This is a genomic window from Chryseobacterium sp. UNC8MFCol (assembly GCF_000482305.1).
Classification (GTDB): domain Bacteria; phylum Bacteroidota; class Bacteroidia; order Flavobacteriales; family Weeksellaceae; genus Chryseobacterium; species Chryseobacterium indologenes.
Window position 1 is genome coordinate 346,029 of sequence record NZ_AXUZ01000003.1, and the last position, 230,686, is coordinate 576,714.

Sequence of the window (230,686 nt, forward strand, 5' to 3'; positions counted from 1 at the left end):
CAGGAAGCTTTTGCAGATTGTATTCATGATTTCCACTCTTTAAAACCTGAGTATCAACCAAACTTCCGGTAAAGTTGTATACTTTCAGTTGCCCTCCGTTGTAATCTTCAGGGGTAGAAATTCTAAGCTGGGAAGATCTGCTTAAAGGATTCGGGTACAGTTTCAGCTGTTTGTTCAATCCTGTTTGTTCAGAACCGATGATCTTTTGGCCTACTGTATTTTTTGAAGTTCTTGCTGCGGAAGTAGTACATGGTACATCTGCTGCCCAGATAGAAGCATCAGCTCCTGATAAGGTCAATGTCACTCCGTTTCCTGAAATATCCTGGACAGATGAACCGCTGCCTTCATTAAATTTCCAATAAGCGGCAAGCGATGTTGCCGGTAAACTCACATTACACATATTCTGGCTGATTTCCGTCTGGCTTAATGCCCGTTTCCAAACACGCACCTCATCAATTTTTCCGTTAAAATTCCTTGAGGTTTCATATAGATATCCAACGTTGAACGCTCCGTTTGAGCTCACACTTCCCGTCTGAGCTTTGCTGGCGTCAAGTGTTCCGTTGATATAAAGTTTCATCGTCGTTCCGTCATAAGTCGCAGCAACATGATACCAGGTATTGGTATTTAATGCTGTATTGGAGGCCAATTTTTGTTGTACATTATTAATGCTGAGTACAAATTGCAGTTTGTTATTGGCCAGGCTGGCATCTCCCAAACGTAAGAACGCAGAATTGGCATCCCCTGCTTCTGTTCCCATAATGGCTGAAATATAAGGGAATCCTGATTTGAAAGAAGCGGGTTTTATCCAGCCTTCAAAAGACAATACCGAACCGCTTAGACTGATATTTCCCGCTGATCCTGATTTGCTGGTCCCGTCAAGGCTGACTGCATATGAACCGGTAGGGGTGGTTGTTCCGCCTCCGCTATTAAATCTTGGAGCAAACATATAGGTACTTTTGACACTACAGTTTGTTCTGATTCTCCAGTCATACTCTGTATTTGCTGTTAATCCTGAAACCGTAACGGAAGTTCCGCTAACAGCAGTTGCTACACTTGTCCATGTAGTAGATGAAGCTGCTTTATAATCAATATCATAGGTGCTTGTTCCTACGGCAGTCCAGTTTAATTTTGCACTTGTTCCTGTAAGATTGCTTGTAGATAAACCAATAGGTGCATCACAATTGGTTCCCGCTGTCCATGATTGCAACGGAGTACTTAAAACGGTTTGTTCTCCATATAAAGTTTGAGTTCCTGCAGACAGTTGTGATACCTGATTGGTCCCTTTCAAATCATACCAAAGATATAAGCCATATCCTCCTGTTTTGGTCTGACTGGCAAGACTGGTCGTCGTTGAGTTAGAAGTATTTCCTAACCAAACTGCTGCCGGAGAAATCTGAGCTTTCGTCAACGGAGGGACATTAGGCGCGGAAAATGATCCGTAGTTGGCATTCCAGCTGTAGTTGACATTGTCTCCTACCCTGCTTCCGTTCCAGGAAAGTCTTGAAGCAGCGGGGCCATAGTAATAAAAGGTAATAAGTTTATTAGGCAACAGCGCTCTCAACTCCTGAACGAGCATTACAAAAGAGCTGTCATTTGGCTGTCCGGTTCCGTTATTTCCATATTCCGAGTATTCATCATCGAAATCAATTCCATCCAATCCATAGGTATTGACGGTATTGGCTAATTGTAATGCAAAATCTTTGGCTGCCTCACGGGTTGGAAAATTACAGATTCCTGCTCCCTGATGGTTTCCTAAAATTGTTAATACCACTTTCATTCCTTTTTGCTGGAGGGGTTTGATGTAGGTATCTGCGTTAGTCAGTACTTTGGTGACATTGTTATTGCTGTACAGATAAGCCCTGCCACGGCTGGTGTCATAATTAATATTCGCCGCAAAAATATTGACGACATTAAAGAGGTAACTGTTTGAGGTTTGTAACTTGTACGCCCCTGCGTTGAGAAGATTGTTGTTATTTACTTCTACGTAGCAGATTCCCATAGGGCTAAGCTGCTGTGCGTAAAGCACAGATTCCACGTGAATGATCAATAGGATCAATGCAATAAAGGCTTTTTTCATACAATTTTTTTTAAGTTATTTGATTTGTTTTATCTAGTCGTTCTCTTTGTGAAAAAGGGGAAAAACGGATTAGCTAAGCAATGAGAGTCCTACAAGGCCTTTCTGAGCAAAAAGCCTTGTAACACAATTCAACTAAAAAACGGGAATAAAGGGATGCTGTTACCTACTGCAAAATACCTAACCTAAGCCAGTAAATCCGGGTTCTCGTTAAAGGTTTTCCATAAAAGTTCACCAAATAATGTATTTGACCAGGCAAACCATTCTCTGGTGAATTTCTTGTCATTGTCTTTGTGGAAGGATTCATGCATAAATCCTGTTCCTCCATGAGTTTTCTGTAAGGTGTTTATACACCATCTGATCTCACTTTTATCTTTTGAAGTGAGTGCTTTCATAATAATACTCATCGGCCAGATCATATCCAGTCCGATGTGCGGCCCCCCGATTCCTTCCGCCAGCTTACCTTTGAAAAAGAACGGGTTATTTTCTGACCATACAAATTTTCTGGTGTTTACATAGACAGGATCGTCAGATTTCACGGCCCCCAGATAAGGCAAACCTAGCAAGCTTGGGCAATTTGCATCATCCATCAGGTTATAACTTCCAAAGCCATTAACTTCAAAAGCATATATTTTTCCATATTCCGGGTGATCGTAAACGCCATATTTCTTAATGGCAGCATCTACCTCATCAGCAAGGCTGTTCAGTTGCTGGGCTAAAGCTTTTTCATTTTTAATCTGAGAAACCATTTCTGCCGCCTGACGTAAGCTTACGACTGCAAATAAATTTGACGGAATTAAAAATCCATAAATCGTAGCATCATCGCTTGGACGGAACATCGAGCTGATCAAACCAACAGGTTTCGTCGGATATCCGTAACCTCCCATAGGAACACCATCTGTAGCCCATGATGTGGTACGTTCAAATTTGTAAGGACCTAAGTCTTTTTTTCTTTGCTGTTCTGTAAAGGTCTGTAAAGTAAGTTTGATCCCCTGCAACCAGTTGGCATCAAAGGGTTTTGTATCTCCTGTCTCTTTCCAGAAGTGGTATGCTAAACGGATAGGATAGCATAATGAATCGATTTCCCATTTTCTTTCATGGATCCCCGGTTTCATATCGGTATGATCATATTCTTTCCACTTGCTGATCTTCTGGTCGTCATTGTAAAAAGCATTGGCATACGGATCCTTAAGAATGAAAGTGGTCTGTTTGTGAATCACCCCCGAAATTAGCTTGTGAAGCTTTTCATCTTTCTTTGAGAACTGAAGGTAAGGAAATACCTGTGCAGAGCTGTCACGAAGCCACATGGCATCAATATCTCCTGTAATCACATAGGTATCAGGCTTTCCATTGGCTTCACTATAAAAAACGGTAGTATCTAAAGTATTCGGAAAGCAGTTTTCAAACAGCCATGATAATTCTTTATTTTTAACTTTCTTTCTGAAAGCGGCAATCGCATTTTCTACGGATTCACTGGTAAAATGTCTTTTGTCTTTCGGAACACGAACAACCGGAAAATCGTCTATGATCAGATTCTTTGCAAAAACATTTTGGGTAAACAGCAATCCGGCTCCTGCCAATGCACTTGTTTTAATAAAATTTCTCCTTTCCATTGATACTATTATTTCGTTTTTATTTTTATTCTTTTATTTTACAGGCTTACTTCCCATTACAAATCTCAGTTCCCCGCCATTCATAATATCGCTGTGGTTCAGTTCCCAGCTTTTGTATTCTTTTCCGTTCAGGAACATTTTCTGAACATAGATATTCTTGTCAGAAATTTTATCGGCAATCACGGTAAATGTTTTTCCGTTTTCCAGCTTCAGGGATGCTTTAGGGAACTGGGGAGCTCCAATGGCATATACAGGTTTTCCCGGGGTTACAGGATAAAATCCTAAGGAAGAGAAAATATACCATGCTGACATTTGTCCGCAATCTTCATTATTTACAATCCCGTCAGGTTTTGCAGCGTACATATTATCACGGATGTACTTCACCATTTTCTGGGTTTTGTAAGGACTTCCGGCGTAGTTGTACAAATAAGGTACATGATGTCCCGGCTCATCTCCGAATCCTAAAGATCCGATGAATCCTGAGATATCAACATGCTGTTCCCCTTCCATGTTCAGTTTTTCTGTAAAGGTTTTATCCAGTTTTTCTTCAAATCCTTTTTTACCGCCATACAGATTCATCATTTCATCAATCTGATGCGGAGCAAAAAAGTCATACGCCCAGATATTCCCGGAAACCCAGTGAGGCTGTAATTTTTTCCAGTCATTCAATATAAAATCAGGGATAAATTTCCCGTCTTTTTGTCTTGGCCAGAAATGATTATTTTCTTTATTGAATGTATTCAGGAAGTTCATGGAACGTTTTCTGTATATATCCGCTTCATCTTTTTTACCCAGTTTTTCTGCCAGCTGCAGGATACACCAGTCGTCATATGCATATTCCAATGTAGCAGAGACGGAAGCTCCGTTTTCAGAAGGGGTATAGCCTAATTTGATATAATCATTTAAACCTCCGCCCCCATCGCTACTGCTCATTTTGTCCGTTAAAGAAGCATCTTTCATCGCGGCAAACGCTTTTTCAGCATCAATTCCCGGCACTCCTTTTGAAATGGCATCCCAGATTACGGATACACTGTGATATCCCAACATACAGAAGTTATCGTAACCACAAAGTTCCCAGATCGGCATATGGTCTTTACGATCTGTATATCTGCTGATTAAAGAATTGGCAAATTCCTTGGTATGCTTCTGATCCATGATGGTCAACAGCGGATGTGTTGCCCTAAACCCGTCCCAGTAAGAATAGGTACTGTAATTGGTAAACCACTTGGTGTTCATATTTTCCTGAGCAGCCACGTAGTCTCCGTTGGCATCCATATATAAATTAGGTGCAATGAATGTATGGTAAACTCCGGTGTAGAAAATTTTTCTCTGACTGTCTGTACCTCCTGTCACCTGAAATCTTCCGATAAGGTCTCTCCAGGTGCTCTGTGCGGTCTCTTTAGCCTGAGCGAAATTGACATTCTTAGCTTCGGTGTCAAAGTTTTCCTGAGCATTTTCCGTGCTTACAGGAGATAAAGACACTTTTACTTCGATGCTTTCATTGTTCTCTGTAGCAAATCTTACAAAAGCTTTCGCATCTTTGGCAAGAGCAATCTTTTCATTGTTTTTTATTTTCCCTTCAGCATAGACTCCGTAAGATTTGAAAGGTTTTGAAAATTCCATCACAAAATAGGCAAATCGTTTTCCGCCCCATCCGTTGCTGTAGCAATAGCCTTTAATCTTATTATTCCCTTCTACGCTTACCAGAGTGTGGTAGATATTTCCAAAGATTTTATTGGTAGGGTCGATAATGATATTTGCTTCTTCAGTTTTTGGAAATGTATATTTATGAAAACCTACTCTTGGAGAGGCCGTCAGTTCTGCTTTAATTCCATAACTGTCGAGCATTACGGAATAATACCCTGGCGAAGCGGTTTCTTTTTCATGACTGAATGTTGAACGGTATCCCGTGTCAGGATTGGCTTCTGTACCCGGAACCATCTTCACCTGGCCTACAGTAGGCATTACCAGAATATCTCCGAGATCTGCCCAACCGGTTCCGCTCAGGTGATTGTGACTGAATCCCATGATCGTCTTGCTGCTGTAATGATACCCGGAACACCAGTCCCAGTCACCGCTTTTGGTATTCTGATCCGGACTCAGCTGAATCATTCCGAAAGGCGTGGTAGCCCCCGGAAATGTGTGCCCATGCCCGCCGGTTCCAATAAATGGGTCTACCCAGGATAACACATCATTTTTATTTTGCTGGGCGTTGGTCATCGAAACCAGGGCCGTAAAAAAACAGATAAGCAATTCTTTCTTCATGATCAAAGGTATCAGGATTTAATTTAAAAGTTGGTTTAAAAATAGGAAAACCATTACAAAAATCCCAATAATAAAGGGAATTAAGCTAATTTCCATATTTAAAAACTTCATATTCTTTAGATTGAGTTCTTTTTCATGAAATCAATAATTTCTGAAATATATCCGAATGCAATAGCCACTACCGTATCGGCAGCACCATAGTACACCGTTACTTTATCACCTTCTGTCAGTGCTGCACAAGGGAAAACAACATTCGGGACATCTCCCGTAAGTTCATACAATTCTGCCGGAGCCAATAGATAAGGCTTGGTTCTGTATAATACTTTCGTAGGATCTTCAAGATCAAGCAACGCTGCCCCCATTGAATATCTGAATCCTCTGCAGGTATTGATTACGCCATGGTAAAATAACAGCCATCCTTCTTCTGTTTTAATAGGAACCGGCCCGCCCCCAATTTTTGTACACTGCCATGCACTGTCTTCAAATGGGGTGACTTTCATTACGCAACGATGCTCTCCCCAGTATTTCATATCAGGGCTGTAGCTGATGTAGATATCTCCGAAAGGGGTATGGCCGTTATCACTCGGACGGCTCAGCATTGCATATTTACCATTGATCTTTTCCGGGAAAAGCACCCCGTTTCTGTTGAAAGGTAAAAAGGCATTTTCGCACTGGAAAAATTCTTTAAAATCAAAGGTATATCCAATTCCAATCGTAGGCCCGTTGTATCCGTTACACCAGGTGATCCAGTAACGGTCTTCGATAAAGGTCACCCGCGGATCATATTTATAATCAGATTCGATCATGTCTGTATTTCCGGCCTTCATTTCAATAGGATCATGATTGATATCCCAATGGATTCCGTCTTTACTGAAACCTGCAAAAATATTCATCTGAACCGCTTTGTTGTCACAACGGAACACTCCTGCAAATCCTTCTTCAAAAGGGATCACCGCACTATTGAATATACTGTTGGAAGTAGGTATCGCATATCTGTTAATGATCGGGTTTTCGGAAAACCTCCACATGATATCATTGCTACCTTCCGGGCGATCCTGCCATGGGATCATTACTGATTGAGCTGTCATAAAGTATTTTTACTTTTTTATTTTAATTGTTTACTAATTGATTGTGTTATTTTAAACCTAACATGTTTTGAAAGCCTGTGAGGTTTAGTGTAGGCTACCTACGTTCTTCTTTATTTTCTGTATAAGGGAATGGAACAAACAGGGTAACCAAAAATGCGGGAATCGTAGCGATTAAAACCCAGATAAAAAAGATTTTGTATCCTACCCAGTCGCTGATCATCCCGCTGAACATTCCCGGAATCATCACTCCGAGATTCATAATACCGGTTGCGAATGCATAGTGGGCAGTTTTATGTTTTCCGGGTGCAATCTGCTGCATCATGTACAACATCAGGCCTACGAAACCAAAGCCGTACCCGAAATATTCTACAACGACTGCCACTGCTACAGGCATAAGATCTGCCGGTTGATAGTGCGCCAATAAGGCATACACCACAAACGGAATATTGAAAGCACAACACAGCCATATCAACGATTTTTTGAGTCCGCGGGCAGAAATAAAATAGCCTGCTAATACAGATCCCAGAATAAATGCCGCTGAGCCGTACGTCCCGTAAATCAATCCGATATCTGATGTAGATAACCCTAATCCACCTGAAGACCTCGGCGCTTTAAAAAACAACGGGGCAATTTTGATGGCAAAGCCTTCTGCAAAACGGTATAAAATGATGAACAGGATACACCACAAGATTTTAGGTTTTGTAAAAAATGAAGTGATAACTTCCAGAAGTTCCTTTCGGATATTTCCGGCTGTTTTCAATACTTTTTGTTCTTCATTATTTTCTTTCGGTAAAATCCATGAATGATACATCGCTAAAGCAAAAAATACTACTGCATAAATTGCCATGATGATCATCCATGCGTGAGTAACTCCTTTTGTTTTTTCAAGCACTCCTGCAAAATAGACCAGTGCTCCACTGCTGATAATCTTTGCCAGGTTGTAAAATGCGCCCTGCCAGCCGATATATTTTGCCTGTTCCTTATTGGTAAGAAAACTGATGTACGTTCCATCGGCAACAATATCATGAGTGGCTCCACAAAAAGCAATGACGGCAAAGAGAGCAATGCTATACTTAAAAAATCCCGGTAAAGGAAGGCTCAAGGCGACCAGAGCGAATAAAATCCCTATGGCAAACTGAGTAAAAACAACGAAAAATTTCTTGGTTTTGTAAATCTCCAGGAAGGGGCTCCAAAGCGGCTTCAATGTCCATGACAACATAATAAGTGCCGTCCAGAATGTAATCTGAGAATCTGAAATTCCCATATCCTTGTACATAATTCCGGAAACGGCATTGATGGTTACAAAGGGCATTCCCATTGCAAAATACAACGTCGATATCCAAAGGATTGGGTTTACCAGACGGTTTCCTGAGTTGTTTTTTCCCATATTGAAATTAAAAAATATTAAAAAGTTTCCAAAATGTTATTCCGGACTTAATGAAAGAGAGTGAAAAATTTAGAATGACACATCATCATTTCCACCTGAAAGAGTCTAAAACCCACGAACATTTTTAGTTTTTTATATTTTTATTGATTTTTAATTAACTTAATTGAGCTATGCTTTACATTCTCACCTTCTTAAGGATTCATAATCTTGATGAGATCTTTTGTCACTTTAAAATTAGGGGCCAGCAGTGTATTATCCGTTGAAGAACTCAATGGTGCATCTCTGTCAATAGCATATGAAAACAGGCCTCCTTTCTTACCACCAGCCGGTTGCCAACGGGCATAATCATAGCCCCGGCCGGTACCATTCTGAGGATATCTTATATCATTCCAGTAATTACCGGGGTAACCATTCTCTTCATAAAATGAAAAGCCCGGTAAAAATTGTTTCATACTGATATAGGGTGCATATAGTCCAGACACAAGAGTGAGATTAGAAGTACTTCTTCCATAAGCCTGCAAGAATACATAATTATAGCAGGAAGCTGTCTGGGTAAAAAATGATGTGGGATTCTGATTGGTATCATATACAAATGTTTTCCCGGTTCCCGACTTCGGGCCGAAATATTTTGATAATGCTTTGCTTGCAGCAACAAATTTTGTTAGTGTAGCTCCACTCGGGTTGCTTTCTATATCAATGTCAATACCATCCAGGTTATACTCTCCCACCCATTTATCATAAATACTTTTTGCCCACACCGAGTAATTATTCTGGCCACCGCTAGAGGTTGCGCTGCTTAAATTCCCTAAGGTTATAATAACTTTAGTCCCCCGCTTATGAAGGTAAGGAACATATTTATTTTTAAGAGTACTCCAGTACGGATTATCCGGTGGAGTATCATAAGGAAAAACCATCACCACATCCAGACTGTCCGGCAGCCACTTCATCGTTGGAAGGTTACCGTTTGCTGTGGCGCTGTCTCTCCATGTACGGTAATAACCTACTGACAGCTCATGATCACTGTTTTTATAAGCAATAAGGTTACTAAAATCCTGATTGGAAATTTTCGATGCTGAGTTTTCAGCATTAACATTCTTTGACACAGTTAACTCCTGATCATTCCCTCTACATCCATTAACTAGCATTACAACCAAAAACAGGTATAATGCAAAAGAAAAATAAGTTGTTTTCATCATAATATTATTTTTGTAATTTGTTAAAATAAATCCGTTAAAAATATATAATTGTTTTTTCCGTATTAAAATAATATTCGAAGGAAAAGAGGACATCTCAAAGTGATCACGACATAAAACGAAACTATAATAGTGAGATTTCTCTCCTGTCGGAACTTTAGCATTGAGATGCCTCTGTATTACATGTTTTTGCCTTTTTATAATTTTTTATCCCACCAAAGTTTTGTTCCTCCGTTATCCGGTCCACCTAACGTCGCTGCTGCCTTTTGGTATCCCACCGGATTATTATTACGATATTTGGTTGATATAGGTATTCTTCTGATCATTTTATCTGTATCAATATTACCTTGACTGGAATTCAGAATGTTTTTGAATAAGATTGGATATCCTGTTCTTCTTTGTTCAGCCCATGCTTCTGAACCATCAGGATATAAAGCCAACCATTTCTGAGTCATTATTCTTTCAAGCTTTCTTTCTGTGTTATCAGTTTCGTTCCATTTTATTGTCACAGTACTTAACATTGAATTTCCTGCCGGAATATTGTTTACAGCATTTTTAGGATCTACATAAGGTTGTTCTGTAGAGATATCATCTGAAATATAAGCAGCGTAGTCTGCACTTTTCCCCCATTCTTCCATAGATATTCTTACCCCCATTTCATAATTACTTTTTGCATCACCTGCACCAGCATAGCCGTATAATGCTGCTTCAGCTTTTAGAAACCATGTCTCTGGTGCAGTAAATATTTTTCCTCTTCCGTTTTGATTTCCAGGTGCAAAGTAAGCTCCTCCCGCCGCATCAGCTAAAGGCACAGAATAATTAACATAAAATGTTTTATCACCTTTTAAATCAATACCTTGACGAATACCTATATACTGGTCTGCAGCAGCAGGATCTGTTGCTTTAAAAGCATATGCACTGATCCGTGGATCTTTGAACCCATTTAAATATGCTAAAAGCGGTGCTCCAGATCTGCAATCCCCCCAATCATAAATTACTCCTCCTGCAGGAGAAGGTGTTCCATAATTGATTAAAGCATTGTCTATATTATTTTCGATAAGACCCGCTGGTGAAGCAAGGGCTTCCTCAGCAAATTTTTTAGAGTCTGCCGGTGCTGCATATCTCATTCTCATTGCAATTCTAAACTTAAGGGAATTTGCAAATTTCATCCACTTCACAGTATCTCCGCCATAGAAAACATCAGCAGATTTCATTACAGATTTATCTTCAGGTGCAATAGTTGTATTTTGAAGTACTGTTATAGCCTTTGTAAGATCTGCAATAAAATAATGGTAAGCATCTGCCTGTGAATCAAAGTCAGTAGATCCATCACTGTTGGGTTTATTAAATTTACTGTAAATCACAGGGCCATGCACATCAGAAACTTTAAGACTAGAAATCACCTTAACAATATCCATGATGGCCAATGATTTATCAAAATTATATCCCGGATAAGTTTTATCCATCACTGCTTTAAAAATATCTTTTTTATTAAGAACATCTTCCAGCTGTGTAATCATAATCCTCTCATTCCAATTATCCATCATAAAATAAGTAGAGTTGAAATTATTCCCATTAAATGGCGTAGCTGTAGCGAAGTATCCACTAAACATATCAGCATTCAGATTTTGCTGCAATTGATACACTCCTAGATTATAATGTACCAAACCTCTCTGCATTAATTTCATAGAAGCAACCAGCTGACCGAAGTCTGCGTTAAGTTGTTCATCACCCAAACCGGGAGTATAATCACTATTGATTTTATCAAATTCACTTGTACAGCTTACGGCAAACATACCTGTAGCCATTAATAAATAAAACGCTTTATATTTAAAATACTTTTTCATAACTCCGGATTTAAAAATTTAACTTCACTGAGAACCCTAATGATCTTGTAATTGGAATTCCAAAAATGTCCACCCCTACGCCACCTGGATTTACCCCTGACACTTGCTCAGGATCAAATGGTGCTTTTTTATACAAAAAGAAAAGATTTGTTCCTATTACACTTAGCGTCGCATCAGAAAGGTATTTTGAATTCAGTTTAAAATTGTAGGAAATCGAGGCTTGTCTCAATCTGATTGCAGTGGCTTTGTAGATATATGCTTCTGTTAATGGATCTCTACCACCAACAGTTGAATAATATGCCTGAGCATCTGTTTTACCAGTATAAGGAGTTCCATCTTCTTTTACGGCATTTTCAATAACCACACCTCCGGCATCACGTGCATCAGCTGAAGCCTTACTTACTCCAAGCTGATCATTCATAGCTTGGGTAATACTTAAAACTTTACCTCCAAATTTACCGTCTATTAGGAAGCTTACATTAAGGTTTCCAATATTGAAGGAATTATTAAGCCCTAACATAAATTTAGGGTTGGGATTTCCTAAAAGATTATCTCTGTTATCAGATCTCTTAGGCACTCCGTTTTTATCTACGATAATATGTCCCTGCCCATCTCTCAAATAGGCAAATCCGTAGATATCACCAAAAGAGCCACCAACTTTCAGACGGTTGTAACCGCTTCCCACCAGCTCCAATCCTATATTGGAATCCTGAAAATATTTCACTGGCAGTAGCTCTATAATTTTATTTTTATTGGCAGAAGCGTTGAATGTCGCAGACCAGCCAAATTTTTTGCCTTTGAAAATATCGTAGGAAATAGCTGATTCAAAGCCTGTATTCTGGATATTTCCGGCATTAATGGTTACTTTTCCATTATTATAAGGATCACCGAAGCCAATTGCACTTACATCTTTAAGCATTTGATTCGTTGTATTTGATCTATAAAATGTCAAATCAAAAGTAAGCCTGTTATTCAGAAATCTTAATTCTGTACCAGCTTCAAAAGTTTTATTAAGTTCAGGTTTTAACCAAAGGTCTTTAAATTGCTCCCCGGTAATTGGAGAGCCACTGAAACCAACCGGCGTTCCCGCATCAAACCCGCTGATGTGATTAATCAACACCGGATCCAATGCATTTCCCACTTTTGCATATGAGGCCCTAATTTTCCAGAAGTTAACAGCTTTAGGAAGAGTAAAAATATCAGACAGAATCGCATTTGCTCCAACCGACTGATAATCAAAAGAGGTACTGGTATTACCGTAAAGATCTGCCAGTGTGGATGACCAGTCATTTCTGTAGGTCAGATCTAAATAGACTAATTTTTTATATCCGATAGTAGTACTTGCAAAAACTGACTGGTCCTGTCTGTTTCCATTGTATATTGTATATGATGCTACACTTTCATCACGCTCTTTCGGCCAATATAAATTATTAGCAGTAAAGAGATTAGGAAGCTTTAATAAGCTATTATCGATTTTAGATGTTAACGAACGCTGATCTGATATACTGGCACCTACTGTAAAATCAAAACTGATATCGTCAGTAATATGAGGAGAACCTAATAATATGACATCTCCATATTTTGTGGTACGCTCAATTGTATTCTTAATGAGTCTTCCATTTTTTTTGCCATCATATGTTCCGGGCAAAACTGTTGAAAGAGAGTAAGCTGAAATTTGTCTTTCCGTATCAGAGAAATAATAACTGTAATTTCCGCGAGCCTGAATATTTAACCAGCTATTGATGGCATAGTTTAAAGATGCTGATCCATAGAAATTTTTGTTAGTTGTTGTAACCGGATTCCGGTTAAGTACCCATAGTGGATTCTGATCTTCAGTAGAGAAAACTCCGTTTGAATCAATATTCCACCAGTTTTGAGCCGGTAAATTTCTTGACTTATCCAGATATGAATAATTACTGGTATAATAATCAAAATCTACACCTCGTGGCAGCCAATAAATGCTGGTAAGAGGAGAAAACCATCGGCCTGGAGACATTCTGTTCTTAAAGTCTTGTAAAGAAGCCATTACATTTGCTTCAAGAGTAAGTTTATCATCCAAAAACTTACTGGAGTTTTTAAAATTGATATTGTATTGCTTAAAGTTAGAAGTAGGAATTATGCCATCATTCGTTGTATTTCCTATAGAGAAAAAGTTTTGTGATTTTTCATTTCCTGCACTGAAGGTAATACTATTTGTTAGAGTTGTTCCTGTATTAAGGAAATCTTTCAGATAATCTTTAGAAGCCCCTTTTTCACCCCAACTGCCTTCAGAACCTGGTGAATGAGTAGCAGGATCATGAGGCGTAGTTTGAAGATAGCTATACTGAAGCTTAGGCAAATCATAAGCTTTATCAAAGGTAAGACTGGATGTGAATGACAGTTTGGCCTTGCCTTTAGATCCTTTTTTTGTGGTAATCAGTACTACCCCATTTCCTCCTTGTGATCCATACAATGCTGAAGCAGATGCTCCTTTCAAAAAGTTAATACTTTGAATATCTTCAGGGTTAATCATACTGAAAATATCACCGGTATCAGGCATCTGTGAAAATACCATAGCATCTGGACCGCCTGTATTATTGATGATCGGTATACCGTCTATGACAAAAAGAGGTTGGCTATTTCTGGTAGACTTATCTCCACGCATTACGATTCTTACGGAACCACCCACTCCCCCATTGGTCTTATTGATTTGCACATTGGAAACTTTCCCGTTGATAGAATTTAAAAGATTGGGAGTTTTCACTTCAGTAAGTTCGTCTCCGCCAATCTGCTGACTGGAGTAAGTCAGGGATCTGGCCTGTCTTTTTATCCCCAAAGAAGTGACAACGACCTCCTGAATATCGGTTGTCTTCGTGGTGTCGGCCGTTTTTCTTTCCTGAGCATTCGAATAAAAGGAAAGAACTAATAGAACCGGTATAACTGCTTTTCTCATAAGGCTTAGATTAGTTAGATTTAATTGAGAATCAAGGAGATTACTTTAGGATTCAATACAGAAAAATTATTATTTTTTTGGCAAAATTTTACCATTTATGTATTAAATTATTTAAAGTTTTGTTAAGATTTGATTCACATTAACAAATCTAAATTTTGTTACCAGTCCCATATAATACTATTTTGTCATAAAACGATATTATTCTTTCATATAATTAAAAAACACAGTCACAATAATGTGATTTACAACAACATACATCTTTCAAAACATCCCTTTTAAAGAGGAATTATTTCACTTTTTATGATAAAAAAAGACCCGATATTGAAACCAGATCTTAGATGATATTATTTTTTTACCGTATTTATTATTCAATCTTCTTCACTCCTTTAAATTGCTCCCGGAATTCCGTAGGTGTTGTTTTTTTAATGGATTTAAACACTTTATTAAAATTCGCAATATTATTAAACCCGGCCTCAAAGGCTATTTCAAAGACCGTAAGGTTTTTTTCCATAAGCCATCGGGCCGCATAGCTTATTCTGACTTCGTTCAGGTAATTGACAAATGTTTTCCCAATTCTTTTTTTAATAAACCTGTTGAAGGTCACATTACTCATATTCACCAAAGAAGCCACATCATCAAGCGTTATTTTGTTCTCAAAATTCTTATGTACAAAATCATGAACAATCTTCATTTTATCATGGTCCCCAAATGTTTCAAGCTCAATACTGTAGGATGACAAAAGGGTCTTATCTTCTGCCACAGCCAACTCATTGAGGATCTTCATAATTTCGATAAACGACTCAAAACTGTTCATTTTCGAGAGATTAAGAAAGGAATCCTTTAATTTTTCTGCTGTTTCCGCTGAAAATAATATTCCGCGGATCGATTCTTTCATAAGGTTATTGATTGGTTTCAGGATGTTTTTCTGCATCAGTGACTGGTTGAAAAAATCCTGATTAAACTGCACCGTAATCTCATGAGTCTTCCTGTTTTTACACCGGTAATTAGCCCAACAATGTGGCAGATTGGGGCCAACAAGTACCAATTCTATATTACCGATTTCTCCAGTATGATCTCCCACCATTCTGCGATAGCCTTTTCCTTTGTAAATAAAATTAATCTCAATTTCGGGATGATAATGATAAGGGAAATCAAATGAGGCTTTGATCCTGTCAAATACAAGAAAACTGTCTTCGGGAGAAAGTGGAGTTATCTCCCTTAAAATATTTTCTAATTCACTCATACAGCTGTTTTGGACATCATTAAATTAAAACGGGCAACATACAAATCTCTGTAAATTTGATAAAATAATATCAATTGGGAGACATTTTTCAAAAAGAATATCCACTTTACTATTTCAGGATAGCAGGTTTCGATAATTTAATATCCTTAAAGGTAAGCTTTTTTGTATCTTTAAAATCGGAATATAAAATTGACACTTTTTCCGGGTATATTTTAAACTCAGTATAAACCAAAACAAATATTATGAGACGTAACGCAACAGCCGTTTGGAACGGTACTATCAAAGAAGGTAAAGGACATTTAACGACGCAAAGTACCACTTTAAACCAAACTCAGTATTCTTTCAACAGTCGTTTCGCCGATGGAGTGGGAACCAATCCTGAAGAATTACTGGCAGCCGCCCATGCAGGATGTTTCACGATGAAACTGGATGCAGAGCTTTCGCAAGCCGGTTATAATCCTGAAGAATTAAAAACCACATCTGTCATTACCCTTGATCCGAATATTGGTAAAATCACAAAATCAGAACTTACTTTAACGGCAAAGGTTCCGGAAATTTCTGACGAAGAATTTCAAAAATTTGCTAAAATAGCAGAAGAAGGTTGTCCTGTAAGTGCAGCATTCAATTTTGAAATCACTTTGAATGCTACTTTGGAGCAATAGTAAATAAAATAAATCCGGGTCGTAAAACATTCGGATTTAATTTTTGACACAAATATACCAATCGGTATATTTTTTTGCATATATTTGCAAAGAATTAATCAGTTAAATGTCTAAGGCAGAAAAAACAAAACAACTCATCATTGAGAAAACAGCTACCCTTTTTAATACGAAAGGGTATAATTCCACTTCGCTTTCAGATATTACCCATGCTACCGGCCTTACGAAAGGGAGTATTTACGGTAATTTTGAAAACAAGGACGAAGTAGCCATTGAAGTATATAAATACAATGCAGGATTACTGAGTAAAACGATGAGCCGTTCTTTTGGAGATGAGTTCCCTACCTCAGTAGAAAAACTGCACGCTTTTGTCAATTTTTACAGGAAAAACTGGCCAACTGTATTTTCAAACGGAGGCTGCCCTCTAATGAATGCGGCTACGGAAGCTGACGATTCTTTTCCCGCACTTAAAAAGCAGGTAAAAACATCCTTCGATGTATGGATGGCGAAGATCTCTGAAGTTATCATGCAGGGACAGCATACCGGTGAAATCTACAAAAAGGTAAATGCTAAAGAATATGCCTCTCTGTTTGTCATGCTTATTGAAGGAGGAATCTTGCTGTCAAAAACCATTGGAGACCAAAGTTATCTGAACCAGGCTTTGGATAAGGTCTCCCACATGATCGATTATGAATTAACTATCCTTCCATCATAAACTTCACGATATGGAAACAAAAAAAGTGGCAATCGTCGGATACAACAGAATCCCTTTTGCCAGAATGGACACCGCCTATGCCGACCAGGGAAACCAGGATCTTCTTCTTGCCGCCCTTAACGGACTGATAGAGCGCTATCACCTGAAAGGCAAGCTTCTGGGAGAAGTGGCCGGAGGAGCTGTCATTAAACATATTTCGGAAAGTAACCTCATCAGGGAAACCGTCATGAATACTTCTCTGGATCCGGCAACGCCCGCCTGTGATCTTCAGCAGGCCTGTGATACAGGGATTGAAGCAGCAATTTACATCGGAAATAAAATTGCCCTGGGCCAGATAGAGAACGGTATCGCTTGTGGTGTGGAGGCTATGAGCAATATTCCTTTTGAATCTTCGTCAACGTTAAGGAAAGCTTTATTAAAAGCCAATAAAGAGAAATCAGCCTTTGGAAAGCTAAAACATCTGCTGAGCCCAGCACTTAAAGACTGGATGCCCATTCCATATAAAGGTCAGGAACCGAAAACAGGATTGGTAATGGGTGAACATACCGAAATTACCGCCAAATACTATACAATTTCCAGAGAGGAACAGGATGAGTTGGCTTTTAAAAGTCATCAAAATATGGCTAAAGCATATGATGAAGGATTTTTTGATGATATGATCACCTCAGCTTTTGGTCTTGATAAAGACAATAACCTCCGAAGAGATACCAGTTTAGAAAAACTTTCTCAGCTGAAACCTGCTTTTGATAAACAGAGCGGGACATTAACTGCCGGAAATTCTACACCTTTTACCGATGGAGCCTCGGCCGTTTTACTGGCCAGTGAAGAATGGGCAAAAGCGAATAACCTGCCGGTTCTTGCGTATATTACCTTCTCAGAAATTGCCGGAATCGAATATGTTGAAAACAAGCAGAATTTGCTACTGGCTCCTGTCTTTGCCGCAGAAAGAATGCTTAGAAAAGCAGGAATGAACCTTGAAGATTTTGACTATTATGAAATTCATGAAGCATTTGCCGCCCAGACTCTTGCTACTATAAAAATCTGGGAAAATGATGATCTGGCCAAGAAATTCGGGCTTGAAAAAGCATTAGGAAAAATCGACATAAACAAACTGAATGTAAAAGGAGGAAGTCTTGCAGCTGCACATCCGTTTGCCGCGACAGGAGGCAGAATTATAGCGACCCTTGCCAAATTACTCAATGAAAAAGGAAGCGGAAAAGGATTTATATCTATCTGCGCAGCCCGTGGACAAGGCGTCACCATGATCCTCGAGAAATAACATTATTACAGTAAAAGTCTTTCCGGCACGTATAATTCTGTTACTATGCTATAAATAATATCATTAAATATTTGTTTGCAACGTAATAAAAATGATAATATTGCAGTCGGAAAAACAAAATGGAGCATGCGCAGCTCTTGTCTGCTCATGAAAATCTAATCTATTTTTAATTAATACCTAAGTATGAAAAGAGTTGTCATTACAGGGTTAGGCGCATTGACGCCTATGGGAAATAATGTCGAAGATTTTTGGCAAAACAGCATTAACGGAGTCAGCGGAGCAGAATTAATAACTCATTTCGATTCAGAAAAGTTTAAAGTACGTTTTGCCTGTGAGGTTAAAGGCTTCGATCCAAAGGTTCACCTTACTCATAACGAAATAAAAAGAAGTGATCTTTTTTCACAATATGCCATGTATGCTTCAGCAGAAGCCATAAAAGATTCCGGTCTGGATCTCGAAAATATGGATCCTTTCGACACCGGAGTAATCTGGGGTACAGGACAGGGAGGAATGTGGACTTTCGAAAAAGAAGTGATGGATTTTGCACAGGGAGACGGAACACCGCGTTTCAACCCTTTTTTCGTTCCAAAATTCATTGCCAATATGGCTTCCGGTATGATTTCTATGAAATATGGACTTCAGGGAATCAACTATACAACGATTTCTGCTTGTGCTACAGGAAATACAGCTTTAATGGATGCCTTCAATTATATTCGTTTAGGAAAAGCAAAAGTAATCATCAGCGGTGGTTCTGAGGCAGCAATTACACCGGCTTCTATTGGAGGATTCTCTATTATGAAAGCAATGTCTACCAGAAATGATGATTTTAAAACGGCCAGCCGTCCTTATGACGCAGACAGAGACGGTTTCGTGATGGGTGAAGGAGCGGGAGCTTTGGTTCTTGAAGAATATGAGCACGCTATTGCAAGAGGAGCCACGATCTATGCTGAATTAGCAGGAGCTGCAATGACTGCCGATGCTTACCATATGACAGCACCTCATCCGGAAGGCATCGGAGCGATTAAAGCAATGCAACTGGCAGTAAAAGAAGCAGGCGCCAATATGGAAGATATCGATTATATCAATCCACATGCGACTTCTACGCCTCTCGGAGATTTAGTTGAGCTGAAGGCCATTAATCAAGCGTTTAAAGGAAGCAAAAACTTAGACATCAGTGCTACAAAGTCTATGACAGGGCATTTGCTGGGAGCTGCAGGAGCAATCGAAGCGATCCTTTCCATTAAAGCGATTCAGCAGGGCATTATTCCCCCAACCATCAACCTTCACAAGATTGATGAGAATATTCCTCAGGATATTAATATTGTCTTTGGCGAGGCAAAGGAAAAAGAAATCAATTTTGCTTTAAGTAATGCTTTTGGCTTCGGAGGGCACAATGCGACCGTGGTTTTTAAGAAATTCAGCTAATTTGAATTAAAATAATAATTGTAAATTCCTGTATGGCCATCATACAGGAATTTTTATTTACTCTATGCACAAATAATACGTGTTTTTTCCAGGTTGTCATTTTCTGATAAAAAACTTTAATAATTAATTATAATACGACTTCTTTTGTCGTTACCCGTTAATACTTTTGTATCAGTAAAATTTCTTGCAAGACTTTACAACGTAATTATTTAAACAGAAAAAAGATATAATGTATATATGAAACCACAGAAGATTTCTTTGTATCCAATGGTCAAAAATGGAATAGCGATGTATAAAAAAAGCAGCCAAAACTGACTGCTTCTATCTTATATTTGCGATTTCAACCACTCTGACGAGGAAAGGTAATTCTGATCAGGATAATAGATGAATAATAAATTTCTTCCTTTTATCGTATTGATCATTGATTGTGATAATTCCCTAGGTACTGCGGGGCATCCCCAGCTTCTCCCGATTCTCTTATGTATTGCTGCAAATGAATCGCTTACGTAATCTGCTCCATGCATTACAATAGCTCTTCTGTAGGCTGCATCATTGAATCCTTTATCCATCCCCAGTAATCTTAATGAGTATCCGTTATCTCCCTGGTAGGTTGCATCCGTGATATAAAATCCCATGCTGCTCTGTCGCGAACTTTCCGTGTTAGAAAAATTCGTGGCAAATTCTTCGCCTGTATTTTTACCGTGGGCAACCAGTGAGTTGAACAGTACTTTTTTATCATTAAGATCAATGATCCAAAGTCTTTTGGTGTTGGAAGACATAGAAAAATCGCAGATAGTCAGTAAATGCGAATCCTGAGTAAGCAATCCTGCTTTCTTTAAGTTTTCGTAACCAGCCAATGCCTTTGAGAATACTTCATAGTTCAGTTCATGTTCCGGATCAAATGCAATTGATTGGTATAATGCTTCTGATGAAGAAACAGCAGTTGTATTCTTCTCAGATTTCGTGTCGCCAGCTGCAGCAATTTTTGCTGTTTTTGCTGTCTCAAAATTTTCATTCTTTACCGCCCCTTTTGGAGAAATGTAGAATGATGTCGTTACCATGTACACAAGGCCTATTACGCTATAAAATCCTTTCATTCAATAATATATAAATCCAAATTAGTGGGGCAAAATTATAAAAACATCAGTACGCACACGGTAAAACGAAAAAAGTTTAACGCTATTTAAGAAACTTTAACGTCCTGATTCTGTGAATTAAAGGCTGTTATTCTTGCGAATCCGCTACAAATTCAAGGCTTATAGAATTCATGCAATAGCGCAATCCTGTGGGCTTTGGACCATCATCAAAAACATGTCCGAGATGGGAGTCGCATCTTTTGCAAAGTACTTCTACCCTTTCCATTCCGTAGGTTTGATCTCTTTTATAATATACACCTTCCTTATCGGCTTCGAAAAAGCTGGGCCATCCGCAGCTGCTTGAAAATTTAGAGGTAGAACGGAACAAATGGTTTCCACATACGGCACAATAATAATCTCCTACTTCATCGAATTCATTGTATTTTCCGGTGAAAGCCCTCTCTGTTGCTGCTTCCCGGGAGATTGCATATAAATCCGGAGCGAGTATTTTTTTCCATTCTTCGTTGGAAATGTTTAGTTTGGTTGTATCAGTTCTTGAATAGTATGGATTGTTTTTTGCATCTGTATTTTCCATAGAAGAAGTTTTAACGGGTTGATGTTTCTCTGTACATGATGACAGAAAAATGAATATGATGATTGAAATTAAAAATTTCATCGTAAATTTTTAACACTTATATCTTAATCACAAAAATGATGGGAATGCAAAAACTTTAATATCTTAAAGCTTTTAAAACAAAATTTTTGTGGTTTAAATCTTAAACGGTTTGATAGCCAAATTTAGTAAATTTGAGAATATGAATGACGAAGCAAAAAGAAAACAACTCAGAAAATACAAAGGATTTGCCACGGGATTATTTGTTCTGATGGCAGTTATTTTCATTGTTACGACCATTTTACAGAAGTCTAATCCTTCACATTGGATCGGGTATGTACGTGCTTTTGCAGAAGCAGCCATGGTCGGGGCCCTGGCAGACTGGTTTGCTGTAACGGCTTTATTTCGTCATCCGCTGGGCCTTCCTATTCCTCACACCAATCTGATTGAAAACAGCAAGCAAAAGCTGGGAGATAATCTGGGAAGTTTTGTTGTCAGCAACTTTCTTTCACCACAAAATATTCGGCCGTATATTCAAAAAATTAAAGTATCCAGCTTTGTGGGAGAATGGTTGGGCAAAGAAAAAAATCAGGATATCCTGATCAGGAACCTTTCAGATATTGTTCTGGACATTCTCAATAAGCTGGATGACTCTGTGGTCAGTCAGTTTATCAGCAAAAAAGTTTCCGAGATGACGGATGATATCAAACTCAACAAAGTCGTTGGAAACGGGATCAATTACATTCTGGAAAAAAATGATCATCAGAGAATCATCACCAATCTTTCTAAGCAGATCAAGGATTATATTATTGAAAATGATGAAATGATCAAAGACCGGGTGAAGAAAGGAAGTTATTCATTCATTCCCTCGTTTGTCGATAATAAGATTGCAGATAAAATTGCAGACGGACTGGCTGATTTTTTCAAGGAGATTGAAGAAGATTCCCAACACGATGTACGAAAACTGATTACTCAAAAAATTTATGAATTTTCCGTTGACCTTAAAGAAGATCCAAAGTGGGAAGATGAATTTAAAACGATTAAAAGCGGTCTGCTGAAAAATGATAAACTGGAAGAATATTCTAATGACATCTGGGTTTCTATCAAAAAAACACTGATGAAAGAACTGCAGGAAGAGCATTCAGCACTGAAAAATTATCTGTTGAAAAACCTTAGCGAATTTTCACAAAACTTAAAAACAGATGAGAATCTTCAGAATAAAATTGATCATTGGGTCCGGGTAACAGCTTATAAATATATTCTTCGGAATACCCATCAGTTTGGAAACCTCATCAGTACCACTGTTGGAAACTGGCAGGGAAAAGAGCTGAGTGAAAAACTGGAACTGGAAGTAGGAAAAGACCTGCAGTTTATCCGGGTCAACGGAACTCTGGTAGGTGGTTTGGTGGGACTGCTGATTTATACTGTTTCTCATTTCTTCATTTAAAAAACAAATGACCATCAACCATGAAAAAAACTTTTACCTTATTTCTTCTTTATTTTTTTATTTTTTATTCCGGTCAGCAGGTTGAATTAAGATCAATCACCGATTCTTCTCAGACTTTCAAGGGAGAAATTGCAGGAAGTCCTGTGACCATTCAGCTTAATTATTCAGGAATCATTGACTGCGACCAGTATCAGCACTATGTAGACGGCTGGTATTATTACGATAAATATCAGAAAAAAATTCCCCTGACCGGAATTTATGATTTTTATGGTAATCTTTCATTGTACAACTTTGGGTCTAAGCAAAAACAGAGTTCAAAAAACCTTAAAGAACAGATTAATTCACGACAGAAAATAGAACAAACCAACGAAATAGCACAAAAATTATTCCCTCAGGAATCCTTGATTTTCGGACAGGCTAATCCTAAGGAGAATACAATTTCAGGTACATTCTATCTGAACAAAAAAACCTCTACCGCCAAGCTTTTCACTGGTAATGATATGATTTACCGTTACAACAATTATCTGCTGCTTCCCAACCATAAAAAGATCAATACATTTGACTTCATCAACCATGCGGGAGGAAACAGTCTTATATCCACGGCATCTGACCATTCCGGGCACAGAGTCCTGCTTTATTTCGAAGAGGTTTCTAATTTTAATTTTTGTGGAATGTGTGGTGCGAGCGACGGGGAAAAAGGATATCGCGTATTATATTTTACCAAAGACTGGAATTATAAGAACTATGAAGAATTTCTCACAGAAAGCTGTCGGGAAGGGATATCCGGAACTCAGAAACGTAGGACCAAAGATCCAAAAATAATCCAGCTTAAAGTTCCCAAACCTTATTCTACACCTGCTTATACGCTGACGGTAGACAGTAAGAATGCCTCTGTTGTAAAATCAAAATAAAAGAGAGTTCGATCCTGAACTCTCCTTTGCATGTTATCTCGGCAATCTGCTTGCTCTTTTTAAAATCTCTTTATTAATTTCGTTGATCAGTTCCGGGCCTTCATAGATAAATCCGGTATATAACTGAACAAGACTTGCTCCTGCATCCAGCTTTTCCATCGCATCTTTTGCAGAATGAATTCCTCCTACTCCAATGATCGGGAACGCCCTGTTGCTTTTTTCAGAGATATATCTGATCATTTTTGTACTTCTCTCACGAATCGGCTTTCCGCTTAAACCGCCGTTGCCTATTTGTTGCAGTACTTCAGCTGAAGTTTTCAATCCTTCTCTGTTTACAGAGGTGTTGGAAACAATGACTCCATCTATTTTGGTTTCTGCAATCAGCTCAACGATTTCATCCAACTGCGTGTTATTAAGATCCGGAGCAATTTTCAGGAGGATTGGCTTCTGAACAGACTTTGACTGATTGATTTTCTTTACTTCCGTAATCAACTCACGCAGATAGTCCACATCTTCAAGTTTGGCGTGGCTTCCTACATTCGGGCAGCTTACATTCAGGACAAAATAGTCTACATGAGGATGAAGGCCTTCAAAACAGTCCAGATAATCCTGGGTATAGTTTTCCGGGCTTGTATCTGTATTTTTTCCGATGTTTCCTCCGATGATTATTTTTCCCTTATTGGATTTCAGTTTTTCAATGGCCGCTTCAAGACCATCGTTGTTGAATCCCATTCTGTTGATGATTCCTCCATCCTCTATCAGACGAAACAATCTTTTTCTTGGATTTCCCGCCTGAGCTCTTGGCGTCACCGTTCCGATTTCAACAAACCCGAATCCTAAGTCTGCCAATTCATTGAATAAAACCGCATTTTTATCAAACCCGGCTGCCAATCCAACTGGATTTTTAAATTTCAATCCGAAAACTTCTCTTTCCAGACGTTTGTCTTCAATAGGTTTTGGGAAAAATAATTGGGTAAGAAATCCAAAATTCTTAAGCATCGAAAATGTAAAGTGATGAACATCCTCGGGATCGAATTTAAAAAGAATCGGACGAATGAGCGATTTGTACATTGAAAAAAAGTTTTACAAAATTACTCATTTTAAAATTAATCTATAATTACCGTATGATATTTTATCAAAATGTTTTATATACAACATCTATAAAGCCAATAAGATCTACAAACTCAGTGGTTTTTTGAACGCTATGATCGCAAGAAGCATGACAATTCTGAAAACATTTTTGTTCGCAAGGGCGTTGCACTAAGCTAAGAATCTATTTCATTTGCTGAACGAAGTGCCTTGGCGACCGAAAAATAAAAATTATTTATCATTAAAGCTTTGCGAAGGAAGCCTTAAATAAAGGAATTTCAATATAATCATCTCTAATCAACAGCTTAAAAACCAGCTACAGAGATTGCCCCGGATCCTTGTCAAGGTTTAAAACCCTGGCAAGTTTTTCTCTTTCGTTGCAAATTAAGAATACTGACTCAAGTCAAAATTCAAAATATCTCCTACTCTTTTGAACTCTTCATCTACTGTAGCATTCAGTATCATTTTTTCGTTGGTAACAGGATGATTAAAAATCAACTGATGAGCGTGAAGCGTCATTTTGTTAATATCAAATGTTTGAAGCCACAATTTATTCTGTTTATTGCAGCCGTGCTTGCGACAGCCTAAAATTGGGTGTAAAATATGTTTGAAATGCTTTCTCAACTGATGAAACCGTCCCGTTTCAGGAATGGCTTCCACTAAACAATATCTTGAAGTCTGATGTTTTAAAAAGGGTAAATCGATTTCTGATTTTTGTAAAAGATGATAATAGGTAATGGCATTCTGCTTCACTTCATTTTCATTAATCAAATCATAATCAATGGTTTCTTCTTCTTTCGCCCAGCCACGCAGAATGGCGATATATTTTTTTTCCACTTCCCGGGTTGCAAAACGTTCGCTCATCATTCTAAGCGTTTCTTTATCTAAGGTAAACAACAAAACCCCTGAAGTTTTACGGTCTAAACGATGCACAGGATATACCTTTTGCCCGATTTGATTTCTGAGTTCCTGAATAGCATAGGTATCGGCTTCTCCGGCGTAAAAAGACTTGTGTACCAATAGTCCGCTGGGTTTGTTGATGGCAATAATGTACTCGTCGCGATAAAGAATTTCTAACATGGGGCAAAAGTAGAAATTTTCTGCTGATTCTTGTTTCGCTGAGAAGCTTTAAAAATATGAAAGATCATTGCCATTCTAAATCTAACGGGTTTTAAAAACCCGTTAGAAAGTTAATAGCCCTGATTGAGCGGTATGTCTGAGCTCTTTTTTAGTTTCGGCGGCGGCTTTGCCGCCGCCGAAACTAAAAAAGCGAGTAGCGAAAGCAGGTTCCCGGCTTCTGAAAACAAAAACAGAAGTATATAAGCTAATATTAACAGCTTTTTTTATTGAATCTCATGATTTTGGATCCAAATTGCTATTTTTGCACATCAGACGTAAAAATTATGGCAAAGCAAGAAGATGTTTTCAAGAAAGTGATTTCTCACGCTAAAGAATATGGTTTTATTTTCCCATCGAGTGAGATCTATGATGGTTTATCCGCTGTTTATGATTATGGACAGAACGGGGCCGAACTTAAAAATAATATCAAACAATACTGGTGGAAGGCTATGGTACAGCTTAACGAAAATATTGTGGGTATTGATTCGGCAATTTTGATGCACCCAACAACATGGAAGGCATCAGGCCACGTAGATGCTTTCAACGATCCATTGATTGACAATAAAGATTCTAAGAAACGTTTCAGAGCAGATGTTTTGGTGGAAGATTATTGTGCTAAAATTGAAGATAAAGAGAACAAAGAAATTGAAAAAGCAGCGAAGAGATTCGGGGATGCTTTTGATAAAGACCAGTTTGTAGCTACAAATCCAAAAATTCTGGAATACAGAGCAAAGAGAGAGGCTATCCTTTCAAGATTGGCCAAATCATTGGAAAATGAAGATCTTGCGGATGTAAAAGCTTTGATTGAAGAGCTTGAAATTGCTGATCCTGATACGGGTTCTAAAAACTGGACGGAAGTAAGACAGTTCAACTTAATGTTCGGAACTAAGCTTGGAGCTTCTGCTGACAGTGCTATGGATCTTTATTTAAGACCGGAAACGGCTCAGGGTATTTTTGTGAATTACCTGAACGTTCAGAAAACGTCTCGTCATAAGCTTCCTTTTGGTATTGCCCAAATTGGTAAAGCTTTTAGAAACGAGATTGTTGCGAGACAGTTTATCTTCAGAATGCGTGAGTTTGAACAAATGGAAATGCAGTTCTTTGTAGCTCCGGGTACAGAACTTGAATTCTACGAACAATGGAAACAAAAACGTCTGAACTGGCACTTAGCGTTAGGTTTGGGTAATGACAATTACAGATTCCATGATCACGAGAAGCTTGCTCATTATGCGAATGCTGCGGCAGATATTGAGTTTAACTTCCCATTCGGTTTCAAGGAGCTTGAAGGTATTCACTCCAGAACAGACTTTGATCTGAAGGCCCATGAGAAATTCTCAGGAAGAAAACTTCAATTCTTCGATCCTGAAAGAAATGAAAACTATGTTCCTTATGTAGTGGAAACTTCTGTAGGACTAGACAGATTATTCCTTTCTATTTTCTCACACTGCCTGAAAGACGAAGTATTGGAAGACGGTTCAGAAAGAACAGTTTTATCTTTACCGCCGGCTTTAGCACCAATTAAAGCAGCTATCCTTCCATTGATGAAGAAAGACGGTTTAGCTGAATACGCAGAGAAAATCTTTAATGACCTGAAATATGATTTCAACTTATTCTACGAAGAAAAAGATGCCATCGGTAAACGTTACAGAAGACAGGATGCCATCGGTACTCCTTACTGTATTACGGTAGACCATGATTCATTAACAGATCATACAGTGACCATCAGAGACAGAGACACAATGCAGCAGGAAAGAGTTCCTGTTTCAGAGTTGAGAAGAATCATTGATGAGAAAACCAATTTTAGAAACTTACTTTCAAAAATATAATAGAAAAGCCTTGATTTTGTCAAGGCTTTTCTATTTTTATAAGCTTTTGATGAATATATTATAAAAATTATTATTTTTGAGCGATTTTAAAAACTAACTAAAAAAATAATAATCATGAAGAAATTAATAATTTCATCTCTTGCTATGGTGATGACCGTAGGCTGTGTTTCATCAAATGACAACTCTTCAGACAATAACAACAATAATGATAATACCCCTTATCTGTTAAAAAAAGTTACTGAGACGACGCAGGATGGCCAGGTGTACACTTTAGAATTCAAATATAACGGAGATAAAATACTTGAATCTTACAGTGCTACAGACAATGAAAAAACAGTTTATACCTACAATGGTGACAATATTGTAAAAACTGAAGAATATGAAGGAGCAACGATGAGACAAATGAGAGAGTTCACTTACTCCAACGGAAAAGTCTTATCTGAAAAAGTGACCAGAAAGGATAATGGAACGCTAATTTATACCAAAAACTATCAGTATCTGAGTGATACTCACATTAAATTTAACGAGTATAAAGGTTCTACCTATAGTCCATCTACAGGAACTCATTCGAATATTCAGTTTGCTGAGGTTGATGCCTATCTTACCAACAGTGGTAATATAGCCTCAACAAGCTATACCTTTAATGGAACTACCTACAATGTCGCTAATACTTACGATAATTCCAATCACCCGATGAAAAATGTAAAAGGTTATATAAAAATTGATCTATTTTACCTTGGCGATGGTGAGTTGGCATATAATAATCTAATCAGCCGAAGTGAAAATTATACAGGGAGCGTAAGCGGTTATAATAAATCTAATGCAGATCACACCTTTAATAGTGCAGCTTATCCCACAAAGACGCTTATGAAATATACAAGTTCTTCATTTGGAACAAATACCCACACCTACGTTTACGAATACAATAAATAGTAGTAACAAATACCAGGCCCTGAACAGTTTGTTCAGGGCTTTTTTTATTGACTGAGTTTACATCTTATTTTACTACTTTTAAATTCAGATTATTTTAAATTTGTTAAAGAGCATCAATCCAACATGAAGATATTAAAATATATGATAGGCGGAGCTGTAGCCGGAGCCGCAGCGACTTATTTTCTGGGATATGACTATTTGTTTAGTGGTATTTCGAAAACATACCTTAAAGGAAAATCAGGAGCCTATATTGATGACGGAGATCTTTTCCCCAGCAATCCCATTGCTACAGAGGAACCAAGACTATGGGAAGAAGACCCGGATTACAATAAAAAAGAATTACCTAAAACCTTAGTTGATCAGCTGAAAAATACAAGAACAGCATCTTTCGTGGTAATCAGAAACGGTAAAATCCTGCACGAGCAGTATTGGGACGGCTATAATCAGTTGTCACAGACCAATTCTTTTTCTATGGCAAAGGCTGTGACCGTAATGCTCTTGGGAAAAGCTCTGGAAGAAGGGAAAATTAAAAATATAGATGCTAAATTTTCTGATTTTTACCCTGACTTTAAAAACAAACCCTTCGGAAATGAGGTGAGTCTTAAAAATCTGGCCCAGATGGAGTCCGGGCTGGATTGGGATGAAAATTATAATAATCCGTTCCTCCCGAATGCGAAGGCCTATTATGGTAAAAGTCTGGTGAAAGCGGTGTTTTCAAGAAAGTTTAAAGAACAACCGGGAACAAAATTCGAGTATCAGAGCGGCTCTACCCAACTGCTTGGTTTTGCCTTAAGAAAAGCACTCGCCCAACCATTGGCACGCTACCTGTCAGAAAAATTCTGGATTCCTCTCGGTATGGAACAAAATGCAAAATGGAGTACAGATGATTATGGAATGGAAAAAACGTATTGCTGTATTCATTCCAATGCAAGGGATTTTGCTAAACTGGGACAATTGTTTCTGGACAATGGCAAAGTCGGTGAAGACCAGATCCTTGACGCAGATTTTATTGAACAGATGAGAACCCCGACGGAAAAATCTGAAAAGATCTATGGAATGGGTCTGTGGATCAATCATGACAATCCGATTAAACACTACTATTTCCTTGGTCTTCAGGGACAATATATAATTATGGTTCCTGAGCATAATATGGTGATTGTTAGAACCGGAAGTTATGCCAACAGCCCTAAAAATGACAGAGGAAGACCAGACCTGGTAAGACTTCTGGTTAACGAGACAACATCCTTATTTCAATAAAAAGATGGAAAAATACAGTTCAAAAATTGATGCGTATATCGAAAAATCACAGGATTTCGCAAAGCCGGTTTTACAATACATCCGGGAGACCGTTCACGAGTTCTGTCCCGATGTGGAAGAAACAATGAAATGGAGTTTTCCGCACTTTATCTATAAAGGGAAAAATCTATGTGCTATGGCTTCTTTCAAACAGCATTGCACCTTTGGATTCTGGCTGGAAAAGGAAATGAAAACCATGCAGGAGATCACCCAGAATATTGAAAAGAACTCGATGTTCAGCCTTGGAAAAATTACCCGAACTGAAGATCTTCCATCCAAACCTCAGCTTAAAAAAGCTATTAAAGAGGCTATGGAACTTACAGATATGGGGATTACCATGAAGAAAGCCGCTCCGTCCAAAACGGAGATAGAAATTCCGGACTATTTTCAGACTGCACTGAACGCCCATGAAAAAGCTCTGGATGTTTTTAAAAATGGATCGCCCTCCTTCAGAAAAGAATACATTACCTGGATTACGGAAGCCAAAACAGAGGCTACCAGAAATAAAAGAATGGAACAGGCTTTGGAATGGATTGCTGAAGGGAAAGGAAGAAACTGGAAGTATGAAAGAAAATAAACAAAGAAGCAACATGAAACTTGTATATAGAATAGACCACCGATAGCCGGTGGCTTATTCTATATATATTGGTGATTTCTACCGACTATCCTTAAAAATTAAATCATCCTCAAACGCTCCTCCTCCAGATCTATTTGGTACAACTGATGGCGGATAATTTCCTCATTGACGGAAACATCTTTATTCAACTCTGAAAGAAATTGCCTCTGGCTTTCAAGCATTTCAAGAAAAATCACTTTATTTTTTTCACTCATCCATTCCGTGTCGTTGGCTTTATTTTTTTCTTCCCAATGTTTTAGCATCCGTTCAAGACCGGCATGACTTTGCAGTTCATTTTCATGTTTATTTTTAAGGAAATGATAAACATGCTGTTTTAATTTAAGTTTAATGTCCTGACGGGCTTTCTCTTCTTTTTCTTCATCCATAAAATCATCAAATACATGTCCGAATCTTATAATATAAGGCAATGTGAGCCCCTGAACCAGAAGAGTAAGCAATATAACGACAAAAGTGATAAACAAAATAAGATTTCTATTGGGAAAAGGAGCCCCATTTAGGTTAATAGGAATAGCCAGTGCGGCTGCCAGCGAAACCACGCCCCTCATCCCTGTCCAGCCCAGTATAAGGGGCATCATCAGGCGCCTTCTGTTTGAGGAAGCACGGGGAGCTACACCCGGCCGGAAAATGATGGTCGCAAGCATTGCCGCGTAAGAACTTATGATTCGGGCAGCAATAAGGATACCCGTTACCATTACTCCGTAATTAATGGCTATTTTTAAAGGAATTCCTTCCGAGCGTAATCCGCCTACAATTTCGGGAAGTTCCAGGCCGATGATTAAAAATACAATTCCGTTCAGAATAAACACAAAACTTTCCCAAACACTGTATCCCCTTATCCGGCTCGTACTGCTTAAAAAAATCAATCTTTTACCCGACATATACAGACCTCCACACACCACAGCCAATACCCCTGAACTATGGAACTGCTCTGCCAGCCAATACATCAGATAAGGCTCGATAAGAGTCAATGCGATATCTGAAGCAGCATCTGTAGGCAAGCGTTTATGAATCTGCACAAAAATCCAGGCAAGTAATAATCCAAGGCCGGCTCCACCAACAATCATCCATACAAAAGTAAGAGATGCTTCCTGCCAGACAAACTGTCCTGTTCCCACAGCTATTAGCGCAAAACGGAAAATGATGAGGGAAGAAGCATCATTTAACAAACTTTCTCCTTCCAGAATGGCAGCAGTCGTTTTTGGAATTTTCACGAATTTCATAATAGCACCGGTACTTACAGCATCTGGCGGAGAGACAATTCCCCCCAGCAAAAATCCCAGTGCAATACTGAACCCGGGAATAAAATAGTTGGACACAACGGCAACCGACAAAGCAGTAAAAAAGACAACCAGAAAGGCAAAACTCCCTATAATCCTCCACCATCTTTTCATTTCTTTAAAGGAAATCGACCATGACGCCTCAAATAATAAAGGCGGCAGGAAAATAAAAAAGATGAGATCAGGATTAATTTTTACGGTAGGTAACCCGGGTACAAAACTGACCAGCAGGCCAAACACAACCAGTAAAATGGGATAGGCAATTTTCAGTTTGGTTGCCCAGAGGTTCAATAATACCACGGCAGCAATCATGGCCAGAAAGAAGGGTAAGACGGTATGCATATATTGTGTTTTTGATTCCTTTTTGCAATTTAAATAAATAGCATATTATACAAATATACAGTCAATTCCTATTATTCATTGTTTTTCTTTGATCTTATCAAAACTTAAAAAGCAACAGACAAAATGATTACTTCCAATCAACGAATGATGTATTAAATATTTAATCAAACACGTCAAGTTTCGTCGCTTTCATTCTATATTTTTGAATAACAATAGAATAACATCATGGACAACGTAACATTAGAAAGAATTCAAAAGCTACATCCTGTAATAAGGAAAGAAGTGAGACAAATCATCCAGGATTGTGATGAAGCACTTACCGGAAGAGCAAAGGTACGGATCACGCAGGGATTAAGATCTTTTGAGGAACAGGAGAAACTATATGCAATAGGACGTCTGACTTCAGGAAAAAAAGTTACCAATGCAAAAGCAGGACAGAGCATTCACAATTATGGTCTTGCCGTAGATATCTGTCTGATAATCGATGGCAAAATCGCAAGTTGGGATACTGCGAAAGACTGGGATAATGATAAAGTAGCTGACTGGTATGAGTGTGTTAAAATTTTTGCCAGACATGGCTGGGATTGGGGAGGAAACTGGAAGACGTTTAAAGACCTTCCCCATTTTGAAAAAAAGAATATTCCATCCCGAAAAGGTCTTGTAAAAACCAGCTGGAAAACATTAATCAAAATGCCCAGGGATAAGGATAATTATGTTATTTTTTAATTCTCTCATGGTAGAAATTAAATAATATACGACACGTTCTGTCGCTTCCCCGTCCTACCTTTGCTTTACAAGAAAACAATAAAAAAAGCAATGAAATCTAAAGAATTTTTCGTGATAAAAAAGAGCTTCTCAGGATTTAAGATTGCATGTCTCCTTGTAAAAAAACAATTAAAATATCACATGAAAAAGACAACCATTCTTTCTTTGGACGGGGGTGGAATAAGAGGTATCATCACCTGCATTATTCTACGCTACATAGAAGAACAGCTCCAGTATTATGATAAACCGAGCGCCAAACTCGGAGATTATTTTGATCTGGTAGCAGGCAGCAGTACCGGAGGGCTGATTGCATCTATTATTCTATGTCCCGATGAAACCCGAAAAGCAAAGTATTCTATCCAGAAAGGATTAGAATTGTATGCAGAAAAGGGCGGCGATATTTTCCAGGTTTCCTTTTGGGAAAAACTGGTCAATCCTTTTGGATTATTGAATGAAAGAATCTCTCAGGATTCACTTCAAAAAAACCTGAATGATTTTTTTGGAAATTTAGAACTTAAAGAATTAATAAAACCATGTTTAATAACAAGTTATGATATAGAAAATAGACGGGCAAAGATCTTCAACTCATGGAAAGCACATCTCAGTACAGATAATTTTTATGTAAAAGATATTTGCAGGGCTACTTCAGCTGCTCCTACCTACTTCTGCCCCGTACAGATCAAATCTATGTACGGACAGATCTTCAGCCTGATAGACGGAGGTATGTTTGCCAATAATCCTGCACTCTGTGCTTATGCCGAAGCTCGCAAAATTCCTTTTGCCGAGGTTTTAAAAAACCATCAGAAAGCCAACCATCCCGGGGTAAATGATATGATTATCGTATCTATCGGGACAGGAATTGAAGCGAGGCCTTATTCTTTCAAAAGATTGGAAAAGGCAGGAAAAATAGGTTGGGTGAATCCTATTATTGATATTCTGATGTCTGCTAATGCAGAAACTGTAGATTATCAGCTTGGCCAGATGTTTCAGACATTGGGTTTACGGAATCAGAAGAATTATTACCGCTTAAATCCATCATTAAAAAACGCTTCTCCTGCCATGGATAACGTAAGACGGTCAAATATTGAAAACCTGATCCAGGCCGGATTGAGCTATATTGATGACAACAGAGAGGTCTTGAACCAAATTGTTCAAAAACTGATCAAAAACAAAATATAAGCTTTTTAGCTTATAATTGCTCTAAATAAGCTTTTTAGCTTATAAAATTCCAGAAAAGTTTTATATACATCAACTTTTGTCGCTTCCACTCCTACTTTTGAAGTATTAAAAAAATTAAAATTCAAAAAAAATAATACACGACAAGTTCTGACGTTGCATAAAACTATCTTTGAATCAACAAATAACCAGGAAAACCAAAGCTAAAACAGCTAACTTTCTAACCAATATCCTTTTCAGTATACCCTATTATTCTTCAGTGATCTCATACTGAAACAGGATATCTATTACCCAATTACATATAGTCTGCTAGCACAACTATCATATTAACCAATTAATAACCTTAAAATTTTAGAATTATGGCAAATTTAGTCCAAGAATTAAACAGTTTAGATTTCAGCGTTTACATCGGAGGTCCTATGCAGGCCGCTATTAAGGCACAGCATGACGCTTCTATGTCACAGGTAAATTTCATTAAAGAAGTTGGTTTTGAAGGAACCGGAGCTACATCAAAGCTCAGATACGTAGATTTTGTATACAAAAAAACAGTACCAAATCCTGCTCAGGGCAATGAAACCCCTGTGCAGTCTCAGGTTACTTTAAGTGTTCCGCTACTTTCTATGCTCACGATTCCGGCTTTAAGAATTGATGAAATGACCATTGACTTTAATGCAAAATTAAATTCAGTAGAAACTCAGAATGTTTCCAGCGAGTTTCAGGGAAGTGCTTCTTTAAGTGCCAAATTTTGGAAAGTTAAATTCAACGCTTCTGCATCTTATAAAAAGACTACTTCAAGCACATCAACCACAGAAAAAACATACACTTTAGGAGTACATGTAAAAGCTGTCAATGATGAATTGCCTGCAGGGCTTGCGAGAATTATGGACATGCTGGAAGACGCTATTGTTGCTACAGCAGCTCCGGTAACTCCTTAATAACCTTTTTTGGATGGTTGCCTGGGCAGCCATCCATTTTAAACAATTTTTTATTCACCAAAAAGAACTTATTATGCCAAAATTACGAGAATATTTGGGAGGCATTGTCTCAGAAATTGCTGAAGCCAGAAAAATGACAGATTTACAAACGGTCCAAATAGCCAAAGAATATGCACAGGATGATTTATTAAAACATTTTTCCATTCCGAGGATGAAAGTAGGCAGTGTTGATCTTACCATCCCCTTTGCTACAGCCGGAAATTCACCTAAAATGATTTTCAGAGATTTTATGTATGATGAAATTATCAAAGTTGCGAAAACAGATTATGACGCCACAGACCTTAAAAGTGATCAGAGTTTAAAAGAGTTTCTTATCAAGCAGGAACCGGCCTATCATGATATTCTGACAAAGATCAGAGATGAAAATACCCTAACCCTAACCATTGATCAGATTTCATACCTTGAGCCTATATCAAAAGTCACTGTAGAGTTTTGCAAGTCGCTTTCCAATTTCAGCTGGAAATATGTAAATCCTGACACTTTTTATAAAAGCATTTCCAACAGGCTTATTCTTGAGACCAAAAGAGTCATTGAAAAAATTGAAGATCAGGAAATTATCGTTGAAGCCAGCAAATTGATGCAGCTTGATGTCAAATGCTTGATTTTCGCCAAAATGAGTGTGAGCGAAGCCGGTATGGAATGGTCACGGTATGAAGATATCAATGGAAATATTGTAGAAACTTTGATTCCCGAATAAAGTATGAAAAAGTCTCAATTTATCTTAGTCTCACAATTAAAAGAACAACTGCAGGCTTTTCCGGAAATAGTTTCGTCTTTGGGAAAAAAAGATCCTCTTTTTGTTGAAAAAACTGTATCCTGGATAAAGGCTATAGAAGACATTCTATCTGCCAACACCATCAGCGAAGTTTCTGAAATGGCAGGATTCAGAAGTAAGATTCTTGCAGGGAAAATTAGTACTGAAAGAGGTTTTAATGTCAAAAAAAACCAACTTAAAATCACTGCCAATCTATTGTATGATGCCCAAAACTGCGTTCTGAATGTATTATTGCCCCAGGAAAGGAAAATGGATGAATGCAGAGACATCGCCAGGCAGTTACTGGCATTAGTATCTCAGACAAAAGCACTCACCTATACATCCGAAGTGAAATTTGAAGATTTCATTCAAAGAATCTGGTGGTATATCCTTGCTGATAATGATTTAAAAATCGGAGGGGTAAAACTCAAATCAATGCTTTCTGAACTGGATATTATCATGCTCATGGCAGATGAAATAGACATTAAGGATTTTTCTTAAAAAACGATCTCACTCTTTTGAAAAGTATTTTAATACGTCGAGTTTTGTCGCTTCCCAACGCTACTTTTGAAATAGAAAAAATCAAAAAAATAACACCCAATCTCAAATATGGAAACCACCAATCACAATTCAGATATCATCTTCGATGAAATCCCTTATACTATAGAATGGGGAGACATTGAAAATGCGGAGATGGACTATGAAAACTATCTCGACGACATTGAACACTTTTTCAGGGAAGATTTTGAGAATGATATTCTTGAAGAAGACACCTTGTAAATACAGTAAAACACATCCGGCTCCTAGGCTTTCCGCAACAAAAACTAATAACCATTTTCAGAATCTTCATATCACTCTGAATCACCATTCACAAAAATAGCGGACAGCCAGGGGCCTGTGTTGAAACCATTTCAAAGGAAATGGTTTTTTATTTTATATAATTTTTGAAATCCACGTAAATTTCTGAAGAATAAGTTCGACAAAAAATAAAACACGACACGTTTTGTCGTATTAAGCCCATATATTTGTTGTATAAAATTAGATCATGAAAAAAGATTTTTACCTGACAAGATATGCCTTAATTATAAAAAGATTGGAAAGTTCTCCGGCTACCTATTCACAGCTGGAGAGCTATCTGTTAAACTCTTTTGAATTTCAGGATGCGGATATCAAGAGCTACTCTATCCGTACCTTGCAGAGGGATATCCGTGAGATTTCTGATCTTTTTAACCTGTCTATTCATAATAAGAAAAAAGGAGACAACCGTTACTATATCGAAAGCCGTCCGATCATGGAAGTGGATGAATACAATCAAAAATTGTTGGAGTCTTTCCAGGTAAGTAATGCATTGAATCTTCATCCTGACTTTTCAGATTTTATTTTCTTTGAAAGCCGAAAACCAACAGGAGTGGAACACTTTTACGATCTGTTTTTTGCTATCCGTAACAAAAGAGTCGTTACTTTTGAACATTACAATTACAAGAATAAGCTGATGACTTCCCGCAAAGTTCATCCTCTAGCTCTGAAAGAATCAAAGGACAGATGGTACCTGATTGCGATTGACACCAAAGATAAAGCATTAAAATCTTTTGGATTAGACAGAATCAATTATCTGGATGTAGACAAAAGCAAATTCAGGGAAAAATATAATTACAATTTCAGGGAGCATTTCAAAAACGCTTTCGGAGTGATGAATCTTACGGAGCAAAAACCTGAAAAAATTGTATTAAAGTGTAGTCGTCATCAGGGAGAATATATCAGGAGCTTCCCTCTTCATCAATCCCAAAAAGAGACCAAGGAAACGACCGAAGAGATTTATTTTGAATTCTTTCTTCATCCTACTTATGACTTTATGCAGGAGATCTTATCTTACGGAAAGGAAGTAACTGTTTTAGAACCTAAATGTTTAGTTGATGACATCCGTACCCATCTTCAGGAATCCTTAAACCGTTATCTTGAAAGCTGATCAGAAATAACCGGATATCATATTTTTTAAGTACATTTACATAAATATACTGCATTGAAAGTTCTGTTTATTTGTATATGTTCAATCATTTCTTCCTTCTGTTTATCCCAGCAGAAAGAAGAATTCAGGCTTGTAAAAAACTATTACAATCAGCATCGGAGTATGCTGAATACTGAGTTTAAAAAGAAATTTGATGCAGAAACCAATACCTTCAAAAAGGCAAGTATCAAAGGAGATTTTCTTTTTTTTATGAAAAAAATGGATAGTATCGAGAATACGGCCCTGATTGGAGCCCTGTTAAAAGTCCGGAATCTGGAAGATCTTCAGTCCTTAAAAAAAGAAGCCTACACCGGTCCTTCGGTAGTTGAATCAGCCCCGAATTATCCCGGAGGCATCAATACGCTAAGGCAGGAAGTGGCAGATCTTTTATATGTGAATGGTGTACATTCTGATATAAAAACAGTAAAAACGAGTGTTGCTTTTATTGTAGAAAAAGACGGAACGATTACCAATGTCCATGCCAAGGGTGATAATTTTACTTTTAACAGGCAGGCTGAAATTGCTTTATACTCCATTTCCGAGAAATTTGTTCCGGCTTTAGCCCAAGGGGATCCCGCAAGGTTTCAGTTCAATCTTCCTTTAACTTTAACGATGGCAGACTAATGTTTACCGACGAATATTATATGAAAATGGCCCTGCAGGAAGCAGAAGCCGCCCTGGAAAAAGATGAGGTTCCTATCGGATGTGTGGTTGTTTCCAATAATCGGATTATTGCAAGAGCCCACAATCTCACAGAAACACTGAATGATGTAACTGCGCATGCAGAAATGCAGGCCATCACCTCTGCCGCCAATTTTCTGGGAGGAAAATATTTAAAAGATTGTACTCTGTATGTTACCATGGAGCCCTGCGTAATGTGTTCCGGAGCTCTTTCCTGGTCACAGATATCCAAAGTAGTAATCGGAGCAAGGGACGAACAGAGGGGTTTTATCAACAAACACCTTTCTTTACATCCGAAAACGGAACTTGTAACGGGTATAATGGAAACAGAATGCTCCTCTATCGTTAAAGAATTTTTTAAAAGTAAAAGATAACTTTTTCAGCATTTCCACGACAGATTCTGAAAATCATCTCATAAAAAAATCAGAGATCAATGTATTGATCTCTGATTTTTGTTTTGTATGCCAAGGTAGTGTTACGCCCGGGAATTAATGTTCGTTTTTAAAAATAGAATACAGGATAAGATCAAAATATTCTCCGTCTTTTTTCACCTCTTGTTTTAAAACGGCTTCTTTCTCCATTCCGATCTTCTCCATGATTTTACCTGAAGCAGGATTATGTGGAAGATGGGTTGCAAAAATTTTGTTGAAGCCCAGTTTTTTAAATCCAAATTCTAAGATGGCATTAGCAGCTTCCGTGACATATCCTTTATTCCAGTAGGGAATTCCTATCCAGTATCCCAATTCTGCTTTATCATCTTCGCGGTCATGAAGACCGATAGCTCCCATAATCTGCCCGTTTTTATTTCTGATACCAAAAGTATATCCTGAATTTTCTTCAAAAGCTTCCTGAGCCATTTTCACCCATGACTGAGCGTCATTTTCCGTGTAAGGATAAGGAATATTGGATGTAAAATCAGAATAGATTCTATGCTGAAGAAATTCAACGATGAAAGGAATATCTTTTTCTTCCAGCTGGGAAAGGATTAGTCTTTCTGTTTTTAATATGGGAAAATTTTCCATTGATAAAGATTAAAGTTGAAATAAGGATAAAGGTTCAATACAATTGCTATCCTCTGTGCACGCCTAAGATATTACAGGTCTTTTCCGAGAAAATACAGTCCTTTAAGCGTATGAAGCCTGTCCATCACATGGATTTTATCTGTCAAAGGCTTATACACATGGGAAACACCACCTGTTGCAACTACAAAGCAATCGTCATTCACCTCATCATTGATACGGTTGACAAAACCTTCTACCATTCCCAGAAAGCCGTATACCATACCGCTTTGCATGCAGGTTACCGTATCCAGCCCGAGAACGGATTTGGGTTTTTTAAGCTCAATATCCGGAAGTTGAGCGGTTTGATGAATCAGAGAATTTAAAGAAGTAACAATTCCCGGAGCGATAATAACTCCCAGTGTTTCCCCTGTTTCAGCGACACAGCTAGCTGTAAGGGCCGTTCCAAAGTCAATAACAATTTTTTTTCTGTCCGGATAGAGATTATGAGCCGCTACAAGGTTAGCATAAATATCCGTCCCCATTTGTTTTGATTTTGCTTGTACTGCTGAAGGTGTATTTCTGTCAACAATAACAGGAGCGATTCCGTGGATTTTTTTAATACCTGAGCTCATCACTTTGGTAAGCTGGGGTACCACTGATCCGATAATTACTTTATCAATTTCTTTAGGCTCAATTTTATAGGTCTGGTAAAGCATCAGCATCTGAACATACAGTTCATCTGCGGTTCTGTAGGGTTTGGTATTGATCACCCATGAAATGTCACAGTTGTCTCCGTTAAAAAGACCAAATCTGATATTGCTGTTCCCTACGTTTATTACAATTGAATTCATTTATATTTTAACAGGCTATGGTATGAAAAAATTTTCATCCAAATTTATAAAAAATAAAAGGAGTACTTTCAAAATACTCCTTTTATCTATATGTTTATCGTTTTACTTCACCTCTACAAAGTTATCCGCCATATTCACATCTGCAATTCTCTGGCTGAAATCTGTCCCCAACAAAGACAATTGGGATTTTGTGTAAGGAATAGTTAAAGTGTATTCTTTCTGCGTCCATGGCCAATAAGGCATTGTTTTAAATTCTCCATAGATATCTTTTTCTTTCCATGTATGGGTCATATTCAATGGGATCTGATAGGTTACGACTTTCTTATCTGCAGTCATCACACTGAAATCTACCGGCATAGGTACCTGCCCGTTATTCACCAAAGTGATCGTTGTAGATTTTGCATCGTACTTCACATCTTTAATCCCGTAATCAATCGTTTTGGTAGTGTTAATCCAATAATTATGGAACCATTTCAGATCCATTCCTGAAACTTTCTGGGCAATATGAAGAAAATCTCTGTCCGAAGGGTGTTTCATGCTCCATTGATCATAATATTGTTTCAATGTTTCAGCAAGATTCTGCTCACCCATTATGTATCCTAATTGCACCAGGTACAATTCTCCTTTTACATAAGATGCATAGGTATAAGCTGTTCCGTTATCGTGATGATCCCCTAACCACACGGCAGGTTCTTCAATCCCTTTTTTAACGAAGTTTCTGTAGGCATCAAGCCTTTCAACAAAAGGATTCGGCAATTGTTCCGGGAACAACTGGTGCATGGTGTAGCCCTCTGCATAGCTTGTAAAGCCTTCATCCATCCACGGGCGTACAGATTCATTGGTTGCCAGCATCTGCTGATACCAAGAATGAGATCCTTCATGAGCCATTAAGCCCATCAGGTCTTTGATACTTTTGGCTTCTCCTAAAATCATGGTACACATTCCATACTCCATACCACCGTCTCCACCTTGAATAAATGCATAAGTCGGATAAACATATTTTCCGAAATGAGAATTCATGATCTGGAAATATTTTGTAATATAAGGCTGAGCCTCACCCCATGCCTTCGTTTTATCATTTTTCTGATACACGAGATATACCTTGGGGCCTTCCGGAACATTGAAGCTTTCCACAGAATAATCTTTGTCTGCACTCCAGGCAAAATCAAGAATATTTTTTGCCGTCCATTTCCAGGTCACCTTTTTATCTTTTTCTGCTTTAATTTTAGCATTGGCATCATAACCCTTTACATCTGCAGGATTTTCAAGAATACCTCCCGCCCCTACTACATAATCTTTGTTGATTTTAATATTAACATCAAAATCTGAAAACGGTGCGTGAAATTCTCTTCCCAGATAATCAAAAGTGGCCCAACCATCATAATCGTATTCTGCAATTTTCGGATACCATTGGGTCATGGTCATATCTACTCCTTCCCTGTTATTTCTTCCGCTTCTTCTGATCTGCTGAGGAATCACTGCATCCCAGTCCATGGTAAATGTCGTGGTAGAATTTGGTTTGATCGGTTCTGCCAGGTATACTTTCATAATGGTTTCCTGAACTTCAAATTTCAGATCTTTCCCATTTTGCTTAATCCAGTGAATATTTTGAGCTCCTTCCTGATCCTTTGGAATGGAAGAAAGCGTTGAAATCCCATTTTTCTGCAACCTTCCGTCACCATTTTTCCCTTGGGAAGATACTCTCTGATCCATCATGGAATTAGGTTTAAAAGCATTCCAGTAGAGATGGAAATAAACCACATTCAACTGATCCGGTGAGTTGTTGGTGTATTCCAAGGTCTGTTTTCCCTGATAGGTAAATTTTTCAGCATTGACATCAATATCCATCTTGTACTTCGCAGCCTGCTGATAATAAGCTCCTTGCTGAGCCTGAAATTGTGAAATGATAAACGCAAAAATGATTGCAGCCGATTTTCTCATTTAAAATTTTATTTTTTTTAAAGGTAGGTAATTTAAACAAGACCTTCAAATTAGAGTTATCTGAAGATTTTGTTCTGTTTAATATGGTTTTAGATGCGTTTTAATCAGGATTGTTAAATGAGCTCCTTGTCAAGCTTTGCACCCGTGACAAGGAGCACTTTAACCTCTTTTCAAAGGTGTTTCGTCTTTTTTTAGACGTTTTTTACTAGCTTTTTAATCAAAGTAATCTGGCCAAGGTGATAGTAACTGTGCTCAATCATTCCTTCAATATTTCTTTGATAGGTTCCGTATTTTTCATCTACAAATACCTCATCAAGTTTGGAATCCGGCATCTGTTCCAATAAGGCGGCAAATTTCTCAGAATCCACCCAAAGCTTATTCCGCAGGTCATCCCATTGTATCTGGGAATCTATGGCAGTAAGGTCAAAACTGAACTTATCTTTTATTTCAAGTTCTCCACCTTCAAAGACATGCACAATTCCTGCAATATAATAGTCGATGTGGAAAGTGAGCATCGCAATTGTATTTAAAGAATCAATCTTTGTCACAGCCTGCTGCCAGGTCACATCTGAAAGAAGATCTTTAAAATTAGTATTGGCAATCCACAGCCCATCAAGCAACACTTCCCTGAATCTTTTTGATAATTGTGAAGCTGAATTCATAGATAAGTTTTTTATTGTTTCAAGATACACATTCTGAACCGTTTTCTCCTTGTTATGGTTTTACCCTTGATAAGAAGAAAAAAAAGTCTCAGATGTAAATTCATCTGAGACTTATATTTTCAATGGAAAGTAAAACTATTTCTTTACAGAAACTTCTTTCTTTCCGCTTCTTAATATCTTTTCAAGAATTCTTAACGTAATAAGATAGGTAGGTTTCACCCCTGTTAATCCTAAACCTCCCGAAGAAAGAGTACTTCCTGTTTCCAACGGATTATCTGAAGCGTAATAAGCATACATGACAAACAAATCCGGTGAAATATGGTGTCTGATTTTAGAAGCAACCTGAATAGCCTTCTGGTAGTGAGCTCCTTCCATTTCAAGACCAATAGCCTTCCATGATGTGTTCATGAAGTAAGATAAAATATCTCTGTTTTGCAGTGAAGTTCCCAGCACCGTAATCATAGGTCCTTCAAAAGCTTTTAGCTCATCATCCTGGAAATCGTCAAGTTGTAATGCATTTTCAAACGGATAGTTATCAGCTGTACCTTCAAAGATATGAGAGGTTGGAATCATAATATCTCCTTTTTCTCCGGTGAGAATTCCTGCTTTTCCCATGATTGAAACAGACTTTACTTTCATCATATAGACTTCGCCTTTATGCTCAAAAGGTCTTAGAAGTTCGTCCATTACCTCAAAAGCCTGCTCTCCGAAAGCATAATCAAATACCAGCAGCACATCATCACCTCCAAATTTAGCATCAGCAAACGGAGTATTCTTCAAATCGGTTTTGCTGAGATCAATGATCTGAACATCAATATTACTTCCACTCTTATCAGCAATATGGATCATTCCTTCATCCAACGCATATTTTAATACCTTGTCACGAAGTTCTTTTTTGTTCGAGATCTCTTCATACAATTTATAGTCAACTTCATGATGCTGTTTCTTTTTAAGAGCATTATTAGCATACAGCATATTTTTCACAGAATGCATATTGGCAGAGATAATATGCAAAGGACGCATATGAAGGTCATTTTCGAATAAAACCTCCTTCACTTTATGTGCCCATTTTTCACCAAAATAGTGATGCCCTACTCTTTCTTTTAATATAGCACTGAAATAAATTTCTCTTTCTCTTGACCCTTTGGCATCATCAAGGCTTACTTTTCCTAAGTTATAGATGATTTTAAACAGACGGTCAGGATTATGATCATCTCCGAAAGTATTATAAGCCCTTAATGTTTCATCAAAAGATCTTCCGATTAAAGATGAAAGATGGATAAGTGCCACTTCTTTTTCTCTTCTACTGAATTTTTTCTCACCTTTCACCACTTCTTCAATAATTTTGAAAGCACGTGTCGGTTTCCAGTTTTCATCCTGAATGAAAGCCAGATTACGGATTTTATCCGCTTCTATAAATAAAAAGGTAAGGTGGGTAAGAATGTCATAAATCTCCGAACGGCCCAAAAGAACCTCAATATTCATCTGGTGCTCGTCTATTCTATAACAGTTTCTTCTTCTTTTTTTCGGAACAATAGGTTCGAAACTTCCTTTATCAAACCCTTCATCAGATGTAAGATGAATAAAAGCACATTCCTCAATCCCTTCCGGAAGCCTGTCTAAAACATACATCAACCCGTCAAGTTCCAATTTATTCGGAATATTCATGGTTCCGTAAATTTCCGGATTGATGGTTTTTAACAAACTTCTGATACTTTCTCCTGAAACACCCCCCGGCTTGAAAAATCCTCTATAAAATAAATGTCTCATAGAGATGTATAGTCTTTCAATAGCCTCTGTTGTTTCTCTTGCTCTAGAATTTGTCATAAAATAAATTTCACACAAATATACAAAATCTTTGCCCATTTTATTTTAACTATCTTTTAATAAGTAGCTTAATCGCACAGGATTCCGGCAATCAATAACAAAAAATGTATTTGCGTTCGATGACCCCCGCCAAATTGCTGCTACATATTCATATTTTAGAATTAATTCACAAAACACCCCTGTTAAAAAAAGACCAAACAATTGTTTAAATTATATAAATTTTCATAACACCCCTAAATTTTTTAGGGTCAAAATGATTTCGATTCATTTTTTTTGTAAATTTGCCCTATCAAAATAAACCCAATATGTCAACCTTAAGATTCAAAGCATTAGAAACACTACCATTTAAGGATTTCAGAAAAGACAACTCTGTTGAGGTCCCTGCAAAATTATCAGAACTATTCTGTACGAATGTTTTCTCAGAAGAAACCATGAGAGAATATTTAACGAAGGAAGCATTTGGCTCCATCATGGATGCCATTAAAAAAGGAACTAAAATCCAGAGACACATTGCAGACCAGGTAGCTGTAGCAATGAAAGACTGGGCAATGAGCAAAGGGGTAACCCACTATACTCACTGGTTTCAGCCTTTGACAGGAACGACAGCAGAAAAACACGATTCTTTTTTCACTCCTATTGAAGGGGGAAGAGCGATTGAAAGATTCAGCGGAAATATGCTGATCCAACAAGAGCCGGATGCCTCTTCTTTCCCGAACGGAGGAATCAGAAATACTTTTGAAGCAAGAGGATACACAGCATGGGATCCTACATCTCCGGCTTTTATCATGGGAACTACATTATGTATTCCATCGATCTTTATTTCTTATACGGGAGAAACTCTTGACTACAAAGCTCCTTTATTAAGAGCTTTGAATGCAGTAGATGAAGCTGCAACAAGTGTAATGCAGTATTTTGATAAAAATGTAACAAAAGTAACTCCTACTTTAGGTTGGGAGCAAGAATACTTCCTGGTTGATTCCGCGTTATACCAATCACGTCCGGACCTTGTATTAACGGGTAAAACTTTGCTGGGACATTCTCCTGCAAAAGGACAGCAGTTGGATGACCACTACTTCGGATCCATTCCTACAAGGGTCATGAACTTCATGAAAGAACTGGAGATCGAATGTATGAAATTGGGTATCCCTGCAACGACAAGACATAACGAGGTTGCTCCAAATCAGTTTGAGTTGGCACCGATGTTTGAGGAAGTAAACGTTGCTGTAGACCACAACTCTTTATTGATGGATATCATGGCAAGAGTAGCTCACAAGCACCACTTCCATATCTTATTCCACGAAAAGCCATTTGCAGGAGTAAACGGAAGCGGAAAGCACAACAACTGGTCTCTAGCTACCGATACCGGAGAAAACTTATTAAGTCCCGGAAAAAATCCAAAGAAAAACTTACAGTTCTTAACATTCTTCGTGAATACCATTAAGGCTGTACATGAATATGCTGACCTTTTAAGAGCAAGTATTGCATCTGCAAGCAACGACCACAGATTGGGAGCCAACGAAGCACCACCCGCAATTATTTCTGTGTTTATCGGAAGCCAGTTATTCAGTGTTTTGGAAGAGCTTGAAAAAGTAACCAACGGGAAATTATCTCCGGAAGAAAAAACAGAATTAAAATTAAACGTTGTTGGAAAAATCCCGGAAATCTTACTAGATAATACGGATAGAAACAGAACTTCTCCATTTGCGTTTACAGGAAATAAATTTGAGATCAGAGCGGTAGGATCTTCTGCAAACTGTGCAGAATCTATGACGGTAATGAATACAATTGCTGCAAAACAGCTGAACGACTTCAAAAAAGAAGTAGATGCTCTTATCGAAGGAGGATTGAAGAAAGACGAAGCAATCTTTAACGTCTTGAGAGAATACATCAAGCAGTCTAAGAGCATTATGTTTGAAGGAGACGGATATTCTGATGACTGGGCAAAAGAGGCTAAGAAAAGAGGATTGAACAACCTTAAAACAACTCCGGAAGCTCTTAAACAGGAAATGGATAAAAAATTCCTGGATCTTTATGAAGAGATGGGAATTTTCAACCACAGAGAAGTTGAAGCAAGAAACGAAATCAAATTAGAAAAATACTCTACGGTTATTGATATTGAAGCAAGAGTTTTAAGCGACATTGCAAGAAATCATATTATTCCTTCAGCTTTAAATTATCAGAACAGGTTAATTGAAAACGTAAAAGGTCTTAAGGAAATCTTTGGAGATAAAGAATTCAAGCCTTTGGCAAAAGAACAAATGAGTTTGATTACCGACATTTCTGAAAATGTGTCTAAAATTAAATTAGGTGTTGAAGGCCTTATCAAAGCCAGAGAAGCTGCAAGAGGTGTATCAGACAGTCAAAAGCAGGCAGAAGACTATTGTAACAAAGTAAAACCATTATTCGACGGGATCAGAGAAGCTTCTGATGCATTGGAAATGATGGTGGATGATGAACTTTGGCCAATGACAAAATACAGAGAAATGTTGTTCACCAAATAACATCTGTATAGTTCCATATTAGTTTAAATTCCCCGGTTTTTTGCCGGGGAATTTTTTATATCTGTCCATTTAGCAAGAAGAATTTTTGTTAATGATTATGGTCTTCGTCCATATCATATCCATAAAGAAGACTTATCATTACGGAATGGATGTAAAACAACCGTTAAAAGCCCATCAACAATCAGTTTATCAGGCATTTGTTTTATTTTTTTAACACCCTTGAAAATTAGAGTTTTACATTTGAAATCATGATTTATAGAAGAAAATCGATAGATTTTGTTAAAGAATCTTAATAAAAAAAACCGCAGACTTGCCAAAAAATGGCTGTTGCGGTTTATTTTTCTTTAACATACGTAAATAATATGTTAAAATGTGTTAAAATAAGATCCTGACAATAATCATATCAGGGGTCTTTTAATCGGAATCTCTACTTTTGTAATGCTTTTGAAAATAAATATTCCTTTTAACACGGATAATCAAATATATATGAAGAAAAGAGTTTTGTTTTATTTAGTTGCTATAGTTACTACCGTATCAATGCAATCGTGTGCTACCAATTATGTAGTTTCAAAACCAGCAACTTACACTAAAGAATACAAAACAGATGCCAAACTAGCTTCTATAGATAACAAAAAAATGGAGCAGGATAAGCAGAGACTTATCGACTCTTTCCTTGCTGAAAAAGCGGCATCTATAGCTAATGCTAAAAAAGCAATTAAGAATTCTGAGATTGCCAAAGCAATCAAACATAATAAAACGATTGACGGTATCCTTACTGAAGCTGAAACATACCTTGGAACTCCTTACAGATACGGAGGAACAACAAGAAACGGTATAGATTGTTCAGCTTTTGTTCTTTCTGTATTCGGGGCTGCTGCGGGGCTTAGCTTACCAAGAGTAGCTGCTTCTCAGGCTCAGGAAGGAGAAAGAATTGAAAAAGGAAGCCTACAGAAAGGAGATTTGATCTTCTTTTCTCATGGAAGAAGAATTTCTCACGTAGGTATTGTAGAAAGTGTTACTGAAGAGGGTGAGGTTAAATTTATCCACGCAGCGACATCAAAAGGAGTAATGATCTCTTCACTGAATGACTCTTATTGGGGACCTAAATACAGATTCGCCAAAAGAGTAATCAACGAAGACGGAGAAGCTTACAACAACTTAGCAGCGATCACTCCAGCTACACCAGCAAATTTTTAATTTTATAAATAATTGATTTAAATAATGAAGCCATCAGTTTTGATGGCTTTTTTATTTTCATATATCGAGCGAAAACCAAAACAGTTTATATTCCGGAATGTAAAGACAGAATTTTTTAGATAAAAATACGTATTAAAAGAATATAGGTTTTATAACCACGTAGACACATAGGCTTATATTCTATCGGTCTATGTGGTTATAAAATAAATTAACCTGATTTCGTTTTTGTAAAACTGCACCCTGTATTTCAAGCTTGATGTCTTGATGACTTCTAATCTCTGTCAATCTCTATATCGATTTTATATAGCAGGCCATGCACTTCAGAAAGGGAAAATTTAGCCTTTTTAAGCCTATTTAAGACAGGATCAATGCAATAATTGAATGAAGTCCTGAAATCTGTCTTTTCAAGGCTTGTATTGTCAAAAACAGCCCCTGAAAAATCACATCCGCTGAAAACTGAATTTGACAGGTCACATTCTGTGAAGTCCACCTCAATCAATTTAGAGTTTGTGAAAACAGTTTTCTTAATAGATGTTTGATAAAATACAGAGTTATTGAGCAAACATCCGTCAAACTTAAAGGATAGGCCAAAGCCATTACAATCATTAAACTGAAGGCCAAACATTTTACATTCTTTAAAAAACACATCTCTAAAGGCTGCATTAATAAGTTTTGCCATGCTGAGATTGCATCCGATGAATTCACAGTCTATAAAACTGAAGCCCGAAAGGTTTACATATTCAAAATTGCAGTTTTTGAAAGTGCAGTTTTCATACTCGCCTCTTTGTAAAGGATATCTTTCAAAATCTGTATTTCCATAGTTCTGATCTAAAATATATACCTCTTTCATAGAATAGTGTTATTTGCGGAAATAACCTTATTTCCATTAATATTTTACATTAAAAATAAACCGGATGATTTTCGACTCTGTAATGTTATTTCCGCTATAAATTATACCAAGCTATTTTTATCCGAATAATTAAGCTTAAAGAAAATAAAAGTCATCATCGAGAAGGCAAGCAGTGAGCTTCCTCCATAACTAAAATACGGCAAAGGAATCCCTACCGTTGGGAAAAGTCCCATGACCATCCCAAGGTTGATAGAAAAGTGCATCAATAGAATCGAGGCAAAACAATAGCCAAATACACGGTTAAAAGTAGATTTCTGCTGCTCAGCCAAGTAATAGATTCTTCCGATATATACCATATAGGCCAAGACCAAAAGAGCACTTCCTGCAAATCCCCATTCTTCACCTACCGCACAGAAAATGTAGTCAGTCTGCTGCTCAGGAACAAACTTACCCTGAGTAACGGAACCCTCACGGTATCCTTTTCCCCAAAGACCACCTGATCCGATAGCTGTTTTAGAGTATAATAAATTGTACCCTGAAGTATCTCTAAAGGCTTTTTCACCTTTATAAAGAACTTCAATTCTCTCTCTCTGGTGCTTGGGAAGTTTCTCCAAAATGTAAGGAGAAGCAAATGCGAGCCCACACAATATAAGAATAGAGCCGGAAATTCCGGAAATAGAAATGACATCCCAGGACATTCTGTGGTAATTCATGGCAATCAGAACACCGGCAATTAATACCACAGCACCGGCAACATATACCGGAGGAATTGCAAGTGAAATAAGAAATACTGCGGCAAAAATAAAACCTAACCCGAATAAAAAACCACTTAATCCTTCTCTGTACAGGGCGATGAAAAATGCAATAAATACAAGCATCGACCCTACATCAGGAATAGCAAGAACGACTACTGCCGGAATGCCGATGATGGCAAGAGCAGTCAGCAGAGATTTTCTGTTTTTCAGATTAAAATCAGGTCCTGAAACGTAATTGGCGAGCATTAATGCGGTTCCTATTTTTGCAAATTCCACGGGCTGCATGGTAAAGCTTCCGAATTTATACCAGTTTTTTTGGCCGAGAATTTCTTTTCCGAAAGGAAAGAGCCCAATCAACAGCAGTACACCACCAATATAGATGATCCCTGACATATTTTCGAAGAATTTACTTCTTCCTAAAAAGATCACCAATCCTACAATGAGAGAGATACAAAAGAACATGAATTGCTTTTCTCCCAATTTCTGGTCAACACTGTAAATATTTGCAATCGCGAAAATGCAAAGCAGGAAATACAGCCCAAGGCCCAGTTTATCTATTCCTTCTGTCCATTTCATCGCTTTACAGGTTTTTTAGCAGTGTTAGTATTTTTAGTTCCTTCTTCTAATTTCTTTTGGAGTTTAGCTTTTTCTTGCTTTACGCGATCAAGACTATCTTTTATTCTTTTTTGTTTAATTGAATCAGGTTTTGGATCCTTGTAGAGTCCCTTACGCTTCAAGTCAGCAATCCATTGCCGTTTGTATTCAGGCATAAAGCTTGAAGTGATCATTTTTTTATACAGGTTTTCTCTTTTCAGATCACCGGTAATATATTTTTCTGAAATCACTGTACATGCCGGGCCGGCCCATGTAGCTCCGAATCCTGCGTGTTCCATCACTGCAACCACAACAATTTTGGGTTTATCAGCCGGAGCGATTAACACAAAAATAGAATTATCCTTTCCTTGCGGCACCTGTGCCGTACCGGTTTTTGCTAATTGGGTAAAATCATTGGATTTCAATCCTCTTGCTGTTCCTCTCAACACCACGGCCTCCATTCCCTTTAAAACAGGTTCAAAATGTTTGGGATCAACTAGAGTTTTATGTTTAACCTTAAATCTTGGATCCGGATTGGGCTTCCCATCGATTCCTTTTACGATATGAGGCGTATAATACCATCCTTTATTAGCAATAGCAGCCACATAATTGGCCAATTGAATAGGAGTTACCAAAACATCTCCCTGCCCCATTCCGTTATAAATAGCTCCGGTTGACATTTCATCCCAATTCTTAAAATCTGTTCTTTGAGAACCACTTGCCTTCATGATGGCTTTAAACCTTTTTTCGTAAAAATCTCCTGAAGGAATTCTTCCCTTGGCACCTACTGCGAAATCGTTATTTAAGAATTCCCCTACTCCAAAGCTGCTCATGATTTTCTTCCATTCATCAACCCCTTTTGAAGGATTGCCTGGATATTTTTTAATGATGGCAATAAATGCATATGTAAAGAAGCAGTTACTGGAAACCTGAATGGAAGGGATAAGCGGATCAGCACCACCATGCCCTTTAATTCTTTTTCCTTTGTAAAAAAATCCTCCGCCACAAGGGAAAACTGTCTTTTCATCCATCACCCCCATTTGCATGGCGGCTAAAGCAGTCAACAATTTGAAGGTTGATCCTGGAGGATATCCTGCCTGTAAGGAACGATCAAAAGTCGGTTTATTTTCGTAAAGTGTATCTTTTGAAAGCGCATATAGGTTTTTGGATTTATTAGGACCGGTAAAAAGGTTCGGGTCAATATCCGGACCTGTAGCGGCAACCAGCACTTCCCCGTTATTAGGGTCAATTGCTACGATTGCACCATGTTTGTTGACAAGCATTTCTTCAGCAGTTCTCTGAAGATCATAATCAATAGTTAATGTAATATCTTTACCGGTAATGACATCCTTATCCAGAGATCCGTTTTTATAAGATCCGATATTTCGGAGCTTGATATCTTTTTGGATATACTTCATTCCTTTTACTCCACGAAGTTCTTTTTCGTAAGATTTCTCTATTCCGGTTTTCCCGATAAAGTCTCCGGGCAGATAGTACAAAGAATCTTTTTTGATCTCTCTTTCGTTGACCTCGCTGGTGTATCCTAGAAGGTTTCCGGAAGTAGAAACTTCATATTGGCGCTGAGGTCTTTGGACAATGTTAAAAGCAGGATATTTGAAAATAATCTCCTGGACTCTGGCAATATCTTCTCTGCTGAGATCCTTTAAAAAAGTCATGGGAGTCAGCTTAGAATAATATTTTTCTTTTTTAATGACGTTGATCTTGTTAATAAAATCCGATTTACTGATTTTCATTAAGCTGCAAAAGCCAAGAGTATCAAAGTCCGGTTTCATTAAAGCCTGGGTAAAAGAAATTTCATAGGCTGGCTGATTTCCTACCATGATCTTCCCATTCCTGTCAAAAATAACTCCACGCTGAGGAATTACATACTCAATTTTAATGGAAGTATTGGCTGCATTCAGTGCATAACGATCTGTAAACAATTGTAAATACGAAAGCCTCGCTATAAAAATAAGGGCGATAACAACAAGTACGGAAAAGATTTTTAAATAACGTGTGTTCAAACTTTTTGTTTGATTTTAAATATTAATGCGTAAATGACAATAAATATAAATGAAATTACACTAGTCACCAACACATTAAATAATATTTCAAAAAATCTGCTCAACTTAAAGAATTCGATATATTGTACTAAAAGCTGGTGCAGAAAAATACTTGAAAATAAAAACAGCAAAAACTGCGCCCATTGAAGGGACTGAAAGGAAAAGAAATCTGTTGAGGTATCGGTAGACGTCCTGAATATCAATGTTCTGAAATAAGCAATTAACGTGGTGGCAAATGCATTAATACCCCAGGAATAAAGGAATCCGTCGATAGATAATCCTATCAGGAAACTTAAAGCCAGAAACTGGAATTTATTTCTGAAAAATGGATAGAACATAACGAAGACAGGATACAATACCGGGGTATATTTTCCAAAAAGAGTAATCCTGTTCAATACAAATATTTGTAATGCAACAAGAAATATCATAATCAATATATCGGTAAATAAAGTCCTGCTAATCATTTTCTTTTTTTATTACAGTCTGTAGTGTATCCTGAATCTTTTGCACTTCTGCTTTTTTAAGGTTCTTCACTACAAATACTTTACTCAACGCCCCCATTTTCTCACTCAGTTCCACTGAGATATCCCAGAAACCGGTTTTGTTATCTACAGAATATCCGGCCACAGTACCAATCATCACCCCTTTAGGGAAGATGGCTGATTTTCCGTCGGTTATTACACTGTCTCCTACTTTTAAAGCAACATATTTTGGAATATCTGCAAGATGCATCACCCTGGAGTTATCTCCGTTCCATGTTAATGTTCCAAAGTATCCTGAGTTTTTAAGTGCAGCATTAATCCTGATTTTGTTTACACTCAATACAGACTGAACCAGTGCGTAGCTGTCTGTAGAATTAATGACAATTCCCGCAATACCTCTTGGTGCCATCACCCCCATTTGTGGGAAGACGCCATCTCTACGGCCGCGGTTTATTGTAAAATAATTGTTTCTCCTGTTGATACTGTTGAAAACAATTTCTCCATCAACAAAAGTATAAATCTGACCGCCTCCTATGGTATCATGAACTTTTCTGAAGGCAGGGTTTTTGGCCCCTTCCTTCCCGTAAAGCTGAGTCATAAGGGCTTTATTCTGAATAACAAGATCTTCATTGATCTGTTTTAGCTTCAGATAAGAAACTCCTTCATCGATGTATCCCGAAATCCAGGAATTCAGCGCAGCAGTTTGCCCTGCGATCCATGATCTCTGCATCGCATTTCTGGAGAATATCAGAACCAAAGCAATAATTTGCAGGAATATAAAGAAGACGAAAAGAGTGTTCTTCGAAAATAATCTCAGCAAAAATCCCATTCAGATATATAGTCGTAAAAAGTTAGAATTATTTAATTAAGAAATTGAATTTATCCATATTCTTAAGGGCAATACCTGTTCCGCGAACAACAGCCCTCAACGGATCTTCAGCAACAAATACAGGAAGTCCTGTTTTCTTGTGAATTCTGTCTGCAAGACCTCTTAATAACGCACCACCTCCGGCAAGATAAATACCTGTTTTATAAATATCGGCAGCCAATTCCGGTGGAGTAAGAGAAAGGGTTTCCATTACAGCGTCTTCAATTCTGATAATAGATTTGTCTAATGCACGTGCAATCTCTTTGTATCCAACCATAATTTCTTTTGGCTTACCTGTGATAAGGTCTCTCCCTTGTACAGGGATATCCTCGATATCTACATCAAGATCTTCAACAGCAGAACCTACTTCAATTTTAATTCTTTCAGCAGTTCTTTCTCCGATATAAAGGTTATGGTGAGTTCTTAAGTAATAAGCAATATCATTGGTAAATACATCGCCTGCAATTTTCACAGATTTATCACATACGATACCTCCTAAAGCTACTACAGCAATTTCCGTAGTACCTCCGCCTATATCAATGATCATGTTTCCTTCAGGCTTCTGTACGTCGATACCAACTCCTATTGCAGCTGCCATTGGCTCATAAATCAACCTTACTTCTTTGGCGTTGACTTTCTGGGCAGAATCTCTTACCGCTCTTTTTTCAACTTCAGTGATGCCAGAAGGAATACAGATTACAATTCGTAATGCAGGTTGAATGAATTTACCTTTGATCCCCGGAATTTTTTTGATAAATTCCTTAATCATGTGTTCAGAAGCGTGGAAATCAGCAATAACACCGTCTTTCAAAGGACGAATGGTTTTGATATCCTCATGAGTTTTCCCTTGCATATGCTTAGCCTGCTCACCTACAGCAATGGGCTTACCCGACGAACGTTCAATTGCAACAATTGAAGGTTGATCAATAACAATTTTATTATTATGGATGATAAGGGTATTAGCTGTTCCCAGGTCTATCGCAATTTCTTGCGTAAACATATCAAATAAACTCATATTTTTCTTCTGATTTTAAGTTTACAAAGATATAAATTTAACACTACTAAAGAAATTTCGCAACAACTTAATTTGGTTAAAATTTTATTAAAATTTATAATTCTTTATTAACTTTTAGTTTAGACATTTACAGAGTTTGAGTTCAACTAAAATTAACGGCGTGTCTGAAGAGCAAAAACAGATAAATCTTCAAAGACCAAAGCTGTGAAGGCAGCTGAAGCTGTACAAATTTAAACCGGGTGCTGATTTGAAAGGTAAAAGGCTGTAGTTTTTAGTCATTCACGCTTACCTTTCTGTCGTAATCTTATAGTTTTTTACGATAATTATCATATACACTATCAGAAGGTCATTAATTAAAAAAAGCGTAAATTTGCGACTGCTTATGTTACAGTACTCCAACATCCATCAAACATCGAATTTTGCTGTGCTTTCCATCAGCTATGAGAAAGCCGATGTAGAAACGAGAGGAAAGTTTGCATTTTTTGACGAAAACATCAAAAATTTTGTTTCCCGGGTCCATGAAGAAGATCTTGGAGATGCCTTTGTGGTTTCCACATGTAACAGGACTGAAATTTATACTACCACTTCCAATTATCTGCTGATTGCAGAAGAATACTGCAAAACAATCGGGGTACACCTTACGGATTTTCTTCAGTTTGCCAATATTCTTACCAAAGAGGAGGCCTTAATCCATCTTTTCAGGGTGGCAGCCGGTCTTGAAAGTCAGATTATCGGAGATTTTGAAATTATCGGTCAGATCAAAAAAGCCTACAATCGTTTTAAGAAAGAAAGACAAAATTCTAATCCATATCTTGAAAGAGCGATCAACGCTGCAATTCAGATTTCAAAAAGGATAAAGAATGAAACCGGTATTTCCAATGGTGCTGCTTCCGTTTCATATGCTGCCGTTCACTATATTTTAAATAGCCAGAAGAGAATTGCTGAAAAAAACATTCTTCTTTTAGGAGTGGGTGAAATCGGGCAGAATACTGTCGAAAATCTGGTAAAGCATGTGTTCCAGCCTAAAATTAAAATTGCCAACAGAACTCAGGAGAAAGCAGAAAAGATTTCCCAGAAGTATAATATTCCTCATGTTGATTATTCTGATTTTGACAAGGAATTAAAGAATACAGATATTCTTATTGTTGCAACAGGAGCAAAACACCCTATTGTCAACCAGTCTCATTTCCCGAACGGAAAAGAAACCTTAGTAATAGATCTTTCAATTCCTCATAATGTTGAAAAAAATGTTACTGAAAACGAAAATGTAACCCTGATTGACGTTGATGAGCTTTCAAAACAGATCCAGGAGACGATCCAGCAACGCGAGCGGGAAATCCCAAAAGCGGAAAAGATCATCAAGGAACTGATGAAAGATTTCATTGAATGGGAAAAAAAGAGAAAGCTTGCACCAAACATTCATCATTTCAAAGCCGTTTTAAAAAATATGGAACGTAATGAAATGCATAATTTTTATAAAAAGAATAAATATATAAACATCACGGATATGGAACTTTCCGATAAAATGATCCAGAAAATCACCAACCGTTTTGCAAAATATATTATTGATAACCCTTTAAAAGCCGAAGAAATTAGTAAATTAATGCACGAAATATTAGTTGAACAACCAAACAACGAATTCAATGAAAAGCATTAGAATTGGAACCAGAAATTCCGCACTTGCACTTTGGCAGGCTAGAGAGGTTGCGAGGCACCTTCAGAACAACAATTATTTAACGGAGATTGTTCCTATCGTTTCTTCCGGCGATAAGAACCTCAATCAACCTTTATACTCTTTAGGAATTACCGGAGTATTTACAAGGGATCTCGATATCGCATTATTAAATGACGAGATCGATATTGCTGTACACTCATTAAAGGACGTTCCCACTCAATTACCTCAGAATATTGAGATGATCGCCTATCTTGAAAGAGATTTCCCTCAGGATATCCTCATCAGAAAAGAATCTGCAAGAAATAAAGAATTCCACGAACTAAAACTGGCGACAAGCAGCTTAAGGAGGAGAGCATTTTGGTTAAGAAATTATCCTAATGCAGAGTTTTCAGACATTCGTGGAAACATTCAGACAAGGCTTCAAAAACTGGAAGACGAAAATTTTGATGCCACCATTTTATCATTGGCAGGCATCAAAAGAATGAAGATGGAAATTGATTATGAAATGCTTCCATTAATGATTTCGGCTCCATCGCAAGGTGTTATTGCCGTTGCCGGACATACCGACAAACCGGAGATCAACGAAATCCTGAAGCAAATCAATCACCAGCCGACACAAATCTGTGTGGAGATTGAAAGAAATTTCCTGAGCACTTTGGAAGGTGGCTGTACTGCTCCGATCGGAGCTTTTGCAGAAATCATTGCGGATCAGATACGCTTTAAAGCGGCACTATGCTCATTAGACGGCAAAAATTGCATTGCCATCGATGAAAATTTTGAGTATGGTACTGATGAGAATTTTGGCGAAAAATACGCAAAAGTAGTTCTTGAAAACGGCGGAAAAGAATTGATGGCAGAAATCAAAAGCCAGATCTAGGACTATTTTACTTTCAATAGTCCGGATTTTACTATCAGTTTCCAATAATTTTTTTTTTCCAGTTGTAAATGTAAAGGCATGAAAATCTTATTTACCAAAAATATAGACCAATCTATTATATCCAAAGAATTAGGAGAAGATATTCTGGTTGACTGTACCGAGGTGATCAAGACCAGGCCTATTACGATCAATCCTTTTGATCTGAAAAACTATTCCCTTATTTTCACAAGCGTAAATGGTGTCACTTCTTTTTTTAAAAACCTGTTTAAGCCCAATGAAGATTTTACGGCCAAAAACTACAATAAAATCTATTGTGTAGGTGAGAAGACCAAAAGGGAATTACGAAAACATGGTTTCGGAACGTTTAAGGTACTGAAGAATGCAGATGCTCTTTCCCGATTTATTATCGGAAACTGCCAACATGAGCAGTTCCTTCACTTCTGTGGCAATCTGGCGATCAATGTCCTGGATAACGAACTTCCCCTACAGAATATAAAGTATAAAAAGATTACCGTTTATAATACCGAGGAAATCAATCCTTTAATACCTGAAAAATATCATGCTGCAGTCTTTTTTAGTCCAAGCGGAGTTCGTAGTTTTGCAAGGCGAAATTCTCTGGAAGGCATGACGTTATTTTCAATAGGTGAAACCACTTCCGGTGAGTTGAGAAATTATACTCAGGAAAAAATTTTTACTTCCGAAGAAAATACCCTTACCTCTATCTTTGAACTGATAAGAAAGGAGCTTGGAAGTAAAATTTAAATATTGTCTACCGAACCTGAACGGTAGTATTAGTTTAAATAGATTATGATTAAAAACGACCTATATTTAAAAGCACTTCGCGGAGAAACCGTTGAAAGACCTCCTGTCTGGATGATGAGGCAGGCTGGAAGATATCTGCCGGAATTCATTGCTCTCAGAGACAAATACGATTTCTTTACAAGATGTCAGACGCCTGAACTTGCCGCTGAAATTACTTTACAGCCGATACGCAGATTTCCTCTGGATGCCGCGATTCTGTTTTCTGATATCCTGGTAGTTCCTCAGGCAATGGGGATCGATTTCAAAATGAAGGAATCTGTAGGCCCATGGCTGGATACTCCGATCAGGACAATGGAACAGGTCCAGAATATTGTAACTCCGGATGTAAATGACACCTTAGGATACGTTTTTGATGCTATTGAACTTACTCTTCAGAAACTTGACAATGAGATCCCATTGATCGGTTTTGCCGGTTCTCCATGGACGATTCTTTGTTATTGTGTAGAAGGAAAAGGGAGCAAGGCATTTGATATTGCTAAGTCTTTCTGTTTCCAACAGCCAGAGGCTGCTCATTTATTATTACAAAAGATTACAGATACTACGATTGCTTATTTAAAGAGAAAAGTAGAGAAGGGAGTTTCTGCTGTACAGGTATTCGATTCGTGGGGAGGAATGCTTTCTCCGACTGATTATCAGGAATTCTCATGGCAATACATCAATCAGATCGTAGAAGCCCTGAGCCCGCTTACCCATGTTGTTGTATTCGGGAAAGGATGCTGGTTTGCTTTAGAAGATATGACCATGTCTAAAGCTTCTGCTCTTGGGGTTGACTGGACTATTAAGCCGGAATTCGCAAGAACTCTGACCAACCACACAATGACTCTGCAAGGCAACTTTGATCCTGCAAGACTACATTCAACCCCTGAAACCATCAGGAAAATGGTGAATGAAATGATCAACCGTTTCGGAAAAGACAGATATATCGCCAACCTTGGCCATGGAATTTTACCTAATGTACCGGTTGAAAATGCAGAAGCTTTCATCAGAGCTGTAGTAGACTGGAAGCCTAACCTGTAAGATAATTACTTTTTACAAATAAATAGTAAAACCCTGTCATTTTTGTGGCGGGGGTTTTAATTTATAATCAGGTATTTATTTTGGATAATCATATTATTATGAATGCTTTGTCAATATTATATTTATCTTTGATTATTAATACCTTAAATCATTAGTATGAAAAAATTAAACAAAGACAAAATGAAAAGCATCATGGCAGGAGGAGAAATCTGCCTGGAGTGTGCAATCGGTTATCACCAGGTTATTATCAACGGCAGATGCCTATGCGTTGAAGATTAAAAAAAGCAGCTGAATCAGCTGCTTTTTTATTTTTTATGCTAACATTCGTTGCGCTTTTTTAACCCCTTCGACAAGAAGGTCGATCTCCTCAAAAGTATTATACACTGCAAAACTGGCTCTTACCGTTCCTGCAATATTAAAGAAATCCATAATAGGTTGTGTACAGTGATGTCCTGTTCTTACAGCAATACCCATTTTGTCGAGAATCATACCTACATCGGAAGAAATTCCCACTCCTTCCAGATTAAAAGAAACTACACCGGTTCTTTTTGCTTTTTCACCATATACTTTAAGTCCTTCTATTTCCAAAAGTTGTCTTTGAGCATATTCCAGCAAAGCATTTTCATGATTCTGAATATTCTGGTGCCCTACTTTATTCATAAAATCAACAGCAGCACCCAGGGCAATGTTTCCTCCTACATTTGGTGTTCCAGCTTCATATTTGAAAGGAAGCCCGGCATACGTAGTTCCATCAAAAGAACAGGTAGCAATCATCTCTCCTCCTCCGTGGAATGGCGGCAATGCTTCTAAAATTTCTCTTTTTCCATATAAAACTCCTGTTCCCATCGGAGCATACATTTTATGTCCTGAAAATACAAAGAAATCACAATCCATTTTCTGAACATCAATATTGAAGTGCGGTGCAGATTGCGCCCCATCAATTACAATATAGGCATCTGTATTTTTTCTTGTCTTTGCAATAATTTCTTCAACAGGATTTACAATTCCCAAGGCATTGGAGACCTGGTTTACAGAAACCACCTTTGTCTTTTCGCTCAAAAATTCATCAAAATATTGCATCTGAAGAATACCATTTTCATCGATAGGAATAACACGAAGCTTAGCTCCTGTTCTTTCACACAACAACTGCCATGGAACAATATTAGAATGATGCTCCAGATAAGAAATGATAATTTCATCATCTTTTTGCAGTTTCTGAGTTAAAATATAGGCGATGAGGTTCAAACCTTCCGTTGTTCCTTTGGTAAAGATAACTTCAAAGTCATGCTCAGCATTAATGAACTTCTGAATTTTTCTTCTTGAAAGCTCCATTTCTTCTGTAGCCAGCTGGCTCAGTGTATGGATGCCTCTGTGAACATTAGCGTTAAGCTCTGTATAGTATGCGTGACAGACTTCTAAAACCGAATTTGGCTTTTGAGATGTAGCTGCATTATCCAGATAAACCAGGGGTTTACCATTCACTTCTCTGTTCAATATAGAAAACTGGCTTCTTATTTCCTGAATGTCAAACATTTATTTATTTTTTAAATTAAAACGTCCTTATTTAGAACTCTTCAAATTTACGGCTTTTTTTCCGAAAGGACGCATCAGGTTGTAAGGTGATCGTTATCAGTTGATAGAAAAATTCGATGCTTTAAAGTGAGTAAAGCTTTAGAGAACAAAAAGCAAAAAAAACCTGCCAAAAATTGACAGGTTTTATATTGTTACATAAGCAATGCTTATTCTGCAGATTTTTCTTCTGTTGTTGGAACATCAGGAGATTGAGTTGCAACTTCTTCTGCTTCTTCTTCATCCTCATCATCCATTGCTGCAGCACCACCTTTCATTGCATTTCTAGACATCTTAACAGCAACTACTACTGCGTTGTCCGGGTGCATGAAAGAATATCCTTCTGTTTTGATACCACCGATGTAAAGTTTGTTACCAATTCTTAATGGAGTAACATCTACAACGATTTCGTCAGGAAGGTTAGCAGGGATAGCTTTTACTTTTAGTTTTCTGAAAGACTGACGTAAAACACCACCAGCAACAACACCTTTTGAACGACCTGTAATTCTTACCGGAACTTCCATGATAACTGGCTTATCGTCAGATAACTGGTAGAAGTCTACGTGAAGAATTTTGTCTGTGATTGGGTGAAACTGAATATCCTGAAGAACAGCTGGAATTGTTTTTCCGTCAACTTCAATAGATACCGTGTGTGCTTCAGGAGTGTATACTAATCCTTTGAAAGCTCTCTCTTCAGCAGAGAAGTTTAAAGGTGCTTCACCTCCATAAACAACACAAGGAACTAATTCAGCATCACGTAAAGCTTTTGTAGACTTTTTGCCCACGCTTTCTCTTTTTGTACCTTGAATTGTAATAGATTTCATTTATAAAAAATTTAAAAAATTGTTCTAATTTTAATTTGCAAATCACTTAAAATCAATTAAATAACAAATTTACTACTGATTGATTTATGCTCATGAACCATTGTCATAACGTCTGCAAATAACGGGGCGCAAGATAGCACTTTTATTTTAGATGACAAATTATTTTTAACAGGAATTGAGTCAGTTACAATAACTTCCAGAATTTTTGAATTCTCAATATTCTCGTAAGCCTTTCCTGAAAGCACTCCGTGAGTAGCCATAGCTCTTACGGTTTTAGCACCCTTCTCAATTAAAATATCTGCGGCTTTGCAAAGGGTACCGGCAGTATCAATCATATCATCAATAAGGATAACATTTTTACCGGTCACATCTCCAATAAGGAACATTTCCTCTACAACGTTTGCCTTTTTTCTTTCTTTGTAAGCAATTACTACTTCTGCGCCAAGGTGACCGGCATAGTTTTTAGCTCTTTTTGCACCTCCCATATCCGGAGAAGCAATCGTAAGATCTTCAAGATTCAGAGATCTGATGTAATCCACAAAAATAGTAGATGCATACAAGTGATCTACAGGAATTTCGAAGAACCCCTGAATCTGATCAGCGTGAAGATCCATAGTCATTATTCTTGTAGCACCCGCTGCTGTAAGAAGGTTGGCAACTAGCTTAGCCCCGATTGGTGCTCTTGGCTTGTCTTTTCTGTCTTGTCTTGCAAGTCCGAAATAAGGAATTACCACTGTAATGCTCTTTGCAGAAGCTCTTTTCGCTGCATCAATCATTAAAAGAAGTTCCAAAAGATTGTCTGCAGGAGGGAACGTGGATCCGATTAGGAAAACTCTTCCTCCTCTTACAGATTCATCTAAAACAGGCTCAAATTCACCATCGCTGAACTCCTGAAAGTTGATTTTTCCTAATTCTTTCCCATAATGCTGGGCAATTTTTTCCGCCAAGTCCCTGCTGGTTCTTGTACAAAATAGATAACTTAACTGATCGGCCATTTTTACTTTTTAAAAGATTTTGCAAATTTAAAAAAAAACCACAAGAATTACTCCTGTGGTTTCTAAGTTTTTATTTTATCAATTATTACGGGAATTTAACTCCTGAATATTTGTTAGCATCTACAAGTGGAAGCGAAGAGCTGTACGTAGCATTTATTGATTTAATAAATTCATTGGCAATCACTCCATATCCTCTACCTGTTAAATGAACTCCATCCAGTGAAAATGCTCCGCCGGATACAAATTTCGCAGTATATCTTACGCCATCCCAAACAATCCCTGAGTTAGTAGCCAGTTCTTTTAATTTTGCATTCGCATCTACAAAAGCATAACCCTGTGATGTAGCAGCAGCCTTAATAGCTACGTTATACGCATCAATTGCCGTATTGATCTCTGTAATTTCAGATGGTACTAGTATATATCTGTCTGCGAATGGATAAGCCACCCCTTTTGCACCAAGAGATGCAGGTATTCCTACTGGAAGTGTCTCTAGTTTTCCGATTTCCGCTTTCGTTGTTAAAGGAACAAGATCGCCTGATTTTGCCTGTCTTGCCTGTCCGTAAGTCGCTCCAAGATAAGCAGCCAGAGCTATTAAAGTAGGATTTCCGGAACCTGCAGCTGCTGCAGTAATTTGTACTTTAAGATCCGGGATACTCTCATCTTTAATCAACAACGGATTAGCGGCAGTCTTCGAAAGAGGCTTAATTCTATCTCCAGCTCCGATTGCGGTTAAAATCTGACTTAACGGTCCGTATAAATTTTTATTCAAATCATCGATTACTGCTTCTCCTGCAGCAACATTCCCTTTCCCAAGAACAGCAGCCGTCAGTGGATTAGTAGGAATCGTTGTCAAAGCAGGAACTGAAGTCACACTCGGAATATTGGCAATCACCCCTTTAGCTTTTGTACCTGCTATCTGTGCAACGAGTGCGTTATAATACTGTGCAAACTGTGCAGGCGGCGTCAGTGTTTCCACTGAAGAATCCGCACCAGCCAAGGCATATAAAAGCGCATCATTATTTCCAATCCACAAGGAGAAGAAGGTAGGATTTTGCTTTTTAAAATCTGCAATAACAGAGGTATTAGGTTCACTGGCAAACCTTACGAAATAAGGATTAGCCGTTTTTGCTGCAACCCCCTGAACATTTCCGTATCCGGGAGCAAGCAAATGAGCCACTTTAGCTCCAGGAACGCCCAGATTATTAAACGGCCCTGAAAGCACCGTATTGACAACTGTTGTTGCTACATTACCATTAGCATTATCCAGATCAGGGCTGCCATCAACAAATCCTTTAATATAAAGTTTTGTATTGGCGATCTGTAAAGTTGACGTTGATGAAGTTGCTAAAATCAACCCTCCGTTATTATCTGCCATTAGCGGCTGTTTAAAATCTCCGCCTCCTACTAATTTCATCTGTTGGGCAATCATTGATGGATAAGATTCATTTTGTCCATCTATATATAGAGCCCCATCTCTAAATCCGGAAGTCAAAGAATTTCCTAACGCGACATATTTTGTAAAGTCAGCGCTACCTTTTGACACCTGAATATCTTTTACATCATTATCAAAATCTGTCTTACAGCTTGTAACGGTAAAAAGTAGTGCTGAAACAGCTATTGTTGATATTATAATTTTTTTCATAGTCATTCAAATTAAAAAGGATTATACGATAAACCTAGACCGAAATAGAACGCAGTTGCCTTCGCTTGACCGTAAAATCCAAGGTTAGAATTGTTAACATCTCTGGATTTTGGCATTGCATATCCTCCGGCAATATCAATTCCGAATTGTTTTAACTTAAATCCTACCCCACCGGTAAGAACAAACGTATCAAATGAAGGGGTTTCCGGAATAAAGTTTTCGTTGGTATAAGGAGACTCGTCATAATACCCTCCTAAACGTCCATAAATCATATTGGTAAACGCATATTGTGTACCCAATCTGAATGTTTTTGAATTTCTGAAATTCTTAGGATTCACAAGAATGGTAGGATCTGCCTGGTTTCCGATAGGAGCATTGGCAAAATCCAGCGTCAGCTTGCTGTATCTTTCCCACCCATGGTAGTTAAAGTCTGCAGAAACTAACCATTTCGGAGTGATCTTATAGGTTAAACCGATTGTATATTCTTCAACCAAAGGAAGAGTTGCCGTAAATGCATCTTGTCCGGCAGCATTTAACTTCAATAATGAATAAGGAGACTGTGTCGGGAATTTGAAGGTAGCTGTTCCGTTTTTGGCTTTCATATCAATTGCTGAACGGTAGGCAACACTCACATCTAATTTCGGATCAGGTCTGAAGTAGAAACCGAATCCATAACCGTGTCCGGAAGCTCTTTCATCATTAATATTAACCTGTCCATCGAATTGCGTTACGGCTTTATCCCAATCTACTTTACCTCTCGCATAAATATAACTCGCACCAAATGACAACCAAGGGGCAAGCTTCACAGAAACCATCGGTTGGAAATAGTAACTTTTCAGTTCCAGCTTCTGAACCATTTCTTTGCCTTCCCAGTTTTCAGGCCATTTGATTGTACTTCCAAAAGGTGTTGAAAAACTGAAACCTACAGATAGGTTTTCTATTGGTTTATAAGTAATCGCTGCATAGATAGGCGTTCCCAGAGGGTTATCCGTTTCTGTACTCTGTAAAGTATTTAAGTTTTGAAAAGTAACTTTATTACTTGCACCAAACCCTCCTGCTACTACACTCAGCTTGGAAGGTATAAATGACATACCCGCCGGGTTAAAGAATGTCACACTCGCATCTTCGGCATGAGCACTAGTATGCGCCATGGCCAATTGTTTTACCCCTTGCAAGGAAACTCTGAAGCCTCCGGCATAAGATAGAACGCCCGCCAATAAAGCAGTTGATACTAATATTTTTTTCATAGACTGTTATTATATAACCCAAATATAAAATTATTTTGAATACATCTGTTAATATTTGCCAATATTTTAAACAATATACCAAAAGAAAATTATGTTTAAAATAACACTTAAAGAAAAAAAGATTACAAAACCATAGATATTAAGCCTTTAAACAGTATGAACAAAAACAATCTATCAGAATGTTTAAGATTAAACAATGGTTTAATTTAACGAAATATAAGCTATAGAAAAGCGAAGGATTACAGACTCCCTATATCAAATGTTAATTTTAGCAAATCTACTTAATAAATTTCCGGAAGACGTTCTACTGATGGTAAAAAAAATGTTAATTTTTTCAGCCTCTTATAATTCCTTATACATAGGCTTCCTCTTACTTATTTGTTAAAAGATAATAATGTTTTAGCCTGAATTCAGGTTATTTAATTATTTTAGAATTGCATAAAGATAAAAATACATAAATTTGCAAGATTATAAATAATAGAAATATGAGTTGTGGATGTAAAACATCCGGCGATTCTGCACATTCTTGTGGTCCCAAAAAGACCGCAAATGGCTGTGAAAATGTAAATACCTGCGGGAATAGTTATAAATTAAGTGTTTTTGACTGGCTTTCTAACATCAACAATCCGGCATCTAACAGGTGTGACTTTGTAGAAGTTAGGTTTAAAAATGACAGAAAATCGTTTTATAAGAATGTAAATAATATTCCTTTACATATAGGTAGCGTAGTTACAGTAGAATCAAGTCCGGGACACGATGTAGGCGTAGTAAGCCTTACGGGAGAATTGGTAAAGATTCAGATGAAAAAGAAGAAATTTTCTGAAGAATCAGCCCTTAAAATATACAGACAGGCCAACCAAAAGGATCTTGAGGTATGGCAGGAAGCAAGGAAAAAAGAAGATGGCGTAAAGCTTGAAGCAAGAAAAATTGCTCAAAGACTTGGCCTCGAAATGAAAGTTACCGATGTGGAATACCAAGGCGACTCTTCGAAAGTAACCTTTTACTATACGGCTGAAAACCGTGTAGACTTCAGACAACTGATTAAAGATTACGCAGGAGCCTTCAGGACTAAAATCGATATGAAACAGATCGGTTTCAGACAGGAAGCGGCAAAAGTAGGTGGAATCGGATCCTGTGGCAGAGAACTTTGCTGCTCAACATGGCTTACAGATTTCAGATCTGTAAATACCAATGTAGCGAGATACCAACAGCTGAGCATCAACCCACAAAAGCTTGCGGGACAATGTGGTAAACTTAAATGCTGTCTTAATTATGAGCTGGATAGCTACCTGGATGCGTTAAGCAATTTCCCTTCTTCTTCGACAACGCTCGATACAGAAAAAGGAAAAGCCTTCTGTATTAAAATAGATGTTTTCAAAAAGAAAATGTGGTTTGCATACGTAGACAGCTCTATCGCATGGTATGATTTTGATATCGATCTTGTGAAAAAACTGATTTCAAAAAATAAAAGAGGAGAAAAAACACCTCCTCTGGAAGATTTGAAACAGCCAGAATCGCCATTGCAAAGTATTGACCTGATCCAGGAAAACAATGTAGACCGCTTCGAAAAGAAAAACAGAGGAAACAGAAACCGAAATAACCAGAATAAGCCCCATAATAATCAGGGACAAAATCAGGGGCAAAAGAAAAACAGACCGGACAGGCAAGAAAGACCGGAACGTTCTGAAAAACCTGAGAACCAAAACGCTCATTCAGGAAACCAGCAAAAACAGCAAAAACCCAATCCGCAACAAAAAGCACCTGTGGTGAAGGTAGAAACTAACAATGCTGATGGCGAGAAAAAACCTCAAAACAACAATCCGAACAAGAAAAAATTTAAAAAGAAATATCCTCCAAAAAAAGATAACAATGCGTAAAATTTTAGGATTATTTTCCCTTATCCTTTTCTTTAGCTGTACCTCTTCTTCTCCGGGAGAAGCCGTCATTATGAACTCTGTTGACAATAAGTGGAACAAGAAAAGTGAGCAAAAATTTAATCTTGAAATTACAGATCCGCAGAATTCTAAAAATATTATATTTGTCGTAAGAAACAACAACAATTACCCTTACAGCAATATAAGGTTTATTGTAAACTTCACCAATCAGCAAAACAAGAAAAAGGAAACAGACACCCTGAATTATGTTTTGGCAAAACCAAATGGAGAATGGCTTGGTACAGGCTTTGGTGACACAAAAGAAACGTTATTTCAGTACAGATTAAAATACAGGTTTCCGGCAAAAGGGAAATATGAAATCGGCCTGATTCAGGCGATGAGAAATGATAACCTTCCGGGAATTGAGGATATTGGGGTAAAAATAGAAACGGCTAAACCGTAACCATAAATGGAAGAAAACAAAAAAAATGCAGGAAATAAGGGGAAAACTTTTCCTCTGCCTCCCAAAAAAAAGAAAAACACCTCCTGGAAAAAATGGGTTTCATTTATTTGGATTGGACTCATTGCAGTAGTTTTAGGAATTTCAGGTCTTTTCTTTGCAGTTTCTCAGGGTTTCCTTGGGGAAATGCCGGATGTAAAAGAACTTGAAAACCCGGACATCTTTGTCGCTTCTGAGATCATTTCTTCAGACGGGGTCATTTTAGGCAAGTTTGAAAAAGAAAAAACACAACCTATTGTGTATAAGGATCTTCCTCCTTATGTTATCTATGCTCTTCAGGCGAAAGAAGACGAACGTTTCAAAGAACACTCAGGAATAGATTTGTATTCTATCGCCAGAGCTGTTGCTTACGGAGGTAAACGTGGTGGTGGTTCTACAATTACCCAGCAGCTTGCAAAGCTTCTCTTCACCGGAAATGCTTCTCAAAATAAAGTTCAAAGAGCGTTTCAGAAACTGAAAGAATGGGTAGTAGCCGTAAGCCTTGAAAAAAGATACACCAAAGAAGAGATCATTACCCTGTATTTCAATAAATTCGACTTCCTTTTCAATGCCAATGGTATTGAAATGGCTTCCAGAGTTTATTTTAACAAAAAAACCTCAGAACTTACATTACCTGAAGCCGCAACATTTGTGGCTATGCTTGAAAATCCAAGAAAAAACAATCCTTACAGATACCCTGAAAAGGCGAAGGAAAGAAGAAATGTTGTACTGGATCAGATGCAGAAAACAGGTTACATCAATGAGGAAACATATCAAAAAGCGATCAATACTCCTGTGGAAGTAGACTTCCACCCTATCAAAAGTATTACCGACGGATATTCCGCTTATTATAAGTTTTACCTGAGAAAAGAGATTGATAAATATCTCGAAACTCACGAAAAAGAAACCGGCAAAAAACTTAATCTTTATAAAGACGGTTTAAAAATATATGTAACCCTTGACTCTAAAATGCAAAAATATGCAGAAGAGGCTATCAAGGAACATTTAACCGATCTTCAGAAAAGATTTGATGCAGAGCAGAGAGGAAGAAAGAACAGACCTTTCTATTACCTTAATGACAAACAGATCAAGGATGTAATGGTTCAGGCCATGAAGAGAACCGGACGTTACAAGCTTCTTAAAGCTGATGGTATGCCTGAAGATTCTATCATGATGGAATTCAAAAAACCGATCAAAACTTCCCGATTCACATGGAACGGAGAAGAAGAGGTAGAAATGTCACCTTGGGACTCCATCAGATATCATAAGCAAATTGCTCAGGCAGGTCTAATGTCTATGGTTCCAGGAACCGGAGAAATCAAAGCCTGGGTAGGAGGTATTGACTGGCAGCACTTCCAGTATGACCACATCAAACAAGGTAAAAGACAGGTAGGATCTACCTTCAAGCCTTTCGTATATGCTACAGCTATTATGAAACTGGGAATGACACCATGTTCTGCCGTTTCCAACGGAACGTATGATCATAACGGATGGCATGTTCCGGGAAGAGGAGGAATGCTTACTTTAAAAGATGCATTGGCACATTCTCAGAACCCTGTTGCCGCCAGACTTATCGAAATGACGGGTGTGGATGCCGTTATCCAGACGGCAAGAGATCTTGGAGTAACAGAAGATATTCCTAGAAACAATACAATTGCCTTAGGTTCGTCAGATATTACTATTTATGAGATGCTAGGTGCTTACAGTACATTCGCCAACTACGGTAACTATAATAAGCCGGAGATGATCTGGAGAATTGAGGACGCCAACGGAAGGGTTATCAAAGAAGTAAATGTAGAACCTAAAGAAGTTATGAACCCGATGTACGCCTACACGATGATTGAACTCATGAAAGGTGTAGCACAATATGGTACCGCTTCCGGCGAATTGGGAAGAAGAGGTATTTCCAAGGCAGTTGAAATTGCAGCTAAAACAGGTACAACACAGAACAACTCCGACGGTTGGTTTATGGGAATCACACCAAAACTGGCAACCGGTGCATGGGTTGGATGGGAAGACAGGGCAACCCACTTCTTTGGGACAGGTGAAGGTCAGGGAGCTAGAATGGCACTACCGATCTGGGCCATCTTCATGAAAAAAGTATGGGCAGACAAAACATTAGGCGTTACACCGGATGATAAATTCACCAAACCTTCAGACTGGAAAGACGGATGCTCAAACCTTAAAGGATTAGGCGGAGGTTACGGAGATGACGGAAGTCTTCAAACCATTGACGAGATCAAAAATCCAAGACCTGTAGACCCGACTCCAAAAAAACCTGCAGAGAAGAAAGAAGAAAATATCAATGAAAATCTTCATTCTAATGATGAAGTAGATTTCAATAAATAAATTCTCTTTTAGAAATATACAAGACCTTTCAATAATTTGGAAGGTCTTTTCTTTTATAATTAATACCTTTGAAGTATGAATATCGAACGTATCAGACAGCCTTTTATCAAGAAATTTCCGGGAGACTTTTCCAATAACCTTACGCAGAGAAATACTCCGAAGGTCTTATTTGCAACCACTCAGCCCGCAGGTTTTGACAAGCCCGCACTCATCGCTTTTAATGAAACACTTGCTGAAGAAATCGGACTGGGGAAATTTGAAGAAAAAGACCTGAACTTTCTGGCAGGAAATCAGCTCCCTGATAACATTCAGACGTATGCAACAGCCTATGCAGGACATCAGTTTGGCAACTGGGCCGGACAGCTTGGAGACGGAAGAGCCATTTTGGCGGGAGAGATCACCAATGAAGCAGGAAAAAAAACGGAGATCCAGTGGAAAGGAGCCGGTGCAACACCCTATTCCAGACACGCAGACGGAAGAGCCGTACTGAGATCTTCTGTTCGGGAATACCTGATGAGCGAAGCCATGTTTCATCTGGGAGTTCCAACCACGCGGGCACTAAGCTTGGTACTGACCGGAGAAGATGTTGTACGTGATATTATGTACAGCGGAAATCCACAATATGAAAAAGGAGCCGTCATTATAAGAACCGCAGAAAGTTTTCTTCGTTTCGGACATTTTGAACTGATGTCTGCCCAGGGAGAATACAAAACATTACAAGATCTCACAGATTTTACGATTGAAAATTATTTTCCGGAGATTACTTCATCAGGCGACCAGAAATACAAAGACTTTTTTGAAAATGTATGCACACGAACAGCCAATTTAATGACCGAATGGTTCAGGGTCGGTTTTGTACATGGCGTGATGAATACAGACAATATGTCGATTTTAGGACTGACAATTGACTACGGACCTTACTCCATGATGGATGAATATGACCTGAACTTCACTCCAAACACTACCGATCTGCCGGGAAGAAGGTATGCATTTGGAAAACAGGGACAAATTTCACAGTGGAATCTCTGGCAACTCGCCAACGCTCTTCACCCATTAGTAAAAGACGAGAAATTTCTCGAAAACACCTTAAATAATTTTGGAAGCTATTTCTGGGAAGCGCACGATAAAATGCTATGCAGAAAGTTCGGATTCGACGAATTACTAAAAGATGACGAAGACTTTTTCACAAGTTGGCAAGGGTTGATGCAGGAACTACAACTGGATTACACTTTATTTTTTAATGTACTTGAAAAGATAAATCCCGAATCTGACCTGCAGAAACTTTTCAGGAATATATCTTATGGCCACTTAAATGATGAAAGTTTAAAAAAGATAAAGGACTTTATAAAGAGATATGAATTGCGATCGGAACTCAACACGATATCAAAAGAAGATTCTGTAGCAATGATGAAAGAATCAAACCCGAAATTCATTCTTAGAAATTATCTGTTATATCAATGTATAGAGGAAATTAACAATGGCAAAACAGAAATGTTGGATAAACTAACCCAGGCTCTGGAAAATCCGTATCAGGAACTTTTCCCTGAATTTTCATCGAAGCGTCCGTCAGGATATGATGATATCGCAGGATGCTCTACTCTTTCCTGCAGTTCGTGACAAAATGTTAAAATAAAACATAAAATACTGATTTTCAATTAACATATCGAATATTTTATTACATTTAACAAAATATTCGATATGAAAAAAGTTATACTTTCTTTAAGTTTGCTATGGGGAACTTATGCGTATTCCCAAACAGTTTTGCTCGATGAGGGCTTTGAATCATATACCAATTTCGCGATCGGCAACTTTGGTACTTGGACGTCATTAGATCTGGATGGCTTAAATACTTACACAGGCGGAGGGCCAGTAGTGGGTGGAGTTGCCTCGCCCTCATGGTCAGCCAACTGGACGAATGCCGGCGCTAAAATGGCTTTTCAGATATTTAACATTTCTGCAAGCAATGCAACCAACAATCTTACATCAACTGCTGCCGATGAAGAAATCCGAAATTTTACTCCGCACGGAGGACAAAAATGTGCCGTTTCCTGGGCTGGAGTTCCCGCAGGTCCTGTTACAGCCAATAACGACTGGCTGATCACTCCTTCCATCACCTTAGGAGCCAGCTCAAATATTTTAACATTCTGGGTAAAGGCATTATCTCCAGATTTTGTAGAAAGCTACAAGGTGGGAGTTTATACAGGAACCGGTAATCCGACATCTGCTGCAAATTTCACCATCATCTCTTCTCCTGCCACATCTACAGCACCTTACACAGACTGGACCCAAGTTACCATCAACTTAGATACGTATGCCGGACAAAGTGTAAAGATCGGGTTTCAATACATGTCGTCAGATAAATATATGTTTATGTTGGATGACGTAAAAATCACAACAGCAGCAACACTTGCCACTATGGAAACATCAAAAACGAAAGCAAGTACAGTGATTTATCCTAACCCGACAACAGGAAAAGTCAATATCAAAACGGACAGGAAAATTACTGCGACAACGGTTATGGACGCCTCAGGAAAAACAATAAACATTGATAAAGACGGGAATACAGATATTTCCGGCCTACCCAAAGGAACCTATCTGATGAAGGTAGATTTCTCCGACGGAAGCTCTGCAACGGAAAAAATAATCAGACAATAATAACAACGTTATACAATCTTTCTGAAACCACCTGAATTGGTGGTTTTTTATTTTACTTTTGCAAAAAATATGATCTGTGTCTTTTATTAAAACAAAATTCATTAATTTTTTAAAGCTGATTTTTCCGTCCTCCTATACAGAACTGGCTGTATTCTTATTTTTCATAATCTGTTATGGAATTCTCGGATCTTACATTGCCATTCATTACAGGATTATTTTTGACAACAGGATTCCCTGGGATGCTTATTTTAGCTTTGATAATAAATCTATCCTCATGACCGGGGGAAGTTTTGAACGCCATCCTTTATCCTATTATTTTTTCAATTGGGTCAGAGAATTTTCATTATTTATTTCAGGTGGAAAAATGGATTCCGGTTTCAGGTTGACGCTGGCGTGGTTAAGCAATATTATCATCAGCCTTACCGTGCTGCAGGTTTTTAAATATCTAAAGAATATCATCAGGCTTCCCTTACGGATAAGCCTACTATTAACCTTCTTTTTCGGTGTGTTTTCAACCAATATCATATTATCTTTTACTCCTGAAAACTTTACATATACACTCTTTTTACTTTCGTTGTACAATCATTATGCAGCCATAAAGCTTGATCGAGAAGAAAAAACACCCGTGGCAGCATTATCACTTGCAGGAATTACGATCGGCGGGCTCACGATAACCAATTTTGTGAAAGTTTTCATCCCTTTACTTTTTGAAAAAAATCTTTTTTCAAGCTGGAAAAAATTCGGAAACGCCGTATTGAGAGTTATGATTGCAACAATTTGTTACCTATTGTTATATCTAAACAGAATCGATTTTAAATACGAGAATATCTTTTCAAAGACCAATCAACAATACGAAAAGTTCTCCAATGTTGAGTCTATGCCGACCTGGGACATGATTCTCTCCTTCTTTTTCGGAGGTAATATTTTGTTTCCCGGTTTTATCATTTCAGATAAACATAATATGAAAGGTTTTGACTTCAAAGGCCTTTATATGGATCTTTATTCATCTGTATTTTCCTATATTTTTATAGGAACTGTACTGATATTGATAAGTTGGAGTTATCTGAAAAATTTTAAAAACAAATGGGTACAGGTTATAATGATTTCTTTTCTTATGGACATCATTATACACTGCATCATGAGATTCGGACTGCATACTTCCTACATTTATGGCGGTCACTTCATCTTTGTCTATCCGTTGCTTATAGGATGGCTATTTTATGCATACGGATCCTCACCTAAAGCACTGTCGTTTTTAACGGTGACGGTAAGTATATTAGTCATCTATCTCCTTGCCAATAACTGGTTCAGAATGTCAGAGTTTTTCTGGTTTATGGATACGTATTACCAATAAAAAAAGCTGAGAAATTTCTCAGCTTTTTTATTATATTTTCAAAATACCTATTTCTTATTTTGCCTCTGCACAGAAAATTCTGTACTGTACGGCTACTGCAGATTTAAAGTATTCTCTGATTTTTGAAAGGTCAGCGGCAGCACTCTGCTTTGTAAAGTAACTTCCCGCAAGAATTTTATAATTCGGTCTCAAAGATGCATCGGTTTCTACTTTCAGATTAGGAAATCTTTTTCTGAAATAGGATTTCACTTCATTCGCTTCCTCATTACTTTTTACCGTTGTAATCTGGATTTTGTATCCTAAAATTCTAGGATTTTTCTTACAAATTTCAGCATTGGTAAGTTCCCTGCTTGGCACATAGATTTTAGGTGGTTTTGTGATCCCACCGGTAGAAATTCCGCTATCAGTATTCCCATAATCTCTGGATGGATTATTGGTGACAACTTTAGAACATTTGCCTTCGATTCCTTCCAAAGCAGTATTTATTTTGGAATCCATCGTGATGACAAGCTCCGTTCCCGAAAGGGTATCTCTCTTAACAACCTGCTGTGCTTCAATACTATAAAAACCAAATAATGATAATACTGAAAATATTTTGATCAAATTTCTCATTTAAACTTGTTTCCGCAAATTTATACAAATTAAAAAACTATACCAAACAGGTTATTTAGAATCAGTACAAATTAACCTTAAATGACATTTTCCCCTTTTTATATGCCGTTAAATTTGTGTTAAAAATATTATTTTTGCGGGATTGATATGTTCAATATTTTACTAACATAAGATAATTTAAATGATTAGTTGGAGAAAGCATTATAAAAAAACGTTGATTGCAATTGGTTTATTGCTATCAACCAGTGCTTCATTTTACGGGCAAGACGGCGATCCTAAAAACGGAGAGAAACTTTTCAAAGCGAATTGTACTGCATGTCACGCGCTGGACAAACAAGTTATTGGCCCACCATTAAAGGGGGTTGTAGAACGTGTAAAGACAGAAGGCGGTGTAGACAGAGATTGGCTTCACAAGTGGATCAAAGACAACAAAGCTTTAAGAGCTTCAGGGGATAAATACGCCAATGAAATTTTCGAAAAGTATAATAAGACTGAGATGTTGCAGTTTCCTAATCTTACAGAGAAGGATATTGATGACATTTTAGCGTTCACTACTAATCCTCCGGCTCCGGAAGAGAAAAAAGCGGAAGCCACTCCTGCGACTGATGCTACGGCAGCAGCTCCTGCAGACAAAACTACTACAAACATTGTTATCATTTCTCTTTTAGCGATTGCAGGTTTATTAGTCTGGATCTTACTTAAACTAAGACAACTTGTAAAACTGGGACAGTCTGAAGAATTGGCAGGCCTTAACGAAACAAGAGTTCGTTCGTTCAGAGAAATGTATGAAAAGTTCCATTATGTAGGTAAAGCAGTAATAGCTATTCTGGCTATTTTAGCAGCTTACGGAGTATGGAACTGGTTAATGTGGATTGGGGTTTACAAAGGATACAAGCCTGAGCAACCTATCTACTTCTCTCACAAAATCCATGCTGGAGAACAGAAAATTGACTGTCAATTATGTCACTCTAGTGCTAAATACGGAAAAGTATCTGAGATTCCTTCTATGAACGTTTGTATGAACTGTCACAGAACAATCTCTGAATACAACGCAGATCACTACATGGAGCCAGGAAAAGACAAGGCATTCTATGATGGAGAAATCCAGAAGATCTACGCTGCAACAGGTTGGGATCCTGCTAAACAACAGTATACAGGAAAAACACAACCGGTTGAGTGGACAAGAATCCACAACATGCCAGACTTCGTTTACTTCAATCACTCTCAGCACGTCATTGCAGGTGAACAAGCCATCATCAATTCTTTCAACAAAAAGAATCCAAACAACAAAATTGATGTTGTATGTAAAGCTTGTCACGGAAAAATTGACACAATGAATGTTGTTCAGATGGCTAACGACTTTACCATGGGATGGTGTATCGAATGTCACAGAACTACTGAGGTTGATATGAACAACGGTTATAATAAAGAGTACTTCAAGAATCTACATGACAAGTTGAAAAAACAATATCCTCAGGATGGAGGTAAGATCACTGTAGCTGCAATTGGAGGTCTTGAGTGTGGTAAATGTCATTATTAATAACTAAAAAATTAGAAGTATAAATGGCTTCAAACAAAATACAATTCAGAAGTATTCATGAACTTAAAGATCCGGCTTTAAATAATAAGCTGGCTCAGAAAGAGTTTCAGGAAGAAATTCCGGTAGAAGATTTCCTTGGAGATGCTGAGAAGAACGGATCAAGTACTTCAAGAAGAGACTTCCTTAAATTACTAGGATTCTCTACAGCAGCAGTAACATTAGCTGCCTGCGAAGCTCCGGTTATCAAAACGATTCCTTATGTGGTAAAACCGCATGATATTATTCCGGGAATCCCTAATTATTACGCTTCAACCTATTTTGACGGTTTCGACTTTGCCAGTGTTTTAGTAAAAACCCGTGAAGGTAGACCCATCAAAATTGAACCAAACCCGGCTGGTGGTGATTTAGGTAAAACTAACGCCAGAGCTCAGGCTAGTGTACTTTCTCTTTATGATAATGATAAAGTAAAGCAGCCTAAACTGGACGGTAAAGATGAAACTTTCGATAAAGTAGACAGTTTCGTTATCAAAGGATTGGAAGAAGCTAAAGCGTCAGGTAAAAAGATTGTGGTTCTATCACATTCTTTTGCTTCACCAACTTTCAAAAAGCTATTTGCTGAATTTAAGGCGAAATATCCTACAGCTGAATTAGTAACTTTCGATGCTTTCCCTTATGCGGCAGGATTAGATGCTGCTCAGGAAGTATTCGGACAAAGAGCTTTACCTGTTTATGACCTTAAAGGTTCTGAATTGGTAGTAGCTTTCCAGGCTGATTTCTTAGGAGATTACAACGCTTCAAGCTTAGAAACTTCTTATGCAGCGGCAAGAAAACCGGGACCAAACATGTTGAGACACATTCAGGTGGAGTCTAATATGTCATTAACCGGTGCTAACGCTGACTCAAGATACAGATTAAAGCCAAGTGCAGTAAACAAAACTTTAGTTGAAGTTTATAATGCAATTGTAGGTGGTGGTACTTCTGATAAGACTGCTACTGAAATTGCTAACGAATTGAAAGCGAAAGGAAGCAAAGCTGTTGTTTTCGCTGACGGTTCTAAAGGAGCACAGGTTTTAGCACACTTAATCAACCAGAAATTAGGATCAGTTGCTTTCACAGGTAAAGCAAACCTATTAAAAGAATTCGACGGTGCAAGATACCAGGAATTCCTTGGATGGATAAACGGAGGTCAGGTTGGTGTATTAGTTACCAACAATGTAGACCCTATCTACGCTCATCCGAAAGGAGAAGATTTCAAAAAATCTTTATCAAAAGTTCCTTACGTAATTGCTGTTGCTGATAAGAAAAATGAAATGTACAAAGCAGCTAAGGCTGTTATTCCGGTGGCAAACTGGTTAGAGTCTTGGGGAGATATCGAACCACAGACCGGTGTATATTCATTGATGCAGCCTACGATCCAGAAGATCTACAAATCAAGACAGATTGAAGAGTCTTTATTGGTTTGGAAGAATGGTAAAAACAATGCTGCAAACAACTACTACGATTATTTAAAGGCAAGCTCAGCTTCTCTTTTAGGTGGTACATCTTTCAACAAAGCATTATATAACGGTATCAATGCTTCTACTAACTCAACAACATTATCTTACGCAGGTGGAAACGCTGCTCAGGCTGTTGCTGAATTAGGAAACTTCAAAGCTTCAGAATTAGAATTAGTATTATACACTAAGACTTCGATGGGAGACGGTACTCAGGCAAACAACCCTTGGTTACAAGAATTACCTGACCCGATCACCAGAATGTCTTGGGATAACTACCTGACAATTTCTCCGAAAGACGCAGAAAAGTTCGGTATCGATAATGACCTTAACGCAAGAATGCAGTTGGATGGTTCTATCGTAAACCTTACCGTAAACGGAGTAACAATAAAAGACGTTCCTGTATTTGTACAGCCAGGTCAGGCAGAAGGATCAGTAGGTCTGGCGCTTGGTTATGGTAAGAAAAACTCAGGAGCAACTGCTGATACAGGGGTAAATGCTTATCCTTTATTCGATGGTTCCAACCTTGTTCTTTCCGGTGTTAAAATCGAGAAAACAGGAGAAGATCACGAGTTTGCAGGTATCCAGCTTCAAAATACATTGATGGGTCGTTACGAAATCGCTAAGGAAGTTCCATTAGCTGAATTCATCAACGTACCATTTGATGATGAGCACAAAGGATGGAATAAGCCTTTGGAATACCACACCATCAGCGGGGCTCTTCCGGCAAGAAAAATTGACCTTTGGGATGCATTTGATGATACAGATGGGCCTCACTTCAACTTATCTATTGACTTGAACTCTTGTACAGGTTGTGGAGCATGTATTATTGCTTGTCAGGCTGAAAACAACGTTCCTGTGGTAGGTAAAGCAGAAGTAAGAATGTCCAGAGATATGTACTGGTTAAGAATCGACCGTTACTATTCTTCAAGACAAAAGGTTGAAGTATATGAAGGATTAAAAGAAGGAATGGCTGTACCAGAATTATACGGTACTGCATTCAACAAAGAAGGAGGTGCATTAAACCACCCTGCTGATAATCCGGATGTAATCTTCCAGCCAGTAATGTGTCAGCACTGTAACCACGCTCCATGTGAAACTGTATGTCCGGTAGCGGCTACTTCACACGGTAAGCAAGGTCAAAACCATATGGCTTACAACAGATGTATCGGTACCAGATATTGTGCAAACAACTGTCCGTACAAAGTAAGACGTTTCAACTGGTTTACTTATAACCTAAACGACAAGTTCGACTTCAACATGAACAATGATTTAGGAAGAATGGTACTTAACCCGGATGTAGTTGTAAGAACTAGAGGGGTAATGGAGAAATGTTCAATGTGTATCCAAATGACTCAGAATACAATTCTTGAGGCTAAGAAGGAAGGAAGAAAAGTGAAGGATGGAGAATTCCAGACTGCTTGTTCTAAAGCTTGTTCTACTGGTGCAATGACATTTGGAGACATGAATGATAAAGAATCTGAAATTAGAAAGGTATATGCCTCTAACAGAAGATATTATTTACTAGAGGAGATCGGAACAAAACCAAACGTGTTCTATCACACTAAAGTAAGAAACAGAGTAGAAAAATAAAGTTTAAATAATAAATAGGTAAAAAATGTCAGGACATTACGAAGCTCCGATAAGGGAACCTCTAATTATTGGTCACAAAACTTATCACGATATCACAGAAGATATTGCACGACCTATCGAAGAAAGAGCAGGTAAATTATGGTGGATTTCATTATATGCTGCACTAGTTCTATTCCTTTATGGATTCGGCTGTATCGCTTACACTATCGGGACAGGTATTGGAGCATGGGGGCTTAACAGAACTATTAACTGGGGTTGGGATATTACCAACTTCGTATGGTGGGTAGGTATCGGTCACGCCGGGACCCTAATCTCAGCAGTATTATTATTATTTAGACAGAGATGGAGAATGTCTGTAAACAGATCAGCAGAGGCGATGACGATCTTTGCGGTTGTACAGGCAGCAATCTTCCCTGTAATTCACATGGGTAGAGTTTGGGTTGGATACTGGGTATTCCCTTTACCAAACCAATTCGGTTCTCTTTGGGGGAACTTCAACTCTCCTCTACTTTGGGACGTATTTGCGATCTCAACGTATTTCTCAGTATCAACTGTATTCTGGTTCATGGGATTGATCCCTGACTTTGCAATGATCAGAGATAGAGCTAAAACTCCTTGGACTAAGAAAATTTATACATTCCTGGCCTTCGGTTGGGGTGGTAAAGCAAAACACTGGCAAAGATTCGAAGAACTTTCTTTGGTTCTTGCAGGTTTAGCAACTCCGCTTGTATTCTCGGTACACACTACCGTATCTTTTGACTTCGCAACTTCAGTAATTAAAGGATGGCACTCAACGATCTATCCTCCTTACTTCGTTGCCGGAGCAATCTTCTCAGGATTTGCAATGGTACAGACACTATTGTTAGTAGCAAGAAAAGTATGTCACCTTGAAGAGTACATTACCATGTATCATATCGAAATTATGAACATCGTAATCGTTTTAACAGGTGGTATGGTAACTGTAGCTTATGCTACTGAATATTTCATCGGATGGTATTCAGGATCTAGATTTGAAGACTTTACTTACCTTTCACCAGGTGCTGCTGTAGGACCTTACTGGTGGGCATTCTGGTCATTGATTATCTGTAACCTTGTAGTTCCAGCTTCATTCTGGTTCAAGAAAGCAAGAACAAATATTATCTGGACATTCATTGTTGCATTGATCATTAACATCGGTATGTGGTTTGAGCGTTTTGATATCATCGTTATCAACCTTTCAAGAGACTACTTACCAGGATCATGGACAATGTTTAAGCCAACGATCATTGATGTGGGTGTATACTTAGGAACAATCGGATTCTTCTCTGTATTATTCTTATTATATGCAAGAACATTCCCTGTAATTGCGCAGGCTGAATTAAAATCGATTTTGAAAATCTCAGGTGAAACTTATAAAGCAAAAGAAGGAGATGAGCACCACTAAAATTGTATACGGACTTTATGCTGACGACGACGATTTAATGAACGGCGTTAAAGCATTCAACGATAAAGGAATCGCGATAAACGAAGTCTATACTCCGTTTCCGGTTCACGGACTAGATAAAGCTTTAGGTTTAAAGAAAACAAGAATTTCTGATGCTGCTTTCATCTATGCTTGTTATGGTGTTACTATCGGTGCTACGTTAACCTGGTATGTAATGAACCACGACTGGCCTCAGAATATTGGTGGTAAACCAGCTTTTGACTGGGGACACAATATGCCGGCATTCGTAGTTCCAATGTTTGAATTAATGGTATTCTGTGCAGCTCACATGATGTCTCTTACTTTCTTAGTTAGAAACAAGATGTATCCGGGAGCACCGGCTCAGAATCCTGACCCAAGAACTACGGATGATAAATTCATGATGGAATTTGTAACTGAAGATGTAGAATCTGTAAAACAGTTGCTTATTGAAACTGGAGTTGAAGAAATAACTGTTAAAGACGCTTAAAATGAAAAATAGTGTATTAAGAATTACAGCAGTTTTAGGTTTAACAACAGTTTTACTTAACTCTTGCGGGCCAAAGGAGAATACTCCGCTGGTATATTTCCCGGACATGTATTTTCCGGTAGCTTATGATCCATTGATGAAAGCTCAGGACGCGTATTCAGATCATGAAAATGAAATTCCTGCTTTCGTAAAAAATAATGGGGCTACAGGTCTTTCTCCGGTAGAAGGATCAGTAGCTCAGAATAAAGATGGTGTTTTTGAAGAAAGCTTATTACCTAAAAACGTTGACGAGTACAATGCAGGGTATGATGCTTCTAAAAAACTTACGACTTCTCCTCTGAACCCGGCTAATGCTGCCAAGGATCTTGAAAGAGGAAAAGTATTGTTTGATCACACTTGTGCTGCATGTCACGGAACAGGAGGAGATGGACAAGGACCTATTGTACAAACCGGAGCATTCTCAGGAGTACCTAATTACGCTGACAGAGAAATTACTGTAGGATCTGTTCATTATGTATTAACAAACGGTAGAAATGCAATGGGATCTTATGCGGGACAACTGAACGCAGGAGACAGATGGAGAGTGGCTATGTATGTGATGAGTGCTTTCAAAAAAGGAGCAGCAGCACCGGCAGCAGCTACAGCGGCACCAGCAACTGAAACGACTACCGAAACTAAAAAATAAGAAAAGAAATGTATAGTTTTTCACCAAAATTAAAATCAACTTCTATAATACTTCTTGTTGTAGGTTTAGTTCTGTTCGGTATTGGTTTCTTTATGAATAAAGGACTTTCTACTGAGAAAATAGAACAAATGATGGAAGCTGTTCATGCTTCAGGTCATAATGCTCCTACACACTCAAGTGAAATGGTTGGGCCTCAAGACCACGCAGCTCACTTAGAGCATGCTGAGCTTCAGGTTCACAATCAGCCTTTAGCTTCATTACACTTTGTAGCTGTCTTTTTCTTTGGAGTAAGTTGTGCTGTATTGTTTTTTTACTGTATTCAGCACGCTGCCCACGCTGGTTGGCCAATTATTATTACAAGAGTAATGGAGGCTATTGCTTCTTATATTCCTTACGGAGGGGCTATCCTGGTTATCATGATGATTTTAAACATCACTCACAATGGCCATTTGTTCCACTGGATGGATCCGGAATTAACAGACCCTAACTCTGCTCATTTCGACGTAATTTTATTCGAAAAGAAAAGATTCTTAAATATCCCTTTTTATGCAATCAGAACGATCATTTATGTAGTAGGTGCTTCTTTCTTCGCATGGAAATTAAAGGCTCAGTCTAAAAAAGTAGACGAAACCAAGTCTAAAGTAGAGTATCAAATGCTTTACAGATGGGCTGTAGGATATATTGCATTCTTCGGATTTGCATCTGCTGCATGGGCTTGGGACTGGTTGATGTCTATTGACCCTCACTGGTATTCTACAATGTATATCTGGTATTCAATGGTTAGCTGCCTTTCAAGTGGTATTGCTGTTATCATTTTATTAAGTGTTTATCTTAAGAAAAATGGTTTCTTACCACAGTTCAATGACAACCACTTACACGATTTAGGAGTTTTCCTTTTCGCTACAAGTATGCTTTGGACATATACATGGTTCGCTCAGTTCATGCTATATTGGTATGCTAACGTACCGGAAGAAGTTAATTACTTCTTCGGAAGATTCCAGCACTACTCTCCTACTTTCTTACCAATGTTGATCATCAACTTCTTGTTACCATTATTGGTATTAGTAAGTAGCAGCATTAAGAGAAACTACAAAGTAGTAACTACAATGGCAGTTGTTGTGATCCTGGGACACATCCTGGATTACTTCAACATGGTAATGCCGGGAACGGTAGGACCATACTGGAACACTCCTGAAGTATTCTTGTTAATCTTAGGAGCTATCCTGTTCGTTGGTGGATTATTTATGTTTACTGTACTTTCAGCTCTATCTAAACTGAAGTTGATTCCTACAGGAAACCCTTACCTACACGAATCTGAAATTTATGAGTATCCTTTCTAAGGACTTATAACAAGATAAAATTTAAAAGACCGGTCATTGATCGGTCTTTTTTTTTCGCACAAAATCAGGAATTTCCGGACAGGTTATTCACTAAACAGCTGATCTGACTGTATTATCATCCGGTTGATTCTCACCCTCAATAAGTAGAAAATTTGTTCACTTTATTCAATCGTAATGTAAAAGAATAACAAAACAAAAAATAAAAATCTACTATTAATAAAGGTTTTACTAAATTTGCAACAAACCAAATAAAAATGAAAAAGTTTTCTTTTCTACTTGTTTTCAGTCTTTTGCTTTTCACAGCATGTAAGAAAGATCATGTAGATGCTACGAATACTAAAACGCTGCAGTCAAGTATCAACGATATGACTTCCAGCTTATCAACCATTAAACAGATTAAGTTTAATGAAGCTCTTTATATCCTTAAAACATTTGGTGTAGAAGCCGATGGTGATGTAAATGAGCTCAAAGCTCTTGGAAAACTTATCAACGGGAAAAAGGTTCCTGAAATCCTTAGCCTTGCTGACGAAGTTGCACAAAAAAACGGAATAGAATGGGCCAGTACAGACCCGCCATCATTAGGAGAAATGAATATCTTCGGTGATGATAAAGCTAAAGAAAGTGACCCCAATGACGTAAAAGCAGGATCACTAACCATTGTTACAACACCTACCGGAAATGATGGAAGCGGTGCACCTACGGCGATCCAGGTTATTCCAAGACTTGTGGATGCAGCGGGAAATCCCGTATCATTTACAGGAGCAGGCCTTGAAGCTACTTTAGAAGTTTTCAGCAACGGGGTAAGACTGTCTACAGCCAAAAATTTAATGCAGGATAACAACTTCAAAGGGTTCAACCTGAAGTTCTCATCTATTCCTGCTTCAAAAGTAGTAGATAACAAAATTGACATCACAGTTTCCGTAAAAACAACGGCTAAAACGTTCAAAATGTCAAAAATAGGCCTTGATGTAAACGCTGCAGCTCTAAAAGTTCCTGCAGTTCCGAAAACAGATACTACAGCTGTAGCACAACAGCCAAGTGCAGTAGTAGATCCAAACAATCCATCGGCTACGGTACCTTCTACAACTACTGAACAAGGAACAACTGCTACTCCCGCAACTCCGGCTGCGCCAAAACAACCAGCTGCCGATCCGAAAAATACCGTAAGTAAGTTTTTAAACAGCGTAAGCTCTCAGAATTTAAAGGCCGCATACGAAACATCAAATAACCCAAGCTGGGGAAGCTATGAATCTTTCTCAAACCCTAACTCAGGTTTTGGAGCGGTAAAAAATGTAAGTGTGAAGAACATCACAACAAGCGCTGCCAATGCGAATGGAGCCAGTGTAAATGCTACTTATGATGTTACCGATAAAAACGGAAAAACAACTTCACTGAAAGTAACTTTCGGACTTAAAAATGTAAACGGAGACTGGAAAATTTCCAGCTATAAAATAAACCCATAGATGGCTTCAGCAGAACTGATCAAAAAACTGGAAGAAACAATTGAAAATATCCCTGATTTTCCGATTCCCGGAATACAGTTTAAGGATATTTCACCTATTTTTTTAGACCCGAAACTTTATGAAGATGTAATAGCAGATCTTGCAGCTTTCAGCAAAGGTAAAATAGATGCCGTCTGCGGAATAGAAAGTCGCGGATATCTGTTTGGAATCGCTATTGCTGTAGCATTAGAAGTTCCTTTCATCCTGATCAGAAAAGCAGGAAAACTTCCTCCCCCAATCATTTCGGAAAGCTATGATCTGGAATACGGAAGCGCCATCATTGAAACCCGCGAAGGCCAGATTAAAAAAGGACAAAGAATCCTCATCCATGATGATCTTCTTGCCACCGGCGGAACAACAGAAGCTGCGGCAAAATTAGTAGAAAAACAAGGAGCAACAGTATCTCAATTCAGTTTCCTGATTGGATTAAAAGGACTGAAAGGAGATGAAAAACTGAAAAAATTCGGTGCTGAAGTCTACCACGTTTTAGAATATTAGCATATCTATTGAAAATAAATTCCGGCTTCGCTCCGTATAACCATCCACCTGAAACAAATGTTTTCAGAAATGTTATACAGAGCGGAGCCGAAGCGTTTTTAGTATCATGAAACACGAATTGGCAACATTTCAACAATAATACTGATAAAGTATTTTGTAAATCATTCAGAAACAATTAAATTTGCAGTTCAATTTTTAAAAACTTATGGCAAAATTGGGAAAGAACGCTCAAAACGAGCAAGAAGGTAAAGAAACGGTTGAGTTTTTTAAAGACCTTGACAGAGAGGCTTTAAACACTGAGAGATTTCTTGAAAAATATTCAAAGCCTTTAGGTATTGCATTTGGAGTTTTAATCTTAGGAGTTTTAGGATTCTTTGGATATAAGCAATTTGTAGTGGCTCCTAAAAATACCGAAGCTGTAAAAAGTTTCCTTGCTGCTCAGAAAAACCTTGCAGAAGGTAAAGATAAAGAAGCTTTAGGAGGAAAGTCAGCTGCAAATCCTGGTTTTGTTGGCACATATAACGATTATTCAGGAACAAGTGTTGGGCAGCTTTCAGCTTACAATGCAGGTTTATTGAAGTTTAAAGAAGGAAAATTTCAGGAAGCTTATGATCTTCTTGATAAATTCTCTTCCGACAACAAAACGTTGGTAGCAATGAAATACGGAGCTATGGCAGATGCTAAATCAGGTCTTAATAAAAATGATGAAGCTTTAGCATTATTGGATAAAGCAGCCAATGCTTCCGATGATCCTTACACAAAATACTTCTTTACCAGAAAAGCAGGTATTGTTGCTTTAGGATTAAAAAAGAATGCGGAAGCTAAAAAATACTTCTCGGCCATTGACGAGAAATATCAGGACTACGACAACGGAATGTCTGATTCTTATATTGAAATGACTAAATATTATTAAAAAATGGCAACAGTTAATCTTTCCGATTACAAGCCACTTCATATAACCAATGCCGAAGATTTTTCTATCGGCATTGTTTTTTCTGAGTGGAATGATTTTGTAACGTACAATCTTCGTGATGCAGCTCTGGAAATCCTTGAAAAAGAGGGTGTAAAACCTGAAAACATTAAACTTTTCCCGGTGCCTGGAGCATTTGAATTAAACTATGCAAGCATGCAGCTTTGCAAAGAAAGAAAATATGATGCAGTAATTTCTATAGGATGTGTCATCCGCGGAGAAACTCCTCATTTTGATTATGTCTGCTCTGCAATAGCCCAGGGATTAAAAGATTGTAATATTATGACTGATACTCCTACCATCTTCTGTGTACTGACAGATGATACCAAAGAACAATCTATCGCAAGAAGTGGCGGAGATCTTGGAAATAAAGGTGTAGAAGCAGCGGTTACCGCTCTAAGAATGATTGATTTCAAAAAGAAATTATCTGACAAGAAAGGAAATATCGGTTTCGGCCACTCTTAATTTCTGATCTTTTTAACAATATACGGAGGTTGTCTTATTAGTAGGGCAACCTTTATTTTTAGCTATAAAACACATAATATTTGCCGACGATCAGAGTTTAATTTTCACTTAAAAACTTATAAAATCTTACTAATAAACGGGATGTTTTGCTTTTTATATGTCAAAAGTTGTGTACAAAAACTATCTTTGTGAAAACTAATATAGATAGTTATTACATGTTCTTACAAAAAATAAAGCCATTCCTGTATTTAGGAATTTTTTATCTTATTATTTCGTTGATAATAAGAATAGTATTCTTTTTTCATCCGATCACTACTGCAAGTTTTGGATTTTTTGAAATCATAAAAGTTCTATTGGTAGGGTTTGTAAATGATATCTTTGTTTTCATAATGGCCAGTGCTATCCTCGCACTCTATTTCTTATTTTTATCCAATTCAAAATATAAAAAGCCTTACGGTTATATTATTTTTGGCGCCCTGTTGTTATTTTTCCTGTATATCTGGCTCATTCCCAATAATATTTTCAAGCAATATGGGGGTTCTGTGACAGAGGTAGCTCTTGCGTTCGTAGGAATCAAGACCTTTTTATTTGGATTAATGCTGTTCCTGCCTGCACAAAGAATAAAAATCCGTAATGTCTTATACTTTGTAACATTATTGCTCTACGTTCTCGTTATTATTTTTAACGGGGTTAGCGAATACTTCTTTTATAATGAATTTGGAGTACGCTATAACTTCATTGCCGTGGATTACCTGATCTATACCAACGAAGTGATTGGTAATATCATGGAAAGTTATCCTGTAATTCCTCTCTTTTCCGCGATCATGATCGTTACCCTTACCATTACATGGTTTATCTACAAAAAAACAAAAAATGAATTGTTGGAACTTCCGGACTTTAAGCAGAAGATGGTTCTGTTGGGTACTTTCATTGTACTTTGCGCTCTGAGCTCCTTAGCAATTCCTTCATTAATGCAGATCAAATCAGACAATGTATTTGCCGACGAAATTGAAGCGAACGGAATTCCAAAATTCTACTGGGCATTTACCCATAATGAACTTGATTATTTCCAGTTTTATTCAAAGATTGATCAGCAGCAGGCCGAAAAGAATTTTCTAAGCCAATATGCACAGCCATCATTATCCAGAAATATTGTTGCTGCGCAGCCGGAAGTAAAGAAAAATGTAGTGCTTATTTCCATTGAAAGCCTTTCGGCAGATTTTATGGAACACTATGGAAATACCCAAAAAATAACGCCATTCCTGGATAGTCTGGCAGATAAATCATTGATGTTTACCAATCTTTACGCTACAGGAAACAGAACAGTACGCGGATTGGAAGCGCTTACTCTTTGTATTCCTCCTACAGCCGGAGAAAGTATTATTAAAAGAGACGACAACAAAAATAAATTTACCACCGGAAATGTATTCAAGTCAAAAGGCTATGATGTGAAATTCTTATACGGCGGATACAGCTATTTTGATAATATGCAGGATTTCTTCGGAGGAAATGGCTATGGTATTGTAGACCGAAACAATTTTAAACCGGAAGAAATTACCTTTGCCAATGTCTGGGGCGTTGCCGATGAAGATATGGCCAGAAAAGCCATTCAGGTGATGAATGCGGAAGCCCAATCAGGGAAACCATTCTTTAACCACTGGATGACGGTTTCGAATCACAGACCATTTACCTATCCTGATGGAAGAATTGATATTCCCGGAACTTCAAAATCCCGTGAAGGTGGTGTAAAATATACAGACTATTCTCTTAAGCTGTTTTTTGATATGGCTAAAAAACAGGATTGGTATAAAAATACAGTTTTTGTCATTATCGCAGACCACTGTGCTTCCAGTGCCGGTAAAACGGAACTTCCGATGGATAAATACAGAATTCCGGCAATGATTTTCTCTGAAGGGTTTATTCAACCTCAAAAGTTTGATACTTTGATGTCCCAGATTGATGTGATGCCTACCCTATTCGGATTGCTGAATTTCAACTATCAATCGAAATTCCTGGGTCAGGATGTTTTTACCAAAGAATTCCAGCCAAAGGCTTATATTGCCACCTATCAGGATCTTGGATTTGTAAAAGGCGACCGATTAACCATTATTTCACCGGTTAAAAAAGCGAAACAGTACTCCTTAGAGCTTGATAAAAGTGACCTTGCTCCGGAGTTTAAGCTTTATTACAACGAAAAATTGCTGAAACCCGCAGACCAGAAATTGGTAGATGAAACGATCTCCGCGTACCAGTCTACTTCGTATTGGCTGAAAACCAGACAATTAAACAGAAAATAGATTCGTTATTAAAAATCACTCCTTTTTGATATTTTTTATTATATTCGAAAAGTAACAAAAACAATAACCAAAAATTTTATTATTTATGAAAAACTTAAAGAAAATTTCTAGAAGTGAATTAAGAACTGTAAAAGGAGGGTCAGAATTTAATTGCCACTGTGCACCAGCAGGTTCAGGAAAGCCACCTAGAGATTTCATTGCTAATGATGCAACAGATTGTTTTAAAAAGTGTGATGAATATAGAGCATCTTAAAATTTACAATATTGAATTTATACTTTAGAATATGAAGTATTTAACACTAAAGGGGATATTTTGTATCTCCTTATTTTCTTTTTCAACATTAATTGCACAAGAGCTTACAGTAATCAATAAGACTACAGAGACACTTACTGTGAGAAATAATGATGGCGAAATATTGATTGGGGTTAATGAAATAAGAAAGTTTTCTGAGACTAGTAAAATATCATGCAGCGACAAGACAGGGAAAATCAACAGATCAGTACTTTTATTTCTTGAACCAACAGAAAAACTCATTGTAATCCTCGGAAAGGAAAACACCATTCAATATACAGGAGATAATGCTGCTCTTCATGAATATATCAACGAAAAATTAAATATTGACACCTTTGACAAAATTAATGCTTATGAACAGATTGGTAACAGAAAAGCTATCGGAGAATTAAAAAACACTTCAGAATTACTTCTAATGGATGTTTTAAAGAAGGTTAATCTCAAAAATATTATTGCTTCTCCCGAAGATAAAGATTCAGTGAAAAGGTTAAAAAATTATGTAAAATATAACTGGCTCTATACCATATTTTCTACAATTAATCATAAAGACAAAATATTCAAACAAGAAGCTATCAACTATTACTATAAAAAATACATAGAGACAGATATTCCGAAATATAACTGTAATTACTCTCTACAATATCATGTCATAGAGACTTTAGCAAAAAATAAAAGACTGATACAAGCTCAACTTCCAGTCTACCCTATTATTGAGCATACAGATGACGACGAGACCAATCAGTATCTCCCTCCAATCTGCCAGCGGGAATATTTCAGAAGTAAATACAAATACCTGGAGAGTATAAACGGACATAATAAAGAATATTATAAAAAAGTTTTAATTGAAAAATTTAATGAGTAATAAATATAAATTAGCAAAACTAATTGTGTTCTTATTTATTCTATGCAGATCCTGCGGATATTTTTCTTGTCAAAATTATCAGGTCTCATACGAAGTAAAGTTTAAACCGATAAAAGACAAAGACTTGTTCATCAAAGAAAAAATGATCTTAAATATTATCGGAGATCAAAGTTTTTTTTATAGTCTTAATAAGGCGAAAATAGACTCTTTAGTAAATACCAATAATAGTAAAGCGGCCAGATCTATGACAAGCCCGCTGCTAAGGCTCAAAGTTTATAACACATTATCAAAAAGTGAGTGCAGTGTGGGTGGCAGTTTTAATCAGTTTAATTATTGGTATAAAGAACAACCACCAAAATACAGTCATCTTAAAAAGATAGGCCTTTATAAAAATTATTCCGCCCACGAGGCGTCTACGGATTTTGGCAAAAGAAAATGGTATGTTGTATATACTTCAGATATTCCCATCAATGCCGGCCCTTATGTTTTTTCAGGTTTACCCGGATTAGTTATCAAAGCAGAATCTCTGGACGGGGATTATACATTTGAAATGACCGGAATAAAGAAACTAAGTGAAACAGAAGAAATACTGAAACCGAAAGACAACATATCAAAAGAAAAATTGAATAGTATTATCACTAATTTCATGAAAGACCCTGCTTCTCAACGCATTAATTTCAGGAACGATATGGGTGATAGTTTCACATATGAATTCAACGGAGCTAAAGATAAAAACTATAAAGATACCAATGCATCCGTACAAAAAATTATTGATCAGTTTAATAATTATCCTGACCAGGAAATTCCTATCATAACATTTTAATGGTTGTAAGCTTTAATTTTATAAATTTACGTGACAAAAAAACATTGATATGAGATGGACAGACGACAGGGGCGGAAACGTTGATGACCGCCGTGGCTCCGGAGGCGGAGGAGGTGGCATGATCGTAGGTGGTGGCCTTGGAACTTTAATTATAGCTGCAATCGTTTTCTTTCTGGGTGGCGATCCTTCCGGCATTCTGAATTCCGGCAGCATTCAGTCTTCAGGAAATACGGGAGAAAGAAGAGAGCTCACTACACAGGAAAAACAGATCGGAGAAATGGTCGATATGATGGCCAAATGGAATATCCTTACCTGGGATCAAATCTTTAAAGAAAATGGAATGACTTATAGCGCGCCTGAGGTTGTTCTTTTTGAAAATACAACACAATCAGCTTGTGGTACTGCTCAATCTGCTATGGGACCATTCTATTGCCCTGCAGATCAGAAAGTATATATGGATATGAGCTTTTTCGGTGAACTTCAGCAGAAATTTGGAGCTAAAGTAACTGAATTTACAGTAGCTTATGTTCTCGCCCACGAAGTAGGACATCACGTGCAGACTCTTTTAGGAACTACTCAAAAAGTGGATGCATTGAGAAGAAGCGGAAGATATTCGGAAGCTGACATGAACAGAGTTTCTGTTGCCACAGAACTTCAGGCTGATTTCTATGCAGGAGTCTGGGCAAAAAGAACAAATGACAGCAAGCATATCCTGGAGCCTGGCGATATTGAGTCTGCAATAGATGCTGCACAAGCTGTTGGAGACGATAATATTCAGAAGAGATCACAGGGGTATGTGAACCAGGAAAGCTTTACACATGGCTCATCTGCACAGCGTAAGGAATGGTTTATGAAAGGTTATAACACCGGTGATATCAGACAGGGAGATACTTTCAACCAACTTTTGAAATAATAAAACAGACTTACATTATACAATAAATGCCAGTGAATATATCACTGGCATTTTTACTTTCTCGCCATTTAATAAAGCTGATTTTATTTCTATCCTATTGATTTAAACCTAACAGGTTTAATTTATTATCTAATTTATTGTAATTCAATCGGATTGGTGTTCTTTTTTGCTTCCTCCTTCACTCTTTCCTCCATTCTTTTTCTCATATCAGCAGGATTTTGGTTTCCGCCGCCGCCGGCTCCTCTTCCTCCACCAATTCTGGTTGTGGAAAACCCACCCTGGCTACCGCCTTGCATAAATGACATGGGATCAGTTTTAAACTTTTGTTGCTGCTTAACAAAATCTGTTCGCTTCACTTTTAAGGTATTTCCAAACTGGTTTAGAGTAGGAAAGTCAGTGATCTTATAGTTCTTCATCAAATCAAAAGAATAATCTCCTTTATCATCCTCCACTTTCACAATCAGTCCCGGAAGTCCTCCGAATTTATAAGGTCCGTCCTGATAAGGAAGATCCGTAGTGAACCAGGCCGTCCATTTTCTGCCGCCAAAATCTGCTTCTGCCTTCTGAACCTTATATTCTCCTATTTTCATAGTTTCAGAAGATATTTTCCAATTCAGAGGCCGATCTTCTTCATACGAATACTGATCTCTGCCAATTCTGTCTTTTAAATATATTTTCTGATTGGTTTTGTCTTTTTCAACAGTATAATTGATGTTGGTTCTCAATCCTTCCATCTGATCTCTGTTGATACTTCCTCTTCCACCGCCACCCTGAAAGGCTTTTTGCATAATCGAATCCCTTTTAATCCGGTTTTCAGAATAAAATACTGATTTCTCAGCAGAAATATCAAGATATGCATTTTCCGTCTTGATATCCCCCTTATTTTCTATATCCGGTTTCATGGTTACCTGGTAAACAAACCTGTTAACCTGTGCAGAGATCATTTGCACGAAAAGAGTCAGAATAATAATACCTGTTTTTTTCATAATATTTTATTTCTTATTGAACATAGCATTTAAAAATCATCTCATTTTCAGCTTATTCAATTTATAGATTAAAAACCACTTTCAAGGTTAAATTAAAATCACAATTCTCAATCAATGCACATAAAATTTAGGTAAACATGAGCCTTCATTAAGGTAAAATTAACCCTATTAATATCAGAATCATTAAAATAGATATCTTCGATTTGAGATTGCGGAAATTAGTTCGTATTTTTGCATCATTAAATCATTCTAAATAAATACAATGATAAAAGTATCAGACTATGCAAAGGAGAAAGCCATTCAGTTAATGACTGAAGATGGTTTTAACCCTGCTGAAGATTATATACGAGTGGGGGTAAAAAGCGGCGGATGCTCTGGTTTAGAGTATGTTTTAAAGTTTGACAACCAAAAAACAGACACAGATCAGATTTTTGAAGATAATAACATTAAAATTATTATAGATAAAAAATCCATCCTTTATTTAGCGGGAACAACTCTTGAATATTCAGGAGGATTGAACGGAAAAGGGTTTGTTTTTAATAACCCGAACGCATCCAGAACATGTGGATGTGGAGAATCATTTAGTCTATAAAGAAAAGACATAAGATATTGGATTTCAGAGCTCAGATACATCTTCAAGCTCTGAAATCTAAATCTGAACTCTAAAAAATAATAATGAGTAAATATACTGAAGACGATTTAAGAGTCGATCTAGAAAATAAAAAATATGAATTCGGTTGGGAAACCAAAATTGATTATGAAGATTTCCCAACGGGTTTAAATGAAGACATCATCCGTGCTATCTCGGCTAAAAAAGAGGAGCCTGAATGGATGACTGAATGGCGTCTGGAATCTTTCAAAATCTGGTTAAAAATGGTAGAACCCAATTGGGCGAATATCAAATATGAAAAACCTGATTTTCAAGCAATCCGTTACTATGCTGCTCCTAAGGCAAAACCGGAATTGGAAAGCCTTGATCAGGTAGATCCGGAATTATTGAAGACTTTTGAAAAGCTAGGGATTAATATCGAAGAACAGAAAAGACTCTCAGGAGTTGCTGTAGATATTGTAATTGACTCAGTTTCTGTGAAAACAACTTTCCAGGATACATTGGCAGAAAAAGGAATTATCTTCTGTTCTATCTCTGAGGCTATTAAAAATCACCCGGACCTGGTAAGAAAATATCTTGGAAAAGTAGTTCCAAGAGGAGATAACTTTTACGCAGCATTGAATTCCGCAGTATTTTCTGACGGAAGTTTCTGCTATATTCCTAAAGGTGTAAAATGCCCAATGGAGCTTTCTACATATTTCCGTATCAATCAGGCAGGAACAGGTCAGTTTGAAAGAACACTTGTCATCGCTGACGAAGGAAGCTATGTTTCTTACCTTGAAGGATGTACTGCACCATCAAGAGATGAGAACCAGCTTCACGCTGCTGTGGTAGAGTTAATTGCTCTGGATAATGCCGAAATCAAATATTCAACCGTACAAAACTGGTACCCGGGGAATGAAGAAGGAAAAGGAGGAGTATTCAACTTTGTAACGAAAAGAGGACTTTGTGAAAGAAATGCAAAGATCTCATGGACACAGGTTGAAACAGGTTCCGCGGTAACATGGAAATACCCATCTTGTATTTTGAAGGGTGATAATTCTATCGGGGAGTTCTACTCTATCGCAGTAACCAACAACCACCAGTACGCTGATACCGGAACAAAAATGATCCACATTGGAAAAAATACCAAATCTACGATCATCTCCAAAGGTATTTCTGCAGGAAAATCTCAGAACTCTTACAGAGGTCAGGTAAAAGTAATGCCTTCTGCAAAAGGGGCGAGAAACTTCTCTCAGTGTGACTCTTTATTGATGGGTAATGAGTGTGGGGCCCACACTTTCCCTTATATCGAGATCAAAGATCCTACAGCCCAGCTGGAGCACGAAGCTACAACTTCAAAAATCGGGGAAGATCAGATCTTCTACTGTAACCAGAGAGGTATCGATACAGAAAGAGCAATTGCATTGATCGTAAATGGTTTCAGTAAAGAAGTATTAAATAAGCTTCCAATGGAATTTGCTATTGAAGCACAGAAACTGTTGGAGATTTCATTAGAAGGATCAGTAGGATAAAAGCATGATAGCTACAGAAAGATTAATCTTAAGAAAGCCTGCAAAAGAAGATTTTGAAAGATTCTTTGAGATTAATCATGACCCTGAAACCAATATTCATAATCCAAGTGGCTCCATGAGTTTTGAAAAAGCAGAAGGTACATTTACCAGAATGCTTGAACACTGGGAAAAGTATCATTTCGGAAGCTGGGCAATTGCTGAAAAGCAAAACCCTGAAAATATAATAGGTTTTGGTGGGCTGAGCTACAGACTCTACGGAGAAGAAGAAAAATTGAATTTAGGTTATCGTTTTGCTTCCCAGGCATGGGGGAAAGGATATGCCACAGAATTCACAAAGAAAGCTATAAATGTAGGGATTAATGAAGACAATACAGAAATTTTTGCCATTGTCCGTCCCAACAATTTAGCTTCTGTTAAAGTTTTAGAAAAGGCAGGCATGATCAAAATCGGGACGCTAAATGACGTTCCTGGTCAACCTGAAAGTTTAGTATATCGAATTCAAAAATAATTTGTTTAAGCAAATAAAATGTTAGAAATTAAAAACCTTCACGCCAAAATTGAAGATGGCGCAGAAATATTAAAAGGGATTAATCTTGAAATAAAGCCGGGTGAAGTTCACGCTATCATGGGGCCAAACGGAGCAGGTAAATCTACCCTTTCTTCCGTAATCGCAGGAAAAGAAGATTACGAAGTAACCGGTGGAGAGATTCTTTTCGAAGGAGAAGACATCATCGAGGATGCTCCTGAAGATAGAGCTCACAAAGGGATTTTCCTTTCTTTCCAGTATCCTGTGGAAATTCCGGGAGTTTCGGTAACGAACTTTATTAAGGCTGCTTTAAACGAAACAAGAAAAGCCAACGGATTATCAGAAATGCCGGCAAAAGAAATGCTTGCATTAATCCGTGAAAAGTCTGAGAAATTGGGAATTAAAAAAGATTTCCTTTCAAGATCACTCAACGAAGGATTCTCCGGAGGTGAAAAGAAGAGAAACGAGATCTTCCAGATGATGATGCTTAATCCTAAATTAGCTATTCTTGATGAGACAGATTCAGGATTAGATATCGATGCTTTAAGAATCGTAGCAGATGGAGTAAACCACTTTAAAAATGAAGGAAATGCAGTTCTTTTGATCACTCACTATCAGAGATTGCTAAACTATATTCAACCTGACTTCGTTCACGTTTTAGCTAACGGAAAAATCATCAAAACAGGTGACAAATCTCTGGCATTGGAACTTGAAGAAAAAGGGTACGACTGGCTTCTTAACTAAGAAGAAAATCAATTATTTCAGAGGTTAAAATTTTCGCTGTCATTCTGGAATGAAATAGCAAAATAAAGAATCCTTAATCATAAGAATTGAGATTCCCATTCCTCGGAATGACAATATTTTAGTTCACATAAAAAGAAAAAATGGTGCAAACCACAGATATACCAGTAATGGCATTAAAAGAACAAATTATAGAAAACCATAATGAATTTTTGGAGGCTCTTCGTCACAGGTTTCTTGATGATGAAAGAAAAGCAGCTCTTCAAAGATTTGAAAACCTTGGTTTTCCGACAAAGAAAGACGAAGAATATAAATATACCAACCTGAAGGAGATCACGGAAAAGAACTACAACTTTTTTCCTAAAGAGAACCACAATATCACCAAAGAACAGTTTGACCAACTGCATCTGGGTGAAGAAAATTTTGATTGGATCGTTTTTGTCAACGGAAAACTTCACAAAGAGCTTTCAAAAGTTTCTATTGAGAATGTAGAATTCCTTTCATTCAATTATGCATTGAATGATGAGAAACACAAAGAAGTTTTTGAAAAATATTTCAATACGATTGCCTCTAAGGAATTGGCCTTCACCAACCTTAATCTTGCTTACTGCAAATACGGATTCTTTTTAAAGGTTCCCAAAAATGTAGTGATTGAAAAACCGATCCATGTTTTCTACATTTCTCAAAATCAGGAAGAAAACACTTTCTATAACACAAGAAATCTGTTAATCGTAGAAGAAGGAGCGAAAGTAGAGGTTATTGAAAGCCATCATAATTTTGACAGTACGTATGTATTGACAAACTCCGTGACGGAGATTTTCACTTATCCGAATGCAAAAGCAGACTGGCATAAACTTCAAAACGACAACAATACTTCTTACCTTGTAGATCATACGTTTGCAAGACAGGAAAAAGACAGCTTAACCACTGTCAATACATTCTCTTTCGGAGGGAAACTGGTAAGAAATAACCTTGATTTTATTCATAATGGATCCAACATCAATTCATTCATGAACGGAATCACGATTATCGGAAAAGACCAACTGGTAGACCATCACACGGCAGTTCATCACAACTTCCCGAACTGTGAAAGCTACCAAAACTATAAAGGTATTTATGATGGTAATGCACACGGCGTTTTCAACGGAAAAGTTTTTGTTGATAAAATTGCTCAGAAAACCAATGCTTACCAGCAGAATAATAACGTTTTACTAAGCGAAGGCGCCAGTATCGATACCAAACCACAGTTGGAGATCTTTGCTGATGATGTAAAATGTTCTCACGGTTGTACCGTAGGCCAGCTTAACGAAGATGCCCTGTTCTATCTCAGAGCAAGAGGTATTTCTAAAAAAGAAGCTCAGGCATTATTATTATATGCATTTGCCAATGATGCCATGCAAAACATCGACATTGAGCCATTAAAAGAAAAAATTTCAAAGCTATTGGCTGAGAAATTAGAAGTAGATATAGAATTTTAGACTTATATATTTGATAATAATAAAGCACTTCATTTTGAAGTGCTTTTTATTTTTTACAGCAATTATTTTTTTAACCAGCCCTGATTGTCTTTATTATCAGACCGTTTCTTTCCGTTGTCTATATTATAGGCAAACCCTACCCCTAAAGTCTGTTTAAGCTGGGTTTTCCGGATTTGATTATGATCATATAAAAGGTCTAAGGTGATATTGGAAGAGATATACTTGTTGATCTTCATATTTAAGATAGCACCATATGCAAGAACCAATCTGTCCGGGTGATCCAGGTAGTTTGAAAATACAGAGGCAGTATTGGTAAGATTAATATTTTCCATAATTTTAATCTTATACATTGCCGTTCCCAGGAAACCGAACTGGAATAGAGAAGAATCACCATCATTTTTAAGTCCGTAAGTTCCTGCTCTCTGCAGATCTTTATCCAGTACGAAAGTCCATCTTGCATTCGCCGGACGTAAAGTCACGGTAAGATTATCATTTGGTCTGTACGTTACACCGGCACCCAGATTCAGAAATCCGGGAGCAAAGAAATTTGAGATCTTTTTAGCATCCGGATTGTTTCCATCCTCGTAACCCGGAGCAAACTGAGTCTGAAGACTTGCACCCGCTGATATATACCAATGCTTGGCAAATTCTCTACCATAGTTTGTAGAAAGGTTGATCACATCCTGGGTTTTTCTTACTCCTGTACCTTGGGTATTATTCTGTCCATAGCCAAGAATAATAATATTTTCCCAAAGATCTTTACCTTTTTCATAGGTAAGATTGTAATTGACACCGGCAAGCCAGCCTACGTTATTGGCTCCCCCTCCTACCCAGTTCGAGAAGGCAGCCTGATTAAGCATTAGTGTATTTTGTCCCTGGATAGACCAGGCTTTAACGGTATCTGCAACAGGTGCGTCAGTTTTTGTTTCTTGCGCGGTTGCCATAGCCCCAAAAGAAATGGAAGCGACCAATAAAAGTTTTTTCATAATTCAAGGATTTCCTGCAAATGTATAAATAATAATTCACGCCCCTGATAAAATTCACTTTAAAATGAATTTAACAACACTAAATTCATCCCTATAATCCAATGAAATTAAAGTATTTACCCTTTTATTTTACAATCTCCAAACTTAAAAAAACTTAAAACATCAATCCCGTAAAAACAAAAAAGCACTCCGTTGTGGGAGTGCTTTTCATTATTAAAGTTGATTGTAAATCTATTTTTTATTAAGCCACCACTGGCTGTCTTTACGGTCTGAGCGCTTTACCCCGTTATCCAAGGTGTAGGCAAATCCTATTCCCAATGTCTGCTTAAGCTGAGTTTTTGCTATCTGATTATGATCATATAGTAAATCCAGGGTTACATTGGATGAGATATATTTATTGACTTTTAAATTTAAAATCGCTCCATAGGCCAATACCAATCGATCGGGATGATCAAGATAGTTAGAGAAAACAGAAGCTGTATTGGTCAGATAAATATCTTCCATAATTTTCATCTTATATATTGCAGTTCCCAGAAAACCGAACTGTAGTAAAGAAGTATCTCCATCACTTTTTAAACCATAAGTTCCGGCCAGCTGAAGGTCTTTATCCAGTACAAAAGTCCATCTGGCGTTGACAGGACGTAAAGTAACGGTTAAATCATCATTAGGCCTATACGTGATACCCACACCGACGTTCAAATATCCGGGAGCCATGAAATTTGAAATTTTCTTTGCTGCAGGATTATTCCCGTCTTCATATCCTGGCGCAAATTGTGACTGTAAACCGGCGCCAGAAGAAAAATACCAGCTCTTGGAAAACTTTCGCCCATAATTGGTTGAAAGATTAATCATATCCTGAGTTTTTCGGACCCCGAGCCCTTTAGTATCATTTTGCCCATATCCAAGGATGATGATATTCTCCCAAAGGTCTTTATCTTTTTCATAGGTCAGATTATAATTTACTCCGGCAAGCCACCCCACATTGTTGGCTCCCCCTCCTACCCAGTTTGAAAAGGCAGCCTGGTTAATCATCAAGGTATTTTTTCCTAAAACCGACCAGTATTTGATGGTATCTACCACTACCGAATCTTTCTTTAATTCCTCTTGTGCACTCGCGTAAATCCCTACAAAAAAGGAAAGAATCAATAAAAATCGCTTCATTACTCCAAATAAATTTTAATGTAAAAATAGTTAATATAATTTTTTTTGAAAAATTATTAAGTACGATAAAAATTTCACCGTTGTCGTTTACATTATTACTTGTAGTAGCTAAGTTATAAAATCTGTGCCAAAACAAAATGTAATACAATATAAAATTGATACCTTTTGTCTTAAAATCAGATGGGTAGAAAAATTTCATCGCCAAATTTTCCGAAATTGATCATTGGCTTTTGATTTGACGTAAAATCCTCATGTTCAAAAATGTAATTTCCAAAAGAGCGATTATATATCCGTTGCTGATGTTATCTGCAATGTGGTTCGGGTACTTTTTACAACTGCAGGGCTTTTTTGGAAGTTGCTTTGGAGCCATTATTCCATTATTGCCTGAAGGATTATTGGGGATTATCACCTCTCCTCTTCTTCACGGAAATATAGATCATATCATAGGAAACTCAATTCCAATTGCGGCACTGATGTTTTTGTTATACCAATTCTACCCGCTTGTCGCCAATAAAGTTTTTCTTATGGGATGGGTAGCAACCGGGCTTTTGGTCTGGCTTCTTCCCCCTATTGATATCTTCACAGGAGATTATATGTACACCTGTACCATTGGAGCCAGTGGCGTGGTATATGTCCTTGCTTTTTTCCTTTTCTTCAGCGGTGTATTCAAGTGGAATACAAAACTGCTGACCATCTCGATGCTTGTTGTACTATATTACGGAAGTCTGGTATGGGGAATGCTTCCTGAAGAGCTCTTTTATAATATGCAGGAACCCAGCAAAATATCCTGGCAGGCGCACCTTTCCGGAGCTCTGGTAGGAAGTATTCTCGCCTTTACGTTTAAAAATGTAGGAGAAAAAAAGAAAAGATTCATCTGGGAATTTCCTAATTATTATAGCGAAAAAGATGACAAATTATGGCAGGAATACAAAGAAAATCACCCTGAGGATTTCCTCGAACTTCCCTATAAAAAAAGAGATGATATTTGGGATCATTTGGATGAACTAAGGAAAAAATAAAAACTATTTACTACATTTGAAAAAAAACACACATGATTTCCGAAGAACATCTTTTTGCCGTCGCCCTTCGCGAATGCAGCCAGATTGGCGACATCAATTTTCATAAGCTCGTCCGAACCTTTGGAAGTGCTCAGGCAGCATGGAAAAACGCAAAGAAAAACTATAAAAAAATAGAAGGCATGGGCTACAAAACCGTTTCTGACATTGGAAACGAAGCTCATCTGAAATTTGCAGAAAAGGAACTTAAATTTTGCGAAAAAAATAATATTCAAATCAAATTAAGGTTCCTTAATGAAATCCCTTTCCTTTTGAACGAATGTACAGATGCTCCTGCTATTTTATATCAAAAAGGAGATCCTGATAATGTACTCCCCAAAGTAAGTATTGTAGGGACAAGAAATATGACCCCATACGGCAAGCAATTTATTGAAGACTTCTTTGAAGCTTCGCAATCCTCAAAATATGCCACCGTCAGTGGGCTTGCGCTGGGAGTTGACAAGGAAGTTCATGAGCAGTCAATCCACAACAAAAAGCCTACAATTGCAGTTCTTGCGCATGGTTTTCAGTTTTTATATCCTGCAAAAAACAGAAGACTTTCAGAAAAAATACTGGACGAGGGAGGCACACTTCTCACGGAATTCAGCTCTTCGAGAAAACCGGACCGGGAAAACTTTATTCAGAGGAACAGAATTGTTGCGGGAATTTCACCCGCCACTATTGTCGTTGAAACCGGTTTTGGGGGCGGATCTGTAAGTACCGCGTCCTTTGCCAATGATTACAACAGAGAGGTTTTTGCCCTTCCCGGAAAAATAACAGACCGTTTCAGCCAGGGATGTAATCAGTTGATTTTCCAAAATAAAGCCACAGCAATCTCCAGTATAAAAGATCTTGTACAGATGCTTGGTTTTAATAATCCGAGAGAAAAAATTGAAGAGCTTTTCCCGCATAGCGAAACATCAATACAATTATCTGAAGATCAGGATTCAATATATCATTTCATCAAAGATAATCCGCAGATTTCGCTGGACGATCTGACACAGGGAATTTCGCTCCCTTCCTATAAAATATTACCGATAATTCTTGAACTGGAGCTTTTAGGGAAAGTAAAATCGTTTTCCGGGAGACAATTTATAGCAATTTAAGATTTAACGATTTCTTAATATTGCATTATTTCATACATAACATTTCATTTTTAATAAAATTTGATCATAAATTATTAATTTAATAATATTTCGAAACATTATTATTTAATTTTTAACAATCTTAAAATAGAGTGTTGTGAATCTTGAAAAAAAAATTAAATTTGTTGACAATAATATTCAACCTTAATATAATGGAACAATATAATATTGACCAGAAAATCCAAGAGTTTATTGCAAAAATTGAAGCAAAAAATCCTAATGAGCCGGAATTCTTACAGGCTGTAAAAGAAGTTGCCGTAACAGTAATCCCATTCATTGCTACCAAGAAAGAATATACAGGAATGAAGCTGCTTGAAAGAATGGCTGAAGCTGAAAGAATTATTATCTTCAGAGTTCCATGGGTTGATGATAAAGGAGAAATTCAGGTTAACAGAGGTTTCAGAATTCAAATGAACTCTGCTATTGGTCCATACAAAGGGGGAATCCGTTTCCATCCTACTGTAAACTTATCAGTTCTTAAGTTCTTAGCTTTCGAGCAAGTATTCAAAAACTCTTTAACGACATTGCCGATGGGTGGTGGTAAAGGAGGTTCAGATTTCGATCCACAAGGTAAATCTGATATGGAAGTAATGCGTTTCTGCCAGGCTTTCATGACAGAATTATGTAAGCACATCGGTCCTGAAACAGACGTTCCTGCAGGAGATATTGGTGTTGGAGCTAGAGAAATCGGTTACCTTTTCGGACAATATAAGAAAATCAGAAACGAATTTACAGGAGTTCTTACAGGAAAAGGACTTGCTTACGGAGGATCATTAATCCGTCCTGAAGCTACAGGATACGGAGTTGTATACTTCGCTGAGCAGATGCTTAAAACAATCGGACAAGATTTCCAGGGTAAAACAGTAACGGTATCAGGTTTCGGAAACGTAGCTTGGGGAGTTATCAAAAAAGCAACTGAACTTGGGGCTAAAGTAGTGACTATTTCTGGTCCTGACGGATATATCTACGATAAAGATGGTATCAGCGGAGAAAAAATCGATTATTTATTAGAATTGAGATCTTCCGGAAACAACAGAGCTGAGGATTATGCTAAAAAATATCCATCTGCTGAATTCCACGCTGGAAAACGTCCTTGGGAAGTGAAGTGTGATGTAGCATTCCCTTCTGCAACTCAAAACGAACTAGACCTAGAAGATGCAAGAGTATTAGTTGAAAACGGATGTGTTTGTGTTACTGAAGCAGCAAATATGCCTTCTACACTAGATGCTATCAACTATTTCTTAGACAATAAAGTATTATTCTCTCCTGGTAAAGCTTCCAATGCCGGAGGTGTTGCTACTTCAGGATTGGAAATGACGCAAAACTCTATCCGTCTGAACTGGACTTCTGAAGAGGTTGACGCAAGATTAAAGGAGATCATGATCGGTATTCACAAAGCTTGTAGAGACTACGGAAAAGACGAAGATGGGTATGTAAACTACGTGAAAGGGGCAAATATTGCAGGCTTCGTAAAAGTTGCAGAAGCAATGTTGGCTCAAGGAGTTGTGTAACTAAAAAATACAAAGGTTGGGAAAAACTCCCGACCTTTTTTGATATAGCCTGTTCCCGGGAAAATGGGAAAAAAGTAAAAAGTGAAAGGAGAAAGCGTTGCTATATGCAGCGCTTTTTTTATTTTTATATAATGCAAAACACATTAAAAAATATTGATGAATACATTCTTTTGTTCCCGACAGATGTTCAGATGAAATTGCTTGAAATCAGAAAGCATATTCATACACAAGTTCCGGATATAGAGGAGTATATCGGATATCAGATACCCGCTTTCAAATATAAGGGTAAGCCTTTGGTGTACTTTGCCGGCTACAAAAAACACATTGGTTTTTATCCCGGAGCAGAAGGTATTAAAAACTTTGAAAAAGATTTTGAGAAAATGCATTATAAATTTTCAAAAGGAGCTGTACAATTCCCTGTCAATGAAGAGATTCCGCTGGAATTAATCAGCAGGATCATCGCGTTCAGAATTTTGGAAATTGATCAGAAAAAATCCTGAAATACAATATTTCAGGATTGCGACTAGTGTTTGCTAAAGTATGATCACTTTTTCTTTTTAGATTTCTTTTCTTCTTTGCTTGCTTCAGCAGGTTTTGTAGCTTCCGCAGTAGCTGCAGGGGTTGCTTCGGCGGCAGGAGCTGCAGCCTCAGCTGTTGTACTTTGCTTGACTTCACCTGTCTTTGTTGTAGTGTTCCATTCAGTGGTAGTCTGAGCTTTCTGTGGTTGCGTGTTGGTTGTTGTCTGCGTATTTGTTGTACTTTCAGCCGGTTTCTGAGGTGTTGTCTGGGCCGATACTGCGATTATTCCGACTAAAGTAAACGCGGCCGTAAAAAATAACTTTTTCATAATGTAATATTTTAAATGATTGTTTAAGCTAAACGAGACACCATTTAAAAAAATTATGTGTAACACACTTATTTAACGTACTTTATAACATTTTAAGAGGAATTTGGAAAAAGTCGTAATCTTGCAAAGATTGAGACCCTTAGGCAGGGAGTTACTTCGAAATGTTCTTCATCATCCTTTCAACAAACTCAAATGCAGCAGGACAAATCACAGTATTTTTAAGCATTAAATGGTTGATCTGGTAGATTTTCTTACGATCTGTATGCGGATATTCTCTGCAGGCTTTCGGCCGTACTTCATAGATAGAACATGTATTGTCACTATTCAGGAAAAAGCAGGGAAGGTTCTGCAATACTTTATCGTTATCTTCATCTACCCTTAAAAATTTAGCTTCAAAATCAGCCTGTTTCATCCGAAGGTGTCTGGCAATGCGCTCAATATCTTTTTCGGTATATAACGGACCTGTAGTTTTGCAGCAATTGGCACATTGCAGGCAATCGATTTCATCAAAAACTTCTTCATGGGTTTCCTGAACTATATAATCGAGATTTTTGGGCGGTTTCTTTTTCAGTCCGTCCAGAAATTTCTTATGCTCTTTTTGCTTTTGTAAAGCCTGTTTTTTATAAACTTCTAAATTCATTTACTCATTATTTCCCTTTGAAACAGGAAGATCTTCCTTTTGATATTCGTTAATTTTATCTAAATCCAGCACCGTACTCTGATGCCCTTTATCCGGATAATACATCGGAATAAACTTCGCTCCGTATATAATCTCTCCTGTAACATAGGACGATCTCTGAACCACGGTATTGGAGAAGACCTCGTCAAAGGCACGCACCTGAATAATCAACTCAATATCCGTATTTTTAAAATCGTCTTCAGAAAAGCCATAAAAAGGCGAATTTTCATCAATTTTATGAACAACAGTCCAGTTGAGTGCCAGCGTATTAATTTTGCTCAGCTGGGTTTCCAATCTGTAAAAATTACTTTTGGGAACACCATCTTCAATAACTTCAATAGCCGCAGAAACGATAACATCAGCATCTGTAAGGGCATTATTTTTATAGGGAGCCAATCTGAACATCAAAGCTGTAGACTGCTTAAAAGGAGCAATAACAGCTATATCAGAAAATCTTAAATAAGCTCTTGGCCTGGAGAATCTTCCATAAAAAAGTCCTGTAGCAATGGCAAAGGTAAGCAATCCTAAAAAAGCCTCAAAAGTAGCGACAAGACTTGCCAAAAAACCAACGGGTGCAATTCGTCCGTATCCTACCGTTGTAAAGGTTTGTGAACTGAAGAAAAAGACATCGATAAATTCATTTACTGGATCACTTTTATCTATCCCGGTAAGATGTTGTACGCCGATAAGATAGTAGATCATCGCAAAAGCAAGATTAATCAGAATATAGGAAATCAACAAATAGGAAAGAAATCGGAATGTAGACAGATTGAGCATCGTATGATACCAACTGAGCCTGTTAAAAACATTCACTCCCGTTCGTCGAACGTTCGGAAGGCCATCTTTATTAATAAACCTTCCTGAGGCATTGCTGCCAAAACCGCTGTTTTCCGTATTATTCTGACGGATTTTTTTCTTGAATCCACGGGTCATTTGTACACTTTTTAAAACATTCGTGAGCACTGTGCAGATCAACTGATGCCAATACCAGCCTTATCCTCCACTTTTTATTTAAAAAAACAAAGTTAAGAATAGAATCCGTTTGTTTTCTTTAATCTCCAAAAAAAGACAGAAGTAACAAAACCCCTGTCTTTTTTTGTATTCTGTAAAAGAAGTACTTATATAGTCTGTGCCGGAGATTCCATCACCGTTACGCTTACATTGCTGACTGATTTTACAATCCCCGATTCTCCATGTACATTTGAAATAAAATTAGGAAAATCTTCAACCGGAAAGGCCCAGTAATAATGTCCGTTTACCGGTGAAGGGAAGTTAGCCAGAAGATTTCCGGATAATTTCATAGGCACAAAGTATTCAACAGAAGACCCTTTCACTTTCGTCAGAATTGAAATAGTCTTTTTGGAATGGGCCGGTACTACGGTTTTGTAGGTACTGGTTTGTGTAATTTCTTCAGAACTTTCTGTGCCTTCGGTAGTATCACCTCCCACCACAACTTTAGTACTGGCAGTAGCTTTTGCTACCAACGGAATATCGACAGATACAGAAGCTCCTACTTCAAATGATCCGGAAACGGTACGCTTCCATGAAGTTGAATAGCCCTTTTTATACGAATAGGTAACCGTGATCTCACTTTCCCTGTCACCATTATTGATGGCTTCCGTGGTATAAGCATCATCCGGCAGGTCAACTCCATTGGTTTTTATCTTTACGTCCGGTGCTCCCAAAACAACTGACACATTGGGACTGGCTGCACTGTTCCGGGTATCGCCATCTACGGATAAATCAGGATTAAAAATAATTCCATCCGGAACCTGACCGGAGTAGGCAAAAATATTTTTGAGCCTCGTTCTTTCCCCTGAAAAATTCACATCATAACCCATATCTTTCAAATGATTTGCTTTAAAAGAGATTTCTTTACTTCCGTCAGATATGCTACGGCTTGTACCGGGGCTTTCGGGCAATTTAAATTCGTCTACGATTTTCCATCCTTTTTGAAGCATTTCAGCTTCTGTCATCTGTGTCCGTTTAAAATCGGTATAGCTCAGGTTTTCGGCATCATCACTCACAGAACCTACTTCATCTCTTGCACATGAAGCAGTAACTGAGAGAACTACCAGAACTAAAATAGAATTGATTTTTTTACGCATTTTTATGATTTTTTAGTGTTTAATAATTAAATTTACAAAAATCATATCACTTATTATGCATTTTTTACGAATTAAATAATTTTAACATTTCAATCGAATGGTCATTTCCTTTATTGCTTCTTTATGAGATTTATCAATTTAAAAATCAACTTTTTTATTTGATTTAGACTAACTTTGAAATATGAAAAAGCTGGAATCAAGAGAAGATATTGAGCACCTCGTCAACTCATTTTATGCAAAAGTCGTTAAGGATGAAACGATTGCATTCTTTTTTAATGACGTTGCTAAAGTGGATTGGGATAAACATCTTCCGAAGATGTATTCTTTTTGGGAATCTATTCTTTTCGGGCAAATGACTTATAAAGGAAATCCAATGGGAGCACATTTTCCCATCAATGAAATAGCAGCGATGGAACAGAAACATTTTGATAAGTGGCTAGAGCTATGGAAAATGACCATCGAGGAAAATTTCGCAGGTGAAAATGCAGACATGGCCATCTACAAATCCGAAAATATTGCCAGACTAATGGCATTCAAAATGGAGCTGGCCAGAAGGCTGTAATAAAAGACCGGAAAGCATTCCGGAGGCTGTCCTAAGGAACGATGACCGTGAATATATAAGCTGCCAGGTTCACCAGAAGCACCGTTCCGTATAGGATATTGGTTTTTCCGCGGCTTAATGAAAGCATTACAATAAATACAGATAAGGATAGTAAAATAATATCTTTTTTATCTAATCCGAGTACCAAAGGAATGTCATACATGATACACACCACAGAAACGGCTGGAATGGTAAGTCCGATACTTGCTAAGGCTGACCCCAAAGCAAGGTTTAAGCTGGATTGGATCTGATTGGCTCTTGCTGCCCGAATGGCTGCAACTCCTTCGGGAAGAAGTACTACACCTGCTATAATGACTCCGACTAAAGATTTCGGAGCTCCTACACTCTGTACCATCCCTTCAATAGTATCAGATAATCCTTTCGCCATTAAAACCACGATCACCAGACAAACGACTAAAAAGCCAAAACTAATCAGAGTCTTTGGTAGTGAAGGAATATAATGCTCTTCAGGATGCTCATCAGGAACAATGAAATAACTTCTGTGTCTCACCGTCTGCACCATCAGAAAGACACCATAGATAATCAGGCAGGCAATGGATACAAAAATAAGCTGGGCCTGGTTATAGAAAGGTCCGTTGACACTTGAAGTAAAATTAGGAAGAACAAGGGTAAGAATAAGAATTGAAACCGTACTCACAAGATAAGTGGTAGCTGAGGTTCTGGCAAAGAATTGCTCATGATACTTCACGCCTCCCACCAATATACAGATTCCCAGAATACCGTTAAGAATGATCATCACAGCAGCAAAAACCGTATCTCTGGCCAGCGTGATCGCCTGATCTCCGCCGGCAACCATCAGTGAGATGATCAAAGCGACTTCAATAATGGTAATACAAAGCGCGAGAATGATTGTCCCGAAAGGTTCTCCTACTTTATGAGCAACCATTTCTGCATGGTGGACTGCCGATAATACGCTTCCGATTAATAAAATACCTGCTACAATATCATAAATGACTCCGTTTCCCATCAATCCAAGGAAGTAATAAACAACTGCAAGGACAGGAAAAATGTAAGTGTAATGTAAAAATTCTTTTAATTTCATATAGTGTCTACAAAATACAAAAAATCTATAAATTTTGAAATATCAAAAGAAAATATTAATAATATTTTAATGAGGCCAGAAGCTAAAATCCTGAAAATCCGTCAACATATGAAATAATAGCCCGATGGCAACAATTCTGATATTCCCTTTAAAAAATAGCATCAAAAAATACACCGCAATGGCATAATAAGAATGTAAAAAATGATATCCTATACTATTTCTTGAAGGATCAAAAACGGGATTGGCAAAAAGATGATCGAGGTCTACCAGCATGGTGGCAAGAAGAATAAGGTATACTTTCTTCCAGTTTTCACGATAAAAGATTAGAGCTATAAATACGGGGAACACTAAGTGCAAAAAATAATGTGTACAGGTTTTGAGCAATGCTATTTCTGATGGTGCCATTACTATTTATTTTATATGGTTACCACCGTAAAATTAAGGGTAATTTTCCTTTTCTTGCTTTTATTTTCAACCAATAGTTTTGTGACTTATTAGCATACAACACATAATCGATATCCGAAATGATCCTTTTTTCAGTTTCATTGAGTGTTTTCAGGGAAGAATATAGCAGGGAATTGTTTCTGATTAAAATATAATTTTGCTTTAACGGGGGTAAGGATATGAACCGGTTTTCTGAAGATTGTATAATAAACCCGTTGTCATGTTGTTTAACTTCATTGGGTTGAAAAGGGATTGCCGTAAATTGATTTTCGCTGTTGATCCACTTTTTAGACTGAAAATATTCCCCGGTTTTCTCCGGATCTTTAGTCTGAAATTCAATGATATACTGAGGCTGCGTAATCTTCTGAAAAGTTGTTTTCTCAATTTCATTAAAATTCTCGTCATAATCATAACTGACAATGGTATCATTAACCTGTTTGAGATCTGCGGTCACTTTAACGTAAGATGCCTGCAAGGAATCTGAAATACCCTTATTGAAAAAACGGGCAAAGGATCTGATATTGTCCTTATCTAGTTCCAGCTGAGTACAATGATTTCCAGGCAGTGTTTTTGCGGCGATAAAATTAAAAATATCCGAATTTGAGTTGTTCTTTATTTCGATATTATCATCGTTGAGGTCAATTGCAAAATTTTGAATTCCAGATTCTGAAATGAAGGAGAAACTCCCTAATGTGTTATGAATAAACTGATCTGCATTCCACACCGCTTGTACGGGTTTTTGGAAAAGTTGCTTCTGAATCATCCCAAAAGCTTTATCAGATGTTCCTGCCAATACAAGATCACCATTGACAAATACGGAAATCTGATCTTTTTGAAAATAGCCGTTCTTTTTATCTGTAAAATTTTGCTTCTTCAGAAAAGCAATGAATTTTGGGGTGTCTTTAAGCTCGATGACCGTATACCATTCTGAAAACCTGGTCCCTTTTATATGAAAAACTTGTAAAAAATCCGGAATTTTAATTCCACAATTACTCAGCGAGCCGGAATTTTTATTTTTTGTTTTTTTTCCGGACCAATGTGATGGATATAGTATCATCTTGAAGAGATATTGTCCCGTTAATTTCTTCGTATCGACCAAAAAAACAGCATCTGTGTTCTCAGGAATATATCTGAGGTCTTTATCCTTATAAAAACCCACAAAATAAACCAGCACGGCTAACAACAGCAATAACGGGATAACAATCTTCTTTTTGTTCATCTACAAAATTTGTGGCTTTTTTTCTTTTTCTTTTGTGTTGAAGATCTGATTAAATATATCAAAGAAATACATCAGACTGTTTTCAGAAGAGCCTTTGATATCATAATCCATTTCAGTGCGGATACTCTCTCCTTTCACCTCTGTTTTGTAGTAGAGCTCTCCTACATTCTTCCTGATGGCCTCCAGTGTTTTTCTCTCTTTAGGACTTTTGAATTCTTTATCTAAACCTGTTAAAAGCTTTTGAATATCCAGTCTTCCCGACAGAGGATATTTAGCAGAATCTTTCGCCCATTTTCTGGATACCGAAGACTGGCTGACCGGTACAATATTGTCTGCAGAACTCATCAGATACACGACTCCGTCTTTTACTGTAAAAAACAGCTGATCGATATATCCACCGTCTTTGGATTCTTTAAAGGTGTACATATCTCCTGTTTTTGAAAATCGTTTAGCCAGCTTTTTATGAGTAGCGAGTACATCAAAAATACGGTTCCAATAGGCTTCATTCTCAGTTGCAAATGCGAAAGTAAAGTTGGGAACAGCGATTTCCTTGGTTTTCTTCACCTCTTTTTCATTGAACTCGGCATCGTATTCATAATCGGTATATTCAACCGTTTTGGATTTCAGCTCGTTTAAAACAAAGATTCCGTTTCCGGGAGCTATTTTAGCAATGGCTTCTTCATCCAGTACAATTTTCATCGTTTCCATAATGAGTTCCATTTCTTTTTTATATTCATGTTCTCCGGAATTCTGCAGAAGGCTGTACATCATATCAAAACATTTTGCCCCATTCACATTCATCACATAATAACCCACGCTTTTTTCATTGATGAGTTCCAGCAGTTTCCTGTTTTTCTTCCCTTTGTAAATGGCGGATATATTCTTTTGAATTTCAGAATTTTTATGCTGATAATTATTGACGAGCCTTACTTTGTCTTTGTCAAAATACAAATTGTACGCATAGTTGGAGTTGTACATGTTCTTGAAGAACTGCCCATAAGTATAATCTTTAGTCATTTTACCATAGAGCCCGTCATTAACTATTCTGCCGTAATCTGCATAGACAAAGACATCTGAATTGGCATCCCTGAAAGCCAGCATTTCTTCAGGAACCTCTATTTCGAAATTTGAACTGAAAAACTGATCGAACCTTTCTTCAGCATTCTTTTTAACCATCAGGAATTTTTCTCTGCGGATAGAGTCCTGTTCTTTCTGGTAGGCTTTATTTTCCTCTTCATATGCTTCCTCAGACTTGCTTTCTTCTTCATATTTTTCTCCGTCTTCTTTTTGCTGAGGATATGCATGATGTTTCTGGAGATACTTGATATCTTTCTGGATTCTTGCTATTTCCAGATTATTGTCTTTGATGTTTTCCTTAAGGTATTTTATATTTTCTCTTAGCTCCTTGATTTCCTCTTTATAATCAAACGGTTTTTCCGGCTCATCATTGTAAACGCTATCTACAGCTACACCATCAGCAACGGCAACGGCAGTACTGTCTGTCACTGCATCTGCTTCCCAATAGTCCTTATGGGGCTTGGTATAGCTTATCATACTAAGAACTGCACGGCTTCCGTTCCAGCCAACAAAAACGTCATCATTGATATCCACATAGGAATAATTGTTTTTCTTAGAAACCTCCTGCCCTTTTTTCTTTATAGAGTTTACGAATTCCTGAAACTTTTCTTTATTATCAATGATGAAATGAGTGTTATAGGTCTTGATAGAGTCATTAAGGCTGGCATAATGATACTGAGCAGCGTCGTATTTGATTCCTGTCTTTGAATAATCCGTCCATGAGCTATTTTCTTTGCTCTTTTTGTTGAGTTCGTGCAACAATGGGTTCAGCTTATCCCAGTTGATTTTATTATTGAGCTGTTTTCCGTTGACTTCCATATAGAATACAGCGTCAGATGGGATTTTCAGGCTATTCTGGGCAAAACCCATGGTAAACCCGAAGATTATGAAAACAATTTTTTGTGTTTTTAATAAGATAGATTTCATGACTATAGTTTAGAAATTTATTGGAAAAGAATGGTGTTTTGTATTTGTTTTTTGTGCAGGATCAGATCCAGGATATCCGCCTCCAGCTTGAGTGCTTTTTTATTAGGAGAAAGCACGTAAGCATTATTCGTTTGTGACTTCACGGTATTCTCAAATTGCATGACGGAAGTGTATCTTGCATCGTTAAAAACCTCTTTATCAGCCTTACTCATCTTCTCATAATCTTCTTTGAAAGTGTTGACTTTATTCCTTGTTAATGTCTTTTTCTGAAGATTCTGGCTGTAGACCTTTGTGGGAACCATTTTGCCCAATATTTTCTGATCTTTTAATTTTTCCAGACCGGCATTGATGTTTTCAATTTTTTTGAAATTACAGCTCAGTCTGATGATATAATTATCAAAATCCATGGCCGTTTTTACATTGGTGATTCCGGGAGTTTCTTTAAAAATTTTTGCAGCTGTATTGATTTTGTTTTCAATCTCAGATTTCTTGGGAACTTTCTTTCCGTTGATGGTTTCCATCTTAGAGATTGATGCCAGTCTTGTTTTACTTTTACTTGCATTCAGTATGATGGTATATTCTCCGGTGCCGTCTGCTTTTACATTTACTTTATCAAGAATGTCGAAACAGCTCGTCAGGAATAATAAGGGGAGAAGAAAAAGAAATAATTTTACTATTTTTTTCATGATTGGATGTAAAGCAGTAAAATTACTCAATTCCGGCCTTATATCCTTGAAATCTTTAGTTTTTGAGTAGAAATAGCTGTTTTCAGGTAGTTTTGAGAACTCAAAACTGACATCATTACTCTTTATTTTTAAACGCGTCCTTTCAGATAATTCTGGCGAAGGTCTTCATCCAGTTTTTCAATTGCATATCGAAGGCATGTTCTGGGCATTTCTTTGTAATACTGATTCAGATAAGCAATGAGTTCTGTTTCACTCTTATTCCCCATTTCCCGCAACAACCATCCATTTGCCTTATGCATCAGGTCGTGCGGATGTTTCAGATTTCTGGCAACAAATTCTTTTGTAAGATCAAATGATCCCTTTTTCACATAATGCATTGTTCCAACTACGGCAATTCTTTTATGCCACATCTCTTCAGATTCCGAAAGCTCTCTTAAAAGGTATTCTTTATCGTTTTCAAAAGCATATCTTCCCAGAATCTTATAGCAACTGGAATCTACAAGGTCCCAATTATTTATGTGGGGTAAATGATTGAGATAAAAAGTCACAATTTTCTCTTTCGCCTGCAGATCTTTTGTTTTTTCAAATTTTGAGATCAGCATAAAAAGGGCTGTTAACCGATATTCATGATATTGTGAAGAAAGAAGTACACCAAGATCATTGAGCTCTACTTTCTTATAATATTCTTTAGCCACAGATCTCTGATCCGGTACGGTAACCCCCAGAAACACATCTCCCTCGCCATACTCTCCCTTACCCGTCTTAAAAAACCTTGGAAAAAATTCAGCTTTTTCAGGGATAGATAATACAGCCAGCGCTTCTTTTATTTCTTTAACAATATTATTCATCAGATATTTTCTTCTGAAACAACAGTTTCCTGCTCTTCTTCTTCCTTCACAATCTGTTTAGGATTAGCCACTTTGGCAATTGTAAGTCCCTGAACAATAATAGAGAATACGACTACACAGTAGGTAATACTCAAAATAATCTCGCTGTATTCGCTTTTAGGAATAGACATGGCCAATGCAATAGAAACACCACCACGAATTCCTCCCCAAACAAGTACTTTTACTGTTTGCGGGCTAAAACTTCTTCTCAGAGAGGTAAATTTAGTTGGTCCCCATATCGATATAAACCGGGCAAAAAGCACTACAAAAATGGCCAGTAGACCAGGGATCATAAAATGTTTGAGGTCTTTGATCATTAAAAGCTCAAAGCCGATAAACAGGAATAATACAGCATTTAATATTTCGTCGATAAGTTCCCAGAATTTGATCAGATAATCCTGAGTAACGGATTTCATCTTGAAGTTTCTGTTGAAATTACCCATAAACAGACCTGCTGCTACCATCGTCAGTGGGCCGGAAATATGCATTTGTCTTGCAATAAGATATCCTCCCATTACCACAGAAAGTGTCACCAATACGGAAATAATATAATCATCTACTTCACGCATTAATCTTGAAGTGACCCAACCAAGCAAAACTCCTAACAGAAGACCTCCACCTGCTTCATGAAGCAGTAGCAATCCAATATTTTCAACACTCAGATCTACTTCTTTTCCTACTGCAAGCTGTAGAATAACCGTAAAAACAACCACTGCCATACCATCATTAAAGAGGGATTCTCCTGCCACCTTTGTTTCCAGAGATTTTGAAACTTTTGCCTGTTTCAGGACGCTGAGTACGGCTACCGGATCTGTAGGTGAAATCAAAGCTCCGAAAACAAGACAATACATAAACGGAAGATTGACACCCACATAAGGTAAGAGATAGAACATTCCAAACCCTACAACAAAAGTGGAAATAACGACTCCTGCCGTGGAAAAAATCACAACGGGTCTTAGCTGTTCCTTTAAGTCATTAATGTTGATATGAATTCCTCCCGCAAAGAGAAGAAAATTAAGCATTGCCCCCATCAAAACCTCCGTAAAGTCGATACTGCTCATTAAATTATGCAGATGCCCGAATGTTCTGGGAAGTATTGTTTCTCCAAAAAATACCAGAAAAATAGATACCACAATGGCAATAACCATAATTCCGATGGTGCTGGGAAGTTTTAAAAACCTGTAATTAAGATAGGCAAATATTGATGCTAATACGATTAATGCTGAAAATGAATAATATAATTCCACTAAGTGTTTGTTATAGTTAATTGGTTAGTTCTAAATAAAGTATTTTGATATAGATCTGCCGACCGTCTTTTTCCCATATATCAAACATTCCATCTTTGGAAGATTTTGAGCCTCGTGCATAATCTTTTCCTATATTCAACATATTCAGCAGGATATATTCGTCTCCTACCGAGTTGACCAGATAAGCCGTTTTTTCAGATTTTCCATCCCCGGAACCTTTTATTCCGTCTGCAAGCGCACGAAACTGGTTCAGATGATGTATAAAATTATTACCGTCTTTTAAAGAATCATACGCTCTCAAAAGGATCAGAAGAACATCCAGATTGGTAGGGTCCTTATCATACAATGCCTTCCCGAGTTTTACACACTCTGTAAAATTATTTTCTTTAAAGGCATCAGTAAGATCTTTAAAACGGTCTTCTGAAACGGTGATTTTATCATTTCTAAAATTTCTTCCGTAATAGAGGTACTGTGATTCTATACTATCTAAAGATTTGGGATACCCTTTATATTTGAAGATAAGTTTATCATAATTGTAGGGTGAATCCGGATTTTTAAGGCTTTTTTCAATAGCTTTCAGATCAATTTTCGATTTCTGGCTGAAACCAAAAACCGAAAACAGAGTGAAAAGAAGGAAAAAGTAATATTTCATTAATTGTTGCTTTCTTCTTCGTCGTTGTCGAAATATTCGAAAAGGAAATCATTATAAGGAAATCTTGAAATATGAATTTTCATAACTTCGTCGTAAATCATCTTTTTCATTTCCGGGAAGTTTTCCTTTGTTAAAGCAGAAATAAATACCGTAGGATATTTGGACTTTGCCATCCAGGTCTTTTTCCATTCTTCAAGGGAAACATTTTTACGGGTTGTCGGCGTAAGATCGTCTTCGTCTTTTTTCTCATAGCTAAAATCATCAATCTTATTAAAAACCATAATCATTGGCTTTTGATGAGCATCGATTTCCATCAGAATATGATTCACCGATTCTATATGATCTTCAAAACTTTCGTGAGAAATATCCACCACGTGGATCAACAAATCCGCTTCCCTCACTTCGTCAAGGGTTGATTTAAAGGATTCTACAAGCTGTGTCGGAAGTTTTCTGATAAATCCTACTGTATCCGTAAGCAAAAATGGTAAATTCCCGATAACCACCTTTCTTACCGTAGTATCAAGCGTTGCAAACAATTTATTCTCTGCAAAAACTTCAGACTTCGAGATGGAATTCATCAGGGTAGATTTCCCGACGTTGGTATATCCTACCAGGGCAGCACGAACGACTTTCCCCCTGTTATTACGCTGAGTTGCCATTTGTTTGTCAATAGTCTTCAGCTTTTCTTTCAGCAATGTGATCCGGTCACGGATGATACGACGGTCGGTCTCAATTTCCGTTTCCCCCGGACCTCTCATCCCGATCCCCCCTTTCTGACGCTCAAGGTGAGTCCACATTCTGGTCAGTCGAGGTAAAAGGTATTGATATTGGGCGAGCTCTACCTGTGTTCTTGCATAAGATGTCTGAGCTCTTTGGGCAAAAATATCGAGAATAAGATTGGTACGGTCCAAAATTTTAACTTCCATTTCTCTTTCCAGGTTTTTAAGCTGTGAAGGAGAGAGTTCATCATCGAAAATTACGGTTCCGATCTCATTTTCTTTTACATATTCTTTTATCTCGATAGCCTTACCACTTCCTATAAAGGTCTTGGAATCCGGCTGAGTTAGTTTTTGGGTGAAACGTTTTTGCACGGTTGCTCCGGCTGTGAAAGCTAAAAACTCCAGTTCATCTAAATACTCCGTCAGTTTTTCTTCATCCTGATTTTGAGTAATTACTCCCACCAGGACCGCTTTCTCATAGTTATGTTCTTTCTTTTCTAACATTAAGTTCTGTCTATGTTTATGATTTTTACAAGTTAATATTTTTCAGAAAAAAAACAAAATCAATTTTTATTTAATAACATTTTTTAAGATAATTTTAAGTTCGCCTGAGTATATCTTATAAAAAAACAATAACTTTATGTAATAATTTTCTGTCTTTTAAGCAATTAAATTTAAAAACATCCAGAAAATCATGATTACCCATCTTAGATGTATGATTATTGATGATGATGAACTGGACAGGCTGGTTCTTCAGCATTATATCAGGCCGTACAAAAACATCGAAATTGTCGCTTGTTTTGATTCGGCTGAAAAAGCAATTCCTTATCTTGACCTTCCTGTAGATCTTTTAATCACAGAAACAAATTTAAAAGGGACGAGTGGTTTGGAGTTCCGAAAGCTGGCCCATAAAATCCCCGCCTGCATCTTTGTAAGCTCATATCCGGAATTAGCGGCCTCAGTCTTTGAAATCAATACCCTTGATTTCATGACAAAACCCTTGACGGCACCACGTTTTCATTATTCAATGCAAAGACTTTTCGACTTTTTTGAAATGAAAGAAAAATGCGACTGTTATGATGCTATACTGGGAGAAAACTCTCTTACCATCAAAGAAGGAGGAAATGTTTCCCAGATCAGAATGAAGGATATCCTTTATCTTGAAGCATTAAAAGACTATACCCGGATTATCACTCTTGAAAAGAATCATTGTATTCTCGACTCACTGGGAAACCTTCTGCAGAAAAACTTTTTTGATTCCTTTATCAGGATACATCGGAGCTACGCAGTACCCAGACATCTCATTCGTGCCAAAAATTGTCATGAGATAGAACTCACTCATCATATCAGGCTTCCGATAGGCCGAACTTACAAGAATAACCTCTCCTTCTTTGAACCCTAAAGAATCAGAATTTCAACAATAATTCACAAATTGACATTGGTCGATTATTTCTGTCGTTCATCTATTTTTCCAACATCAGATTCCGATAGGTGGTAATTTAGTCTTCCCAAATTTCCCTCTAATTAAAAACTGTTACCAATGGAAAAAAAATTTATGTATTATCTGCCCTGGTTTATCTTTTCTTGTACGATATTCCAGGCTCAGTCAGCAGTTCTTGCTGCAGGAACCGATGTCTCTGGTCCCAATGGATCGGTTTCTTATAGTATAGGTCAGACCGCTTATTTGTCCAAAGGATCAGGTTCTCAAGTGGTTGAAGGAGTGCAACAGCCTTACGAAATTACAGCTCTTTCCACCCATGAAAACTCTTCAGACAAGGAAGGTCTGCTGCTTTACCCTAATCCTTTTAAAGATTATTTGTATTTGGATTTCACTACGAATAATTATAAAGGTTCAGAATATCAATTATTTGATGCACAAGGCAAACTGATCAGAAAAGATGTGATTACACAATCTAAATCCGAGCTTAATTTCTCTTCCCTTCCTTCTGCAATGTACATTATCAGAATTAATCAAAATGGAGAGAACATCAAAACATTTAAAATCATTAAAAACTAAAAACCATGAAAAAAATATTATTATTGTTCTGGATCCTTTCCGGGCTCATAATGGGATGGGCTCAGGTTCCGGAAAAAATGAGCTATCAGGCTATCATCAGAAACGGATCCGGGCAACTGCTGCCCAATCAGGGAATCGCAATAAAAGCCAGTATATTACAAGGCTCTCCTGCGGGTGCAGAAGTATATTCTGAAAGACTCACCGGAAATACCAATACCAACGGGCTGATCAGTATGGAAATAGGAACAGGGACTGTTCTTTCAGGTACGTTCAATACCATTAACTGGCCTTCAGGAAACTATTATTTAAAAACAGAAACAGACCCTGCGGGAGGAAATAATTATACAATAGTCGGGACCAGTCAACTGCTAAGTGTTCCGTTTGCTATGTATGCCAAGTCAGCGGGAAACAGCGGGGCAACCTTTACGATTCCTTATACCAATACCGTAAACAATGCTTCTACTCTATTTTCTTTAACAAATGACGGAGACGGAACCTCCCTTGAGGGCAATAATACGGGCACTACATCCAATATTGCCGCTATGAGGGGGATTGTCAGCAATGCTTCGCCAGGTGGTTTTTCATCAGGGGTACGTGGTATCAACAACGGAACCGGAGGATTGGGTGTAGGAGTATACGGAAGCCAAAACGGAAGTGGCTGGGGTGTATATGGGGTAACTCCCAATGGATTAGGGGTATACGGAAACGCTAGTGCAAACGGGACAGGTGTCTATGCAAACAGCAATACGGGAACAGGTCTTACTGCCACCAGCAATAATGGAATTCCTGCCTCTATTTCAATTTACAACAATGCCAATAACAATGTTGCTCTGAGTGCTTCCAGTGTAGGAAACGGAACGGTTGTAAATGTAAGCACAACCGGAAACGGCGCTGGTGTCAGAAGCTCTTCGGGAGCTGGATTTGCTCTTCACGGAATAACAAGCGCACAAAGTTCCGCCGGTATCGTGGGCGATAACAATGGCGCAGGTGAAGCTATAGTGGGAAGAACAACAAGTGACATTGCAGGAGCCGTAGTAGGTAGGAATGACGGAGGCGGATATGGCGTAAGAGGCTTCGTCGCGACAAGCACAGCCGGAACCGGTATCGGAGTATACGGACAGGTGGGGCTCAACAACAGTACAGGCCGTGCAGGAAGATTTGAAAATTTTAATCAGACCAACACCGTTACCAATACATTAGAGGTAGAAACTAATGGCAATGGAAACATTCCGGACAATACCCAGGGAAATGCTTCTTCTTTTTTAGTTAATAATAACAATAGTGTGGGAGCCGCTGTACGGGGTGAAGTAAAAACAATATTCGGAAATTTCGGAGCTGCAGGTATTTTTGGTATTTCTTCAGGAACAGGTGGTTTTGCAGGGTTATTTCATGCTTCCAATACATCAGGAAACGGACCGGCACTGGTAGCGATCACTGATGGAAACGGCAATGCCATTACTGCTAATGCCAGTAAAGACGGTAATGCTGTAGAAGCCAATATTGACGGTGCAGGAAATGCTCTTTATGCCTGGGTTCCCAGTTTTGCTACAGGACGAGCAGGACGGTTTAATAATTTTAATGAATCCAACATAAGCGATGTGATCACCGCAACCACCATCGGAAACGGAATTGCAGGAAATTTTAAAGTAGATAAAACTCAGGGAACTTCTCCCGCAGTAAAAGGTGAAGTAAACTCAATCTTTGCCAACTTCGGAACGGCAGGTATTTATGGCTTATCATCAGGAACGGGCGGATACGCAGGATTATTTTATGCTTCCAATCCTTCCGGAAACGGACCGGCACTGCTCGCTTTATCCGAAGGATCCGGAAACGGAATTACAGCCAATGCCGGAGGAAATGGTGATGGTATTGAAGCTTCATGCGACGGAAGTGGAAGTGCCATTTCAGGATTTATACCCAATTTTGGTGCCGGTAAAGCCGGTAGATTTGCTAATTTCAACAATGCCAATGCCCAACCCGTCGTACATGTTACCACTACCGGTACAGGTACTACTCTGCTTGCCAACCATCAGGGAGCGTCAGGTGACCTTGCCATATTCCAGAGTGCGTCAGTAGATGTAGCCAGAATTAACAAAGCCGGCAGAGGTTTCTTTAACGGAGGCACCCAGAACAGTGGTGCTGACGTGGCGGAAGCATTCAGTGCAGAAGGAAATATTTCAGAATATGAAACCGGCGACATCCTGGTGATTTCAACCCGTTCGGACAGGACGGTGGAAAGGTCGTCAAAACCCTATTCTCCTCTTGTAGCGGGTGTATATGCGACCAAACCGGGAGTACTCCTTACTGAAGAGCATATTGATGCTGATCTTTCTGATAAAATTCCTATGGGAGTGATTGGCGTTATTCCGACCAAAGTCTGTCTTGAAAATGGAAAAATTAAAAGAGGAGATCTTTTAGTGACTTCATCAAAAGAAGGGGTTGCCATGAAAGCTAATCTTAAAAAAGTAAAAATAGGACAGGTCATCGGAAAAGCACTTCAGGATTATGATCAGGATAAAATTGGAAAAATTCAGGTATTAGTCAATATAAAATAAAACGTTATGAAAATAGTATATATAATCCCGCTGTTATTTTTAGGCTCCTTTTTGAATGCCCAGGAAAATAAACAGACTGTTCCCATAGAAGATCAGGCACTTGTTGTAAAACAAATAAAAGAACGGGAAGCAAAATTATTGAAAGAAAACCAGGAATTGGCAGAAAAGAAAACATCTCAAACGGGACTGGTTTCCGATCATGGTTCTGAAGTTAAAAAACAGGATAAAAAAATTCAGGCACAATCGGATCATTCGGGAAACTTACTTCCCAATACAGCAAGTATTGAAGAGATAAAAAAAACGATTCCCAACAGACAGGCAAGCCGTAACACAATCAATTCTAAAAACATAAATACAAATGTAACGGGGTTGCCCAATACAGCAACTCTCCAGGAAATAAAAAAGACTATTCCTAAAAACTGATAATCCCAACAAAAACTGATAACCTCAACAAAAAGCTGATAACCGAACTAGATTTTTCAAACAAAAGAAGTCCGCTGCAATGCGGACTTTTGTTATGACAAGCTCATCGTTTTTATTTAATCCCAATCAGCAGCTACAAATTTCATCGAATTTCCTTTGTCATCAGACAAGGTAAGGAAATGTCCTTCTACAGAGTATTTCGTCATCACATCAAATTTTTTCTGAAAGGCTGTTTCCAATGTCATATCCTCACATGCCTTCATGGTACTTACTCCTTTTGATATTCTTACCTTTCCTCCTTTTTTAAATTCAGAAGTAAAAGACATACGGTTACATCCCATGTATGCACTTCCCTGGATTTTTCCTCCTTCCATTCCGGCTGTCAGGTTGATTTCAGCCTTTTGGGCTATCAATTGATCTTTAGAAAAATGATCGAAAGCAACCAACATCCATTGTCGCTGGAGGTAAAGATTTTTATCCGGAATTGAGGAGCAATTTAAAATAACTCCTAAAGATAAAAGGGTAAAAACTGATAATAGCATTTTCTTCATGCGCATTATCATCCCATTTTCATACCATTCCGGAACAGAATCTCGTAAAAATTAGTAAATTAGCGTCACAAAAATTTTTATATAAAATGAAAAGACTATTTCTACTATTCACTTTCTTATTGGGCTTTGCCCAGATGAGGGCGGATGAGGGGATGTGGCTGCTAATGCTCATCAAAAGACTTAACGGTGTTGATATGCAAAAGGAGGGTCTACATCTTACGCCTGAAGAGATTTATTCAGTAAACAACTCAAGCTTAAAAGATGCTATTGTAAGCTTTGGTGGTTTCTGTACCGGTGAGATTGTTTCCGACAAAGGGCTTATTTTCACCAATCACCACTGTGGTTATGGCGCTGTTGCAGCTGCTTCTACTCCGGAAAAAGACTATTTAAAGAATGGATTCTGGGCAATGAAACAGAAAGACGAATTCAATGCTAAAGATCTGTATGTAAGATTTTTAGTAAGAATGGATGATGCTACCCAGAGAATCAATTCTAAATTGAACAACAGTATGACCGGTACTGAGAGAAAGGCTGTTATTGATGCTGAAACAAAAGCAATCCAGACAGAAAATTCTGAAAACGGAAAATATACTGTAGTAGTAAGAGACTTCTTCAACGGAAACGAATTTTACTATTTCGTGTACCAGGATTATAAAGATATCAGATTGGTAGGTGCTCCGCCTTCTTCATTAGGGAAATTTGGTGGTGATACCGATAACTGGGAATGGCCAAGACACACTGCTGATTTCACGGTATTCAGAGTATATGCTGATGCTGCCGGAAACCCAGCAGAATATTCTCCAAGCAATACTCCTTTGAAGCCTAAGCACTTCCTTCCGGTTTCTCTTAAAGGAATTAAGCCTGGTGACTTCTCTATGATTTTAGGATATCCGGGAAGAACAAACCGTTACCTGACTTCTTACGGAATTCAGCAAATGGTTAACAAAGATTATCCGGCATGGGTTGAAGCTTCTAAAGTAGCAATGGATGTCATGAAAAAATACATGAACAAAGACAAAGCAACACAGCTTAACTATGCTTCTCAATATGCATCAGTAGCTAATTACTGGAAAAACAGACAAGGAACTATAGATGCTGTAGATAAAAACGGAACTATTTCTGATAAACAAAAAATCGAAGATACATTCAGAAAATGGTCTGTAATGCCAGGCAATGATGCTTATGATGGTGTTTTAGAAGATATCGGAGCATATTACACTCAGGTTTCGGACAGAAATGTTGAAAGAAACTATGCTGCTCAGTTCTCAAGAAATGCAAAATATATTACCCTTGCTTTACAGGTAGGTTCAGCGCTTAAGGCGTATGCTGCTCAGGATATGCAGGGAAGATTAGCAATGAAAGCTAAAACAGAAGCCGCTATTAAAGCAGCGTATGAAAACTTTAATCCTGCATTAGAGGGAGAAATGCTTGCTGCTATGACCGGTCTTTACCAGATGAGAGTAAAAAATAAAGATATTGCTTCAGCTACAATTTTAGGATTGGATGCTAAAACAGTTTCTAACATGGCTTATTCATCAATTTTTGCCAACAAAACTTCAGCAACGAATTTCTTATTGAATCCGGACGCATTGAAACTTGACGCAGATCCACTATGGAAAACAGCCAACGGAATTGTAGCTGATCAAAAGATGAGTGTTGAAAAATTTGTGAAAGTAGATGATAATTTTGCTAAAAACAATCGTCTTTTCTTAGCTGGTCTAATGAAAGCTATGCCTGAGAAAAAATTCTACCCGGATGCTAACTCTACAATGAGATTAACGTATGGTACTGTAGATAAACTACCTATCAGAAACGACAGAAACTACTTCGGCATTACAGATAACTATTATACAGATATGACCGGTCTTGTTGGAAAATACAAGAAAGGAGATGAAGAGTTTGATCTTCCTCAAAGAGTGATTGACCTTTATAACTTAAAAGATTTCGGACAATATGCTGATGCTGCAGGTTATATGCCTGTCAACTTCCTATCTAACAATGATATTACCGGAGGTAACTCAGGTTCTCCTGTAATTGACGGAGACGGAAACCTTATTGGTATTGCATTCGATGGAAACAGCGAGGCACTAAGCGGTGATATCGTATTCGAGCAGGAATGGCAGAAAACAATTAATGTTGACGTTCGTTTTGTACTTTGGACTATTGACAAATATGCAGGTGCAAGAAGATTAATTGACGAGTTGAAACTTGTAAGAGGGGAAAACACTCCTGCAGATACAAAAACTAAAAACTCAGGTACTACATCAATGCCTAAGAAAGCAAAGAAAAAATAATCTTTTCCGATATATTTTTGAAACCGTGAATCCATATTCACGGTTTTTTTATTTTTGAAATGTAAAAAACAATATATAATGAATCCTCAGCCCATAGAATTTACAGCCCTCATCAAACAGCACGAGGGGATGAATGCAGCCTTTGTGGAATTTCCCTTTTCTGCAGAAGAATTGTTCCACAAAAAAGGTCAGGTGAAAGTTAAGGTGACTTTTGATAATAAGGTTGAGTACAGGGGTAGTCTGGTCAAAATGAATGCTGACTGCCATATTTTAGGATTAACACAGGATGTACGGAAAAAACTGGGGAAAAATTTTGGGAACCAGGTTTTCATCTCTTTATGTGAGGATAAGGAAGAAAGAACAGTAAAAATCGCGGAAGATATCGCTTCGGTTTTTAATGAAAATCCTGAAGTAAAAACCTTGTTTGATAAAATGAGCTATACCCATAGAAAAGAATACATCCGCTGGATTGAGGAAGCAAAGAAACCTGAAACAAGAGAAAATAGAAAGACTAAGATGATTCAGATGATTTTGGAAGGGAAAAAAGGGATATAACATAGAGCCCGGGAAGTACCGGACTCTATGGTTTATTTTAAATTAATTAAACATTATCATGCAAAAGGAGGTTTCATACTATTGACAATATTAGCAGGCAACCCTGAAACACTTGCGTATTTTATATTGTTAGCAAAAGACACCTGATCGGCAGAAGAAAACACGTAGTTTCCGGTGAAAACACAGCTTTGAAAAAGAGTATGGCTTAGATTTTCTATAGTTCCTCCTTTCCATTCTACATTTTTAAACTGGATATTGGAGGTACTGAAGTCTGAAGTTGAATGAGCAATATTAAAAGTATGGATATCACCTCCATTCATAATAAAAGTTTCGAGATTAGATCCACTAAAAACAACTCTTCCATATCCAAAACAATCCGTTAAATATATATTGGCACGACGGATTTTATCAGCCGTATCTATAGAATATAAATATACCGCTGTAGTCGTAGTAAGCACATTTGTTGTCAGCCTTCCACTGATTTCTATATTCGTACTATAATCCAGTTGTTTAGTACTATCTTTTATAATTTGCACTGCGGTATAAGTCGTTGTAGACTTTGCATTGAGAATCGTATCTGTAATTTTCAGATTTTTAATGTTAACATATTTTCTATTCAAAACACCCAAATAGAATCCACTGACTTCATCAGCATCCGTATTAATAATCGGGTTGATTATATTAAGACTTTCCGGAAGCTTAGGGGCCAGGCATTGTGTATATTTCTCCAACAAAAGAGGAGCTCCAATGTTTCCATTTGGGCTAGTATATGAGAACAAATAAATATCTTTTTTCCCCACTGGACCTGCCACTTCATTAGCTGTGAATATAGGGTTATTAATATTAACAATCCCACCTAAACTTGGGGTATCCATCCTTATTCCAAAAAGTATTCTTGCACTTCCACTTACTTTAGGAAAATTTAACGTAATATCATTGCCCGCAAATTGAAATGCAGCTAAACTCTGCCCTGTTTTCACAATAGTATTGTTTGCTGTAAATCTGTCTGTCCAATGATCATCTATTCCTTCTTCCCAAACTCCTCTGTTGATGGTGACGTCTACACTGTTTCTACCGGTGTACGCATGTCGGCAGTCCACTACATGTCCGTCATTAATAACAACACCTATAGAGCTATAATTTGCAATACCATAACCATTTTCATCTTTCCTAAAGCCTTTTATAAAAGGATTATTTATTATGATATCCGCACAAGTATTTATTTCCAGACCAACAGCTCCCTGGCTATTAATTTTATTCAGAATTCGTGGATTATTAAGGGTGACATTATCTCTGCTAATTAATAGATATGCAATATCATTTAGGATACCTTTAGTTTCAATATTTAGGTTATCTAGGGAAATATGTTCTTCAAAGATATATTTCTTAACGGTCAATACACCCGGATTACAAGTACTATCTTGCATATAAGAACAAACTAATGGTGTAGTTAATTTACCTTCACTACTTCTGATAAACTCATTCTTTTTATAATTTTTTTCAGAAGTAGTACCATCACGATCAATTAAAATTTCTGTAGAATTAAAATGTAGATTAGCAATACCTTTGTTACTAAAACCTACATCTAAACTTCCCCTCTTCATGTTAGCAGGTTCCCATGCAGAGATATCCACTACTTCACCATTAAATCTTCGGGCTACAGTTATAGCTACTTCACTATTCTCTTTGATAAGGATAAATTTACCGTCGCATCTTCCACTGGTTTTCATTTCAAAAGATTGCTTTACCACAACTTTACATTTTCCGGGAATCACCCAGTATAGGTTGTTGGCATTTACATACTTAAAATAGGATAAAATAAACGGTGTATCATTATAGGTTCCATCGCCTTTTACCCCAAAATAACTGACATCCAGGTCATGGGCAAAATTATGTTCCAGCTTAATTCCTCCTGTTTCAATAATACTTCCTGCATCATCTGTACCAGCTGTTGATGACAAATAATATATGACAGGAGCCGGAGTATCTCCCTTTTCGTAATAGCCTCGTAGGCAGACTCCCTTATAAACACCGTTCTGAAGATCAGTAATTTCTGCTGCCGACAAATTTTTCATTTCGGCCATTGTGTTTTTTACAATACATTGAAAACTCATAGAAATATTTTTTATTGGTTAATTGTAAAACGAAGAACAAATAAGTATTGTTTATTCTTCGTTCTGTGGCAAATATCGCCCGGCATCACGTCAAAACTTGACGTATTATTAGCTATGATTAAAAATAAAATACAATTATTCTTTCTTTTTTTGTCAGGATTCAATAAGGGCTCCGACTATGGTTGTAATTAACAGTTATAACTATAAAATTGCTTTTATGAAAAAAATTATTTTAAAAATCATGGCCTCTGCTGTAGGTCTGTTTACGGCATTTAGCCTTTCATCATGTGACAATTCTGACAACAATATGACGGATATGTCTTTCCAAAGAAGTATTACCTTTGAAAATGTTGTCACTCCTAAAGAATTTGTACAAAGTGGAAGCTTTCAGGGTACGGGAGCTCCGCCAATCATTTTACCCGGACAGTCGGTTTCTGTTAAATTCAGTGCAGGGAAAGCACAGTCTTTAATGTTTGCAACCATGTATGGAGCTTCTAATGACTGGTTTTTTGCTTCTCAACAGCCGGGAATCAAGTTATTTGATAATAACGGGAATGCTATCACAGGAGATGTCTCTTCAAGTGTACTGTTGTGGGATAACGGAACCAAAGATAATATTACAGGCCAGCCCGAGAGTAAACCTGTAATGCTGGTTCCTAATGTAAATGCATCACAACTGATGAAGCTTAATCTCGGATATAATGATGTTACTTCCGAATTCACATTAACCATTACCAATAATTCAGGCGGCACGGCCCATGAAACTCCTTTTTCTCCCGGTGTTTGGGCTGTTTCCAACTATAATGGCTCGCAGTTATTGAATAATGTTCCATTCTTTACACCTAACGCTTTATCCAATCCGGAGATCACCGATATTGCCCAGATGGGAAATATCAGTAAAATGATGACAAAACTTACAGCCAACACAGGCATTATGACCGGGCTATCTCCAGCTTTGGTAGTGATCTATCGCGGTGATAAAAATCCGGTTTATGAAGTAGGAAAAACGGATACCGGAATGGGTCTTAAAGAAATTTCACAGTTCGGAAATGTAACCAAACTTCAAAACAGCTTAAAGGCCTTACCTAATGTAAAAGGTGTTTTTGTGGCAGGAAGTGCACCTGTAGCTCCGGGAAATAAAATTTCCACAAATTTTACTGCAGATCCGGGGGATAAAATTGCCTATGTTACTATGTTTGGGTTCTCTAATGACTGGTTTTATGCCAATGAACAGAGTATCGAAGCCGGCACTAAAGGTGATCTTACATCTAAAACAGGCTTATTTGACTCAGGCACCGGAATTGATCAGTATCCGGGCGCCGGAAACCATCAGGCTTTATTTGGAGGAACGCCACAAAGTGAAAGCAAGGCTATTTCAAAAGTAGGAATTGTATATCCTGTTCCAGCTGTACAGAATGTCATTAAAGTTACAGTCAATTAATTTCTGTTTTTAAAAGAAAAAGACCGGACAGCATGGCTGTCTGGTCTTTTCATATGAAAAGCAATCCTTTCTTTTGCTGCTAAATCTACGATAACCTCCATCCTCCATTTGCTCCTTACATACCCTATATTTTTACTTACAGACGTAAGGTTTTGAGTAATATCATCAGATTACAACATTTTTTTACCGGTAATTATATGTTCACAGCTGTAGAAGGATATGGTAGTATACCTCACCTTACTCAATAAACACATCTCAAAAATTATCCGTTCCAGAATTCCCTGTCCAGGCTTCTGTACTGTATGGCTTCAGAAATATGGTAAGACAGGATTTCTTCGCTTCCTTCCAGATCAGCAATGGTTCTGGCAACTTTTAAAATCCTGTCATAGGCTCTTGCGGAGAGATTGAGCTTTTCCATAGCCAGTTTTATAAGGCTGAAAGAAGTTTCGTCCAATGCACAAAAAGTTTCAATTTCTTTAGGCCCTATTTGAGCATTGCTGCTTATGTTCAGGTTCTTATATCGATCATTCTGAATATCCCGCGCTTTAAGGACCCGTTTCCTGATATCCTCGCTCTTTTCCCCTTTTCTTTTTTCGGATAATTGTTCAAATTCGACCTTTTGTACTTCAATATGAATATCAATTCTATCCAGGAGCGGCCCCGAAAGCTTATTCATATACCTTTGCATTTCATAAGCAGATGAGGTATTGTTAGGATCATCTGGAAAAAAGCCGCTGGGGCTGGGATTCATGGAGGCAACCAACATAAAACTTGCAGGATAATTCACGGTAAATCTTGCTCTGGAAATAGTGACCTCACGATCTTCCAAGGGTTGTCTCATAACTTCGAGCACTGTACGTTTAAATTCCGGCATTTCATCCAAAAACAGTACCCCGTTATGAGCCAGTGAGATTTCTCCCGGCTGCGGATAGCTACCTCCACCAACCAGTGCGACATCAGAAATCGTATGATGAGGTGATCTAAAGGGACGGACGGTCATCAAAGAAGATTCTGTTCCTATTTTTCCTGCCACAGAATGGATCTTTGTGGTCTCCAGCGCTTCTTTCAAAGTCAGTGGAGGCAAAATACCGGGAACTCTTTTGGCGAGCATTGTTTTTCCACTTCCGGGAGGGCCGATCAAAATGATATTGTGACCGCCTGCTGCGGCTACCTCCATTGCCCTTTTGGCTGCTTCCTGCCCCTTCACTTCTGAAAAATCAAACGGAAAATCATTAATTCTTTCATGAAATTCCTTTTGAGTATCCAATATAATTTTATCAATAGCCTTTCCTTCATTAAAAAATTCAATAACCTGTTTAATATTTTCAACTCCGTATACGTCCAGATCACTGACAATAGCAGCTTCTCTGGCATTTTGAATGGGAAGTATTATTCCTCTGAACCCTTCTTCCTTTGCCTGTATTGCAATGGGCAGAACTCCTTTGATAGGCTGCAGGCTTCCGTCCAGCGAAAGCTCTCCCATAATGATATAATTCTGAATTTCATCCGCTAAGATCTGATCTGAAGCTGCTAAAATTCCAATAGCAATACTCAAATCATAGGCAGACCCTTCTTTTCTGAGATCTGCAGGAGCCATATTAATGGTAATTTTCTTTCCGGGAATTTTGTAGCCGACATTTTTCAGTGCGGCAGAAATCCTGTAGCTGCTTTCCTTGATGGCATTATCTGGTAATCCTACCAGATGATACCCTACTCCTCCGGTATCTACATTAACCTCAATTGTTATCGTTTGTGCAGCCACTCCGTGAATGGCACTTCCGTAAATTTTGATCAGCATGGGTGTGTTTTTGAAAGTAAATGTAATTAATATAATATTTTGCAAACATTTGATTTACATTAACTTTATTCTAAAAAATAAGTCATATTTTAAAATTATATCAGCAAAATTAGTATACGATTCAATCAGAGATCATTTAGATAAAAGTGATTCTCCTTCGTTTTTGATCTAAATCAAAGTTTCGCTTTTTTTCACTCCATAATTTTGCCGCATTAAAAAATAGCATGGCAGAACTTGAAAAAATAATATGGATTTCCATTATACTGATTGTTATCATTTCAGTAAAAGAGAAGCTCAGGCTCGCATTACCAATTTTGCTTTTGGTAACCGGACTTATCTTAAGTCTTACAAGGCTGGTTCCTTCAATTGATATGAGCCCGGAAATGATTTTTTATGTGGTTTTACCACCCATTTTATTTGATGCTGCCTGGAATACATCTATCCCTGAATTCAAAAAAGAGCTTTCAAAGATATCCCTTCTAGCAGTGGGGCTGGTATTTTTGACTACAACCATTATTGCATGTATTGCACACCGCATGATCCCAGGATTTTCATGGCCTTTGGCATTTATATTAGGGGCCATTATCTCACCTCCGGATGCTGTAGCGGCAACCAGTATTACCAAAGGACTTCCGCTTCCTAAAAAACTGGTTACCATTCTGGAAGGAGAAAGTCTTTTAAATGATGCATCTGCCCTTATAGCTTACAAATGTGCACTGATTGCAATCGTTAGCGACGTTTTCTCCTTTTCAAAAGCAGGATTTCAATTCATCACCATCAGTACAGGCGGAATTATCATTGGGCTGATTGTCGGCTATACTTTTCTTAAATTACATAAATTCCTGTACGGAAACAGTAATGTAGAAACTTTCGTTATGGTCCTATTACCATTTGCAACCTATAGTATGGCAGAACATCTTGAATGCTCCGGTGTCCTGGCAGTTGTTATATTGGGGATGTTTCTTTCATGGAATTCGTTTTCTCTCTTCAGCTCCAACAGCAGAATACAAATGAGTCATTTCTGGGACGTTATTGTGTTTGTCCTGAACGGGTTGGTATTTCTGATTCTCGGAATGCAACTTCCTCAGATAATTACAGATATTCCCTACGAGGATCTGCCTGTTCTAATTCTTTATGGTCTACTTATTTTCGGCGTTTTAATTGTTATCAGACTCTTTGTCATTTTTACTTTTCCACTGTTCTCTTCTCAGCAATCAGAAAAAGGTACAGGATTCTTTTCACAGGCAAAAAAAGAATATATCATCTTATCCTGGTCCGGAATGAGAGGAGTGGTATCGCTGGCCGCAGCCCTGGCAATGCCATTGTATGATAATAATGGGGTTCCGGTACCTCAACGAAGTACAATTCTCTTCATCACTTTTGTGGTCATTATTTTTACTTTACTGATTCAGGGTTTGACATTACCTAAACTGATCCAGTTAATCAGGCCTGCCGAACAGGCTGAAAAAACAGAAAAAGAACTGAATGTATTACTGATCAACCAATCTCTCTCATTCCTGGAGAATATGAATTATAAGAATTCAATGACGGAGAATATTGTGGCAGGAATGATTAAAAAACTTACAAAAGAAGAACTTCAGCTTTCCCACAAAACAATAGCGCCCGCGAGAGACAGGATCGAATGGAGAAAAACGTATTTCAAAATTGAACTTGAACTCATCGATTTCCAGCGTACCGAGCTTATCAAAAACTATTATAAAGGAGAATATTCTCTTGAAATCATCCGTAAAAAGGAATGGGAACTCGATTTTTGGGCTACTACCGTCTATCATGAAATTGAAACATTGGAATAAAAAATTAAGATTTACATTGCTTTTTTGACCTAGGTCAAAGTTTTACATAGCTAACATGCCCAACTTTGCTTCATCAAAAATCAATAATCTTTTCTATCAGAAATGACCATGCCTGTAAAGAAATTGTTGTCTGCAGAAAACCTGATTTCCAGTAGAGCAATTGAATTTGAACTTTTATCTTAAAATGCAATTAAAAATGAACTCAACCGAAACGAAAAAAATCCGTTCTGTCTTTAGCGTTAAACGCAAGGAATATATTACGCCACATTTCATCCGTATTATATTTGATATCAAGGATTACCAGGCAGAATTATTATCCCATGTAAAATCAGGGTCCAACAATAAAATATTCATCCCCACATCAGATCCTGATTCACAAGACATTGTGAGAACTTACACCAACAGAAAAATAGATCTGGAAAACAAAGAACTGAGCATTGATTTCGTTGCACACGGAGACAGTGGTCCGGCATCAGCGTGGGCGTTAAGAGCACAGGAAGGTGATTTTTTAGGAATAGGCATGAAAGAAAGTACCAAACCTTTAGTTCCTGAAGCAGAATCGTATCTTCTTGTAGGTGACGCTACTGCCCTACCGGTAATTAATGCTATTGCAGAACAACTTCCTGCAGGGGTGAATGTGAAAATGCTTCTGGAAACTTTCGGAAAAGAAGATGAAATTATTTCCTGCTCTGCAGCCAATGTAGATCTTGAATGGCTGTATAATCAGACGCCTGAAAAAGGAAGCCTGCTTGCAGAAAAAGCCAGAGAATTCAAATTTTCCGAAAAGGAACAAAAAAAATTTATCTACGTGGCAGCAGAATATGCCACTGTAAAAAGCATCAGAGATTATTTCAAAGCCGATCCCTCTTTTGATCCCCGTTCTCTGTATGCTGTTTCCTATTGGAAAGCAGGAATGTCTGAAGACCAGGCCGGACCTCATCAAAAATAGCTTTTTAAAAGGGGTCATCCTGCTGCGAAAAAACGCAGGAGTATATTCCGGGCTTTATAGTTAAAGGTGTTTCTCATTCAGATGCTACTGGAATGGCATTACATGCTATTGACGGGATGATTAATAAGCAATCCATGCTGATGGCCGGATCCGGCTTTCTTTGATAAAAAAAACCGGTACAAATGAATTTGTACCGATCTAACCATTATTGAAACTAACGAAAAGATTATTTAATCTTTATTTTTTTATGAATTTATTTTTGTACACATTTTTTCCGTCTGCGCTCTTAGAAACAATAATATAGCTTCCCGGCAACAGATGGCTTACATCAATAGCCTGATTGTATCGATGATCTTTTCTTTGTAAAATAAGCTTTCCTGTCATATCAATAATTGAAACTTCTTTATATGCTTTATCGGATTCTTTTCCGATGTACAGGAATTGTGCAGTTGGATTAGGATATATTTTCAGCTGATTGTCCTGAGATTTTGTTTCGCCGGTTCCCATATTTTTACAAAAAGAAAACTCACCAAAGTTTAATTTTACAAACGAATTGGTTCCCAGGAATTTGCATTGGTCCGGACAATATTCTGTGCAGGCATAAAACCCATATTGTCCGGATTCTGTAGCTGAGAAAGAATCTCCTGTCGCTCCGCTGATTATACATGGATCTCCCGGTACTGGTGGAATGTTGCTCGGAAAACATTTATACCAGGTATGCACACCATATACAGCGGCAAAGACGTCATCGAATTTCACCGAGGCTCCGTCACATACATTGATTTCCCCCGCTCCAAGATCTTCATAGGTTCCCGGAGTAAGAGTGGTCATCATTGCAGGAAGTCCATATACAAAGCCGTCAGCCATGATCGCAGGACTTTCTGCAGTACAGTCACCTTGTGAGACTACCACTTTAAAGTAGTACAGCTGATCGTTTCCGCTGATCGTTAATTGTTGGGAAGTCGCTCCCGGAATCGCAACCCAGGGATTGTTATTGGGTGTTTGCCAGGTCCATTCCTGCTTATACCACTGGTAGGTACCGAATGTTTGGGTAGAAAGTACTTCATCTTCCGATTCACAGAATAAAATTTTCCCCGGAGATTTTACCCCGAGCCTTGGGCTGGTAATGGTTGGGTTACATTGTGCCTTCATATTCAGGATGCTGAATAGCAGAAACACAAAAAAAATTAATTTTGTTTTCATAGTAATATTAATGTTGATGTTAAGTTTTATATTCAATCAAGCAACAGCCTGAGTCCGAATTTCATATTGAACTGCAGGGGTTTTTCCTTGTAAATGGTATTAGGGGCGGTTTCATCTTTGAAATGATATCCTATTCCCGGCTCTGCGTAGACTCCCAGCTTATCAATGATCTTCAGCTGAAGTCCTACAGCAGTATTGACGGAAAACTGAAAGGGTTTATGGCTTAAGTTTTCCTTTGATGTTTCTTTAACCTCATCATCTACCACATAAGTTGTGGTGATATTTCCTGCAATTGGTTTTTCTACCAGTGCTCCTCCTGTAACATATCCTGTAAATCTTCCCTTACGGATCACATTATAATTGACCTGAACCGGAATTCCCAGATAATGAACCGACTGATCTCCTTTTATATAATTGTTATCAGTTCCAGAGTGAAGTTCAGAAGATAGTTTTGTATAATTCAATCCTGTGCCTATCCCCCATTTTTTTCCCAGGTTATAGTAGAGAGACAACCCGAAGGTCACCGGTACTTTATGCCTGATTCTCGCTTCTACCGGCTGGCTCTGATTGGCCAGTAATATGGCCGTTAAAGGGTTATCATCATACACTGATGCACTCCAGACCTGCTCAATATTCATAGGTTTTCCGCTGATGGAAGCATAGCCCGGAAACTGTTGTTCTGCAGCACCGGTTGAGGCATTGCCTGTGAGCATACTCAGCATCCACGACTTATCTTTATGAGATTTTACCGTTTTATTTTTGGAGAGGTCAGCATATTTTTCAATCGGTCTATCCTCTTTAAATGCAACTTCATCTGTTTTCTGTTCCCGGGTGGGTTCAACAATGTTCTCATTCAATTTAGGGACGTTCACAGCAATCTGACCTTCTTTTTGCTCTGTTTCCTGAGTATTGGCAGTTTTCGCCATTTCAGGAAGATGAGGTATCAAATCGGCCTTTTCTGCTCCGGAATTGACGAAATTTCTGCTTTTTATCATTTTCTCAGGAACGATGGCATTTAACACATTCTGAGCTAATGAAATTCCCGTTTCCTGTTGGGTGTATCCTTCTGAAATGGTGTTGTTTTCTATTTTTCCTGAGGTAAGATCTTGTCCTGACTGTTTTTTTAAATCTGACTTTTTCTGCGAAAACTTCTCCTTAGTCTCATGATCTGACCCACCGATTTTTAACATCAAAAAAAGCAACGCAATCGCTGCAGCAACACCTCCGATGCGATAGAATAAAGATCTTCCCGCACCATTCGTCCTAACGTCTCCTTTTGGCTCAACAGCATTAGCCTCAGGAGCGAATCCGGCGATTTCATCCTTCTCTTCTTTTCCGGAGAATAATTCATCGCTGATTTCATCCCACAACCCGTCAGGAACATCCTCTTCATGGTCGTTCATTCTGCTTCGCAGGTTATTTAACCATTCATTACTCATATTGTGCTTTTTTTGACGTTTTAAAATCTTTTATTTTCTGAATAAGCAGGCCTTTTGCACGGTGAAACTGCGATGCGGAAGAATTTTCGGCAATTCCTAAAAGCACAGCAATTTCTTTATGGCTCTTTTTCTCAAATACAAACAGGTTAAAAACAGTCCGGTATCCTTCCGGAAGTTTCCTGATCATTTCCATGATATTTTCGCGTGGAATCTCCTCAAAATCAGCCTCTTCTTCATTGGGAATATCAGGAAGGTCATTGATCTCTATATGGGAACTGAAGCTTCCTTTCTGCTTGATGTGTTTCAAAGCTTCATTGACCGTAATCCGTGTCATCCACGCTTTTAAAGATCCGGCTCCCCTGTACTCAAATGATTCAATGGAGCGGAACATTTTAATAAAACTATTCTGAAGGATATCATGGGCATCCTCTTTCTCAGCTACGTAACGGGAACAAACATAGGCCAGATTTCCGGAATAGGCTCCGAAAAGCTCTTTCCAGGCAGCTTCCTTCTTTTGCAAAAGATGTTGCACTAAAATCTGTTCCTTCGTTTCTTCCATATATCGTGAAGCCCTGTCTGGTTGAATATCTTTAAATTTTAGCAAAAATAGATTGCATCTTATAAAAGCGCAATCCATTTTTGGAAATATCTATAATTAGTTTTTTATGCAGAACGGAAAATTATAATTAATAGCCTCATAAGGTGTAAGGTCTGTTCCATCTACAGTAATTTTTTCTGCAACTATAGCGTATCTCAGGGATTGATCCATTCCTACAAAAAAGCCTTTCTGCTTAGCAACCAATGTCACCTTTGTATTTTTATTTGCTCCATCTACTGGAATCTTAAGCTCAAGTACTTTAGGAGTAAATACCAATTCCAATACATTGCTGGCCGTATTTATTGTAGCTTTATAATTAAGGTCATACTTTACTTTTCCCATTGTCTTCAAAGCTGTTTCTGCCTTTGCCGGATCTTTTATAACGTTTTTTACAATTTCACCGATCGGAAATTCTGCAAACGTAATCGTATCTTTTTTTGCTGTGAAAGCCTGTATTTTTTCTGTTTTCACACTTCCCTGTACGGTAATAAGCTTTCCTTTATAATTTCCTTTAATATCTTCCATTTTTACCGGCGGAATATCCGGACCGTTATCGTTGTTACATGCTGATAAGATAAAACCTGTCAATACGATTAAAAACACCATTAAAAATTGAGGTACTGTAAATTTCTTCATTACATTATTTTTTTCATTAAACATTAAAATATTTTCGAGTACTCAATTATATAAACCCCCATTTTTGAAAATCTTGCATGAAAATTTTTAAAAAAATTGTTTTTTTTTCACAACGGATTGATTGTAAGCAAAAAAGAAACTATATTCATCATTCAATTTGTAGGAAAATGCGTCATCAAAAATCACAATATGAAAAATACTATTCAAATTATTCATCATGATAAGGGCGAAACACTAGGTATTGCCGGAGGTAATTACCGCATCATTGTTTCCGGAGATCAGAATAATGATGCATACGAAGTTATTGAGATGCTTGTTCCTCCGGGCGGGGGCCCGCTTCCACATTCCCATCCTGATATTCAGGAAATGTTCTTTTTGGTGGAAGGAGAACTGGAATTTACAACCGAGACCGGAAAATCAATTGTTAAAAAGGGAGAATTTGTTAATATTCCCTTCAATGGAGGAATCCACTGTTTTAAAAATATTTCAGATCAATTTGCCCGTATGCTTTGTACTGTTGTTCCCGCAGGTTTGGAACAGGTATTCAGAGAAGTGGGCACGCCTGTAAAGCCTGGTGAGTTTTTACCAGCTACGCCGCCCACTCCTGAAAGAATTGCTTTTCTAAAAACCATTGATAACAAATATGGTTTGGCGACCTACCCACCGGATTATTTGGATTAGATCGCAGTTTAAAACTATTTGAATGAAAAAGGAAGCTATTTCCAGCTTCCTTCTCTTTGTTACCATTTACATTTTTATTGTACACCGCCGCCTAGTGCTCTGTACAAGTCAACCTCTGCATTTAATCTTTCAAGGGTAACGTTGATTGATTCAAGATCGTTCTGCAGTTTATTATTCTGAGCCGTAATTACCTCTAAATAAGTGGCCATCCCGCTTTTATAAAGTTTTAACGCATCATTGATGCCTTTATCCAAAATGGCTGTTCTCTGGTCTAAAAGCTGCAGTCTTTCGGAAGAACCTTTAGATTTTGCCATGGCATCAGACACTTCTGCTACCGCCGTCATCACTGCCTGTTTAAAATTTATTGCCGCTTTTTCCTGCTCTATTAATGCCGTTTCATACGCTGTTTTCAATTGTTTTTTCTGAAAAATCGGAGCGGCAAGATTGGCGGCAATTGCCTTGGTAATTGAACCCGGGATATCAAACCAACTGTTAAACTTATTAGAGTTAACTCCAATCTGCGGACTCAGGCTGATGCTTGGGTACATGGCAGCTTTTGCCAGTCCCGTTTTTGCATTCAGGCTGATCACATTGAATTCTGCTACCTTAAGATCCGGTCTTCGGCTCAACAGCTGTGCGGGCAGACCTTCTGATAAAGTGTTTCCGGGAATCATATTTTTCAGATGCCCTTCTCTTTCAATTTTAGAAGGATATTCTCCACACAGAATGCTCAATGCATTTTCCTGGATAGAAATATTCTGCTTTGCCAAAGGAATCAATAGCTCTGCTGTTTTTTTCTGAGCCTCCGATTGCTGAACTGCCAGTGAGTTGATCTGTCCTGCAGTAAACTGAAGGTTCATCATTTTAAGTGTATTATCACTCAGCTCAATATTTTGTTCAGCTATTTTCATCTGTTCATCAAGGCTGATCAGGTTGTAGTAAGCCTGGGCTACCTGAACGACAATACGGCTTTTGATTGCATTTAAATTTTCTTTCTGGGCGAAATATTCTGCAGCAGCTGATTCTTTCTGCATTTTGGCTTTTCCCCAAATATCAACTTCCCATGACAGTCTCAGAGTTGCATTAAAATCGTCTATATATTTCGTTCCTAAAAACTGTTCGTTAAGGGATCCGTTAAGACTGTTCTTAGAGGCCCAGCTTCTGTTGGCTCCTGCGCTGAAATCTAAAGTGGGCATCAGGGATAGCTTGGCTTGTTTATAGATCAGATCCAGCTGTTCTATATTCTTCAGGGCCACATTCACTTCGTTATTTCTGGTTAACGCTTTATCAATTAATCCTACCAGTTTAGGATCTTTGAAGAAGGTTTTCCATGGAAGGACTACGGTATCTCCTGTTACCTGCACAGATTCTTTATATGTTTCCGGAACCTGAAGATCTGTTCTTGTATATTTTTTTCCTACTGCACAAGACACCAGTAATGATGCCATTGCGCCTGAAATAAGGAAATTCTTTATATTAAATATTCTCATTTGTCAATTGATTTTGGGTTACAGGATACTTCTTTTTGGATGAAAATTTCTCATCCAGATATTGGAAGAACATGTATAATACAGGGATTACAAATACTCCCAGAATTACTCCACTCAACATCCCGATCGCAGCACTTACACTGATGGATTTGTTTCCTGAGGCCATCCCTCCTGTTGAGATCATCAAAGGAATCATTCCTACAATGAATGCCAGTGAGGTCATGATAATAGGACGTAACCTTGCTTTTGCCCCTTCCAGTGCAGAATCAAGAATCGAAAGACCTGCTTTTCTACGCTGTACGGCAAATTCTACAATAAGAATGGCATTTTTCGCCAGCAATCCGATCAACATAATCAATCCTACCTGTACATAAATGTTGTTATCAAACCCAATCGCCTTGATTCCTAAGAATGCTCCTAACACTCCGGTAGGAATGGAAAGCATTACTGCTAAAGGAAGAATATAACTTTCATATTGTGCTGACAGAAGCAGGTATACGAAAAGCAAACATAACCCAAGGATGACAACGGTTTGATTTCCTGCTGATTTTTCTTCCAAACTTAAACCTGTCCATTCATAGCTGTAATCGGAAGGCAGTTTACTAAGCGTCTGCTCCATTTTATCCATCAGGGCTCCGTTACTTACTCCCGGTTTCGGCACCACATTGATATTTAAAGAGTTATACAAATTATATCGCTGAACAGATTCAGGACCGTAAACTTTTTTCAATGTGACCAGTGTGTTCACCGGAACCATTTCCCCTTTATCATTCTTCACAAAAATATCGTTGAAGGCCTGCTCATCCATTCTGAAAACTCCGTCTGCCTTGATATTTACTCTGTAGAATTTTCCGAATCTGGAGAAATTCTGAGACTGGTCTCCGGAGAAATACGTCTGCACTGTTCCTAAAAGTTGAGAAATACTTACTCCCAGCTGCTTCGCCTTATCTTCATTTACTTCAAGTTCAAGCTGAGGATAATCTGCCCTGAACATGGTATATGCATACGCCACTTCAGGAACCTGCATCAGTTGTCCGATCAGGTCATCGGCTTTTGCTTTAAGGGACTGCGGATCTCTACTCATACGGTCCTGTAACACGATCTCTGAGCCACTGGTAACCCCATATCCTTCTACCGGAGGCATTCTGAAGCTTATCACACTTCCTTCTTTAATTTCAGCCAGTTTTCCATTCACAATATTCATGATCTCATCGATATCCTGAACGGCTCCTCTTTCTTTTTTAGGTTTCAGCTTCACAAATCCCATTGCATATGCTGGTCCGGCACTGTTACTTAACAGGTTAAATCCTGTAATGGATGTATTTTCCTGAACGGCATCTACTCCTTTTAAAATTGTATTGATTTTATTCGAAACCTCTGTGGTTTTTGTCAATCCTGTTCCCGGCGGCATGCTTAATGAGTAAATAAAGAATCCGTCATCTTCCATAGGGACAAAACTCTTTGGGGTACTTGTCATTAACCAGGCGGATAATCCGATGATTCCGGCTATTAATCCGGCTGCAATCCACTTACGACCGATCAGGAACTTCACTCCTTTTGCATAACGGTTTGTCATATTATTAAACCCTGCGTTAAATGCTACTGCGAATCTCTGTCCGAAACCTTTTGGCTTGCCTCCTTCTTCTGCATGGTGGTTTTTCAAAAATACCGCACATAAAGCCGGCGTCAGTGTTAATGCATTAACTGCTGAAATGATAATTGCAATGGCTAATGTATAGGCAAACTGCTTATAGAATAACCCTGCAGATCCAGACATAAACCCGATAGGAATAAATACCGCAGACATTACAAGGGTAATAGAGATAACAGCCCCTGTAATTTCTCCCATCGCTTTATGGGTGGCGTCTCTTCCCGAAAGATCTGTACCTTCCATATTACTGTGAACTGCTTCCACTACTACAATGGCATCATCGACGACAATACCGATCGCCAGTACAAGGGCGAAAAGCGTCAGCACGTTGATGGTAAATCCTAATACCAGAAGGAAGAAGAAGGTACCGATAATTGCTACGGGAACTGCAATGGCAGGAATAATCGTCGACCTGAAATCCTGTAAGAATATGAATACCACAATAAATACCAGGATAAATGCCTCAATCAGCGTTGATTTTACCTGACCTGTCGCTTCGTCCAGTCTTTCTTTGGTACTCATTACTTTGGTATATTTGATACCCGGAGGGAATGATTTTGACAACTGATCGATGGCTTTGTTTACTCCTATTTCAATTTCATTCGCATTTGATCCTGTAGTCTGCATAATTGCTACAGTAACGGCGTTCTTCCCATTGGAAAGGTTGTCACCGGTATTGTTGATAGATCCGAATTCTACACGGGCTACATCTTTAAGCCTGATCACTTTGGTCCCGTCATTTTTGACGATCATATTTTCATACTGTTCCGGAGTATTCTTTTTTCCTTTGTATCGGATTACATATTCCAGCGCCGCATTGGATTCTTCTCCCAATTTTCCCGGGGCAGATTCCAAGCTGTGATCTGCAATTGCATTGGAAACATCAGCTGGAACCAATCCGTATGAAGACATTTTCTGGGGATTCAGCCAGATTCTCATGGAATAATCTTTGATCCCGAAAATCTGGGCCTGCCCTACCCCTTTTACCCTTTTAACTTGAGGAATAAGGTTGATATTGGCATAGTTCTGAAGGAATGTTTCGTCATATTGCTTATTATCTTCCGTATAGATATTGAAGATCAATACCATACTGTTTTGCTGTTTGGAGGTTGTCAGTCCCATTCTTATTACTTCCTGGGGAAGTATGGGAGTCGCCTGCTGTACTCTGTTCTGTACGTTTACTGCAGCCTGATCGGCATTTACCCCCTGTTTGAATATAACAGAAATGGTAAATGTTCCGTCGTTACTCGCTGTGGACTTCATGTAGCTCATGTCCTCCACTCCGTTAATCTGTTCTTCCAGCGGAGTTACTACCGAACGGATCACCGTTTCACTATTTCCTCCCGGATAAGATCCTGAGACGGTAATTGTAGGTGGTGAAATATCCGGGAACCTCGTCACAGCAAGCTGGTTGAGTCCTATGATCCCTAAAATAACAATGATAAGGGATATCACCGTCGCCAGTACAGGACGGTCAATTATCTTTTTTAACATTTTCGAATGATCTAAGAATGATTATAAAAATTATTTTGAAGGCATCACTTTTGCCACTACCTGAGCTCCGTCAGTAAGAGCATCGATCCTGTTGATGGCAATTTTATCTCCTGCATTCACTCCTTCTCTGATAAAGTAATCCTGGGAAGTACTTCCGGACACCTTGATCTGGGTCATCTTCACCTTATCTTTGCCTTCCAGTTTATAGACAAAGAATTTATCCTGAATATCTTTCACAGAAGTTTTAGGAAGTTTAACCACTCCGTCCAATGCATTGTGTATCATCACCCTTCCTGTTCCTCCAGACCTTAACAATTTATCAGGGTTCTGGAAAACAGCTTTCATCTGGATACTTCCGGTGGTTCTGTCGAAGTTTCCGCTGGCACTTTCCAGTTTTCCGGGTAATCCGTATTTGGAGCCGTCTGCCAGAATTAATTCGACATTTTCTGTCTTATTTCCTGCGGTTGCAGCTCTGCTGTGTGCTATAAAATCAGCTTCATTCATTGAGAAATATACATTGACTGTGTTGATGTTTGAAAGCGTCGTGAGCGGTGTTGCATCAGAAGGACTGATCAGGTTACCTACTCTGTTCGGAATTCTTCCGATATATCCGCTCACAGGAGCTTTGATATAGGTAAAGTTGGCATTGATCTTTGAAGAGCCTAATGAAGATTGAGCCTGTGCTACTTGCGCTGCTGCTGCTTTAAAATTAGCCTGAGCCGTTTTTAGCTGCATATCGGAAACTACTTTTCCTTCTACCAGCGGTTTTAATTTTTCGACTTCCAGTCTTGCCGTTTCCTGAGCAGCCAATGCTGCTTTTAAAGCCGCCTGATTCGTATTAACCTGTTCGTTATAAACCGACGGGTTAATTCTAAACAACGTCTGTCCCTTGGTAACATATTGTCCTTCTTTGATATACACGGCTTCCAGATATCCTGTGATCTGAGCTTTTATCTCTACATTATCCTGCCCTTCTATGCTTCCCGGATATCCGGTAGAAACGTCTTCATCACCTGACTTTACCTGAATAAAATCGGTAGGTAAGGCAGGCATTTGTTGGGAATTTTCCTGGGCATTTCCTGAACCGCAGGAATACAATATTGCTGCTGCTATCAGAGGAAGTGCCAGATATCCTTTTCTGTAATTCATAACATTTGATTTTAAATTTTACAGGAGCAAAATAAGGTCATATAATAAGGTTATCCACTCAGAAATCGGGTGAAGCGTAGTTAATGGCAGATGAACCGTATGATACGAAAAATGAAAAGAAAAGTGCCTGTTTATGCAGTTTGAAGCCATAAAAACGGTTCTTTTTCATTTAACCAATTCAAAAATACGGTTGGCGTTTTAATTTCTACGGCTCACTTGTAAAACTTTCAGTCAAGGATATTCTGCGCTCTAATTTCGCATTGTTAATCAACCCAAAAACAAATCAATAATTTAAATTTTATCAAATGAAAAAGTTTTTAGCAATCACAGCAGTAGTATTAGGATTGGAATTACAGGCTCAGCAAACCAAGGACACAAAAAAAGATTCAGGTATTGAACTGATTCCTAAAGCGGGAATTACTATCGCTACACAATCGATTAAAAATATGGATGGCGAAAAGTCTAAAACATCATTTCAGGCTGGTCTGGGCGTGAATATCCAGACGGGATTACAAAATTTTTCTGTACAGCCGGAAGTCAATTTTATAAGTAAAGGAACCAGGATCAAAAACCATTTCGGAAACCAGACCTACAACTTCAATTATATCGAGATTCCGGTGCTGGCAAAATACAGTTTCGGCCCGGTATATGTAAATGCGGGACCTTCAATTGGTTTTCTTGTAGGAAAAAGTGACAAAATAAAAGCAGCATACGGAAAAACAAAAACTTTAGATTTTGGATTGCAGATGGGGGCAGGAGTCGCTATTCCTGCAGGTCCGGGAAAACTTATTGTAGACGGAAGATATAACCTGGGATTGAGCAATATTTCAGACGAAAAAGGAGTGAATGTAAAAAACAGAGGGTTTGCTGTTTCATTAGGGTATGCGATTCCTTTGTAAATGTTTTTTATTGAACCACAAAAGTCACAAAAGCTTTTTAAATTTTAAAGTGACAAATTTTGAAAAAATAAGTACACAAAAGTTTTTAAAAATCTACGATTTTCTTAAGTGAACTAAAGTGCCCCCAATAAATCATAACTGTTTCTTTATATCCTGATCCCTTCACGAACTATTCATGAAGGGATTTTTGAATGATATGACACATGAGAACAGGAAAAATAAAAGTTGCCACTTTCAGGCAACTTCAAATTTTAGAAAGGTAATTGGAGGCTGAAGTGTATTAGACATTAGATAAACCATTGTCATTTACTTTTCAGGCTTCCGGAGCTTTCTTCTTCCAGTCTCCGACTTCCTTTCTTAATAATCCATCCATGATTTGAAAATAGAAGCTTTTTCCCGGCTTACAATCACTTCCATATCCGGTTGTTTTCTAAGTTCCAGCTTGAGTTTTCCATTAAAGTGATTAAACACCTGCTTTACAGAATCGATATGAATGATAAACTGTCTGTTAGCCCGGAAAAATATTTTTGGATCGAGTTGTTTTTCAAGTTCTTCCAGAGTTTGAGGAATATTTTCAATAATTCCGCTGTTCAGCATGGCTTTACTGATTCCCAATTCAGTGTAAAAATAGAGAATATCTTCGGCTAAAACCGTTTTATATCCGTCTCTGTGCGGGATAAGGAAACGTTTTCTGTAATCTTTAGGCTGAAGATAATTGAGCAGGCCTTCGATGGCTGACCCTACAACGGGCACGGATTCCATAAAGGTTTCATAGCGTTTCAGGGCGGCATCAAGCTCATCCTCTTCAATAGGTTTTAAAAGGTAGTCGACACTGTTATATTTAAAAGCCTGTACAGCATACTCATCATAAGCGGTGGTAAAAATAACAGCGCTTTTTATTTCATGTTTATTGAATATTTCGAAGCTCAGTCCATCGGCAAGACGGATATCCATCATAATAATATCCGGAACAACATTGTTCTGCAGCCAATCTACTGTTGAGGTAATGGAGTCTTCTACAGATAATATTTCGAGGTGGGGCCTTAACTTTAGCAAAAGTCTCTTGAGCCTGTCTGCATTAGGTTTTTCATCCTCGACTATTAAAATTTTATTTATCTTCATATCAACGGAAGTTTTACAATAAATTTATTTTCAGTTTTTTCTATAATGGGTTTTGTGTATCCCAGGATCTCATATCTGGCAACGATATTGGTTAACCCAACTCCTGAAGAATCCGGCTTATTGATCAAGGGTAAAAAAGTATTGGAAACTACGAGTTCTTTATCTGAAGTGGTGTAAACCTCTATTTCCAAAGGATTTGATTTTGAGGTTTGGTTGTGTTTAATAGCATTTTCAACAAGCAACTGCAGAGATAGCGGAAGGGTATACATATTTCTGTACTCTTCTCTGATATCAATTTTAAACACTACACCTTCGCCTATTCTTTTTTCAATCAGGAAAATATAGGATTCTAAAAATTTGAGTTCTTCTTCTACAGCAATAATATCTTTCTTTGAATTCACCAGCAGATACCGGTAAACCCGTGCAAATTTCTCTGAATATTCATATCCGAGCTGCTGGTCTTCGAGGATCAATTCAGAAAGGACACTTAGGTTATTAAAAATAAAATGAGGATCAATCTGGAGTTTAAGTGCTTGCAGTTCTGCTGCCATGGCGGCCTGTTTATGTTTGGAGGCTCTCAGTTTATGCTGTGCTGCTTCAACGGCTGTTTTTTTCCAGTTTTCCAGCAGGTAATCTACAGTATTGAAAGCACTGATTGTAAGTGATACTACAATATTTGTGGCGATCCATTGTCCCAGCAAAGTATATTCCTTGCGGGTATCCATTTCCGGTATATTATCTGAAGTACAATCCACAATGAAATTAATAATCATCACCATCACCACACTTCCGATAATCTGAAGAACACCCTGAACAAGCAGTCTTTGTACCGTTCTGTCTTTCCAGGGAAGCAGCTTATTGAGACTTTTATCAATAAGGATACTTACTTCTGAGATAATCGCCGAAAAGAAGAATACCCACAAAGCATCTTCAATGATCATTTTAAGAGGAGTCTCCAGGTAATTTTTCCAAACAGGATCAAAGGGATCAATAAGATAAGAAAAAAGACAGAACGTCACGATGGCGACGGCCCAGATAGCCAGTCTTCTTTTCATTGCTGAAAGAAATTTTTTATATCGTACTATATTTTTCCTGATGGTAGAAATCCTGTTCATGTACGGAATTTTGTGAATGTAAATATAGAAATAGATTTAGTAAAACACCTGTGCATTCTGGACGAGACCGCTAAAACCGTAAATGAAACGTTAAATAATACCGTTCAAATGGAAACAAACGCTTCATCACCGGAAAAAGACATTTCATCATCATTTTATGCAATGTCACATTATTTTTAATAAGTTCTGACCTTCTCCGATCCTACTTTTGCTTCATCAATTTCATTACAATGAAAACAATAATTGTATGTACAGATTTTTCCCCGGAAGCAGAAAATGCAACCCATTACGCTGCTTCTATGGCAAAAGAAAATCAATATAAAATAGTGCTTTTTAATTTGCAGAGCGTCTCCATTCATGCCTTAAATGCCCAGGCCTCTGCAGATTTTTTTTATGTGCAAACGCTTAAGAATCAAAAAAAACTTGAGGATAAAGCTTCTGAGCTCAGTGAGTTATATTCTATAGATGCCAGCCATTATCTGGCATCCGGAAATTTTATTGAAGAGCTTCATCGTTGTATCCAAAACACAAACGGTGATTTTATAGTGATGGGAATGGCAGAAAAAACTCTTGAACAGCGGCTTTTGGGAAATACCGTAACGATGTCCATTCATAAGGTCAAAAAGCCTGTTCTCATTATTCCTGCCCATATTGAATACACCGGTATCCGAAAAATTCTTTTCGCTTACGATCATCACAGAGGGATGACGTGGTCTGCGATGAATGACATTTATAATTTCGTCCATGAATTCAGTTCCGAAATTGAGGTATTCAATGTGAGTGAAAGTCTGGAAGATTTCAACGAAGTCATTCATGATATTGATCTGAATTCCGGATATGATCTTGATGATATCAAATACAGTTTCAAAATGATTCAATCCGCTGAAATCATCAAGGCTATTGAAGAAGAAGTAAAGCTTACCAATCCGGATCTACTCACTATGATTCCTCACAGATACAATCTTCTGGAATCCCTGTTTCATCGAAGCAAGACCGCCAGTATGGCTTATAAAAATAAAGTTCCTTTATTATCAATCCCCTTAAACATAGATTAAGAATCAATAAAAATCTGTCAGCATTTGAATTATCCTTTTTGCCTTTTAAAGGCTAAATTTTACACTTAATCTTGTTTGTCAGGTTCTGAATAATTCAGAACCTGTTTTTATTAATCGATTGGTAACAGATAATCCGATTTAAAATTTTTACCGTTTTTTAAGACTATCAGACTTTTCCTTAATTCTCAATATTTTAATACATTTGTTATAAAACATAAGCCCAATGAATTTCGAGCAGGTTAATCTACACCTTGAGGCATATAAAGAACACAACCAGATCCTGGATGCGGCCAGGTACCTGATTCATTCTTTTAATCTGGAACATGAAAACTTTGCGGGGTTTGGATTCAGGCAGGAGTTATCTCCTACTTCAATGCTTCTTACTGCAGAAGGTGAACTTGGAGGGCCACAAAAAGTAATGATTCCTCAAAATTTATTTGATTTTGATCTGAACCTTGTATTGAACATGGTCGCCCATGAAATGCTTCATGTAAGACAAAAAGCTCCGGGTCAAGTGATAGAAGATAAAAATGAAAGAGAGTTTCAGGCCTATTACGAAATGCTTTTCCATAAAGTGTTTCCACAAATTCCGGAAGTTTCAGATTTTCATAAAAAATTCTTCGGTGGAAAAGCGTTGGAATATTATAAAAGAATGGGCGAAGGCTCCATTCTACAACAAAAATATGCAGAACAGAAAACAGAAGTTGAACAATTAATTAATACATTACCATGACAACAAAACCAGACATCACCTGGGCAGATTTTGAAAAAATAGATATCCGATGCGGAACCATTATCTCCGTGAGTGATTTTGAAAAAGCAAGAAACCCTTCCTATCAGCTGGAAATAGATTTTGGAGAGCTGGGCATCAAAAAATCATCCGCGCAGATTACTTCCTTATACGAAAAGGAGGAGTTAGTAGGCCAACAGATTTTAGCCGTAGTTAATTTTCCTAAAAAACAGATTGCCAATTTTTTCAGTGAATGCCTTGTGCTTGGTTTATATGGAGAAGATAAAAAAGACGTTACACTTTTAAGTCCTTCATTACCCACCAAAAACGGTATGCAGGTAGGATAAGCAAAAAAAACACTCATGATACAGAACATTCCACTAGAAAGAGTATTATTTCTTGATATTGAGACCGTTCCACAGGCCGGATCCTGGAACGAATTATCCGAAACCGATCAGTATCTCTGGGACAAAAAAACAAAATTCCAGAGAAAAGAGGAGGTCTCGGCAGAAGATTTTTATGAAAGAGCCGGCATTATGGCTGAGTTCGGAAAGATTATCTGCATCACCATCGGAATGGTTGAGAAGAATGATACTCTGAAAATTAAAAGCTTTTCGGGGCATGATGAAAAGAAAATGCTTCAGGAGTTTGGAGAGATTTTCAACAGCCCGAGACTTTACAATGTGATCCTCTGTGCTCACAATGGGAAAGAATTTGATTTTCCGTGGATTGCCAGACGTTATCTTATCAATGGAATGCAGCCTCCGGCCCCGTTCCAGATGTTTGGAAAAAAACCATGGGAAATTCCGCATATCGATACTATGGAACTTTGGAAATTCGGGGATTATAAAAGTTTCGTATCCCTGGAATTGCTTGCTCATGTCTTTGGTATTCCCACTCCGAAGGATGATATTGACGGCTCAATGGTTTCATCAATTTACTACATAGAGAAAGACTTGCAGCGAATTGTTGACTATTGTGAAAAAGATGTCTTAACTTTGGCAAATATTTTCCGGCGTATGCGTCAGGAAGATTTGTTGAAAAGGAATATCAATCTAGATTAAAAAATGAAATTTACAGACGATCAAATTGCTGACATTGGTGAGGAAATCATCAGCGTACTAAAAACCGTATACGACCCCGAAATTCCGGTAGACATCTACGAACTGGGGCTGATTTATGACGTACAGATCTCCGATGATGCCGATGTAAAAATTATAATGACCCTTACTACCCCAAACTGTCCTGTTGCTGAAACCCTTCCACAAGAGGTAAAAGATAAGGTAGCGGAAGTAGAGCATGTAAAAAGTGTTGATTTGGAGCTTACTTTCGAACCGAGCTGGAATAAGGATATGATGAGTGAAGAAGCCAAGTTTGAATTGGGAATGCTTTAATAAAGCAAGAAGCCGGAAGAGAGAGGCTGGAAGCGACAGCATATTCATATAATTTGTTACAACCTGTTGCAGAAATTATATGAGCAAAAAGATTCAGTTCTCCTGAGTCTTTAATAACTTCCCTCTTCCGGCATCCTGCTTCCATATTTACTTATAATCTTTTGCAATTTCTTTTCCTTCCCTTCTGCTCCACTCACTCCATGAACCTACATACAGATCAGGAATTTCAAATCCGGCATGAGCTAAAGCTAAAATCGTGTGGCAAGCAGTCACTCCCGAGCCGCAATGGATAATCAAATGTTCCGGTTTTCCCTGTAATAAATTTTCATATTTAGCCTTTAAAACTTCAGGGCTCAGGAATCTCCCGTTCTCATCAAGATTCTCAGAAAACGGAATGTTAATAGCTCCGGGAATATGTCCGGCCACCAAATCAATAGGTTCGGATTCTCCTCTGTATCGGTAGGCATCTCTCACATCAATCACTGTAGAATAATCGCTTTTTAGCTCATTTTCAACAATTTCCAGGCTTGAAACAGGCAGAGACCAATCTTCTTTGTTAATTAATGGAGCTTTTTCAACCATTTCTTCTCCGGATGAAAACTCTACCTCACTTTTCTCTGCAGCCTGCATCCCGCCATCGAGAACCTGTACATTTTCGAATCCAAAAGATCTTAGCATCCACCAGGCTCTGGCAGCCGCATTCGATCCGTTCTTATCATCATAAACAATAATGTGGGCATCTTCAACAATCCCCAGTTCAGAAAGCGTTTCCGCAAATTTCTCTATTGCCGGAAGCGGGTGTCTTCCTCCAAATGCGGCGTCTTTCCCTACCTCAGCCAAATCTTTATCCAGATCAATAAATCTGGCGCCTTTGATATGTTTTTCAAGGTAATTTTGCCTTACCTCTTTTCCTGTTCGTGCATCGAGGATGATAAGATTTTCTGTTGACAATGCTTTTAATTCGGAAGGAGAAATGATTGGAGACATTATATTTTTGTTTTGGGTTGAATGTAATTAGGTTTTGGCTAAAGCCAATTGATTCCTGGTATAGTAAAGCGGGCTAAAGCCCGTTCCTATTTATGTTTTACTTTCACGCAGGATTTACAGATTTCGATTTTATTATCTGTAATCTTTTTAAATCTGCGGGCGTTTTTAAACCATTTTAAAAATGGAAAATATCCTTCGCTTTATTATAAGAGCTTTCAAAGTTTAACAGGTTCAGCTTATGGTCTGCTTTTTCAAGACTCATAAAGTTGATGACCTGTTCTGTAGGCATATTTCCTACCAGATCATCCTTGGCCATAGGGCATCCTCCGATTCCTTTGATGGCACTGTCGAATCTTCTGCAGCCCTGATCATAAGCTGCCTTCAGTTTAGAATAAGAATCTTCGTAACGGTTATGAAAATGTCCGCCAAAGTTGATTTCGGGATATTTTGAAGGAATTTTTTCAAATAAAAGACTGATTGTTTCAGGAGTTGCTACGCCTGTTGTATCAGAAAGCAGAATATCTTTGATCCCTACTTCTGAGAATCTCTGTGCCCAATGGTCTACATCTTCCCATTTCCACATTTCGCCATACGGATTCCCGAATGCCATTGAAAAATAAAGATTCAGCTGTTTTCCTTCGCTTTTTACCAGTTCCAGCATTTTGATAATTTCATCAAAAGCTTCTTCCTGGCTCTTGTTGGTATTTCTGTGCTGAAAAGTCTCAGAAATCGAGAACGGAAACCCAAGAATATCCACTGACTGGTGTTTCAAAGCTTTTTCTGCACCTCTGTAGTTTCCGATAATGGCAGAAACCTTAGTCTTAGAACGCGATTTATCAATATGTTCAGCCACCTCATCAGAATCAGCCATCTGCGGAATTGCTCTTGGAGAAACAAAACTCAGGCAATCCAACACGTCAAAGCCAACATCCATTAAGGAGTTGATATAATCTATTTTTTTATCAGTAGGGATAAACTCTCCCCAGCCCTGCATGGCATCTCTAGGACATTCTGTAAGAAACATTTTTACTTTTTGATTTTCTCAAATATAATAAAACTAAACTACTTGGTATACTGTACATACAAAACTAACATTATTTTGATTTTCAAAGTTTTATATCCAATTTATAATTTCAATAATTGATATTCAGTCGCAAATAATGTTTTCTGAGCATCAAATTTGCTAACTTTGTTAAAATTTATGATAAATCTGATGAGTACAATAGAATTCAACCCAATGTGGAAAGATAAGTTGCTGAACCGTTTTCTCAGCTATGTAAAAATATATTCAACAAGTGATGCAGAAAGTGAAGCTACACCTTCTACACCGCGCCAGTGGGATATCGCAAACTATATCACTGAAGAGCTGAAAACAATCGGTTTGGAAAATGTTTCAATAGACGAGAACGGATACATTATGGGATATGTTCCTTCGAATCTTGAAAATGATGACAGACCGACGATCGGATTTATTTCTCATTATGATACTTCACCTGATTTCAGCGGCGAAAACGTAAATCCTCAGGTTTGGGAAAATTATGACGGGAATGATCTTCTTTTGAACTCAACGACAGGATTCACTTTGTCACCTTCAAGATTTGAAAGCTTAAAAAAATATGTAGGTCAGACGTTGATTACTACGGACGGGAATACCCTTCTTGGTGCTGATGATAAAGCAGGATGTGCCGAAATCGTAACGGCAGCTGAATACCTGATTGCCCACCCTGAGATTAAGCACGGGAGAATTGCCGTAGGATTTACTCCTGATGAAGAAATCGGAAGAGGTGCTCATAAATTTGATGTGGCGAAATTTGGTGCTGAATGGGCTTATACCATGGACGGTGGTGAAGTAGGTGAACTTGAATATGAAAACTTCAATGCTGCAGGAGCCGTTGTAAAAATCCACGGATTAAGTGTACACCCTGGTTATGCGTATGGTAAAATGATCAACGCGGCTTTGCTGGCTGCTGAGTTTGCCCAAATGCTTCCTGCCAATGAAACGCCTTCCACTACTAAAGGTTTTGATGGGTTCTATCATTTAATGGATATTACAGCTGATATTTCTGAAGCTAAACTTCAATATATAATCCGAGATCACGATGCTGATAAATTTGAGGCAAGAAAGAAATTCATGGAAGAAAAGGTAGCTGAATTCAACCAAAAACATGGGGAAGGAACAGCTGAAGTGGTAATCAAGGAACAGTACAGAAACATGAAGCAGCAGTTTGAAGGTAAGATGCATATCGTAGATCTTGCAGCAAAAGCAATGACTGAAGCAGGTATTGAGCCTAAAATCAAAGCGATCAGAGGAGGAACAGACGGAGCTCAGTTATCGTATATGGGGCTTCCTTGTCCTAATATCTTTGCAGGAGGAATCAACTTCCACGGACCGTACGAATATGTAGCCCTTGAAAGCATGGAGAAAGCTACGGAAGTAATTATTAATATTGTAAAAGCGTAACGAGTCATGAAAAAGTTCTTAGCATTTGCATGTATTTTCACTTTTATTTTTAGCAGCGCCCAGATTTCCGAATTTCAACGGGCAGATTCACGTTATGAAAGAAAAAAGACGGCTTTGTATAACAAATATCCGAAGCCTAATGATTTAAGAACTAAGAAGGAATGGCTTCTTACCGAAGATAAGATAAACTCCTATAAAGCTGCTCTGGATAAGCTTTCATTGGAAGACAAGAAAATGATTGCCGCAGATCCGCCTACAAAGTCTAAAGTTACTAAAGAAGCCGACTATGAGCAAGGTAAAGCTTCTTTTCAAAAGCTTTTAACCGAATCGATTGATCTGGCTTTCTTAAACTTTTCTTCTGAATCTTATAAAGCAACCCTTAGTTTTGTAGTAGACTCTAAAGGGAATGCTCTGGATGCTCAGGTAAAGGGAAATAATGAAGATGTAAACGCATTCATAGAAGCCGCTTTTTATCGCATTAAGGATAAAGGCAAATGGAAACCAGCCGTGGCCAACGGAAAGCCCGTATCGTCTGCAGTTTCGATACCAATGTCTTTCAGTTTTAAAAAATAATATAAATAACCCGCAACAACAGCGGGTTATTTTTTTCACCATTTTCATGACATTCCTTTATTTCCAGAATGAAAATACAAATCATTCTGAAAATCATTATGTTGCCAACAATAATTTAATTTGATTCTTTTGTAGACATTAAATAATTCACCTAATTTAGATTGAAACTTAAAATCACTGTTTATGAAAATGAATTCTAATCTCTTTACAATCAGCAGAAAATTTTATTTCTCTATTCTTTTTGCTATTTTCTGCATGTTTCTTTTAACGTCATGTTCTCAGGATGATCCGGCAGATGCTCCTGTAGAAAAAAAGGCAGAATCTGCACCTATGAAAACCTTAGGAAACCTGACTTTACAGAAAAATGTTATCATTCTGAATGACGAATCTATCCATGCAATATCAGCTCATAATGAAGGAGCGATTACCTTTAACCGTACCACTCCGCAGACGGATAGTATTGCGGCCGGAACTGTTATTGTAGGTACCAAGATAGAAGGTGATCAGGTAAGTACTATCCTATCGAAAGTAACTTCTGTTTCCAAAATCAATAATGGATTTACGGTACAGACTTCCAGCGCCAAGCTAGAAGAATTTATTTACAGCGGGACACTAAGTGGAGTGTACGATCCTTCAGATAAAGCGCCGGTGAGCATCAATGGAAAAATGGTTAATTATATTCCTGTAGAAGGTATGGTTTCCAGAGAAATCACCAGTAAAATACATTCTATTGAGGCAAAGAATCTTCAAAATCAAAAAATCATTGCTTTTAACCGTTTCAATTTTGATAAAACTTTCTCATTTCCCATCTCGTCAGCAGGAGCATCCAGTGTGAAGGTAAAAGGTGGGTTTACGCCAAAAATAGATTACCATATCTCCTTCTCATGGGGACATTTATCTGATTATTATGTGAACCTTATCATGGATGATATCCAGCTTCAGAGTACGGCAACTATTGTGGGAAGTCTTGGCTACACACTGAGCACTACGGATTATCTGAATATTCCTATCGTTCCGATTGTATTGGGGCCTACAGGACTTATATTAAGCCCTACACTTTCTGCGGGACCTTTTGTCGGGGTACAGGCTACAGGAAAAGTCCAGGGGCAGCTTTTGGATCTTGAAGGAAATGCCAACTTCCTGGTCAGCACAAATCCGGCGCTTAATATCAACCTGAGAAAAAAATCAGATCCTGAAATTACCGGTGTTGAAGGAAATCTTTCTGCAGAAGCAGGATTAGAAGCAAAAGGAGCTGTAGGACTGATGTTTGTTTCTATTCCTATTGCCAACTCAGGATTGCGGGGAAGACTCTCTGCTCCTGCATCTTTGGGATTAACATTTATCCCTGAAAGAAAGGGAGTATTTAAGGTAAATGGAAAAATTCAGGCCGATATGTTTTATGGTTTTGGCATTGCTCCTTTTAGATATGAGGGTACTATTCCACTGTTCAAAAAAGAGTATACACTGTATCAAAAGGACTTCACCTTCTAAGGCTGAAATCCCGATATTTCATAAGGAAGTCACTTTTGCAGTGGCTTCTTTTCGCTTAAAAACAACCTACATCCGACTCATTTACAATACATTAAGACTATTTCATTATATTTACACAGAAGGTACAATTCTAAACGATACCTTTTAATACCAAATTAAACTATGAAAACAATGAAAAAACTTTTGAGAAAGGATCTTTCAACGATTCTTGGGAACGGAATCGATACCTGCCACATGGGCGGAGATCATTATAATTGCCAAAGCGACTGCCAATGTGCCTGGGGAAAAGCTTGTGAAATGTATGATGATGGAAGCCCGGGACAGTGTATTGCCGTAGGAGGCGGAGGAAATCCCGGCGGAGGAACCGGCGGATGCACCCCTCCAACGATTTGTGTTGAAGAACCCTATTAGTAAAAATGATCAATCGGAAGTAGCATTACTTCCGATTTTTCTTTTCATCCGTAAAAAGACCTTGGTCAAAGCATCCCTGCCATTCATCAAATAAAATTTCATCTGCGCTTTCCGATCCGTTGTTTTGCATCAAATTTTTAATACTTATCAATTTATGAAACAACATTTTTTGGCATTAACTGCTTTGTTATTATGCATTACGTGCTCCGTAGATCTTCAGGCTCAGCAGACTCCTGCTTTTCACATCGGGGTAAAGGGAGGAACCAGTTTTACCAAAACCTCAACGGAGTCTTCTTTATTGGAAGGGAAATACGGTTTCGGATATCAGGCCGGAGTCATGACCAGAATGGATATTGGAAAACTGTATGTACAAGGAGAAGCCTTATTCAACAAAAGAAAGACATCTTACGATATCAAGGACGGAAGTAATGCAAAACTTACATGGAATGCCATTGATATTCCTGTGGTAGTAGGATACAAAATTGTAAACACAGATGATTTTAATTTCAGGGTATTTGCCGGAGGTGTTTACAGCTATGCTTTTAATAATAAAATTTCAACCTCTCATGCTATTCAGGAAGGCTTTATCAAATTTGACAAATCCAATATCGGAATTACAGGAGGTGTAGGAGTAGATTATAAGAACTTCACGGTTGACCTTAAATATGAAACCGGTTTATCAAGCATCAGTAAAGATTTTAAATCAAAACCCCACAGCTTTAGCTTAGGAATAGGCTATTTCCTGTTCTAAAAAACTTAAATTATCTTTACCATTAGAAACTGTGACCGTGCAGTTTCTATTTTTTTATGAATTTACTACTGTTTCAACCATGACAAAACCCTTTGTTTTAAAAGAACATATTTTTACTTTTCTGTTCTGGCTTGTTTTTACCTTTGTATTGTGGTGCAACTTTCAGACTTCTACAGAAAAATACCTGGCGATGCTCCAGGCTATTATTATTGGTATCGGTTCTTTTACTTTCACTCACTTTTTAACCAACAAACTGCTCCCAAAAGCACTGAGGGCTAAAAAGATGAAGCGATTCCTCATTCAGACCATTATGGTTATTTTCTTACTGAGTCTGATATTTTCTTTCATTTTCACTTATCTTGAGGAGTTTCCTAAAAATCACCTTCCTGAAAGATTTGTAGATCATTTACCTATTTTATGGCAAGGATTTTATATGTCTCTGCCGGCCTCATTTCTGATCAACGGCTCCGCTTGCGGAATTAAGTTTTACAAAGAACACGGAAGAATAGAGCGTGATCATATCCTTCTTCAGCAGGCTCATCTGGAGAATCAACTAAAATTATTGCAGGATCAGATAAATCCTCATCTGGTTTTCAATATTATGAATCACATCCACATTCTAATGAAAACAGATACCCAGCTTGCTGATTTTCTTCTGATGAAATTTTCGGATATTCTAAGGTATCAGCTCTATCATTGCAACCAGCCATTGGTTCCGCTAGATAAAGAAATTGAATATCTTCAGAATCTGGTAGAAGTGGAAAAATTGCGGTGGGGAAATGAACTTGATGTAAAAGCAACATGGAACATCAACAATAAAAAGGCTGAGATTGCTCCTCTTTTGCTGGTTCCTTTTATTGAAAACGCCTTCAAATATGTTTGCCGTCTTCCGGGGCACAAGGGATATGTAAAAATTTCCTGTACTGAAGAAAATGAGAAGCTCTTTTTTTATGTTGAAAATTCATACACGGATATGACGCTCTATAAAAAGAAAGACGGCGCCGGAGGAATTGGTCTCCAAAATGTAAAAAAACGCTTAAAACTACAATATCCTGATTCATATAATCTTAAAATTGAGTCTGATGATCAGGTTTATACCGTCACTTTAACCTTAGAATTATCCAAAGAAAATGAGCAGCAATACGATTCCTAAAATGAAATGCCTGATTATAGATGATGAGCCGCTGGCAAGATTCCATCTTAAAGAATTGGCAGATCAGATTGATTTCCTTTCTGTGGAAGGAACCTGCGCCACAGCCCTGGAAGCAGATGCAAAAGTAAAGGAAACTGAAATAGACCTTCTTTTCCTGGATATCAATATGCCTTACCTGACCGGTCTTGAGTTTCTTGAGCAGCTGGAAAATCCGCCTTTATGTATTTTAACTACTGCCTATTCCGAATATGCACTGGAAGGATTTCGCCTGCAGGTGGCAGATTATCTTTTAAAACCGATTGCTTTTAACCGTTTTTATCAGGCTTTCAATAAAGCACAGCAACAGTTTATTATCAATGAAAAACTGAAAAAAAATACGCCTTTAGATGATCCTTTCCTCTATGTAAGACAATCCGATACGTTTATTAAAGTTTCGTGGGTGGATATTTTATACATTGAAAGTATGCAGAACTATACAAAGCTTCATTTTATAGACAAATCTCTCGTGATCCATCAGACAATGAAAGCTATAGAAGAATCTTTACCCTCGGAACATTTTTTCCGAATCCATAAATCGTTCCTAATCAATATCACCCATATCGATATGATCTCCGGGGGCCGTTTATTCATCAATAAGACAGAGCTTCCCATTTCGCGTACCCGAAAAGAAGAACTGCTGAATCAGGTGGTTTATAAAAAACTGATCAGCAAATAAAAAACAGAGGTCGGAACATGAGAAGTTCTACATTTCCGACCTGTTTTTCATTTATTAAGGTAAATTCCAGCGTAAGGCTACCGCGACATAAAATGTACTGGCAAAGCGTGGATCTGCTACTTTCTTGTCTTTAAAAATACTGGAAATCTTCCGGTCGCTCTCACTGAAGCTTCGGATTAAAGTCGTTCCTCCGGTAAGGCGGAGAGCCAGCTTATCATTCAGCTGTATTTCAGGTCTTAATCCTGCGGTGATTTGCTGGTAGCCCAGAAGGGTTGATTTGCCGTCTTTGTTTCTTTCTACAGACATTCCACTGAGATTGACAACGGCTTTTAAAGCAAATTTATCGGTGAACTGGTAGCCGGCTTCCATTCCTTCCGGGAAGTTAATATTAAACTTGATTTTTCCGTTGGTTTTCCAATCAAAATAAATCCATGGCAAAACCATAGGAGCACCAAATGCCGTTGTAAGAACAGGACCTCCTCCTAATGCCAGATTGGGGTTGAAATGTCTGATAAACAAAATACCTCCCTGTCCCAGTACGTCATTAAAGTCAATTTTTTCAAGATCGGTATACACTCCTACCGTAGCCGTCATCATCATGCTCCACTTCTTTCCCAAAGGTCGCATATGCTGTATTCCCACCTGCGCATTCAGCATTTGAGCAGGAAACAACTGGTTTTCATAGTTTTTGTGTGACATTTTTGCGTACGACCCGCCAAGCAGCATAGACCACGCCCGGATTTTCCCGTTGGTGTCTTTTTTTACCGATAAAGGAATGCTCAGGTTCAGATCAACTCTTTTAAAGTCGCTTTTAGAATTTGTTTTTACACTGTCCTCCGGACGGATATAATTTGAAAAAGGAATATATTCCGTTTTAAGCTCCGCAGATATTCCTGTCTGGGCGCTGATCCAGTATCCCACAGGAAGAAGACAGCAAAAAGCTGTCAAAAGACTTCTCTTCATAATTTAAATTTTATGCAAAGAGAGCCTATTGGCTGTTTTTTACAAAAATTACTTGATTAAGTGTGTGAATGGTATGACCAAGAGAGGAAATGAAAGGATAAAACCAATTTCATATTGATTTTTACTGAAAAAAGAGTTGAAAGCCGGAAGATGAGCTGATCATTTATCAGTGGACCTCTTCCGGCCTCAACTTCTCAACAAGATTAAAAATATAGTGTCTTAAACGTTCAGAGCGCCTTAAGCCATTTTCTCCTGAACGACTGTTTTTTTACTTTGAACAATACGGTATGCAAACCATACTGCAACCAGTGCAATTCCTGCGCGGGCGGCTACCATTGGAATAATAGAGTCTGCTTCCAGCAATCCAAGTAATCCGGATGTAATGAAGGTAACCATCAACTGCATAAAGCCTAAAAGTGCAGCAGCAGTACCTCTTCCTTCTTTAAATGGAGACAAAGCATGAGCTGATGTTATAGGAAACAAAATTCCTATGGCTAGCAATGACAGGTACAACATCGCAATTTCCAGCACCACAGATAGATTTCCGGCCGCAATCACAATATGCAGTACACAAACAATCAATAACATCGCTGTTGCACCAAATAACAGGTTCGAATTGCTGATTCTTTTAATCAGCCTTGGGGTAATATAAGCCGCCGTAATCAGGGCTAATGAGTTGAATGCAAATATAAAACTGAAGACCCCGCTGGAAAACCCGTGAATTTCCATAAAAAGGAAGGGAGCATTTGAAATATAAATAATTAAAGAGGCAAAAGCGATACTTCCGATCATCGTACTGTTGATGAAATCTTTATTGGAAATAATCATTTTCAGCTGATCCTTTAATCCTTTTTCATCGATAATATCATCGGGATTATTAATTCTGGTATTGGTTTCGGGAACATATTTGTATACCATAAAGAAAGTGATCAGTCCCATAATGCATAAAAAAGCAAATGAACTGTTCCAGCCCCAATATCTGAGAAATACACTTCCCATCAATGGAGCAACAATCGGCGCGATACCACTGATCTGAGATTGCTGGGCAAAAATGGTAACCGATTTTTGTTTATCATAAAGATCAATGATAATCGCCCTTCCGATGACAATTCCCGCACTTCCTCCAAAGGCCTGCAGAAAACGCATGGCCCATAAAACATAAATATCTGAGGTAAAATAAATAGCGGTTGCTCCAATAATAAATAACAAAAGTCCGCAATATAACATAGGTTTACGACCTTTCTTATCTGATAATGGTCCCCACAAAAGCTGTCCGAATGCAAATCCTGCAAAGAAGACAGAAATGGAAATCTGGATATGCCCGATATCGGTATTAAAAATTTCGGCCATGCTTGGGAAAGCAGGAAGATAAAGATCGATACTTAATGACTCCAACGTGTTGAGTAGCGCTAATATAAACACTACAATATTTAACTTCTTCATAAATAACTATAAGCCTTCAGAGGCTGTTTTTCAGTCTGCAAAATTCACTAAAAAACCAAAAGCTTACAATAAAACAAATGAAGGAAGACTAGCACAAATTGAGGATTCATCCATGTATTCATAGTAAATTAAAGCATTGCAAACCTCATCCAGCGGAACATTCTGAAGATTAAGTATTTCCGAATTTAAAACCGTCAGGATTTTGTCCTGTATGTTTTTTAAAGAAACGGGAGAAGTAAGAAGCATCCCTGAATCCCAGCTTAAAGGCAATTTCCTTCACAGTTAATGCACCAAAACTCAATTCTCTTTTGGCTTCCAGAATAAGGCGCTGGCTGATCATTTTTTTTACGGTTGTTCCTCTCAGTAGGCGTACAATGTCATTCAGGTGATGGGTGCTTATTTTTAATTTTTCAGCGTAAAAACCTGTTTCCCTATGCCGAATATAATGCTTTTCAATAAGTGTTATCAGTTCCTGGATACGCTGCCGGTCATTTAATAAGGGTTCTTGCGGATTTATTTGCTCTCCTATGATAATGCAAAATGCTTTAAGATAAGACTTCAAAAGCTCGGTTCTGGCAGCTCCCTTATATTCCTGCTGAATCAACAGCATGATGGTGTGACAGGTTTGTTCATTTTCCGGATCCAGAGGGAAAGGAAGCGAACCTCCTGTCAGGACAGATTCTATATTGCAGGCTTCGTTGAAAATTTCGCGGCTGATTGCCATGGCATATCCCTCCTCTCCTTTTATTTTCATATTGAATACCTGTCCCGGAGCAATAATGCAAATCTGGTTGTTCTCAACTTTATAGCTTTCAAAATCCAATTCCAGGCGGCTATTTTCATAGACTTCTCTAAACCATATAATTTCAAAAAAATTGTGCCGGTGAACATCATGGAAATTTTCCGGGCCGGCAGCACTCAGCGTACTCATCTGAAACTGTTCGGAAGTAAGATGGTGAACCGGAATTTCTTTTTCGGGTATATTCATCATTGTATTATGAAAGGGTTAGGTTATAAACAAAAACCACAGCAAAAAAATGCTGCGGTTTTCTACAATATGTAAAATTAAATATAATTTTATCCATTCTGGTTCCCTAAAAAGGCATCCCATCCCTGAGCAGTAAGAGCCACCAACTGGTTGGATCCTCTTGCTACCATGAAGTTTCCTTCTTCATTTTCCACGGCATGTCCTATAATGGTAAAATCAGGATGGTTTTTAATTTTATCAAAATCATTCGGCGAAATGGTGAATAACAATTCGTAATCTTCACCGCCGCTTAACGCAGTCATGACGGGGTTTAAGTTCATTTCATCCGCTGTAGAAATCGTAAGGCTGTCCAACGGAATTTTCTCTTCATACAACCTGAATCCTACTTTCGACTGATCGGAAAGGTGAAGGATCTCAGAAGCCAGACCGTCAGAAATATCGATCATAGAAGTTGGCCGGATATCGAGCTCCTGTAAAATCGTTTTAACATCTGTTCTTGCTTCCGGTTTCAGCTGTCTTTCGAGGATGTAGTCGTACCCTTCCATTTCCGGCTGCATATTCGGGTCCGCAAGGTAAACTGCATGTTCTCTTTCCAGTACCTGCAATCCCATGTACGCTCCTCCCAGATCTCCGGTTACTACAAGAAGATCATTAGGTTTTGCACCGCTTCTCTTCACTATATTTTCGTCAGTATCAATTCCTACTGCAGTAATACTCATGACCAATCCCGAATTGGAACTTGTCGTATCCCCTCCGATCAGGTCAACTTTGTATCTTGAACAGGCCGCCTGAATTCCGGAATAAATTTCTTCCAGTGCTTCCACCGGGAAACGGTTTGATACTGCCAAAGAAACAAGAATCTGAGTAGGAACGGCATTCATTGCCGCAATATCACTAAGGTTCACAACCACAGCTTTATATCCTAAGTGTTTTAACGGAACATAGCCAAGATTAAAATGTACCCCTTCTGCGAGAACATCTGTCGTAAGAACTACTTTTTTATTTTCAGGATTAATAACCGCCGCATCATCTCCTACCCCAAGTTCCGAAGATTCATTGGATAAAGGGAAATGTTCTGTCAAGTGCTTGATCAGACCAAATTCTCCAAGTTTTGAAATGGGCGTCAGCTCCTGTGATTTATCTTCAAACATAATTTTTATTTAGATGATAATTTCTGCCGGATCAATATTGTGTGGGTGGAAAGGAAGTTTTTTAAAGTCTTCTTTTGACAGCACCACGGTTTCCGGGCTTTTATATTTATTCATTGCCTCCACTACATCATCCGGCGGAGTGGTCATTTTTCTCAGCATCATATCGATCCATACTCCCGTTGCTTCTGCTGTTGCACAGTGCTGACCGTCAGGAGTATAAAATTTATGAACAAAACGGTAGATAGAAGAATCTTCTGCACACCCGTCTATCTCTACGCTTACAATCACAATCTGATCTGCATAGATTTCCTTGAAAAAAGAGTATCTCTCATGCAGGATTACCGGGCCAATCCCCCATCTGCTTAACTGAGTAACCCCCATCTTTTCTTTGGTCATAAAAGCCATTCTGGCTTGCGCACAATACTGTACATAGGATGAATTAGCCAAATGCTTGTTTGCATCAAGATCGCTCCATCTCACTTCAAATTTATGGTAGAAAATCATATGAAAATCGTTTTTGGTATAATTAAAATTATAATCTTCAAAAATACTCAAATAAGATGGTTTATAAAAATTGTACTTTTGAAAAAATAATCTTCAGCATAGGATTACATATACATGAAACAGATCATCATTATCGGAGGCGGTGCCGCGGGCTTTTTCTGCGCGGCGAACCTTGACGAAAAGAAATACAGTATTACGATTTTAGAACAGAACTCTGATGTCCTTCAGAAAGTTAAGATTTCCGGAGGCGGACGGTGTAATGTTACCCATGCCTGCTTTGATCCGCGAGAGCTTGTACAATTCTACCCTCGTGGAAACAAAGAATTACTCAGTGTTTTCACCAAATTTCAGCCGGGAGATACGATGGAATGGTTTGATAACCGTAATGTTCCGTTAAAAATTGAAAATGACAACAGAACGTTCCCGGAAAGTAATTCTTCACAGACCATCATCAATACATTCCTGAGTGAAACCCAGAAGAAAAATGTGGTTGTAAAAACAAAATGTACCGTTAAAGAAATTGAAAAACAGGATGAAAAATATCTTGTAAAAACCAATTCAGGAGATTTTGAAGCAGATTTTGTGGTATATACAACCGGAAGTTCTCCCAAATCCCTGAAAATTGTACAAAATCTGGGACATAAAATCGTAGATCTTGTGCCTTCTCTTTTTACTTTTAATATTAAAGATGAACTTTTAAAAGATCTTCCGGGAACGAGCTTTGAGAATGCCGGGATTTCGATTCCTAAATTAAAAACGGAAGAAAGCGGACCATTATTAATTACCCATTGGGGACTTTCCGGGCCGGCAGTTCTGAAAATTTCTGCCTGGGAAGCCATTAGTCTGGCTCAGTTAAAATATAATTTCGAAATCGAGGTTAATTTCATTTCGGTACCAACGGATGAAGCAGAAGAGATCTTCCAGGACTTCAAACAAAACAACCCTAAAAAGAGCATCGGGCAATCCAAAATATTTGATATCACAAACAGGTTCTGGCAGAAAATACTGGAAATTTCCAAAGTGGACCTGAACAAGCAGGTTGCCAATATTTCGGGAAAAGAGATGCAGAAAATTATTGAAACCCTTTGTAAGAAAAAGTTTCAGGTGACCGGAAAATCGACTTTTAAAGATGAGTTTGTAACGGCCGGAGGTGTTGATTTAAAGGAAATTAACTTTAAAAACATGTCTTCAAAGCTGCTTCCAAATTTTTATATTGCCGGAGAAGTTTTAAATATAGATGCGGTAACCGGAGGTTTCAACTTCCAGGCATGCTGGAGTGAAGGATGGCTGATTGCACAGCATTTAAATTCCCTATAAAAATCACTAAAATAAGTATAACGACACATGAAAAAATTAATATTTCTACTAATTATGCTTGGGTTCACATTATGTTTTTCTCAGGCAAAACAGGACCGGACAGAATCCCCTGTAAAAGATTACACTAATGAAGCAGATATAAAGCCTGAATTCCCAGGAGGAATTGCCGTTTTCAAAACACTCATTATGAGCAAATTAGACCCAAGCATTATTACAGAATCAGCAAACACAGAGGTAAAGTTTCTAATTGATTCCAAAGGGGAACTGAGCTCTGTAACGGCAAACGGAGAACAGGAAAGCTTTAATAAAGAAATGATAAGGATCATCAATACTATAAACAAAAAATGGGAGCCCGCGGTTTATAAAAATAAACCTGTCGACTATTGGTACACCCTTCCAATGTCAATAAGTTTTGATTAAAACATGGATCTGTTTTCAGCCAGAAGATATATCACATTTTTCAAAATCCTTCTCATCCTAGGATTTGTATATTTCTTTTGGCTGATGCTGAAAATAACGCTGGAGTATATTCCTTTGGATCCGAATGTAAGCTTTCTGATGATTAAGCAAACTGAAGTGGAACAGAGACCGGAATACCTCTATTTTTTCTACACGCATGTTTACACCAGTATTTTTGTATTACTGTCAGGGTTTTTCTCCATCATCAGGAAAGATTTCGGATGGAAAAATTTCCACAGGAATATGGGAAAAGTCTATATTTTTCTCATTTTACTTTTGGCTGCTCCTTCAGGGATTTATATGGGATTCTTTGCCAATGGAGGATTTCTTTCAAAGGTTTCATTCGTAATATTAGGCTTTTTGTGGTGGTTTTCGACATTTAAAGCTTATCAGCTGGCCAGACAAAAAAAATTTAAACCACATAAGCTGTGGATGTGGCGGAGTTTTGCATTTACATTATCTGCCATTACATTACGGATGTGGAAAGTTATTATCGTATATTTATTCCACCCCAATCCCATGGATGTGTATCAGATCATTGCCTGGCTGGGCTGGATTCCCAATATCCTTCTCATTGAATACTTAATAACAAAAAAACTTATATGAAAACTTTGCATTACACCCTTATTTCTGCACTGGCGCTCTCTTTACTGAGCTGCAAAAAAGACGGTAAGACCAATGAATCAGGAAAGGATTCTTTAACCGCAAAAAAAGATTCTGTGGTTATTCCCGAAGTACATAAAGAGTATTACGGGATCTATACCGGTGACTTTGCCGGAATGGAAAAGATGATAGACGACTCTGATGGAACTGAATTTGAAGCCAGTACGTACAAGAAAATCTCTTTAAAGATCAACCGGATTACAAAAGACAGCGTCTATGGTCAAAGTATCGTAAACGGGAACCAGCGTCCTTTCAGAGGAGTATTTAACGAGGCTTCTAAATCATTTGTCCTGGATGAACCGGGAAATGATAAAACAGACGGAAGATTTGAAGTAAAACTTAGCGGAGACAGTCTGACAGGTAAATGGAATGCGTTTAACAAAACTTCTGTAAAATCTCCTGTAAAAACGCTTAAGCTCACTAAAAAAGAATTTGTTTACAATCCGAATTTCATGCTGGATAAAGATTCAAATCTGGTAGACTGGTCTAATCCTAAAGACTTTGTAGAAAAATATACGGACGACGAAACAGGGAAAACAGAAAGCTATACAACATCCAAAAACCGCGTTGCCTCTGAGGCCATTTTTAAGTTAAATGCCTCCAAGCAGAAACTGACGGAGAAAGATCTTAAAAATTTAAGGAAGCTTGACCTGGAGATTATTAAAAATTCTGTGTTTGCAAGACATGGCTACTCCTTCAAAAAAGAAACCTACAGAAATTTCTTCGAGCAAACAGACTGGTATATTCCTGTTTCAAACAATGTAGATAATGAGCTTTCTCCTTTGGAAAAAGAAAACGTGGCCTTACTCAACCGTTTTACCCAATATGCAGAAGATAAGTACGACAGCTTCGGAAGATAATTGACAATGAAAAAATATGTAACGATAAGTACAATACTATTGGGTTTATTTTCTTTGAAAGCCCAACAGCAGGCAACAACTAATCAGCAAACGCAGACAACCCGCACTTCAGAACCCCAAAAGAAGTTTAAAAACCCTGAATTTCCGGGTGGATTAAAAGCTTTCCGTGATGAATTCGTCAGTAAATTCCGTTCGCAGGCATTGCAGGCGGCAGGGGTAAAGGAAGCTAAGGCAACGGCTGTTTTTTTGGTTGAAAAAGACGGCAGTATGTCGAATTTCAAAATAGAATCTACCGACAATGAAGCCATTAAGGATGAGTTTCTACGAGCTCTCAGAAAAATAAATACCAAGTGGATTCCCGCAGAAGACAATGGAATACCTGTAAGAACTATGCTGAGACAACCTTTACTATTTAAAACAGTAAAATAAGCTCCGCAATACATTTTTAGAAAGCCTTCAATTCTTTTGAAGGCTTTACTTTTACTCCGATATACAGTAAAAGACAACCTACAGCATAACACAGAATATCAATCCATGAAAAAGAATTTCCGATGATCACATACATCACGCTTCCCGGCTGAAAGTCTAATTTTTCTGCTATATTAAAATACTGGGCAAATTCTACCAGGCAGGAAAAAATAAAAATTCCCGGGATGAGTTTCTGATCATTGAGTTTGACAAAACTTTTAACGAAAGTATACAGCAATACGACTACGATAACATCACCAAGATATGCTCTGACAAAAAATATATTTTTCAGTTTCGTAGCGATTAATACTTCCAGCAGGAAAATCAATAAAGTCAGTAGGAAATAGGTAAGATTAAATTTAAATTTCATTTTTGTTGAGTCAATTCAAGGTTATAAAAAATCGGCATTCCAAAGAATACCGATTGTATGATCAACAAATATATTTATTTCTTTACCTTTATAGTACATCCGATGGTAACTGTTTTGGTCATCTTTACCGGTTCTCCTTTGATTAATGCATTGACGGCATCCTGAGCATAATATTCCGAGACGTCCTTAGGATTGTCATAATTGTTGTCAATAGCTCCAATATACTTTACTATATTTTTACCGTTCTCTTTTTGGAGTACAAACACATGAGGTGTTTTTGTAGCACCGTACTGAGGATAAATCTTTTGTCCTTCATCTACTAAATACGGAAAAGTAAAACCTTTCTGTTTTGCACGCTCGATCATTTGCTGGTAGCCGTCTTCCGGCTGTACATTGGGATCATTAGGATTAATGGCAATCACCGGATATCCCTGAGATTTATATTTTTTATCAAGTTCAATAATCCTGTCTTCGTACTTTTTGGCATATGGGCAATGATTGCAGGTAAATATGACAATGAATCCTTTAGCACTTTTAAAATCACTTAAAGACACCAGTTTCCCATCGATATTTTTAAGCTTAAAGTCCGCGGCCTCATCTCCTACGTCATAGCCTTTTACCGAATGCGTTTCCTTCTGAGGATTATTTTTATCATGATCGGCGGAAGTAAAGCTTAACAATCCAAAACCGATACAGAATACGGTCAATACTACTTTCAGGTTTTTCATAATAAATAGCTTATTGTACATTTTCATTAATTGTTTTTCTAAGTTCTTCTTTACTCATTTCTCCTTCATTGAACTTTACTTTTTCTCCGTTTTTATAAAACACAGTGACCGGAATATTTCCATCCCAGTTTTTTTCAAATCTTGGAATCCAGGTATTCATTCTTTTGATGTCATCCAATAGCACAACTTCGGCGGTGAGATTTTTATTTTTGATAAATTTCACTACTCTGTCCCTGTCTGCAAGCCTGTCTAATGACACCAGTATCATTTTAAACTTTGAATTCCCGGCATATTCATTATTTATTTCCATAAAATGAGGCAATTCTTTTACACATGGTGCGCAGGTGGTTGCCCAGAAGTTCACGACAAGAAGCTTTTCATGTTCCTGGCGGATCCGGTTTTCGAGCGCCTCATATTGCAGTACAGAGACTTCTGCCTGTTGGGCTTTGCAAATGATACAAAACAAAAGCACGGGCAATGTCTTCAACAGTATTTTCATATCCAAAAATAAGAAAAGGGTATTTTCTCTGTGATAATCAACATGTTAAAGTTTGTTAATAATTTCAATAATTGTATTAATTTCTTTCACCAACCATTGAGTTATTCGAAATAAAATGTAAATTAGCTTACAATCAAATTAAAAATACCATGAAAAAATTAAACATTCAAAAAAGAAAGTTGACAAAAGCAGAATTAAAGGGAATCAACGGTGGTACATCCCCGGCATGCTTCAGAGGATTCTGTAAGGTTCCGGGATCGGATGACCTATTCAGAGGTTTTGTAGGAGAAGACGGGTATTGCTGTTAATTCAAAAAAAACAAATTAAAACTATCATGAAAAAATTAAACATTCAAAAAAAAGTACTTAGTAAAAGTGACTTAAGAAAAATCAATGGAAGTGCACGTCCGTTCTGCCTGCAAGGTTTCTGCCAGCATCCCTCAACAGGTGAGCTGATCCCCGGTCTGGTGGGAAGAGACGGATTCTGCTGTTAATTAAAAAACCTATAAACAAATTATCATGAAAAAATCAAACATTCAAAAAAGACCCCTTAGTAAAACTGAATTAAAAGAAATTAACGGTAGCGCACGCCCTCCGTTATGTCTGAGAGGATTTTGTGAACATCCTGTGACAGGTGAACTTGTTCCGGGACTTATCGGAAGAGATGGATTCTGCTGCTAATACATTATAATACAACATATTCTAAACTTTAAATACTATGAAAAAATCAAACATTCAAACAAAAAAACTTACCAAAAAACAATTAAAGGAAATCAGTGGCGCCAGACCTTTTTGCCCGTTGGTATTGAGCTGTTTTGACCCCAATACCGGTGAGGAAGTATATGGTGTTTACGGGATTCAGGATGGACCTTGTTGCTAAGGATAGCCCCTGGAATTAATGTATCATCTCAATCTCTATGCATTATGAAAACAACAAGCATTCAGAAAAGAAAACTGAACAAAAAAGACTTGAAAGAAATTAAAGGAGCAGGCCCGCATTGTCCTGTCGTATTCAGCTGCTTTGACCGCAATACCGGTGAAGAGCAGACAGGAGTACCCGGGATTCAGGACGGACTTTGCTGCTGAATATGATTGATACCCCAAAAATGGCCGGATAAATTCCGGTCATTTTTAATCATATCGTTTATAAAAATAACATTCACAAAATCAAATTATCATGAAAACAACAAACATTCACACAAGAAAATTGACCAAAAAACAATTAAAGGAAATTAAAGGAGCAGGCCCTGTCTGCCCTATCGTGATTACTTGTACAGACCGAAGAACAGGTAGAGAACGTTCAGGTGTACCCGGAGTTCAGGATGAGTTTTGCTGTTAATCAGTTTTTTAATACCAAATCAAAATTACTATGAAAAAATCAGTTATCGAAAAAAGAAAGCTCTCAAAAAGAGAATTAAAAGAGATCGGCGGAGGTGCCGGAACCTGTGCGGAAGGCCTTTGTAAGCTAAGAGGAGTACCTTCTCATTTCATGATCATTGGCCCTGTGGGTAAGGATGGATACTGCTGTTAAGCAAAATTTAAATCTGAAAAAAATGATTGGACTAGCCTCCAATCATTTTTTTTATTGCATTCAGCTTCATTAAAGCTTCAATCGGTGTCAACGTATTAATATCGATTTTGGTCAGCTCCTCCCGGATGTTCTCTAAAACAGGATCATCCAGCTGGAAGAAAGAAAGCTGCATATTTTCTTCCGTTACGCGTTTAATATTTTCTGAAGTCCCGCCTCCCTGCGTTCTGCTCGCTTCAAGGGTTTTTAGGATTTCATTAGCTCTGTTTACGACCTTCGCCGGCATTCCTGCCAATTTGGCGACATGGATCCCAAAGCTGTGCTCACTGCCACCCGGAACCAGTTTTCGAAGGAAAATAATATTCCCTTTGTTTTCCTGAATAGACACGTGAAAGTTTTTCACTCTTTCAAAATTCACTGTCATTTCATTTAGTTCGTGATAGTGTGTAGCAAATAAGGTTTTTGCCTGTGTGGGATGCTGATGAAGATATTCCGCAATGGCCCACGCAATGGAAACACCGTCGTACGTTGAAGTTCCACGTCCGATTTCATCCAATAAAATCAGGCTTCGCTCCGAAATATTATTCAGGATATTGGCTGCTTCGTTCATCTCTACCATAAAAGTAGATTCTCCTGCAGAAATATTATCGGTAGCCCCCACTCTGGTAAATATTTTATCCAGCAAACCTATTTCTGCATGTTTTGCAGGTACAAAGCTTCCAATCTGAGCCAAAAGACATACAATGGCTGTCTGGCGTAGAATAGCAGACTTACCGGCCATGTTTGGCCCGGTGACCATAATGATCTGTTGTGAATCTTTATCGAGGAAGATGTCATTAGGAATATATTTTTCTCCTAATGGAAGTGCATTTTCAATTATCGGATGTCTTGCTTCCTGTAAATTGATCGCATACCCGTCATTCAGAACAGGCCTTGTATAGCTCTCAGAAACAGCAAGTTCAGACAATCCTCCGGCAACATCCAACTGGGCAATAATATTGGAGTTACCCTGGATCTGGTCTATGTAAACCATTGCCTCTGAACAAACATCTCTGTACAATGCACTCTCCAGGACGCTTATTTTCTCTTCCGCTCCAAGAATCTGGCTTTCATATTCTTTTAATTCTTCAGTAATGTATCTTTCAGCATTGACAAGGGTCTGCTTTCTTACCCAATCATTCGGAACTTTATCTTTGTGGGTATTTCGTACTTCAATATAATATCCGAAAACGTTATTAAAATCAATTTTAAGGCTGGAAATCCCTGTTCTTTCTATCTCTCTCTGGCACATTTCGTCAAGGAAGCCACGTCCTTTACTCTGAAGATTTCTCAGCCTGTCAAGTTCTTCAGAAACCCCTTCCTTCACGATATTTCCTTTAGCCAGGCTCACCGGAAGCTCTTCATTCAGATGGTTCTGCAAAAATCTGATTAACTCATCCAGGTCAAACAAAGGATCAAGCCACGCCAGTACGTCAGCGTGAGGATGTAGCAAGGCTTTGATTTTATGAATATTAATTAAACTTTGACGGAGATATCCCAGTTCTTTCGGAGAAATTTTTTCAGCGGCCAGTTTTCCCATTAACCTGTCCAGGTCAGAGATTGATTTCAGCAGCTGACAGATTTCATATTTCAGGCTGTCGTTTTCATTTAAAAAGTCGATCAGGGATAATCTCCTGGCAATTTCATCTACTGATTTTAAAGGAAGAATGATTCTCCTTCTCAACAATCTGCCTCCCATTGGAGTAGAAGTCTTATCAATAATATCCAATAAAGATTTTCCTTGCGGATTACTTGGGTAAACAATTTCCAGATTTCTCAATGTAAAGTTATCCATCATCAGATAATCTTCCTGGGGAATGATCTGCAATTTTGTAATATGGGCAAGCAGATTATGGTGAGTATCTTCCACCAGATAGGCAAAAATAGCTCCGGCTGCCGTAATAGCGAGTGGCTGATTTTCAACACCGAATCCTTTTAAAGAATTGGTTTTAAAATGATTGGTTAATTTTTCGTAGGCAAAATTATACTGAAAAGCCCAGTCTTCAAGTTTAAAGGCATTTTTATTTTTAATCTGCTCCGGAAGCTGAGTACTTCGCTGGAAGATAATTTCACTGGGATCAAAGGTATTGACAATATGTAATAATTTTTCCAGGTTTCCTTCACTTACCAGAAATTCTCCGGTAGAAATATCGACCAGGGCAATTCCATAGCGTTCTTTTTCTTTATGTAAAGACAACAAAAAGTTGTTCTTTTTTGAATTAAGAACCTGATCGTTGAACGTTACTCCCGGCGTTACCAGTTCCGTTACTCCTCTTTTTACAATTCCTTTAACCATTTTCGGATCTTCCAACTGATCACAGATCGCTACCCGCATTCCTGCTCTTACCAGTTTAGGAAGATAAGAATCAATGGAATGATGTGGAAATCCGGCAAGTTCTACACTCCCTTCCCCATTATTTCTCTTAGTAAGAACAATTCCCAGAATCTGAGATGTCCTCACGGCATCCTGCCCAAAAGTTTCGTAAAAATCCCCTACTCTGAAAAGTAAAAGTGCATCAGGGTATTTTGCCTTGATGGTATTATACTGCGTCATTAACGGAGTTTCCTTCTTCGATTTTGCCATAGTAAAAAATGAGCCCCAAATTTAGAAAAATAAATTCAGGGTTGTGGAATTGTTTCACAGTTTACTTTGATTCTGCTTTTTCCTGTCAGTAATTAATTGTAATTTCACCTTAAAAATAAACCCCATGCAATTTCCTGTTTTAGAGACTGAAAGACTTATTTTACGACAGCTGACCCCTGATGATTCCGAAGATGTATTTGAGTATTTTTCACAGGAGCGTGTGATGGAATATTATGACCTTGAAGCTTTTACATCTTTGAAGGATGCTCATCATATCATCGAGCATTTCAACAGCGAATTTGAAAAAGGAAAAGGATTCCGCTGGGCGCTGGAACTAAAGTCTGAAAATAAAGTGATTGGCACCTGTGGATATCACAACTGGTTCCGTGAACATTTCAGGGCAGAAATAGGCTACGAGCTTAACCCATTGTTTTGGAGGCAGTCTTTGATGAAAGAAGCAATCCTTCCTATTCTGACTTTTGGTTTTGAAAGCATGCAGTTGCATCGTGTGGATGCATTCATTGACCCTGCCAATATTTCCTCGGAGAAACTGTTAACCTCTTTGAATTTCCATGAAGAAGGAACTATGAAAGATTACTTCTTTGAAAAAGGAAAGTTTGTGGATGCGAAACTTTTTGGATTGATTAATGAGTAAGATGCCTTTTTAAGGCCGGAAGTCGTTGAAAATCATTTATAAAAAGTTATTAAAAGACAGGAATTTTGTTGTATCGGCTCCGATAACTTCCACCTTCCTACTTCCATCACCTTACGCTTTTCCCAAATGTCTATGCAATGCTTCTGTACTCTTTTTGTAAGCCCACTTCTGCTTGTAATCCACCCATTTAGCTTTAAAAAGTTTACGCATGATTTTATCTGTATATCTCATAATAAAAACATGATAAAGCATATTGGCAAAAACATTTGGTTTATTGGGCAGTGCTCTTAATGATAATGAAAACCCGGGTTCGAGGTATCTGTTGAAATGCCAGAATGCACCGGGAATAAAGAGAGCATCACCATGTTCCATAAAAATCTCATATCCTTTTGCGTATTGTAATGCAGGAAATTTTTCATAATCAGGATTCTCATAATCTACCTCATAAACGGTATGCACCGATAATGGAACTTTGTACAAGAATGCAGACTGTTTCTGATCAAATAATAAAATTCTCTTCTTCCCTTCAAAATGAATATGCATAAAGTCACCAAGGTCAACATCATAATGCATTAAAACATGTGCCTCGCTTCCGCCGAAAAATAAGGTTGGTAACCTTTTAAAAAACCTGATCCCTAAATCCGGATAGGTAAAATTCTTCAGCAATTCCGGGAGCCTGTCGGTAATAATATAGAAGAAAATACGAAGGTCTGAAGGATGAGACTTAATAGTGTCGATATAATCCTTCATTTTCATATGCGTTACCGGAGCATCCGAGCTCTTTGCCGAATCCGCAGGTTTATTATCATATAAAGGGACTTCCTGATCGCCGGCTTTTTCTTTAATATAAGCCAGATTCCATTTATCAAAAGCTTCCCAACGACTGGCAAAATTCTTAATTAAAAGAGGTTTCTGCTTTTTAAAATAATTTTTCTGAAAATCTTCTTTACTGATGTCGTTGACAACATCTACGTTTTCGAGGATCATGTATTTCGTATTTAATGCGAAATAAAAATAGGACTTTTTTGAAAATTGAGAAAATTTTAAATAATGGAACAAAGGTATAAAGCAGTAAGCTTATTTTAGCAGGTATATAAGTATTGAAATGATTCCTCCCATGAAAATCACAGCACAACCCTGAGAATTTTTGGGTTGTATTTTCCTTCTGCCAAATGTACTTACATAATGCCCGCTTACCCAGGTTCCGTTTTTTTTGAAATGTCCTTTTCTATAATAACCCATTTTATTTTTTTCAGCAAATTAAAGGATCTCTTCATTATAAATCTTACGGGTTACCGTAATCCGGCACTAACTGAAAAAAAATTATATTTGTAAAACCAAGTGAATTTATGAGAGTCTACAATACCAAACATTTCATTAAAATCCTTTTCAGCTTACACAAAAGTGATACTTTAAAAATCTTATTTCCCAGTATGATTTTGGTAGGCCTTTACTCGTGGGGCATTCAGTATCTGGAAGTAGAATATCTGCATCTTACCACCAAATCCGGGGTAAGTAATGTAGGGATGATACATTCTTTATTAGGCTTTGTATTGTCATTACTATTGGTTTTCAGGACCAATACTGCTTACGACAGATGGTGGGAAGGAAGAAAGCTATGGGGCAAACTGGTGAATGATACAAGAAATTTTGCGATTAAAATCAACACTATTTTGGGAGATAACCGTCAGGATGCAGAGCAGATTTCAAGATATTTAAAGTTTTTTCCTCACTTTTTAGCAAAGCATCTGTCAAAAGAATCAACAAGGCTGGCTTTGGATGAAGATTATTCTGAGATTGAAAAAACACTGCAAAACCATGGTCCAAGTGAAATCATTATTCTTTTATCTCACAAGCTGAACCAATTAAAGAAAGAAGGTAAAATTTCTGAAGTGGAAATGCTGTATTTAGATACTCAGCTTTCAGGATTCCTTGATGTTTGCGGGGGCTGTGAGAGAATAAAAAACACACCTATTCCGTATTCTTATTCTTCATTTATAAAGAAATTTATTATTCTCTATGTGTTTGCGCTTCCCATTGCCTACGTGATTACGATCGGACTGTTTATGATACCGCTGACCGTCTTTGTATATTATGTATTAATGAGCCTTGAACTGATTGCTGAAGAGATAGAAGATCCATTTAATAATGACGAGAATGACATTCCGATGGAAACATTGGCCCAGAATATCGAAAAAAATGTACATCAGATTATGAACAAAAAATAAGAAATCAAGCTTTAAAGCTTGATTTCTTTTAATTCGCCATCCTGTTTTATTTCTACAAATTTACTTTCCCTGTTGGCAGCAGAGTATCCGTAGAAAAATGTATTGTAAATAGGGGTAGAGTATAGATAACCTCCCATCCCATTATAAGTATCCGTTGTTCCTGTTTGTTTCTGATAGCTGGCAGTTGCTGTAAAGTTGATGATTGTTTCCAGATAATATTTTCCCGGTTTCAGTTTTTCAAACTTAAATCTGCCCCGGTCATCCGTTAATGCTTCTACCCTGTATTTAAAAGCTTCTTCAGACATATATACTGTTGTCTTTTTGTTCTCGTACTTTCTTCTCATGTCATAAAACTCCTGGAAATAAGGAGTTACCGGGAAGAGCATTACCACAGTTCCCTGTCTTGCATAATGTTTCTCTCCCAATAAAGGCTTGATGCCCAATGCTGTTTTTTGCTTTGTAGAGGCCACTCCCTCAATAGAAGAATTTCCGAATCCCAGCATGTCGCGGGCTAATTTTTTATCAAAAAACACTTGTGGGTAATAAGTGTTCTGAGCATATGAGCTGGTGAAACTCAAGGTCAATATGAATAAGATAATGAATTTTTTCATAGTATATTTTTGAGCCAAATATAAGTATTTTAGTATTTTTGAAATAAAAATAGCTATGAAATACGTTTTTCTATTATTTTTCTCCGCTTCGGCAATGATATATGCACAAAAACCATGCGGATTCAAGGACGGGCTGCAGGAAGGATCCTGCAAAGAGTTTTTTGACAACGGGCAGGTAAAAAATATCGTTGAATGGAAAAAAGGAAAAATAGATGGTGACGCCGTTTATTACCATGACAATGGGAAAGTAAAAGCTAAAGGGGAAAATAAAAAAGGATATAAATATAAAAACTGGGAGTATTACGATCAGGCAGGCGTTCTTCTCTCCAAAGAATACTACAGAAACGGTGAAAAAAACATCTATGATGATAGCTCTACCGCCACATTTTACTCCCCCAACGGGAAAATAAATGAAGTTTCCAATTATAAATTCGGGAAACTTGACGGTGAAAGCACTGCTTATCATGAAGATGGCAAAACCATAAAACAACAGGGTATTTACAGCAACGGGCTGGCTGAAGGAAAATGGAAATCGTATTATCCATCCGGAAAACTGGAACGTGAAACAGAGTTAGTCAATGACAAACGCAACGGTAAAAGAATTTTTTATCGTGAAGACGGAAGCATTGAAAAAACAGAAGTCTACAAAGACGGAAAATTAATCTCAACAAAATAAAACAATTGGTACACAAATTAAAACTGGAAGAACTGAACAGAATCGATGTAGAAACGTTCAAGAAGATTGATAAGATTCCATTGGTTATCATTTTAGATAACATTAGAAGTATGCACAACGTAGGAGCCACTTTCAGAACAGCAGATGCCTTTTTGATCGAAAAAATAATCCTTTGCGGAATTACTCCTCAGCCGCCACACCGTGAAATTCATAAAGCAGCATTGGGAGCAACGGAAAGTGTAGACTGGTATCATGAAGCAGACACCAACACAGCCATTGCGGACCTGAAAAGTAAAGATTATGAAATTGTGGGCATCGAGCAGACGACCAACAGTACACTGATCACAGATTTCACAATTGATACATCAAAAAAATACGCCCTGGTTTTAGGGAATGAAGTAGAAGGAATCAGTGATGAAGTTTTACCCAATATCGATGTATTCCTGGAAATTCCGCAACTTGGCACCAAGCATTCCCTGAATGTAAGTGTATGCGGTGGAATTGTAATGTGGGAATTTGCAAAAGCCTTAAAATAAAAAAACTGCATATGTCATTAGTAGACAGTGCAGTTTGAAATAAATCTAATAAAAAGTAAAAATGAAAGGCGACAAAGGTACTTTTTTTTTCTTTACAAACAAATTTTGAAATCACTTTTTTCGTTTTAACACAAAAAAAATAAGGTTTTCAGAAAAAGATTCATTTATTTTTTTATAAATTAGCACAATGTTTATTAAGGACTATATCTCAAAAGACTTCCCGTGTTTTAGCCTGTCTGATTCAATAGAGTCGGCCCGAAATATGTTAGAAGATTTTGGATATTCCCATGTTTTCATCAAAAAATCCAACCACTTTTACGGAGCCCTGGCCAAGGACTTTCTCTATGAGGAAGACGGCGGAACTTTAAAAGATCTGGAACATCAGATCGAACGTTTTGCGATCCAGGAAGACAGTAATATTATGGACAGTATCCGTCTGTTTTATACATTCAGCTCAAACGTAATTCCGGTGATTAATAAAAATGAAAAGTATCTGGGGTATATTTCCTGTGATGATATTTTTCAGGACCTGTCCCGTTACCCCTTATTTTCCGAATCAGGCGCTATCCTTACGATAGAAACTCCTGCCCGAAAGTATTCGATGACAGAGATCGCCAATATTGTGGAGAGCAATAATTCCAAATTTTATGGCGGATTTATAAGCTTTATGTCAGACGAGGTGATCCATGTCACCATAAAGATCAGCAATGAAAACCTGGCGTCAATAGACTCTACTTTTGACCGGTACGACTACAGAATTGTTGAAAAATACTATTCTGATGAGAAAACCGACCTGTTTAAGGACCGATTCGGTTTTTTCCAAAAATTTATAGAAATATAACAATGAAGGCAGCTATTTATTCTCAGAAAAAAGATCTTGATACTTTTTTATATCTAAGCAAGTTTATCTCTGAGCTTGAAAGCAGAGGCGTAAAATCCGTTTTGTATGATGAAATGGCAGAAGCCCTTCAATTCTCAAAAATTTTCGAAACATTTAATAACAAACAGGATCTTCTGGATAAAGAAGTGGACCTGTTCTTCACTTTCGGAGGTGACGGTACCATTGTAAATTCACTGACCTTTATTGAAGATCTGGAAATACCGGTAGTCGGTGTAAACACCGGAAGATTAGGGTTTCTGGCATTTTTCACCAAAGAAGAAGCTTTCAAAGAGCTTGACTCTATCCTAAAGGGTAACGTAAAAACCAGTCGTCGTTCGGTCATAGAAGTTGTTTCTCCAAAACTGGAAGGAGCTTTTCCTTATGCCTTGAACGATGTAACCGTTTCCAGAAAAGAAACAACATCGATGATTACGGTAGACTCATACATCAACGATGAGTTTTTAAATGTTTTCTGGGGAGACGGAGTGATTATTTCAACACCAACCGGTTCTACCGCCTACTCATTGAGCTGCGGAGGACCAATTATCTCTCCCAACAACGAAAATTTCGTCATTACCCCGATTGCTCCTCACAATCTGAATGTGAGACCTTTAGTGGTAAATGACAAAGTGGAAATAAAATTCAGGGTGGAAAGCAGGGTTCCTCAGTACTCTCTTTCTTTAGACTCAAGATTAATACACATTGAAACAGACAAGGAAATCATCATCAGAAAGGCTTCTTTTCAGCTTCTTCTGGTACAGCCAAACAACCTTAGTTTCTACGAAACCATTCGTCAGAAGCTGCTTTGGGGAAGAGACAAAAGAAATTAGCAATTCCCTAAAAATGATTACCTTTACACGAAATTAAAACACCTAATAAATTTATAATAAAAAGTAAAACATGAGTAGAATTTTTCCGGCAGGAGTTGCCACAGGTCAGTTAGTTACTGATATTTTTCAGCATGCTAAAGAAAATAAATATGCACTACCTGCAGTAAACGTAATTGGATCAAGCAACGTAAATGCGACAATGGAAACTGCAGCGAAATTAAACTCTCCTGTAATTATCCAGTTTTCAAATGGTGGAGCGGCTTTCAACGCAGGGAAAGGATTAAGCAATGACGGACAAAAAGCGGCTATCTTAGGAGCTATCGCCGGTGCAAAGCACATCCACACTCTTGCTGAAGCTTACGGAGCTACCGTTATTCTACACACAGACCACTGTGCAAAGAAATTACTTCCATGGATTGACGGATTAATGGATGCTAACGAAGAATTCTTCAAGCAGACAGGAAAGTCACTTTATTCTTCTCACATGTTAGACCTTTCTGAAGAGCCTTTAGAAGAAAACCTTGAGATTTCGGCCCGTTATTTCGAAAGAATGGCTAAACTTCAGATGACTCTTGAAGTAGAAATCGGAGTTACCGGAGGTGAAGAAGATGGTGTTGACAACTCAGACGTTGATAATTCTAAATTATATACTCAACCTGAGGATGTAGCTTATACTTATGAAAAGTTAAAGGCTATTTCTGATAACTTTACGATCGCTGCTGCATTTGGCAACGTTCATGGAGTGTACAAGCCAGGAAACGTAGTTCTTACTCCGAAAATCCTTGATAATTCTCAGAAATATGTTCAGGAAAAATTCGGAACTGCTGCTAAGCCGATCAACTTCGTATTCCACGGAGGATCAGGATCTACTTTAGAAGAGATCAGAGAAGCAATCGACTACGGAGTAATTAAAATGAATATCGATACTGACCTTCAGTTTGCATATACAGAAGGCGTTAGAGATTATATGGTGAACAATATCGACTATTTGAGATCTCAAATCGGAAACCCTGAAGGAGAGGAAAAACCTAACAAAAAATTCTATGACCCAAGAGTTTGGGTAAGAAAAGGTGAAGAAACTTTCTCTACAAGATTGGTACAGGCATTTGAAGATTTAAATAACGTAAATACTTTAAAATAAGAACTGTACATTTGTATCAATGTAAAAAGTATTCATAAGAGTGCATTTACATTGGTACATTTTACATTTATACATTAATACAATTTAAAAATGGCATTCGACTGGTTTAAAAGAAAAGCAAAAAACATTACCACCTCTACTGATGAAAAAAAGGACGTTCCCAAAGGCCTATGGCATCAGACTCCATCAGGAAAAGTTGTGGAACATGATGAACTAAAGAGAAATAACTACGTTTCTCCTGAAGACGGATTTCATGTAAGAATAGGAAGTGCGGAATTTTTTGACATCCTTTTTGACGGCGGTAAATTCACCGAACTGGATGCCAATGTTGAAAGTATTGATATCTTAAACTTTAAAGATACAAAACCTTATAAAGACCGTTTAAAGGAGGTAAAAGCAAAGACAAAACTTACGGATTCCATTAGAAACGCAGTAGGCACTGTAAAAGGAACTGAAATGGTGGTTTCATGTATGGATTTTGCCTTTATCGGAGGATCTTTAGGTTCTGTAATGGGTGAGAAGATCAGAAGAGCAGTAGACTACTGTATCCAGCACAAACTTCCGTATATGATCATCTGTCAGTCCGGAGGAGCAAGAATGCAGGAAGCTACATATTCTTTGATGCAATTAGCTAAGGTACAGGCTAAATTAGCTCAGCTTTCCGAAGCAGGGCTTCTGTACATCGCTTACCTTTGTGACCCTACTTTTGGAGGAATCACCGCTTCATTCGCAATGACCGCTGATATTATCATGGCTGAGCCGGGAGCATTGATCGGTTTCGCGGGACCAAGGGTAATCCGTGAAACAATCGGTAGAGATCTACCGGAAGGATTCCAGACATCAGAATTCTTACAGGAAAAAGGATTTGTTGATTTCATTGTAAAAAGAACTGAAATTCAGGACACTGTTGCTAAAACCGTTAATTTATTAGCTGTAAAAGCATAATCCCTGTAACAAAAACAATACAGTCTCTCTCTAATTAGGGAGAGATTTTTATTTATGAGGACTTTTAAAATATTTTTTGATACCATCCGGAGTATGAGTTTTAAAAAGATTATGCGTCTTTTATCTCTTGTTCTCCCCCATCCTCTTTTCTCATTATTAAGCTTTTACGCAACCGTCAAGGCATTCACCATAGCACAAAAGAAATTTCCCGACACGGCTTCCAACAATGGGATAGGAAATGCTTTCAGACATGCTCTGTGGTGCTGCTTCATCATGATGTACTGCTGCAAAATCTCATCCCCAAAAAAGGCTCTGGAATTCTGCAAAAGAATGACAGATATGCACGAGGAACTGTTTCCCAATAAACCTCTGGAAACCAAAATGGACCTTCATAACAACAAGTTCGGAATGGACTATTTCATGGAAATGCTTCCCGGGATCCACCGCCAGTTTTTTGAAAAAAGTTTCTTCGTAGACGGACTGGTCAAAAAAATGGATGACGCTAAGGTTTTGAGAAATGTGGATGATGACTTTGAGGGACACCTTGTTTACCTGGAAGAGTAATTTTTTTTATTGTAAACACTAAAGATTGCAATGGAAATATAAAGCTTTATGCATATTTTCATTCGAAAGCGTATTTCATTCAGCGATATTCCATAATTGAAGTCCCCATTACTTAGTGCTGACGCCTGTGCGAACGAGAAAAATCATTTCCCATTATTTAGAAACTTTGCGAACACTGCGTCAAAAGAGTATAAAGCTGCAAACCATCATTAGCACTCTTTCATACCGGAATTACAAAAGACTTTAGTTATTTTTGTGGTTTAAAGTATTTTTGATAAGTTTAAACAATTAAATCAATCAGATGGTTCTCAGCAGAATTTGGTCGGCTTTTATTATCATTGCCATTGCCATTGCCAGTATAAAATACATTTCATCAAGCAACTACAAAACCATTTTTAATGATATGGTGGTTGGGAAAGGCGGTGATACCGTGCAGATTGCAGCCCAGCCAATATCAGCAGTTTCCCCTGTCGTAAAAGACAGTTTGATGAAAAAAACAGATTTTGCTGACGGCAGAATCCATTATAAAACAACCGACTCCCTCAAACAAAATGTAAAGGTTTATCGAGTTCAGGAAGCAGATGGCGTGATCGGAACCTCAGAAACCGCTGTAAAAATATGTCTCGGCCTGATTGGAATCATGACGCTTTTTATGGGGTTCATGAGTATCGCTGAAAAGGCAGGAGGCATCAATCTTTTAAGCCGGTTTATCCAACCGTTCTTTTCAAAACTATTCCCGGATATTCCTAAAAACCATCCGGCTTTCGGGCATATGCTGATGAATTTCAGCGCCAATCTTCTGGGCTTGGACAATGCCGCGACTCCATTTGGATTAAAAGCTATGGAAAGTCTCCAGACTTTAAATCCGAATAAAGATACTGCCAGCAATTCACAGATCATGTTTCTCTGTCTTCATGCGGGAGGAATGACCCTGATTCCGGTATCCATTATCGCCATAAGAGCATCAATGGGCTCCAAAACTCCGACAGATATCTTTCTCCCATGTATGATTGCCACCTTTGCCGCAACATTGGCTGCGATGATTATTGTTTCTTTATACCAAAAGATCAATCTTCTCCGTCCGGTAGTTATTGCTTATGTAGGTGGTATTTCAGCCATTATCGCTTTACTCGTAGTCTATCTGGTACAATTGAGTAAAGATGAGCTGGATGATTTCAGTAAAGTTTTAAGTAACGGGCTTATTCTCTTTATTTTCCTCGCTATTGTACTGGGGGCAGTTTATAAGAAGATCAACGTTTTTGATGCCTTTATTGAGGGAGCAAAAGAAGGGTTTACAACCTGTGTAAAGATTATTCCTTATCTGGTAGGAATGCTGATCGCTATTTCTTTATTAAGAACTTCGGGTGTATTTGATGTGATTATTGACGGAATGAAGTGGGTGGCCAATGCAGCGAGCCTTGACCCTAGATTTGTGGATGGTCTGCCAACGGCCTTAATTAAACCCCTGTCCGGTTCCGGAGCACGCGGAATGATGGTTGACACGATGGCTACCTTTGGAGCAGACAGCTTCCAGGGTAAATTAGCTGCCGTTCTTCAGGGAAGCTCAGATACCACATTCTACGTGATTGCAGTATATTTTGGTGCCGTAGCGGTAAAGAACACAAGATACACGGTAATTGCTATGCTTCTGGCTGATCTGGTGGGCGTTATTACAGCAATTGCGTTGGCATATCTCTTTTTTGCCTAGATAAGGTTTCTAATTGGAAGTTCCTGGTCTTTTCCTCGTTAAAAAATATGCAATGAGCTACGAAAAACTTAATTTTATAAAATAGGTCCAATTAAAATGACATAGATAACCCAACTACCGGCAACAACATTAACAATTATGATAACAGATAAAGAATTCACCCTAAGACTCATACGTCAACTAACTCAAGCGTTGGAAAAACTGATTCTGGACAAACCTGAAGAAAGCTTAATGCAGAAAGAACTGGATTTTGATACGCTGATGCGAGATATTTTCAAGATGAACTTCACGGAAGTATCGTCAATGACTAAGGAGGAAATGATTGCTTTAGTCAATGAAAGACAGGAAAGGGATCATAAAGATTATTATGAAATGCTCGGAAACCTCTTCTATTTTAAAAGCAGACAAGAGCCCAACAAAGACTTTCAGGACAAAGCAAAAACTTTTTATGAGCTGTATTTGCAGACAAGCGGGATCTTTGCCCTACCGATCATCAACAGAATAAACGAATTAAAAAAAGCACTTGAATAAAGTGTTTTTTTATATAGTAAGAACAAAAATCTACGATGTAGTAATACTTGAAGCTGGGAGATGGAAGTCATGAAGGTTACAGAGAATAACTATATGTCTGTTGTAAATCTTCGCGCAGAAGTATATTTTTATGACGAAAAGTTGCTTCCTGCCTACTTCTTTTCAACTTCCGGCAAATCTTGATTCTGCTAGAAGGTAATTTTATACGATCCGGTGGAAGATGTATTGGCTTTTTCTGCTTTTACATATTTCTTCACCCATGTTACTGAAGTGGACGATACACAAGGATCTGAAATACCTCCTGATCTTCTCGCTGAAACTACATTTCCGGCTTTATCTACCGTATACGCAATGGTAATTGATCCGCTGGCTGTACAACTGTGAGAAGGCTGTGCCCCTCCTCTTCCCATTGTTCCCGGGATGTATCCTACCAGCTTTCTGTCGATTCCGACTTTACTGTCACCATTTCCGTCACCTCCCAAAGGATCGCCGGCATTTCCAATACCGTCACCGGTTCCCTGGCTTCCGGCTTTTGTACCTCTTCCTCGGATCAGGTTTCCGATAGCGGCATTTCCTTTTCCGTCGCCGTTTCCGGTTTTAGAATTGGCCGTAGTTGCTCCGGATTTTTTAGTGTTTTTTGAAGCATTGGTACTGGTTGCTTCTTTTTTCTCGGCTTTTTTTGACTCCTCTTTTTTAGGAACTGTATTTTTTGAACTGTTCCCTGTAATGATTTTTTCCTTCGCCTCTACTTTCTTTGGTTCAGGAGCAGGTTCAGGTTTTACCACTGTTTTTGTTTCGGGTACAGGAGTTTCTGCGGGTTCCGGCGTTACTTCCTCCGTGGCAGCAGCTAAGCTTCCCGGTTGTTCTGCGGGTTCTTCAACACCATTTCCGTTTCTGTTGTCTCCGAAGTTCACCAGCATGGTTGTTACCACTTCAGGATCTTTGTCCAGTTCAGGTTTTAATTTATATAAAAAAACAAAAAGCAAAATGGCAGCCCAGATAAGAACAGAAAGCAGGGCGCTCTTGATCCTATCCTTATTTTCTTCATTTCTATTTGCTGTATAGCTTCTCATCTTTGATACTGATTCTTTCCTTATTTATCTTTAACCGTCGCAATGGCGATGTTAAATTTATTTTTTTCGGCAATTTCCATCACAAAAACCACATCTTTGTGCAAAGTATTTTCATCTGCTCTGATGGTAAATGACTTATTAGGCTGGCTGGCCAGTTTATTTACGATAATCTGTTCAAGCTCTCCCCTGTTTACAGGATTGTCATCCACAAAAAATGAGCCATCCGGTTTAATACTTACGGTCACTGGATTAGGGATATTGTCGTCTGTAGCTCCTGCCTTAGGAAGGTTCACATCTATAGCACTTTGATTGGCTGCTGAAGATGTTATCATAAAGAAAATCAGCATCAACAGGATGACGTCAGTCATCGCTGCTAAACTGAATTCCGGATTCGCTTTATTTCTTCTCTGAATTTTCATCTGTTTATTCTACTATTATTAAAGGTCAGATGGAATCGCTTACATCATTATTCCAGACAGCGATTTCATAAGAAAGATTTATAAAGGTTTGTTGATTAAGTCTAAAAACTCTCCAGACATATTCTGAGCCTTCAAAACAAACTTATCGATTCTGGTTAAAAGAATATTATAACAGAAGTTTGCCGGAATAGCAACTGCAAGACCAACAGCCGTTTGTCCCAGAGCAGTATAAATACCTTCAGAAAGTGTTTTTGGTGAGAATGATCCTGTAGCATGAGATAAATTAAAGAACGCAATGATCATCCCGATAACCGTTCCCAAAAGTCCCAACATAGGAGCAATACTCGGAACCACAGCCAAAAGATTCAGATTTTTCTCCATATTGGCTACTTCTACCTGTGCCTGTGCCTCCATAGCACTTACAATATCCGAAACAGGTCTTCCCAATCTGGAAATTCCTTTTTCAAGGATTCTTCCTTCCGGTGAATTCTGCGTCTTACAGTAGTCAGTGGCAGCTTCGATCTTACCCGCTTTGATAAAATCTTCAATATTGTTCATGAAATTGGAATCTGTCTTTGAAGCAAGTCTTTTGATAAAGAAAAATCTTTCAAAAAACAGATACAAAGAAAATACGCCCAACAGCAATACGGTTACCATCACTATTTTAGCGAAGGCTCCTCCATGGAACATGATTTTCCAAAATGAAAATTCTAAATTATCTGTGGCAACTGCGGGTGTAGCGATTTGTGCAAATAAAATCTGTGAAAGTTCCGTTAACAGCATTAATGTGAATTTTATTAAAGTTTCAACGACAAATGTAGTGGAATATTATGAATTGAAGTCTTAAAAATTGCTTAAAAACAACTTAAATTTTGTTATGAAATGATAAATAAGAAATTTCTTTCCAAAAAAAATTTGAAAAGAAATTTATTATCTGAAAGGACAAAGAGATCGGTTAATCTTCGTCTACCTCGATATCATCCTGCTTAAATTCACATTTTAACCTAAAAGGAATTGGTGTGTCAGATCCCGTGTAGAAATCATCAATGGTTCCTTTCCAGATGACTTCAAGCTCTCCCTCTTCGTTTCTTTCGAAAAGGAGCTCATTGTCATAAATATAGGCATCTTCATCATCGAAGAGATCTACTTCTGTGTAGGTTTCCTCATCAGAATCATTGATTTTGATAGTTTTTCCTTCTATTTCCGTTGATTCGATAGGAAAATCGAAAACCTCAAGCGAAAGCTGTGGAAAGTTGTACTGTAATGAATCATCATCCACATGATCCAAACTGTCATCCGTTATGATTTCAACCTCTAAAAAGTGTTGCTGGTTGCTGTAAACTGCTTTACAATAAGTATTTCTGATATTGTATTTTAGCGTTTCCTCCGGATGGTAAATTTTTAAAATCCCTTTCATTTTTCCTTAAAAAAGAACTGTAATAATATGATTGTTAAACGTTTTAGACAAAGATAAAAAATTGATTTAAAGTGAAAAGGATTTTGAAAAATAATTTTTTAAAATCAAGCCACATGTTTACTCTCGATACCCTAATAATACTTACTTTTGTTACCATAAAGATTCTGAAATGAAAAAAATTTTGTCAAAAAGTATTTTAGGACTGGGCCTGATGATCGCTCTTGCTTCATGCAAGAAGTCTGATTCTCCTCTTACCAAAGTAACTCCTTCTAATCTGGATTCTATTGCGTCCAATTATTATGAGCAGTATCTTAAATTATATCCTCTTGATGCTACTTCGCAGGGAGATACAAGATACAATGATCAGCTTCCTATCAATATTGATAAAGATTTCATTTCAGGTGAAGTAGCTTTCTATCATTCGGTACAGAAACAGCTGGATCATGTAGATTATAAAACTCTTTCAGATGAAGATAAAGTAATATATGATGTATTGGATTATACTTTGAAAGATAAAATTGAAGCCTATGCCTATCATCCTGAATATATTCCTTTCACCCAATTCGGAGGTCTTCCTTTAACATTTCCTCTGTATGGAAGCGGACAGGGAAGCCAGCCCTTCAAAACCGAAAAAGATTACAGCGACTGGCTTAAAAGAATGGAGAAATTCCCTGAATGGATGGATGCCGCCGCAGAAAACTTCCGTGAAGGGATCAATAATAAAGTAGTTCTTCCCAAGAAACTGATTGTCAAAATGATTCCACAGATGAAAGCCGAGGAAATCATTACACCTGACATGGATAAAAATATCTTCTACGGACCTGTTAAGAATTTTCCAAAGAACTTTTCTCAGGCTCAGAAAGACAAATTCTCAGGGTTGTATAAGGAAGCTATTACCAAAAAAATCATTCCTGCTTATACGAAAATGGCGACATTTCTGGAAAAGGAATATTGGCCAAAAGGCAGAGATACGGACGGATATAGCAGCCTTCCCAACGGAAATGAAATCTACAGCTATTATGTAAAAAGCTGGACAACGACTAAGAAATCTCCTGAGGAAATAAATAAAATCGGACTACAGCAGGTAGCCATGCTTCGTGCTGAAATGGAAAAGGTAAAACAACAGGTAGGTTTCAGCGGATCTCTTGAAGAGTTTATCACTTTTGTAAAAACGGATCCGAAAGCAATGCCTTACAAGACTTCTAAAAATGTTTTAAACGGCTTCAACAGCATTCTGGCGAAGATTACTCCTAAGCTGAAAACGATGTTTAACGTAACACCGAAAACTAAGTTTGAAATCCGGCAGACAGAAAAATTCAGAGAGGCAAGCGCCAGCGCAGAATATATTCCGGGCACTCCCGATGGGAAAAGACCGGGAATCTTCTATGTTCCGCTTCCGGATCCTACAAAGTTCAATGTAACTTCAGGAATGGAATCTCTTTTCCTTCATGAGGCTATTCCCGGGCACCACTATCAGGTTTCTTTGCAACAGGAAAATGAAAAGCTCCCCAAGTTTATGAGATTCGGATGGTTTGGAGCGTATGGTGAGGGATGGGCTCATTATTGTGAGACTTTAGGCCCGGAATTTGGGCTGTATACAGATCCTTATCAAAAAATGGGGTATTTAAGCGATCAGATGCTGAGAGCGGTAAGACTTGTTGTAGATACAGGTCTTCATACCGGAAAAATGTCAAGGGAGGAAGCGATCAAATATTTCTTAAGCAACATTTCTTACGATGAAGGAGCTGCAGTGGCAGAAGTGGAAAGATATATGGCAATGCCGGGACAGGCATTAGGATATAAAATCGGATCATTAAGAATCCGTGAACTCAGAGAAAAGTATCAGAAAGAACTGGGAACAAAATTCAGTCTGGCAAGCTTCCACGATGAAGTATTAAGCCAGGGATGCCTTCCTCTGGATGTTCTGAACAGGAAAATGGAGCTTTGGGCTAAAAAACAAAAATAGATAATAGAGAAGGCATTGGATAAAGATCGATGCCTTTTTTATTATTCATGATAAAGTCATTAAAACAAAAACCGATATGATCACAGAAAGCCTACGATCTCTGTACAACAGGGACTTAAACAAATTGAAAATTGAAATAGAAGCGTATCAAAAGGAAGAAAACCTTTGGAAAACGGATAAAAACATTAGTAATTCAGCCGGTAATCTTTGTCTTCACCTGGTTGGAAATCTTAATCATTTCATAGGAACACACCTTGGAAATACAGAGTATGTAAGACAGCGTGATCTTGAATTTTCATTAAAAGACGTTCCGAAAGCTGAACTGATTACAAAAGTTGAAGCTACTGCAGCCATGATTGATTCTGTTCTTTCTCAATTATCCGAACAAGATCTGAAAAACGAATATCCTCTCGTGGTTTTTGAAAGCAAAATGACCACCGATTATTTCCTGATCCACCTGATTGCGCATCTGGATTATCATTTGGGGCAGATTAATTATCACAGAAGGTTATTGGATTATTAAATACATTTCTTTTTTCTTACATGATGTTTTTTAAACCATGTCAAGGTTCAGAACCTTGACATGATTTATTTATGAACGCAACGACCACAAAGTAATTGTAGCGTTTTCTATTAGTTCGCAAAGACGTTTCACTCAGCCAGGGAAATATTACCTTTGCTAAACGAAGTGCCTTCGCGAGCTATTTCAGCATAGTTTTTTATAAAATCTTAGCGAACCTGACGCTATAATAATTGAATTATTTGTCAAACATCATTTTCGTAATAAAATCTTTCTCACCTTTTCCTCTAGCAGGAGAATATTCTCTTCCGTAGAAAATAATCTGAAGATGAAGTTTATTCCATACCTCTTCCGGGAATAGCTTTTTGGCATCACGTTCCGTTTCTACTACATTTTTACCTGATGTTAACTTCCATTGGGTCATCAGGCGGTGGATATGAGTATCGACCGGAAAAGCAGGGTAACCAAATCCCTGGCTCATGACTACAGATGCTGTTTTATGACCTACTCCGGGTAGCGCCTCCAGCTCCTCGTAAGTCTGAGGAACCACTCCACCGTGCCTTTCCAGAAGAAGCTCTGCCATTCTTTTTAAGTTTTTGGCTTTGGTATTAGACAGTCCTATTTCTTTAATCAATTCCTTGATCTGGAACTCTTCGAGCTTAGCCATTCTTTGAGGCGTTCCTGCCACAGCAAAAAGCTCGGGAGTCACCTGATTAACCTTTTTATCTGTTGTCTGAGCAGAAAGTGCTACAGCAACCATTAAAGTATAAGGATCTGTATGATCCAACGGAATTGGAGTGGTAGGATATAATTTATCCAGTTCTATCTGAACGAGCTCAGCTCTTTGTTTTTTTGTCATGTATCCCTTAAATTTGAACAAAATTAAATTATTATGCTTAAAGTTGGAGATAAATTACCTGAATTTGAAGGACTCAATCAAGATGGGGAAGCTATAAATTCATCAAAATTAATCGGGAAAAAACTTGTCGTGTTCTTTTACCCGCAAGCCAGCACCCCTACCTGCACTGTGGAAGCATGTAACCTGAGCGACAATTATTCTAAGCTTAAAAAAGCCGGATTCCAATTATTGGGAGTGAGTGGTGATTCCATAAAAAAGCAAAAAAACTTCCATAGTAAATTTGCTTTTCCTTATGATCTTATTGCTGATGAAAATAGAGATATCATCGAGAAATTTGGTGTCTGGAAGGAAAAGAAAACTTTTGGGAAAACCTATATGGGGATCGTAAGAACCACATTTATTTTTGACGAAAATGGTATCTGTTCAAGAGTAATAGAAAAGGTAACGTCCAAAACGGCAGCCGACCAGATTCTGGAAGGATAACTGCTGATATTCAGACAGTAAAAAAGCTTTCACAAATGTTTGTGAAAGCTTTTTAAATTATCTTATTCTGTTTCATAGTAATTCAACTCTTCTGTTTCTCCGGGAAGAACTACATGTTTTTTAAATTTTAAGCCTAATTTTTCGATCAGTTTCTGGGAAGAAATATTATCTTTTGAAATGATCGCCGATATTTTTGATAGCCCAAACTCATCCATTCCTATGGATTTAACCTTTTGAGCGGCTTCATATGCATATCCTTTTCCTTCGAATTCCTCCAGTAAAGAATATCCGATATCTACAATATCCAGTCCTTCCCTTTCAAAGATTCCTACCGCTCCTACTTTTTCGTTCCCTTCTTTCGTTATTAAAAGATAGTTCCCGAATCCCATTTTTTCAATCTGAGGAACAAATCTGGTCAGGATATAGTTTTCGGCATCTTCAATACTGTTAACATTACGGTTGCCGATATGCTGAATAAATTTCGGCCTGTTATAAAGCTCAAAGACAAAATCTCTGTCTTCACGGGACATTGGACGAAGAATTAATCGTTCGGTCTCATAGGTGTTATTTGCTCTTGGGTGTTTTTCTCGGCTCATCTTTCTTGGGTTCTTCTTTTTTTTCGATCTTTAAAAGTCTCGGGTTATTAGCACATTTTTTATTGTAAAGCTCGATGTATGTCCCGTTGTCTTTGACATTCGTTACAGCTCCGGTCGCTTTGTTTACGGTAAGAGTATAATGTGTTTTCTGATAAGGGCATTCCCTGGATGTCAACTTCCCTAAATCGAGGTAATAATTTGAACCGTCTTCATGATAATTGCCTGCCAGATCTTTAAATTCTTCATCAACAATATAGCCGTCTGATGCCAATATGATGGACGCTTCCTGGGCATTATCTATTTTACCCACAAACTTTTTCAGCGCCTCTGCATCGGTGACATAATTGATCTTTCCTCCCTGAGAATAAGCGATATAATAAAAACTATCTTCACTTGGAAATAAATTAAAACCCGAAAACTGAGGAGTATAATTGACTGTTCCTCCGGAAGTTTTAATCTCCTGCCCTTTACCGTAGCTGTTGTACACCAACACCCATGAATCTATTTTATCATCAGGTTCAATCTGTTTTAAAATATTCGGTATACTTGAAAATTTCTTCTTTTCCTGAGCAAATCCTAAAATTCCTGCAAACAGGAATATAAGCATCGTGAATTGGGTTGTTAATTTAATCATAGCCTGGTAATCAGCAGAAAATATACCAAAATTTTACATAAACTTCTCTCCTTTTTTGAAATTTTTCAGATCAAGAACATAATCTTTAATCAACTGATCATTGTCGCGGGGACAAATAAGAAGAGCTTTATCGGTATCTACGATGATATAATCTTCAAGGCCATCGATGATAACGGCTTTGTTATTATTTTTTAGTCGAATGATATTTCCTTTTGAATTATATGATAGCAAATGCTTTAATTTTACAGCGTTGCCATCATTATCTTTCTCTGTATTTTCATAAACGGACGTCCAGGTTCCTAAGTCACTCCATCCCAGATCTGACGGAATTACATATACATTTTTTGCTTTTTCAAGAATTCCGTTGTCGATAGAAATTTTCTGAACCTTAGGATAAATGGTTTCTATACAGCTGTCTTCCTTTTCGGAATTGTATTCGCAAGCCATGAAATGCTGCATCATTTCAGGAAGATACAGCTCAAAAGCATGATGAATGCTTTTCACATTCCAGACAAATATACCCGCATTCCAAAGAAAATCCCCGCTTTCTAAAAAGCTTTGGGCAATCTCCAAAATTGGTTTTTCGGTAAATGTTTTAACTTTAAAATATTCCGATCCTTTTTTCTCTACAAACTGAATGTATCCATATCCGGTATCAGGTCTTGTTGGGGTAATTCCCAGAGTCACCAGATAATCATGTTTTGACGCTACGTCGAAAGCTAGCTCCACTTTCTCTAAAAAAACATCTTCTTTTAGGATCAGATGGTCTGCCGGCAATACAATCATGGTAGCATTCGGATCAATTTCAGCAATTTTATTTGCCATGTACAGGTTACAGGCAGCTGTATTTTTCATTAAAGGCTCCCCAACGATATTCTCTTCGGGAATTTCCGGGAGCTGCTGATGAGACAGGGCTACATACTCTTTATTTGTAATGACAAATATTTGTTCTTTAGGAATTACCTTACTGATTCTGTCATAGGTTTGCTGAATCATAGTGCGGCCTGTTCCTAAAATATCCTGAAACTGTTTTGGAAATTTTTGCGTACTCATTGGCCAGAACCGGCTTCCGATTCCTCCCGCCATTATCACGCAGTATCTGTCTGATTTTAACATTCTTAGCTACATTTTTCTACCCTCGCTAATGGCTTGAAAGAATACTTCCTTCCAGTAGCCAGGTTCTTACAAAGATAGTTCTTTTTGATCAGACCTTCCAATAAATACTTTTCGTTGCGGTATATAAAAAATTCTCCCTTCTCAAGTTCTTCGATGAAACGGAGGTTATCATCTTGTTTTTCAGTATGAAAATACCTTACAAGATCGGGGCTGGCCATGAAGTTTGCTTTGGGTGATTTTGAAAACCTCAGAATAATAGGTTTCAGGTCTTCATCATACACTTCAAGACTTTCTATGAGCATATTTCTAAAGGTTTCTTTCCATTCATTTCCATGGGGAGAGATCCTTCGACCATATTTTTCAAAAGCAATCAGGTGAGCAAGCTCATGGGTAAGCACGAAGAAAAAAAGCTGAGGAGTCAATGTAGAATTGACTGTAATTTCATGCGAATTGTCCGGAAGTTTCCGATAATCTCCCAGTTTAGAATTCCTGTTTCTCGTAACCTTAATATGAATATAGTACTCTGAAAACCAAATTCTTAAATATTTTAATGTATTTTGAGGTAAATATTTCTCTAACGATTGGATAGGCATTTTACAAACTTAATGGAATTCCTGCATAGAAATTCAATAGTTTAAGACTGAAAAGATAATTATATTTCGCCTGCGCTACTGATCCCTGTGCATTTGCATAATTATTTCTGGCTACATTGACATCATAAATGGTTGTTCTTCCCGCAGCATAACTTTTGTCAGCAAAATCAAGAGCCAGCTTCGTACTCTTTTCTGTTTCTATCGCTGAAAGGTAAGTTTCATAATTCGCATCGGCATCAAACTGTGCCTTCTGAACATTTTGTCTTACCGATTGCTTTTGTTGCTCCAGTGTTACTTTAGCAAGACTTTCATTGATCTTGGATTGTTCTACCTGTAGCTTCGTAATTCCTTTATTAAAAATAGGAACATTTAAAGAGAGTCCTACATTTTGTCCGAAGTTATCTTTGTACTGCTGGAAAAAACCTATCTGACTGGAACTCACACCGCCATTGGTGTTTAATATGTTGTTGTAGAAAGTAGAAAGCCCCGCACTTGCTGTCAGAGTTGGCCAGAATGCCGTCTTACTCACTTCCGTCTGAGCCTCGGCAGATTTTATTCTGCTTTCCGCTGCTTTTATCTGAGGTTGAATATCATATGCCGTTGTCAGCACCTCATCAACAGATTTCAATTGTGTTTCCAGGGTGTCCGGAACCAGTACGTCTTCAATCTCAAATCCTTTATAATCAGGAAGCTGTAAAAGCTGTACGATGGCAAACAATGCCCTTCCCACATTCACTTCCGCCGTTTTAAGATTTTGTTTTTCCCTGGCCAGCGCCGCTTCTGCTTCCGCTAAAACCGTCTGGGCAGTAGTTCCGACCTGAGTCGTTATTTTTGCCCTGTCGAATTGCTTTTGTGCATTTTCCACGGCACTTTGAGAGATCTTGACAATTTCTTTATTTAAAAGGGCTGTAAGATATTGTTGGGCGATTTGAAGTGAGATATCGTTTTTAATGGTTTCAATATCATATTGGCTCGCTTCTACATCAAACTGAGCTTTTCTCACATTTTTTTCCAGTCTCCCATTATTGTACACCAACATATCAGCTCCCAGACTCGCACTGTTACTGAATCTGTCGTTTCTGATACTCCCGGTTCCCAGTGAAAGCTGCCCGAAACTTACCCCATTGTTCATGCCTGCGGAAACTGAAGGCAAATATCCTTTTCTGGCAATTTTCAGATTCGCATCCTGGGACTGTTTATTATATTGATTTTGGATAACCTGCAGGTTATGCTCTACAGCATAACTTACGCATTCTTTTAAGGACCATTTCTTTTGGGCGTTCAATCCCAAACAACCTAATCCAAAAACGATGATCCAAACTTTTTTCATATGTATATGTTTATTTGTTTTTAATGGCCCATACGGAATCGTGTCATCTTCACCGGTATTTATACTTGCAAATTACAGCGATTTCATATTAAGATTTTTCCATATTAGACGTCTTAAATATAAAAAAGTTACAGTTAAAAAAAATTATTGTTTCATTTTTATAAAACTTTTGAGAATTTTGTATCATGATGACACACGAACAATATCAGGAAGCTATAGACTGGCTTTTTGTACAGATGCCCAACTACCAGATAGACGGTCAGAAAGCTTATAAGCCAGGACTTGACAATATAACGAGGCTTTGTGCATTCTTTGGAAATCCTCAGGAAAAAATAAAATGCATCCACATTGGCGGAACCAACGGAAAAGGATCTTCAAGCAATATGCTGGCTTCTGTACTTCAGGAAGCCGGTTACAAGGTAGGCTTATACAACTCCCCTCACCTTATTGATTTTACTGAACGTATTAAGGTCAATGGAAAAAACTGCAGTAAAGAATTTGTTTTCGACTTTATTCAAAAGCTAAAAAAAATTCCTGAAGATATTCGGCCGTCATTTTTTGAGTTTACTACCATTATGGCTTTTGAATACTTCTATCAGCAAGAGGTAGATTTTGCCATTATTGAAGTTGGCCTGGGAGGAAGACTGGATTCTACCAATATAATCACACCTTTGGTTTCGGCCATTACGAATGTTCAGCTTGATCATCAGAATATTTTAGGAGATACCATTGAGGAGATTGCTGCTGAAAAGGCCGGAATTATTAAAAGAAATACTCCGATAGTCTCAGGTGACGAAAACGAAGGGGTAAAAAATATTATCAAAGAGAAGGCTCACCTTGAGAACGCTCCTTTAATAGATGCCACTGCGATACAAACACACCTTACTTCCGACCTGAAAGGGAATTACCAGCAAAAGAATATTCGTGTCGTTCTGGGAATCATTGAAGAGCTGAAAAAGCAGCATGTCAACATCTCTCAGGAAAATGTAGAACAAGGCCTCCTGAATGTACACCAAAACACGGGATTCATTGGCCGTTGGTTTGAATTTTCAAAACATCCGCTCACGATCTGTGATACCGGACACAATCAGGCCGGTTTGGAGTACGTTTTTTCACAACTAAATTCTATAAACAGACACAAGCATGTCATTTTGGGATTTGTCAACGATAAAAAAATAGATGAAGTCATGGAATTACTTCCTGAAAATTCTGAGTTTTATTTTGCGAAACCATCCATCAACAGGGGAAGACACCCCGAAGATTATGAAAATCTGCTTCGGGAGGCAAAAATTTTTTATAAAATTTTCGATTCTGTACAGGAAGCATATCTCTCTGCAAAAGAGCACTGTACAAACGAAGAAATGATTTTTATCGGCGGAAGCAACTTTGTTGTGGGAGAATTTTTAGAAAAAAATTTGGAGATTAAAGAATAAGTCGTATATTTGCACCACTCTAAACAAGAGAACAAGTCTAGAGGGTTCTTAGCTCAGTTGGTTCAGAGCATCTGGTTTACACCCAGAGGGTCGGGGGTTCGAATCCCTCAGGACCCACAGAAAAGGAAACGAAACCTTTCAAAAAAATTCGGGTTCTTAGCTCAGTTGGTTCAGAGCATCTGGTTTACACCCAGAGGGTCGGGGGTTCGAATCCCTCAGGACCCACAAAAAATCTCTCAGATTTCTGGGAGATTTTTTTATTTATATCCTTTATATTTTTTTAAAATCACGACTTCATTTTTCGAAACAGCAAACCCAGCTTATAAAAATCCAGATAACGAAGGTTTATATTACCATTTAAAAGCTTTTTCTTAGCGCGATCCTCTCCTGCTTTAAACAAAAGCAAAAAAACAGAATTAAGGAAGCTTCTGTTAATTTTATGGTACATTTTAACCAGCTTTACTTCCGACAATTTTGAATCAAGACCTTCATGCTTGAGCATGGCCGAAAGACTTTCTACGGACTCTTCTACTTTACCAAGGTACACAAGATTATTTTCCAGGTCGTTATTAAGAATGGGATTGTAAATATGGTCGATCCGTATGTTTTCAGACTTCAAATCCATGGCAAAAAGAAGGTCTTCATATCCATACTTCTTATAATCCGGATTAAAGTTTACCTTTACCAGTACTTCCTTCCGGATGATAAAATTATTTGTCTGAAAGCTTAAGTAAGGCTTTTTTTTACGAAATTCTACAGGCAGGTTTTCTCTTTCAACCGCAAACTTCCATCTCAGGTAATGATCAGGATCCGGACGCTCTTCAGGAACTTCCCTTCCTCCGTAAATAACTGTAGTGGCAGGATTTTGCTCTATAAACTGAATATATTTTTGCACAAAATCATCCTGTATAATCTTTCCGTCACAATCCAGGAACAACAGATATTCTCCTGTGGAAAAATCTAAAAAGAGATTTCGAATGCGGGACCGGCCCAGGTTTTCGCTCAGAAATACAAAACGGGAAACCTTATCTTTAATTTCCCGATTAAGAGTATTGAAACTTTCTTTTGAAGCATCATCAATCAAAATAATTTCGGCATTCATACGATGATTTTCAATTTCTCTTTTTAAATCGAAAACCAATCCGCGGACATCAAAATTATAGACAGGAATACAGATTGAAAGTTTCATTGTATCAGATTTTCTCAATGATCTTTTGAATATTAAACTCTTCAAGACACGCCCAGTCTCCTCTATAACATTCTTTATCACCGAAAACGGAGCATGGTCTGCACGTCAGGTCCTTCACCTGCACAACATCCTGCTCACTCTGTCCGAATCCGAGAAACCCTGCATAAGGATGCGTTGCCGCCCATACAGAAACGCATCTTGTTCCCACAAGGCTTGCAAGGTGCATATTGGCAGAATCCATTGAAATCATGACTTCCAGCTCTGAAATTTTAATAAGTTCTTCTGTAAGTTTCAGCTTTCCGGAAAGGCTTTTAGTATTGGGAATTTTATTTTCCCACTCTTCCAGTGTTTCAGTTTCTTTTTTGCCACCTCCAAAAAAATAGACAGTATGTTTTTTTGCCAGAATCCGGGCCAGTTCGAACGACTTTTCTAACGGAAGCATTTTTCCTTTATGCTGGGCAAAAGGAGCAAAACCTATTCCTGATTTATTTTCCGAGACAGGCCTAAGCTGATGAGAGAGCTCTACCTTAAATCCCATTTCCCTGAAGACATCTGCGTAGCGTTCAACAGTTCTTTTCAGTGGGACTTTGTTCAGATTCCAGACATCGGTCAGATGATCTTTTTCTTCTTTACCTTTATTGATTTTAAAGACATTCAGCCCTTTTCTTCTATAAAACTTATCAATAATCTTTGTTCGGATAACATCGTGAAGATTGGCGATAAAATCAGGATTAAACTCTTTAATTAATTCATTACTTAACCTTCTTAATCCAAAAATGCCCTTATAATTATCAACATCGATCCCCCTAAAAATAAGATTCGGAACCCCTTCAAATAAGGCTTCAAAATTTTTTCTGGAAACCATAATAATTTCCACACCAGGATTCTGTTCCAGAAATTCTCTGAAAACAGGCACTGTCATCGCAACATCTCCGAATGCAGAAAAACGATATGCTAAAATTCTGGTCACGGCTTATGATTTCAATTGATAAGCAACTGCGTAAAATTTAATTTGCTTGGTCATAGCCATCAGTCCATTGGCTCTGGATGGTGAAAGAAACTCCTGTAATCCGATTTCAGCGATAAAATCAAAATCAGAATCTAAAATTTCCTGGGTGGAATGTCCGCTGTAGATACTTACAAGGAGTGAAACAATTCCTTTTGGTAAGATCCCGTCAGAATCTGCGTTAAAAAAAAGTTTTCCTTCTTTAAATTCAGCATCAATCCAAACCTTGCTTTGACAACCTTTAATGAGATTTTCTTCAGTTTTCTTGTCTTCCGGCAGTCCTTTCAGCTCTTTTCCAAGATCAATAATGTATTCATATTTCTGCTCCCAATCGTCCAGAAATGCAAATTCGTCAATTATTTCCTGTTGTTTTTCTTTAATGGTCATCTTTAATCAAATTTCTTTATGCAAAGATAACCAATTTTGTAAAGACTATTTACGGGAAGCTTTTTCAAAAAGTCGGAGGATCTTCAATTCTTCATTCTCCCAGCAGAATACATCTGCGGCCTTATCCAGCTCTGCCTTATAATGTAAACGCCCTTTTTCAAGCATTTTACGGATCGCTTTGCCGATTGTTTCAGGTTGATGATCTGTAATCATTTCACCTACATCAAATTGTTTTTTGATGCGCTGCATTTCAGGAAAATTTATCATCACCAAAGGTACTCTGGACTGAATATAATCACAGACCTTATTAGGAAGGGAATAATAATAACTGACGCCATTATTTTCTTCGAGACTGAATCCGAGATCTGCTGTTTTCGTTACTTCCCTGAGGTTTTCCGGCTTCAGCTTACCTAAGAAAATAACTTTATCCTGCAGGTTTTCTTTAGCAACAAGCTCTTCATAGGCTCTTTTCTTTGGTCCGTCACCTGCAATTTTCAATATTGCTCCTTCAATATCATGCATGGTCCTAATGACCTTTTCTATGCCCCGAGATTGATTAATAACCCCCTGATATAAAATAATTTTAGGATTGTTAAGTGGAATATCATTCACAGAAGGCAGTTTTCTCGGAATATTCCTTACGACAACCGGGTTTACCTTATATTTTTCATGAAACCACTCTGCATAGCTTTCACTTTCGGTCATCATGAATTCAATTTTCGGAACAAGGTTCCCTTCTATCATCCGCCAGAACTTCTGTGAAAGCCGGTTTTGGATAGCAGGCATTTCCGTGAAAATTTCATGACTGTCGAAAACCAGTGGAATATTCAGTTTTTGGGCAATGAGATAATTTGGCAGAAGAGCATCAATATCATTGGCATGAAGTATAGTGTTTTTGTCAGCTTTTTTCTTCAGCTCATGATAGAGCTTCCAGTTGAATTCAAAATAAGCTGTCTTTAAGCTCGCAGACTTCAGGTGTATTCTGGAAAAGGAATAAGGACGCTCCATTTTTTCACATCCTCCCCAGTCATTTCCTATCAATTCTACGGAATACCCATTGTCATGAAGGGTTTTGCATACCTTTTCTATCCGCTGGTCGGTATACAGATTACTAAATGCTGAAGTAATTATTTTTTTCCTCATGAACCTCTCTTCCCTACTATTAAATGGTAGATCTGGATGAAACAGATCATCCCGTTTGGAATAATAACCGGCCAGAGCGGTCCGCTAAAGAAACCATAAATGACAAAACAAATACAGCCAATCATGTTGACAATTCTGATTTTTCTTACATCTTTCAGTATGAAACTCAATACGATAAAAACTGAGGCAGAATATCCGATGTAAGTAGTAATTTCAGGGCTCATGAAGAATTTTTAATGGTAACAAACTTAATCATTTTCAAGAAGATAATAAAATTTTTTACTGCCATAAAGTCATTAATTGATTTTTGGTAAAATATTTGTAATTTAGATAATGAATAATTGGCAACGTTGCCATTATTCTAATGAGATATATTATGGATTATAAGTTTTCACAAGGTTTGAGCCAGGTGTTCAAACAAAGCAAAAGCGAAGCTAAAAGGCTGAAAAGTGAATTTCTTAATACAGAACATCTACTTTTAGGTATTATAAAAACGGAAAACTCTGCAAAAGAAATCCTTCAAAACCTTAATGCGGATTTAACACAAATCAGAAGAAAAATTGAAACTCTAAATACAGCAAGTCTAAATCCTATTTCTGAGGAGGTTACCAATATTTCTTTCACCAAAATGGCTGATCATGCCATTAAACGTGCGGAGTTAGAATGCCGACAATATAAAAGCAATGAAATTAATACCGTTCACCTGCTTTTAGGTATTCTTTATAAATATGAGGACCCTACTTCAAATATTCTGGGAGCTTACGACATCGACTACGAAGGAGTTTCAAGAGAGTACCAGACAATGCTTAAAAATTCCGGGCAGTCACCACAGATGAGTGCTTATGATGATGATGATGAAAGAGAGGAATTTGAGCAAATGAGAAAGCCTACAGGAAACTTAGGCTCAGCAAAAAGCAAGACCCCGACGTTGGACAACTTTGGTAGAGATTTAACGTCTCTGGCAAGGGACGGAAAACTGGATCCTGTCATCGGGCGTGAAAAGGAAATTGAGAGAGTATCTCAGATCTTATCACGTAGAAAGAAAAACAACCCTCTTCTTATCGGAGAACCGGGAGTTGGTAAATCTGCGATTGCAGAAGGGCTGGCTTTAAGAATTCAGCAGAAAAAAGTATCAAGAGTCCTTTACGGAAAGCGTGTGATCACTTTGGATCTTGCCAGTTTAGTAGCAGGAACAAAATATCGTGGTCAGTTTGAAGAAAGAATGAAGGCCATCATGACCGAGCTGGAGAAAAACAGAGATGTCATTCTATTCATCGATGAGCTTCACACCATTGTCGGTGCAGGAAGTTCTACAGGAAGTCTGGATGCATCCAATATGTTTAAACCAGCTTTGGCAAGAGGTGAAATTCAATGCATCGGAGCCACTACCCTGGATGAATACCGTCAGTATATCGAAAAAGACGGAGCTTTAGAAAGAAGATTCCAGAAAGTAATGGTGGAACCGACTTCTATTGACGAAACCATTCAGATCCTGAACCAGATTAAAGATAAGTATGAAGAGCATCACAATGTTATTTATACGCCGGAAGCTATTGCAGCCTGTGTCAATTTGACATCAAGATATATTACAGACCGTTTCTTACCGGACAAGGCCATTGATGCCATGGATGAGGCGGGCTCACGTGTTTACATTAAAAACATGAAAGTTCCTACGGAAATCATTGATTTCGAAAAGAAAATTGAAGATATCAAAGAACTGAAACAAAAGGCTGTAAAAGCTCAGGACTATCTTGAGGCAAGAAAGCTTAAAGACGAAGAAGAACGTCTTCAAATGGAACTGAATGCCGCCCAGGAAAAGTGGGATAAAGATGTAAAAGAGAAAAAGGAAACCGTAACAGAAGAAAATGTAGCGGAAGTCGTTTCTATGATGAGTGGAGTTCCTGTAACGAAGGTTGGTAAGAACGAGCTTGATAAGCTGGCCCAGATGGACGAAAAACTGAACGGAAAAGTAATCGGTCAGGAAGACGCTGTGAAAAAGGTGGTGAAAGCTATCCAGAGAAACAGAGCCGGGCTGAAAGACCCTAACCGTCCTATCGGTACTTTTATCTTCCTTGGTACAACCGGAGTTGGTAAAACGGAGCTTGCTAAAGTAATGGCAAGAGAGCTTTTTGAATCTGATGAGTCTCTTATCAGAATTGATATGAGTGAATACATGGAAAAATTCGCTGTTTCAAGATTAGTGGGTGCGCCTCCGGGATACGTTGGGTATGAAGAAGGTGGTCAGCTGACTGAAGCGGTAAGAAGAAAACCTTATGCTGTGGTACTTTTGGATGAGATTGAAAAAGCTCACCCGGATGTATTCAATATTCTGTTACAGATCCTTGATGAAGGACACGTTACAGATAGTTTGGGTAGAAAAATCGACTTTAGGAATACGATTATTATCCTTACTTCAAACATCGGAACAAGAGATCTTAAAGATTTCGGAGACGGTGTCGGTTTTGGAACTTCAGCGAAAAAGACCACTTCAGATTCAAGAGCGAGAAGTACAATCGAAAATGCTCTTAAAAAAGCATTTGCTCCGGAATTCCTTAACAGAATTGATGATATTGTGATCTTCAACTCTCTTGTACAGGATGATATCAAGAAAATCATCGATATTGAACTGAACAAACTCTATGGCAGACTTGAAAAATTAGGCTATAAAGTGGAACTGACCGACGAGGCGAAAGATTTTATTTCTGAAAAAGGATGGGATAAAGATTTTGGAGCAAGACCGTTGAAACGAGCTATCCAGAAATATATTGAAGATCTATTGGCAGAAATGCTGGTAAACAAACAATTAAATGAAGGAGAAACCGTAATTCTTGATCTTAATGAAGCTAAAGACGGATTGGTAGGAAAAGCACAGAAAGCGAAAAAAACCGCTGCTGAAAAATCCTCTCAATCATAATTAAATAATTTACAAAAAAAGCACCGGAAATTCCGGTGCTTTTTTTGTTTGTAGACACATTGTTTTTTCTTTTTAAAGCCCAACTACAAAACCAATATTTGGAATCAGGCCACTTGAAAATACGCTGGTTCTTTCTTTGTAAAGTACATTGTACATTAAACCGATCTGCATAAAGGAGTTATTCCCTATCCTTTGCATATATCCGCCACCAAGATACAGGGCATTTTCTTCTCTATCATACTTATAATCATAATATTTATCTCTGTAATTGATAAAATAGTGCTGAAAATTGGCTCCCAGATAAAAAGACCTTCCAATATAGTAGTTGGCAAAAGGTCCTAATCCAAACATCGTGGACCTAAAGTAGTCTGAAGTTTGCCATGAAACACTTCCCACAACACCAGCCTCCAGGTCATTGGTAAGCCTGTAGCCCACTCTTGGGGATGCCTGAAGGTAAAAAGAACTGTTGCTTCCAAATCCTAAACCGATTCCTCCTCCGAAAGTCCATCTGTTGTTTTCCTGGGTGGGTGCTCCCACTGAAATCTGTGAAAATAAGGATCCTGAAATCATCAACATCAAGGGAATAATAAACTTTTTCATAGGTATATTTTATTTTTTTAAAGGTTAAATCCTTTCGCCTTAGCCTATATTTGGTGCAAATAGGGGCGATTCATATTAATATCGTTTTTATCAATGTTTAAAATTATGGTTTTTTTACGAATTTATTTAGTTGTATTTTTGCCGCATCAAACTAAGAACTCCCGTTAAGAGTTTCGTAAAATTGAATACAATGAAAATAGTAGTAGGCCTCTCCGGAGGTGTAGATTCTAGTGTTACAGCTTATTTGTTGCAACAACAAGGTCATGAGGTAGTGGCTTTATTTATGAGAAACTGGAACGATGCTTCCGTAACATTGGAAGATGAGTGCCCATGGATTGAGGACAGCAATGACGCCCTTATGGTCGCTCAAAAACTTGGAATTCCTTTCCAGGTAATCGATATGAGCGAACTGTATAAAGAGCGTATCGTAGATTATATGTTTGCTGAATATGAAAAAGGAAGAACTCCCAATCCAGATGTTTTATGCAACAGAGAAGTAAAATTTGATGTCTTTATGAAAACGGCCATGTCTCTTGGTGCTGATAAGGTAGCTACCGGACATTATGCCAGAGTACATTCAACCTTTGATGAAAACGGAAAGGAAATTTTCCATCTTCTTGCGGGAAAAGATAACAATAAGGACCAGTCTTATTTCCTTTGTCAGCTAAGCCAGGATCAGTTGTCAAAAGCATTATTTCCTATCGGAGAACTTACAAAACCACAGGTAAGAGAAATCGCCAAAGAAATCGGGCTTGTCACGGCTGATAAAAAGGATTCTCAGGGATTGTGTTTTATCGGGAAAGTAAGTCTTCCCCAATTTTTGCAGCAACAGCTTAAACCTAATGAGGGAGAAATTGTAGAAATTTTTAAAGATTCACCGCTATTTTCGACAGAAATACCTGCATTTTCATCAAAAGAAGAAGAGCTCAGGTTTTTGTCAAGAAAAATTGATTATAAAAAAACAGACGGAAAAGTAATCGGCAAACATCAGGGAGCCCAATATTTCACGATCGGACAAAGTAAAGGATTAGGAATAGGCGGACACAAAGAAAGCTGCTTTATTGTCTCCAGGGATATGAAAAACAATATTATTTTCGTAGGAGAAGGAAGTCATTTCCCCGGACTTTATAAGAAAGCTTTAAAAATTGATAACAGCGAGTTGCACTGGGTACGTGAAGATATGAAACTGGAAAATGGCGGCTCCATGGAAGTAATGGCAAGATTCAGATACAGACAGCCATTACAGAAGGCAACGCTTTACCAGTTTGAAGACGCTTTTTATGTAGAGTTTGAAGAACCTCAGTCTGCGATTGCTGAAGGCCAGTTTGCTTCATGGTATATTGATGAAGAACTTATAGGAAGCGGAGTGATTTCATAAACATATTGCAAAAAGTAAAGTCATCGGTGATTGCACCTTTGCCATCATACATATAAATAGCCCGGAACAATTTTGTTTCGGGTTTATTTTATAGGAGATCTTACTTAATTTTATCCTTTACATCATGTGACATAATTACCGAAGCTATAATGGCTTCTACAAATAAAATCATCAATAAGAAACCGACTGGCTTTTCTGAAATTATTCCTCTGATCAGCTTTACAGCCCCCAAAGCAAAAATCAGGATCAAAAAGGAAAGGCTTATTTTTGAAACGGTTTCTTTGTCTGATTTTAAAATGAAAACTGATACATAATATGTCAGGAGCAGGATTATATAAAATTTTAAAAATACCGGTCCTTTGATGTCAATCGGATTTAAGGTAGCATAGTTGGCATAAAGCCATGCCCAGCTTACCGCTACCGGAATTGAATGAATGATTATCTTTTTCATAGCTTTTAAATTTTATATTCCACTATCCTCCGCAACCTCCACAGCCTCCGCAACCACCTCCACAGCCGCCTCCGCCGCAGCTGCTTCCGCCTCCACTGCATCCTCCTCCCGAACTTTCATCATCATTATGCTCACTGTTACCCGCCTGAAATAAAGAGATCACGATTGCAATTAAAAAGATTCCCACTATCGAAACCAGAATCCCGAATAAGGTCGTTAACACCTCACCCAGACAGGAAGACAATGTCATAAGTGCAGAAAATAAAGGAATAATCCCCAGCTTTCTCCACCATTTGTTTGTAGTTCCGGATTTTTCCGGTTGCAACCAGATTTCCTGTGGAGCTTCAGATTGAAAAACAGTCTGATAGTTCTTCAATGTATCTGAGAACCAACTGCTATGTTTTGTTTTTTCTGATTTTCCGCCTTTTGAAGGGTGATGATGAAGAGGTCTTTTTAAAATATTAGGACAAAAATCTTCCCAATAATTTTGGGTATAGATCAAATGCATATGCCACACCTTGTCGACAATTTTACTCGGTGAAGCGCCATGAGGAAGAATACAGCAGAGATAAACAAATTTTTTATATTCTTCAATTGCTGTTTTTGTAAATTCAGCAGTCCAGTTTTCTTCTTTTGCAAGCTTTTTCGAAAACGGAAAGTCTGCATCCCCGGAGCGTCTAAGGAAAATCCCAATATCCTGTTCCAAAGAAACTCATCTTTTACTACCAATTTTGTTTCCATTGTTTTACTTTTTAATTTTCTACTCAAATGTCATTTGATTTTAAAATATAAAAGTCTTGTTTGAATATTTTTCGGTTTGATAAAAGTCTTAAATTAGTCGTATAAAATAAAAAAATGAAAAAGGACGATATTCTGCATCTTGAGAAGTTAATGAATTTCCTGGGGCGTCAATTTTTAAAGAAAAATCATTGGGAAGATGTCACAAAAACGGAATGGTCCTACATCGGCGCAGAAATCAATGACCTGATAACCAACGATCATAACGAAAAAGGAATCAAAAAAGAACCTGACCTTCTGGGAACAAACTATCTGTACGAGCACCTGATTATCAACAAATTAAAAAAACACAAACATAATGAAAATGCTGTTTTAAGCAGGCCAAACCTTGCCAAGCTGAGCCTGATTGTCAAAGCATTAGGATATACGAATTACATAGATTTTATTAATTCCAATACGGAGTCTTTTAATTTCAACGACCTGAAAATCGAGATGAATAACGTGAATCCAAATACAGTACTTCTGGACCGTTTGCTAGGTTGCTGGTATTCGTATAACAGAAATCTTCCGGAAAACCCTTCTCTGGCAAAAGAAGATCGCATCTGGCGCTCTGCCATGGAAATCTATAAGTCTGAAACCACCGGGGAATATTTCATAGAAAGAAGTGGCGGCGATCATCATAAATACTTTGGTAAGGTTACGGCTTATTCCGACTATGTTTTTATCATTATGAACAGCAATACCTTCATCCGGCAAAGGCATTTTATTTCAAGAATAAAAGACAGTAAAGAAAAGCTGAAAAATCCTGACTACAAACTTCACGAAATTCATTTTATAAGTACCTGCATCAGTTTTAATCAGGAACCTATCGCCTTGTTCGAAATTTTTCAAAAAGCAGACCGGAAGAGCTTTATTTCAGACTCAATCAGTTTCCCGGTTGACAGTGATGAGATCCCTGCTTCTATCTTAAAACAACTTGAAGATACCGACTCTAACAGGATTGATTACAGATAATTATTATTTAAAATGGATAATTCAAAATTGAAAATTGAAAATGGAAAGTGGAAAATGGAAAATTGCTCTTTGTCAAAGTGAGGGTAATGTGCTTCACTGGTAAATTATAACCGATGTTTCATTTTTCTTCTATGCCTTGAATACATTTAGTGATTTAAAATCAATGCATTGCAACAATAATTACCTAATTTAAATGTTCTAATTATAAACCACCAATACTTTTACGATGGAATATTATGAGTTGTATGATCTACTGAAAAGTCATTTTGATTCCGGAAAAGAGGGCGTGGAGATCAAAGACTTAAATCTGACCATTCAAGCCGTCCCGTTTGTTTCTGTGGCTTCAGATCTTCTGCATGGATCGGCAAGCCAGGATTGCAGGGAGCATCAGTTGCCACTGGAAATTAACGAGGATGCCTATTTACACTATCATCAACCTTCTGTAGACCTCAAAGATTTTGAAATAGAATCTAATAAAAAATTCGAGTATTATATTCTTAAAAGGGCTGATGTAGATATCGCTGACGGATGTATTATTTTCTTCCACGGATTGAATGAAAAAAAATGGGATAAATATCTGCCGTGGGCTTACGAGCTTGCTCAAAAAACACGTAAAGCAGTCATTCTCTTCCCCATCGCTTTCCATATGAATAGAGCAGAATTGATATGGAGTGACCGGCATCTCATGACTCAGGTTGTAAATTTCAGGAAAAAAAGATACCCTGAAAATACCAGCTGCTCGTATGTAAATGCAGCCATAAGTTCAAGACTGGGGGCTCATCCCCAAAGAGTTTTCTGGTCGGGACTGCAGACCTATTCCGATATCATTGAAGTGGTAAAAGACATTAAAAAGGGCAAAATAAAGGGTATTTCTTCTGATGCCAGTCTGGATTTATTCGGCTATTCTATCGGCTCTTTTCTCTCTCTGATTATCAAAATGGCTGACCCTGAAAATTTTTTCACCCGATCCAAAGTATTTTGTTTTTGCGGGGGAATGACCATCGATCGCATGTTTCCTATTTCAAAATACATTATGGATGCGCAGGCAACCGTTACAATGCTCGCCGTATTTACTGAATTATTAAGCTCAGATTTTAAATTTGACTGTAGACTGAAACATTATCAGAATGAAGAGCTGCATCCACAGGAAAGCTGGTTCAAAAAGATGCTGCGTTACAATTATTTTCAAAAAGAGAGGGAGGAACGAATAGGTGAAATTCAGTCTCAAATTAAAGCATATGTATTGGAAAAAGATAATGTAGCCCCTCCAATCGAAGCTTTAAATACCTTACGGGGTGGTTACCGGAATATTGATGTGGAGGTTGAGATCAAAGATTTTCCGTACGAATATTCACATATGGTTCCTTTTCCACTGACGTACAAACACCAGAAAGAAATTACTGAAGCTTTTCATCATTTTACTGATTCTGCCGCCAAGTTCTACCATCAATAATCTCCTTTATCAGGTGAATAGGGAAAGGAATAGTTTAAAGAATAAAAGTATGAGATCCATGGCAATATGATTTGGGTTACAATGATTGGGTATATGATCTAGCTTACCAGCCAGTCTTTAAAGTCTTTCACACGGTCACGGCTAACGGTAATTTCTTCCTGTGGCTGAAATTCCAGGTCTACTTTGTAGTAGGGCGAAGTGTGAATATTTTTTATATAGTCTGAATTGATGATAAACTGCCTGTTGACCCGGAAAAACTTTTTTACATCCAACACATCTTCCAGCTCATCAAGGGTAAAATCAGACGGATAAGTGCGCTCTTCTGTCTGGAGATAGACGATTTTATTTTCACTGAAAAAACAGCTTATTTCTTCTGTCTGTACAATTTTAAGATTATATCCTATCTTAACCAACACTCTGGAAAGGGTAGATTTCTCCTTTTTGATCAGTTGCTTCACGTCCTGAGAGCCTCCTGTATTTTCTGAAGGAATAAATGATTTAAATTTCTCTACGGCACCTGAAAGGTCTTCGTCCATAATGGGTTTCAGGAGATAATCTATGCTGTTCAATTTAAATGCTTTCAGGGTATACTGATCAAAAGCTGTGGTATAGATGATAAAACCTTTGGTGGGAACTTTCTCAAATATGTCAAAAGAAAGCCCGTCTCCCAAAACGATGTCTGAAAAAATCAATTGAGGGTGCTCATTTTCGGTGAACCATTCAACGCCTTCTTCTACGGATTCTATTTTGGCAACGAGTTCAATTTCAGGGAAGTTATTCAACATTCTCTCTAATTTCCTTGAAGCTGGTTTTTCGTCTTCTATAATGACAGTTTTGATCATTGAGTTCCTGATTTTAGTTTTAAAATTCTGAAATAAAAGTAGTCAAAAAAACTGTTTGTTAAAACTTTTGGGATTGTTTAGATTTTCTCATTTCTTTTTCTATAATTTCTTTTTCCCAGTCAGCATCAAAAAGGAATAATTTTACAGCTCTTACGGTAAGAAAAATCCCCCAGATGACGAGGATCACGGAACCGTCCCATAAAGAAAAATTAAAGATTCCCTTTTCGAAAATATCATCAAAGAAAATGATAAATGCGAGAATTCCGAACCATAAAACATGTTTGTAGAATTTCTTTAAATCATGTACCCGTTGTTGTGCCTGATTGTAGTCCATTGTAGTAAGTTTTTAAAGTTATTATGGGTTTTTAAAGTGTTTTTGTGCCTTTTCTGTCTTCATTCATCAGTTGTCTGATCTTTTTTTCTTCCCATTCCTTTCCGATTCCGAAAGTTGTGATTCCGTGGGCAGCAAGTCCCATTCCCCATCCCATCATGGGCCATAAGAACCATAAGTACTGCGGTGCTGTCAAAAGATTCAAAACAGCTAAAAAAGGAATGACTAAACAGTATGAGGTAAGATTTCCGTAGAATCCTTTTAATTCTTTTACTCTTCTTGAAGCTTTTCTGTAGGCTAATTCGTCTTTGTTGATGATCGTTTCCATTTTTTTAATTTTTAATGATAAGTTGTTTGTTTTTGTTGAGACAAATGTAGGCCGGGAAAGGGCCTCAAATCAATTTTATATTACCGAGTGGTAGAATATGTATACTGAACTGTAAAAATTCCAAACTAACGGCTATTTCAACGATCCTATATGCTTCCGTACAGGCATTAACCTTACAAAGATTTTTGTTTCAGTAGATAAACGGGACCAATTTCTTTGTCTTTCTTCTGTATTCCAGATACTCTTCTCCAAACTGCTCTATCAAAGCAGCTTCTTCTACTTTAATTCTGTAAGTAAAGGCAAGAAACGGCGGCATAAAGGCCAGAACCAATGAAAGCCAGTTATTTAAGTACAAACCTAATCCGAGTGATGTCAGCAGAGAAAATGCATATGAAGGATGTCTTACGTATCTGTAAAAACCTTCTTTCTTAATTTGATGATCCTGTCTTATCGTCACATCAACCGTAAAATATTTGCCCAAAGATCTGATGATTATAAATCTGAAAATAATTCCAACCAGAATCAATGCTTCCCCGGCATAAGATATCCAGGATCCTGAAACGACAGGTAATTTGGTATGATCCGCAGTGATCACCGCCGCCATTATGGAAAACGGAATAGCAAGCCACAAGATGTTGAGGGTAGACTTATCTTTATTTTTTTTGTCTTCCTCAGCAGATTTGAGCATGTTTTTATACAAAAATTCGGTAACAAACCATGCTCCCATTGAAATGGCAAAGACTGTTTCAAGAGTATTCATTTCTGTATGATTTTGTGATTAAAAAATGATTAGTTATCAACCAATTGATTTAAAAAGCGCTTACATACTATTCCTTTTTATCCATCATTTTTTTGATTTCCTGATCTTCCCATTTCTTTACAAAATTTGCTTTTGGCAAAAAAACGGTTACAGCATGGGCTACCAATCCTATTCCCCACAATGTTGCCGTAAAAAAGTTTTTAAACTGAAAATAGCTTTCTCCCGGGGCAAGCTGTGAATAGTTATAAAAGACGATCAGAATATTGACCACTGCATAGGCAAACAGATGCATATAAAACGCTCTCAACCGTTCTACCTGTTTTTTGGCCTGCTGATACAGGTTTTCATTTTCGTCATTTGTTTTCATTATTTCTGTTGTTTTTGCTGTTCCATTATTTCTTTGATCTTTTTTTCCTGCCATGAATCCCCAAGTCCGAAGATTCTCAATGCACGGAATGCCAGTCCGATTCCCCATCCTATAGCCGGGTACCAAAACCAGTGATTATCATTTTCTGTCATCAGATTAATAAAAACCAGGAAAGGAATGACAATGCAATACGAAATAAGATTGGAATAGAACCTTTTCATTTCTTTCACTCTTTTTTGTGCTTTTTGATAGGCTTCTGTTTCATTATCCACTTCTGTACTGACTGCATTGGGTTTAGCAGGAAGCATCGGAAGTTTTACTTTAAAATATTCATCGGATTTTTCAATGAAAACATTCCTTTTTGTCAGTAAAGAATATCGTTGAACAATATTGGCCAATCCTATACCTGAGCTTTCCTTGATCTGCTCTCTTACCTGCAGGTTATTCTCAATACAAAGGGTATCACCATCTGAAAAGATCCTTATCACCAAAGGTCTTGATGAAGTGGCAAAATTATGCTTGATGCAGTTTTCCAATAACAACTGCAATGAAAGAGGCACCACATATTCGGGATAATCTTCTTTGTTGACTTCAAAGCTAAAATCTACACTATCCTCAAATCTTGTCTTGAGAAGATCGCAATAGATTTTTGCAAATTCTATCTCATCTTCTACCGTTACGAGCTCCTTATCCTTTTGTTCAAGTACATATCGGTAAATCTTTGACATTGAAGCGGTAAACTTCTGGGCCTGCTGCGGGTTTTCATCAATCAACGAACTTAAAACATTCAGAGAGTTAAAAAGAAAGTGCGGGTCAAGCTGGTTTTTTAAACTCTCAAATTGCGCATTTGCTGACTTGGCAATAAGTTTCTGTTCCACCACTTCTTTTCTGGAAGTCTTCTTGAGTTCTTCCATAAATCCTTTGGCATGAAGAAAGGTGGTAATCAACAGGGCAATATTGATCATAAACCAATTGGTAAGCCCATATTTTCTTGAAAAAAAATCTTCAACCGTTGCCGTTTTCTGAATCACCACATAATTCATAAAATTGCAGAAATACACGAGGATAAAGTTGCCGATAATAATAGAAATAATACTCAGGACAGCTCTTGTTCTGGTGGCTTCAGACCATGGAAATTTTTTGTTGAGATACTCATTAATAAACCCGTTTCCAAAACCCAGCACAAAAGAATACATTGTGGAAAGCAGCAAAGTGATCATAAAGGTATACAGGTCTTTTCGTTCGTTAAAGAACAAAAAGAAGAACAGTGTTGTTCCTAATGAGGTCCAGAGAAGTATTATTGTGTATTTACGCTTCATGATTCGTTTTCTTAGCTCAAAATTAGCTTTTATTAAAGGTATCAAAAATTATTTCTTACCGAACGGTGGTTTTTTATTCCTGAATGGCCATAAAAAAACCTTCACTGAATGAAGGTTCGTGATTGATTTCCGGAAAGTTCGACTGTCTTCTCCGGTGTTGTTTTATTTTGTTGTTTCTGCAGGTAGACTGATGAAATACTCAGCTTCTGCTTTTCCCCAGTTCGGATCAAGAGCGGTTTTAGGCTTATAGGCATTAAATTTTACCAATGCTGCTTTAAACTGCTCTATCCCTTTGGTTTTACTTCCTCCGTACTGTTCAGGGGTAAAATAAGTATCTTCTGCTTTAATCAGGGCTACTCTGGGATTACCCGGCTCCAGCTTTTCTGCAATATTGATCTCTTCCCCTGCTCTGGCACCGTCAGTCATGTAGCGTTGTTGCGGATTCACCATCATTCGCAGAGAATATGCCATTTTTCTCAGTAGATGCACCTCAGCATTGTCTGCTCCGGCAAGGTTTTGTGCCATTCCCAGATATTTTTCAGCCTGTGATGCTATTGCGTCAAGCTCCATCATGTTTCCTGTTCTCATCATAACTCTCCCTTTCTGAATCAAGGCGAATGCTGCATAGTATTGCGGAAGCCACTGTGAGCTTTCTTTACTTCCGATTCTTTGAAAATCATTGGCAAGTGTCTGGAAATCTTCCGGAGTTTTGCAGGTTTCAATTTTTGCTATTTTATCGGTCATTATCTTTTCGTAATCTGCCTGAGCAAAAGCTGTTAAACTTATACAAGATAAAGCAAAGCTTAAAATAAATTTTTTCATTATATTAATTTTAAAAGTTAGTAATAAGGTTGTCCGAAGTTAGGTTTTTTATAGATTATTATTGATTGCATCCTGTGTTTTATCTGCACCAAAGCTGATAAAGGCTCCTACAAATACAAAGGTGTTTACCGGGGGAACGATGGCAGAGCTTCGTGCTCCGTCCATTGAGAAATTATACCCATATACATTTTTTGATCCCAACACATTGGTAATGCTCAGTACAAATACAGTAAATGCCTTTGCATCTTTTTTTCCAAGATTCGGAAGATAGTTGATACTGAAATTAAGGGCATTGTAATCTTTTAATCTTCCTTCATTTCTTGTGTAATTAACAGATTTCCCATTATCAAATTCAGACACGATATCATAATAAGGGCGACCTTTGGCATAGGTATAAGACAGATTAGCACCAAGTTTCCATTCGGGGATAAATCTTTTTACCACTGCGGAAAAAGTGTGTTCTGCCGCAAAACTTGGTTTTAAACTCACCGGATAATTAAGAAAATCTCTTTTTGAATCCAGAAAGGAATAGGTAATCCAGTAATCTATGTTTTTAAATGTTTTTTTGTTGTCTCTCCAGAAAAACTCGAGTCCTTTGGCATATCCGTATCCATTGTTATCTATCGCTGTCAGAACCTGTTGATTCTGTTCTTTGTCCGGGGTGACATTAAATGTTTTGATCAGCCGGTCATATTTTTTGTAAAATGCTTCAAGACGTAAAGTTCTTCCTTCTGAGGCCCTTTGAATCTGGAAGATATAATGTTGTGATTTCTGAAAATCAAGATTGGCAGGCCCGTTAACATATTTGCTTTCCGGATTCTGGTAAAAAAGGCCGTATGCAAAAGAAGAGGTCCAGTCTTTTGCAAAGCGGTAAGCCAATGCGAAGCGGGGAGCAATATTATTTTTATTCAGATAAGATGAATGTTCCGCTCTTATTCCGATTTTGGCTGATAACGCATTGCTGAAACCTAAATCTGTTTCCAGAAAAGCAGCTGAAAGTAAGTCTTTATAATGTTTATCTACTTGTTCAAAGTTCAGTTTTTCATCGGTATTATTCATTTCAAAGCCACCTCTTATTGCACTGATCCTGTTTATTTTTCTTTCCAAAACACCTTTGAAGTTCAGATAATTTCCACCAGTCAGTAATCTGGTATTTCCTGATTCCACATCATTGGTTTCTTGGGAAAAATTAAGGTCAGACCGGTTATAGGAGTAAGAACCTCCCACATTGAGCAGATATTTCCCGAATTTTTGCCTGAATGACAGATTATGATAGGTATTTTTTCCATTCAGTCTTACCAGTGCAAAATCATATCCAGGTTCCAGGCTTTCTGTTTTCACCCCCATTTTGTTGGAGTTATACATTCCGTAATATTTTAGAAATCCCCCTGATTTTGTTTTAATCCTAAAGTTAAAATCACTGTTCAGTCCTTTCGGTGCATCAATAAAATTAGTATTGAAATTAAAGACTTTTTGCATAAGGTTCAACATTGAATAGCCTAATGTTGCTCCATAAGAATGATTTTTATTGTTACCGAGCCTCTGAAAACCTGCGCTTAAAAAGATAGGAGAAACTCCGAAATCATAAGAACTCTGGTCCGGTAGATCAACACTTTCCAACAATAATGCACCGGAAAGAGCCTGACCGTATAATGCAGAATATCCGCCACTTGAGAATATATTTCCTTTAAAAAGAGAAGTATTAAACTGATCCCTCCCTGCAATTCCAGGAATTGAATTTGAAAAATAGTTGTTGATAAGGCTGCCATCCATAAAGATTTTGGTCTCCGTACCGGTACCTCCCCTAATAAACAGTCCTTCTGTGCCACCCACTTTCTGTACACCGGGAAGATATGTTAAGGCTGAAGTGATTTGCCCGTCAGCACCGGCGGTTGTATAAATATCAATCGGCGAAAGTAATGCTGTAGCCCTTTTCTTATCACTGGCTTCAATAGATCCTGCAGAAACTACCACTGCATCGATTTCACTGATTTGTTCCTTCAGCAGAACGCTTACAATAACCTCCTGATCATCAACCATAATGCTTTTTTCCACTGTTTCATATTTAGGATGGGTAAAAGTCAGGATATGGTTTCCCTTTTCATTTGTTTCAAAGGAAAAATTTCCTTCAGCATCAGTTGTTGCTCCGTCATAGGTGTTTTTCAGAGTGACGTTCACTTCGCCTACCCCTTTATTCCTGTAGGTTACTTTTCCTGAAACTTTTACCTGAGAATATCCCAGTATAAATGCAAAAAAGGAAATCAGAATTACTATTTTTTGTCCCTGAGTTTTCATAGTTTTTAATATCTGGATCAAAAGTAAGATGGAAAATGCCCTTCTGTAAAAAAATAATTACTGAAAGGCATTCTTTTGTTACCGAATGGTAAAAAGCACGAAATTTACTTTGATTACTCATAAAAACCCAATTTAGTTTCAATGAATCCCATGTATTTCGTTATCCTTATTGTTGGCTTCGTACTTTTTAGCCGGAATTTAATCAGTGAATCGGAATACAGAAATCCACGATCATTTTTCCTTCCGGATGCTCTTTAAAGTTGGAATGATAGATTTCAAACGGAAAGGCTTTTCTCATCGAATGGTTGTGCTCGTTCATCCACAAAAATAAGGATACCCAACACTGTTCAAAATCGCTGAGGGTCACTTCCCCACTTCCGACAATAAACCGTCCGGGATCAACAGTTTCCTGAAAAACTTCTCCATCTGTCCCTTCAAGTTTTTCATCCAGAAGCATACACGCATGGATTCTGACTTTATCCGCGGGAGTAACTTTAAAGCTGTCGTGATACACAGAGAGCATTTTGATATTTTCTCCTGGGAACAGTTTTTTCTTTTTCGCCCAGTCTACCAATACATTGAAAGAGGGCTCTACATTCGTAATTCCCAGGCTCATCACTGCAGCCAGATTCATTTCCGGCATTTCTTTTACTTCGATCTTTAAATTCATTTTAGTCCAGTTTAACAGGTTTTCTATATGGCAAATGTATTGGCTGAAAACCGTATCAACTTGTCCGTTCTTGCTTTGTATTTGTAAAATCTTGTAAAATGTTTCGGGAGCTGCTTTTCTGAACTCTGAAGGAGGTATTCCGTAATATTTTTTAAATGTTTTACTGAATACGGAATAATTTGAAAAGCCAAGATCAAAATAGATATCCTTGATCTGCAAGTCTTTACGTAAGGCCAGATAAAAAGCACTTTTTTCAGTCTTTTTCCTGATGATATAATTCTGCAGGGTTTCTCCTGTCACCAGCTTAAAAATCCTGTGAAAATGAAAAGGTGAGTAGACACTTATCTCCGCTACTTTTTCAAGAGAGAGATCAGTATCCAGGTGGGCATCAATATATTGGATTGCCTTTACTATTCTTTTTTTATATTCTTCCAATTGCCGAGGTTGTTGACCGACAAAGGTATCAATCCCTTTCCTATTCCTTTTGTCATTTATTGCTGTTTTATGATTTACAGGTGATATACCAATACAACCAGGGACCGATAACGAACAGAAATGCGTATCTGCTTACATTTTCAGATGAACCAGCAAAGGAGATGTCGTGTTGATCTTTTCATCATCAGAAGCTACGCAGGCTTGATAATTTTCATCCACCGGAATCTCTTTTGTAAAGAATTTTTTCCCTTCAAGCGTACATGTATCTTGTAAAACCTCAAAAGAATCCAGAGGAATCATCATTCCATCCCCATGTGCTTTGATAACGGCTTCCTTTCTTGTCCAATATCTGAAAAAACTCTTCGTTTTATCTTCGGAATGATGAATTTCTTCAAATTCGCCTGTTGTCATCTGAAACTGAAAATCAAAATAATTGATTGTATGGTCCAAAAATTCAACGTCTATTCCTAATGGAAATCCGGCAATAGCACAAACAACCATATTCCGGGAATGCGATATATTAAAATGAACCGGATTTCCCTTTAAGTAGGGCTTTTTATTGGATAGAATGTAAATTTCCGGAACGGTGGTGATATCATAATAGGTTTTAAGTCCATGCAGCAACAGGATTCTTCCCAGCAATGAAAGCTGGGCATCCTCCCACCTTCTGTATTTCAGGATCTTGGATTTAAAATCTTCAGAAAACAGATTCAAATGCTGATCTAAAATTTCCTGATGCCTCTCTTCATCAATAAATGTATACAGAATAGTCATGTTTTATGACGTTTTTTGGATTAAAAATAGAAATATCAGGATTTATCATGAAGTCTAAAATTACAGTTTTTTTGCATTCTATCGAACTACTTATATGGATTTAAAAGAAACAATCGGAATCCTATGATTTCCAGTTCTTCTCTCTTATTGATTGGTAAAAAAGACTGAAATCATAAAGCTCTTTGAAAAATCTTTTTTAAATTTATCATAAAATCACTTTAAATCATTTAAAAGATGAAAGTACAAACAATAGCATTACTGGCGGGATGTGCATTTTTAGCCGCTTCGTGTGGAACAACAAAAACGTACGCTGTCAACGCCAAGAGCGGAACACAAACCGGAGGAACGGCCAAATTTACCCAGCAGGGAAATGATGTAATAATGAAGCTTGATGTAACAAACCTTACTCCCGGAATCCATGCAGTACATATTCATGAAAAAGGAGACTGTTCTGCAGCAGACGGAACCTCTACAGGCGGCCACTGGAATCCTGGTAAAGATGATCACGGAAAATGGGGTGCAGAGCATTTCCATATGGGAGATATCGGAAATTTAGTTGCTGACCAGAGTGGCAACGCAACCCTTACCTTCAAGACAGAAAAATGGTGTCTTGGCTGTACAGATGAATCTAAAAACATCATCGGAAAAGGTCTTATCGTACATGCTGCGGCAGACGATTTCCATACTCAGCCTACAGGAAATGCTGGCGGAAGAGTAGGATGTGTAGAAATTAAGTAATTTTCTTTTCACAATAGAAAAAATCCGCTAATTTTCATTAGCGGATTTTTTTATGTTATGATTTGCTTCCCATCTCTGAAACAATATTCATTGCTTCCTGCAGATACAGATCTTTTTTCAGATTCTTGATCCACATTTCAGATTTTTTCTTGAAAGCTTCATCTTTTTTCTCTCTTTCAACCTCAGCCGGATACATGATAAACTGAAGTCCGTTCTCAAATTTTGTCAATACTTTGAATTTTTCAATCTGCGCTTTTCTGTGCTTCATCAGCTCATTGAATTTATTGATGTTCAGCGTGATGTTTTCTTCTTTATCCAGTTTTTCTCTCCATTGGGCAGACTCCAATAACAGCTGATAATTGCTATTTTTTGCCATTCTTTCTGCACTTGCTTTTTCAAGAGCCTGAATATTGAAATAGTTCAGTTTCTGGAATTTTGTTGGCGGAATTTTATCCCAGGCCAATGCAAAATCATCGTAACGCTCTCCTACTTCCGCGTAGGTAAAGAAATCTTTCATCTGAATATCAGAAACAATCCCTTTTCTCTGGGTAGATTCACCGGTGATTCTGTAGAACTTCTGAATGGTCAGTTTTAAAGAACCGAAATCATCTTCAGTATTTAAAAACCTGTTCAGGTCTACGAATGTCTGAACCGTACCTTTCCCGAAAGACTGCGGCGACCCGATAATCATTGCTCTTCCGTTATCCTGCATTACTCCCGCCAGAATCTCTGAAGCTGAAGCAGAAAGCTCGTTTTGCATGATGACTAACGGACCTGTCCATATTGGTGTCTCATTTTTATTCTTTAAAGTCTGGATTTTTCCGTTTCCGTCTTTCACCTGAACATAAGGTCCAGCTTCCATGAAAAGTCCCATAATATCCCCTACTTCCGTCAGTGAGCCTCCACCATTATTCCTAAGGTCAAGAACTATCCCTTCGATGTTCTGAGATTTAAGTTTTATAATTTCATTTTTTATATCATCGGAAGCATTTCTTCCTTTTGCATTTTCAAAATCTGCATTAAAACTTGGCAGGTTGATGAAACCATATTTCTTTCCGTTCGGAGCATTTACCGTGATACTTCTTGCAAATGTATCTTCAATAGCGACTTCCTCACGAATCATCGTTACGTCTTTAATCGATCCGTCTTTTTTCTGAACCGTTAAGGTTACCGGAGTCCCTTTCTCACCTCTGATCAGCCTTACTGCCTCATCAGAAAGCATTCCTACTACATTCACGGCGTCATCCTTCGGCTTAGACTTTACTTTCAATATTTTGTCTCCCTCCGAAAGCTGTTTGGATTTCCACGCCGGAGCACCAATCGTAAGGGCTCCTAAATAAAGGTTTCCTTTTTTCTCCTGGATAATAGCTCCGATACCGATTACTTTTCCGGTAAACTGGGTATCAAAATCTTCTTTATCTTTTGGCGAATAATAGTTGGTATGAGGATCAAATACTTCGGTATATGCATTCATATATACCGTAAACCAATCCATTTTCTTTCTCTTTTTGAATCTTGTGAAGGTATCTTTTACAAGATCTTTTACCTCATCCGTAGCTTTTTTGATCTTCTCATCCTGAGTAAGAGGTTTAAACTTGATGGTATCTTTTAATTTATATTTCTGAACAGAATCTTTTTTCTCTTTCTGGGCTTCTTCTTTGCTGTTCATCGATTCAATTTCCTGAAGGATATTGTACTTGATGAATTTTTTCCACTCATTATATTGTTCCTGCTTGTTGGCAGGTACTTTTTTAAGCTTAGGTTCCAAAGTTAGGGTTTCATCTTCCTGCAGGTTGATAGGCTTGCTGAAAATGTCCTGAGTGATTTTATCGATCTCATCTACTCTCTGGTAAAGCCTGTCGATGGTAAGCTTATAAAAAGATAGATCTCCAAGGTTGATATAATCATCTAGCTTTGTTTCATGTTTGCTGAATTCATCCATATCAGATTGCAGGAAATATCTTTTGGCCGGATCTACCAATTCAAAATAATGCTTATAAACGTCTTTTGAGTAAGCATCATTGATAGGTTTCGGGCTATAATGAAGATAAGAAAGAGTGTTTTTTACGCTCACCATTATTGTTTGCATCTTTTCATCGTCATTCTTTGGCGAGTTGAAACAAAACATTAGACTGGTTAATGGAATTAGAAGTAAAAATTTATTCAGTTTGAAATTTTTCCACATAAACTGCCTTTATTTATTAATTTTTTAAAAAAGTAGTATTGTAATAAGTAGCAAGAACTACCAGACTGTTACAAACGATCAAATTTAATACCTTATTTACAAATATCGAACAGTTTTGAAGATTTTTATTGAAAGAGATTCATAAATGCCGGTATGGAATTCTGATATTTCCCCATAACAACAGCTTTCATTGAAAGATCAGATCCATTATTGTTTTTTAAACTGCAGATTTTTAAATGTGTAATTTCCTTTAAAAGTAAAAAAACACATACCACAAAAAGAAAGTTTAATTTAAAAAGGCATAAAATATGCTGATATTTAAGCCAATCACATTAAAATATATAATTATGAGAAGTTTATTATGGTTAGTCGCAGTCATCTGTATCGTGGTATGGCTTTTAGGTATGTTAGGAATCATTCCGGGGATCAGTACAGGGTACCTGGTTCATGTTCTTTTAGTTATCGCTATTATTGTTGTCCTGTATAATATCATTACAGGTAGAAAGCCTCTGGACTAGGTTAATCAGCAATAATCGGCAAGGCAATCTGAGATAGAGTATTTTGTCACCTGATATAGCACGGTGAATAAGTAGTATGTGCTTATTTGGGAAGAAGAATAAAGATTGCATTATCAATTATTCACATTTCGTTTCATAAATATGTAAAACCGGAATATATGAATTTTATGGTTCTGGTGTGCATTTTGAAGTAAATTACAGTTGTTTTCACATCGTGGAGTTATCAATCAATTGTTTTATAACATCTTATTTTTAACTACATTTGATGTGTTGAAAATTCTTTTTGTTCTGTTTTGGCAAATGAACAAATTGTACTGTACTTTATAAAAAATTAAATCGATTTATGGAAAGACCACTTATTCTGGTGACGAATGATGACGGAATTACGGCTCCTGGTATCAGAAACCTTATCAATTTTATGAATGAAATCGGAGAAGTAGTTGTTGTAGCACCCGACTCTCCGCAAAGCGGAAAAGGCCACGCTATTACCATTAATTCTACCCTAAGCTATGAAGAGGTAAGCCTGGAAGGTCCTCAAACCGACTTTTCCTGTAGCGGAACTCCTGTAGACTGCGTGAAAATTGCTCTCGATAAAATTCTGAAAAGAAGACCTGATATTGTTGTATCCGGAATCAATCACGGAGCGAATTCTTCTATCAACGTTATCTATTCGGGAACAATGTCTGCTGCTGTAGAAGCCGGTGTGGAAGGAATTCCTGCCATTGGATTCTCTTTACTGGATTTCAGCTGGGAAGCAGATTTTACCCAGGCTAAAAAATATATTCAAAATATTGTCAGAAGAACACTTGAAAATCCGATGCCGAGAGGAATCGTTCTGAATGTAAATATTCCGAAACTTCCTGCTGAGGAAATTAAAGGGGTAAAAGTTTGTAAACAGGCTCATGCAAAATGGGAGGAAAGCTTTGACGAACGTGTAAATCCGCATGGTAAAAAATACTACTGGCTGACAGGATATTTCAACAATATGGATGACTCTGATGATGCTGATGAAACAGCTTTGGCTAACGGATATATCTCTATAGTCCCTGTTAAGTTTGATCTTACCGCATACGAATACATGAAAACATTGGAAGAAACAATGGTTTTTGACAACGTTACAGAGGTAAAATAAACCCCGTGTATTATAAATAGCAAAAGCGTGAAGTTTGATTTCACGCTTTTTATTTTTTATTTCCCGAAGATCACATCGATTTTGACAGATGATTCTGCTTGTGAATACTATTGCTGTTTTAAAATAGTACTTTATCTTCTTTTCTCAGTTCTTCAAGATAAGCTTTTTTGTCGTCTCTGTAGAAAAGATTCATAGTTTCAAAAGGGATTAGCTTACGATCTTTATTAACAATGTGAACACAGGATTTTTTGACAGCCCTTACATCAAAATCATGTGCATCCATAAAGTTCATGATGATAATTCTAAACAGGTTATCATAGTCAAGATCCGGAGCAGAAACTTCCGGCAGACAACATAGCAACTGATTGACCTTGGGCTGCACTTTATCGACAGAAATTCCGGTGCTGAATATATCCAGCAACTGCATATGGAGCCCTTTATCCTGCTCATAAACAATGGTATTTCTTGATTCATTATTCAAAAGATCTGCAGGGTTGATATACCTGGTTAAAGGAATGGTTTCTCCCTGAAGTTTTAAGATATATCCCATTGCTAAAGCGTCCGGATTACATGGAACGGGAATAATATCATCAGAATTCAATAAGGGAAACTGCCTGATAATTTCCTGCCTGACCTCTGTTAACGTGATCTTTTCATGAGCAGAATCTTCCCTGTTTCTTCCTGCAATCTCAACAGGCTGGAAGGTTATTCCCCTTACACACTTCTGCTTCAAAGCAAATTCTATAATTTTCCCGATTTCATCGATATTCTTATCTTTTTGAAGGACAATAACGAGTGTGGTGGAAAGATTTAGCTCGTTAAGTTTTTCCAGCGCTTTCATCCGTACTGCTGTCAGGTCCTTTCCCCTGAAATCTTCCAATACTTCCGGTTTAAATGAATCAAATTGAAGGTAGACTTCAAATTCAGGAACATAAGTGGCCAGTTTTTCTGCAAATCCCGGGTCATTGGCAATTCTGATGCCGTTCGTATTCAGCATCAGATGTTTTATCGGTTTCGACTTGGCGATATCCATAATTTTGAAAAACTCCGGATGAATGGTAGGCTCTCCTCCACTGATCTGGACTACATCGGGCTCACCTTCATTTTTCACAATAACATCAAACATGGCTTCAATTTCTTCTAGGCTTCTATGGCTTCCATAATGTGGGGAAGACATTGCATAACAGGTGGGACAGGTCAGATTGCAACGATCTGTCACTTCCACAATAGAAAGGCAGCTGTGTTGTTCATGATCAACGCAAAGTCCACAGTCATAAGGACAGCCATATTCTACATCGGTTCCGAAATGAAGGGGCATTTCTGAGACTTTATTGTAGTTTCTTATGTTTTTATAATAATGTACATCAGAAGCTATTTTTGTTTTAAAGAACCCATGATCAGGACATCTTTTGGTCATAAAAACCGCTTCATCCTCGATAATAATCTTAGCGCCGACTCTTTTAAGGCATTCCGGGCAAAGGCTTATTGTATAATCGTAATAGGTATAATTTCTCACTGGCATAGGCAAAATTTTAAAATCCTCCACCGCAAATATAACCGCTGATCAGTCCACAGATCAAAAGACATATAAGCATGGTCTGGATAAATTGTTTTTTAGTGAATTTTCTGTCTCCCTTCCATTCATAGATGATTTTTGCCACAACAGTGACGACAAGGGAAAAAAACAGGGCGCCCAAAATAATAATCCCAATGATCATTACCACTACACCGCCCAGATTGCCAGCTTCTAAAATGGTTATTGTTTTCATCTTGAATATTTTAAATATAAAGTCCTGGTGTTTTTAATAGTATAAATGTAATAAATAATTACAGAGATACACACGATTTGAATTATACCAAGATTTCCAACGATTTCTACCCTTGGTTTGATAAAGTCCAAAAAGAACCTGAACGTAAAATAGCCCAGCATAAAAAGCTGAAAAATAAACCCTGACGGATATTTTTTAAGACTCTGAATGTATTTTAATCCTATCCAGAGAACAATGAGAAAAACTATTTCGTACAAAGCTACAGGATGCCTGAGGTACCGATCCCCTAAATGCATTCCAAAGAAAGAATTAGTGGGAATGCCATAGGTTTCTTCATAAATGCCGGTAAGGAAACATCCGATCCGCCCAATAATCATGGCAAACATTAAAGGAAAAACAATGAGGTCACCGGTACTTTCTTTGTGATGTACGATCTTTTTGGCCAACTCCACGCCCAGTAAACCCAACGCCAGCCCTCCGACAATGGTATTATTTGACCAGAACCTGGTAAAACTAAAATTCTCACAGAATGTGTAAGGGTTTTCAAGATTTCCGATCAGCTTCGAGCCGATCAGAGCACCGGCTGTAGCACCGATCAAAACTGCTGCAGAAGTATTAAATGATAGTTTTTCTTTGGATTTCCTTTTCAGATAAAAGTAATACCTCATTCCCAAAAACATTCCAACAGCCTCAAAAAGAGGATGGGCAAGAATCGTTTTACCGAAAATGTGAAAAGTTACAGGAAAATCCATTGTTTCAAAAATACTCTATTTCATATAATTTACTACCTTTATTCTGACAAATAATTACAAAATGCGCATAGAAAATGACATAAAACTGGGCTTTAAGGATGTAATGTTCCGCCCGAAACGTTCCACTTTAAAATCCCGTTCGGAAGTAGATCTTGACAGAGAGTTTACCTTTAAGCATACTAAAAAGAAATGGAAGGGTGTACCTGTGATCGCAGCCAATATGGATACGGTCGGCACCTTTGAGATGGCTGTGGAACTGGCCAAAGATAAAATCATCACTGCGGTACATAAGCACTACACTGTCGAGGAATGGAGTGCATTTCTGGAAAGCCAGCCTGAAAGCATCTATCAGTATATTGCTTTAAGTACCGGAACAGGAAAAGCTGATGAAGAAAAGATCAGGCAGATCATCGAAAAACACCCAAAAATCGAGTTTCTTTGTATTGACGTAGCCAATGGGTATTCTGAACATTTTGTTGGATTTGTGAAGAAAGCAAGGGCTCATTTTCCTGATAAAATTATTATTGCAGGAAATGTTGTAACCGGAGAAATGGTAGAAGAGCTTCTTTTGGTAGGAGCAGACATCATCAAAGTAGGTATCGGACCTGGTTCGGTATGTACAACCAGGGTAAAAACCGGAGTGGGCTACCCGCAGTTATCAGCAATTATCGAATGTTCTGATGCCGCTCACGGACTGGGAGGGCATATTATTGCAGATGGAGGTTGTAAGGTTCCGGGAGATGTTGCCAAAGCCTTCGGTGGCGGAGCAGATTTCGTGATGCTGGGAGGAATGTTTGCAGGCCATGACGAAAGTGGCGGGGAAATGATTGAAGAAAATGGTAAAAAATACCGCCTGTTTTACGGCATGAGTTCTAAAACAGCCATGGATAAGCATTCGGGGGGTGTTGCGGAATACCGTGCTTCAGAAGGAAAAACTGTAAAAGTATCATATAAAGGTCCTGTTTCAGAGACCGTGAAAGATATTTTAGGAGGTGTACGGTCTACATGTACGTATGTAGGAGCCTCCAAGCTTAAAGAGCTTTCTAAAAGGACTACTTTTATCAGGGTTCAGGAACAGGAAAACCAGATTTTTAAGGATTAAAAATAAAAAGCCTGCAGGTGTGCATCTGCAGGCTTTTTTTATGCTTTATTCTTTGGTTCTTATATATTTCTTATTAAAATACTTTTGAAGCTGATCGTTGACGTAGGTTTCTTCCTCTTTCACAGAAGCCATTTCATCAAAATACAAAACTCTTGGTACATGTTTTATTTTGTCTACAACAACAGAGTTTCCGGGAGTATTCTTGAGAATTTTTACTCGTGTATTTATTTCTTTTTCATATCCTTTAAGGTCTGTCGTGAAAACCTCTGCTGTAATATTGGCAAGATTATAATCAATATCAAAATTTGAATATTTTTCAGGGAAAATTTTCAATTCAGGAGTAAAAATTACGATAAGGGAAACCCACCAAAGGCTTTTAATTCTTTCAAATCTAAATGCCACAATCAAGGATAGAGTGACTAATGAATAAAAGGCAATGCTTTCAAACTGTCTTGCAATTGTATTGACGATATATCCTGTAAAAAGCAATGGAAATAATGAAACGGCCCCAATTAATAGAGCTTTTCTGAAAGGTATTTTATTTCTGATTACTGTAAGCTCTTTTTCGAAAACTTTAATAAATAACGGAACCATTAAAAAGACTTTAAAAGCTATATAGATGGTATTGGCACCAAAAGCGCCGATTCTCTTGATCCATTTTAGTATTCCTTCCTGTGCGTCTCCCATTCTGCTGAAATTTCCGGGTGCAAGAAAACTTAACAATAAAAAGAGAGTACCAACTATCAGAAAAGCCAGATTCTGCTTAGTCCGTTTCTGAAAATAAAACAGCAGCAGAAGGCCTTCGAGAAGTAATGCCATGATCTCGTTAGATCCCATCAGAACTATAATCAGCAATAAGGAAAGATATGCCCATATTCTCTGTCCTGTTTCTTCATTTTTCCTGGCAAAATAAAGCAGAAGACCAGCTAAAATAGTGGGAACAAAATAGATATTTGAGCCGGTAATCCAAAAATAATGCTCGGGAATGCTGATCAATAGAACTGTATAAAAGAAAAAGAACATTATTGCTTTTTGTAAAGACTCCCCAAAAGAGTATTTGAAATATTCTTTACAGTTGAGTGCAATAACTCCGATAAAGGAAAGCATTAAAAAAACAGGATAAATCTTCGGAAGGAGACCGTTATTATCATAAAAAACCGGGTTAAACATATTAATGGAGTATCCGAAATATCTTCCGCCCCAATGCATGTACGTCTGCTTAAAATTCCCGGTAAGTCCCAGTTTCCTTGTATGGTAAGCCCATATATAGTCATCGGTCTGATATACATTAAACAAATTAATATAAATCAGACCGATGCATACTATAATCGACAAGAATAATACTATATTCTGTACTGTTTTCATTTTTTAAGTAAGCATTCCCCCATCTACATTTAGGGTCTGCCCTGTAATGTAAGATGACATTTCGCTACCCAGGAACAGACATGCGTTGGCGATATCTTCGGGCTGTCCTCCTCTTTTCATCGGAACACCTTCTCTCCATCCCTGAACTGTCTTTTCGTCCAAAACGGCTGTCATTTCTGTTTCAATGAATCCCGGAGCAATCGCATTACATCTTATATTTCTTGATCCTAACTCCAAGGCAACAGATTTTGTAAACCCGATCACCCCCGCTTTAGATGCAGCATAGTTGGCCTGTCCTGCATTGCCTTTTACTCCAACTACTGAAGTCATATTGATGATAGATCCTGATCTTGCCTTCATCATTGGCTTAATTACCGCTTTAGTAAGGTTGAAAACAGAATCTAAGTTTACTTTGATCACTTTATCCCAATCTTCTTTGGACATTCTCAATAACAGGTTATCTTTTGTAATCCCTGCATTGTTTACCAAAATATCAATCTTTCCGAATTCCGTCATTACTTCATCCACAAGCTGCTGAGCAGCATCATAATCTGATGCGTCAGACTGATATCCTTTAATTTGGGTTACAGAACTTAAAGCTGCTTCTAATTCTTTTGCTTTGTCTACAGAGCCTGCGTAGGTAAATGCCACCTTTGCTCCCTGCTGAGCAAACATTTCTGCGATACCTTTCCCAATTCCTCTTGTAGCGCCGGTAATTAGTGCTACTTTTCCTTCTAATAATTTCATATGTCTTAACAATTATTTTCTTATAACTCATTCAGCTTGTGACAGCTGACTTATCTGGTATTTATAACTCTTCACCAGAATTAAACGGTGTGCAAAGATATTATAAATTGTTATTCAATACATTTAAATGATCAAAATACCTGCATTTTTTAAGACTTTTTTATGATTTCTTTTTATTTTACCGTATTTTATTTCTAAATTTTGTGAAATAAATAAGGTCAGATCTCCTGTCTTTTTCTAATATAAGGACTTCTTTCTGCCAAAAATAAGTATCATAAATGGTTTCCCTCAACAGTTCATTCTGAAAGTTAATCACTCCGTATTTTCCTTCCTTTTTTACAATAACTTCGTTTTCAGTATTTTCGAATGCGATGATATCCTCGTATTGGAAGGGGACAATTTCTGATCCCTTTCCGTCCAGAATTCCGTAGAGATTGGCCGTATTTTTACATACAATGGGTTTGGAAAACTGATTAAGAGGGTTAAAGTAATCGGTACTCTGTCCTTTGATCAGATCAATGCCCTTCAGCTCTGTGATTGAATGGTCGGCTACTGAGAATGTATAATAATGTTCTCCTTTTCTGATAATCAAATTCTGAGGATAGAATCCCAAAACCTGAACACCCTCACTCAGTATATTCTTAAGATCTTTATCCAATACTTTTTCCTCACTCCCTTTTTTAAGGTAAATAATATCCTTTCCGGAGACTATAAAGCTTTTAATAAAATCATATTCCTGCGGCACCAGGATATTTCCATTCAAATCAATAATACCTGCTTTTTCAGTTTTATCGCTGTAAACGCTGAAAAGATTTCCAAATAAAGGATTAAGATATTTAAAATTAACCGGATAAAGTTTCTGATCTTTTTTAGTAAAAACAGTCGTTTTATTACCTTTTCTGAGGTAAATGAATTCTTTCTTTCCAAAATATTCCGGATTAATCTCCGTGAAAACTTCATCAGCAATGGTATTTCCTTCTGCATCTATCAAACCATACTTTCCTGAAGCTTTATTTCTGGTAACTACGTAAGGATAGGCACTGATATCTGAAATCTGTCGTGAAAAGGTATGCAATGTTTTTCCGTTCCTATCAATAATCTCGCTCTGGTTATCCTCATTGACAATGAGGGCTCTCCCGTTTTCAAAGTTGTAATCGCTTTTAAAGCCTCTGTCACTGACCGGACTTCCGTTAAGATCATACAAATACCATTTTTTATCTTTTAAAACAAAAAATCCGGTCTTTCCTGAAAAGCGAATCCGGTCTGAATATGGGACGATCTCCTTTCCACTGAAATCATACACCGCATCTTTTCCCTGTCTTGAAGAAATAATGCGATCTTTGTGCCACCAGGGAGTGTTAAAATCCTGATCGCTGAGAGGAATAATTTCATTCCCTTTTTCATCTATAACAGCAGATTTTCTTTTTGCCCCTGAATCCTCAGAATACAGAATAAATCTGTTTTTGAAAACATGTAAAATATTTCCTTTATGCGGGGATTCAAAAGTAACAACACCGGATGAATCTACAATACCCTGCTTTTTAGTAGCAGCATCATATAGGGTTCCGTATCCCTCTGCATAGGAGGTAATCTCTTTTCCGGTTTTTTTGGATAAGATCACCTTCATATACTGATTCGTTTGTGCTGTACAAACTGCAGAGCACAAAACCAGAATTATTTTTTTCAATGAAAATCAAATAGAATTGTTGACAATAAGAACGATCTCTCCTTTTAAAGTTTTGCTTTTGGAAAATTCAATCAATTCATTGATTGTTCCTCGTTTAGTCTCCTCA

224 protein-coding genes and 2 tRNA genes (2 of these 226 only partly in view) are annotated in these 230,686 nt (G+C 37.8%); 117 read left to right on the forward strand and 109 right to left on the reverse strand.

What is annotated here, in order from left to right; all coding sequences use genetic code 11:
- The 9 genes from M030_RS25190 to M030_RS0101640 all read right to left on the reverse strand — a co-directional run.
- On the reverse strand, positions 1 to 2,077 hold the 5' portion of the coding sequence (locus M030_RS25190) for an endo-beta-N-acetylglucosaminidase H (protein ID WP_081806284.1). 74 nt of this gene lie to the left of the window's left edge; the window shows 2,077 of its 2,151 coding nt (coding positions 1-2,077); it begins with the start codon at positions 2,075 to 2,077; the stop codon falls past the left edge of the window.
- 182 nt (positions 2,078 to 2,259) lie between these two features.
- A complete protein-coding gene (locus tag M030_RS0101605; RefSeq protein WP_027371932.1) occupies positions 2,260 to 3,687 on the reverse strand; it encodes a glycoside hydrolase family 125 protein in 1,428 nt (475 codons plus the stop codon).
- Positions 3,688 to 3,720: 33 nt separating this feature from the next.
- On the reverse strand, positions 3,721 to 5,952 hold the full coding sequence (locus M030_RS0101610) for a GH92 family glycosyl hydrolase (RefSeq protein WP_027371933.1): 2,232 nt from the start codon (positions 5,950 to 5,952) through the stop codon (positions 3,721 to 3,723).
- 116 nt (positions 5,953 to 6,068) lie between these two features.
- Positions 6,069 to 7,040, reverse strand: coding sequence for a glycoside hydrolase family 130 protein (locus M030_RS0101615; RefSeq protein WP_027371934.1), 972 nt, complete (start codon positions 7,038 to 7,040; stop codon positions 6,069 to 6,071).
- 94 nt (positions 7,041 to 7,134) lie between these two features.
- The gene (locus tag M030_RS0101620) at positions 7,135 to 8,427 is read right to left on the reverse strand and encodes an MFS transporter (protein WP_027371935.1); all 1,293 of its coding nucleotides are present in this window, start codon (positions 8,425 to 8,427) and stop codon (positions 7,135 to 7,137) included.
- Between the two features lie 191 nt (positions 8,428 to 8,618).
- Complete coding sequence (locus M030_RS0101625; RefSeq protein WP_027371936.1) at positions 8,619 to 9,620, reverse strand: endo-beta-N-acetylglucosaminidase family protein; 1,002 nt, start codon at positions 9,618 to 9,620, stop codon at positions 8,619 to 8,621.
- 197 nt (positions 9,621 to 9,817) lie between these two features.
- Positions 9,818 to 11,467, reverse strand: coding sequence for a SusD/RagB family nutrient-binding outer membrane lipoprotein (locus M030_RS0101630; protein ID WP_027371937.1), 1,650 nt, complete (start codon positions 11,465 to 11,467; stop codon positions 9,818 to 9,820).
- A gap of 10 nt (positions 11,468 to 11,477) precedes the next feature.
- Positions 11,478 to 14,399 carry a SusC/RagA family TonB-linked outer membrane protein gene (locus M030_RS0101635; RefSeq protein ID WP_155860226.1) on the reverse strand — a complete coding sequence of 974 codons (2,922 nt, stop codon included), beginning with the start codon at positions 14,397 to 14,399 and terminating at the stop codon, positions 11,478 to 11,480.
- A 364-nt stretch (positions 14,400 to 14,763) separates the two neighbouring features.
- The gene (locus tag M030_RS0101640; RefSeq protein ID WP_027371939.1) at positions 14,764 to 15,642 is read right to left on the reverse strand and encodes an AraC family transcriptional regulator; all 879 of its coding nucleotides are present in this window, start codon (positions 15,640 to 15,642) and stop codon (positions 14,764 to 14,766) included.
- A 242-nt stretch (positions 15,643 to 15,884) separates the two neighbouring features.
- Between M030_RS0101640 and M030_RS0101645 the strand changes: the two genes are divergently transcribed.
- The 4 genes from M030_RS0101645 to fabF all read left to right on the forward strand — a co-directional run bounded on the left by M030_RS0101645 (position 15,885) and on the right by fabF (position 19,720).
- Positions 15,885 to 16,304, forward strand: coding sequence for an OsmC family protein (locus tag M030_RS0101645; RefSeq protein ID WP_027371940.1), 420 nt, complete (start codon positions 15,885 to 15,887; stop codon positions 16,302 to 16,304).
- 106 nt (positions 16,305 to 16,410) lie between these two features.
- Entirely contained in the window at positions 16,411 to 17,016 is a 606-nt protein-coding gene (locus M030_RS0101650) for a TetR/AcrR family transcriptional regulator (protein ID WP_027371941.1), read from the forward strand.
- 10 nt (positions 17,017 to 17,026) lie between these two features.
- Positions 17,027 to 18,295, forward strand: coding sequence for an acetyl-CoA C-acetyltransferase (locus M030_RS0101655; RefSeq protein WP_027371942.1), 1,269 nt, complete (start codon positions 17,027 to 17,029; stop codon positions 18,293 to 18,295).
- Between the two features lie 183 nt (positions 18,296 to 18,478).
- On the forward strand, positions 18,479 to 19,720 hold the full coding sequence (gene fabF / locus M030_RS0101660) for a beta-ketoacyl-ACP synthase II (RefSeq protein WP_027371943.1): 1,242 nt from the start codon (positions 18,479 to 18,481) through the stop codon (positions 19,718 to 19,720).
- Between the two features lie 326 nt (positions 19,721 to 20,046).
- Here the strand turns inward: fabF and M030_RS0101665 are convergent, their stop codons facing one another.
- Both M030_RS0101665 and msrB read right to left on the reverse strand, forming a co-directional pair.
- Complete coding sequence (locus M030_RS0101665) at positions 20,047 to 20,817, reverse strand: murein L,D-transpeptidase catalytic domain family protein (protein WP_027371944.1); 771 nt, start codon at positions 20,815 to 20,817, stop codon at positions 20,047 to 20,049.
- Positions 20,818 to 20,944: 127 nt separating this feature from the next.
- Positions 20,945 to 21,472 (reverse strand): peptide-methionine (R)-S-oxide reductase MsrB, encoded by a 528-nt coding sequence (msrB, locus tag M030_RS0101670; protein ID WP_027371945.1) that lies wholly within the window; start codon positions 21,470 to 21,472, stop codon positions 20,945 to 20,947.
- A 139-nt stretch (positions 21,473 to 21,611) separates the two neighbouring features.
- Between msrB and M030_RS0101675 the strand changes: the two genes are divergently transcribed.
- Positions 21,612 to 22,856: a DUF445 domain-containing protein gene (locus tag M030_RS0101675; RefSeq protein WP_027371946.1), complete on the forward strand. Its 1,245-nt coding sequence runs from the start codon at positions 21,612 to 21,614 to the stop codon at positions 22,854 to 22,856.
- Between the two features lie 20 nt (positions 22,857 to 22,876).
- Positions 22,877 to 23,767, forward strand: a complete 891-nt coding sequence (locus M030_RS0101680) for a hypothetical protein (protein ID WP_027371947.1) — start codon at positions 22,877 to 22,879, stop codon at positions 23,765 to 23,767.
- A gap of 33 nt (positions 23,768 to 23,800) precedes the next feature.
- On the opposite strand, the gene M030_RS0101685 is transcribed toward M030_RS0101680, so the two are convergent.
- Complete coding sequence (locus M030_RS0101685) at positions 23,801 to 24,838, reverse strand: quinone-dependent dihydroorotate dehydrogenase (protein ID WP_027371948.1); 1,038 nt, start codon at positions 24,836 to 24,838, stop codon at positions 23,801 to 23,803.
- Positions 24,839 to 25,240: 402 nt separating this feature from the next.
- Entirely contained in the window at positions 25,241 to 25,936 is a 696-nt protein-coding gene (locus M030_RS0101690; RefSeq protein WP_027371949.1) for a pseudouridine synthase, read from the reverse strand.
- 323 nt (positions 25,937 to 26,259) lie between these two features.
- Between M030_RS0101690 and M030_RS0101700 the strand changes: the two genes are divergently transcribed.
- The 4 genes from M030_RS0101700 to M030_RS0101715 all read left to right on the forward strand — a co-directional run bounded on the left by M030_RS0101700 (position 26,260) and on the right by M030_RS0101715 (position 30,607).
- Positions 26,260 to 27,801 (forward strand): glycine--tRNA ligase, encoded by a 1,542-nt coding sequence (locus tag M030_RS0101700; RefSeq protein ID WP_027371950.1) that lies wholly within the window; start codon positions 26,260 to 26,262, stop codon positions 27,799 to 27,801.
- A gap of 114 nt (positions 27,802 to 27,915) precedes the next feature.
- Positions 27,916 to 28,734, forward strand: coding sequence for a hypothetical protein (locus M030_RS23615; RefSeq protein ID WP_034721915.1), 819 nt, complete (start codon positions 27,916 to 27,918; stop codon positions 28,732 to 28,734).
- 123 nt (positions 28,735 to 28,857) lie between these two features.
- Positions 28,858 to 29,991 (forward strand): serine hydrolase domain-containing protein, encoded by a 1,134-nt coding sequence (locus tag M030_RS0101710; RefSeq protein WP_027371951.1) that lies wholly within the window; start codon positions 28,858 to 28,860, stop codon positions 29,989 to 29,991.
- 4 nt (positions 29,992 to 29,995) lie between these two features.
- A complete protein-coding gene (locus M030_RS0101715) occupies positions 29,996 to 30,607 on the forward strand; it encodes a YdeI/OmpD-associated family protein (protein WP_027371952.1) in 612 nt (203 codons plus the stop codon).
- Between the two features lie 98 nt (positions 30,608 to 30,705).
- On the opposite strand, the gene M030_RS0101720 is transcribed toward M030_RS0101715, so the two are convergent.
- Positions 30,706 to 32,286, reverse strand: a complete 1,581-nt coding sequence (locus tag M030_RS0101720; RefSeq protein WP_027371953.1) for a Na+/H+ antiporter — start codon at positions 32,284 to 32,286, stop codon at positions 30,706 to 30,708.
- A gap of 225 nt (positions 32,287 to 32,511) precedes the next feature.
- Here M030_RS0101720 and M030_RS0101725 point away from each other — a divergent pair, with 225 nt between their 5' ends.
- From M030_RS0101725 to M030_RS0101765, 9 genes are all read left to right on the forward strand, one after another.
- A complete protein-coding gene (locus tag M030_RS0101725) occupies positions 32,512 to 33,012 on the forward strand; it encodes a M15 family metallopeptidase (protein ID WP_027371954.1) in 501 nt (166 codons plus the stop codon).
- Positions 33,013 to 33,192: 180 nt separating this feature from the next.
- On the forward strand, positions 33,193 to 34,230 hold the full coding sequence (locus tag M030_RS0101730; RefSeq protein ID WP_027371955.1) for a patatin-like phospholipase family protein: 1,038 nt from the start codon (positions 33,193 to 33,195) through the stop codon (positions 34,228 to 34,230).
- A 356-nt stretch (positions 34,231 to 34,586) separates the two neighbouring features.
- Complete coding sequence (locus M030_RS0101735) at positions 34,587 to 35,162, forward strand: DUF2589 domain-containing protein (RefSeq protein ID WP_027371956.1); 576 nt, start codon at positions 34,587 to 34,589, stop codon at positions 35,160 to 35,162.
- Positions 35,163 to 35,235: 73 nt separating this feature from the next.
- Positions 35,236 to 35,919: a hypothetical protein gene (locus M030_RS0101740; protein ID WP_123840763.1), complete on the forward strand. Its 684-nt coding sequence runs from the start codon at positions 35,236 to 35,238 to the stop codon at positions 35,917 to 35,919.
- Between the two features lie 3 nt (positions 35,920 to 35,922).
- Positions 35,923 to 36,477, forward strand: coding sequence for a hypothetical protein (locus tag M030_RS0101745; RefSeq protein WP_027371958.1), 555 nt, complete (start codon positions 35,923 to 35,925; stop codon positions 36,475 to 36,477).
- 108 nt (positions 36,478 to 36,585) lie between these two features.
- The gene (locus M030_RS25375) at positions 36,586 to 36,756 is read left to right on the forward strand and encodes a hypothetical protein (protein WP_155857865.1); all 171 of its coding nucleotides are present in this window, start codon (positions 36,586 to 36,588) and stop codon (positions 36,754 to 36,756) included.
- A 265-nt stretch (positions 36,757 to 37,021) separates the two neighbouring features.
- Positions 37,022 to 37,942, forward strand: a complete 921-nt coding sequence (locus M030_RS0101755) for a helix-turn-helix transcriptional regulator (protein ID WP_027371959.1) — start codon at positions 37,022 to 37,024, stop codon at positions 37,940 to 37,942.
- A 162-nt stretch (positions 37,943 to 38,104) separates the two neighbouring features.
- Positions 38,105 to 38,605, forward strand: coding sequence for a hypothetical protein (locus M030_RS0101760; RefSeq protein ID WP_027371960.1), 501 nt, complete (start codon positions 38,105 to 38,107; stop codon positions 38,603 to 38,605).
- Positions 38,605 to 39,036 carry a nucleoside deaminase gene (locus M030_RS0101765; protein WP_027371961.1) on the forward strand — a complete coding sequence of 144 codons (432 nt, stop codon included), beginning with the start codon at positions 38,605 to 38,607 and terminating at the stop codon, positions 39,034 to 39,036. The genes M030_RS0101760 and M030_RS0101765 overlap by 1 nt, the downstream gene beginning before the upstream one ends.
- Before the next feature lie 114 nt (positions 39,037 to 39,150).
- On the opposite strand, the gene M030_RS0101770 is transcribed toward M030_RS0101765, so the two are convergent.
- From M030_RS0101770 to M030_RS0101790, 5 genes are all read right to left on the reverse strand, one after another.
- A complete protein-coding gene (locus tag M030_RS0101770; protein WP_027371962.1) occupies positions 39,151 to 39,684 on the reverse strand; it encodes a GNAT family N-acetyltransferase in 534 nt (177 codons plus the stop codon).
- Positions 39,685 to 39,755: 71 nt separating this feature from the next.
- Complete coding sequence (locus tag M030_RS0101775) at positions 39,756 to 40,514, reverse strand: type III pantothenate kinase (RefSeq protein ID WP_027371963.1); 759 nt, start codon at positions 40,512 to 40,514, stop codon at positions 39,756 to 39,758.
- Positions 40,515 to 40,616: 102 nt separating this feature from the next.
- A complete protein-coding gene (locus M030_RS0101780; RefSeq protein ID WP_027371964.1) occupies positions 40,617 to 42,455 on the reverse strand; it encodes a M1 family metallopeptidase in 1,839 nt (612 codons plus the stop codon).
- Positions 42,456 to 42,646: 191 nt separating this feature from the next.
- Complete coding sequence (locus M030_RS0101785; protein WP_027371965.1) at positions 42,647 to 43,117, reverse strand: hypothetical protein; 471 nt, start codon at positions 43,115 to 43,117, stop codon at positions 42,647 to 42,649.
- Positions 43,118 to 43,252: 135 nt separating this feature from the next.
- Positions 43,253 to 44,944 (reverse strand): DUF6909 family protein, encoded by a 1,692-nt coding sequence (locus tag M030_RS0101790; RefSeq protein ID WP_027371966.1) that lies wholly within the window; start codon positions 44,942 to 44,944, stop codon positions 43,253 to 43,255.
- Positions 44,945 to 45,249: 305 nt separating this feature from the next.
- Between M030_RS0101790 and M030_RS0101795 the strand changes: the two genes are divergently transcribed.
- Together M030_RS0101795 and M030_RS23620 are read left to right on the forward strand one after the other, a co-directional pair.
- Positions 45,250 to 47,445 (forward strand): glutamine synthetase III, encoded by a 2,196-nt coding sequence (locus M030_RS0101795; protein ID WP_027371967.1) that lies wholly within the window; start codon positions 45,250 to 45,252, stop codon positions 47,443 to 47,445.
- A 486-nt stretch (positions 47,446 to 47,931) separates the two neighbouring features.
- Positions 47,932 to 48,642 carry a C40 family peptidase gene (locus M030_RS23620; RefSeq protein ID WP_034721999.1) on the forward strand — a complete coding sequence of 237 codons (711 nt, stop codon included), beginning with the start codon at positions 47,932 to 47,934 and terminating at the stop codon, positions 48,640 to 48,642.
- A 271-nt stretch (positions 48,643 to 48,913) separates the two neighbouring features.
- Here the strand turns inward: M030_RS23620 and M030_RS0101805 are convergent, their stop codons facing one another.
- From M030_RS0101805 to M030_RS0101830, 6 genes are all read right to left on the reverse strand, one after another.
- Positions 48,914 to 49,492: a pentapeptide repeat-containing protein gene (locus M030_RS0101805; RefSeq protein WP_027371968.1), complete on the reverse strand. Its 579-nt coding sequence runs from the start codon at positions 49,490 to 49,492 to the stop codon at positions 48,914 to 48,916.
- Between the two features lie 101 nt (positions 49,493 to 49,593).
- The gene (gene rodA, locus M030_RS0101810; RefSeq protein WP_027371969.1) at positions 49,594 to 50,823 is read right to left on the reverse strand and encodes a rod shape-determining protein RodA; all 1,230 of its coding nucleotides are present in this window, start codon (positions 50,821 to 50,823) and stop codon (positions 49,594 to 49,596) included.
- Entirely contained in the window at positions 50,820 to 52,865 is a 2,046-nt protein-coding gene (locus M030_RS0101815) for a penicillin-binding transpeptidase domain-containing protein (RefSeq protein ID WP_027371970.1), read from the reverse strand. Before M030_RS0101815 ends, rodA begins: the two co-directional genes overlap by 4 nt.
- Positions 52,862 to 53,368, reverse strand: coding sequence for a hypothetical protein (locus M030_RS0101820; RefSeq protein WP_027371971.1), 507 nt, complete (start codon positions 53,366 to 53,368; stop codon positions 52,862 to 52,864). Before M030_RS0101820 ends, M030_RS0101815 begins: the two co-directional genes overlap by 4 nt.
- On the reverse strand, positions 53,361 to 54,215 hold the full coding sequence (mreC, locus tag M030_RS0101825) for a rod shape-determining protein MreC (RefSeq protein ID WP_027371972.1): 855 nt from the start codon (positions 54,213 to 54,215) through the stop codon (positions 53,361 to 53,363). The genes M030_RS0101820 and mreC overlap by 8 nt, the downstream gene beginning before the upstream one ends.
- A gap of 28 nt (positions 54,216 to 54,243) precedes the next feature.
- Positions 54,244 to 55,269, reverse strand: a complete 1,026-nt coding sequence (locus M030_RS0101830; protein ID WP_002982450.1) for a rod shape-determining protein — start codon at positions 55,267 to 55,269, stop codon at positions 54,244 to 54,246.
- Positions 55,270 to 55,651: 382 nt separating this feature from the next.
- On the opposite strand from M030_RS0101830, the gene hemA reads away from it, so the two are divergent.
- The 5 genes from hemA (at position 55,652) to M030_RS0101855 (ending at position 59,939) form a co-directional block, all read left to right on the forward strand.
- Positions 55,652 to 56,926, forward strand: coding sequence for a glutamyl-tRNA reductase (hemA, locus tag M030_RS0101835; protein ID WP_027371973.1), 1,275 nt, complete (start codon positions 55,652 to 55,654; stop codon positions 56,924 to 56,926).
- Positions 56,913 to 57,821, forward strand: coding sequence for a hydroxymethylbilane synthase (hemC, locus tag M030_RS0101840; RefSeq protein WP_027371974.1), 909 nt, complete (start codon positions 56,913 to 56,915; stop codon positions 57,819 to 57,821). The genes hemA and hemC overlap by 14 nt, the downstream gene beginning before the upstream one ends.
- 78 nt (positions 57,822 to 57,899) lie before the next feature.
- A complete protein-coding gene (locus M030_RS0101845; protein WP_027371975.1) occupies positions 57,900 to 58,583 on the forward strand; it encodes a uroporphyrinogen-III synthase in 684 nt (227 codons plus the stop codon).
- Between the two features lie 45 nt (positions 58,584 to 58,628).
- Complete coding sequence (hemE, locus tag M030_RS0101850; RefSeq protein ID WP_027371976.1) at positions 58,629 to 59,660, forward strand: uroporphyrinogen decarboxylase; 1,032 nt, start codon at positions 58,629 to 58,631, stop codon at positions 59,658 to 59,660.
- Between the two features lie 156 nt (positions 59,661 to 59,816).
- Positions 59,817 to 59,939 carry a hypothetical protein gene (locus M030_RS0101855; protein ID WP_027371977.1) on the forward strand — a complete coding sequence of 41 codons (123 nt, stop codon included), beginning with the start codon at positions 59,817 to 59,819 and terminating at the stop codon, positions 59,937 to 59,939.
- A 33-nt stretch (positions 59,940 to 59,972) separates the two neighbouring features.
- Here M030_RS0101855 and M030_RS0101860 read toward each other — a convergent pair whose 3' ends face one another.
- The 5 genes from M030_RS0101860 to M030_RS0101880 form a co-directional block, all read right to left on the reverse strand.
- The gene (locus M030_RS0101860) at positions 59,973 to 61,193 is read right to left on the reverse strand and encodes an aminotransferase class V-fold PLP-dependent enzyme (protein ID WP_027371978.1); all 1,221 of its coding nucleotides are present in this window, start codon (positions 61,191 to 61,193) and stop codon (positions 59,973 to 59,975) included.
- A 206-nt stretch (positions 61,194 to 61,399) separates the two neighbouring features.
- Positions 61,400 to 62,053 (reverse strand): 50S ribosomal protein L25/general stress protein Ctc, encoded by a 654-nt coding sequence (locus tag M030_RS0101865; RefSeq protein WP_027371979.1) that lies wholly within the window; start codon positions 62,051 to 62,053, stop codon positions 61,400 to 61,402.
- A 56-nt stretch (positions 62,054 to 62,109) separates the two neighbouring features.
- Positions 62,110 to 63,048, reverse strand: coding sequence for a ribose-phosphate pyrophosphokinase (locus M030_RS0101870; RefSeq protein ID WP_027371980.1), 939 nt, complete (start codon positions 63,046 to 63,048; stop codon positions 62,110 to 62,112).
- Positions 63,049 to 63,133: 85 nt separating this feature from the next.
- Complete coding sequence (locus M030_RS0101875; protein WP_027371981.1) at positions 63,134 to 64,690, reverse strand: lipase; 1,557 nt, start codon at positions 64,688 to 64,690, stop codon at positions 63,134 to 63,136.
- Positions 64,691 to 64,701: 11 nt separating this feature from the next.
- The gene (locus M030_RS0101880) at positions 64,702 to 65,937 is read right to left on the reverse strand and encodes an OmpP1/FadL family transporter (protein ID WP_027371982.1); all 1,236 of its coding nucleotides are present in this window, start codon (positions 65,935 to 65,937) and stop codon (positions 64,702 to 64,704) included.
- Positions 65,938 to 66,422: 485 nt separating this feature from the next.
- On the opposite strand from M030_RS0101880, the gene M030_RS0101885 reads away from it, so the two are divergent.
- The 6 genes from M030_RS0101885 (at position 66,423) to M030_RS0101910 (ending at position 74,668) form a co-directional block, all read left to right on the forward strand.
- Positions 66,423 to 67,814, forward strand: coding sequence for a stage 0 sporulation family protein (locus M030_RS0101885; RefSeq protein WP_027371983.1), 1,392 nt, complete (start codon positions 66,423 to 66,425; stop codon positions 67,812 to 67,814).
- A complete protein-coding gene (locus tag M030_RS0101890; RefSeq protein WP_027371984.1) occupies positions 67,807 to 68,274 on the forward strand; it encodes a gliding motility lipoprotein GldH in 468 nt (155 codons plus the stop codon). Before M030_RS0101885 ends, M030_RS0101890 begins: the two co-directional genes overlap by 8 nt.
- A gap of 6 nt (positions 68,275 to 68,280) precedes the next feature.
- Entirely contained in the window at positions 68,281 to 70,659 is a 2,379-nt protein-coding gene (locus M030_RS0101895) for a penicillin-binding protein 1A (RefSeq protein WP_027371985.1), read from the forward strand.
- A gap of 75 nt (positions 70,660 to 70,734) precedes the next feature.
- Positions 70,735 to 72,276, forward strand: coding sequence for a protein adenylyltransferase SelO (locus tag M030_RS0101900; RefSeq protein WP_027371986.1), 1,542 nt, complete (start codon positions 70,735 to 70,737; stop codon positions 72,274 to 72,276).
- 81 nt (positions 72,277 to 72,357) lie between these two features.
- Complete coding sequence (locus M030_RS0101905) at positions 72,358 to 73,314, forward strand: T9SS-dependent choice-of-anchor J family protein (RefSeq protein ID WP_027371987.1); 957 nt, start codon at positions 72,358 to 72,360, stop codon at positions 73,312 to 73,314.
- A 76-nt stretch (positions 73,315 to 73,390) separates the two neighbouring features.
- Positions 73,391 to 74,668 carry a DUF6080 domain-containing protein gene (locus M030_RS0101910; protein WP_228375174.1) on the forward strand — a complete coding sequence of 426 codons (1,278 nt, stop codon included), beginning with the start codon at positions 73,391 to 73,393 and terminating at the stop codon, positions 74,666 to 74,668.
- Positions 74,669 to 74,722: 54 nt separating this feature from the next.
- Here the strand turns inward: M030_RS0101910 and M030_RS0101915 are convergent, their stop codons facing one another.
- Positions 74,723 to 75,280: an SPOR domain-containing protein gene (locus M030_RS0101915; RefSeq protein WP_027371989.1), complete on the reverse strand. Its 558-nt coding sequence runs from the start codon at positions 75,278 to 75,280 to the stop codon at positions 74,723 to 74,725.
- Positions 75,281 to 75,461: 181 nt separating this feature from the next.
- Between M030_RS0101915 and M030_RS0101920 the strand changes: the two genes are divergently transcribed.
- From M030_RS0101920 to M030_RS0101990, 15 genes are all read left to right on the forward strand, one after another.
- Positions 75,462 to 76,820 (forward strand): c-type cytochrome, encoded by a 1,359-nt coding sequence (locus tag M030_RS0101920; protein WP_027371990.1) that lies wholly within the window; start codon positions 75,462 to 75,464, stop codon positions 76,818 to 76,820.
- 23 nt (positions 76,821 to 76,843) lie between these two features.
- Positions 76,844 to 79,906, forward strand: a complete 3,063-nt coding sequence (locus tag M030_RS0101925) for a TAT-variant-translocated molybdopterin oxidoreductase (protein ID WP_027371991.1) — start codon at positions 76,844 to 76,846, stop codon at positions 79,904 to 79,906.
- 25 nt (positions 79,907 to 79,931) lie between these two features.
- The gene (gene nrfD, locus M030_RS0101930) at positions 79,932 to 81,329 is read left to right on the forward strand and encodes an NrfD/PsrC family molybdoenzyme membrane anchor subunit (RefSeq protein WP_027371992.1); all 1,398 of its coding nucleotides are present in this window, start codon (positions 79,932 to 79,934) and stop codon (positions 81,327 to 81,329) included.
- Positions 81,316 to 81,837 (forward strand): DUF3341 domain-containing protein, encoded by a 522-nt coding sequence (locus M030_RS0101935; RefSeq protein WP_027371993.1) that lies wholly within the window; start codon positions 81,316 to 81,318, stop codon positions 81,835 to 81,837. The genes nrfD and M030_RS0101935 overlap by 14 nt, the downstream gene beginning before the upstream one ends.
- A 1-nt stretch (position 81,838) precedes the next feature.
- On the forward strand, positions 81,839 to 82,522 hold the full coding sequence (locus tag M030_RS0101940; protein ID WP_027371994.1) for a c-type cytochrome: 684 nt from the start codon (positions 81,839 to 81,841) through the stop codon (positions 82,520 to 82,522).
- Between the two features lie 8 nt (positions 82,523 to 82,530).
- Entirely contained in the window at positions 82,531 to 83,862 is a 1,332-nt protein-coding gene (locus M030_RS0101945; RefSeq protein WP_027371995.1) for a hypothetical protein, read from the forward strand.
- 254 nt (positions 83,863 to 84,116) lie between these two features.
- Complete coding sequence (locus M030_RS0101950) at positions 84,117 to 85,325, forward strand: NTF2-like transpeptidase (RefSeq protein WP_027371996.1); 1,209 nt, start codon at positions 84,117 to 84,119, stop codon at positions 85,323 to 85,325.
- Positions 85,326 to 85,862, forward strand: a complete 537-nt coding sequence (locus tag M030_RS0101955) for an adenine phosphoribosyltransferase (protein WP_027371997.1) — start codon at positions 85,326 to 85,328, stop codon at positions 85,860 to 85,862.
- Positions 85,863 to 86,067: 205 nt separating this feature from the next.
- Complete coding sequence (locus M030_RS0101960) at positions 86,068 to 86,775, forward strand: hypothetical protein (protein WP_027371998.1); 708 nt, start codon at positions 86,068 to 86,070, stop codon at positions 86,773 to 86,775.
- A gap of 3 nt (positions 86,776 to 86,778) precedes the next feature.
- Positions 86,779 to 87,297 carry a 6,7-dimethyl-8-ribityllumazine synthase gene (gene ribH / locus M030_RS0101965; RefSeq protein WP_027371999.1) on the forward strand — a complete coding sequence of 173 codons (519 nt, stop codon included), beginning with the start codon at positions 86,779 to 86,781 and terminating at the stop codon, positions 87,295 to 87,297.
- Positions 87,298 to 87,512: 215 nt separating this feature from the next.
- Positions 87,513 to 89,594: an LTA synthase family protein gene (locus tag M030_RS0101970; RefSeq protein WP_027372000.1), complete on the forward strand. Its 2,082-nt coding sequence runs from the start codon at positions 87,513 to 87,515 to the stop codon at positions 89,592 to 89,594.
- Between the two features lie 85 nt (positions 89,595 to 89,679).
- A complete protein-coding gene (locus M030_RS25380; protein WP_155860227.1) occupies positions 89,680 to 89,847 on the forward strand; it encodes a bacteriocin-like protein in 168 nt (55 codons plus the stop codon).
- A gap of 31 nt (positions 89,848 to 89,878) precedes the next feature.
- The gene (locus M030_RS0101980; protein ID WP_027372002.1) at positions 89,879 to 90,748 is read left to right on the forward strand and encodes a hypothetical protein; all 870 of its coding nucleotides are present in this window, start codon (positions 89,879 to 89,881) and stop codon (positions 90,746 to 90,748) included.
- A complete protein-coding gene (locus M030_RS0101985) occupies positions 90,741 to 91,571 on the forward strand; it encodes a GLPGLI family protein (protein WP_027372003.1) in 831 nt (276 codons plus the stop codon). The genes M030_RS0101980 and M030_RS0101985 overlap by 8 nt, the downstream gene beginning before the upstream one ends.
- A 49-nt stretch (positions 91,572 to 91,620) precedes the next feature.
- On the forward strand, positions 91,621 to 92,484 hold the full coding sequence (locus M030_RS0101990) for a neutral zinc metallopeptidase (RefSeq protein WP_027372004.1): 864 nt from the start codon (positions 91,621 to 91,623) through the stop codon (positions 92,482 to 92,484).
- Between the two features lie 134 nt (positions 92,485 to 92,618).
- On the opposite strand, the gene M030_RS0101995 is transcribed toward M030_RS0101990, so the two are convergent.
- The gene (locus tag M030_RS0101995) at positions 92,619 to 93,470 is read right to left on the reverse strand and encodes a GLPGLI family protein (protein ID WP_027372005.1); all 852 of its coding nucleotides are present in this window, start codon (positions 93,468 to 93,470) and stop codon (positions 92,619 to 92,621) included.
- A 262-nt stretch (positions 93,471 to 93,732) separates the two neighbouring features.
- Here M030_RS0101995 and M030_RS0102000 point away from each other — a divergent pair, with 262 nt between their 5' ends.
- The 5 genes from M030_RS0102000 to sufD all read left to right on the forward strand — a co-directional run bounded on the left by M030_RS0102000 (position 93,733) and on the right by sufD (position 98,339).
- A complete protein-coding gene (locus M030_RS0102000) occupies positions 93,733 to 94,062 on the forward strand; it encodes a HesB/IscA family protein (RefSeq protein ID WP_027372006.1) in 330 nt (109 codons plus the stop codon).
- Between the two features lie 83 nt (positions 94,063 to 94,145).
- Complete coding sequence (gene sufB, locus M030_RS0102005) at positions 94,146 to 95,594, forward strand: Fe-S cluster assembly protein SufB (protein ID WP_027372007.1); 1,449 nt, start codon at positions 94,146 to 94,148, stop codon at positions 95,592 to 95,594.
- A 4-nt stretch (positions 95,595 to 95,598) separates the two neighbouring features.
- Positions 95,599 to 96,102: a GNAT family N-acetyltransferase gene (locus tag M030_RS0102010; RefSeq protein WP_027372008.1), complete on the forward strand. Its 504-nt coding sequence runs from the start codon at positions 95,599 to 95,601 to the stop codon at positions 96,100 to 96,102.
- An 18-nt stretch (positions 96,103 to 96,120) separates the two neighbouring features.
- Positions 96,121 to 96,864, forward strand: a complete 744-nt coding sequence (gene sufC / locus M030_RS0102015; protein WP_027372009.1) for a Fe-S cluster assembly ATPase SufC — start codon at positions 96,121 to 96,123, stop codon at positions 96,862 to 96,864.
- A 167-nt stretch (positions 96,865 to 97,031) separates the two neighbouring features.
- Positions 97,032 to 98,339 (forward strand): Fe-S cluster assembly protein SufD, encoded by a 1,308-nt coding sequence (sufD, locus tag M030_RS0102020; RefSeq protein WP_027372010.1) that lies wholly within the window; start codon positions 97,032 to 97,034, stop codon positions 98,337 to 98,339.
- A 62-nt stretch (positions 98,340 to 98,401) separates the two neighbouring features.
- Here the strand turns inward: sufD and M030_RS0102025 are convergent, their stop codons facing one another.
- On the reverse strand, positions 98,402 to 99,325 hold the full coding sequence (locus M030_RS0102025; RefSeq protein ID WP_027372011.1) for a DUF3078 domain-containing protein: 924 nt from the start codon (positions 99,323 to 99,325) through the stop codon (positions 98,402 to 98,404).
- A gap of 231 nt (positions 99,326 to 99,556) precedes the next feature.
- On the reverse strand, positions 99,557 to 100,486 hold the full coding sequence (locus tag M030_RS0102030; protein ID WP_027372012.1) for a DUF3078 domain-containing protein: 930 nt from the start codon (positions 100,484 to 100,486) through the stop codon (positions 99,557 to 99,559).
- A gap of 251 nt (positions 100,487 to 100,737) precedes the next feature.
- Here M030_RS0102030 and M030_RS0102035 point away from each other — a divergent pair, with 251 nt between their 5' ends.
- From M030_RS0102035 to M030_RS0102050, 4 genes are all read left to right on the forward strand, one after another.
- Positions 100,738 to 101,505, forward strand: a complete 768-nt coding sequence (locus M030_RS0102035; RefSeq protein WP_027372013.1) for a rhomboid family intramembrane serine protease — start codon at positions 100,738 to 100,740, stop codon at positions 101,503 to 101,505.
- Positions 101,506 to 101,537: 32 nt separating this feature from the next.
- Positions 101,538 to 102,647: a DNA-processing protein DprA gene (dprA, locus tag M030_RS0102040; RefSeq protein WP_027372014.1), complete on the forward strand. Its 1,110-nt coding sequence runs from the start codon at positions 101,538 to 101,540 to the stop codon at positions 102,645 to 102,647.
- 191 nt (positions 102,648 to 102,838) lie between these two features.
- The gene (gdhA, locus tag M030_RS0102045) at positions 102,839 to 104,197 is read left to right on the forward strand and encodes an NADP-specific glutamate dehydrogenase (RefSeq protein WP_027372015.1); all 1,359 of its coding nucleotides are present in this window, start codon (positions 102,839 to 102,841) and stop codon (positions 104,195 to 104,197) included.
- 131 nt (positions 104,198 to 104,328) lie between these two features.
- Positions 104,329 to 104,697, forward strand: coding sequence for an iron chaperone (locus M030_RS0102050; RefSeq protein WP_027372016.1), 369 nt, complete (start codon positions 104,329 to 104,331; stop codon positions 104,695 to 104,697).
- A 44-nt stretch (positions 104,698 to 104,741) separates the two neighbouring features.
- Here M030_RS0102050 and M030_RS0102055 read toward each other — a convergent pair whose 3' ends face one another.
- From M030_RS0102055 to M030_RS0102070, 4 genes are all read right to left on the reverse strand, one after another.
- Positions 104,742 to 105,044 carry a hypothetical protein gene (locus M030_RS0102055; protein WP_027372017.1) on the reverse strand — a complete coding sequence of 101 codons (303 nt, stop codon included), beginning with the start codon at positions 105,042 to 105,044 and terminating at the stop codon, positions 104,742 to 104,744.
- Between the two features lie 151 nt (positions 105,045 to 105,195).
- Positions 105,196 to 105,684, reverse strand: a complete 489-nt coding sequence (locus M030_RS0102060; protein ID WP_027372018.1) for a YkgJ family cysteine cluster protein — start codon at positions 105,682 to 105,684, stop codon at positions 105,196 to 105,198.
- A complete protein-coding gene (locus M030_RS0102065; protein ID WP_027372019.1) occupies positions 105,685 to 106,656 on the reverse strand; it encodes an ion channel in 972 nt (323 codons plus the stop codon). It lies immediately after the preceding gene.
- A 185-nt stretch (positions 106,657 to 106,841) separates the two neighbouring features.
- Positions 106,842 to 107,831, reverse strand: coding sequence for a hypothetical protein (locus M030_RS0102070; protein ID WP_027372020.1), 990 nt, complete (start codon positions 107,829 to 107,831; stop codon positions 106,842 to 106,844).
- Between the two features lie 181 nt (positions 107,832 to 108,012).
- Between M030_RS0102070 and M030_RS0102075 the strand changes: the two genes are divergently transcribed.
- Positions 108,013 to 108,393 (forward strand): group III truncated hemoglobin, encoded by a 381-nt coding sequence (locus M030_RS0102075; RefSeq protein WP_027372021.1) that lies wholly within the window; start codon positions 108,013 to 108,015, stop codon positions 108,391 to 108,393.
- A 31-nt stretch (positions 108,394 to 108,424) separates the two neighbouring features.
- On the opposite strand, the gene M030_RS0102080 is transcribed toward M030_RS0102075, so the two are convergent.
- The 9 genes from M030_RS0102080 to hflX form a co-directional block, all read right to left on the reverse strand.
- Positions 108,425 to 109,495, reverse strand: coding sequence for a calcium:proton antiporter (locus M030_RS0102080; protein ID WP_027372022.1), 1,071 nt, complete (start codon positions 109,493 to 109,495; stop codon positions 108,425 to 108,427).
- A 66-nt stretch (positions 109,496 to 109,561) separates the two neighbouring features.
- Positions 109,562 to 109,900: a DUF6122 family protein gene (locus M030_RS0102085; RefSeq protein ID WP_172494084.1), complete on the reverse strand. Its 339-nt coding sequence runs from the start codon at positions 109,898 to 109,900 to the stop codon at positions 109,562 to 109,564.
- A 19-nt stretch (positions 109,901 to 109,919) separates the two neighbouring features.
- Positions 109,920 to 111,158 carry a hypothetical protein gene (locus M030_RS0102090; RefSeq protein ID WP_027372024.1) on the reverse strand — a complete coding sequence of 413 codons (1,239 nt, stop codon included), beginning with the start codon at positions 111,156 to 111,158 and terminating at the stop codon, positions 109,920 to 109,922.
- Positions 111,159 to 113,162 carry a hypothetical protein gene (locus M030_RS0102095; RefSeq protein ID WP_027372025.1) on the reverse strand — a complete coding sequence of 668 codons (2,004 nt, stop codon included), beginning with the start codon at positions 113,160 to 113,162 and terminating at the stop codon, positions 111,159 to 111,161.
- 17 nt (positions 113,163 to 113,179) lie between these two features.
- Positions 113,180 to 113,848, reverse strand: coding sequence for a hypothetical protein (locus M030_RS0102100; protein WP_027372026.1), 669 nt, complete (start codon positions 113,846 to 113,848; stop codon positions 113,180 to 113,182).
- 128 nt (positions 113,849 to 113,976) lie between these two features.
- Positions 113,977 to 114,696, reverse strand: coding sequence for a DNA alkylation repair protein (locus M030_RS0102105; RefSeq protein WP_027372027.1), 720 nt, complete (start codon positions 114,694 to 114,696; stop codon positions 113,977 to 113,979).
- A complete protein-coding gene (locus M030_RS0102110; protein WP_027372028.1) occupies positions 114,696 to 115,982 on the reverse strand; it encodes a cation:proton antiporter in 1,287 nt (428 codons plus the stop codon). The genes M030_RS0102105 and M030_RS0102110 overlap by 1 nt, the downstream gene beginning before the upstream one ends.
- Positions 115,983 to 115,998: 16 nt before the next feature.
- Positions 115,999 to 116,634 (reverse strand): DUF4919 domain-containing protein, encoded by a 636-nt coding sequence (locus M030_RS0102115; RefSeq protein ID WP_027372029.1) that lies wholly within the window; start codon positions 116,632 to 116,634, stop codon positions 115,999 to 116,001.
- On the reverse strand, positions 116,634 to 117,857 hold the full coding sequence (gene hflX, locus M030_RS0102120) for a GTPase HflX (RefSeq protein WP_027372030.1): 1,224 nt from the start codon (positions 117,855 to 117,857) through the stop codon (positions 116,634 to 116,636). The genes M030_RS0102115 and hflX overlap by 1 nt, the downstream gene beginning before the upstream one ends.
- Positions 117,858 to 118,047: 190 nt before the next feature.
- Here hflX and M030_RS0102125 point away from each other — a divergent pair, with 190 nt between their 5' ends.
- The 4 genes from M030_RS0102125 to M030_RS0102140 all read left to right on the forward strand — a co-directional run bounded on the left by M030_RS0102125 (position 118,048) and on the right by M030_RS0102140 (position 122,348).
- Complete coding sequence (locus M030_RS0102125) at positions 118,048 to 118,755, forward strand: LytR/AlgR family response regulator transcription factor (protein ID WP_027372031.1); 708 nt, start codon at positions 118,048 to 118,050, stop codon at positions 118,753 to 118,755.
- A gap of 138 nt (positions 118,756 to 118,893) precedes the next feature.
- Positions 118,894 to 119,370 carry a T9SS type A sorting domain-containing protein gene (locus M030_RS0102130; protein ID WP_027372032.1) on the forward strand — a complete coding sequence of 159 codons (477 nt, stop codon included), beginning with the start codon at positions 118,894 to 118,896 and terminating at the stop codon, positions 119,368 to 119,370.
- Positions 119,371 to 119,375: 5 nt separating this feature from the next.
- Positions 119,376 to 121,925, forward strand: coding sequence for a beta strand repeat-containing protein (locus M030_RS0102135; protein WP_027372033.1), 2,550 nt, complete (start codon positions 119,376 to 119,378; stop codon positions 121,923 to 121,925).
- 6 nt (positions 121,926 to 121,931) lie between these two features.
- The gene (locus M030_RS0102140; protein WP_027372034.1) at positions 121,932 to 122,348 is read left to right on the forward strand and encodes a hypothetical protein; all 417 of its coding nucleotides are present in this window, start codon (positions 121,932 to 121,934) and stop codon (positions 122,346 to 122,348) included.
- 116 nt (positions 122,349 to 122,464) lie between these two features.
- Here M030_RS0102140 and M030_RS0102145 read toward each other — a convergent pair whose 3' ends face one another.
- The gene (locus M030_RS0102145; protein WP_027372035.1) at positions 122,465 to 122,899 is read right to left on the reverse strand and encodes an META domain-containing protein; all 435 of its coding nucleotides are present in this window, start codon (positions 122,897 to 122,899) and stop codon (positions 122,465 to 122,467) included.
- A gap of 86 nt (positions 122,900 to 122,985) precedes the next feature.
- Between M030_RS0102145 and M030_RS23625 the strand changes: the two genes are divergently transcribed.
- A complete protein-coding gene (locus M030_RS23625; RefSeq protein WP_034721924.1) occupies positions 122,986 to 125,193 on the forward strand; it encodes a S46 family peptidase in 2,208 nt (735 codons plus the stop codon).
- A 78-nt stretch (positions 125,194 to 125,271) separates the two neighbouring features.
- A complete protein-coding gene (locus M030_RS0102155) occupies positions 125,272 to 125,748 on the forward strand; it encodes a YdeI/OmpD-associated family protein (protein ID WP_027372036.1) in 477 nt (158 codons plus the stop codon).
- Positions 125,749 to 125,804: 56 nt separating this feature from the next.
- On the opposite strand, the gene M030_RS0102160 is transcribed toward M030_RS0102155, so the two are convergent.
- Positions 125,805 to 127,823, reverse strand: coding sequence for a hypothetical protein (locus M030_RS0102160; RefSeq protein ID WP_155860228.1), 2,019 nt, complete (start codon positions 127,821 to 127,823; stop codon positions 125,805 to 125,807).
- 256 nt (positions 127,824 to 128,079) lie between these two features.
- On the opposite strand from M030_RS0102160, the gene M030_RS0102165 reads away from it, so the two are divergent.
- Positions 128,080 to 129,303 carry a spondin domain-containing protein gene (locus tag M030_RS0102165; protein WP_027372038.1) on the forward strand — a complete coding sequence of 408 codons (1,224 nt, stop codon included), beginning with the start codon at positions 128,080 to 128,082 and terminating at the stop codon, positions 129,301 to 129,303.
- Between the two features lie 262 nt (positions 129,304 to 129,565).
- Here M030_RS0102165 and M030_RS0102175 read toward each other — a convergent pair whose 3' ends face one another.
- Complete coding sequence (locus M030_RS0102175; RefSeq protein ID WP_027372039.1) at positions 129,566 to 131,101, reverse strand: YifB family Mg chelatase-like AAA ATPase; 1,536 nt, start codon at positions 131,099 to 131,101, stop codon at positions 129,566 to 129,568.
- Positions 131,102 to 131,325: 224 nt separating this feature from the next.
- On the opposite strand from M030_RS0102175, the gene M030_RS0102180 reads away from it, so the two are divergent.
- Positions 131,326 to 132,915: a Na+/H+ antiporter gene (locus M030_RS0102180; protein WP_027372040.1), complete on the forward strand. Its 1,590-nt coding sequence runs from the start codon at positions 131,326 to 131,328 to the stop codon at positions 132,913 to 132,915.
- Between the two features lie 196 nt (positions 132,916 to 133,111).
- On the forward strand, positions 133,112 to 133,864 hold the full coding sequence (locus M030_RS0102185) for a siderophore-interacting protein (protein ID WP_027372041.1): 753 nt from the start codon (positions 133,112 to 133,114) through the stop codon (positions 133,862 to 133,864).
- A gap of 237 nt (positions 133,865 to 134,101) precedes the next feature.
- Here M030_RS0102185 and M030_RS0102190 read toward each other — a convergent pair whose 3' ends face one another.
- From M030_RS0102190 to M030_RS0102205, 4 genes are all read right to left on the reverse strand, one after another.
- A complete protein-coding gene (locus tag M030_RS0102190; protein WP_027372042.1) occupies positions 134,102 to 135,067 on the reverse strand; it encodes a T9SS type A sorting domain-containing protein in 966 nt (321 codons plus the stop codon).
- Between the two features lie 32 nt (positions 135,068 to 135,099).
- The gene (locus M030_RS0102195) at positions 135,100 to 136,506 is read right to left on the reverse strand and encodes a porin family protein (RefSeq protein WP_027372043.1); all 1,407 of its coding nucleotides are present in this window, start codon (positions 136,504 to 136,506) and stop codon (positions 135,100 to 135,102) included.
- Entirely contained in the window at positions 136,499 to 137,065 is a 567-nt protein-coding gene (locus tag M030_RS0102200) for an RNA polymerase sigma factor (protein WP_027372044.1), read from the reverse strand. Before M030_RS0102200 ends, M030_RS0102195 begins: the two co-directional genes overlap by 8 nt.
- 96 nt (positions 137,066 to 137,161) lie before the next feature.
- The gene (locus M030_RS0102205) at positions 137,162 to 137,740 is read right to left on the reverse strand and encodes a DUF4840 domain-containing protein (protein WP_027372045.1); all 579 of its coding nucleotides are present in this window, start codon (positions 137,738 to 137,740) and stop codon (positions 137,162 to 137,164) included.
- 189 nt (positions 137,741 to 137,929) lie between these two features.
- On the opposite strand from M030_RS0102205, the gene M030_RS0102210 reads away from it, so the two are divergent.
- The gene (locus tag M030_RS0102210; protein WP_034722000.1) at positions 137,930 to 138,421 is read left to right on the forward strand and encodes a cupin domain-containing protein; all 492 of its coding nucleotides are present in this window, start codon (positions 137,930 to 137,932) and stop codon (positions 138,419 to 138,421) included.
- A gap of 74 nt (positions 138,422 to 138,495) precedes the next feature.
- On the opposite strand, the gene M030_RS0102215 is transcribed toward M030_RS0102210, so the two are convergent.
- The 3 genes from M030_RS0102215 to M030_RS0102225 are packed head-to-tail and all read right to left on the reverse strand — an operon-like array spanning position 138,496 to position 144,205.
- On the reverse strand, positions 138,496 to 139,911 hold the full coding sequence (locus M030_RS0102215; protein WP_027372047.1) for an efflux transporter outer membrane subunit: 1,416 nt from the start codon (positions 139,909 to 139,911) through the stop codon (positions 138,496 to 138,498).
- On the reverse strand, positions 139,898 to 143,056 hold the full coding sequence (locus M030_RS0102220) for an efflux RND transporter permease subunit (RefSeq protein WP_027372048.1): 3,159 nt from the start codon (positions 143,054 to 143,056) through the stop codon (positions 139,898 to 139,900). Before M030_RS0102220 ends, M030_RS0102215 begins: the two co-directional genes overlap by 14 nt.
- Positions 143,057 to 143,086: 30 nt before the next feature.
- Positions 143,087 to 144,205 carry an efflux RND transporter periplasmic adaptor subunit gene (locus M030_RS0102225; protein ID WP_027372049.1) on the reverse strand — a complete coding sequence of 373 codons (1,119 nt, stop codon included), beginning with the start codon at positions 144,203 to 144,205 and terminating at the stop codon, positions 143,087 to 143,089.
- A gap of 305 nt (positions 144,206 to 144,510) precedes the next feature.
- Here M030_RS0102225 and M030_RS0102230 point away from each other — a divergent pair, with 305 nt between their 5' ends.
- On the forward strand, positions 144,511 to 145,104 hold the full coding sequence (locus tag M030_RS0102230; RefSeq protein WP_027372050.1) for a porin family protein: 594 nt from the start codon (positions 144,511 to 144,513) through the stop codon (positions 145,102 to 145,104).
- 357 nt (positions 145,105 to 145,461) lie between these two features.
- On the opposite strand, the gene M030_RS0102235 is transcribed toward M030_RS0102230, so the two are convergent.
- Positions 145,462 to 146,226, reverse strand: a complete 765-nt coding sequence (locus M030_RS0102235; protein WP_027372051.1) for a LytR/AlgR family response regulator transcription factor — start codon at positions 146,224 to 146,226, stop codon at positions 145,462 to 145,464.
- Positions 146,223 to 147,341 (reverse strand): sensor histidine kinase, encoded by a 1,119-nt coding sequence (locus M030_RS0102240; protein WP_027372052.1) that lies wholly within the window; start codon positions 147,339 to 147,341, stop codon positions 146,223 to 146,225. Before M030_RS0102240 ends, M030_RS0102235 begins: the two co-directional genes overlap by 4 nt.
- Before the next feature lie 230 nt (positions 147,342 to 147,571).
- Here M030_RS0102240 and M030_RS0102245 point away from each other — a divergent pair, with 230 nt between their 5' ends.
- The 5 genes from M030_RS0102245 to M030_RS0102265 all read left to right on the forward strand — a co-directional run bounded on the left by M030_RS0102245 (position 147,572) and on the right by M030_RS0102265 (position 150,520).
- Entirely contained in the window at positions 147,572 to 148,396 is an 825-nt protein-coding gene (locus M030_RS0102245) for a universal stress protein (protein ID WP_027372053.1), read from the forward strand.
- 223 nt (positions 148,397 to 148,619) lie between these two features.
- Positions 148,620 to 149,129, forward strand: a complete 510-nt coding sequence (locus M030_RS0102250; RefSeq protein WP_027372054.1) for a hypothetical protein — start codon at positions 148,620 to 148,622, stop codon at positions 149,127 to 149,129.
- On the forward strand, positions 149,126 to 149,473 hold the full coding sequence (locus M030_RS0102255; protein ID WP_027372055.1) for a tRNA-binding protein: 348 nt from the start codon (positions 149,126 to 149,128) through the stop codon (positions 149,471 to 149,473). The genes M030_RS0102250 and M030_RS0102255 overlap by 4 nt, the downstream gene beginning before the upstream one ends.
- Positions 149,474 to 149,488: 15 nt before the next feature.
- Positions 149,489 to 150,190: a 3'-5' exonuclease gene (locus tag M030_RS0102260; RefSeq protein ID WP_027372056.1), complete on the forward strand. Its 702-nt coding sequence runs from the start codon at positions 149,489 to 149,491 to the stop codon at positions 150,188 to 150,190.
- 3 nt (positions 150,191 to 150,193) lie between these two features.
- Entirely contained in the window at positions 150,194 to 150,520 is a 327-nt protein-coding gene (locus M030_RS0102265) for an SUF system Fe-S cluster assembly protein (protein ID WP_027372057.1), read from the forward strand.
- A gap of 147 nt (positions 150,521 to 150,667) precedes the next feature.
- Here the strand turns inward: M030_RS0102265 and M030_RS0102270 are convergent, their stop codons facing one another.
- Both M030_RS0102270 and M030_RS0102275 read right to left on the reverse strand, forming a co-directional pair.
- Positions 150,668 to 151,507 carry a sulfurtransferase gene (locus M030_RS0102270; RefSeq protein WP_027372058.1) on the reverse strand — a complete coding sequence of 280 codons (840 nt, stop codon included), beginning with the start codon at positions 151,505 to 151,507 and terminating at the stop codon, positions 150,668 to 150,670.
- 175 nt (positions 151,508 to 151,682) lie between these two features.
- Complete coding sequence (locus M030_RS0102275; RefSeq protein ID WP_027372059.1) at positions 151,683 to 152,531, reverse strand: hydroxymethylglutaryl-CoA lyase; 849 nt, start codon at positions 152,529 to 152,531, stop codon at positions 151,683 to 151,685.
- 189 nt (positions 152,532 to 152,720) lie between these two features.
- On the opposite strand from M030_RS0102275, the gene pepT reads away from it, so the two are divergent.
- The 7 genes from pepT to M030_RS0102315 all read left to right on the forward strand — a co-directional run bounded on the left by pepT (position 152,721) and on the right by M030_RS0102315 (position 159,062).
- The gene (gene pepT / locus M030_RS0102280; RefSeq protein WP_027372060.1) at positions 152,721 to 153,968 is read left to right on the forward strand and encodes a peptidase T; all 1,248 of its coding nucleotides are present in this window, start codon (positions 152,721 to 152,723) and stop codon (positions 153,966 to 153,968) included.
- Between the two features lie 6 nt (positions 153,969 to 153,974).
- Positions 153,975 to 154,541, forward strand: coding sequence for an energy transducer TonB (locus tag M030_RS0102285; protein ID WP_027372061.1), 567 nt, complete (start codon positions 153,975 to 153,977; stop codon positions 154,539 to 154,541).
- Between the two features lie 183 nt (positions 154,542 to 154,724).
- Positions 154,725 to 156,032, forward strand: coding sequence for a hypothetical protein (locus M030_RS0102290; RefSeq protein ID WP_027372062.1), 1,308 nt, complete (start codon positions 154,725 to 154,727; stop codon positions 156,030 to 156,032).
- A 171-nt stretch (positions 156,033 to 156,203) separates the two neighbouring features.
- A complete protein-coding gene (locus tag M030_RS0102295) occupies positions 156,204 to 156,443 on the forward strand; it encodes a hypothetical protein (protein ID WP_123840769.1) in 240 nt (79 codons plus the stop codon).
- Between the two features lie 154 nt (positions 156,444 to 156,597).
- Positions 156,598 to 157,194 carry a porin family protein gene (locus M030_RS0102305; RefSeq protein WP_027372064.1) on the forward strand — a complete coding sequence of 199 codons (597 nt, stop codon included), beginning with the start codon at positions 156,598 to 156,600 and terminating at the stop codon, positions 157,192 to 157,194.
- A gap of 79 nt (positions 157,195 to 157,273) precedes the next feature.
- Positions 157,274 to 158,347 carry a sensor histidine kinase gene (locus M030_RS0102310; protein WP_027372065.1) on the forward strand — a complete coding sequence of 358 codons (1,074 nt, stop codon included), beginning with the start codon at positions 157,274 to 157,276 and terminating at the stop codon, positions 158,345 to 158,347.
- Positions 158,325 to 159,062: a LytR/AlgR family response regulator transcription factor gene (locus M030_RS0102315; protein ID WP_027372066.1), complete on the forward strand. Its 738-nt coding sequence runs from the start codon at positions 158,325 to 158,327 to the stop codon at positions 159,060 to 159,062. Before M030_RS0102310 ends, M030_RS0102315 begins: the two co-directional genes overlap by 23 nt.
- A gap of 54 nt (positions 159,063 to 159,116) precedes the next feature.
- Here M030_RS0102315 and M030_RS0102320 read toward each other — a convergent pair whose 3' ends face one another.
- The 5 genes from M030_RS0102320 to M030_RS0102340 all read right to left on the reverse strand — a co-directional run bounded on the left by M030_RS0102320 (position 159,117) and on the right by M030_RS0102340 (position 164,111).
- Positions 159,117 to 160,025: a DUF6268 family outer membrane beta-barrel protein gene (locus tag M030_RS0102320; RefSeq protein WP_027372067.1), complete on the reverse strand. Its 909-nt coding sequence runs from the start codon at positions 160,023 to 160,025 to the stop codon at positions 159,117 to 159,119.
- 237 nt (positions 160,026 to 160,262) lie between these two features.
- A complete protein-coding gene (locus tag M030_RS0102325) occupies positions 160,263 to 161,468 on the reverse strand; it encodes a multidrug effflux MFS transporter (RefSeq protein ID WP_081806285.1) in 1,206 nt (401 codons plus the stop codon).
- Positions 161,469 to 161,637: 169 nt separating this feature from the next.
- Positions 161,638 to 162,459, reverse strand: coding sequence for a helix-turn-helix domain-containing protein (locus M030_RS0102330; protein WP_027372069.1), 822 nt, complete (start codon positions 162,457 to 162,459; stop codon positions 161,638 to 161,640).
- 86 nt (positions 162,460 to 162,545) lie between these two features.
- Complete coding sequence (thiL, locus tag M030_RS0102335) at positions 162,546 to 163,607, reverse strand: thiamine-phosphate kinase (protein WP_027372070.1); 1,062 nt, start codon at positions 163,605 to 163,607, stop codon at positions 162,546 to 162,548.
- Between the two features lie 9 nt (positions 163,608 to 163,616).
- Positions 163,617 to 164,111, reverse strand: coding sequence for an acyl-CoA thioesterase (locus M030_RS0102340; RefSeq protein WP_027372071.1), 495 nt, complete (start codon positions 164,109 to 164,111; stop codon positions 163,617 to 163,619).
- 114 nt (positions 164,112 to 164,225) lie between these two features.
- Between M030_RS0102340 and M030_RS0102345 the strand changes: the two genes are divergently transcribed.
- The 5 genes from M030_RS0102345 to M030_RS24840 are packed head-to-tail and all read left to right on the forward strand — an operon-like array spanning position 164,226 to position 167,839.
- Complete coding sequence (locus M030_RS0102345; RefSeq protein ID WP_027372072.1) at positions 164,226 to 165,428, forward strand: NAD(P)/FAD-dependent oxidoreductase; 1,203 nt, start codon at positions 164,226 to 164,228, stop codon at positions 165,426 to 165,428.
- 27 nt (positions 165,429 to 165,455) lie between these two features.
- Positions 165,456 to 165,848, forward strand: coding sequence for a hypothetical protein (locus M030_RS0102350; RefSeq protein ID WP_123840771.1), 393 nt, complete (start codon positions 165,456 to 165,458; stop codon positions 165,846 to 165,848).
- A 3-nt stretch (positions 165,849 to 165,851) separates the two neighbouring features.
- Positions 165,852 to 166,493, forward strand: a complete 642-nt coding sequence (locus M030_RS0102355) for a DUF2306 domain-containing protein (protein ID WP_316931396.1) — start codon at positions 165,852 to 165,854, stop codon at positions 166,491 to 166,493.
- On the forward strand, positions 166,490 to 167,410 hold the full coding sequence (locus tag M030_RS0102360; RefSeq protein WP_027372075.1) for a YARHG domain-containing protein: 921 nt from the start codon (positions 166,490 to 166,492) through the stop codon (positions 167,408 to 167,410). The genes M030_RS0102355 and M030_RS0102360 overlap by 4 nt, the downstream gene beginning before the upstream one ends.
- Positions 167,411 to 167,416: 6 nt before the next feature.
- A complete protein-coding gene (locus M030_RS24840; protein ID WP_027372076.1) occupies positions 167,417 to 167,839 on the forward strand; it encodes an energy transducer TonB in 423 nt (140 codons plus the stop codon).
- A 16-nt stretch (positions 167,840 to 167,855) separates the two neighbouring features.
- Here the strand turns inward: M030_RS24840 and M030_RS0102370 are convergent, their stop codons facing one another.
- From M030_RS0102370 to M030_RS0102380, 3 genes are all read right to left on the reverse strand, one after another.
- Positions 167,856 to 168,248, reverse strand: a complete 393-nt coding sequence (locus tag M030_RS0102370; RefSeq protein ID WP_027372077.1) for a DUF2809 domain-containing protein — start codon at positions 168,246 to 168,248, stop codon at positions 167,856 to 167,858.
- A gap of 74 nt (positions 168,249 to 168,322) precedes the next feature.
- Complete coding sequence (locus M030_RS0102375; RefSeq protein ID WP_027372078.1) at positions 168,323 to 168,976, reverse strand: thioredoxin family protein; 654 nt, start codon at positions 168,974 to 168,976, stop codon at positions 168,323 to 168,325.
- 10 nt (positions 168,977 to 168,986) lie between these two features.
- On the reverse strand, positions 168,987 to 169,475 hold the full coding sequence (locus M030_RS0102380; RefSeq protein WP_027372079.1) for a TlpA family protein disulfide reductase: 489 nt from the start codon (positions 169,473 to 169,475) through the stop codon (positions 168,987 to 168,989).
- Positions 169,476 to 169,624: 149 nt separating this feature from the next.
- On the opposite strand from M030_RS0102380, the gene M030_RS25385 reads away from it, so the two are divergent.
- From M030_RS25385 to M030_RS25410, 7 genes are all read left to right on the forward strand, one after another.
- Positions 169,625 to 169,783, forward strand: a complete 159-nt coding sequence (locus tag M030_RS25385) for a hypothetical protein (RefSeq protein ID WP_155857864.1) — start codon at positions 169,625 to 169,627, stop codon at positions 169,781 to 169,783.
- Between the two features lie 26 nt (positions 169,784 to 169,809).
- Positions 169,810 to 169,968: a hypothetical protein gene (locus tag M030_RS0102390; RefSeq protein WP_155857863.1), complete on the forward strand. Its 159-nt coding sequence runs from the start codon at positions 169,810 to 169,812 to the stop codon at positions 169,966 to 169,968.
- A gap of 25 nt (positions 169,969 to 169,993) precedes the next feature.
- Positions 169,994 to 170,155 (forward strand): hypothetical protein, encoded by a 162-nt coding sequence (locus M030_RS25390; RefSeq protein ID WP_155860229.1) that lies wholly within the window; start codon positions 169,994 to 169,996, stop codon positions 170,153 to 170,155.
- A gap of 37 nt (positions 170,156 to 170,192) precedes the next feature.
- Positions 170,193 to 170,354: a hypothetical protein gene (locus M030_RS25395; RefSeq protein WP_155857861.1), complete on the forward strand. Its 162-nt coding sequence runs from the start codon at positions 170,193 to 170,195 to the stop codon at positions 170,352 to 170,354.
- 44 nt (positions 170,355 to 170,398) lie between these two features.
- On the forward strand, positions 170,399 to 170,560 hold the full coding sequence (locus M030_RS25400; RefSeq protein ID WP_155860230.1) for a hypothetical protein: 162 nt from the start codon (positions 170,399 to 170,401) through the stop codon (positions 170,558 to 170,560).
- A gap of 91 nt (positions 170,561 to 170,651) precedes the next feature.
- Positions 170,652 to 170,813 carry a hypothetical protein gene (locus M030_RS25405; protein ID WP_155860231.1) on the forward strand — a complete coding sequence of 54 codons (162 nt, stop codon included), beginning with the start codon at positions 170,652 to 170,654 and terminating at the stop codon, positions 170,811 to 170,813.
- A gap of 30 nt (positions 170,814 to 170,843) precedes the next feature.
- Positions 170,844 to 171,005 (forward strand): hypothetical protein, encoded by a 162-nt coding sequence (locus M030_RS25410; protein ID WP_155857859.1) that lies wholly within the window; start codon positions 170,844 to 170,846, stop codon positions 171,003 to 171,005.
- 31 nt (positions 171,006 to 171,036) lie between these two features.
- Here the strand turns inward: M030_RS25410 and mutS are convergent, their stop codons facing one another.
- A complete protein-coding gene (mutS, locus tag M030_RS0102420; RefSeq protein WP_027372081.1) occupies positions 171,037 to 173,625 on the reverse strand; it encodes a DNA mismatch repair protein MutS in 2,589 nt (862 codons plus the stop codon).
- A gap of 124 nt (positions 173,626 to 173,749) precedes the next feature.
- Between mutS and M030_RS0102425 the strand changes: the two genes are divergently transcribed.
- Positions 173,750 to 174,280, forward strand: coding sequence for a GNAT family N-acetyltransferase (locus tag M030_RS0102425; RefSeq protein WP_027372082.1), 531 nt, complete (start codon positions 173,750 to 173,752; stop codon positions 174,278 to 174,280).
- Positions 174,281 to 174,391: 111 nt separating this feature from the next.
- On the opposite strand, the gene M030_RS0102430 is transcribed toward M030_RS0102425, so the two are convergent.
- Both M030_RS0102430 and M030_RS25415 read right to left on the reverse strand, forming a co-directional pair.
- A complete protein-coding gene (locus M030_RS0102430; protein WP_027372083.1) occupies positions 174,392 to 175,267 on the reverse strand; it encodes a cupin-like domain-containing protein in 876 nt (291 codons plus the stop codon).
- A gap of 90 nt (positions 175,268 to 175,357) precedes the next feature.
- Positions 175,358 to 175,522 (reverse strand): hypothetical protein, encoded by a 165-nt coding sequence (locus M030_RS25415; RefSeq protein WP_155857858.1) that lies wholly within the window; start codon positions 175,520 to 175,522, stop codon positions 175,358 to 175,360.
- A 107-nt stretch (positions 175,523 to 175,629) separates the two neighbouring features.
- Here M030_RS25415 and M030_RS0102440 point away from each other — a divergent pair, with 107 nt between their 5' ends.
- A complete protein-coding gene (locus M030_RS0102440; protein ID WP_027372084.1) occupies positions 175,630 to 176,508 on the forward strand; it encodes a bestrophin family protein in 879 nt (292 codons plus the stop codon).
- Between the two features lie 11 nt (positions 176,509 to 176,519).
- Here M030_RS0102440 and M030_RS0102445 read toward each other — a convergent pair whose 3' ends face one another.
- Positions 176,520 to 177,119, reverse strand: a complete 600-nt coding sequence (locus M030_RS0102445; RefSeq protein ID WP_194295733.1) for a hypothetical protein — start codon at positions 177,117 to 177,119, stop codon at positions 176,520 to 176,522.
- A gap of 55 nt (positions 177,120 to 177,174) precedes the next feature.
- On the opposite strand from M030_RS0102445, the gene M030_RS0102450 reads away from it, so the two are divergent.
- From M030_RS0102450 to M030_RS0102490, 9 genes are all read left to right on the forward strand, one after another.
- Complete coding sequence (locus M030_RS0102450; RefSeq protein ID WP_027372086.1) at positions 177,175 to 177,795, forward strand: toxin-antitoxin system YwqK family antitoxin; 621 nt, start codon at positions 177,175 to 177,177, stop codon at positions 177,793 to 177,795.
- A gap of 5 nt (positions 177,796 to 177,800) precedes the next feature.
- On the forward strand, positions 177,801 to 178,331 hold the full coding sequence (locus M030_RS0102455; protein ID WP_027372087.1) for an RNA methyltransferase: 531 nt from the start codon (positions 177,801 to 177,803) through the stop codon (positions 178,329 to 178,331).
- A 262-nt stretch (positions 178,332 to 178,593) separates the two neighbouring features.
- Positions 178,594 to 179,172 carry a CBS domain-containing protein gene (locus M030_RS0102460; RefSeq protein ID WP_227533199.1) on the forward strand — a complete coding sequence of 193 codons (579 nt, stop codon included), beginning with the start codon at positions 178,594 to 178,596 and terminating at the stop codon, positions 179,170 to 179,172.
- Positions 179,173 to 179,174: 2 nt separating this feature from the next.
- Positions 179,175 to 180,041, forward strand: a complete 867-nt coding sequence (locus M030_RS0102465) for an NAD kinase (protein ID WP_027372089.1) — start codon at positions 179,175 to 179,177, stop codon at positions 180,039 to 180,041.
- Positions 180,042 to 180,111: 70 nt separating this feature from the next.
- Positions 180,112 to 181,182 carry a class II fructose-bisphosphate aldolase gene (gene fbaA, locus M030_RS0102470; protein ID WP_027372090.1) on the forward strand — a complete coding sequence of 357 codons (1,071 nt, stop codon included), beginning with the start codon at positions 180,112 to 180,114 and terminating at the stop codon, positions 181,180 to 181,182.
- A 90-nt stretch (positions 181,183 to 181,272) separates the two neighbouring features.
- Complete coding sequence (gene accD, locus M030_RS0102475) at positions 181,273 to 182,127, forward strand: acetyl-CoA carboxylase, carboxyltransferase subunit beta (RefSeq protein WP_027372091.1); 855 nt, start codon at positions 181,273 to 181,275, stop codon at positions 182,125 to 182,127.
- 54 nt (positions 182,128 to 182,181) lie between these two features.
- Complete coding sequence (locus tag M030_RS0102480; RefSeq protein WP_027372092.1) at positions 182,182 to 182,691, forward strand: DUF6973 domain-containing protein; 510 nt, start codon at positions 182,182 to 182,184, stop codon at positions 182,689 to 182,691.
- A 301-nt stretch (positions 182,692 to 182,992) separates the two neighbouring features.
- Complete coding sequence (locus M030_RS0102485) at positions 182,993 to 184,399, forward strand: nucleoside recognition domain-containing protein (protein WP_027372093.1); 1,407 nt, start codon at positions 182,993 to 182,995, stop codon at positions 184,397 to 184,399.
- Between the two features lie 138 nt (positions 184,400 to 184,537).
- Positions 184,538 to 184,930 carry a hypothetical protein gene (locus M030_RS0102490; RefSeq protein ID WP_027372094.1) on the forward strand — a complete coding sequence of 131 codons (393 nt, stop codon included), beginning with the start codon at positions 184,538 to 184,540 and terminating at the stop codon, positions 184,928 to 184,930.
- 188 nt (positions 184,931 to 185,118) lie between these two features.
- Here the strand turns inward: M030_RS0102490 and M030_RS0102495 are convergent, their stop codons facing one another.
- The 4 genes from M030_RS0102495 to M030_RS0102510 all read right to left on the reverse strand — a co-directional run bounded on the left by M030_RS0102495 (position 185,119) and on the right by M030_RS0102510 (position 187,839).
- Positions 185,119 to 186,003: a hypothetical protein gene (locus M030_RS0102495; protein WP_027372095.1), complete on the reverse strand. Its 885-nt coding sequence runs from the start codon at positions 186,001 to 186,003 to the stop codon at positions 185,119 to 185,121.
- A gap of 20 nt (positions 186,004 to 186,023) precedes the next feature.
- Positions 186,024 to 186,422, reverse strand: coding sequence for an ExbD/TolR family protein (locus M030_RS0102500; RefSeq protein ID WP_027372096.1), 399 nt, complete (start codon positions 186,420 to 186,422; stop codon positions 186,024 to 186,026).
- Between the two features lie 78 nt (positions 186,423 to 186,500).
- Entirely contained in the window at positions 186,501 to 187,205 is a 705-nt protein-coding gene (locus M030_RS0102505; protein WP_027372097.1) for a MotA/TolQ/ExbB proton channel family protein, read from the reverse strand.
- A gap of 172 nt (positions 187,206 to 187,377) precedes the next feature.
- Positions 187,378 to 187,839: a hypothetical protein gene (locus M030_RS0102510; RefSeq protein WP_027372098.1), complete on the reverse strand. Its 462-nt coding sequence runs from the start codon at positions 187,837 to 187,839 to the stop codon at positions 187,378 to 187,380.
- Positions 187,840 to 188,008: 169 nt separating this feature from the next.
- Between M030_RS0102510 and M030_RS0102515 the strand changes: the two genes are divergently transcribed.
- Entirely contained in the window at positions 188,009 to 189,805 is a 1,797-nt protein-coding gene (locus M030_RS0102515) for a DUF885 domain-containing protein (protein ID WP_027372099.1), read from the forward strand.
- A gap of 76 nt (positions 189,806 to 189,881) precedes the next feature.
- The gene (locus tag M030_RS0102520; RefSeq protein ID WP_027372100.1) at positions 189,882 to 190,328 is read left to right on the forward strand and encodes a DinB family protein; all 447 of its coding nucleotides are present in this window, start codon (positions 189,882 to 189,884) and stop codon (positions 190,326 to 190,328) included.
- A gap of 235 nt (positions 190,329 to 190,563) precedes the next feature.
- Here the strand turns inward: M030_RS0102520 and M030_RS0102525 are convergent, their stop codons facing one another.
- Complete coding sequence (locus M030_RS0102525; protein WP_027372101.1) at positions 190,564 to 191,184, reverse strand: endonuclease III domain-containing protein; 621 nt, start codon at positions 191,182 to 191,184, stop codon at positions 190,564 to 190,566.
- Positions 191,185 to 191,217: 33 nt separating this feature from the next.
- Here M030_RS0102525 and bcp point away from each other — a divergent pair, with 33 nt between their 5' ends.
- The gene (bcp, locus tag M030_RS0102530) at positions 191,218 to 191,667 is read left to right on the forward strand and encodes a thioredoxin-dependent thiol peroxidase (RefSeq protein ID WP_027372102.1); all 450 of its coding nucleotides are present in this window, start codon (positions 191,218 to 191,220) and stop codon (positions 191,665 to 191,667) included.
- 62 nt (positions 191,668 to 191,729) lie between these two features.
- On the opposite strand, the gene M030_RS0102535 is transcribed toward bcp, so the two are convergent.
- Genes M030_RS0102535 through M030_RS0102555 form a run of 5 tightly spaced genes read right to left on the reverse strand, consistent with a single transcriptional unit; the run spans position 191,730 to position 195,936 of the window.
- Complete coding sequence (locus tag M030_RS0102535) at positions 191,730 to 192,263, reverse strand: GNAT family N-acetyltransferase (protein WP_027372103.1); 534 nt, start codon at positions 192,261 to 192,263, stop codon at positions 191,730 to 191,732.
- On the reverse strand, positions 192,232 to 192,897 hold the full coding sequence (locus tag M030_RS0102540; protein ID WP_027372104.1) for a hypothetical protein: 666 nt from the start codon (positions 192,895 to 192,897) through the stop codon (positions 192,232 to 192,234). The genes M030_RS0102535 and M030_RS0102540 overlap by 32 nt, the downstream gene beginning before the upstream one ends.
- Before the next feature lie 33 nt (positions 192,898 to 192,930).
- Positions 192,931 to 194,013 carry a mannose-1-phosphate guanylyltransferase gene (locus M030_RS0102545; RefSeq protein WP_034721931.1) on the reverse strand — a complete coding sequence of 361 codons (1,083 nt, stop codon included), beginning with the start codon at positions 194,011 to 194,013 and terminating at the stop codon, positions 192,931 to 192,933.
- A gap of 2 nt (positions 194,014 to 194,015) precedes the next feature.
- Complete coding sequence (locus M030_RS0102550; RefSeq protein WP_027372106.1) at positions 194,016 to 194,606, reverse strand: SprT-like domain-containing protein; 591 nt, start codon at positions 194,604 to 194,606, stop codon at positions 194,016 to 194,018.
- Between the two features lies 1 nt (position 194,607).
- The gene (locus M030_RS0102555) at positions 194,608 to 195,936 is read right to left on the reverse strand and encodes a TolC family protein (protein ID WP_027372107.1); all 1,329 of its coding nucleotides are present in this window, start codon (positions 195,934 to 195,936) and stop codon (positions 194,608 to 194,610) included.
- Between the two features lie 188 nt (positions 195,937 to 196,124).
- On the opposite strand from M030_RS0102555, the gene M030_RS0102560 reads away from it, so the two are divergent.
- The 3 genes from M030_RS0102560 (at position 196,125) to M030_RS0102570 (ending at position 197,594) form a co-directional block, all read left to right on the forward strand.
- Positions 196,125 to 197,369, forward strand: coding sequence for a bifunctional folylpolyglutamate synthase/dihydrofolate synthase (locus M030_RS0102560; protein WP_027372108.1), 1,245 nt, complete (start codon positions 196,125 to 196,127; stop codon positions 197,367 to 197,369).
- Between the two features lie 42 nt (positions 197,370 to 197,411).
- A tRNA-Val gene (locus M030_RS0102565) sits at positions 197,412 to 197,486 on the forward strand.
- Between the two features lie 33 nt (positions 197,487 to 197,519).
- Positions 197,520 to 197,594, forward strand: a tRNA-Val gene (locus M030_RS0102570).
- Positions 197,595 to 197,655: 61 nt separating this feature from the next.
- Here M030_RS0102570 and M030_RS0102575 read toward each other — a convergent pair.
- The 5 genes from M030_RS0102575 to M030_RS25200 are packed head-to-tail and all read right to left on the reverse strand — an operon-like array spanning position 197,656 to position 201,318.
- Positions 197,656 to 198,558, reverse strand: coding sequence for a glycosyltransferase family 2 protein (locus M030_RS0102575; RefSeq protein ID WP_027372109.1), 903 nt, complete (start codon positions 198,556 to 198,558; stop codon positions 197,656 to 197,658).
- 4 nt (positions 198,559 to 198,562) lie between these two features.
- Positions 198,563 to 199,528, reverse strand: coding sequence for a glycosyltransferase family 9 protein (locus M030_RS0102580; protein ID WP_027372110.1), 966 nt, complete (start codon positions 199,526 to 199,528; stop codon positions 198,563 to 198,565).
- A 3-nt stretch (positions 199,529 to 199,531) separates the two neighbouring features.
- Positions 199,532 to 199,951, reverse strand: coding sequence for a SufE family protein (locus M030_RS0102585; RefSeq protein ID WP_027372111.1), 420 nt, complete (start codon positions 199,949 to 199,951; stop codon positions 199,532 to 199,534).
- Between the two features lie 45 nt (positions 199,952 to 199,996).
- Entirely contained in the window at positions 199,997 to 201,094 is a 1,098-nt protein-coding gene (locus M030_RS0102590; protein WP_027372112.1) for a glycosyltransferase, read from the reverse strand.
- Complete coding sequence (locus tag M030_RS25200) at positions 201,091 to 201,318, reverse strand: hypothetical protein (RefSeq protein WP_034734440.1); 228 nt, start codon at positions 201,316 to 201,318, stop codon at positions 201,091 to 201,093. Before M030_RS25200 ends, M030_RS0102590 begins: the two co-directional genes overlap by 4 nt.
- 152 nt (positions 201,319 to 201,470) lie before the next feature.
- Between M030_RS25200 and M030_RS23635 the strand changes: the two genes are divergently transcribed.
- On the forward strand, positions 201,471 to 204,008 hold the full coding sequence (locus M030_RS23635; RefSeq protein ID WP_034721932.1) for an ATP-dependent Clp protease ATP-binding subunit: 2,538 nt from the start codon (positions 201,471 to 201,473) through the stop codon (positions 204,006 to 204,008).
- 72 nt (positions 204,009 to 204,080) lie between these two features.
- Here M030_RS23635 and M030_RS0102605 read toward each other — a convergent pair whose 3' ends face one another.
- Entirely contained in the window at positions 204,081 to 204,608 is a 528-nt protein-coding gene (locus M030_RS0102605) for a transporter (protein ID WP_027372113.1), read from the reverse strand.
- A gap of 190 nt (positions 204,609 to 204,798) precedes the next feature.
- On the opposite strand from M030_RS0102605, the gene mnmA reads away from it, so the two are divergent.
- Complete coding sequence (gene mnmA / locus M030_RS0102610) at positions 204,799 to 205,986, forward strand: tRNA 2-thiouridine(34) synthase MnmA (RefSeq protein WP_027372114.1); 1,188 nt, start codon at positions 204,799 to 204,801, stop codon at positions 205,984 to 205,986.
- Positions 205,987 to 206,086: 100 nt separating this feature from the next.
- Here mnmA and M030_RS0102615 read toward each other — a convergent pair whose 3' ends face one another.
- Positions 206,087 to 206,437: a hypothetical protein gene (locus M030_RS0102615; protein WP_027372115.1), complete on the reverse strand. Its 351-nt coding sequence runs from the start codon at positions 206,435 to 206,437 to the stop codon at positions 206,087 to 206,089.
- A gap of 22 nt (positions 206,438 to 206,459) precedes the next feature.
- Positions 206,460 to 207,143 (reverse strand): glycine-rich domain-containing protein, encoded by a 684-nt coding sequence (locus M030_RS23640; RefSeq protein WP_228375176.1) that lies wholly within the window; start codon positions 207,141 to 207,143, stop codon positions 206,460 to 206,462.
- 149 nt (positions 207,144 to 207,292) lie between these two features.
- On the opposite strand from M030_RS23640, the gene M030_RS0102625 reads away from it, so the two are divergent.
- Both M030_RS0102625 and M030_RS0102630 read left to right on the forward strand, forming a co-directional pair.
- Positions 207,293 to 208,189 carry a hypothetical protein gene (locus M030_RS0102625; RefSeq protein WP_027372116.1) on the forward strand — a complete coding sequence of 299 codons (897 nt, stop codon included), beginning with the start codon at positions 207,293 to 207,295 and terminating at the stop codon, positions 208,187 to 208,189.
- Positions 208,190 to 208,415: 226 nt separating this feature from the next.
- Positions 208,416 to 209,642 carry a DUF6051 family protein gene (locus tag M030_RS0102630; protein WP_027372117.1) on the forward strand — a complete coding sequence of 409 codons (1,227 nt, stop codon included), beginning with the start codon at positions 208,416 to 208,418 and terminating at the stop codon, positions 209,640 to 209,642.
- A 98-nt stretch (positions 209,643 to 209,740) separates the two neighbouring features.
- Here the strand turns inward: M030_RS0102630 and M030_RS0102635 are convergent, their stop codons facing one another.
- From M030_RS0102635 to M030_RS0102685, 10 genes are all read right to left on the reverse strand, one after another.
- Entirely contained in the window at positions 209,741 to 210,484 is a 744-nt protein-coding gene (locus tag M030_RS0102635) for a LytR/AlgR family response regulator transcription factor (RefSeq protein ID WP_081735563.1), read from the reverse strand.
- Between the two features lie 58 nt (positions 210,485 to 210,542).
- On the reverse strand, positions 210,543 to 210,818 hold the full coding sequence (locus M030_RS0102640; RefSeq protein WP_027372119.1) for a 2TM domain-containing protein: 276 nt from the start codon (positions 210,816 to 210,818) through the stop codon (positions 210,543 to 210,545).
- A gap of 31 nt (positions 210,819 to 210,849) precedes the next feature.
- Positions 210,850 to 211,143 (reverse strand): 2TM domain-containing protein, encoded by a 294-nt coding sequence (locus M030_RS0102645; protein WP_027372120.1) that lies wholly within the window; start codon positions 211,141 to 211,143, stop codon positions 210,850 to 210,852.
- A 190-nt stretch (positions 211,144 to 211,333) separates the two neighbouring features.
- On the reverse strand, positions 211,334 to 211,903 hold the full coding sequence (locus tag M030_RS0102650) for a methyltransferase family protein (RefSeq protein ID WP_027372121.1): 570 nt from the start codon (positions 211,901 to 211,903) through the stop codon (positions 211,334 to 211,336).
- Positions 211,904 to 211,970: 67 nt separating this feature from the next.
- Positions 211,971 to 212,270, reverse strand: a complete 300-nt coding sequence (locus tag M030_RS0102655; RefSeq protein ID WP_027372122.1) for a 2TM domain-containing protein — start codon at positions 212,268 to 212,270, stop codon at positions 211,971 to 211,973.
- Positions 212,270 to 213,589, reverse strand: coding sequence for a 2TM domain-containing protein (locus M030_RS0102660; RefSeq protein WP_027372123.1), 1,320 nt, complete (start codon positions 213,587 to 213,589; stop codon positions 212,270 to 212,272). Before M030_RS0102660 ends, M030_RS0102655 begins: the two co-directional genes overlap by 1 nt.
- Before the next feature lie 162 nt (positions 213,590 to 213,751).
- A complete protein-coding gene (locus tag M030_RS0102670; protein ID WP_027372124.1) occupies positions 213,752 to 214,411 on the reverse strand; it encodes a hypothetical protein in 660 nt (219 codons plus the stop codon).
- A gap of 48 nt (positions 214,412 to 214,459) precedes the next feature.
- A complete protein-coding gene (locus M030_RS0102675) occupies positions 214,460 to 216,706 on the reverse strand; it encodes a TonB-dependent receptor (RefSeq protein WP_027372125.1) in 2,247 nt (748 codons plus the stop codon).
- A gap of 202 nt (positions 216,707 to 216,908) precedes the next feature.
- Positions 216,909 to 217,811, reverse strand: coding sequence for a GyrI-like domain-containing protein (locus M030_RS0102680; RefSeq protein WP_027372126.1), 903 nt, complete (start codon positions 217,809 to 217,811; stop codon positions 216,909 to 216,911).
- A gap of 132 nt (positions 217,812 to 217,943) precedes the next feature.
- Complete coding sequence (locus tag M030_RS0102685; RefSeq protein ID WP_027372127.1) at positions 217,944 to 218,585, reverse strand: 4'-phosphopantetheinyl transferase family protein; 642 nt, start codon at positions 218,583 to 218,585, stop codon at positions 217,944 to 217,946.
- A 234-nt stretch (positions 218,586 to 218,819) separates the two neighbouring features.
- Between M030_RS0102685 and M030_RS0102690 the strand changes: the two genes are divergently transcribed.
- Positions 218,820 to 219,323, forward strand: coding sequence for a superoxide dismutase family protein (locus M030_RS0102690; RefSeq protein ID WP_027372128.1), 504 nt, complete (start codon positions 218,820 to 218,822; stop codon positions 219,321 to 219,323).
- 55 nt (positions 219,324 to 219,378) lie between these two features.
- On the opposite strand, the gene M030_RS0102695 is transcribed toward M030_RS0102690, so the two are convergent.
- Entirely contained in the window at positions 219,379 to 221,508 is a 2,130-nt protein-coding gene (locus M030_RS0102695) for a carboxy terminal-processing peptidase (protein ID WP_027372129.1), read from the reverse strand.
- A 347-nt stretch (positions 221,509 to 221,855) separates the two neighbouring features.
- On the opposite strand from M030_RS0102695, the gene M030_RS25420 reads away from it, so the two are divergent.
- Entirely contained in the window at positions 221,856 to 222,026 is a 171-nt protein-coding gene (locus M030_RS25420) for a lmo0937 family membrane protein (RefSeq protein WP_027372130.1), read from the forward strand.
- A gap of 343 nt (positions 222,027 to 222,369) precedes the next feature.
- The gene (gene surE / locus M030_RS0102705) at positions 222,370 to 223,158 is read left to right on the forward strand and encodes a 5'/3'-nucleotidase SurE (protein WP_027372131.1); all 789 of its coding nucleotides are present in this window, start codon (positions 222,370 to 222,372) and stop codon (positions 223,156 to 223,158) included.
- Between the two features lie 118 nt (positions 223,159 to 223,276).
- Here the strand turns inward: surE and M030_RS0102710 are convergent, their stop codons facing one another.
- Genes M030_RS0102710 through M030_RS0102720 form a run of 3 tightly spaced genes read right to left on the reverse strand, consistent with a single transcriptional unit; the run spans position 223,277 to position 225,679 of the window.
- The gene (locus tag M030_RS0102710) at positions 223,277 to 224,680 is read right to left on the reverse strand and encodes a radical SAM protein (RefSeq protein ID WP_027372132.1); all 1,404 of its coding nucleotides are present in this window, start codon (positions 224,678 to 224,680) and stop codon (positions 223,277 to 223,279) included.
- A gap of 10 nt (positions 224,681 to 224,690) precedes the next feature.
- Positions 224,691 to 224,927, reverse strand: a complete 237-nt coding sequence (locus M030_RS0102715) for a hypothetical protein (protein WP_027372133.1) — start codon at positions 224,925 to 224,927, stop codon at positions 224,691 to 224,693.
- Entirely contained in the window at positions 224,924 to 225,679 is a 756-nt protein-coding gene (locus M030_RS0102720; RefSeq protein ID WP_027372134.1) for a prolipoprotein diacylglyceryl transferase, read from the reverse strand. Before M030_RS0102720 ends, M030_RS0102715 begins: the two co-directional genes overlap by 4 nt.
- Before the next feature lie 61 nt (positions 225,680 to 225,740).
- On the opposite strand from M030_RS0102720, the gene M030_RS0102725 reads away from it, so the two are divergent.
- The gene (locus M030_RS0102725) at positions 225,741 to 226,781 is read left to right on the forward strand and encodes a GMP reductase (protein WP_027372135.1); all 1,041 of its coding nucleotides are present in this window, start codon (positions 225,741 to 225,743) and stop codon (positions 226,779 to 226,781) included.
- A 45-nt stretch (positions 226,782 to 226,826) separates the two neighbouring features.
- Here M030_RS0102725 and M030_RS0102730 read toward each other — a convergent pair whose 3' ends face one another.
- The 4 genes from M030_RS0102730 to rsmI form a co-directional block, all read right to left on the reverse strand.
- Positions 226,827 to 228,146, reverse strand: a complete 1,320-nt coding sequence (locus M030_RS0102730; RefSeq protein WP_034721935.1) for a DUF6056 family protein — start codon at positions 228,144 to 228,146, stop codon at positions 226,827 to 226,829.
- 3 nt (positions 228,147 to 228,149) lie between these two features.
- Positions 228,150 to 228,893 (reverse strand): 3-oxoacyl-[acyl-carrier-protein] reductase, encoded by a 744-nt coding sequence (gene fabG, locus M030_RS0102735; protein ID WP_027372137.1) that lies wholly within the window; start codon positions 228,891 to 228,893, stop codon positions 228,150 to 228,152.
- A gap of 178 nt (positions 228,894 to 229,071) precedes the next feature.
- Positions 229,072 to 230,520: a WG repeat-containing protein gene (locus tag M030_RS0102740; protein ID WP_027372138.1), complete on the reverse strand. Its 1,449-nt coding sequence runs from the start codon at positions 230,518 to 230,520 to the stop codon at positions 229,072 to 229,074.
- A 66-nt stretch (positions 230,521 to 230,586) separates the two neighbouring features.
- Positions 230,587 to 230,686, reverse strand: partial view of a 16S rRNA (cytidine(1402)-2'-O)-methyltransferase gene (gene rsmI, locus M030_RS0102745; RefSeq protein WP_027372139.1) — the 3' portion only. 575 nt of this gene lie beyond the right edge of the window; 100 of the gene's 675 nt are visible here — the last part of the coding sequence; its start codon lies off the right edge, out of view; it ends in the stop codon at positions 230,587 to 230,589.

Coding starts and splice junctions, on each gene's coding strand:
- M030_RS0101605 (WP_027371932.1), bottom strand. CDS start 3,687: ATGGAAAGGAGAAATTTTATTAAAACAAGTGCATTGGCAGGAGCCGGA.
- M030_RS0101610 (WP_027371933.1), bottom strand. CDS start 5,952: ATGAAGAAAGAATTGCTTATCTGTTTTTTTACGGCCCTGGTTTCGATG.
- M030_RS0101615 (WP_027371934.1), bottom strand. CDS start 7,040: ATGACAGCTCAATCAGTAATGATCCCATGGCAGGATCGCCCGGAAGGT.
- M030_RS0101620 (WP_027371935.1), bottom strand. CDS start 8,427: ATGGGAAAAAACAACTCAGGAAACCGTCTGGTAAACCCAATCCTTTGG.
- M030_RS0101625 (WP_027371936.1), bottom strand. CDS start 9,620: ATGAAAACAACTTATTTTTCTTTTGCATTATACCTGTTTTTGGTTGTA.
- M030_RS0101630 (WP_027371937.1), bottom strand. CDS start 11,467: ATGAAAAAGTATTTTAAATATAAAGCGTTTTATTTATTAATGGCTACA.
- M030_RS0101635 (WP_155860226.1), bottom strand. CDS start 14,399: ATGAGAAAAGCAGTTATACCGGTTCTATTAGTTCTTTCCTTTTATTCG.
- M030_RS0101640 (WP_027371939.1), bottom strand. CDS start 15,642: ATGAGTGAATTAGAAAATATTTTAAGGGAGATAACTCCACTTTCTCCC.
- M030_RS0101645 (WP_027371940.1), top strand. CDS start 15,885: ATGAGACGTAACGCAACAGCCGTTTGGAACGGTACTATCAAAGAAGGT.
- M030_RS0101650 (WP_027371941.1), top strand. CDS start 16,411: ATGTCTAAGGCAGAAAAAACAAAACAACTCATCATTGAGAAAACAGCT.
- M030_RS0101655 (WP_027371942.1), top strand. CDS start 17,027: ATGGAAACAAAAAAAGTGGCAATCGTCGGATACAACAGAATCCCTTTT.
- fabF (WP_027371943.1), top strand. CDS start 18,479: ATGAAAAGAGTTGTCATTACAGGGTTAGGCGCATTGACGCCTATGGGA.
- M030_RS0101665 (WP_027371944.1), bottom strand. CDS start 20,817: ATGAAAGGATTTTATAGCGTAATAGGCCTTGTGTACATGGTAACGACA.
- msrB (WP_027371945.1), bottom strand. CDS start 21,472: ATGAAATTTTTAATTTCAATCATCATATTCATTTTTCTGTCATCATGT.
- M030_RS0101675 (WP_027371946.1), top strand. CDS start 21,612: ATGAATGACGAAGCAAAAAGAAAACAACTCAGAAAATACAAAGGATTT.
- M030_RS0101680 (WP_027371947.1), top strand. CDS start 22,877: ATGAAAAAAACTTTTACCTTATTTCTTCTTTATTTTTTTATTTTTTAT.
- M030_RS0101685 (WP_027371948.1), bottom strand. CDS start 24,838: ATGTACAAATCGCTCATTCGTCCGATTCTTTTTAAATTCGATCCCGAG.
- M030_RS0101690 (WP_027371949.1), bottom strand. CDS start 25,936: ATGTTAGAAATTCTTTATCGCGACGAGTACATTATTGCCATCAACAAA.
- M030_RS0101700 (WP_027371950.1), top strand. CDS start 26,260: ATGGCAAAGCAAGAAGATGTTTTCAAGAAAGTGATTTCTCACGCTAAA.
- M030_RS23615 (WP_034721915.1), top strand. CDS start 27,916: ATGAAGAAATTAATAATTTCATCTCTTGCTATGGTGATGACCGTAGGC.
- M030_RS0101710 (WP_027371951.1), top strand. CDS start 28,858: ATGAAGATATTAAAATATATGATAGGCGGAGCTGTAGCCGGAGCCGCA.
- M030_RS0101715 (WP_027371952.1), top strand. CDS start 29,996: ATGGAAAAATACAGTTCAAAAATTGATGCGTATATCGAAAAATCACAG.
- M030_RS0101720 (WP_027371953.1), bottom strand. CDS start 32,286: ATGCATACCGTCTTACCCTTCTTTCTGGCCATGATTGCTGCCGTGGTA.
- M030_RS0101725 (WP_027371954.1), top strand. CDS start 32,512: ATGGACAACGTAACATTAGAAAGAATTCAAAAGCTACATCCTGTAATA.
- M030_RS0101730 (WP_027371955.1), top strand. CDS start 33,193: ATGAAAAAGACAACCATTCTTTCTTTGGACGGGGGTGGAATAAGAGGT.
- M030_RS0101735 (WP_027371956.1), top strand. CDS start 34,587: ATGGCAAATTTAGTCCAAGAATTAAACAGTTTAGATTTCAGCGTTTAC.
- M030_RS0101740 (WP_123840763.1), top strand. CDS start 35,236: ATGCCAAAATTACGAGAATATTTGGGAGGCATTGTCTCAGAAATTGCT.
- M030_RS0101745 (WP_027371958.1), top strand. CDS start 35,923: ATGAAAAAGTCTCAATTTATCTTAGTCTCACAATTAAAAGAACAACTG.
- M030_RS25375 (WP_155857865.1), top strand. CDS start 36,586: ATGGAAACCACCAATCACAATTCAGATATCATCTTCGATGAAATCCCT.
- M030_RS0101755 (WP_027371959.1), top strand. CDS start 37,022: ATGAAAAAAGATTTTTACCTGACAAGATATGCCTTAATTATAAAAAGA.
- M030_RS0101760 (WP_027371960.1), top strand. CDS start 38,105: ATGCTGAATACTGAGTTTAAAAAGAAATTTGATGCAGAAACCAATACC.
- M030_RS0101765 (WP_027371961.1), top strand. CDS start 38,605: ATGTTTACCGACGAATATTATATGAAAATGGCCCTGCAGGAAGCAGAA.
- M030_RS0101770 (WP_027371962.1), bottom strand. CDS start 39,684: ATGGAAAATTTTCCCATATTAAAAACAGAAAGACTAATCCTTTCCCAG.
- M030_RS0101775 (WP_027371963.1), bottom strand. CDS start 40,514: ATGAATTCAATTGTAATAAACGTAGGGAACAGCAATATCAGATTTGGT.
- M030_RS0101780 (WP_027371964.1), bottom strand. CDS start 42,455: ATGAGAAAATCGGCTGCAATCATTTTTGCGTTTATCATTTCACAATTT.
- M030_RS0101785 (WP_027371965.1), bottom strand. CDS start 43,117: ATGAATTCAGCTTCACAATTATCAAAAAGATTCAGGGAAGTGTTGCTT.
- M030_RS0101790 (WP_027371966.1), bottom strand. CDS start 44,944: ATGACAAATTCTAGAGCAAGAGAAACAACAGAGGCTATTGAAAGACTA.
- M030_RS0101795 (WP_027371967.1), top strand. CDS start 45,250: ATGTCAACCTTAAGATTCAAAGCATTAGAAACACTACCATTTAAGGAT.
- M030_RS23620 (WP_034721999.1), top strand. CDS start 47,932: ATGAAGAAAAGAGTTTTGTTTTATTTAGTTGCTATAGTTACTACCGTA.
- M030_RS0101805 (WP_027371968.1), bottom strand. CDS start 49,492: ATGAAAGAGGTATATATTTTAGATCAGAACTATGGAAATACAGATTTT.
- rodA (WP_027371969.1), bottom strand. CDS start 50,823: ATGAAATGGACAGAAGGAATAGATAAACTGGGCCTTGGGCTGTATTTC.
- M030_RS0101820 (WP_027371971.1), bottom strand. CDS start 53,368: ATGATTAGCAGGACTTTATTTACCGATATATTGATTATGATATTTCTT.
- mreC (WP_027371972.1), bottom strand. CDS start 54,215: ATGGGATTTTTGCTGAGATTATTTTCGAAGAACACTCTTTTCGTCTTC.
- M030_RS0101830 (WP_002982450.1), bottom strand. CDS start 55,269: ATGAGTTTATTTGATATGTTTACGCAAGAAATTGCGATAGACCTGGGA.
- hemA (WP_027371973.1), top strand. CDS start 55,652: ATGTTACAGTACTCCAACATCCATCAAACATCGAATTTTGCTGTGCTT.
- hemC (WP_027371974.1), top strand. CDS start 56,913: ATGAAAAGCATTAGAATTGGAACCAGAAATTCCGCACTTGCACTTTGG.
- M030_RS0101845 (WP_027371975.1), top strand. CDS start 57,900: ATGAAAATCTTATTTACCAAAAATATAGACCAATCTATTATATCCAAA.
- hemE (WP_027371976.1), top strand. CDS start 58,629: ATGATTAAAAACGACCTATATTTAAAAGCACTTCGCGGAGAAACCGTT.
- M030_RS0101855 (WP_027371977.1), top strand. CDS start 59,817: ATGAAAAAATTAAACAAAGACAAAATGAAAAGCATCATGGCAGGAGGA.
- M030_RS0101860 (WP_027371978.1), bottom strand. CDS start 61,193: ATGTTTGACATTCAGGAAATAAGAAGCCAGTTTTCTATATTGAACAGA.
- M030_RS0101865 (WP_027371979.1), bottom strand. CDS start 62,053: ATGAAATCTATTACAATTCAAGGTACAAAAAGAGAAAGCGTGGGCAAA.
- M030_RS0101870 (WP_027371980.1), bottom strand. CDS start 63,048: ATGGCCGATCAGTTAAGTTATCTATTTTGTACAAGAACCAGCAGGGAC.
- M030_RS0101875 (WP_027371981.1), bottom strand. CDS start 64,690: ATGAAAAAAATTATAATATCAACAATAGCTGTTTCAGCACTACTTTTT.
- M030_RS0101880 (WP_027371982.1), bottom strand. CDS start 65,937: ATGAAAAAAATATTAGTATCAACTGCTTTATTGGCGGGCGTTCTATCT.
- M030_RS0101885 (WP_027371983.1), top strand. CDS start 66,423: ATGAGTTGTGGATGTAAAACATCCGGCGATTCTGCACATTCTTGTGGT.
- M030_RS0101890 (WP_027371984.1), top strand. CDS start 67,807: ATGCGTAAAATTTTAGGATTATTTTCCCTTATCCTTTTCTTTAGCTGT.
- M030_RS0101895 (WP_027371985.1), top strand. CDS start 68,281: ATGGAAGAAAACAAAAAAAATGCAGGAAATAAGGGGAAAACTTTTCCT.
- M030_RS0101900 (WP_027371986.1), top strand. CDS start 70,735: ATGAATATCGAACGTATCAGACAGCCTTTTATCAAGAAATTTCCGGGA.
- M030_RS0101905 (WP_027371987.1), top strand. CDS start 72,358: ATGAAAAAAGTTATACTTTCTTTAAGTTTGCTATGGGGAACTTATGCG.
- M030_RS0101915 (WP_027371989.1), bottom strand. CDS start 75,280: ATGAGAAATTTGATCAAAATATTTTCAGTATTATCATTATTTGGTTTT.
- M030_RS0101920 (WP_027371990.1), top strand. CDS start 75,462: ATGATTAGTTGGAGAAAGCATTATAAAAAAACGTTGATTGCAATTGGT.
- M030_RS0101925 (WP_027371991.1), top strand. CDS start 76,844: ATGGCTTCAAACAAAATACAATTCAGAAGTATTCATGAACTTAAAGAT.
- nrfD (WP_027371992.1), top strand. CDS start 79,932: ATGTCAGGACATTACGAAGCTCCGATAAGGGAACCTCTAATTATTGGT.
- M030_RS0101935 (WP_027371993.1), top strand. CDS start 81,316: ATGAGCACCACTAAAATTGTATACGGACTTTATGCTGACGACGACGAT.
- M030_RS0101940 (WP_027371994.1), top strand. CDS start 81,839: ATGAAAAATAGTGTATTAAGAATTACAGCAGTTTTAGGTTTAACAACA.
- M030_RS0101945 (WP_027371995.1), top strand. CDS start 82,531: ATGTATAGTTTTTCACCAAAATTAAAATCAACTTCTATAATACTTCTT.
- M030_RS0101950 (WP_027371996.1), top strand. CDS start 84,117: ATGAAAAAGTTTTCTTTTCTACTTGTTTTCAGTCTTTTGCTTTTCACA.
- M030_RS0101955 (WP_027371997.1), top strand. CDS start 85,326: ATGGCTTCAGCAGAACTGATCAAAAAACTGGAAGAAACAATTGAAAAT.
- M030_RS0101960 (WP_027371998.1), top strand. CDS start 86,068: ATGGCAAAATTGGGAAAGAACGCTCAAAACGAGCAAGAAGGTAAAGAA.
- ribH (WP_027371999.1), top strand. CDS start 86,779: ATGGCAACAGTTAATCTTTCCGATTACAAGCCACTTCATATAACCAAT.
- M030_RS0101970 (WP_027372000.1), top strand. CDS start 87,513: ATGTTCTTACAAAAAATAAAGCCATTCCTGTATTTAGGAATTTTTTAT.
- M030_RS25380 (WP_155860227.1), top strand. CDS start 89,680: ATGAAAAACTTAAAGAAAATTTCTAGAAGTGAATTAAGAACTGTAAAA.
- M030_RS0101980 (WP_027372002.1), top strand. CDS start 89,879: ATGAAGTATTTAACACTAAAGGGGATATTTTGTATCTCCTTATTTTCT.
- M030_RS0101985 (WP_027372003.1), top strand. CDS start 90,741: ATGAGTAATAAATATAAATTAGCAAAACTAATTGTGTTCTTATTTATT.
- M030_RS0101990 (WP_027372004.1), top strand. CDS start 91,621: ATGAGATGGACAGACGACAGGGGCGGAAACGTTGATGACCGCCGTGGC.
- M030_RS0101995 (WP_027372005.1), bottom strand. CDS start 93,470: ATGAAAAAAACAGGTATTATTATTCTGACTCTTTTCGTGCAAATGATC.
- M030_RS0102000 (WP_027372006.1), top strand. CDS start 93,733: ATGATAAAAGTATCAGACTATGCAAAGGAGAAAGCCATTCAGTTAATG.
- sufB (WP_027372007.1), top strand. CDS start 94,146: ATGAGTAAATATACTGAAGACGATTTAAGAGTCGATCTAGAAAATAAA.
- M030_RS0102010 (WP_027372008.1), top strand. CDS start 95,599: ATGATAGCTACAGAAAGATTAATCTTAAGAAAGCCTGCAAAAGAAGAT.
- sufC (WP_027372009.1), top strand. CDS start 96,121: ATGTTAGAAATTAAAAACCTTCACGCCAAAATTGAAGATGGCGCAGAA.
- sufD (WP_027372010.1), top strand. CDS start 97,032: ATGGCATTAAAAGAACAAATTATAGAAAACCATAATGAATTTTTGGAG.
- M030_RS0102025 (WP_027372011.1), bottom strand. CDS start 99,325: ATGAAAAAACTTTTATTGGTCGCTTCCATTTCTTTTGGGGCTATGGCA.
- M030_RS0102030 (WP_027372012.1), bottom strand. CDS start 100,486: ATGAAGCGATTTTTATTGATTCTTTCCTTTTTTGTAGGGATTTACGCG.
- M030_RS0102035 (WP_027372013.1), top strand. CDS start 100,738: ATGTTCAAAAATGTAATTTCCAAAAGAGCGATTATATATCCGTTGCTG.
- dprA (WP_027372014.1), top strand. CDS start 101,538: ATGATTTCCGAAGAACATCTTTTTGCCGTCGCCCTTCGCGAATGCAGC.
- gdhA (WP_027372015.1), top strand. CDS start 102,839: ATGGAACAATATAATATTGACCAGAAAATCCAAGAGTTTATTGCAAAA.
- M030_RS0102050 (WP_027372016.1), top strand. CDS start 104,329: ATGCAAAACACATTAAAAAATATTGATGAATACATTCTTTTGTTCCCG.
- M030_RS0102055 (WP_027372017.1), bottom strand. CDS start 105,044: ATGAAAAAGTTATTTTTTACGGCCGCGTTTACTTTAGTCGGAATAATC.
- M030_RS0102060 (WP_027372018.1), bottom strand. CDS start 105,684: ATGAATTTAGAAGTTTATAAAAAACAGGCTTTACAAAAGCAAAAAGAG.
- M030_RS0102065 (WP_027372019.1), bottom strand. CDS start 106,656: ATGACCCGTGGATTCAAGAAAAAAATCCGTCAGAATAATACGGAAAAC.
- M030_RS0102070 (WP_027372020.1), bottom strand. CDS start 107,831: ATGCGTAAAAAAATCAATTCTATTTTAGTTCTGGTAGTTCTCTCAGTT.
- M030_RS0102075 (WP_027372021.1), top strand. CDS start 108,013: ATGAAAAAGCTGGAATCAAGAGAAGATATTGAGCACCTCGTCAACTCA.
- M030_RS0102080 (WP_027372022.1), bottom strand. CDS start 109,495: ATGAAATTAAAAGAATTTTTACATTACACTTACATTTTTCCTGTCCTT.
- M030_RS0102085 (WP_172494084.1), bottom strand. CDS start 109,900: ATGGCACCATCAGAAATAGCATTGCTCAAAACCTGTACACATTATTTT.
- M030_RS0102090 (WP_027372024.1), bottom strand. CDS start 111,158: ATGAACAAAAAGAAGATTGTTATCCCGTTATTGCTGTTGTTAGCCGTG.
- M030_RS0102095 (WP_027372025.1), bottom strand. CDS start 113,162: ATGAAATCTATCTTATTAAAAACACAAAAAATTGTTTTCATAATCTTC.
- M030_RS0102100 (WP_027372026.1), bottom strand. CDS start 113,848: ATGAAAAAAATAGTAAAATTATTTCTTTTTCTTCTCCCCTTATTATTC.
- M030_RS0102105 (WP_027372027.1), bottom strand. CDS start 114,696: ATGAATAATATTGTTAAAGAAATAAAAGAAGCGCTGGCTGTATTATCT.
- M030_RS0102115 (WP_027372029.1), bottom strand. CDS start 116,634: ATGAAATATTACTTTTTCCTTCTTTTCACTCTGTTTTCGGTTTTTGGT.
- hflX (WP_027372030.1), bottom strand. CDS start 117,857: ATGTTAGAAAAGAAAGAACATAACTATGAGAAAGCGGTCCTGGTGGGA.
- M030_RS0102125 (WP_027372031.1), top strand. CDS start 118,048: ATGATTACCCATCTTAGATGTATGATTATTGATGATGATGAACTGGAC.
- M030_RS0102130 (WP_027372032.1), top strand. CDS start 118,894: ATGGAAAAAAAATTTATGTATTATCTGCCCTGGTTTATCTTTTCTTGT.
- M030_RS0102135 (WP_027372033.1), top strand. CDS start 119,376: ATGAAAAAAATATTATTATTGTTCTGGATCCTTTCCGGGCTCATAATG.
- M030_RS0102140 (WP_027372034.1), top strand. CDS start 121,932: ATGAAAATAGTATATATAATCCCGCTGTTATTTTTAGGCTCCTTTTTG.
- M030_RS0102145 (WP_027372035.1), bottom strand. CDS start 122,899: ATGAAGAAAATGCTATTATCAGTTTTTACCCTTTTATCTTTAGGAGTT.
- M030_RS23625 (WP_034721924.1), top strand. CDS start 122,986: ATGAAAAGACTATTTCTACTATTCACTTTCTTATTGGGCTTTGCCCAG.
- M030_RS0102155 (WP_027372036.1), top strand. CDS start 125,272: ATGAATCCTCAGCCCATAGAATTTACAGCCCTCATCAAACAGCACGAG.
- M030_RS0102160 (WP_155860228.1), bottom strand. CDS start 127,823: ATGAAAAATTTGTCGGCAGCAGAAATTACTGATCTTCAGAACGGTGTT.
- M030_RS0102165 (WP_027372038.1), top strand. CDS start 128,080: ATGAAAAAAATTATTTTAAAAATCATGGCCTCTGCTGTAGGTCTGTTT.
- M030_RS0102175 (WP_027372039.1), bottom strand. CDS start 131,101: ATGCTGATCAAAATTTACGGAAGTGCCATTCACGGAGTGGCTGCACAA.
- M030_RS0102180 (WP_027372040.1), top strand. CDS start 131,326: ATGGCAGAACTTGAAAAAATAATATGGATTTCCATTATACTGATTGTT.
- M030_RS0102185 (WP_027372041.1), top strand. CDS start 133,112: ATGAACTCAACCGAAACGAAAAAAATCCGTTCTGTCTTTAGCGTTAAA.
- M030_RS0102190 (WP_027372042.1), bottom strand. CDS start 135,067: ATGAAAACAAAATTAATTTTTTTTGTGTTTCTGCTATTCAGCATCCTG.
- M030_RS0102195 (WP_027372043.1), bottom strand. CDS start 136,506: ATGAGTAATGAATGGTTAAATAACCTGCGAAGCAGAATGAACGACCAT.
- M030_RS0102200 (WP_027372044.1), bottom strand. CDS start 137,065: ATGGAAGAAACGAAGGAACAGATTTTAGTGCAACATCTTTTGCAAAAG.
- M030_RS0102205 (WP_027372045.1), bottom strand. CDS start 137,740: ATGAAGAAATTTACAGTACCTCAATTTTTAATGGTGTTTTTAATCGTA.
- M030_RS0102210 (WP_034722000.1), top strand. CDS start 137,930: ATGAAAAATACTATTCAAATTATTCATCATGATAAGGGCGAAACACTA.
- M030_RS0102215 (WP_027372047.1), bottom strand. CDS start 139,911: ATGAGAATATTTAATATAAAGAATTTCCTTATTTCAGGCGCAATGGCA.
- M030_RS0102220 (WP_027372048.1), bottom strand. CDS start 143,056: ATGTTAAAAAAGATAATTGACCGTCCTGTACTGGCGACGGTGATATCC.
- M030_RS0102225 (WP_027372049.1), bottom strand. CDS start 144,205: ATGAATTACAGAAAAGGATATCTGGCACTTCCTCTGATAGCAGCAGCA.
- M030_RS0102230 (WP_027372050.1), top strand. CDS start 144,511: ATGAAAAAGTTTTTAGCAATCACAGCAGTAGTATTAGGATTGGAATTA.
- M030_RS0102235 (WP_027372051.1), bottom strand. CDS start 146,226: ATGAAGATAAATAAAATTTTAATAGTCGAGGATGAAAAACCTAATGCA.
- M030_RS0102240 (WP_027372052.1), bottom strand. CDS start 147,341: ATGAACAGGATTTCTACCATCAGGAAAAATATAGTACGATATAAAAAA.
- M030_RS0102245 (WP_027372053.1), top strand. CDS start 147,572: ATGAAAACAATAATTGTATGTACAGATTTTTCCCCGGAAGCAGAAAAT.
- M030_RS0102250 (WP_027372054.1), top strand. CDS start 148,620: ATGAATTTCGAGCAGGTTAATCTACACCTTGAGGCATATAAAGAACAC.
- M030_RS0102255 (WP_027372055.1), top strand. CDS start 149,126: ATGACAACAAAACCAGACATCACCTGGGCAGATTTTGAAAAAATAGAT.
- M030_RS0102260 (WP_027372056.1), top strand. CDS start 149,489: ATGATACAGAACATTCCACTAGAAAGAGTATTATTTCTTGATATTGAG.
- M030_RS0102265 (WP_027372057.1), top strand. CDS start 150,194: ATGAAATTTACAGACGATCAAATTGCTGACATTGGTGAGGAAATCATC.
- M030_RS0102270 (WP_027372058.1), bottom strand. CDS start 151,507: ATGTCTCCAATCATTTCTCCTTCCGAATTAAAAGCATTGTCAACAGAA.
- M030_RS0102275 (WP_027372059.1), bottom strand. CDS start 152,531: ATGTTTCTTACAGAATGTCCTAGAGATGCCATGCAGGGCTGGGGAGAG.
- pepT (WP_027372060.1), top strand. CDS start 152,721: ATGAGTACAATAGAATTCAACCCAATGTGGAAAGATAAGTTGCTGAAC.
- M030_RS0102285 (WP_027372061.1), top strand. CDS start 153,975: ATGAAAAAGTTCTTAGCATTTGCATGTATTTTCACTTTTATTTTTAGC.
- M030_RS0102290 (WP_027372062.1), top strand. CDS start 154,725: ATGAAAATGAATTCTAATCTCTTTACAATCAGCAGAAAATTTTATTTC.
- M030_RS0102295 (WP_123840769.1), top strand. CDS start 156,204: ATGAAAAAACTTTTGAGAAAGGATCTTTCAACGATTCTTGGGAACGGA.
- M030_RS0102305 (WP_027372064.1), top strand. CDS start 156,598: ATGAAACAACATTTTTTGGCATTAACTGCTTTGTTATTATGCATTACG.
- M030_RS0102310 (WP_027372065.1), top strand. CDS start 157,274: ATGACAAAACCCTTTGTTTTAAAAGAACATATTTTTACTTTTCTGTTC.
- M030_RS0102315 (WP_027372066.1), top strand. CDS start 158,325: ATGAGCAGCAATACGATTCCTAAAATGAAATGCCTGATTATAGATGAT.
- M030_RS0102320 (WP_027372067.1), bottom strand. CDS start 160,025: ATGAAGAGAAGTCTTTTGACAGCTTTTTGCTGTCTTCTTCCTGTGGGA.
- M030_RS0102325 (WP_081806285.1), bottom strand. CDS start 161,468: ATGAAGAAGTTAAATATTGTAGTGTTTATATTAGCGCTACTCAACACG.
- M030_RS0102330 (WP_027372069.1), bottom strand. CDS start 162,459: ATGATGAATATACCCGAAAAAGAAATTCCGGTTCACCATCTTACTTCC.
- thiL (WP_027372070.1), bottom strand. CDS start 163,607: ATGTTTGAAGATAAATCACAGGAGCTGACGCCCATTTCAAAACTTGGA.
- M030_RS0102340 (WP_027372071.1), bottom strand. CDS start 164,111: ATGATTTTCTACCATAAATTTGAAGTGAGATGGAGCGATCTTGATGCA.
- M030_RS0102345 (WP_027372072.1), top strand. CDS start 164,226: ATGAAACAGATCATCATTATCGGAGGCGGTGCCGCGGGCTTTTTCTGC.
- M030_RS0102350 (WP_123840771.1), top strand. CDS start 165,456: ATGAAAAAATTAATATTTCTACTAATTATGCTTGGGTTCACATTATGT.
- M030_RS0102355 (WP_316931396.1), top strand. CDS start 165,852: ATGGATCTGTTTTCAGCCAGAAGATATATCACATTTTTCAAAATCCTT.
- M030_RS0102360 (WP_027372075.1), top strand. CDS start 166,490: ATGAAAACTTTGCATTACACCCTTATTTCTGCACTGGCGCTCTCTTTA.
- M030_RS24840 (WP_027372076.1), top strand. CDS start 167,417: ATGAAAAAATATGTAACGATAAGTACAATACTATTGGGTTTATTTTCT.
- M030_RS0102370 (WP_027372077.1), bottom strand. CDS start 168,248: ATGAAATTTAAATTTAATCTTACCTATTTCCTACTGACTTTATTGATT.
- M030_RS0102375 (WP_027372078.1), bottom strand. CDS start 168,976: ATGAAAAACCTGAAAGTAGTATTGACCGTATTCTGTATCGGTTTTGGA.
- M030_RS0102380 (WP_027372079.1), bottom strand. CDS start 169,475: ATGAAAATACTGTTGAAGACATTGCCCGTGCTTTTGTTTTGTATCATT.
- M030_RS25385 (WP_155857864.1), top strand. CDS start 169,625: ATGAAAAAATTAAACATTCAAAAAAGAAAGTTGACAAAAGCAGAATTA.
- M030_RS0102390 (WP_155857863.1), top strand. CDS start 169,810: ATGAAAAAATTAAACATTCAAAAAAAAGTACTTAGTAAAAGTGACTTA.
- M030_RS25390 (WP_155860229.1), top strand. CDS start 169,994: ATGAAAAAATCAAACATTCAAAAAAGACCCCTTAGTAAAACTGAATTA.
- M030_RS25395 (WP_155857861.1), top strand. CDS start 170,193: ATGAAAAAATCAAACATTCAAACAAAAAAACTTACCAAAAAACAATTA.
- M030_RS25400 (WP_155860230.1), top strand. CDS start 170,399: ATGAAAACAACAAGCATTCAGAAAAGAAAACTGAACAAAAAAGACTTG.
- M030_RS25405 (WP_155860231.1), top strand. CDS start 170,652: ATGAAAACAACAAACATTCACACAAGAAAATTGACCAAAAAACAATTA.
- M030_RS25410 (WP_155857859.1), top strand. CDS start 170,844: ATGAAAAAATCAGTTATCGAAAAAAGAAAGCTCTCAAAAAGAGAATTA.
- mutS (WP_027372081.1), bottom strand. CDS start 173,625: ATGGCAAAATCGAAGAAGGAAACTCCGTTAATGACGCAGTATAATACC.
- M030_RS0102425 (WP_027372082.1), top strand. CDS start 173,750: ATGCAATTTCCTGTTTTAGAGACTGAAAGACTTATTTTACGACAGCTG.
- M030_RS0102430 (WP_027372083.1), bottom strand. CDS start 175,267: ATGATCCTCGAAAACGTAGATGTTGTCAACGACATCAGTAAAGAAGAT.
- M030_RS25415 (WP_155857858.1), bottom strand. CDS start 175,522: ATGGGTTATTATAGAAAAGGACATTTCAAAAAAAACGGAACCTGGGTA.
- M030_RS0102440 (WP_027372084.1), top strand. CDS start 175,630: ATGAGAGTCTACAATACCAAACATTTCATTAAAATCCTTTTCAGCTTA.
- M030_RS0102445 (WP_194295733.1), bottom strand. CDS start 177,119: ATGAAAAAATTCATTATCTTATTCATATTGACCTTGAGTTTCACCAGC.
- M030_RS0102450 (WP_027372086.1), top strand. CDS start 177,175: ATGAAATACGTTTTTCTATTATTTTTCTCCGCTTCGGCAATGATATAT.
- M030_RS0102460 (WP_227533199.1), top strand. CDS start 178,594: ATGTTAGAAGATTTTGGATATTCCCATGTTTTCATCAAAAAATCCAAC.
- M030_RS0102465 (WP_027372089.1), top strand. CDS start 179,175: ATGAAGGCAGCTATTTATTCTCAGAAAAAAGATCTTGATACTTTTTTA.
- fbaA (WP_027372090.1), top strand. CDS start 180,112: ATGAGTAGAATTTTTCCGGCAGGAGTTGCCACAGGTCAGTTAGTTACT.
- accD (WP_027372091.1), top strand. CDS start 181,273: ATGGCATTCGACTGGTTTAAAAGAAAAGCAAAAAACATTACCACCTCT.
- M030_RS0102480 (WP_027372092.1), top strand. CDS start 182,182: ATGAGGACTTTTAAAATATTTTTTGATACCATCCGGAGTATGAGTTTT.
- M030_RS0102485 (WP_027372093.1), top strand. CDS start 182,993: ATGGTTCTCAGCAGAATTTGGTCGGCTTTTATTATCATTGCCATTGCC.
- M030_RS0102490 (WP_027372094.1), top strand. CDS start 184,538: ATGATAACAGATAAAGAATTCACCCTAAGACTCATACGTCAACTAACT.
- M030_RS0102495 (WP_027372095.1), bottom strand. CDS start 186,003: ATGAGAAGCTATACAGCAAATAGAAATGAAGAAAATAAGGATAGGATC.
- M030_RS0102500 (WP_027372096.1), bottom strand. CDS start 186,422: ATGAAAATTCAGAGAAGAAATAAAGCGAATCCGGAATTCAGTTTAGCA.
- M030_RS0102505 (WP_027372097.1), bottom strand. CDS start 187,205: ATGCTGTTAACGGAACTTTCACAGATTTTATTTGCACAAATCGCTACA.
- M030_RS0102510 (WP_027372098.1), bottom strand. CDS start 187,839: ATGAAAGGGATTTTAAAAATTTACCATCCGGAGGAAACGCTAAAATAC.
- M030_RS0102515 (WP_027372099.1), top strand. CDS start 188,009: ATGAAAAAAATTTTGTCAAAAAGTATTTTAGGACTGGGCCTGATGATC.
- M030_RS0102520 (WP_027372100.1), top strand. CDS start 189,882: ATGATCACAGAAAGCCTACGATCTCTGTACAACAGGGACTTAAACAAA.
- M030_RS0102525 (WP_027372101.1), bottom strand. CDS start 191,184: ATGACAAAAAAACAAAGAGCTGAGCTCGTTCAGATAGAACTGGATAAA.
- bcp (WP_027372102.1), top strand. CDS start 191,218: ATGCTTAAAGTTGGAGATAAATTACCTGAATTTGAAGGACTCAATCAA.
- M030_RS0102535 (WP_027372103.1), bottom strand. CDS start 192,263: ATGAGCCGAGAAAAACACCCAAGAGCAAATAACACCTATGAGACCGAA.
- M030_RS0102540 (WP_027372104.1), bottom strand. CDS start 192,897: ATGATTAAATTAACAACCCAATTCACGATGCTTATATTCCTGTTTGCA.
- M030_RS0102545 (WP_034721931.1), bottom strand. CDS start 194,013: ATGTTAAAATCAGACAGATACTGCGTGATAATGGCGGGAGGAATCGGA.
- M030_RS0102550 (WP_027372106.1), bottom strand. CDS start 194,606: ATGCCTATCCAATCGTTAGAGAAATATTTACCTCAAAATACATTAAAA.
- M030_RS0102555 (WP_027372107.1), bottom strand. CDS start 195,936: ATGAAAAAAGTTTGGATCATCGTTTTTGGATTAGGTTGTTTGGGATTG.
- M030_RS0102560 (WP_027372108.1), top strand. CDS start 196,125: ATGACACACGAACAATATCAGGAAGCTATAGACTGGCTTTTTGTACAG.
- M030_RS0102575 (WP_027372109.1), bottom strand. CDS start 198,558: ATGAAACTTTCAATCTGTATTCCTGTCTATAATTTTGATGTCCGCGGA.
- M030_RS0102585 (WP_027372111.1), bottom strand. CDS start 199,951: ATGACCATTAAAGAAAAACAACAGGAAATAATTGACGAATTTGCATTT.
- M030_RS0102590 (WP_027372112.1), bottom strand. CDS start 201,094: ATGAGGAAAAAAATAATTACTTCAGCATTTAGTAATCTGTATACCGAC.
- M030_RS25200 (WP_034734440.1), bottom strand. CDS start 201,318: ATGAGCCCTGAAATTACTACTTACATCGGATATTCTGCCTCAGTTTTT.
- M030_RS23635 (WP_034721932.1), top strand. CDS start 201,471: ATGGATTATAAGTTTTCACAAGGTTTGAGCCAGGTGTTCAAACAAAGC.
- M030_RS0102605 (WP_027372113.1), bottom strand. CDS start 204,608: ATGAAAAAGTTTATTATTCCCTTGATGTTGATGATTTCAGGATCCTTA.
- mnmA (WP_027372114.1), top strand. CDS start 204,799: ATGAAAATAGTAGTAGGCCTCTCCGGAGGTGTAGATTCTAGTGTTACA.
- M030_RS0102615 (WP_027372115.1), bottom strand. CDS start 206,437: ATGAAAAAGATAATCATTCATTCAATTCCGGTAGCGGTAAGCTGGGCA.
- M030_RS0102625 (WP_027372116.1), top strand. CDS start 207,293: ATGAAAAAGGACGATATTCTGCATCTTGAGAAGTTAATGAATTTCCTG.
- M030_RS0102630 (WP_027372117.1), top strand. CDS start 208,416: ATGGAATATTATGAGTTGTATGATCTACTGAAAAGTCATTTTGATTCC.
- M030_RS0102635 (WP_081735563.1), bottom strand. CDS start 210,484: ATGATCAAAACTGTCATTATAGAAGACGAAAAACCAGCTTCAAGGAAA.
- M030_RS0102640 (WP_027372119.1), bottom strand. CDS start 210,818: ATGGACTACAATCAGGCACAACAACGGGTACATGATTTAAAGAAATTC.
- M030_RS0102645 (WP_027372120.1), bottom strand. CDS start 211,143: ATGGAAACGATCATCAACAAAGACGAATTAGCCTACAGAAAAGCTTCA.
- M030_RS0102650 (WP_027372121.1), bottom strand. CDS start 211,903: ATGAATACTCTTGAAACAGTCTTTGCCATTTCAATGGGAGCATGGTTT.
- M030_RS0102655 (WP_027372122.1), bottom strand. CDS start 212,270: ATGAAAACAAATGACGAAAATGAAAACCTGTATCAGCAGGCCAAAAAA.
- M030_RS0102660 (WP_027372123.1), bottom strand. CDS start 213,589: ATGAAGCGTAAATACACAATAATACTTCTCTGGACCTCATTAGGAACA.
- M030_RS0102670 (WP_027372124.1), bottom strand. CDS start 214,411: ATGAAAAAATTTATTTTAAGCTTTGCTTTATCTTGTATAAGTTTAACA.
- M030_RS0102675 (WP_027372125.1), bottom strand. CDS start 216,706: ATGAAAACTCAGGGACAAAAAATAGTAATTCTGATTTCCTTTTTTGCA.
- M030_RS0102685 (WP_027372127.1), bottom strand. CDS start 218,585: ATGACTATTCTGTATACATTTATTGATGAAGAGAGGCATCAGGAAATT.
- M030_RS0102690 (WP_027372128.1), top strand. CDS start 218,820: ATGAAAGTACAAACAATAGCATTACTGGCGGGATGTGCATTTTTAGCC.
- M030_RS0102695 (WP_027372129.1), bottom strand. CDS start 221,508: ATGTGGAAAAATTTCAAACTGAATAAATTTTTACTTCTAATTCCATTA.
- M030_RS25420 (WP_027372130.1), top strand. CDS start 221,856: ATGAGAAGTTTATTATGGTTAGTCGCAGTCATCTGTATCGTGGTATGG.
- surE (WP_027372131.1), top strand. CDS start 222,370: ATGGAAAGACCACTTATTCTGGTGACGAATGATGACGGAATTACGGCT.
- M030_RS0102710 (WP_027372132.1), bottom strand. CDS start 224,680: ATGCCAGTGAGAAATTATACCTATTACGATTATACAATAAGCCTTTGC.
- M030_RS0102715 (WP_027372133.1), bottom strand. CDS start 224,927: ATGAAAACAATAACCATTTTAGAAGCTGGCAATCTGGGCGGTGTAGTG.
- M030_RS0102720 (WP_027372134.1), bottom strand. CDS start 225,679: ATGGATTTTCCTGTAACTTTTCACATTTTCGGTAAAACGATTCTTGCC.
- M030_RS0102725 (WP_027372135.1), top strand. CDS start 225,741: ATGCGCATAGAAAATGACATAAAACTGGGCTTTAAGGATGTAATGTTC.
- M030_RS0102730 (WP_034721935.1), bottom strand. CDS start 228,146: ATGAAAACAGTACAGAATATAGTATTATTCTTGTCGATTATAGTATGC.
- fabG (WP_027372137.1), bottom strand. CDS start 228,893: ATGAAATTATTAGAAGGAAAAGTAGCACTAATTACCGGCGCTACAAGA.
- M030_RS0102740 (WP_027372138.1), bottom strand. CDS start 230,520: ATGAAGGTGATCTTATCCAAAAAAACCGGAAAAGAGATTACCTCCTAT.